The organism is Streptomyces sp. JNUCC 63 (genome assembly GCF_054366325.1).
Genome location: NZ_CM135963.1, coordinates 6,382,716 through 6,613,401 on the forward strand (window position 1 = coordinate 6,382,716; position 230,686 = coordinate 6,613,401).

The following is a 230,686-nucleotide window of genomic DNA, read 5'->3' on the forward strand; positions in this document are numbered from 1 at the left end:
CCGACACCGCCTCCCGCGCCGCCGCCTCGACCAGGGCGATGCCCCGCTCCTTCGTCGCGTTGCCGCTCGACAGCGCGGCCACCAGGTAGTCGTGGCCGCCGGCCGTCACACGGCCGATGCTGTTGACCACCCACAGCCCGGTCGTGCCGCGCGGCAGCCAGCCGTTCTTCAGGGCCCACGCGGAGCCGTCGGCCGCGGCCGACACCCCCCAGTCCTGACCCTCGGCGATCCGGCCCATCAGCCCCTGGAGATACGTCCGCGAAGCCTCGCTCAGCTGCGAGTCGTCGCCGAACACCTGCCGCAGCAAGGTGAGCTGGTCGGCGGCCGTGGTCCGGGTCAGACCCCACAGGGTGCCGTCGCCACCGCTGGTGTCCCTGAGCCCGAACCGCTCGTTCGCCGCGTCCAGCCCCTCCGCCCCGCCGATGCTCCGCCACAGCGCCGACGCCGAGTCGTTGTCGCTGTGCTCGATCATGGCGGTGGCGTGCGTCCGCTCCCGCGCCGTCAGCCGCCGCCCCGCGTCCTCGGCCTGGAGCAGCAGCGCCGCCAGGATGTCGACCTTGACGATGCTCGCCGTCTCGTACGCTCCGTCGCCGTACCCGGCGCTCTCCCCGGAACCGACGCGGCACACCGCCACCGACACCGCCTCCACCGCCGCCTCCCTGAGAACACCGCGCACCCTGCCGATAGGGTCGGGGACCGTGGCCAAGAAGAACATCCCCACCTCCCTCTTCTCCGACGACGACGGCTCCGCCGACCCCCGGCTGAGCGCGGCCCTCGCCGCCTGGGCCGAGGACCGCACCGCCGTGGAACCCGTCCTGCAGGCGCTCAAGGGCGCCCGGCTGCTCGTCCCCGTCGTGGCCGTCCTCGGCGAGGTGGAGGAGGACGAGAACGGACTGCGCCGCGAGAAGAGCAGCGACATGGCCGTACCCACCCTGAAGGCCGGCCACCGCACCGCCCTGCCCGCCTTCACCTCCACCGATTCCCTGGCCCGCTGGGACCCGGACGCCCGCCCCGTCGCCGTACCCCTGCACCAGGCCCTGGAGGCCGCCGCGCACGAGAAGGCGGACACCGTGGTGCTGGACCTGGCCGGACCGGTGCCGTTCGAGCTGACCGGGCCCGCGCTGCTCGCCCTCGCCGAGGGCCGTACGACGGCGGACCCCCTGGCCGACCCGGCCGTCGTCACCGCCGTACGGGAGGCCGTCGCCGCGGAGCCCGCCGTGCTGCGCGCCCACCTCGGACCGGGCCGGGCCGACGGCACCCTCGCCCTCGTCCTCGACCCGTCCGCCGCCCCCGCCGAGGCCGTCCGCGCGGTCGCCGAGCGGCTCGCCGCCAGCGACACACTGAGGGCCCGCCTGGTGCGCGGCCTCGACCTGGCACTGCTGCCGGCCGGGGCCACGCCGCCGGGCGAGCCCTTCTACGTGAAGGAGTAGGGACGGGGGAGCGGGTCAGCCGTAGACCGGCCCGGTGTACTTCTCGCCCGGGCCCCGGCCCGGCTCGTCCGGGACGGCCGACGCCTCGCGGAACGCCAGCTGCAGCGACTTCAGACCGTCCCGCAGCGGCGCCGCGTGGAAGGAGCTGATCTCGGTCGCGCTCGCGTCCAGCAGCCCGGCGAGCGCGGTCACCAGCTTGCGCGCCTCGTCCAGGTCCTTGTACTTGTCGCCCTCCTCGGTCAGACCGAGCTTCACGGCGGCGGCGCTCATCAGGTTGACGGCGACCGTCACGATCACCTCGACCGCCGGAACCTCGGCGATGTCGCGGGTCATGGCGTCGAAGTCGGGGGTCTCGGGGCTCTCGGAGGGGGTTTCACTCATGCCCCACACGATAGGGGCAGGGCGGATGTCCGCCTCACCGAGCCCCGTCCGGTGCCGATTAGCCGTTCCCACCCGTTGCTGCTAACCTTGTGTGACGACCGGTCGGACCCGCATGTCGTACGACACACGAGTCCGGCCCACAAGTGGAGGTTTCGAACTCCCACCTGACCGCCCTCCGGGGCGGCGGGTCACCGGTCAGGCGGTCCCGCCCCCAGCGGTGGCGAGCCGCCCGAAAGTGCGCCCCGCGGCCCTCGCGACGGTTGCTCCGGTAGTTCGAGGAGCTCCGCCTGTGATCGTCCGGGGCATTTTTACTGCTTCGGCGCGGTTAGGTCTAAGAATCACAGACGTACGCGGCTGTCCGCCAGACCGTCGCGTGGTGCTACCGAGGAGGATCCATCAGCGCCGAGCCCCGCATCAACGACCGGATTCGCGTTCCCGAGGTGCGACTTGTCGGTCCCAGTGGCGAGCAGGTCGGCATCGTGCCGCTCGCGAAGGCACTGGAGCTTGCGCAGGAGTACGACCTGGACCTGGTCGAGGTCGCGGCGAACGCCCGTCCGCCCGTGTGCAAGCTCATGGACTACGGGAAGTTCAAGTACGAGTCGGCCATGAAGGCCCGTGAGGCGCGCAAGAACCAGGCGCACACGGTCATCAAGGAGATGAAGCTCCGGCCGAAGATCGACCCGCACGACTACGACACCAAGAAGGGTCACGTCGTCCGGTTCCTCAAGCAGGGCGACAAGGTCAAGATCACGATCATGTTCCGTGGTCGCGAGCAGTCCCGGCCCGAGCTGGGCTACCGGCTGCTGCAGCGGCTCGCGGAGGACGTCCAGGACCTCGGCTTCGTGGAGTCGAACCCGAAGCAGGACGGCCGCAACATGATCATGGTTCTCGGTCCGCACAAGAAGAAGACCGAGGCGATGGCCGAGGCCCGCCAGGCGCAGGAGGCCCGCAAGGCCGAGCGCCAGGGTCGTGGCGCGGCGGCCTCCCAGGAGGAGTCGCCGTCCGAGGAGCCTGCCGAGGCGTGATCCCGGGACGCGCGTCCCAGGATGTAACCGATACAAGAGCGACGCTCCACCGTGCCCGGTTTTCGGACCGGGCATCGGAGCGCCACCCACGAGGAGAGAACGGCGCTATGCCGAAGAACAAGACGCACAGCGGTGCCAGGAAGCGCTTCAAGGTCACCGGCTCCGGCAAGGTGCTCCGTGAGCGCGCCGGCAAGCGCCACCTGCTCGAGCACAAGTCGTCCCGTGTGACGCGTCGCCTCACCGGCAACGCCGAGATGGCCCCGGGCGACGCCGCGAAGATCAAGAAGCTTCTCGGCAAGTGACGCGGCGGCGCGTGATCCTCTGATCCAGCGCCGTACGTCAGGACCGGGACCCATTCGTTTCCGGGCCGTGCGCGCACCACCACGGCCCCGCTACAAGGAGTTAATCAAGTGGCACGCGTCAAGCGGGCAGTCAACGCCCACAAGAAGCGCCGGGCGATCCTCGAGCAGGCCTCCGGCTACCGCGGTCAGCGCTCGCGTCTGTACCGCAAGGCCAAGGAGCAGGTCACCCACTCGCTGGTCTACAACTACAACGACCGCAAGAAGCGCAAGGGTGACTTCCGTCAGCTGTGGATCCAGCGCATCAACGCCGCTGCCCGCGCCAACGGTATGACGTACAACCGCTTCATCCAGGGTCTGAAGGCCGCGAACGTCGAGGTCGACCGCAAGATCCTGGCCGAGCTGGCCGTCAACGACGCGAACGCGTTCGCCGCGCTCGTCGAGGTCGCGCAGAAGGCTCTGCCGAGCGACGTCAACGCGCCCAAGGCCGCGTGATCGCTGCGCTGGCTTAGAGTCGACGACTTTACGGACCCGTAGGCTGTCCTGGCCTGCGGGTCCGTGGTGTCTCACGGTGCGGTCGGTTCGGCACCGCCGAATTCCGCCGTCGTGGTTGATCGCCGTCGCGGCGGACATCAGTTGCTGTGGCTGATGCGGCTGCTGCCGCGGCGGAAAGTTTCTAGCGAAGGTGAAGCACCCCATGCCCCCCGCCACCCCCGACCTCATCTCCCCCCGTTCGGCCCGGGTCTCCGCCGCGCGGCGGCTGGCCAAGCGGAACTTCCGGGGGAAGGAGCGGCTGTTCCTCGCCGAGGGGCCGCAGGCCGTGCGGGAGGCGGCGGCGCACCGGGCGACGGACGGCGGCGCCACCCTCGTCGAGCTGTTCGCCACGGTCGAGGCGGCCGAGCGGTACGCCGACATCGTGGGCGAGGCCCGCGGCGCCGGCGCCCGGATCCACCTCGCCGCCGACGATGTCATCGCCGACATCGCCACCACCGTCACCCCGCAGGGGCTCGTCGGCATCTGCCGGTTCCTCGACACGTCGTTCGAGGAGATCCTCGCAGCCCGGCCCCGTCTGGTCGCCGTCCTCGCCCACGTGCGCGACCCCGGCAACGCCGGCACCGTCCTGCGCTGCGCGGATGCCGCCGGAGCGGACGCGGTCGTCCTCACGGACGCCTCCGTCGACCTCTACAACCCCAAGGCCGTGCGGGCCTCCGTCGGCTCGCTGTTCCACCTGCCCGTCGCCGTCGGCGTGCCCGTCGAGCAGGCCGTGGGCGGCCTCAAGGACGCGGGCGTACGCATCCTCGCCGCGGACGGCGCGGGCGAGCAGGACCTCGACGACGAGCTCGACAAGGGCACCATGGGCGGCCCCACCGCCTGGGTGTTCGGCAACGAGGCCTGGGGCCTGCCCGAACACACCCGCGCCCTCGCCGACGCCGTCGTACGCGTCCCCATCCACGGAAAGGCCGAGAGCCTGAACCTCGCGACCGCCGCCGCCGTATGTCTCTACGCGTCGGCCCGCGCGCAGCGCGCCCGCGGAGGATCCTGCTCCGTCACGGAGAGCGAGGAGAGCTAGTAGTGTGACCCGCTCGGGGGCCCTCTGCACCGGCTGAGAGGTGGAGTACGGGGATGAGTGTCGGCACGAGCAGCACACCGGGCACGCGCGACGCGCGGCGCCCTCCCGCGCCCCGGCACGGCGAGCCGACCGCACTCGGCATCGACCCCGACGACCTCCCCGACGGCCTGGTCGTCGCCGACGAGCACGGACGTGTCGTCTGCTTCAACGCCGCCGCCGCCCGGATCACCGCCGTCCCCGCCGAGGACGCCCTCGGACAGCCCCTGGAGAAGGCGCTGCCGTTGGAGGACCTGGAGGGACGGCGCTGGTGGCAGCTGACCGACCCCTACGGCGGCCTGGCCATCCGCGTCGGCCAGCCCGAGCGCAACCTCCTGCTGCACGGCGGCCGGGAGGTCCTCGTCTCGGCGAAATACGTCCGCACCCGCCCCACCGGGCCGGTCCACCGCGTCGTCGTCACCCTCCGCGACACCGAGGCCCGCCGCCGCACCGAACGCAGCCACGCCGAGCTGATCGCCACCGTGGCGCACGAGCTGCGCTCGCCGCTGACCTCCGTCAAGGGCTTCACCGCCACCCTGCTCGCCAAGTGGGAGAGGTTCACCGACGACCAGAAACGGCTGATGCTGGAGACCGTCGACGCCGACGCCGACCGCGTCACCCGGCTCATCGCCGAGCTGCTCGACATATCCCGCATCGACTCCGGCCGGCTCGAGGTGCGCCGCCAGCTCATCGACATCGGCGCCGCGGTCGGCCGGCACGTCCAGGCGTACGTCTCCGCCGGCCGGCCCGCCGACCGGTTCCTGGTCCGCGTCGAGCAGCCGCTGCCCGAACTGTGGGCCGACCCGGACAAGATCGACCAGGTGCTGAGCAACCTCATCGAAAATGCGGTGCGGCACGGCGAGGGAACCGTCACCATTGACGTCATGCCCGCGGCGTCCCCCCGGGAAGGGGAGGACGCCGGGAACACCGCCACGTCGGTCACGGTGCGCGACGAGGGGCCCGGCATCCCGGAGGAGTCCATGAACCGCGTCTTCACCCGCTTCTGGCGGGGCAGCAAGCGCGGCGGTACCGGCCTCGGGCTCTACATCGTCAAGGGCATCGTCGAGGCCCACGGCGGCGCCATCACGGTCGGCCGCGCCCCCGGCGGCGGCGCGGAATTTCGATTTACCCTGCCCGTGGGCACCCCGGCACACCTGCTCTGAGCGACCTGCCGGGGCCCCACGGGCGCATTCGCTTTCCCCAGCCCCCGTTAGACTCGGCCAATGGCACCTTTGCGTCCCAAGGACGGAGACGATTCGTCCACGAGTCGGTGACGGGGACCCTCAGCCAGCCAATCGGAAGCACGGGAAGATATGTCGGCACCCAATAAGTCGTACGACCCTGTCGAGGTCGAGGCGTTGAAATCGGAAGAGATCGAGCGCATGCGGGACGAGGCGCTCGCCGCCTTCGCCGCCGCGGACTCCCTCGACGCGCTCCACGAGGCCAAGGTCGCCCACACCGGCCCCGCCTCCCCGCTGGCCCTCGCCAACCGCGAGATCGGCGCCCTGCCTCCGCACGCCAAGGCCGAGGCCGGCAAGCGCGTCGGCATGGCCCGCGGCGCGGTCAGCAAGGCGCTCGCCGCCCGCCAGGCCGAACTGGAGGCCGAGCGGGACACCCGCGTGCTGGTCGAGGAGGACGTCGACGTCACGCTGCCGTACGACCGCGTCCCGGCCGGCGCCCGCCACCCGCTGACCACGCTCTCGGAGCGCATCGAGGACATCTTCGTGGCCATGGGCTACGAGGTCGCCGAGGGCCCCGAGGTCGAGGCCGAGTGGTTCAACTTCGACGCCCTCAACATCGGCCCGGACCACCCGGCCCGCGGCGAGGCCGACACGTTCTTCGTGCAGGGCCCCGGCGACGGCAGCGAGTCCGGCGTCGTACTGCGCACCCACACCTCGCCCGTGCAGATCCGCTCCCTGCTCGGCCGTGAGCTGCCGGTCTACGTGATCTGCCCCGGCCGCGTGTACCGCACCGACGAGCTGGACGCCACCCACACACCCGTCTTCCACCAGGTCGAGCTGCTCGCCGTGGACGAGGGCCTGACCATGGCCGACCTCAAGGGCACCCTGGACCACATGGTCCAGTCCCTGTTCGGCGAGGGCATGAAGACCCGGCTGCGGCCGAACTTCTTCCCCTTCACCGAGCCGTCCGCCGAGATGGACATGGTGTGCTACGTCTGCCGCGGCGAGTCCGTCGGCAACCCCGACCGGCCCTGCCGCACCTGCTCCTCCGAGGGCTGGATCGAGCTCGGCGGCTGCGGCATGGTCAACCCGCGGGTGCTCACCGCCTGCGGCGTCGACCCGGAGAAGTACAGCGGCTTCGCCTTCGGGTTCGGCATCGAGCGGATGCTGATGTTCCGCCACAACGTCGAAGACATGCGAGACATGGTCGAGGGTGACGTCCGGTTCACCCGGCCGTTCGGGATGGAGATCTGATGCGGGTCCCGCTTTCTTGGCTGCGGGAGTACGTCGACCTGCCGGCGACTGAGACCGGGCGCGACGTCCAGGCCAAGCTCATTTCGGCCGGTCTGGAGGTCGAGACCGTCGACCAGCTCGGCGCCGACCTCAAGGGGCCGCTCGTCGTCGGCCAGGTGCTGACCATCGAGGAGCTGGAGGGCTTCAGGAAGCCGATCCGCTTCTGCACCGTCGACGTCGGTCGGGCCAACGGCACCGGTGAGCCGCAGGAGATCGTCTGCGGCGCCCGCAACTTCGCGGTCGGCGACAAGGTCGTCGTGGTCCTCCCGGGCGCCGTGCTGCCCGGCGGCTTCGCGATCAGCGCCCGCAAGACCTACGGCAAGACCTCGCACGGCATGATCTGCTCCAGCGACGAGCTGGGCATGGGCGACGACGGCAGCCAGGGCATCATCGTGCTGCCGCCGGAGACCGAGGTCGGCAAGGACGCGATCGAGCTCCTGGAGCTGGTCGACGAGGTCCTCGACATCGCCGTCACCGCCAACCGCGGCGACTGCCTGTCCATCCGCGGCGTCGCCCGCGAGACCGCGATCGCCTACGGCCTGCCGCTGCGCGACCCGGCCCTGCTCGACGTCCCCGCCGCGAACGCCTTCGGCTACCCGGTGCGGATCGACGAGCCACTCGGCTGCGACCGCTTCACCGCCCGCACGGTCTCCGGCCTCGACCCCGAGGCGCGCTCCCCGATCTGGCTGCAGCGCCGCCTGCAGAAGGCCGGCATGCGCCCGATCTCGCTCGCCGTCGACATCACCAACTACGTGATGCTGGAGCTGGGCCAACCCCTGCACGCCTACGACCGCGCCCGCGTCCAGGGCACGATCGGCGTGCGCCGGGCCGAGGAGGGCGAGAAGTTCACCACCCTCGACGGCGTCAAGCGCACCCTGCACGCCGAGGACCTGGTCATCATCGACGAGCGCGGGCCGATCGGCCTCGCGGGCGTCATGGGCGGCGCCAACACCGAGATCGACGACACCGAGGGCACCACCACCGAGGTCGTCATCGAGGCCGCCCACTTCGACCAGGTCTCCATCGCGCGCACCGCCCGCCGCCACAAGCTGTCCTCCGAGGCCTCCCGCCGCTTCGAGCGGGGCGTCGACCCGCAGGCCGCCGCAGCCGCGGCCCAGCGCACGGTGGACCTGCTGGTCCTCCTCGCGGGCGGTACGGCCGACGCCGGTGTCACCGAGGTGGCCACACCCTCCGCGCCGCGCACCATCACCGTCCCGGCCGACCACCCGGACAAGGTCGCGGGCGTCGCCTACGGCCGCGAGACCGTGGTCCGCCGGCTGCAGGAGATCGGCTGCGCCGTCGTGGGAAACACTGCCGCGTGGAACGCGTCGTTGAGGGGCGGTGGTCGGGAGACGGGCGGGCAGGACGAGCTGACCGTCACCGTCCCGTCCTGGCGGCCCGACCTGGCCGAACCCAACGACCTGGCCGAAGAGGTCATCCGCCTGGAGGGCTACGAGAACCTGCCCTCCACGCTGCCCAAGCCCCCCTCCGGCCGCGGGCTGACCCACCGGCAGCGGCTGCACCGCCGGGTCGGCCGTGCGCTGGCCGGCGCGGGCTACGTCGAGACGCCGACGTACCCCTTCGTCGCCGAGCAGATCTTCGACCAGCTCGGCCTGGACGCCGATGATCCCGCCCGCCGCGTGGTCAAGCTGGTCAACCCGCTCAGCGACGAGGAACCCGCGCTGCGTACGACGCTGCTGCCGGGTCTGCTCGGCGCGCTGCGCCGCAACGACGGCCGCGGCAGCCACGACCTCGCGCTGTTCGAGACCGGCCTGGTCTTCCACCCGCGCGAGGAGCAGCGGGTCGCGGTGGGCCTGCCCGTCGACCGGCGTCCCACCGACGAGGAGATCGCCGATCTGACCGCCGTGCTGCCCGAGCAGCCACGCCATGTCGCCGCCGTCCTCACCGGCGCCCGCGAGCAGACCGGCTGGTGGGGCAAGGGCCGCCCGGCCGACTGGGCCGACGCGGTCGAGGCCGCCCGGACCGTCGCCCGCGAGGCCGGGGCCGAACCGACCGTCCGCAAGGGCCAGTACGGTCCCTGGCACCCGGGCCGCTGCGCCGACCTCACAGTCACCGTGGACGGCACCGAGCGGGTCGTGGGCCACGCGGGCGAGCTGCACCCGCGCGTGCTCAAGGCGCTCGGGCTGCCCGAGCGCACCTGCGCGATGGAGCTGAACCTCGACCTGCTGGAGCAGGTCGGCGACGGCACCCCGCAGGCGCCGGGCATCTCCACCTTCCCGGTCGCCACGCAGGACGTCGCCCTCGTCGTCGACAAGCCGGTCCCGGCCGCCGACGTCGAGGCCGCGCTGCGCGAGGGTGCCGGTGAACTCCTGGAGTCCATCCGGCTGTTCGACCTCTACGAGAACACCGAGCAGCTCGGCGAGGGCCGTAAGTCCCTGGCCTACGCGCTGCGCTTCCGCGCGCCCGACCGGACGCTGACGGTCGACGAGGCGTCGGCGGCCCGCGACGCGGCGGTGGCGCTGGCCGCTGAGCGCACGGGGGCGGTCCTGCGGAGCTAGCCGGTTGAAGCGCGGGGGACTGCGAGTCCGTTGTCGACCGCGGGCCGGTGGGGGCCGGTCGCGCAGTTCCCCGCGCCCCTGCAAAGTCGGCCTGCGTTGAAAGGTTCCGTCGCTGAGCGGGCCAGGTCAACGCGTCCCAAAGGGGCGCGGGGCTCTGCCGATACGCGGCTCCGCCGCGTGGGCGCGATCAGCCCGGACCGGCCCGCGGCCGACAAACCACTTGCAGTCCCGAGCCATTGGTCGCCCCGCGCCCGGCGGAGCGCAGCGGCCGGGCCGCCGCACTTTTCGAGGGGGAGCCGGCGGCCCGGCCGGCCTCTTGGAGGAGGCGTTTCAGTCAAGCGGCCGGAAACTCTCCGCGACAGCGCGCGCACGGTGCGGGTTCGCGCACTCCGTTCACACCCCGTGTGAAGGCGGACGCACTACAGTGTCGCCACTGAGCCACCGGGGGGCACCCATGCAGCCCAACACCTTGCTCGACGCGATCCTGGACGAGGCCGGGATCTCGCACGCGGGCCTGGCAGCGCACGTCAACCAGGCGGGGCGGGGCCGCGGACTCGCCCTCCGGTACGAACACACCGCGGTGGCCCGGTGGTTGAAGGGCCAGCGGCCACGCGGCCAGGTGCCCGACCTGATCTGCGAGGTGCTGGCCGCCCGTCTGCACCGGCCGCTCACGCTCGACGACATCGGCCTGGGCGTGCCGGGCGAGCCGTCCGCTCCGCACGGCACCTCGCTGTCCGGCTTCGTCGAACGCGCCACCGCCCTGTGGCGCTCCGACGAGCAGCAGCGACCGCACATACTCGGCGCCCCCGCCGTGACCGGCACGCCCGCCGTCATGCCGGTGTGGGAGTGGGAGAACCCGCCCGAGGACGTGGACGTCTCGCGCGGCGGCCCGCACCGGGTCACCCCGGGCGACATCGAGATGCTGCGCGCCGCCCGCACGCATTACGAGCAGATGTACCGCAAGGCCGGCGGCGTCGCGACCCGCAGCCGCGTCGTGGGCTTCCTCAACGCCGAGGCGGCCCCGCTGCTGCGCGGCGGTTACACCGACGCCACCGGCCGTCAACTACACCGCGCCACCGGTGCCTTGGTGGCGATCGCGGGCATCTGCGCCTACGACTCCGACGCGCACGGCCTCGCCCAGCGCTACTTCCATCAGGCGCTCAGGCTCGCGAAAGCCAGCGGGGACCGGGGACTTGGGGCGTATGTGATAGCGCTGCTGGTCAACCAGTCGCTGTTCATGAGGGAGTACCGCCAGGCCGTCGCCTTCGCCGAGGCCGCGCTGCGCGCCGCCGACCAGCACATCACGCCCGCGCTCGCCTCCGACCTGTACGCGATGCAGGCCAAGGCGTACGCCCACCTCGGCGACGGCACGAACGCGCTGTCCCGCATCCGGCGGGCCGAGGCCGCCGCCGAACGCATCCAGCGCGGACACGAGCCCGACGAGACCGGCTATGTCCAACCGGGCCTGGTCAACGTGCAGGTGGCGGAGGCGCTGCTCAGCCTCGGCGAACTGGCGGCGGCGCAGGAGCACGCGACGGCCGCCGTGGACACCCCCGCGCATGACCGCGGCCGGGTGCACCGCCTCGCCATGCTCAGCACGATCGAGCTGCTCCAGGGCGACGCCGACAAGGCGGTGGCCACCGCGGTGCGGATGGCCGAACAGGCCCGTGGCATGGAGTCCCAGCGGCTGCGGGACAGACTGCGCGCGGTGCGCGAGCACCTGGTGCGCAGCGGCTGCGCCGGTACCGCGGAGGCGGCCGAACTGATCGACGGGGCGCTGCGCGTGCCGCTGTGACGATCCCGCCGTGCCCCGAGCGGCTCCCTGTGCGCCTGCTGCGGGACCGCTCCGGCTGCGATATTGCCACTGACCCGACGGAAGGTGGCACAGCCGTGCAGTGGACGAAACAAAGCGAACAAACTGTGTACGCGAACCGCTGGTTCACCGTCAACCTCGCGGACGTCGAGCTGCCGGACGGCCGACACCTCGACCACTTCCTCATCCGGCTGCGGCCGGTCGCCGTGGCCACGGTGGTGAACGAGGCCAACGAAGTCCTCCTGCTGTGGCGCCACCGCTTCATCACCGACAGCTGGGGCTGGGAACTCGCGGCGGGCGTCGTCGAGGACGGCGAGGACATCGCGGCCGCCGCCGCCCGGGAGCTGGAGGAGGAGACCGGATGGCGGCCCGGTCCCCTGCACCGTCTGATGAGCGTGGAGCCGTCCAACGGCCTCACCGACGCCCGCCACCACATCTACTGGTCGGACCGGGGCGAGTACGTCGGACACCCCGTGGACGACTTCGAGTCCGAACGCCGCGAATGGGTGCCCCTCAAGCTGGTCCCCGACATGGTCGCCCGCGGCGAGGTCCCGGCCGCCAACATGGCGGCGGCGTTACTGCTCCTGCACCACCTCAGGCTGGGATGACGGTCGGACGTGGACGCGATCAGGCGTAGGTGTAGAAGCCCGAGCCGCTCTTCCGGCCCAGCCGGCCGGCGTCCACCATGCGCTGGAGCAGCGGGGGAGCGGCGTACAGCGGCTCCTTGTACTCCTCGTACATGCTCTGCGCCACCGAGGCCACCGTGTCCAGGCCGATCAGGTCCGACAGCTTCAGCGGGCCCATCGGGTGAGCGCAGCCCAGCTCCATGCCGTTGTCGATGTCCTCGCGGCTGGCGATGCCCGACTCGAACATCCGGATCGCGGAGAGCAGGTAGGGGATCAGCAGCGCGTTGACGACGAAGCCGGAGCGGTCCTGGGCGCGGATCGCGTGCTTGCCGAGCACCTTCTCGGTGAACAACTGTGCCCGGCCCAGCGTGCCTTCGGAGGTGGTCAGCGCCGGGATCAGCTCGACCAGCTTCTGCACCGGGGCCGGGTTGAAGAAGTGGATGCCGATCACCTGGTCGGGCCGCGCGGTGGCGACCGCCAGCTTCACCAGCGGGATCGAGGAGGTGTTGGAGGCGAGGATCGCGTCCGGCCGGGTCACCACCTGGTCGAGGACCTGGAAGATCTCGGTCTTGACCTGCTCGTTCTCCACGACGGCCTCGATCACCAGGTCGCGGTCGGAGAATTCGCCGAGGTCGGTGGTGAAGCTCAGCCGCGCCTGCGTCGCCTCCTGCTCCTCCTCCGTGATCTTGCCGCGCTCGGCCGCCTTGGCCAGGGAGTTGAACAGCCGGGTACGGCCGATCTCCAGGGCCTCGCCGGTGGTCTCGGCGACCTTCACGTCCAGGCCGGCCCGGGCGCACACCTCGGCGATACCCGCACCCATCTGGCCACAGCCCACCACTCCGACGCGCTCGATGTCTGTCACATCGTCCCTTTCGCTGATCTACGGCGTGTGGCAGGCGGCCCCTGGTTCTGGTGCCTGCTCCGATCGTGCACGTTACCCCCGCGGCACCGATGATCGACCGCCCGGGTCGGGCATGCTGGCCCGGTACACGATCCGTGACGGCGCGGATCCACGGCGTACTGGGATGTCCGGATGGGCCGAGTGACACGACGGGCGTTCACCGTCACCGCGCTGTCGGCCCTGGCGGTCACCGGGGACGCGGCCACCGCGACGGGACGCCCGCGTACGACCACGGACGCCCGCGGCCGGAGCACCGCCACCGAGATGCGCGGCATGTGGCTGGCCACCGTGGACAACCGAGACTGGCCCTCGCGCACCGGACTGAGCGCGGCCCGGCAGCACGGCGAGCTGACCGCCCTGCTCGATGTGGCGGTGCGCCGCCGGCTCAACACGGTGATGTTCCAGGTGCGCCCGACCGCCGACGCGCTGTGGCCCTCGCCGTACGAGCCGTGGTCGCAGTACCTGACCGGCACCCAGGGCAGGGACCCCGGCTGGGACCCGCTCGGCACGGCCGTACGGGAGGCGCACGCCCGGGGCCTGGAGCTGCACGCCTGGTTCAACCCGTACCGGATCGCCCTGCACGCCGACCCGTCCCGGCTGGCCGCCTCCCACCCGGCCCGCAAGCACCCCGACTGGGTGGTCCCGTACGGCGGAAAGCTCTACTACAACCCGGGTCTGCCCGCCGTACGGGCCTTCGTGCGGGAGGCGATGCTCGACGCGGTGCGCGGATACCCCGTGGACGGCGTCCACTTCGACGACTACTTCTACCCGTACCCGGTGGCGGGCCGGTCCTTCGACGACGCCGCCGCCTACGCCCGCCACGGCGGCGGCTTCGCGAGCCGGGCCGCCTGGCGGCGGGACAACATCGACCGGCTGGTCCGCGAGACGGCCGAGGCCGTCCGGAGGATCCGGCCCGGCGCGCAGTTCGGGATCAGCCCCTTCGGGGTGTGGCGCAACGCCTCGACCGACCCACGCGGCTCGGACACCCGGGCGGGCGCCCAGACGTACGACGACCTGTACGCGGACACGCGCACGTGGGTCGAGGAGGGCTGGATCGACTACGTCGTCCCGCAGCTGTACTGGAACATCGGCCTCGCCGCCGCCGACTACGCCACCCTGGTGCCCTGGTGGGCCGAGGTGGCCCGGGGCAGCCGTACGGAGCTGTACGTGGGAGAGGCGCTGTACAAGGCGGGCGACCCGGCGCAGGGCGCGGCCTGGCAGGACCCGGACGAACTGTCCCGCCACCTCACCCTCGCGGCCAGGTACCCCGAGGTGCGCGGGCATGTGTTCTTCGGCGGGAGGGAGGTCGCGGCCGACCCGGCGGGCGCGATGGCGCGGGTGGTCGCCGGCCACTACCGGCAGCCGGCGAAACCTCCGCGCTGATCTACCGCTGTCGGGTCGTCCTGTGCCGGATCTCGGTGTCGGGGCCGGGCGAGCATACGCCCTCGTGTCCGTCCTCGAAGCGGACGCGGTAGGGCGGGTTCCCCTCCTGGCCCATCACTTCGACGATCTCGCCGACCTTGTCGTGCTGGCCGACCACCCTGCCGTGCTGGACAAGCTGGTCACCCTTGGTTGCGCGCATCGGGGCCTCCTCACCGAATGCGGGAGCAGCGGTCCGTGTTCTTGAGTCTACGGCGGAGCACGCCGCCTGGCAGCGGGTCGTACGGCTCCTCAGCCACGCACCCGCTGGGTGACGGCGATGCAGACGAGCACGGCGACGGCCGTCAGCGGGGCGGCCGGCGTCAGGTGCTCGCCGAGCAGCAGCACCGACCACACCAGTGTGAGCAGCGGCTGGGCCAGCTGCAACTGGCTCGCCTTCGGGATGCCGACGGCCGCCATGCCCCGGTACCAGACGACCAGGCCGAGGAACTGCGAGCCCGCCGCGACCCACAGCAGCCCGGTCACGCTGTGCACACCCAGGTGCACGGGCTCGTACGCCAGCGCGAGCGCCGCGCCGGGCACGGTGAGCGGCAGGCACAGCACCAGCGCCCAGCCGATGACCTGCCAGCCGGGCATGACGCGGGCCAGCCGGCCGCCCTCGGTGTAGCCGGCGGCGCAGATCAGCAGGGCGCCGAAGAGGTAGCCGTCGGCGGCGGTCAGGGCGCCGCCGCTCTGCCGCACGGTGAAGCCGGCCACGGCCGCCGCGCCCGCCAGCGCCGCCACCCAGAACGTGCGTGAGGGACGGGTGCCGACGCGCAGCGCGGAGAACAGCGCCGTGGTCAGCGGCAGCAGGCCCACGACGACGGCGGCGTGCGCGGTGGTGGAGGTCCGAAGGGCGAGCGTGGTGAGCAGCGGAAAGCCCAGGACCACTCCGGCGCCCACGACCGCGAGCCCGGGCCAGTGGCGGCGCACGGGCGGGGAGACGCGCAGCGCCAGCAGACAGCCGCCCGCGATGACGGCGGCGAGCACGCTGCGCACGGCCACCAGCGACCAGGGCCCGAAGCCTTCCAGGCCCCAGGCGGTGGCCGGGAAGGTCAGGGAGAAGGCGACGACGCCGAGGGCGGCCTGGAGGGTGCCGGCGCGGGTCCGCGCCGGGGCGTCCACTGCTATCGGTGTCGTCGCGATAGCGCTACTCTGTGCTCTCATGCAACAGCGTAGCAGCGTTGATGAACTCGCCCGACAGCTGCGACAGGAGCTGAACCGCTACTCGCCGGGTGGAAAGCTCCCGTCGAGCCGGGCCCTCGTCGAGCGCTACCGGGTGAGTCCCGTGACCGTCTCGCGGGCCCTGGCGCAGCTGGCCGCCGAGGGCCTGGTGGTCACCCGGCCCGGCGCCGGCGCGTTCCGCGCGGCGCAGCGCGCGAAGGCCGCTGTCGCCAACGACACCTCCTGGCAGGAGGTCGCGCTCAGCGCGGACGGCGCCGCCGACCTCGTACCGCGCACGGTGGACGCCTCCGGCGTCACGGTCTCGCTCGCCGCGCCCCCGCCGGGTGTGATCGAGTTCAACGGCGGTTATCTGCACCCCTCGCTCCAGCCCGAGCGGGCCATGGCCGCGGCCCTCTCCCGCGCGGGCCGCCGCCCCGGAGCCTGGGGACGGCCGCCGCTGGAGGGGCTGCCGGAACTGCGGGAGTGGTTCGCACGGAGCATCGGCGGACCGGACGGCACCGTCACCGCCGCCGAAGTCCTGATCACCGCCGGCGGCCAGTCCGCGCTCACCACCGCCCTGCGCGCGCTCGCCCCGCCCGGCGCCCCGGTCCTGGTCGAGTCGCCCACCTACCCGGGCATGCTGGCCATCGCCCGCTCCTCCGGGCTGCGGCCCGTGCCCGTGCCCGTCGACGCCGACGGGGTGAGACCGGAGCTGCTCGCCGACGCGTTCCGGGCGACCGGCGCCCGCGTGTTCGTCTGCCAGCCCCTGTTCCAGAACCCCACCGGGGCCGTCCTCGCTCCCGAACGGCGCACGCAGGTACTGCGGACCGCCCGCGAGGCCGGTGCGTTCGTCGTCGAGGACGACTTCGTACGACGGCTCGTGCACGAGGACTCCGGCCCCCTGCCGCCCCCGCTCGTCGCCGACGACCCGGACGGAGTCGTCGTTCACGTCGGCTCGCTGACCAAGGCCACCTCGCCCAGTTTCCGGGTGAGCGCGCTGGTCGCCCGCGGCCCGGTCCTGGAGCGGTTGCGCGCCATCCAGGTCGTCGACACCTTCTTCGTACCGCGGCCCCTGCAGGAGGCGGCCCTGGAACTGGTCGGCTCACCCGCCTGGCCACGCCATCTGCGCACCCTCGCCGCCGAGTTGAAGAGCCGCCGCGACGCGATGACCACCGCGCTGCGGCTGCACCTGCCCGAACTCGCCCTCCCCCACGTCCCGTCCGGCGGCTACCACCTCTGGCTGCGCCTGCCCGACGGCGCTGGGGGCACCTCCCAGGCGTTCGGCTCCGGGGGAGAGTTCGCCCTGACCGCCGCCGCCCTGCGCGCCGGCGTCGCCATCACCCCCGGCCGCCCCTACTTCAGCGCCGAACCTCCCGCCGCCCACCTGAGGTTGAGCTTCGCCGCGGTCGCCGGCGCGGTAGAGATCACCGAGGGCGTACGCCGCCTGCGCACGGCCTGCGCGGAGACACTCGCCTGACGGCCGCCCAGGGAAAACGGCTCGGCACCGCCACCCTGACCTGCGAGTACTATCGCGCCATGCATGACACCCCACACCTCGCCGACGGCTACGAGATCTCCACCGACCCGGACCGCCTCGACGTCGAACGCGTCCACCGCTGGCTGTCCACGGACGCCTACTGGGCGCTGGGCCGGACGCGGGAGAAGCAGGACCGGGCGATCGAGGGGTCGCTCAACTTCGGAGTGTTCGAGGTGCTTTCAGGGGAACAGGTGGCGTATGCCCGGGTCGTGACCGACCGGGCCACCTTCGCCTGGCTGTGCGACGTGTACGTCGACCCGGCCGTGCGCGGCAAGGGCATCGGCACGGCGCTCGCCGGCGCCGTACGCGAGCACCTGCGGCCCTACGGGCTGCGGCGCGTCATGCTGGCCACCCACGACGCGCACGGCGTGTACGAGAAGCTCGGCTTCCGGCCGCTGGAGCGGCCCGGGCAGTGGATGGCGCTCGCTTTCGAATAACCTCGCGGTAACACCCCTTGACCTGCTCACTCTCCCGGCCCACGATCGCGGCATGGCAGTTCGGGTCACGTTCGTCGCCGCGGCGCGCAGCTCCCCGTTGCTCGCCGAGCGGTTCGAGGACGACCGGCAGCTCGACCAGGCAGGCTGGGACGAGGTGTGGCGGGTCGCCCAGGAACTGCTGCCGCTCGCCGCCGCCGACCTGCGCTATTGCTCGCCCACTCCGCGCAGTCGCGCCACCGGGGACGCCCTCGGCTACGCCCCGCTCGTCCAGCTCGCCCTGCGGGACTGCGACATGGGCCGCTGGCGCGGGCTCACACTGGGCGAGGCGATGGCCCGCGAGCCGCAGGCCGTGGACGCCTGGCTCGCCGACCCGCGCGGCACCCCGCACGGCGGCGAGTCGCTGCTGTCCTTCATCACCCGCGTCGGCGGCTGGCTCGACACCCGGCCCGTCGAGGACGGCTGCCGCGTCGTCGCCGTGGCCGAGCCCTCCGTGATCCGCGCCGCCCTGGTCTACGCCCTGAAGGCGCCCCCGTCCATCTACTGGAACATCGACGTCCGCCCCCTGTCGACCACCACCGTCACCGGCCACGCCGGCCGCTGGTACCTCCGCCTCGACGGCGTACCGGCTCCGCTCCCGCGCGCGTAGTCCCGCGTCCCGGACGGCGAACCCACCAGCCGTCCGGCGGCCTGGCCTGGCGCTGCCGCCGTTGCATAAACGTGCAGCGATACGTATAGTCATGCCATCAAGGAGGAGGGTTCATGGCTGTACGTGTGGCGGTCGCCGGAGCGAGTGGATACGCGGGCGGAGAGGCGCTGCGGCTGCTGCTGGCGCACCCCGAGGCCGAGATCGGCGCCCTGACCGGGAACTCCAACGCCGGACAGCGCCTCGGCGCGCTGCAGCCGCACCTGCTGCCGCTGGCCGACCGCGTCCTTGCGGAGACCACCCCCGAAGTCCTCGCCGGGCACGACGTCGTCTTCCTCGCCCTGCCGCACGGCCAGTCCGCCGCCGTCGCCGAGCGACTCGGCCCCGACGTCCTCGTCATCGACCTGGGCGCCGACTTCCGGCTGAAGAACCCGGCCGACTGGGAGAAGTTCTACGGCTCCCCGCACGCCGGCACCTGGCCCTACGGCCTTCCCGAACTTCCGGGTGCCCGCGCCGCGCTGGAGGGGTCCAAGCGCATCGCGGTACCCGGTTGCTACCCCACCGCCGCCTCCCTCGCCCTCTTCCCGGCGTACGAGGCCGGCCTCGCCGAGAACGAGGCCGTGATCGTCGCCGCCTCCGGCACCTCCGGCGCCGGCAAGGCACCCAAGCCGCACCTGCTCGGCTCCGAGGTCATGGGCTCCATGTCCCCCTACGGCGTCGGCGGCGTCCACCGGCACACCCCCGAGATGATCCAGAACCTCAGCGCGGCGGCGGGGGAGCCGGTCACCGTGTCCTTCACGCCCACCCTCGCGCCGATGCCCCGCGGCATCCTCGCCACGTGCAGCGCGAAGGCCAAGCCCGGCGTGACCGCCGAGTCCGTGCGCGCCGCCTACGAGAAGGCCTACGCCGACGAACCCTTCGTCCACCTCCTCCCCGAGGGACAGTGGCCCGCCACCGCGGCCGTGTACGGCTCCAACGCCGTACAGATCCAGGTCGCCCACGACCCCGCCGCGCACCGCGTCGTCGCGATCAGCGCCATCGACAACCTGACCAAGGGCACCGCGGGCGGTGCCGTGCAGAGCATGAACATCGCCCTCGGGCTCGACGAGACCACCGGACTTTCCACGATCGGAGTCGCACCGTGAGCGACGCACGTGCAGCCACCGGGCCGCAGACGACTGGGGGTACCTCCCAGGCCGTCCAGGCACTGGGGGAGACGGCCGCACCGCTGCGCTGCACGGGCGGCAGTGACATCAGCCGCTACCGCGGCGGGGCGAACAAGGAGATGCAGTGAGCGTCACGGCAGCCAAGGGATTCCAGGCGGCGGGCATCGCCGCCGGGATCAAGGAGAACGGCAACCCGGACCTGGCCCTCGTGGTCAACACCGGGCCCCGCCGCGCCGCCGCCGGCGTCTTCACCTCCAACCGCGTCAAGGCCGCCCCGGTGCAGTGGTCCGAGCAGGTCCTCAAGACCGGCCGGCTCTCCGCGGTCGTCCTCAACTCCGGCGGCGCCAACGCCTGTACGGGGCCCAAGGGCTTCCAGGACACCCACGCCACCGCCGAGAAGGCGGCCGACGTGCTCGGCGTCGGCGCCATCGAGGTCGCCGTCTGCTCCACCGGCCTGATCGGTGTCCTGCTCCCCATGGACAAGCTGCTGCCGGGCGTCGGGGCGGCCGCCGCCCAGCTCTCCGAACACGGCGGCGAGAAGGCCGCCATCGCCATCAAGACCACCGACACCGTCCACAAGACCTCCGTCGTCACCAAGGACGGCTGGACCGTCGGCGGCATGGCCAAGGGCGCCGGCATGCTCGCCCCCGGCCTCGCCACCATGCTCGTCGTCCTCACCACCGACGCCGACCTCGAGGCCGGCGCACTCGACAAGGCCCTGCGCGCCGCCACCAGGGTCACCTTCGACCGGGTCGACTCCGACGGCTGCATGTCCACCAACGACACCGTGCTGCTGCTCGCCTCCGGCGCCTCCGAAGTCACCCCGGAGCACGAGGAGTTCGCCGAAGCCGTACGGGCGGTGTGCGACGACCTCGGGCAGCAGCTCATCCGGGACGCCGAGGGCGCCAGCAAGGACATCAAGGTCGAGGTGGTCAACGCCGCGACGGAGGCCGACGCCGTGGAGGTGGGCCGCTCCATCGCCCGCAACAACCTCCTCAAGTGCGCCATCCACGGCGAGGACCCCAACTGGGGCCGCGTCCTGTCCGCCATCGGCACCACCGGGGCCGCCTTCGAGCCCGACCGGCTCAACGTCGCCATCAACGGCGTCTGGGTGTGCAAGAACGGCGGCGTCGGCGAGGACCGCGAGAAGGTCGACATGCGCTACCGCGAGGTCCACATCGTGGCGGACCTCGCCGCCGGTTCCGAGACCGCCACCATCTGGACCAACGACCTGACCGCCGACTACGTCCACGAGAACAGCGCATATTCATCATGAGCACGGGAACGACTCGTAAGCACACGGCCCTGCCGAAAGCCCAGATCCTCATCGAGGCGCTGCCCTGGCTGACCCGGCACCACGGTAAGACCGTCGTCATCAAGTTCGGCGGCAACGCCATGGTGAACGAGGAGCTGAAGTCGGCCTTCGCCCAGGACGTCGTCTTCCTGCGGCACGCCGGTCTGAAGCCGGTCGTCGTGCACGGCGGCGGCCCGCAGATCAGCGCGGCCCTGGACAAGCACGGCATCGTCAGCGAGTTCAAGGCGGGCCTCAGAGTCACCACCGAGGACGCCATGGACGTCGTACGCATGGTGCTGGCCGGGCAGGTGCAGCGGGAGCTGGTCGGGCTGCTCAACCAGCACGGGCCGTTCGCCGTCGGCCTCACCGGCGAGGACGCGCACACCATCACCGCCACCAAGCACACCCCCGAGATCGACGGCGAGCTGGTCGACATCGGACGGGTGGGCGAGATCACCGAGATCGACACGGGCGCGATCGAGGCACTGCTCGCCGACGGCCGCATCCCGGTCGTCTCCTCGATCGCCCGCTCCCAGGACGACAGCGACAATGGACATGTCTACAACGTCAATGCTGATACGGCGGCTGCGGCACTCGCTGCGGCGCTGGGCGCCGAAACCCTCATGGTCCTCACCGACGTCGAGGGTCTTTACGAGGACTGGCCGAACTCCGACGAGGTGATCAGCCGCCTGACCGCGAGCGAGCTGGAGAAGCTGCTGCCGGAGCTGTCCTCCGGCATGGTCCCGAAGATGGAGGGCTGCCTGCACGCCGTCCGCAACGGGGTGCGCACCGCCCGCGTCATCGACGGCCGGGTCCAGCACTCGATCCTGCTGGAGATCTTCACCGACGAAGGCATCGGCACGATGGTCGTGCCGGACGAACAGGGGGAGTCATGAGCAACCAGGGCGTGAACCAGGGCGTGAGCAACGAGCAACTGACCGCGCGCTGGCAGGGCGCGCTCATGAACAACTACGGCACGCCGCGCCTGCCCCTCGTCCGCGGCGAGGGCGCGAGGCTGTGGGACGCCGACGGCAACGAGTACCTGGACTTCGTCGGCGGCATCGCGGTCAACGCGCTCGGCCACGCCCACCCCGCCGTCGTCGAGGCCGTCAGCCGGCAGATCGCCTCCCTCGGGCACGTCTCCAACCTGTTCATCGCCGAACCGCCCGTCGCCCTCGCCGAGCGCCTGCTGCAGCTCTTCGGCCGGGACGGCAAGGTGTTCTTCTGCAACTCCGGAGCCGAGGCCAACGAGGGCGCCTTCAAGATCGGCCGGCTGACCGGCCGTCGGCACATGGTCGCCACTGAAGGAGGCTTCCACGGCCGTACGATGGGCGCGCTCGCGCTCACCGGCCAGCCCGGCAAGCAGGAGCCGTTCCTGCCGCTGCCCGGCGAGGTCACGCACGTGCCGTACGGGGACGCGCAGGCGCTGGCCGCCGCCGTCACCGAGGACACCGCCCTCGTCGTCATCGAGCCCATCCAGGGAGAGAACGGCGTCGTCGTACCCCCGCCCGGCTATCTGAAGGCGGCCCGCGCGATCACGGCGGCCACCGGCGCGCTGCTGGTCCTCGACGAGGTGCAGACCGGCATCGGCCGTACCGGGCACTGGTTCGAGTACCAGGCCCACGACGGCGTCCTGCCGGACGTCGTCACCCTCGCCAAGGGCCTCGGCGGCGGGCTCCCGCTCGGCGCCACCGTCGCCTTCGGGCGCGCCGCCGAACTGCTCCAGCCCGGCCAGCACGGTACGACCTTCGGCGGCAACCCGGTCGCCTGCGCCGCCGGACTCGCGGTGCTGGACACCATCGGGGGCGAGGGGCTGCTGGAGAACGTCAAGCGGCAGAGCGAGAAGCTGCGCGAGGGAATCGAGTCCCTGGGCCACCCGTTGACCGGCCATGTCCGGGGCGCCGGCCTGCTCCTGGGTATCGTGCTCACCGAGCCGCTCGCGCCGCAGGTGCAGCAGGCGGCTCAGGAGGCCGGTTTCCTGGTGAACGCGCCCGCTCCCGACGTCGTACGGCTGATGCCGCCGCTGAACCTCGGCGACGACGCGGTGGACGCCTTCCTCGGAGCGCTGCCCGGCATCCTGGACGTGGCAGGCGGGGACGGATGATCCGGAGAATGGGACGACGATGAGTCAGGCGCAGGACTACGGGCAGACCGGGCAGACCGAAGCCGCGAACTCCGGGCCCGGCGTGCCGCAGACGCGAACCGCGCGCCACCGCCGGATCGTGGACATCCTCAACCGGCAACCGGTGCGGTCGCAGAGCCAGTTGGCGAAGCTGCTGGCCGACGACGGGCTGAGCGTCACCCAGGCGACGCTGTCGCGGGACCTGGACGAGCTGAACGCGGTGAAGATCCGCAACACCGACGGCGACCTGATCTACGCGGTGCCGAGCGAGGGGGGTTTCCGCACGCCGCGTGCGCCGCTGGGGGAGTCGGCCAAGGAGGAGCGGATGCGGCGGCTCTCGCAGGAGCTGCTGATCTCCGCGGAGGCCTCCGCGAATCTCGTGGTGCTGCGGACCCCTCCGGGGGCGGCGCAGTTCCTCGCCTCGGCGATCGACCAGGCCGAGCTGCACGACATCCTCGGGACGATCGCCGGCGACGACACGCTGCTGTTGATCAGCCGGGATCCCAGTGGGGGGCAGGCGCTGGCGGACCACCTGCTGCGACTGGCCCAGAACGGACACTGACCCAGCTGCGGGCAGTCGTGCCTCCCTCAGTGCTGAACGCCTGGGGGACCCCAGGGCGGTGGGGGTCCCCTGCTCGAGCGAAGCCGAGAGCTCGGGGGGAGGGTGGGTGCTGGGGGCACCCCCTGTTCGAAGAGCTCGGGGGCGGCACCCCGCGAGCGCGGGCGAGCCGACCCACCCCTCGGCAGCAACGCCGCTGAACCCTCACCCCAGCCAGGCGGCAAGCCCTGCCGTACACCTGACCTCGTCGCCCGCCGTGATCAGCAGCGCTTCCACGTCCGGCAGTGACTCCAGCCAGGCCAGCCCCTCCCGCGAGCCCATCGCGAACGCGGCCGTGGCCCAGCAGTCCGCCCAGGTCAGCCGGGGGGCGACCACCGTGACCGCCACCAGGTCGGTGACCGCGGAGCGGCCGGTGCGGGGGTCCACGATGTGGGCCCCGCGCTCCGCCGTACCCGACGTGGCCACCGCCAGCTCCTCCGCCCCCGCCGCGGAGACCACCGCGGCCAGGGCACCGGGGCGCAGAGGGTCCGACACGCCGACCCGCCAGGGCCGCTGCGGGCCGGGGGAGCCCAGTAGCTGCACATCCCCGCCGCCGTTCACGCTGACCCCGTTCACGCCCGCCGCCGCGATCCGCCGGGCGGCCCGTTCGGTGGCCCAGCCCTTGACGATCCCGGTCGGGTCCAGGTCCCCCTGGTGGCGCAGGCTGAACCAGCCCTCGCCGACCCGCTCGGCCTCGGCGCCCAGGGCGAGGACCCCGGCGACCTCGGGATCGCACTCCTCCACGGTGAGCTCCCCGCGCGCGAGGCGGGAGATCTGGCTGTCGTCGCGGTAGGTGCTGAACACCTCGTCGACCCGGTGCAGCCCTGCTACCGCCTCGCGCAGTGCCGTCCGAACCGCGTCGGGTTCCCCGCCGCGGACGTCGAAGGAGAAGACCGTCCCCATGACCTCCTCCGCGTGACGTACCGCGGCGGGAGCCTTCGCCGACTCGGCCACGGCCTCAGCCACCGGCCTGGTCCAGTGCCGACTGCAGCGACTGCTTGTAGCCGCTGCTGGTGTAGGTGGCCCCGGACACCGTGTCGATGTCCGCGCTGCCGGCCGCGACGGCCGCCTGGTTGAGCCTGGGCACGGCCAGGTCGGTCTTCTGGCCGCTGACCCCGCCCTGGGGCGCCTGCACCGCCTCGGCCTCGGTGATCTTCCCGCCGCTGACCGTGATGCGGACCTGCACCGGCCCGTACTGGGTCTGGGCGACCTTGCCGGTGACGGTACGGGCCTGGGCGGCACCGGAGCCCGAAGAACCCGAGGAGCCCGAAGAACCCGAGGAGCCGCCGCTCGCCTTCACCTTGTCCAGTGCCGACTGCAGCGACTGCTTGTAGCCGCTGCTGGTGTAGGTGGCCCCGGACACCGTGTCGATGTCCGCGCTGCCGGCCGCGACGGCCGCCTGGTTGAGCCTGGGCACGGCCAGGTCGGTCTTCTGGCCGCTGACCCCGCCCTGGGGCGCCTGCACCGCCTCGGCCCCGACGATCCTCCCGTCGCTGACGGTCAGCCTGACCTGCACGTTGCCGTACTGGGTCCGGGCCACGTCGCCGGTGACGTTCCGCGTGCCCGTCCGCTGCGCGCCGCTACCGCCCTGCGGCGACTCCTGCGCCGCCGCGGGCGGCAGCGGGGCCGCGCCGGCCGCCGAGGCGGAGGCCGGGTCGGACGCCGGCTTCAGCGACAGCAGCAGCACGATGCCGGACACGGTCGCGGCGCCGGCGAGCACGGCACGTCGGACGGGGTGGCTCTTCCTCATCTTCTCCCAAGCTCCTGAAGTCCCGTCGCTCACATCTCGAACGACTCGTGATGGATGCGGCGGGCGGGGACTCCCGCGCCGCGCAGTGCCTCGTACACCGACTGCGCGAAACCGGGCGGGCCGCACATGAAGACGTCGTGGCGGTCGATGTCGGCGATCTTCCGCTTCAGGGACTCCGCGGAGATGTCGGGGCGTTCGCCGTCGGGGCTGTTCACCGCGTACATCAGCCGGGCGCCGCGCTCGTCGGCGATCTTCGCCAGCTCGTCCCACAGGGCCAGGTCCTCGGTGCTGTTGGCCCGGTAGAGCAGCGTGATGTCACCGGCCGCGCCCGGCAGCGTCTCGAACAGTGCCCGCATCGGGGTGATGCCGACACCGCCCGCGACCAGCAGCACCTTGCCCTGGCTGCGCCGGGACGCGGTCAGCGCGCCGTACGGGCCCTCCGCCCACACCCGGGTGCCGGGCTCCAGCTCGCGCAGCCGGGCGCTGTGGTCGCCGATCGCCTTGACGGTGATGCGCAGCAGGTCCGGGCGGGGCGCCGCCGACAGCGAGTACGGGTGCGAGGAGAACCGCATGCCGGGCGCCAGGAACCGCCAGCGGAAGAACTGCCCGGCCTCGGCGCCCATCCGGTGCAGTTTCCTGCCGCCGATCAGCACCGACACGATGCCCGGCGACTCCTCGATCACCGCCTCCACCCGCATCTTGTGACGCAGGTTCAGCCGGATCGGGGTGAGGATCCGGTACCAGACCACCAGCGCGGTCACCGCGCCGTACAGGGCGTACCAGAAGGTCTTGGCGGCCGGCTCGACGGCGAAGTCGTTGCCGGTGGTGATCTGGTGCCAGAACGTCAGGAACACCGCCGCGTACGTGAACAGGTGCACGTGGTACCAGGTGTCGTACGGCATCAGGCGACGCACCGGGCCGATCGAGACCAGCCCGATGACGACCAGCAGTCCGGTGCCGATGGCGGCCTTGCCCATGTCGGGCAGCTCGTTGACGGAGCTGATCGTCTGCTGCACGATGTCGCCGAGCGACTTGCCGGCCTGCAGCGCGTAGCCCCACATGGTGAGGAAGACGTGCGCGATCACCAGGCAGAGCGTGTAACGGCCGCTCATGGCGTGCCAGCGGGCGACCCGGTCGGATCCGACCCGGCGTTCCAGGGCGGGCACGCGCGCCATCTGCAGGACGACCAGCGCCATGAGGTAGCCGGCGAGCAGGCCGGTGATCCGGCCCGCGTTGAGGATCTTTCCGCCTGTGTCGGCGATGGACGGGGTGTTCATCCACCACAGCCAGACGACGCCCGCGGCGCCCGCCGCGACGGCGAGCAGCAGCGGGACGGCGGGAGAGCGACGCGGCCGGATGCGGCGCATCGTCTGGCGCCGGGCGGCGCGGCCTCCTGCGAGCGTGGTGGTCACGGTTCCTCCGTGGCGATTCGACCCTTGGTCGCCCACAGATACGTGGCGCGTCCGCCGAGCGTTCAGTGGCTCGCCGAGTCCAACGCGGACTGAAGTGATCGGCGGTAACCGTCGCTTGTGTAGGTGGCTCCCGAGACCGTGTCGATGTCCGCGCTCTGCGCGGCCAGCGCCTCCCTTCGCAGCTGGGGGACGGCGTAGCCGCTGATCTCCCGGTCCCGTGGGTTCTCCGTGGGGTAGGAGAGCGCGGTCACCTCCGTGATCCGGTTGTTCTTGAGCGTGACCCGCACCTGGACGGGGCCCCAGCGGGTCCGCACCGTCTCGCCGGTGACGGTCCTGGCGCCGGTGGACCCACTGGACGCGCTCGCGCCGCCGGAGTGAGCGGGCGCGGGTGCCGCGGCGATCTGCGGCGGTGTGTGCGGCTTCAGCGACAGCAGCATCACCAGCCCGGAGACGGTGGCGGCACTCGCCAGCACGACGCGGCGCAGCGGACGGTTCTTCTTCAACGCGTGCAACTCGGCCTCACAGCTCGAACGACTCGTGGTGGATACGGCGGTCCGGCACCCCGGCGGCGCGCAGCACCTCGTACAGGTCCCGGGCGAAGGCGTGCGGACCGCAGATGTACACGTCGTGCCCGGCCAGGTCGGAGACGGCCGCGCGCAGCGACTCGACGGTGATGCGGGGGCGCTCGCCGCGCGGTCCGTTCAGCGCGTACAGCACCCGTGCTCCGCGCCGGCGCGCTATGGCCTCCAACTCGCCGCCCAGGGCGAGGTCTTCAGCCGTGCGTGCCCGGTACAGCAGGGCGACGTCACCGGGCAGGGTCTCGAACAGTGCCCGCATCGGGGTGATGCCGACCCCGGCGGCGATCAGCAGTGACTTGTGCGAGGTGCGCCGGTCGGCGGTCAGCGCGCCGTACGGGCCCTCCGCCCACACCCGGGTGCCCGGCCGCAGCAGCGGCACGGCCGCGCTGTGGTCGCCGAGCGCCTTCACCGTGATGCGCAGCAGGTCCGGGCGGGGCGGCGCCGACAGGGAGTACGGCGTCGACGTCCGGCTCATGCCCTCGGCGAGGAACCGCCAGCGGAAGAACTGCCCGGGCCGCGCACCCAGTTCGTCCAGCCGGTGGCCGCGTACGACGACGGAGTACACCCCCGGCGCTTCCTGGTGCACCGCCTCGACCCGCATCCGGTGCCGCCGGTTGAGCCGCACCGGGACCAGGATCCGGAACCACAGCACCAGGGCGGCGACGCCCAGATACAGGACGTACCAGGCGGCGGTGGCCGCGGTGTGGCCGTTGAACTCGTTGCCGAGGGCGAGTTGGTGCCCGAAGGCGAGGAAGACGGCGGCGTAGGTGAGCAGGTGCACGTAGTACCAGAACTCGTGACTGGTACGGCGGCGCACCGCGCGGGCCGAGGTGATGCCGACCGCGAACAGGATCACCGTGCCGGCGGTGGCCTTGAGCATCTCCGGGTAGTCGAGCACCACGGTGACCGCCTCGCGCACGAGGGAGGAGCCGTCCTGGGCGGCGTACCCGGCCAGGACCAGCACCACGTGCGCGACCAGCAGGCACACCGTGTAGCGGCCGGCCATCGCATGCCAGCGGGCCACCCGGTCCGAGCCGATCCGCCGCTCCAGCAGCGGCACCCGCGCCATCAGCCCCACGAGCACCGCGCAGGCGTACCCGCACAGCAGGCCCGTGATCCGCCCGGCGCCGGTCAGCCGGCCCGCCGCACCCACGACGGAGGCGGTGTCGTACCACCACAGACCGACCACCGCGGCGGCCCCCGCCCACAGCAGCGCGAGCACGGCGCCCGCCGGGGAGCGCCGTGTCGCCAGTGGCACGGGCGGTGCCGCCCGCCGCTCGTACGCCGTGGTCATCTCGTTCCCCGTCCTTTCTCCGGTACGGGACGCAACTGTGCGCGGCGAACCTCTGAGGACGCTCTGAGCGGCGGACCCCGACGGGGCACTCTCAGGAAATTCTTAAAGATCCTCCGGCGCCGCACCGGCCGGCGACCGGCGATGCTGGAGGGGCCATGAACACCTCCCGCCCGAACCCACCCGCCCTGCCCGCCCTCACCCGCCTCGACGGCACCCCCGTGCGCGTCCTCGTCGTCGACGACGACCCGGACCTCGCCGAGGTGCTCTCGGGCGCCCTGCGCTACCAGGGCTGGCAGGTCCGCACCGCCGGCGACGGGGCCTCGGCCGCCGCCGCGGCCCGCGAGCTGCGGCCCGACGCCGTCGTCCTCGACGTGATGCTTCCGGACACCGACGGCTTCGCCGTGCTGCGCGAGCTGCACGCCGTGCAGCCGGACGTCTGTGTGCTCTTCCTCACCGCGCGGGACGCGGTGGAGGACCGCATCGCGGGGATCACCGCGGGCGGCGACGACTACGTGACCAAGCCGTTCAGCCTGGAGGAGGTGGTCGCCCGGCTGCGCGGACTGCTGCGCCGTGCCGGCATGGCCCGGCAGTCGGAGGAGGGCCCGCGGTTGACCGTGGGCGACCTGGTCATGGACGAGGACGCCCGTGAGGTCACCCGGGCGGGAGAGCTGATCGAGCTGTCCCCGACCGAGTTCGAACTGCTGCGCTTCCTGATGCACAACCCGCGCCGGGTGCTGAGCAAGGCGCAGATCCTGGACCGCGTGTGGTCGTACGACTTCGGCGGCCAGGCGCATGTGGTGGAGCTGTACATCTCCTATCTGCGCAAGAAGGTGGACGCCGGCCGGGAGCCCATGATCCACACCGTGCGCGGGGCCGGGTACGTACTGAAGCCGGCACTGCGGTGAGGGCGTCGCCGCGGGCTTCGGCCCGGTGGACACGGCGGCTGCCCCGGCTGCGCACGCTGCGCGCCCGGCTCACCTTCGGCCTGGTGGTGCTGCTCGCCGTGAGCTGTGCCGCCGTCGGGGTGGCCGCGGTCTGGGAGCTGGACGGCTTCCTCACCGGCCGGCTGGACCAGCAGCTGCGGCAGACCGGGTCGAGCTTTCCGCAGAGCCTGGAGCACGGCACGGTCACGGCCACCAAGCCTTCGGACCACGACGGCGACGAGCACGGCGACACCCGCCGCCAGGCCGCCGGGACCTTCGGCGCCCGGCTGCTCACCGGCACGGTGACGCATGCGGCGGTGGTCCCGTCCCGGTCCCGTCCGGACTTCGGCGTCACCCTCACCGCCGCCGACCGCAGGGCCCTGGCCACGCTTCCGGTGGACCGTGGCGGCCATACGGTGTACCTGTCCGCGTTGGGCGACTACCGGCTGGCTGCCTGGCCGGGGCGGGACGGCGACGTGCTGATCACCGGGCTGCCGATGGAGCCGGTGCGGGCCACGGTCCACCGGCTCGAACTGGTCGCCGGGGCCGTCTTCGGGCTGGCGCTGGCCGTCGCCGGGGTCACCGGGGCCCTGTGGGTGCGCTGGTCGCTCCGGCCGCTGAGCCGGGTCGCGGAAACCGCCACCCGGGTCAGCGAGCTGCCGCTGGCCAGCGGCGAGGTGGCGCTGCCGCCACGGGCGCCGCGGGCCGACCCGCGCAGCGAGGTGGGCCGGGTCGCCGCCGCCTTCAACCGCATGCTCCACCACGTCGAGGACGCGTTGACCAAACGGCACGCCAGTGAGGAGCGGCTGCGCAGCTTCGCCGCCGACGCCAGCCACGAGCTGCGCACCCCGGTCGCCTCGGTGCGCGGACACGCCGAGCTCGCCCTGCTGCACCCGGGGCCGGTGCCGCCCGAGATCACCCGAGCCCTGGAGCGCATCGCCGCCGAATCCGCACGGATGGGCGAGATGGTCGACGAGATGCTGTTGCTGGCCCGTCTGGACGCCGGCCGCCCCCTGGAGCGCCGCCCGGTCGACCTCACCCGCCTGGTCCTGGACGCGGTGACGGACGCCCGGGCCGCGGGACCCGAGCACCGCTGGACCATGGAGCTGCCGGAGGACCCGGTGACGGTGACCGGTGACGCCCACCGGCTCCAACAGGTGCTGGCCAACCTGTTGGCCAACGCGCGTCTGCACACACCCGTGGGCACCAAGGCGACGGTGTCCCTGGACCTCGAGACGCCTTCCGGCGCGGCTGTCCTGCGGGTCCACGACGACGGCCCCGGCGTCCCCGAGGACGTCCAGCCGGGCGTCTTCGAACGCTTCACCCGCGCCGACCGCCGCCGCACGGACCCGTCCGGCGGCGCCGGAGCGGGACTCGGCCTGTCGATCGTGGCGGCCGTGGCTCAGGCCCACGGGGGGAGCGTGAGTCTGGACAGCCGCCCCGGTTCCACGACGTTCACGGTGCGGCTGCCGACGGGCGACGGAGGGCTCAGACCGTGGACGGCGGCAGGGGCAGCGGCAGTCCGGGCAGGCCGTCCAGACTCGTGACCACGTGCTCCTTCCTGGTGAAGTACTCGTTCAGCGAGGCGTCGTCCTCGCGCGCGAAGCGCTTGCCGTGCAGGTCGCGGTCCGCCTCGTACGCCATGAAGGGCACCGCGTATCCGCAGGTGTCCCGGATCAGTTCGGCGCGTACGACGATGATCGCGCGCAGCCCGTGCGAGGCGGGGTCGATGTCGGGGAAACGGGCGAGGAGTTCCTCGAAGCGCGGGTCGTCGCGGAAGACCGGCTCGCCCCTGCCGTGGAGGCGCACGATGGTGGGCGGGCCCTGGAAGGCGCACCACATGAGGGTGATCCGGCCGTTCTCGCGCAGATGCGCGATCGTCTCCGCGTTGGACCCGGCGAAGTCCAGGTAGGCCACGGTGCGTTCGTCGAGCACCGCGAAGGAGCCCTTCAGGCCCTTGGGGGAGAGGTTGACCGTGCCGTCGCCGGACAGCGGAGCGGTCGCGGTGAAGAAGAGGGGCTGCTCCTCGATGAAGGTGCGCAGCCTGCCGTCTATGCGCTCGTAGGTCTTTCCCATGCCCAACGATTATCCGGGCGGTTCTTTTGACTGTCCGAGGAATTGCGGGATCGATCCGGCTCGCCCACCGTGGCCGCCCCGGCCGGCGCTTCCTCGGGGCGGCCACGGCTGCCTGTCACCTCACTTGGTGAGGGCGCAGGCGGCCAGGGAGTCCAGACCCTGCGGCTTGGTCGACGTACGGCCGATGGCGATGGCGATGCGGTCGATGGTGGACTTCCGCTTGTCCTTGAGCGGGCCGAGGATCGCGTTCTGCACGAAGTTGGGGCCGCCCTGTCCGACGGTGTTCCGCAGGCGGGTGTTGGCCTCCTGGACCTGGGTGTCGAGCAGGGCGAGGTTGCGGTCGGTCTCGGCCTGGGCGGAGGCGGGGACCGCCGGGAGCTGGGACTTCACGTCGGGGCAGGTGATGGTGCCGGCGGCGGCGTTGCCGGCGTTGTTGTCGGCCGCGTTGCCGTTGTTGCCGGTGTTCGCGCCCGCCCCGTTGCCGTTGCCGCCCGCGTTGCCCGCCGCTCCTCCGGTCGAGCCCGTGCTGCCGCCCTGGTCCAGGGTGCACGGCGCGAGCGCGTCCAGGCCCTGCGGCTTGGCGGCCGTACGGCCGATCGCCGTCGCCATCCGGTTGATCGTGGCCACGCGCTTGTCCTTGAGCGGGCCGAGGATCGCGTTCTGCACGAAGTTGGGGCCGCCCTGTCCGACGGTGTTCCGCAGGCGGGTGTTGGCCTCCTGGATCTGGGTGTCGAGCAGGGCGAGGTTGCGGTCGGTCTCGGCCTGGGCGGAGGCGGGGACCGCCGGGAGCTGGGACCTGACGTCCGGGCACGTGATCGTGCCGGGGCTCGCCAGGGTCCGGGCGTTCTGGGCGCCGCCCTGCCGGGGCGTCTCCCCGGCCAGCGCGGAACCGGCGACGACCGCGCCGGACAGCACCACCGCGGCCGCGCCGCCGATGAACGCGACGCGGCGCTTGTCGTACTTCGGAAGAGCCCTGGACATACGGATGCCTCACTCGGATCGGGGGTGTCTGTCTGGCAAACGCGGCGCCTGCGTTCTGCGAGAGATACGGGAAAGCGGTTGTCCTCGTTCAAGGAGTGGCGGAGGAGTTTCGCAAGCACCTTTCGAAACCCGCGGCGCCACGCCGCGCCCCGCCGAGATTGACGAATCATGCGGAGTTCTGCATACTCATGCATGTCAGCGAATGCAGTGTGAGGAGAAACCCGTGACCGAGCGCGTCGTACTCGCCTACTCGGGCGGTCTGGACACCTCCGTCGCCATCGGCTGGATCGCCGAGGAGACGGGCGCCGAGGTCATCGCCGTTGCGGTCGACGTCGGCCAGGGCGGCGAGGACCTGGACGTCATCCGCAAGCGCGCGCTCGCCTGCGGTGCCGTCGAGGCCGAGGTCGCCGACGCCAAGGACGAGTTCGCCGACGAGTACTGCCTCCCGGCGATCAAGGCCAACGCCCTCTACATGGACCGCTACCCGCTGGTCTCCGCCCTGTCCCGGCCGACCATCGTCAAGCACCTGGTCGCCGCCGCCAAGAAGCACGGCGCCACCACCGTCGCCCACGGCTGCACCGGCAAGGGCAACGACCAGGTCCGCTTCGAGGCCGGCATCGTCGCCCTCGCCCCCGACCTGAAGTGCATCGCCCCGGTCCGCGACTACGCGATGACCCGGGACAAGGCCATCGCGTTCTGCGAGGAGAAGAACCTCCCGATCGCGACCACCAAGAAGTCCCCGTACTCCATCGACCAGAACGTCTTCGGCCGCGCCGTGGAGACCGGCTTCCTCGAGGACATCTGGAACGCGCCGATCGAGGACATCTACGAGTACACCCAGAACCCGGCCGTCTCCCGCGAGCCCGACGAGGTGGTCATCACCTTCAAGGAGGGCGTCCCGGTCGCCATCGACGGCAAGCCCGTCACCGTCCTGCAGGCCATCCAGCAGCTCAACGAGCGTGCCGGCGCCCAGGGCATCGGCCGGATCGACATGGTCGAGGACCGCCTGGTCGGCATCAAGTCCCGCGAGGTGTACGAGGCTCCGGGCGCGATCGCCCTGATCACCGCCCACCAGGAGCTGGAGAGCGTCACCGTCGAGCGCGAACTCGCCCGCTACAAGCGGCAGGTCGAGCAGCGCTGGGGCGAACTCGTCTACGACGGCCAGTGGTTCTCCCCGCTCAAGCGGGCTCTGGACGGCTTCATCAACGAAGCCAACCAGCACGTCTCCGGCGACATCCGCATGACCCTGCACGGCGGTCGCGCGGTCGTCACCGGCCGGCGCTCCGAGGAGTCGCTGTACGACTTCAACCTCGCCACCTACGACACCGGCGACACGTTCGACCAGTCCGCGGCCAAGGGCTTCATCGACATCTACAGCCTGTCGTCGAAGATCGCCGCGCGGCGTGATCTGGCAGGCGGAGCCTGACGTAGACCTGGCGTAACCCCCGCGGGTCACCTCGCACGCATCAACCTGACAACCGCCTCCTCACCTGCAAGGGTGGGGAGGCGGTCGCACAGAGACATCTCCCGAGGAGCAACGCAGTGAGCAGCAACAGCGGTGACGTACGGCTCTGGGGCGGCCGTTTCGCCGACGGTCCCGCCGAGGCCCTGGCGAAGCTGTCCGCGTCCGTCCACTTCGACTGGCGGCTCGCGCCCTACGACATCGCCGGCTCCCGCGCCCACGCGCGCGTGCTCCACCAGGCGGGTCTGCTCACGGAGGACGAGCTCCAGCGCATGCTGGCCGGGCTCGACCGGCTCGAGGCGGACGTGGCCTCGGGCGACTTCACCGGCACCATCGCCGACGAGGACGTCCACACCGCCCTCGAGCGCGGCCTGCTCGAGCGTCTCGGCCCCGACCTCGGCGGCAAGCTGCGCGCCGGCCGGTCCCGCAACGACCAGGTCGCCACCCTCTTCCGCATGTACCTGCGCGACCACGCCCGGATCATCGGCGGCCTGATCGCCGACCTCCAGGACGCGCTGATCGGCCTCGCGGAGGCCCACCCGGACGTGGCCATGCCCGGCCGCACCCACCTCCAGCACGCCCAGCCCGTCCTCTTCGCCCATCACGTCCTCGCGCACGTCCAGTCCCTGGCGCGGGACGCCGAGCGGCTGCGCCAGTGGGACGAGCGGACGGCGGTGTCGCCGTACGGATCCGGAGCGCTCGCGGGCAGCAGCCTCGGCCTGGACCCCGAGGCGGTGGCACGGGACCTCGGCTTCGAGCACGGCAGCGCCGGCAACTCCATCGACGGCACGGCCTCCCGGGACTTCGTCGCCGAGTTCGCCTTCATCACCGCGATGATCGGCGTGAACCTCTCCCGGATCGCCGAGGAGATCATCATCTGGAACACGAAGGAGTTCTCCTTCGTGACCCTGCACGACGCCTTCTCCACCGGCTCCTCGATCATGCCCCAGAAGAAGAACCCGGACATCGCGGAGCTGGCCCGCGGCAAGTCCGGCCGGCTGATCGGCAACCTGACGGGTCTCATGGCGACGCTGAAGGCCCTGCCCCTCGCCTACAACCGCGACCTGCAGGAGGACAAGGAGCCCGTCTTCGACTCCTGCGACCAGCTGGAGGTCCTGCTCCCTGCGTTCACCGGCATGATCGCCACCCTCACCGTCCACCGCGAGCGCATGGAGGAGCTGGCCCCGGCTGGCTTCTCGCTGGCCACGGACATCGCGGAGTGGCTGGTCAGGCAGGGCGTGCCGTTCCGGGTGGCGCACGAGGTCGCCGGAGAGTGCGTGAAGGTCGCCGAGGCCGAGGGCAAGGAGCTGGACGAGCTGACCGACGAGCAGTTCGCGAAGATCTCCGCCCACCTGACCCCCGAGGTGCGCACCGTCCTCGACGTCCCCGGCGCCCTCGCCTCCCGCAGCGGACGCGGCGGCACCGCCCCGAGCGCCGTCGCCGTCCAACTCGCCGAGGTCAAGGCGGACGTGGCGGCCCAGCACCAGTGGGCGAACGCCAAGAAGTAGCGGTACACACGTCCCGGGGCGTCGCGGGTTAAGTTGGTCCGCAGCCGTAAGGAACCGACCGAACGGAGCCCGCGATGCCCTTCGCCCGACTGGCCTCGGCCACGACTCCCACCTGCCACGTCGGCCTGGGGCTCGCCGCGGTCGGGCGGCCCGGTTACATCAACCTCGGCCGGGACCGGGACCTCCCGGCCGACCGCACCGTCGACGCCCTGCGCGAGCGCACCCACGAACTCCTGGACGCCGCCTACGCCCAGGGCGTGCGCTACTTCGACGCCGCCCGCTCCTACGGCCGCTCCGAGGAGTTCCTCGCCGACTGGCTGAGGGCCCGCCCCGACGCCGACGACGTGGTGATCGGCAGCAAGTGGGGCTACACCTACACCGCGAACTGGACCACCGACGCCGAGCGGCACGAGGTCAAGGACCACAGCCTCGCCACCTACGAGCGGCAGCGCGCCGAGACCGCCGAACTGCTCGGCGACCGCCTCGACCTCTACCAGATCCACTCGGTGACCCCGGACAGCCCCGTCCTCACCGACAAGGAACTGCACGCACGCCTCGCCGAGGCCGCCGCGCAGGGCCTCACCATCGGCTTCTCCACCAGCGGGCCCGCCCAGGCCGACGCCATCAGGGCCGCGCTCGCCGTGACCGTCGACGGCGAACGCCTCTTCCGTACCGTCCAGTCGACGTACAACGCCCTGGAGACCTCCGCGGGACCCGCCCTCGCCGAGGCGCACGACGCCGGCCTCACGGTGATCGTCAAGGAGGGCATGGCCAACGGGCGCCTCGCCGAGCCCTACGCCCCCGAGCCCCTCAAGGCCGTGGCCCAGGAGACGGGCCTCGGCTGCGACGCGGTCGCCCTCGCCCTGATCCTGCGCCGCCCGTGGGCCGGGGTCGTCCTCTCCGGCGCCGCCACCCTCGGCCAGCTCGCCTCCAACCTGCACGCCCCGGCCGTGGACCTCGACGAGGGACAGCTCACCCGCCTCGACGCGCTGGCCGAGGACCCGCAGGCGTACTGGCAGCGACGCGGACAGCTGCCCTGGCACTGAGCCTCACCGCACTTCTCCGAGTACGAGACAGTGAGACACGCACGCCTATTGTGAGACATCAATGTCTCACATGGGCTATTGTTGTCTCATGGCCGTCGATCGTGACCACGTGCTGCGCAGCGCAGCCGCCCTGCTCACCCACAAAGCCACCGCCACCATGGACGAGGTCGCCAGAGCGGCCGGGATCAGCCGGGCCACGCTGCACCGCCACTTCGCCGGGCGGGAAGCACTGGTCAGGGCGCTGGAAGCGCTCGGCATCGAGGAGTGCGAGGCCGCCCTCGACGCGGCCCGCCTGGAGGACGGGCCGGCCGCCGACGCCGTACGGCGACTGGTCCGCGAGTTCGAGCCGGTCGCCGGGCTGCTCTCCTTCCTCTACACCGAGAACCAGCTGTTCGAGGGCGAGGAGCAGAACGAGGGCTGGGCCCGGCTCGACGAGCGCATCTCCGAACTGTTCCGGCGCGGCCAGCTCAGCGGCGAGTTCCGTATCGACCTCACCCCGGCCTGGCTCACCGAGGCGCTGTTCGGACTGCTCGCCTCCGGCGCCTACGTCGTCCTGAGCGGCAAGGTCGCCCCCAAGGACTTCCACCACATGATCGTCGAGCTGATGCTCGGCGGCGCACTGCGCACAGAAGAACCACGGAACGAGGAATCATGACCAGCACCCTGCGGCCGGCCGACGTGGAGGAGGTGGAGAAGCGTCCGGGCCGCTGGCTCGCGCTCTCCGTCCTCGTCCTGGCCGTGCTGCTGGTGGCCGTCGACGCGACCGTCCTCGGTCTCGCCACCCCTTACATCAGCGAGGACCTCAGGCCCTCCGGCACCCAGCTGCTGTGGATAGGGGACATCTACTCGTTCGTCATCGCCGGCCTGCTGGTCTCCATGGGCAGCCTCGGCGACCGCGTCGGCCGCAAGCGCATCCTGCTCGGCGGCGCCACGGCGTTCGGCGCGATATCCGTCCTCAACGCCTACGCCACCACACCCGAGCTGATGATCCTGGCCCGGGCACTGCTCGGCGTCGCCGGCGCCACCCTGATGCCCGCCACGCTCGCCCTGATCCGCAACCTCTTCCACGACCCGCGCGAGCGCAGCCTCGCCGTCGGCATCTGGGGCGCGACCGCATCGGCCGGCACGGCGGTCGGCCCGATCGTCGGCGGAGTCCTGCTGGAGCACTTCTGGTGGGGCTCGGTCTTTCTCATCAACCTGCCCGTGATGGCGGTGCTCGTCCTGGTCGGCATCCGGCTGCTGCCCGAGTCCCGCAACCCCAGCCCGGGCCCCTGGGACCTGGCCGGCGTCGTACTGTCGCTGGTCGGCATGGTCGGTGTCGTCTACGCCGTCAAGGAGGCCGCCGCGCACGGATTCACCTGGACGGTCCTCGCCACGGGCCTGCTGGGCGCGGTCGCGCTGTACGGCTTCGTCCGCCGCCAGCTCACCCTGCCGGCCCCGCTGCTGGACATACGGCTCTTCCGCAGCCGGGGCTTCTCCGGCGCCGTCCTGGCCGACCTGCTGACCGTGCTCGGCATGTCCGGTCTGGTGTTCTTCCTGTCCCAGTATCTGCAACTGGTGCAGGGCAGGCGGCCGTTCGAGGCGGGCCTAGCCGAAGTACCCGCCGCCGTGGGCGCGGTGGCGGCCGGTCTGGTCGCCGGCCGGGCGGCCCGGCGCTTCTCCGTGCGGGTCGTGGTCTCCGGCGGACTGGCCGCCGTGGGCCTGGCGCTGGCCGTCCTGACCACCCTCACCCGGTCCACCGGCTACCCGCTGCTGGGCACCGCCCTGCTGGTGGTCGGCGTCGGCGCCGGCTTCTCCTTCACGGTGACCGCGGACGTGATCCTGTCCGGCGTACCCAAGGACCAGGCGGGCGCGGCCTCGGCGGTCTCCGAGACGGCGTACGAACTCGGCGCGGCCCTCGGCATCGCCCTGCTCGGCTCCATCGTGACGGCCACCTACCGGGACTTCACCGGCCCGGCGGGCACACCGCCCGCGGCCCGTGAATCCCTGGGCGGTGCGGTGGAGGCGGCGACGACCCTGCCGCCCCACACCTCCGAGGCCATGCTCCACGCGGCCCGGGACGCCTTCCTCCACGGCCTCCACCTGGCCTCGGGAGCGGGAGCGGCGGTCCTGCTGGCAACGGCACTGGCCGCATGGTTCCTGCTGAAGGGCCAGAGGCTGTAAGGGGCGTGGTTACGCAGCCTTCGCCTTCGTGGCGTACATGTCGACGTATTCCTGGCCGGACAGCCGCATGACCTCGGCCATCACGGAATCCGTCACCGCCCGCAGCACATACCGGTCCCGGTCCATCCCCTCGTACCGGGAGAACTCCATCGGCTCACCGAAGCGGACCGTGACCCGGCACGGCCGCGGCATCCCCGCCCCACCCGGCTGGATCTTGTCCGTGCCGATCATCGCGAACGGCACCACCGGCGCCCCGGTCATCAGCGTCAGGCGCGCGATACCGGTGCGCCCCCGGTACAGGCGGCCGTCGGGGGAGCGCGTGCCCTCGGGGTAGATGCCGAAGATATTGCCCTCCTCCAGGATCCGGCGGCCCGTCATCAGGGCCGCGACCCCGCCCTTGCCGCCGTCGCGGTCGACCGGGATCATGCCGACCCCGGTGAAGAACCAGGCCATCAGCCGGCCCTTGAGGCCCTTGCCCGTGACGTACTCGTCCTTGCCGATGAAGAAGACCTGCCGGTCGCAGACGAGGGGCAGGATCATCGAGTCGATGAAGGTCAGATGGTTGCCGGCCAGGATGACGGGGCCGTCGCCCGGGATGCGCTCCGCGCCCTCCACCCGTGGGCGGAACATCAGGCGCATGATCGGGCCGAGCACTGCCTTGATGAACACGAAGCGGGACAACGGGCCCTCCGGTGTCAGAGATGTCGAGGGATTGTGCGGGGGTCTGTGCAGGTGAGGACGATACTCGCGCCCCGGGCCCGATTGCACATCGGGCTCACCGCGTCCAGCGCACTGTTGACATACGTTTACCTGCGCGGGAGGCCCGTAGCACCTCGGTAACCCGTACGGAGCGGTGTGACGGAGGTCGCTCACCGTTCTGGAGGAACGGACCGCGACGCCGGCCACTGAATCCGTCTTCCCGAGCGGGTCCGGGGCATGCCGACGGGGCGTCACCCGTCCTGCCTCTTACGTCCGCTGTGTCCCGTACGGCTCCCGACGACATCCGGAGTCACTCCCGCGTTCGTCACGCGCTCTCCCGGCCGTCACCGTCGCGCACCTACGATCGGCGCGCGCACGACGACACGAGAGCAGGAGGTGCTCATGGGGACGCAGGAGTCGGACGAGCAGGCACGCGGGACCGGACGCCGGGCCGTGCTCGGCGCAGCCGTGCTCGGCGCGGGCGGAGCGGTGCTCGGACTGCCCGGCGCGGCCAGGGCGGCGGGGAACGGCGGGGCCGCCGGAGGGCGGGGCGGCGGGCTGAAGAGCCTGCCCGTGCCGACGATCGTCGGCCACCGGGGAGCCAGCGGCTATCGCCCCGAGCACACGTTCGGCTCCTACGACCTGGCCCTCGACCTCGGCGCCCACGTCGTCGAGGCCGGCGACCTGGTGTCCACCAAGGACGGTCACCTCGTGTGCCGGCACGAACCGGAGATCGGCGGCACCACGGACGTGGCCGACCACCCGGAGTTCGCCGACCGGAAGACCACCAAGGCCCTCGACGGCGTCCCGACCACCGGCTGGTTCACCGAGGACTTCACCCTCGCCGAGCTGAAGAGGCTCCGCGCGATCGAGCGCATCCCGGCCAACCGCCCGCACAGCACCCTCTACAACGGCCGCTGGGAGATCCCCACCTTCGAAGAGGTCCTGACGTGGCAGGACGAGCAGACCCGCAAGCGCGGCCGGCAGGTGTGGATCTACCCCGAGCTCAAGCATCCGACATACTTCCGCAAGCTGGGCCTGGGCCTGGAGGAGCGGGTCGCCAAGCTGCTGCGCAAGTACGGCAAGGACAAGAAGAACTCGCCGGTCATCGTGCAGTCCTTCGAGCCGACCAGCGTCCAGCGGCTGAACAAGCTCGTCGACAACCCGCTCGTCGTGCTGCTGTCGGGCGCGGGCACCCGCCCCTGGGACTTCGTCGAGGCGGGCGACCCGCGCACGGTCGCCGACCTCGTCACCAAGAAGGGCCTGCGGGAGATCGCCTCCTACGCACAGGGCATCGGCCCGACCGCCGACCTGGTCATCCCCAGGGACGCGAACGGCGACCTCACCACGCCGAGCACCCTCGTCCGCGACGCGCACGCCGTGGGCCTGATCCTGCACCCCTACACCGTCCGCAACGAAAACCCCTTCCTGCCGACCAGGTTCCGCAAGGGGACCGCCGTCGACGCCTACGGTGACGTCTTCGGTGTGTTCCAGGCGTACTTCGCCACCGGCATCGACGGGATCTTCACCGACAACCCGGACACCGGACTGCTCGCCCGCGAGGACTTCCTGAGCGGCCGGCACGTCAACCGCTGAACCGCCCCACCCGCCTGGGGTGAACCCCGGCCGTCCCGGCAACCCGCTGCCGGGACGGCCGCGTCGTGCCGCATATGACACACGACATGGTCATCGCCCTGCGCCCGCTGCTCGCCGCCGAGGCCTCGGCGGAGGCACATGCCTCCGGAACGGAGCCCGGCGACCTCGAACAGGCGGTCTGGCTAAGGCTGCTGGAGCTTCTGGAGGCGGACGGCCCGCCGCGTGACCCGCAGGGCTGGCTGCGCGGGGCCGTACGCAGCGAGGCGAGCCACATCCACCGTACGAACAGCATCGAGCAGCCGTACGGCCCGGAACCCGCCGACGACAGCGAGCGCGGTCCCGAACACCTCGCCCTGGCCTCCGCCCACCGCCGCGCCCTGCGCGCGGCGGTGGGCCGACTGCCCGGCCGCTGTTCCCGGCTGCTGGAGGCGTTGTTGTCGCCGCGGGATCTCACCTACCGGGAGATCGCGGGGGAGTTGGGTATCTCACAGGGCAGCCTCGGCCCGGAACGTTCCAGATGTCTGGGATGTCTGCGACGTTTGCTCGCCCCGGAGGTTGCGGCCCGCGAAGCGCGGGGATAGGAGTGAGGGACGGCAGGCGATCAGGTGAGCGGGAGGCGTGCGCACATGGGCATGAGCGTGACCATCTCTGCGGCGACCGAACAGGACGCGGAGCAGATTTTCAGGCTGCAGTACCTGTGCTTCCAGAGCGAGGCGGCCCTCTACGGCAACTACCGCATCGACCCGCTCGTCGAGAGCCTCGACTCGGTCCGTCAGGAGGTGGCCCGGAACTGCGTCTTCGTGGCGCGGCTCGGCGAGGAGGTGGTCGGCTCGGTACGCGGCCGGACCACCGAGGACGGCGCGGCCTCCATCGGCATGCTCTGCGTCCACCCGCGCCTGCAGGGGCACGGCATCGGCGCCCGGCTGCTGCGCGCGGCCGAGTCCGCGCTGGCCGAGGAGCGCGGTGCCACCAGGTTCCGCCTGCACACCGGCCACCGCAGCGAGGGCAGCCTGCGCCTGTACCGGCGCGTCGGCTACCAGCCGGTGGGCACCTCCCAGGGCGCCGACGGCGTCCCGATGATCGTCCTGGAGAAACCGGCCGGCACCTACGCGGCGACCGCGTAGGGCCTGTCCGGCGGATCGGGTCGGCTCCAAGCGGCGGCGCCTCTCGGCCCGGGTGCGCGGGGGCGATGGGGGCCCTTGCCCATCAAGAGCTTGGGGAGAGCGTGCCGGGCCCCGCGGTTCCGGCGTGATCCGCCGGACAGGCCTCGGCCGAGTCGTGGACTCAGGCGGCTTCCGGCTGCTGCTTCCGGGCCTTGCGCAGCCAGTACATGGCCGAGAGCGGAAGCAGCACCGGGATGAAGATGTAGCCCATGCCGTACTTCGACCACACGGTCGCGTCAGGGAAGGCGGACGGGTCGACGAGCGTCCACGTCCCGACCGCCAGTACACCCGCGAGTTCCGCCGCGCAGCACACCAGGGCCAGCCTGCGAGCCGTCTCCCCGCCGCGCACCAGCGAGTACGTGATGAACCCGTACACCACGCCGGCGACGGCCGACAGCGAGTAGGCGAGCGGCGCCCGGTCGAACTCGGTCGCGATCTGGTAGACCGAGCGCGACACCGCGCCGACGACCATCACGCCGTACAGCCAGACCAGCAGCATGCCCGGACCGCTGATGAGCCGAGCCCTGGCCGGCTTCTCCTCCACGGCGGTCATCTCAGCCTCCCCAGATGTCGTAGAGCCGCACCTGCAGCACGGCGAGAACGACACCGCCCGCCGCGACCGTCACCGAACCCCAGCGCGTGCGCTCGGCCAGCGACATGAACCCGGCCGCCGGAACGCACGCGAAGGCGCCCAGCAGATACGCCACGAAGATCGCCGTCCCCTGGTCCGGCTTCTCGCCCCGCGCCAGCGCCACGATCCCGACCACCAGCTGGACCAGGGCCAGCACCGAGACCACGGCCATCCCGATGAAGTGCCAGTCCTTCGTCGGCTGGTCACGGTAGGCCGCCCAGCCGCACCAGGCGGCGAGCAGCAGCGCGGCGACGCCGGTCACCAGCGTCAGGGCATCAAGCATGCTGCGACCTTATTACGGGGCGGACACGCCGCCGCGCCCGGCCCGGCCATGCGGTTCCGGCCGGCCGTCCACGAGCCCGCCGCCGTGGCATTGGCCACAGCCCGGCGCGCCGTGTGCCTCGGCCCCGGTCTCCCAACGGCCGCGGCGGGCCTTGTCGGTACTGGTCATCGGCGTGAACGCCGAGGTCCGTGCCGTGCGGGCAGGGTGTCCACGCGTGTCCAGCATGTGGACAAAGGTGGTCTGTCAGCACCGTAGGTCTGGTTTACTGATCGCATGACCACGACGAGCGACCGCATTCCGGCGACCGAGGCGACCGTGCCGCCCGGTGCTCGTTGTATGCGTGCTGTACGTCGAATGTGTGCCTGCTAGAGGGCCCCTGCACCAGCTGAGCCTCGCGCCCCGAAGCGAGAGCCCGCTCATGACCGCGTCGACGTCCGGTCCGCCGGGCGTTCGCGGCTGAGCCACGCCCCCGCGCACACGTTTCTCCCGGTTTGAGCGCCTCTCGGGAACCGTGCTGCGTTCTGGCTGTACCCGACGATGAATGCCGTGCCCGGCACCCAGGACGTGCCGCGCACTCGACAGTGACGGAAACCCCACGTGATCACCACATCGGGCCTCACCAAGGTCTACAGTTCGCGCGGCCGCGAGATCACCGCGCTCGACGGCGTCGACCTGCACGTCCGCGAGGGTAAGGTGTACGGCGTCATCGGCCAGTCCGGCGCCGGCAAGTCCTCGCTGATCCGCTGCGTCAACCTGCTGGAACGCCCCACCTCCGGCACGGTCACTGTCGCCGGACAGGACCTCACCGCCCTCGCCGGGCGCGGTCCCCGGGCGGGCAAGGAGCTGCGTCGGGCGCGCAGCCGGATCGGCATGGTCTTCCAGCACTTCAACCTGCTGTCCTCGCGCACCGTTCAGGACAACGTCGAGCTGCCGCTGGAGATCCTCGGCAAGTCCGGGAAGGAACGTTCCCGCAAGGCGCTCGAACTGCTCGACCTCGTCGGTCTCGCCGACAAGGCCAGGGCCTACCCCGCCCAGCTCTCCGGCGGCCAGAAGCAGCGCGTCGGCATCGCCCGCGCCCTGGCCGGCGACCCCAAGGTCCTGCTGTCCGACGAGGCCACCAGCGCCCTCGACCCGGAGACCACCCGCTCCATCCTCCAGCTGCTGCGCGACCTGAACCGGCAGCTCGGCCTGACCGTCCTGCTCATCACGCACGAGATGGACGTCGTGAAGTCCATCTGCGACTCCGCCGCGCTCATGGAGAGGGGCCGCATCGTCGAGTCCGGCACGGTGAGCGAACTGCTCGCCACCCCGGGCTCGGAGCTGGCCGCCGCGCTCTTCCCGGTCGGCGGGGACGCCTCCGGCGAGGACCGGACCGTCATCGACGTCACCTTCCACGGCGAGAGCGCCACCCAGCCCGTCATCTCCCAGCTGGCCCGCACCTACAACATCGACATATCGATCCTCGGCGCCGCCATCGACACCGTCGGCGGCCTCCAGGTCGGCCGGATGCGCATCGAACTGCCCGGCCGCTACGAGGACAACGTGGTGCCCATCGGCTTCCTGCGCGAACAGGGCCTGCAGATCGACGTCGTCGACCACACCACGGACCAGCGGCCCACGCTGGTGAAGGAAGGTGCCGAGTGAACTGGACTGAGTTCTCAGCGATGCAGCCGCTGCTGTCCCAGGCCTGTTGGGACACCCTCTACATGGTCGGCTGGTCCACGCTCATCGCCGTCGTCGTCGGCCTTCCCCTCGGCATCCTGCTGGTCCTCACCGACCGGGGCGGGCTGCTGCAGAACGTGGTCGCCAACAAGGTGATCGGGCAGGTCGTGAACATCACCCGCTCGATGCCGTTCATCATCCTGATGGTCGCCCTGATGGGCTTCACCCGCTGGGTCACCGGCACCACGATCGGCCGTGAGGCCGCCATCGTGCCGCTGGCCATCGGCGCCATCCCCTTCTTCGCCCGGCTCGTCGAGACGGCCGTCCGCGAAGTGGACGGCGGCCTGGTCGAGGCCGTCCAGGCCATGGGCGGCAACACCTGGACCGTCGTACGCAAGGTCCTCGTACCCGAGTCCCTGCCCTCGCTGATCTCCTCGACCACCACCACGGTCGTCGCCCTCATCGGCTACACCGCGATGGCGGGCACCGTCGGCGCCGGCGGACTCGGCGACATCGCCATCCGCTACGGCTACCAGCGCTTCGACACCCAGCTGATGTGGATCACTGTGGGGATCCTCGCCGTGGTCATCTCGGCCATCCAGTTCGCCGGCGACTTCGCCGCCCGCGCCCTGCACCGCCGAGCCGGCCGCTCCGGACCCGGGCCGAGGCTGCGGCTGCCGAAGACGAAGGAGCCGGCGGCCTCCGACGTGAGCAAGGTCGCCTGAGCCCACCCACAGACCCTCCCCTCCCTCCCCGTCCGCCCACCCGTCGCCCGACCACCACCCCTCAACGACGGCGCTTCGCGCCGACGCCCCTGAATCCAGGGACCGCACCACCAAGGAAAGGCACTTTTCGTGCGTAACACCGCCAAGATCACCGCTGCTGTCCTGGCCACCGGAGCCCTCACCCTCGGGCTCACCGCCTGCGGCTCCGGCTCGGACTCCGACTCCTCCTCCAAGGCCGACGCGAACGCCACGCTGACGGTCGCCGCCACCCCCACCCCGCAGGGCGAGATCCTCAACTACGTCAAGGACAACCTGGCGGAGAAGGCCGGCCTGAAGCTGGAGGTCAAGGAGTTCACCGACTACGTGACCCCGAACACGGCCGTCCAGCAGGGCCAGGTCGACGCCAACTACTTCCAGCACAAGCCGTACCTCGACGACTTCAACAAGAAGAACGGCACCGACATCGTCCCGGTCCCGGGCGGCGCCGTGCACCTGGAGCCGCTCGGCGTGTACTCCAAGAGCGTCAAGCAGCTGGCCGACCTGAAGAAGGGCGCCACCGTCGCGCTGCCCAACGACACCACCAACGAGGCCCGCGCCCTGAAACTGCTCGAGGCCAACGGCGTCATCAAGCTCAAGGCGGGCGCCGGATACGACGCGACCCCCAAGGACGTCGCCTCCAACCCGAAGAACATCAAGTTCAAGGAGCTGGAGGCGGCCCAGCTGCCGCGCTCCCTCGGTGACGTCGACGCCGCGGTGATCAACGGCAACTACGCGCTGGAGGCCAAGCTCAGCCCGGCCAAGGACGCGCTCGCCGCCGAGTCCGCCGAGGGCAACCCGTACGCCAACCTCCTCACCGTGAAGAAGGGCAACGAGAACGACCCGCGCGTGGAGAAGCTGGTCAAGCTGCTCACCTCGCCCGAGGTGAAGAAGTTCATCGACGACAAGTACGACGGCGCGGTCGTCCCGGCGTTCTGATCCGCACGCCTGTCCGCACAGCGCCCGCCACGTACGGCCACGCACGGGGTCCGCTCCCTCACCGGGGGTGGACCCCGTGGTGCGGTTCAGTGCTTTCATGCTGCATGCTGGGCAGTTCAGCAGGCCCTGACGGTTTTTCCGAAGGTTACGGAGCGGCGCATGACTAGCACCTTCCCCAGCATCTCCATCAGCACGGAGCGGTTGGTGCTGCGTCCCCTGGAGGAGGACGACGTGCCCGCCTTGGCCGAGATGATGAACGACGAACAGGTCGCGGCCTGGACCGACGTCCCCCAGCCGTTCACCGAGGACAGCGCCCGCGCCTGGATCACCGAGCACGCCCCCGCCGAGCGCACCGCCGGCCACGGCTTGGACCTCGCGGTCGCCGAGTTCATCACCCAGCGACTGGTCGGCATCATCCAGCTGACCAGGACCGACTGGCACGTACGGTCCACCGAACTGTCGTACGTCGTCGCCCCCTGGGCCCGCGGCGAGGGCTATGCCTCCGAGGCCGCGCTGGCCACCGCCCAGTGGCTCTTCCGCGACCAGAAGTTCGAACGCATCGAGCTGCGCACGGCCGCCGACAACACCGCCTCCCAGCAGGTGGCCCAGAAGATCGGCTGCATCAGCGAGGGTGTGCTGCGCAACGCCTGCATAGCGCACGTCCGCACCGAGGACGGCACCTGGACCGACATGCGGACCGACTACATCGTGTGGAGCCTGCTGCCGGAGGACCTGGAGGGCGCGGGCGAACAACTCGCCGACACCGGCGGTTTCACGTCGTTCCCGGACTGGAACTGACACGCCGGAACGGCGGGCTCCCACGCCCTGCCGCGCACCGTACAACTCCACCGGGTACTCTCACGGGGCCCGCCCGCGGGCACCCGTACCCTGATGACCTGCGCAATCCTGGAGACTGACGACGATGGCCGACCGGGTCACGGTGATCGGCTGGGACGGTTCGCCGTTGACCGACGCGGCGCGCGGCGCGCTGGGCGCCGCCACCCTCGTGGCGGGAGCCGCCCACCACCTGGCGCTGCCCGAGGTGCCGCCCACCGCCGAGCGCGTCCGCCTCGGCAGCGTCGCCCTCGCCGCCCGCCGTATCGCCGCCCACCGCGGCACCGCCGTGGTGCTCGCCGACGGCGACCCGGGCTTCTTCGGGGTCGTACGGACCCTGCGCGCACCCGAGTTCGGCCTGGAGGTCGAGGTCGTACCCGCTGTGTCGTCCGTGGCCGCCGCCTTCGCCCGCGCCGGGATGCCCTGGGACGACGCCCAGGTGGTCGTCGCACACAAGCGCACGCTGCGACGCGCGGTGAACGTATGCCGCGCCCACACCAAGGTCGCCGTGCTCACCGCCCCCGGCGCCGGACCCGCCGAGCTGGGCCTGCTCCTGGAGGGCGTCCACCGCACCTTCGTCATCTGCGAGGAACTCGGCACCGAGCGCGAACAGGTCAGCGTCGTCACCTCCGACAAGGCCGCCGACCACACCTGGCGCGACCCCAACGTGGTCATCGTCATCGGCGGCCGGGGCGGCGCCGGGGGCGGCGGCTGGATCGCCGGACGCGATCCGGGCACCGGACCGCGCGGCTGGACCCAGCCGGCCGAGGCCTACGGCGGTGGACTCGGCGAAGGAGAAACGGATCTGCTCCGGGCCGCCCAACTGGCCCGCCTCGGGCCGCGCGTCGGCGACCTGGTGTGGGACATCGGCTGCGGCAGCGGCGCCTTCGCCACCGAGGCCGCGCGCGCCGGCGCCGCCGTCATCGCCGTCGACCGCGACCCGGAGGCCTGCGCCCGCACCGAGTCGGCCGCCCTCCGGTTCGGCGTCCGGCCGCAGGTGGTGCACGGCAGCGCCCCGCACATCCTGGAGAACCTGCCCGAACCGGACGTCGTCCGTATCGGCGGCGGGGGAGCGGCCGTGGTCTCCGCGGTCGCCGACCGGCGCCCGCAGCGGATCGTCGCCCACGCCGCGACCCGGGACGCGGCCGAACTCGTCGGCCGCGACCTCACCGAGCACGGCTACCGGGTCGAGTGCGCCCTGCTGCAGTCCGTCGCACTCGACACGCGCGCGTGGACGGAGAAGGAGCGGAGCGTGGTGTTCCTGCTCAGCGGGGTGCTGCCCGAACGTGCCCCGTGATCGGGTTGTCGTACCGCGCGCTGTAGGCTGGCCGATCGTTGTACCGCACCGGGTGGTCCGGAAGTTCGTTCGTCAATGTCCGGAAAGCCCACCCGTTTTGGGGCGTGTGTGGTACGGCAGGACGGGAGGGCGCGCAACGTGGCGCAGTCCACAGCGGACTGTAGCGGATCACGCTGTCGCGGCGGCCGGACGACCGCGAGAATGCCACTCAATGGCTTTGTCGCCTTTTCCGGACGGGTTGTTCGTGCCGCGGGGCGCGGACGCTCGTTCTTCACTACGGGGCGGTCGGTGCGCCGTTCCGGGTGAGCTGGTCGTAGGAGCACGAAACCGATGGGCGAGGGGTACGCATGACCGACACCGGCCAGGTCCCGGGCGAGGGGCTGCCGGAGAGCGCAGGCATGGTGGATCAGCCGGGCGTCGCCGCGCACGGTGCGTACACCTATCTCTCCGAGTCTCCCGCCGAGGACGAAGACCTGCTGCTGCCCGGCGCCCAGGGCGCGTGGGGCAACGAGGTGCCCCCGCCCGCCCCGGAGCCGGTCGTCGAGGCCGTCCACGAGCCGGGGCCGCACGAGACCTCCGGCCGTGACAGCGGCTCGGTCGACCTCACGGGCGTACGGCACCCCGACCCCGCGGGGCCCGCCGTGCCGATGCCTCCGCGCCGGCCGCTGCACCTCGGGCCGCCGATCCCGGACGTCTCCGCGAGCCCGGTCCGCTCCCTGGCCGACCGCGGCCCCGCGGGCGCGCCGGTCCGGCACCCCGGACCGTCCACGGCCGGTCCCGAGTACCTCGACGTCCCCCAACTGCGCGAGATGGCCCCGCAGGGCGCCGCCCCCTGGGGCGCCCAGGCCACCGCGGCGACCCCGGCGACTCCGCCGGTCGGCGCGGGGGCGACGGCTGCGGAAACGGTTGCCCCGGACCCGGACCCGACCAACGCGGCCCAGGCCGCGGTGGCCCGCCTCACGGCCGAGGCGGGCGGGCAGGGGCCGGTGGGCGGTCAGGTGCCCGTCGGCGCTGCCCTTGGCCCGGTGGACGGTCAGGTGCCGGATGCCGGGATTGTGCCCGGTGGTGCGGTCGAGGGGGTGTATGCCCCGGAGGGTGAGCAGGTGCCGGCCGGCGCTTCCGTTGGTCCGGTGGACGGTCAGGTGCCGGATGCCGGGATTGTGCCCGGTGGTGCGGTCGAGGGGGTGTATGCCCCGGAGGGTGAGCAGGTGCCGGCCGGCGCTTCCGTTGGTCCGGTGGGCGGTCAGGTGCCGGATGCCGGGATTGTGCCCGGTGGTGCGGTCGAGGGGGTGTATGCCCCGGAGGGTGAGCAGGTGCCGGCCGGCGCTTCCTTTGGTCCGGCGGGCGGTCAGGTGCCGACGGCCGAGGTTGTGCCTGACGGTGCGGCGGAGGGCGCGGCTGCCGCCGAAGCCGGGCAGATGCCCGGGGCGGGCGAGACCGCTCCGAGCGGGCAGGTGCCGGAGGCCGGGACTGTGCCCGGCGGTGCGGTCGAGGCGACGTATGCCCCAGAGGGCGTCCAGGGCCCGGCGGACGGCCAGGTGGCCGAGGCCGGCCAGGAGCCCGTGGGTGCCCGGACCGCTCCCGGCGAGCAGGTGCCCGAGGCCGGGCACGCGCCCGGCGGTGCGGCCGTGGCCGTCCATGCCGAGGAGACCGTCGAGGTCGTGGACGCGGGAGACGCGGGAGAGCCCGCCCACGCCGTGCCTGTCGCCGAGGCGGAGCCGCAGCCCGGGACCGGCCACGAAGGCGTGCCCGCGGATCAGGGCCCGGGCGGGACCGCTCCGGGGGCCGTTCAGGTCCCGGCAGCCGTTCCGGCCTCCGAGGCGGGCCACGAGGACGCCACCGAGGCGCCCGCCGCTGCCCAGGATCCGGCCGGGACCGGGACCGCGGCCGTGCCGGAGACCGCGTCCGCAGCCGACGCCGCGCAGCCGTCGGCTCAGAACGCCGTGCCTCCCGCCGACGCCCGGGCGGCGGAGCAGCCGCACCCCGAGGCCCCGGAGACCGGCCCCCAGGACGCAGTCCCCGCCGCTCACATCGCGGACCCCACCGTCCACGATCCGAACACACCCGAGTCCGCCGACGCCGCGGCCCCCGAACCGTCCGATCCCCAGCCCCAGCCCCAGCCGGCCGAACCCGAAGCGGTCACCCCCGGCATCCCGCTGCAGCTCCAACCCGGCCAGCCTCTCGGAGAGTTCGTGCCGGTCGAGGGCTCGGTGCCCACCACCCCGCACCTGGCCCCCACCCCGCAGGAGTCCGCCGCCACGGTCCCCGCACCCCGCGACGGCGCCGCCGCCGTACCCGGTGAGGAGCCCGGCCCCGAGGCACAGGACACCGGCCAGGAACGGAAGCCCGCCGGCCCGCACGCGCCCGCCTACGACGACGCCGAGCGCGAGGCCGTGCTCAAGGTGATCCGCGAACGCCGAGACATCCGCAACGGCTTCCGCAGCGACCCCATCCCGCACGAGGTGCTGCTCCGCGTCCTGGAGGCGGCCCACACGGCACCCTCCGTGGGCCACTCGCAGCCCTGGGACTTCGTGGTCATCCGCTCCGCCGAAACCCGGCGCGCGATGCACGAGCTGGCCATGCGTCAGCGCGAGGCGTACGCCAAGTCGCTGCCCAAGGGCCGGGCGAAGCAGTTCAAGGAACTCAAGATCGAGGCCATCCTCGACACCCCGGTGAACATCGTCGTCACCGCCGACCCCACCCGCGGCGGACGGCACACCCTGGGCCGCCACACCCAGCCGCAGATGGCGCCGTACTCCTCCGCGCTCGCGGTCGAGAACCTCTGGCTCGCCGCCCGCGCCGAGGGCCTGGGCGTCGGCTGGGTGAGCTTCTTCGACGAGCGTGAGATGGTCCGCGCCCTGGGCCTGCCCGAGCACCTGGAGGCCGTCGCCTACCTGTGCGTGGGGTACGTCGACGAATTCCCGGAGGAACCCGAGCTGATGCAGGCCGGCTGGTCCAAGCGCCGCCCGCTGTCGTGGGTCGTGCACGAGGAGACGTACGGCCGCCGCGCGCTGCCCGGCGAGGACCCGCACGACCTGCTCGCCGAGACCGTCGCCCAGATCCGCCCGCTGGACGCCAAGGCGCTCGGCGAGGCCTGGGAGCGGCAGAAGCGCATGATCAAGCCGGCCGGCGCACTCGGCATGCTGGAGATCATCTCCGCTCAGCTGTGCGGGCTGTCCCGCCAGTGCCCGCCGCCGATCCCGGAGCCCGCGGCCGTCGCGGTCTTCGCCGGCGACCACGGCGTGCACGCCCAGGGCGTCACCCCCTGGCCGCAGGAGGTCACCGCCCAGATGGTGGCCAACTTCCTCGGCGGGGGAGCGGTCTGCAACGCCTTCGCGAACCAGGTGGGTGCCGAGGTCTGCGTGGTCGACGTGGGCGTCGTCGCCGACCTCCCGGCCACCACCGGCCTGCTGCCCCGCAAGGTCCGCGCGGGCACGTCCGACATGACCGCCGGCCCCGCGATGACCCGCGAGGAGGCCAAGAAGGCCATCGAGGTCGGCATCGAGACCGCCCGCGACCTGGTCGCGGCCGGCAACAAGGCCCTGCTCACCGGTGAGATGGGCATCGCCAACACCACGGCGTCCGCCGCGCTCATCTCGGTGTTCACCGGCGCCGACCCGGCCGAGGTGACCGGCCGGGGCACGGGCATCAACGACGAGACGCTGGTCCGCAAGACCGACGTGGTCCGCCGCGCCCTGGAACTGCACCGGCCGGACCCGGCCGACCCCATCGGTGTCCTGGCCGCGGTCGGCGGTTTCGAGCACGCGGCCATGGTCGGCCTGCTCCTGGGCGGCGCCTCCCTGCGTACGCCGGTGATCCTGGACGGCGTCAGCGCGGGTGCCGCCGCACTGGTCGCCCGTGCGATCGCGCCCGAGGTCCTGGCGGCGTGCATCGCGGGTCACCGCAGCGCCGAGCCCGGGCACGTCGCCGCGCTCAACAAGCTCGGCCTGCGCCCCCTGGTCGACCTCGACCTGCGCCTCGGTGAAGGAACGGGCGCGCTGCTCGCCCTGCCGCTGGTGCAGAGCACGGCCAGAGCGATGCACGAGGTGGCGACGTTCGACTCGGCGGGCGTCACCGAGAAGTAGTGCCGCGGGGCCGGCGGGTTCGCGCTCCTGCGCGCCACCCCCGGCTCCGCCGTACGCTGAACCCACGTCTAAAATCCGCACGTCAGGGCCGCTCCAGAGCCGTAGCGCCCGTTCGTACCGCCTGGACCACCCGGACGAGGAGCCGTACCTCACATGGCCGAACACCCCGCCTACCCCGTAGGCCTCCGCCTGACCGGCCGCCGCGTGGTCGTCCTCGGCGGTGGCCAGGTCGCCCAGCGCCGCCTCCCGGCGCTCATCGCGGCCGGCGCGGACATCGTCCTCGTCTCGCCCGAGGCGACCGCCTCCGTCGAGGCCATGGCGGACGCGGGCGAGATCGCCTGGCGGCGGCGCCGGTACGAGGACGGCGACCTCGCGGACGCCTGGTACGCGCTGATCGCCACCAGCGACCACGACGCCAACACCCGCGCCTCCGCGGAGGCGGAGCGCCACCGCGTGTGGTGCGTACGCTCCGACGACGCCGACGCGGCGACCGCCTGGACCCCGGCCACCGGCCACAGCGAGGGCGTCACGGTCGCCGTGCTCACCACCAGCGTGCGCGGGCGCGACCCCCGGCACACCGCCGCCATCCGCGACGCGGTGGTCGAGGGACTGCGCGACGGCACCCTTGTCGCCCCGCACCACCGCACCCGCACCCCGGGCGTGGCCCTCGTCGGCGGCGGCCCCGGCGACCCGGACCTGATCACGGTCCGCGGCCGCCGGCTGCTCGCCGAGGCCGACGTCGTCATCGCCGACCGCCTCGGCCCGCGCGACCTGCTCGCCGAACTCCCGCCGCACGTCGAGGTGATCGACGCGGCGAAGATCCCCTACGGCCGCTTCATGGCCCAGGAGGCCATCAACAACGCCCTCATCGAGCACGCCAAGCAGGGCAAGTCGGTGGTCCGGCTCAAGGGCGGCGACCCGTATGTCTTCGGCCGGGGCATGGAGGAGGTCCAGGCGCTCGCCGAGGCCGGCGTACCGTGCACGGTCGTCCCCGGCATCTCCAGCTCCATCTCCGTCCCGGGCGCGGCCGGAATCCCGGTCACCCACCGCGGGGTCGCCCACGAGTTCACCGTGGTCAGCGGGCACGTGGCCCCCGACGACGAGCGCTCCCTGGTCGACTGGCCCAGCCTGGCCGGGCTCACCGGCACCCTCGTGGTCCTCATGGGCGTCGACAAGATCGGGAAGATCGCCGAGACGCTCGTCGCCCACGGCAAGTCCCCCGACACCCCGGTCGCCCTGGTCCAGGAGGGCACGACCGCCGCCCAGCGCCGCGTCGACGCCACCCTCGCGACCGTCGCGGAGACCGTCCGCGCCGAGGACGTGAAGCCGCCGGCCGTCATCGTCATCGGCGAGGTCGTCACGGTCGGCCCAGAAACCTGAGGAGCAACCACCCCGTGGCCGATCTCATCACCGTCGAGGACCCCGACGACCCGCGCCTGGCCGACTACACGGGCCTGACCGACGTGGAGCTGCGCCGCAGGCGCGAACCCGCCGAGGGCCTGTTCATCGCCGAGGGCGAGAAGGTCATCCGCCGGGCCAAGGACGCCGGGTACGAGATGCGCTCGATGCTGCTGTCCGCGAAGTGGGTCGACGTCATGCGGGACGTCATCGACGAACTCCCCGCACCCGTCTACGCCGTCAGCCCCGAACTCGCCGAGCAGGTCACCGGCTACCACGTGCACCGCGGCGCGCTCGCCTCCATGCGGCGCAAGCCGCTGCCCACGGCGGCCGGACTGCTGCGGACGGCCCGCCGGGTCGCGGTCATGGAGTCCGTCAACGACCACACCAACATCGGCGCCATCTTCCGCTCCGCCGCCGCCCTCGGCATGGACGCGGTCCTGCTCTCCCCGGACTGCGCCGACCCGCTCTACCGCCGCAGCGTCAAGGTCTCCATGGGCGCGGTCTTCTCCGTACCGTACGCCCGTCTCGACACCTGGCCCAGGGACCTGGAGTCGGTCCGCGAGGCCGGCTTCACCCTGCTCGCCCTCACCCCGGACGAGAAGGCCAAGTCCCTGGACGAGGCCGCCCCGCACCGCATGGACCGGGTCGCCCTGATGCTCGGCGCGGAGGGCGACGGCCTGTCCACCCGGGCCCTGGCGGCCGCCGACGAGTGGGTCCGCATCCCCATGTCCCACGACGTCGACTCCCTCAACGTGGGCGCGGCAGCCGCGGTCGCCTTCTACGCGGTGGCGACGGGCCGCCCTCAGCTGTAGGACGGCTCGGACGCGTGCACGCGCGCGTGGCTCTGCTGTGTCCGTATAGCGTGGCCGCCGCCGAGCCGCGGCCCCGTCCGCCTGGCGCCACCCCGAGGAAGGGACGGTCGCCGCTCGAGTGTGAACCGACCCGCGAGGTCGGCATGGGGCGCGAGACCCTCGTACGGGAGGGGTCCCCGCCGTGCCCGCCCCAGGGGCGGGCCGTCCTCAGCCGTAGAACTGCGCGGGTACCGCCGCCACGTGCACGCGCGCGTGCTCCTGCTGCGTCCGTACCCCGTGGCCGTCGCCGTCCGGTCCGCGGGCCGGGCCCTGGCAGCCCTGGGCCACTGCGATGCCGAGGGCGACCAGCAGCGTCACCACCACGAACACGAAGAGACGCTGCCGCAGCAGGCGCGGGTTGGCGGGGCGTCGGCCGGTCGCCGTGGGACGCGGACCCGTCCGCCCGGTGCCGCCCCGGGGAGCGGGACGGCCGCCCCTCGAGGTCGGTGTGGGGCGCGAGGCACCCGTACGGGAGGGGGCCCCGCCCCGCCCGCCCCGGGGCGGGCCGCCCCGCGACGGAGGAACGGTGCCCCGGGGCACCGGGGTGCCGGGCGAGGAGTCCGCCGGGCGCCTCCGGCCCCGCGGGCGCTCGGCGTGGTCGGCGCGCTGCCGGCCCGGGTAGGTGTCGACCAGGGGGCCGGTCGGCCGGTCCGGTTCGGCGGCGCGCGGCGCGGGCGGCCGTACGTCACCCAGGTCCTGCGCCTCACGCACCGCGATCTCCTTCAGCCGCAGCGACAACTGCAGTGTGCTCGGCCGCTCCTCGGGGTCCTTCGACAGACACGCCCGCACCAGTGGAGCCAAAGCGTCCGGTACACCGTGCAGCTGGGGTTCCTCGTGCACCACGCGGTACAGCATCACCTCCGAACTGCCCTGCCCGAACGGCGAGTCGCCCGTCGACGCGTACGCCAGCGTCGCCCCCAGCGAGAACACGTCGGTCGCCGGGGTGACGGCCGCGCCGCGCACCTGCTCCGGGGCGAGGAACCCGGGCGAGCCGACCGCCGTGCCGACGTGCGTGAGCGTCGAGGAACCGGTCGCCCAGGCGATGCCGAAGTCGATGATCCGCGGGCCTTTCGGGGACAGCAGGATGTTGGACGGCTTGAGGTCCCGGTGCACCACCCCGGCCTCGTGCACGGCGACCAGCCCCTCGGACAGCGCGGCCCCGATCGCCGCCACCTCCGCGGTGCGGAGCGCACCCTCCTCGGCCACCTTGTCGTGCAGGGAGGGCCCGGGCACGTACTGCGTCGCGAACCACGGCCGGTCCGCCTCCAGGTCTGCCGCCACCAGCCGCGCCGTGCAGCCGCCCCGGATCCGCCGCGCCGCCGAGACCTCGCGCGCGAACCGCGAGCGGAACTCCTGGTCCTCCGCAAGATCCGGCCGGATGACCTTCAGCGCGACCCGCTGGCCCTTCCGGTCGGAGCCCAGGTAGACCACGCCCATCCCGCCCGCGCCGAGCCGTCGGTGAAGCCTGAACGAGCCGACGGCGCGCGGGTCCTCGCGCCTCAGGCGCATCATCGCCATGTTCATCCCCGCTGCCCGGTCCCTGTGACGAGCCACAGCTTACGTACCCGGGGCGGTTCGCGCGCAGAGGCCGCGCCCTCTCGACCGATCGATTGTCGGCGCCGGGCCGGAGACGTGAGGGGCGGTCAAGGTGCTTGGGAGAAGGCTGCATTGAGGTCGGTGACCACCCCAACCGCCGTTTCCTGAAAGGAGGTTGGCCACCGGGGCGGTCGCTGTACGGACCGGTGGCGAGCGGGGCGCACCGAAGGGGTGAGCCCGAGTTGCGCCGGGTTGCCGTGGAAGTGAGGGAAGTCACGAACAGCGGTTGCGGCGGGTGACCCCTCCGGGAAGACCCCGAGAGCCGGACCCGCGTCTCCACCCAGGGGAGTAGTCCCCAGGCCAGGGCTCATCCTCCGGGAGGCCCCCCAATCGGTACGAGGGCATGACGACCCGGGCCCGCCACGCGCCTAGATTTGAGGTCAAGCGGCGGGTGCAGCACTCGTCCCCCGAGGTCGGACGCCCGCCGCTGCCAACGACAACCGAGACGGTCAGGAGAGGGACCATGGCCCTGACGGCAGCGCGGACACTGCTCCGCACGCAGGGACGCGCCACGCGCCCCCGCCGTACTGGCCGTCGCCACCCCCTGGTGGCGACGCTGATGGCCCTTCCCCTGGCGGCCCTGCTCCTGCTCGTCTTCGACGGCTGGAACACAGTGGCCACACAGGCGTCGTCCGTGGGCGTGATGCTGGGCCGCTGAGCGGCGACCCAGGCCCGGAAGAGCGGTCCGGGCAGGGACATCCACCCATGAAACCCCGTGGGGACGGGGGTGCGGCGGACGGCAGAATGCCGGCGCAGCTGGGGAGCTGCGCCGGCATTGTCCTCAGCTGACGCAGCTGCGGGCAATCGTGCACATGGCTGCGGGCAGTCGTGCCTCCCCCAAGCTCTTCGAGCAGGGGACCCCCAGGGCGATGGGGGTCCCCCCTGCTCGAGCGGAGTCGAGAGCTTGGGGGAGGGTGGGCGCAGCGGCACCCTTCGAGCGGGGCAAGCGCACCCACCCCCAGCACCAGCACCGGGCACCGTTCAGCCCACGGCCCGTTCACCCACGTACCCTCACGGTCAGCGCCGCACCCCAGGGAGCCCCGTGACCGCCGACCCACTGCTGCCCACGCTGATCACCCGAGCCGGAGTCGCGGCGCACGCCTACACAAACCCCTGCCCCTGCGGAGCACCCGTCACCCTCGCCCACCGCCCCGACGCCACCGTGGTCCGCCACGCGAACACCGTCGCGAAGGCCCACGCCCCCCACACCGACGCCACCGACCTCGCCCTCCGCCTCACCACGGCCGCGCACCTCCCCGGCATCCTGCTGCCCCCGCTCACCAGAGCCCCGGCCGCCCTCCACGACCGCCTCGTGACCTTCTGGCCGTACGGCACCCCGGTGGACCCGGACACCCCCGACGCCGCTCCCTGGGAGGCCGCCGCCACCCTGCTGGCCCGCCTCCACCGCAGCCCCGCCCCACCGGCCCTGCCCCCCATGCGAGGCCCCGCCAAAGCCGCCCGGGCCGTCGTCCGCCTGCGCGACACGGCGCCCGACCACCTCGCCGCGCACGCCGTCCTGCGCGCCTGGGCGGGCCTTCCGGCCTGGGCCCGCGCCGAGGCCCCCATGCCGGACGGCCGGACTCTCTGCCACGGCGACCTCCACCTCGGCCAGCTCGTCCGCCACCCTGCCCCGGACGGCCCCTGGCTGCTCATCGACGTCGACGACCTCGGCACCGGCGCTCCCGCCTGGGACCTGGGCCGCCCCGCGGCCTGGTACGCCTGCGGACTGCTCCCGCCCGACGAGTGGACCCGCTTCCTGACCGCGTACCGCACGGCCGGCGGCCCGGCCGTCCCCACGGACGGCGACCCCTGGCCCGCCCTGGACGTCCCGGCCCGCGCCCTCACCGTGCAGACCGCCGCGCTGGCCGTCGCCAAGGCGACCGCCGCGGGCCGTCCGCTCGACGAGGTCGAACAGGCCGTGGTCGACGCCTGCGACCGAATGAGCGGGCTCCCGCCGGAGTTGACCGGCGGTGTGCCGAAGGGACTGACGACATAGGGTGCAACCGACCGTGAAGGGACGGAGTCTGTCCCTGCGACACTCGAAGCAGTACCGACCGGCGAGGAGTTGAGCCGACGATGCAGTGTCCGAAGTGCCATGCGCCGATGCACACCTACAACCGCAACGGCGTTCAGATCGAGCAGTGCAGCGGCTGCCGCGGGATCTTCCTCGACTACGGCGAGCTGGAGGCGCTGACCCGCCTGGAGGCCCAGTGGACCCAGCCCGCGCCCCCGCCCGCTCCGCAGGCCTACCCGGCCCCGCCGGCCCCCGCCTGGGGCGCCCCTCACGGTGGCCACGGGCACTACGGCCATCACCGGCACAGGAGCTTCGGCCGCATGCTGTTCTCCAGCTGAGCCCACGAAGAAGCCCCCGGCCGCACGAGACGGCCGGGGGCTTCCTGGTGTGTGGACGATACTGGGATTGAACCAGTGACCTCTTCCGTGTCAGGGAAGCGCTCTCCCGCTGAGCTAATCGTCCTCGGGACCACGACCACGCTCTGAAGCGGATCGTGGGCACTGCGTGCGCGATACTGGGATTGAACCAGTGACCTCTTCCGTGTCAGGGAAGCGCTCTCCCGCTGAGCTAATCGCGCGAGTGGATCTTCGGTTGGATCCAGTGGACGATACTGGGATTGAACCAGTGACCTCTTCCGTGTCAGGGAAGCGCTCTCCCGCTGAGCTAATCGTCCTTGGAGGTGGAGACGGGATTTGAACCCGTGTAGACGGCTTTGCAGGCCGTTGCCTCGCCTCTCGGCCACTCCACCAGGAGTGGAGGGGACCGGGAGATCCCCTCTTCCCTCGAGCGGACGACGAGGCTCGAACTCGCGACCTCAACCTTGGCAAGGTTGCGCTCTACCAACTGAGCTACGTCCGCCTGTCGTTTCGGTCCGCTCACGCGGCCCGGCGACGTGTTGAACTCTAGCGGATTCCGGGGCCAGTACAAAAACGCGTTTGCGCAGCGTGCTGCGCCGCGTCCACTCCGCGACCTGGCCGGGCGCCCGAAACGACACGCCCGGGCCTGGCGAGTCGGGCCCGCCCTACACTTCTCGACGTGCTCGACCTCGCTCCTCTCGCCCGGTTCGGCGACCGTGTCGCCACCGGCCTGGCCGATGTCACCGGCGACCCCGCGGCCCTGGACTCCACCGGTTTCTGGGCCGTCGCCGCCGACTACGAGGGCCGTCTGACCTGCGCCCGCTTCCGTGACGTACGGCAGGAGCCCGTGCCGGCCCCCGCGCCCGGCGCCTGGCGTGGCCCGGCCGCCGGCGACTGGACGTCCTCCCTCGACCGCGCCGCGTACACGGAGGGCGTGCGCCGCGTCCGCGGGCACATCGCGGCCGGCGAGGTCTACCAGGTGAACCTCTGCCGCGTGCTCTCCGCGCCCGTACCGCCCGACGCCGACGTGGACGCCCTGACCGCCGTACTGGCCCGCGGCAACCCGGCGCCGTACGCCGGAACGATTCGCCTGCCCGGGCACGGAGTGGAGATCGCCACCGCGTCCCCCGAGCTCTTCCTGCGCCGCGACGGCCGGACCGTCGAGTCCGGCCCGATCAAGGGCACCGCCCGCACCGAGGCGGAGCTGCTGGACAAGGACTACGCCGAGAACGTGATGATCGTGGATCTGGTCCGCAACGACATCGGACGCGTCTGCGCCACCGGCAGCGTCACCGTGCCCGACCTGTGCGCCGTCGAGAAGCACCCCGGCCTGGTCCACCTCGTCTCCACGGTCCGCGGCGAGCTGCGCGACGGCGCCGGCTGGCCGGAGCTGCTCGACGCCGCCTTCCCGGCCGGCTCGATCACCGGTGCCCCCAAGTCCAGCGCCCTGCGGATCATCGACGCCCTGGAGACCGCGCCCCGCGGCCCCTACTGCGGCGGCATCGGCTGGGTCGACGCCGACCGCGGGGTGGGCGAGCTGGCCGTCGGCATCCGCACCTTCTGGATCGACCGCGCCGCCCGGGGGTCCCCCCTGCGCGAAGAACCCGGGGGAGGCACGGCCGTCCTGCGCTTCGGCGCCGGCGCCGGCATCACCTGGGGTTCCGACCCCGAGGGGGAGTGGCGGGAGACCGAACTGAAGGCGGCCCGGCTGCTCGCGGTAGCGTCGGGCACGTACGAGAACAGCGGAGAGGGACTGCGACAGTGCTGTGCCGGCCCGGAGGGCACCCCCCGGACCCCCGGCCGACGTGACGCACCCGGTACGGACTTGCGAGGTAAGGATCAGTGAAGATCTGGCTCGACGGCGGGCTGCGGGACATCGAGTCCGCACGCGTCTCCGTTCTCGACCACGGGCTGACCGTGGGCGACGGCATCTTCGAGACGGTGAAAGCGACCGGCGGAAAGCCGTTCGCGCTCACCCGCCACCTGGACCGTCTCACCCGGTCCGCCCGCGGCCTCGGCCTGCCCGACCCCGACCACGACGAGATCCGCCGCGCCTGTGCCGCCGTCCTCGAAGCCAACCCGATGCCGCTGGGCCGGCTGCGCATCACCTACACCGGCGGACACGGCCCCCTCGGCTCCGACCGCGGCGACCAGGGCCCGACCCTGGTGGTCGCCCTCGGCGAGACCACCCGCCGCCCCGACTCCACCGCCGTCATCACGGTCCCCTGGACCCGCAACGAGCGCGGCGCGCTCACCGGCCTGAAGACCACCTCGTACGCCGAGAACGTCGTCGCCCTCGCCCGCGCACACCGGCACGGCGCCACCGAGGCCCTGTTCGGCAACACCGTCGGCCGGCTCTGCGAGGGCACCGGCTCCAACGTCTTCGTCGTCCTCGACGGCGAGATCCACACCCCGCCGCTCGCCTCCGGCTGCCTCGCCGGCATCACGCGCGCGCTCACGATCGAGTGGACGGGAGCGAAGGAGACCGACCTGCCGCTGGACGTCCTGCGGCGGGCCGACGAAATCCTCCTCACCTCCACCCTGCGCGACATCCAGGCCGTCCACCGCGTCGACGACCGCGAACTGCCGGGCACACCGGGCCCGGTGACGGCCAAGGCGATGCGCGTCTTCGAGGAACGGTCCGGGGACGACCTGGACCCGTGACAGCAGCACACCCGTAACAGCGGCACGGAGGAGGAGCAGCACATATTCGGCTGCTCCACGGCCCCGCAGCGGGTAGAACACCCCTGATGACCACGACTCTGCGGCCGACCGAGCCGCTTCAGCAGCACGCCGACGGGACCCGCTCACGCCGCTACCAGGTGTGCGTGAACAGCCGGCCCGTCGGCGGGATCCACCTGTCCACGCACCCCGTCTTCGGGCCGGCCGTCGCCCGCATCCTCGACCTGCGCATCGACGAGCCGGACCGCCGACGGGGCCGCGGCACGGTGGCCGCGCTCGCCGCCGAGGAGGTGGTGCGCGGCTGGGGCTGCGAGCGGATCGAGGCCGCCGTACCCGCCGACGCCGGGGCCGCGGTCCGGCTCGTCACGGCACTCGGCTACGTCGAGCGCAACCGCGGCATGGAGAAACAGCTCGGCACCACCGCACCCGAACTGCCCGCCGGCAGCCGGGGCAGACCCATGACCGAGGCCGAGTACGGGCCGTGGCTCGAACACGGCAAGGCCGCCTACGCCCGGAGCTGGATCGACCGTGGCGTACCCGCCGACCAGGCGCGGGCCAAGTCGGAGGACGACCACGCCCGGCTGCTGCCCCAGGGGCTCGCGACCCCGGGCATGCTGCTCAGCGTCCTGGAGCACGAGGGCACCCCGGTCGGCACACTGTGGGTGGCGATCACCGAGGACCGGGCCTACGTCTACGACGTCGAGGCCGACGAGCGCCACCGCGGCCGGGGCCACGGCCGCTCCCTGATGCTGCTGGCCGAGGCCCAGGCGGTGGCCGAGGGCAGGCGCGTCCTGGGCCTGAACGTCTTCGCGGGCAACACCCCGGCCGAGCGGCTGTACGAGTCGCTGGGCTACCGGCCGGTGCTCCACTCCCTCTACAAGGGGTTGCTCTGACCCAGCAGCCGGTCCACGATCTCCTCGATGCGCTCGCGCAGCCCCTCCTGGCTCCTGCCGCCGTCCAGGCGCTCGCCGCCGATGACGTACGTCGGTGTGCCGGTGACGCCGATCGCCTTGCCCTCGGCCTGGTCGGCGTCGACGATCAGGATGTGCCGGCCGTCGACCAGCGCGGTGTCGAACTCCTCGGCGTCCAGGCCCAGTTCACGGGCCACCTCGACCAGGACGGGCTCGCCCCCGCGGTCCAGCTCCTCGACCCGGGCGAGCACCGCCTCCACGTACGGCCACAGCCGGCCCTGCTCGGCGGCCTCCTCGGCGGCCTGCGCGGCGGCGAAGGCGTGCCTGTGCTTCTCCAGCGGGAAGTGCCGCAGCCGCAGCTCCAGCCGGTCGCCGTACCGGGCGCGCAGGGCCCGCAGGTCCTCCAGCGCGGTACGGCAGTCGGGGCACTGCAGCTCGCACCAGACGTCGAGGACGGGGGCGGCGGTGGATACGGGGGAGGAGTCGCTCATGCGTCCAGTCTCCCAGGCCCTGGCACCTGCGGAGGAGGCTACCCGGAGATCTCCCTGATCTCCGTCCCGAGCGTGGCTTCCCGGGGGCCGGACGGTGCAGGATGGAAGGGACGAACCGCCCCGACCCGGTGAGCCCCGACTGGAGGACCGGATGATTGCCGAGACCGTCTGTTCCGCCGTTTCCGCGGCAGGCCTGGGCATCGCCGTGGTCACGGCCTACCGCAAACGCTTCCTCACCGCGGCCCGTGTCGCCGCCTACTCCCTCATCCCCGTCGGCCTGGTGATGACGGGAATCGTCGGCTGGCTGGCCGACACGGCCTTCAGCCCGACCGCCTGGGCGGGCTTCGGCCTGCTCGGCGGCGCCTGGCTGCTCTTCATGACGACCCGGGCGGTCGAGCGCCGCCGCGGCGGTACGCGGCGGGAGCGCAAGGAGGCGGCCCGCGCGGCGGGCCAGGGCGCGGTGGTTCCGGTGGCGTCGGCGCCGTCCCTGGGCCCGGCCACCGGCCGGACCGGCCGTCCCGCCTCCCGTCCGGCCTCCCGTCCGGCGGCAGGGTCCGGGGGCGAGGACGACTTCAGCGACATCGAGGCCATCCTCAAGAAGCACGGCATATGACGCTCGTTCTCCGACCGTAAGTGATCAAGGTCCGCGCCGAAGCGAAACGAAGATCACGGAATCCGGGAACTCCCGCACATTACGTGCGTGTTGATCGCATCACGGGTGCCGGCTGCGTCATCATCGCCCCCGAGATGGTGGACACGACACAGAGCGAGTCCGCGCCGCCGCAGGGCGAGCGGCGCGGCTGCCTCTTCGCCCTATCCCAGCCGCCGCTGATGATCTTCCTTGCGGTGATCGGGTGTCTGCTGCTCATGGCTTCGTTGCACGACCTGCTGTTGCTGTGAGCCGTACCCGTGCGTCCTCGGCGCCACCCGCCGGGGACCACGACCACACCATCGACGCGCCCCTGTCCTGCCCGCGACCGGCCCGCCGCCCGGCCGCGGCGCTCAGCCCGTCGTCGCCTCCTTGCGGCGCGCCCGGTAGGCGGCCACATGCAGACGGTTGCCGCACGTACGGCTGTCGCAGTACCGCCGCGAGCGGTTGCGGGAGAGGTCGACGAAGGCGCGCCGGCAGTCGGGAGCCTCGCAGCGCCGTAGCCGCTCACGCTCCCCGGCCACCACGAAGAACGCGAGCGCCATGCCACCGTCGGCGGCCAGATGGTCGGCCACGGAGGCGCCGGGCGCGAAGTAGTGGATGTGCCAGTCGTACCCGTCGTGGTCCGTCAGCCGGGGCGTGGTGCCGGCGGCGGCGACCAATTCGTTGATCATGCCCGCAGCGGTCCGGCAGTCCGGGGCCGCGAAGATCCCGGCGAACCGGCCGCGGATCCCGCGCACCGCCGAGAGGTCGAACTCCGACAGCGCCCCGACATCGCTCATTTTGTGGTTTTGTACGAAATCCTCGAGTGTCGCGACGTCCGCCAGCCCGTCCGGAGCCGCATCGTCCTCCGGCGCGGTGTTCACCAGATCCACCACGGTGTCCAGTGCGCACCGGGTGTCGTGGGTGATCAGCACGTTTCGCTCCCTGGCCTGGGGATCGGGCACACGCCCGCCGATGCAGGCCGATAGTAGTGGCTCCGCGCGCATCCGAGCAGCCGATGGCGCCGCCGCGCCACGCGGGCACACCGGCATCAGCCCCCGCCGGGGGACCGGTGCCGGTGTGTCCTGTATGCGGTTGTCCTGGCCCGAGCCGTCTCCCCGAGTGGACGGCAACGGGCAGTCTGCAGGGCCTTGAGAGGCCTGTCGCTAACTTTCCGCGAGGATGTGCGAGAGCTCCTGATCCAGATCGAAGTGCCGGTGTTCCGTACCGGGAGGCACGGCCGCGTCCGTCCGCTTCAGGAAGGACTCCAGGGCCCGCGCCGGGGCCTCCAGCAGGGCCTCGCCCTCCGGGGAGCTCAGGGCGATGCACACGACGCCCTGACCATGGCTGCGCGACGGCCAGACACGGACGTCGCCGGTGCCGGTGGGACGGTGAAGCCCCTCGGCGAGGAGGTCGCGGGCGAACACCCACTCGACGGTCTCCTCGGCTCCGGTGTGGAAGGTGGCGTGCACGGCGTAGGGGTCGGCCGTGTCGTACCGCAGGCCTGCGGGGACAGGCAGGGAGGACTCGCTCGACACAACGAGGCGCAGGTGCAGCTCGCAGCTGACCGTGGTGTTCATAAGCGCCAGGGCCTTTCGCTCAGTGTGCGCTCGGGGATTCGCACGTCGGCGAAATCGACATGCCACCTACGGTGCCGTTGTAAACCCCTCTGAGGGTTTTGCCTGGCTTTACGTAACTCTTCCGGCCGAGAACCTGTTCGCGCGGTACGTCCATTCCGGTGACTGGTTTCTCTCCGGTAGTGTTCAACCATATGAATACGGGCAGTGACGAGCCGGGTGAGGCGGTCGGGGCATCGGATCCGGCGAAGACCGAGGCCGAGACCGACCGGACGCGGGACCGGCGGGGACTCGGGTCACGGGCCCCCGCATTCGTCCGGTCACGGCGTGTGCTGCACCTGAGCTGGCAGGTCGGGATCTTCGTCGTCGGTCTCGCGGTCGTGATCGCCGGGGCCGTCATGCTCGCGTTCCCCGGACCGGGCTGGGCTGTGATCTTCGGCGGCATGGCGATCTGGGCGACCGAGTTCGTGTGGGCCCAGCTCGCGCTGCGCTGGACCAAGCGCAAGGTCACCGAGCTGGCCCAGCGGGCCCTCGACCCCAGGGTGCGCCGACGCAACATCGCCCTGACCGTGATCGGCCTGGTGATCACCACGGTGCTGGTCGGGGTGTACCTCTGGAAGTTCGGCCTTGTGGCGCCCTGGAGCATCGAACGGTGATCGGGGCCGGTTCCGGGCGGCTGACCGCCGTCCTGGCCTCGGGCACCCCCTGACATGCGGTAATGTTCTCCCCGTGCCCGGGCGATTAGCTCAGTGGGAGAGCGCTTCGTTCACACCGAAGAGGTCACTGGTTCGAACCCAGTATCGCCCACCCGGAACCGGCGGCCCGTCTGCGATCACGCAGGCGGGCCGCCGTCGTCTGCCGTCGGTGAGAAGTTCCTGCCCGCGTCATTGACGCGCCTGCGAGCCCTCCGCGCCTTGTGCCGGCAAGCGCTTACTCGAAACGATTCGCGATGGCGGGCGACGTTGCCGGGAGGGCCCGACTGCGGGAATCGGCAGGAGCATGGAGAGGCGAACCATTCTGAAGGCGGCCGGGGCTTCGGCGGCGGTGCTCGGCCTCGGCGCGACGACCGGGTGTGGTGGCGAAAGCGGTTCCGGGGACGGGACGGTGACGATCCGTTACTTGTAGTGGGGCGCGGGAGAACGCGCCGGGAGGATCAACCAGGCCATCGCGCTCTTCGAGAAGAAGTACCCGAAGGTCAAGGTGAAGACGGACTTTCGGACCCGTCGGTCTTTCTGGGAGAAGTGCCGGACGCAGGCCTCCGGCGGAAATCCCCGGATGTTTTCCAAAACGCCGTCACATTCCTTCGGAAATACGACAAGAGGGGAGTCCTGCTCGATCTGGGGTCACAGATCGACGCGGGCAATCCGAGGCTGGACAACTTCCGCGCTGGTGTCACCTACTGCAAGGGCCAGGTGGAGACGCGGCGCTGGTACGGCTTCTGGGGCTACGGCGACATCATGCGCACCTACGACGCGGCCCTGCACGTGTGGCGGTACGACGTCGGCGGCTACGCCTGGGACAACCCCGAACCCTCGCCCGACCTCTGGCTCTGGTACGCCTACCTGCGCAGCGACCGCGCCGGCATCCTCCGCTTCGCCGAGGCGGTGACCCGGCACACCGGCGAGGCCGGCGTCCACCACCTCGGCACATGGGCCGGCCTCGGCACGGCGTGCAGTACTTCGCCGGCAGCGCCAAGCAGCAGCGCATCGCCAACACCACCTGCCGGCGCTTCTCCTGCTTCCTCACCGCCGACGAACGTGTGGGCGACCTGATGCACGCCAGCGTCGACTCCGACGAGACCTTCCTCGCCTCGGCCCGCTCCGCAAGGTCCGCACCGAGCCGTACATGCCCGACCGGCACGCCCTGTCGATCGGCTTCGGCACCGACTGGAGCGGTCTGGCCTCCGCCTGGCTCACCGAGTGGGGGCGCAAGGGCCCCGAGTGATCGAGAACCTGGCGCTGCTCGGCGCGACAGGATGCCCTCGTAACGAGCGAGTGGTGAGGGAGCGCCGTCGCACGGGCGGGCGCTCACGCCGAGTGTGGCCCACGTCACGCCACACGGCACGGGTGCGCGTACACGGCGCCGGAGCGGATCGGGGACTGGCCGCCCATCTCGAAGCGGTTTGAAGGAAGCCCACCGGGACCTGTATTGTTCAGTGCGTTCCCGGGCGATTAGCTCAGTGGGAGAGCGCTTCGTTCACACCGAAGAGGTCACTGGTTCGAACCCAGTATCGCCCACCCGAGGAAAAGGCCGGTCCGCCGCAGCGGACCGGCCTTTCGCATGTACGCCTACGCGGCCGCCGCCGGAAGCTCCGGCCGCAGCGGCCACGACGGATCCACCGTCTCCTCCACGCCGCTGCGCGCGAACCACGCCTGCAGGCCCCGGGCCTGCGCCGCGTGCCACCCCGTCTGCAAGGTGTGCAGCTCGGAAGGGGTCAGGCGCTCCAGGCGGGCCGCGAAGCAGCGGCCCAGCGCCCGTACGACCTCCAGCGCGGCCAGCGCGTCCGCCGCCGCGTCGTGCGCGTCGGCCAGCTCGACCTCGTAGTGCGCGCACAGGTCGGCAAGGGTGCGCCGCCCCTTGCGATAGCGGTCCAGGTGCTTGTCCAGGACCCGCGGATCGAGCACGCACAGCGGCGAGGACTCGAACCAGCGCTGCAGCGACGAGGCCCGGTGACGGCGCAACTCCCGGTCGAACAGCGTCAGATCGAACGGAGCGTTCATCACCACCAGCGGACGGCCCCGCGCGGCCTGCTCCGCCAACTCCTCGGCCATCTCGTACATCACCGGCGCCGGCCAGCGCCCATTGCGCTGCAGATGCTCCTCCGTCAGCCCGTGCACCGCCGTCGCCGCCTCGGGCACCGGCACGCCCGGGTTCACCAGCCAGCGGGTCACCCGCGGCCGGAGGCCCGGGGCGTCCTGGACGACGACGGCGGCCGACACGATGCGGTCGGTCTCGACGTCGACACCCGTGGTCTCCGTGTCGAACGCGGCCAGAGGCCCCTCGTACCAGCACGCCATACGCCCACAACTCCTCGCTCACCCAGGGCAGCTGACGCACCGCCTTCTGCCCGTTCGGTGATACCCGGGCTGTTTGCGCCGTACGCCGGAAGGACACAACAGAAGTACGGGTCTTTGCAGTTCACAGGCCCGCAGCGGGGATTCTTCACCACAAGCGTGGAAGGCTGTCGGTCATGGTGATGGCGCAGCCCGAGCGGGGCGGGCTGCTGCCCGAGCACGCGGACGCCCCACGGGGCACACTCGCCACCACCGCCTGCATGGAGACACTGCAGGTGGGCTATCTGCACGCGGTCGCCGCCGCGGCCGGCTGCTCGCTGTCCCAGCCCTTTCCCGACAACGGCATCGACTGGCACGTCAGCCACAGCGCCCCCGGGCACACCGTCGACGACGAGGTGACCATCAAGGTGCAGCTGAAGTGCACCTACCAGATACCGCCCAACCCCCCGGGCCGGTACTTCTCCTTCACGCTCGACAACGCCCACCTGGCCAAGCTCGCCCGCACCCCGGTCTCGGTGCACAAGATCCTCGTCGTCATGATCGTGCCCCGGTCGCAGGACCAGTGGCTGCGCGCCGGCCACGACCGGCTCGACCTCAGGCACTGCTGCTACTGGGTCAACCTCGCCGGCCACCCCATCACCGGCCGGCACCGCACCACCGTGCGGATCCCGACCTCGCGCATCTTCGACGACCGGGCCCTGTGCGAGATCATGACGCGGGTCGGGACGGGAGGCAGACCATGAATCACCGCCCCCTCGACGAGCCCCCGCGGCCCGCGCGCCCGCACCCCGTCGACGCCCCCTGGAACCGTCCCCCCGAGCCCGCCGACATCGACCCGGCCGTGCTCGGCGCCCTGCTGCACCGGCACGGCTGGCAACGGCGCGGCGGCGCCCCCGGACGCTACGGCCGCTGGACCCCGCCCGACCCGGCCGGCGCCGGTACGAGCCTGCTGGTGCCGGAGAGCCGCGCCTTCCCCGACAGCGACGACCTGCTCGGCGAGGCACTGGACGCGCTCGCCCGCAGCGGCACACCCTCCGCGCGCGAGGTACTGGTCGCACTCACCCTGCCCAGCGACGAGATCCGCTGGTGGCGGGATGTGCCGAGCGGACCGGCCGACGCCGCCCCCTGGGCCGTCGACGAGCGGCTGCGCGGCACCGCACAGCAGATGCTGCTCGCCGCCGCGCTCGCCACACGCGCGCGTGCCGGCTACCACGGCGCCCGCCACCGGCGCTCGGCCGCCGCGTGCCTCGAACACGTCCTCGTCGGCTCCGCGACCGACGGCCGCCGGCTGACCGCCTTCGTCCCCGTCGACCCCGGACGGCCCCTCGCCGTACGCCTCCACCAGGCCCTGTACGCCGTCCGCGAGGCCGTCGACTACCGGCGGGCCACCGGCAGCATGGACGCCTTCGACGGCGCCGTCCGCGCGGGCGCCAGCCGCGAACTCACCGAGGCCGTCGCCGCCCTCGTGCGCGGGACCGAGGGCGCCCGCGTCGCCGTCGAGTGGGCGCCCGCCGCCGGCGTCCCCGAGGACTGCGCGGCCGCCGCCGAGGCCGTCGAGTTCTCCCCGGGCGACCTGCCCGTGCTGCGCGAGGCCGGAGCCCGCTATCTGCGCGCCGAACCGTCGGTGCCCGTGCGGATCACCGGCACCGTGGTGCGGATGCGCAGGTCCCAGCCGCGCGGCGAGGGCACGGTACGGCTGCGGGTGCTCGCGGGCACCGAGGTGCCGTACGTCCGCGTGGCTCTGGACGAGGAGGACTACCGCATCGCCGGCCACGCCCACCTGGTCGGACTGCCCGTGCGGGTGCTCGGACGGCTGGAGAGCCGGGGAGGTTTCCGCCGGCTCACGGGCGCCTGCGGGGTCGTACCCGTACAGGTCGACGACGAGGAGCGGGACCGGCTGATGAAGTCGCTGCAGGAGGACCTGGACTTCTTCGAGGAGGCGTGCACCGGCGAGGACTGCGACTGAGCGGGGACCGAGAGTGACCGTTTCGCGGTCGGCGGCCCCGGGTCGGTACGATCCTCTATTGCGCCTCTATTGCGCGCGCAATAGGTGATGGGTGCGCTTCCACCTTCAGGCAGGAGAGACCGGTGTCAGACGTCCGTGTGATCATCCAACGCGATTCCGAGCGGGAAGAGCGCACGGTGACGACGGGCACCACGGCCGCCGACCTCTTCGCCGGCGAGCGCTCGGTCATCGCCGCGCGCGTGGGCGGCGAGCTGAAGGACCTCGCCTACGAGATCAAGGACGGCGAAACCGTCGAGGGCGTCGAGATCTCCTCCGAGGACGGCCTGAACATCCTGCGCCACTCCACCGCGCACGTCATGGCGCAGGCCGTGCAGGAGATCTTCCCCGAGGCCAAGCTGGGCATCGGTCCGCCCGTCAAGGACGGCTTCTACTACGACTTCGACGTCGACAAGCCGTTCACGCCCGAGGATCTCAAGGCCATCGAGAAGAAGATGCAGGAGATCCAGAAGCGGGGGCAGAAGTTCTCCCGCCGTGTGGTCACCGACGAGGCGGCCCGTGAGGAGCTGGCGAACGAGCCGTACAAGCTGGAGCTGATCGGCCTCAAGGGCTCCGCGTCGCACGACGACGGCGCGGACGTCGAGGTCGGCGCCGGCGAGCTGACGATCTACGACAACCTGGACGCCAAGACCGGCGAGCTGTGCTGGAAGGACCTCTGCCGCGGTCCCCACCTGCCCTCGACCCGGCTGATCCCGGCGTTCAAGCTGATGCGCAACGCGGCCGCCTACTGGCGTGGCAGCGAGAAGAACCCCATGCTCCAGCGCATCTACGGCACCGCCTGGCCGTCCAAGGACGAGCTCAAGGCGTACCTGGACTTCCTCGCCGAGGCCGAGAAGCGCGACCACCGCAAGCTGGGCAACGAGCTCGACCTGTTCTCCATCCCCGAGCAGATCGGCTCCGGCCTCGCCGTGTTCCACCCCAAGGGCGGCATCGTCCGCCGCGTGATGGAGGACTACTCGCGCCGCCGCCACGAGGAGGAGGGCTACGAGTTCGTCTACACCCCGCACGCGACCAAGGGGAAGCTCTTCGAGACCTCGGGCCACCTGGACTGGTACGCCGAGGGCATGTACCCGCCCATGCAGCTCGACGAGGGCGTGGACTACTACCTCAAGCCCATGAACTGCCCGATGCACAACCTGATCTTCGACGCGCGCGGGCGGTCGTACCGCGAACTGCCGCTGCGCCTGTTCGAGTTCGGGACCGTGTACCGGTACGAGAAGTCGGGCGTCGTGCACGGCCTGACCCGCGCCCGTGGCTTCACCCAGGACGACGCCCACATCTACTGCACGCGCGAGCAGATGGCCGACGAGCTCGACAAGACGCTCACCTTCGTGCTGAACCTGCTGCGCGACTACGGACTGACCGACTTCTACCTGGAGCTGTCCACCAAGGATCCGGAGAAGTTCGTCGGCTCGGACGAGGTCTGGGAGGAGGCCACCGAGACCCTGCGTCAGGTCGCCGAGAAGCAGGGCCTGCCGCTGGTTCCCGACCCGGGCGGCGCGGCCTTCTACGGCCCGAAGATCTCCGTCCAGGCCCGCGACGCCATCGGCCGCACCTGGCAGATGTCGACGGTCCAGCTCGACTTCAACCTGCCGGAGCGCTTCGACCTGGAGTACACGGCCGCGGACGGCTCCAAGCAGCGCCCGGTCATGATCCACCGCGCGCTGTTCGGCTCGATCGAGCGGTTCTTCGCCGTGCTGCTGGAGCACTACGCGGGCGCGTTCCCGGCGTGGCTGGCCCCGGTGCAGGCCATCGGCATCCCGATCGGCGACGCGCACGTGGAGTACCTGCAGAAGTTCGCCGCGGCCGCCAAGAAGAAGGGCCTGCGGGTGGAGGTCGACTCCTCCTCGGACCGGATGCAGAAGAAGATCCGCAACGCGCAGAAGCAGAAGGTGCCGTTCATGGTGATCGCGGGCGACGAGGACATGGCGAACGACGCCGTCTCCTTCCGCTACCGCGACGGCTCCCAGGAGAACGGCATCCCGTTCGACGAGGCCATCGCGAAGATCATGAAGGTCGTCGAGGAGCGGGCGCAGGTCTGATCAGCGGCTGTGGGCGGCCCCCGGTGATCTCCTCTCACCGGGGGCCTTTCCCTGCGCCTCGGCGCGAAGCCATATGCTGCACGCATGACGCGTGAGCCGGAGCAGCAGATCGGAGTGGGGACGCAGGACGCGTTCCAGCGCCTGTGGACGCCCCACCGGATGGCCTACATCCAGGGCGAGAACAAGCCCAGCGGCCCGGGGGCCGAGGACGGCTGCCCCTTCTGCTCCATCCCGGCCAAGTCCGACGAGGACGGCCTGATCGTGCGGCGCGGCGAGCGGGTGTACGCGGTGCTCAACCTGTACCCGTACAACGGCGGCCACCTGATGACCGTGCCCCATCGGCACGTCGCCGACTACACCGACCTGACCGAGGCGGAGACCGCTGAGCTCGCGGAGCTGACCAAACAGGCGATGCGGGCCCTGCGCACCGCCTCCGGCGCCCACGGCTTCAACATCGGCATGAACCAGGGCACGGTCGCCGGCGCGGGCATCGCCGCCCACCTGCACCAGCACATCGTGCCCCGCTGGGGCGGCGACACCAACTTCATGCCGGTGGTCGGCCACACGAAGGTCCTGCCGCAGCTCCTCGCCGACACCCGCAAGATGCTCGCGGAGGCCTGGCCCGCGTAGTAACGCGGGCGGCCCGCTCCTCACGCCTCGTAGACGTCGGCTTTCCTCGGGGAGACGTCCTGGACGGCCGTGCTCAGGAACGCCGAGCGGGTGCCGAACTTCTCCGTGTCCACGCCGTGGGTCCGGAGCGTCTTGATCGCCGCCGCGTGCACCACCCGCAGCACCGGGGTGGCGGCGCGCAGCGCGTCGTCGGCCATGAAGCGGTGCCGCCAGGGCTGGTCGGCCCAGGCGTGGCGCAGACCGAACGGCTCGGGGAGCGTCAGCGTACCGCCGAGCCAGTTCAGCAGCGGCGGGTACCAGGTCAGAGGGGCGCGCGCGGCGAGCCGCACCACCTCGTCGGCGTCGACCAGCGGCAGCCTCACCTTGCGGGTCTCCCAGAACCGGACCGCCTTCTGCACCTCCTTCTCCTTGGCCGCCGGCTTGGTGGTGAACAGGGGGTTGACCGGGCCCAGGGCGTGGCCGGTGACCTCGATGCGCAGGGTGTCGTGCAGGACCGTCACCGTGATCAGCATGGTGATGACCAGCTGGCCGTCCCACAGTGTCCACTGCACACCCAGGTAGTGCCGGTCGCCGCCGCCGAACTGCTGCTTGTCGCAAATATCCTTTATGGCGTGGGTCTTGATGGTGTACGCGTCCACGTCGGTGCCGCTCGGGCGGGAGACCTCCTTGGCGTTCTCCCCGATGGGCGTGACGATCCAGTGCGTCACCGAGGGCTTGGGGAAACCGCCCGCGTTGATCGGGGTGCGCTCCAGCATCGTGAGCTCGCCCTGGATGGCGACGATGACGTCCCAGCTGCGGAACGGGTGGAAGTCCTTGCCGGGTACGGCCGACACCAGGTCCTCGGCGAGCTGCCAGCTGCCCCAGCGGGTGCCCATGCCGAGTATGCCCTTGGGGCCGGCGTAGAAGACGGAGTTGGAGCGCTGCTCCGCGCTGAGCCGGGCGAGTTCCTTGCGCAGCTGCTCGGCGGCGTCGCCGGGGCTGCCCGGCACCGCCTCCGGGATCTTCGCGCCCAGGCCGCCGCCGGAGAGCAGGCTGTCCCAGCGGTCCCGCAGGTCCTGCGCGGTGCGTTCGCAGATCCGCTTGGCCCAGAACCAGCCGACGACCGGCATGACGACGGCCGCGCGCGCGTACCACGCCCAGAAACCGGTGAAGGGCATCTTGATCAGGAAGAGCACGGCGAGCGCACCCACCCCGACCAGCAGCGTCGTACCGAGCGCGCCGGCCCGCCGGTCGGTGCTCCGGCCGACCGCGGAGCGGATGGAGAACACCATCAGCCACACCAGGAAGCCCGGCAGGAAGAGCACTCCGCACAGCACCGTCACCGCCGTGAGCCAGTTGTCGCGCTCCCGGCGAATGCGGTGGGCGGCCAGGCAGTGCTCGACCACGACCTGGGGTTCGGTGCCGAAGGACTGGATGAGCGGTGCGCGTCCGGCGCCCAGCATGCGGTCGATCACCGCGCGGGAGAAGGCCTCGCCGAGCCGGGGCCGGAAGATCTTCGCCCAGGGACGGGGCGGCTTGACCGTCGACTTGTGCCACTCGTTGTCGGCTTCGAGGATCTTGGTGACCTCGTCGTCCTCCCGGTAGGCCGCCGAGGCCAGGGCATAGGTCGCCGCCGTCTGCCCCGCCGTCCCGGACAGGGGCACCTGTGCCCCGGGGCTGAAATCGAATTCGTCCGCCACTGCCGCCCCCTTGCCGCCGCACCTGCCCTGCGGCATTCCCGACTTCCCTGCCCCGCACACCTGTTGATCAGGTCATCAGGGTATCGGCAGCCGCCGACATGGGGAGGCGGACGGCCGGAGCCGTCCGCCTGTTCGGAACGAAGCGTTCCGGCGCCCGGGTTGTGCGCCCGGCGCGACGGCTGCGCGTCGACTACGAGGCTTCGCGCTCCTGTTGCCGGACCCGGTCGGCCACCTGGGGCGGCATCGGCTCGTGCCGTACGTACCGGCGGTCGAAGCGGGCCGTGCCGTGCGACAGGGAGCGCAGGTCGACCGCGTACCGGCCGATCTCGATCTCGGGCACCTCGGCCCGGATGAGGGTTCGCCCGTTGCCCACCTGCTCGGTGCCCAGCAGCCGGCCGCGCCGGCCGGACAGGTCGCTCATGACGGCGCCCACGTAGTCGTCGCCGACCAGTACGGTCACCTCGGCGACCGGTTCCAGCAGGTGGATCCTGACATCGGCCGCGGCCTCCCGCAGTGCCAGCGCGCCGGCCGTCTGGAACGCGGCGTCGGAGGAGTCCACCGAGTGGGCCTTGCCGTCGAGGAGCGTGACCCGGACGTCGATCAGCGGGTAGCCGGTGGCGACTCCCTTGGCGGCCTGGGCTTTTACGCCCTTCTCCACCGACGGGATGAACTGCCGTGGCACGGCCCCGCCGACCACCTTGTCGACGAACTCGATGCCGGAGCCGCCCGGCAGCGGTTCCACCTCGATCTCGCAGATGGCGTACTGCCCGTGCCCGCCGGACTGTTTGACGTGCCGGCCGCGCCCGGCGGACCGGTCGGCGAACGTCTCCCGCAGGGCGACCCGGTGCGGTACGACGTCGACCTGGACGCCGTACCGGCTGCGCAGCCGCTCCAGGGCGACGTCGGCGTGCGCCTCGCCCAGGCACCACAGCACGACCTGGTGGGTGTCCTGGTTCTGCTCCAGGCGCATCGTCGGGTCCTCCGCGACCAGCCGGGCCAGGCCCTGGGAGAGCTTGTCCTCGTCCGGTTTGCTGTGTGCCTGGATGGCCAGCGGCAGCAGCGGATCGGGCATCTGCCAGGGTTCCATCAGCAGCGGGTCGTCCTTGGCGGAGAGCGTGTCGCCGGTCTCCGCGCGGCCCAGCTTCGCCACGCACGCGAGATCGCCCGCGACGGCGTGCGTCACCGGGCGCTGCTGTTTGCCGAACGGCGTGGTCAGGGCGCCGACGCGCTCGTCGACGTCGTGGTCCTCGTGCCCGCGGTCGGCCAGCCCGTGCCCGGAGACGTGCACCGTCTCGTCGGGGCGCAGGGTGCCGGAGAAGACGCGGACCAGGGAGACCCGGCCGACGTACGGGTCGGAGGAGGTCTTGACGACCTCGGCGACCAGCGGCCCGTCGGGGTCGCACGGCCTCAGCTCGCGCGGCCTGCCGTCGACCGTGGTGACAGCGGGTGCCTCGCGCTCCAGCGGGGTCGGGAAGCCGCGGACGATCAGATCCAGGAGCTCCACCGTGCCGATGCCCTGCTTGGCGCCGTCGGCCGCGGGGGCGGCGGCCAGGACGGGGAAGAAGACCCCGCGCGCGATGGCCCGTTCCAGATCCTCGATGAGTGTCTTGACGTCGACCTGCTCACCGCCGAGGTAGCGGTCCATGAGGGTCTCGTCCTCGCTCTCGGAGATGATCCCCTCGATGAGCCGGTTGCGGGCCTCCTCCAGCGGAGGCAGCTGGTCCTCGCCCGGCTCGGACTCCTTGCGCTCCCCGGTGGAGTAGTCGAACAGCTTCTGTGTCAGCAGCCCGACCAGTCCGGTCACGGGCGCGTGCCCGTCGGGGCCCTGCGGGCCGTGCAGCGGCAGGTACAGCGGCAGTACGGCGTCGGGGTCGTCCGCGCCGAACGCCTCCGCGCACACCCGCGTCATCTCCTCGAAGTCGGCGCGGGCGGCCTCCAGGCGCGTGACCACGATGGCGCGCGGCATGCCGACGGCCGCGCACTCCTCCCACACCATGCGGGTCGAGCCGTTCACGCCGTCGGAGGCGGAGACGACGAACAGGGCTGCGTCCGCGGCGCGCAGACCGGCCCTGAGCTCCCCGACGAAGTCGGCGTAGCCGGGGGTGTCCAGAAGGTTGATCTTGATGCCGTCCCATTCGACGGGTACCAGGGAGAGTTGCACCGAGCGCTGCTGCCGGTGCTCGATCTCGTCGTAGTCCGAGAGGCTGCCGCCGTCCTCCACGCGGCCCGCCCGGTTCACCGCTCCCGCCGTCAGCGCGAGAGCCTCCACCAGAGTCGTCTTGCCCGATCCGGAGTGGCCGACCAGCACCACATTCCGTACGGACGCGGGATGGTCGGCCGCCACTGCCCTGCCGGCGGCTCCGGGGTGTGTTTGCGTCTTGTCGCCCATGATCCTGCCTCCCGTGCACGGTGAGGTCGTTGTGGGCGCGGACACGCGGCACCGCGTCACTGGCGGCTCCTGCGATCGCCCGCGGTTCTTCGAGCTTTCCACTCCCGTCACGCTGCGTCCATACGAAGGACCCGATCCCGCCGCCCACCGGCTCTCGCGCGCCGCGGCCGCCGCTGCGCGCGAGCGGGTGCCCGGCCTTCGCGCACGCGCATGCGTGACTACGATGGGCCAGCCGGTGGCCAGCAGGGGCCGCCCGGCGAACACCGACCCTCGGGAAGGCCATGCTGAACAAGTACGCGCGTGCATTCTTCACGCGTGTCCTCACCCCGTTCGCCGCGTTTCTCATCCGCCGGGGCGTGAACCCGGACACGGTCACGTTGATCGGGACGGCCGGAGTGGTCGCGGGCGCGCTGGTCTTCTACCCCCGGGGCGAGTTCTTCTGGGGTACGGTCGTGATCACGCTGTTCGTGTTCTCCGACCTCGTCGACGGCAACATGGCCCGCCAGCTGGGCCGCTCCAGCCGCTGGGGGGCCTTCCTGGACTCCACGCTCGACCGGGTCGCCGACGGCGCGATCTTCGGCGGGTTCGCCCTGTGGTACGCGGGCCACGGCGACAACAACGTGCTGTGCGCGGTGTCGATCTTCTGCCTGGCCAGTGGCCAGGTCGTGTCGTACACCAAGGCCCGGGGCGAGTCGATCGGCCTGCCCGTCGCCGTCAACGGGCTGGTCGAGCGGGCCGAACGGCTGGTGATCTCGCTGGTCGCGGCCGGGTTCGCGGGCCTGCACAAGTTCGGTGTGCCGGGCATCCAGTACCTGCTGCCGATCGCCCTGTGGATCGTCGCCGTCGGCAGCCTGGTCACGCTGATCCAGCGGGTCGTCACCGTCCGTCGCGAGTCGGCCGAGGCGGAGGCCGCCGAGGCTCGGCCGGAGCAGGGGAGCGAGGCGGCGAAATGAGCGCCCAGGAGCGGCTCACCGACGCGCTGTACGGCCTCGGCTGGGGCACGGTCAAGAAGCTGCCCGAACCGGTCGCCGTACGGCTGGGCCGTGCCATCGCCGACCTCGCCTTCAGGCAGGGCGGCAAGGGCGTGAAGCGGCTGGAGAGCAACTACGCGCGTGTGGTGCCCGACGCGACCCCCGAGCGCCTGGCCGAGCTCACGCGCGCGGGCATGCGCTCGTACCTGCGGTACTGGATGGAGTCCTTCCGGCTGCCGGCCTGGAGCGCCGAGCGGATCAGGACCGGCTTCGACCCCAAGGGCCTGCACCACCTGACCGACGGCCTCGCGGCCGGCAAGGGCGTCGTCCTCGCCCTGCCCCACCTGGCCAACTGGGATCTGGCCGGAGCCTGGGTCACCACCGAGCTGAAGACGCCGTTCACGACCGTCGCCGAGCGCCTGAAGCCCGAGACGCTCTACGACCGGTTCGTCGCCTACCGCGAGGGCCTGGGCATGGAGGTCCTGCCGCACAGCGGCGGCTCCGCGTTCGGCACACTGGCCCGGCGGCTGCGCGACGGCGGCCTGGTCTGCCTGGTCGCCGACCGCGACCTGTCCGCCTCCGGCGTGGAGGTGAAGTTCTTCGGCGGGACGGCCCGGATGCCCGCCGGCCCCGCCCTGCTCGCCCAGCAGACGGGCGCCCTGCTGCTGCCCGTCACGCTGTGGTACGACGACTCGCCCGTGATGCGGGGCCGGGTGCATCCCCCGATCGAGGTCCCCGAGACAGGTACGCGGGCCGAGAAGACGTCTGTCATGACACAGGCGCTGGCCGACGCCTTCGCCACGGGGATCGCCGACCATCCGGAGGACTGGCACATGCTGCAGCGCTTGTGGCTCGCGGACCTGGAACCCCGCCCGGCGGACGGGGAGCGCGCGTGAGGATCGGCATCGTCTGCCCGTACTCCTGGGACGTGCCGGGCGGCGTCCAGTTCCACATCCGCGACCTGGCCGTATACTTCATCGGTCTCGGCCACGAGGTGTCCGTGCTCGCCCCCGCCGACGACGACACCCCGCTGCCGCCCTACGTCGTCTCGGCCGGCCGCGCGGTCCCGGTGCCGTACAACGGCTCGGTGGCCCGGCTCAACTTCGGGTTCCTGTCGGCGGCCCGGGTACGGCGCTGGCTCCACGAGGGCCGTTTCGACGTGATCCACATCCACGAGCCGACCTCGCCGTCGCTGGGGCTGCTGACCTGCTGGGCGGCGCAGGGCCCGATCGTCGCCACCTTCCACACCTCGAACCCCAGGTCGAGGGCGATGATCGCCGCGTACTCGATCCTCCAGGCCGCCCTGGAGAAGATCAGCGCCCGGATCGCGGTCAGCGAGTACGCCCGGCGCACCCTCGTCGAGCATCTCGGTGGGGACGCGGTGGTCATCCCCAACGGCGTCGACGTCGACTTCTTCGCCCGGGCCGAGCCCAGACCCGAGTGGCAGGGTGACACGATCGGCTTCATCGGCCGCATCGACGAACCCCGCAAGGGCCTGCCCGTACTGATGCGGGCCCTGCCGGCGATCCTCGCCGCCCGCCCGCACACCCGCCTGCTGGTCGCGGGCCGCGGCGACGAGAAGGAGGCGGTGGAGGGCCTGCCGGAGGAACTGCGCTCGCGCGTCGAGTTCCTGGGCATGATCAGCGACGAGGACAAGGCCTGTTTCCTGCGCAGCATCGACCTCTACGTCGCCCCCAACACCGGCGGTGAGTCCTTCGGCATCATCCTCGTCGAGGCCATGTCCGCCGGCGCCCCGGTCCTCGCCTCCGACCTCGACGCCTTCGCCCAGGTCCTCGACCAGGGAAAGGCCGGCGAACTCTTCACCAACGAGGACGCCGACGCCCTGGCCGAAGCGGCCGTACGCCTCCTGGCCGACCCCGACCGCCGCGCCGAACTCCGCGAACGCGGCAGCACCCACGTCCGCCGCTTCGACTGGTCGACGGTCGGCGCGGACATCCTGTCCGTCTACGAGACGGTGACGGCGGGCGCGGCGGCGGTGGCGGCGGACGAGCGGGCGACGGGGCTGCGGGCGCGGCTGGGGCTGGCACGGGACTGATGCCCGGGGGAGTGGGAGGGCGAGACCACTCGGGCCGATAGCCTTGCCGCCCGTGACCGCAACCCTCATCTGGATCCTCGTCGCGCTCGTCGCCGTCGGCCTGTACCTGAGCTGGACGGCGGGGCGGCTGGACCGGCTGCACGCCCGTATCGACGCCGCCCGTGCCGCACTGGACGCCCAGTTGCTGCGCCGCGCCTCCGTGACCCAGGAGCTGGCCACCTCCGGAGTGCTCGACCCGGCCGCCTCGATCGTGCTCTACGAGGCCGCGCACGCCGCCCGGCAGGCCGAGGAGGACCAGCGGGAGGTCGCCGAGAGCGAGCTGAGCCAGGCCCTGCGGGCCGTGTTCGCCGAGGCGCAGCAGATGGAGGCGGTCCGTGAGGCGCCCGGGGGAGAGGAGACGGCCCGCGAGCTGACCGAGGCCGTGCGCAGGGTGCCGATGGCCCGCCGCTTCCACAACGACGCCGTCGGCGCGGCCCGCAGACTCCGCGAGCACCGCAAGGTCCGCTGGTTCCGCCTGGCCGGCCACGCCCCCTTCCCCCTGTCCTTCGAGATGGACGACGAACCACCGGCGGCGCTGGCCGACCGGGCGGCCTAGGCACCCGTAGGAGATCCGGAACCGAACGGTTCCGGACAGCGAACGCCCGGCGCCCTCCTGTCCGGCTGCCCGCTGCAAGGGAGACGACATGACGACCGCGGCGGCGGCGACGGGAGCGCGGGAACGGCCCTCTTCCTCCCACCGAGACGAGCGGGCGGGACAGGGCGCGGCCCCGAACGGGGTCTGGAGCGGAGGGAGCCCTGGGGGTGGGCGCGGCGTCCGGCCCGTGGCTCCCGGAGAGAAAAGGATCCACCGGGTTTCCATTGGCCCTTGCCGTGGACTGGTCCACTCGCGTTTCCTCGGCGGTGCACCAAACCCTCTTTTCCCCCGAGTGAGGTCACCCGTGTCCACCACGATTTCCGACTCCGCCCAGACCCCCGAGACGGGCACCGCGCGCGTGAAGCGCGGCATGGCCGAGCAGCTCAAGGGCGGCGTGATCATGGACGTCGTCACGCCGGAGCAGGCGAAGATCGCCGAGGACGCGGGCGCCGTCGCCGTCATGGCCCTGGAGCGGGTCCCGGCCGACATCCGCAAGGACGGCGGAGTGGCCCGCATGTCCGACCCGGACATGATCGAGGGCATCATCGACGCCGTCTCCATCCCGGTCATGGCCAAGTCCCGCATCGGCCACTTCGTCGAGGCCCAGGTCCTGCAGTCCCTCGGCGTCGACTACATCGACGAGTCCGAGGTCCTCACCCCGGCCGACGAGGTCAACCACTCCGACAAGTGGGCCTTCACCACCCCCTTCGTCTGCGGTGCCACCAACCTGGGCGAGGCCCTGCGCCGCATCGCCGAGGGCGCCGCGATGATCCGCTCCAAGGGCGAGGCCGGCACCGGCAACGTCGTCGAGGCCGTCCGCCACCTGCGTCAGATCAAGAACGAGATCGCCAGGCTGCGCGGCTACGACAACCACGAGCTGTACGCCGCCGCCAAGGGGCTGCGCGCCCCGTACGAGCTGGTCAAGGAGGTCGCCGAGCTCGGCAAGCTCCCGGTCGTGCTGTTCTCCGCCGGCGGCGTGGCCACCCCCGCCGACGCCGCTCTGATGCGCCAGCTCGGCGCCGAGGGCGTCTTCGTCGGCTCCGGCATCTTCAAGTCCGGCGACCCGGCCAAGCGCGCCGCCGCCATCGTGAAGGCCACCACCTTCTACGACGACCCGAAGATCATCGCGGACGCGTCCCGCAACCTGGGCGAGGCCATGGTCGGCATCAACTGCGACACCCTCCCCGAGTCCGAGCGCTACGCCAACCGCGGCTGGTAACCGCCCCATGACCGACGAAGCCCCCGTCATCGGCGTCCTGGCCCTCCAGGGCGACGTACGGGAGCACCTCATCGCCCTGGCCGCGGCCGACGCCGTGGCCAGGCCGGTGCGGCGCCCCGAAGAGCTCGCCGAGGTCGACGGCCTGGTCCTCCCCGGCGGTGAGTCCACCACCATCTCCAAGCTGGCCGTCCTCTTCGGAGTGATGGACCCGCTCCGCGCGCGCGTGCGCGACGGCATGCCCGTCTACGGCACCTGCGCCGGCATGATCATGCTCGCCGACAAGATCCTCGACCCGCGCGCGGGCCAGGAGACCATCGGCGGAATCGACATGATCGTGCGCCGCAACGCCTTCGGACGGCAGAACGAGTCCTTCGAGGCGGCCGTCGACGTCAAGGGCGTCGCGGGCGATCCTGTGGAGGGCGTCTTCATCCGCGCCCCCTGGGTCGAGTCCGTCGGCGCCGGGGCCGAGGTGCTCGCCGAGCACGACGGTCACATCGTCGCGGTCCGCCAGGACAACGCGCTGGCCACCTCGTTCCACCCGGAACTGACCGGCGACCACCGCGTGCACGCACTGTTCGCCGACATGGTACGCGCGAGTCGGACACAGGAGTCCTTGTAGGATTCCAGCGTTCGTACGCAGACGGGTTACGCGAAGGAGACAGGCAGATGTCCGGCCACTCTAAATGGGCCACGACGAAGCACAAGAAGGCCGTCATCGACGCCAAGCGCGGCAAGCTCTTCGCGAAGCTCATCAAGAACATCGAGGTCGCGGCTCGCATGGGCGGCGTCGACCTGGACGGCAACCCGACGCTCTACGACGCCGTACAGAAGGCCAAGAAGCAGTCGGTGCCCAACAAGAACATCGACTCGGCCATCAAGCGCGGCGGCGGTCTCGAGGCCGGCGGCGCCGACTACGAGACGATCATGTACGAGGGCTACGGGCCGAACGGCGTCGCCGTGCTCATCGAGTGCCTCACCGACAACCGCAACCGCGCCGCCTCCGACGTCCGTGTCGCCATGACCCGCAACGGCGGCTCCATGGCCGACCCCGGCTCGGTGTCGTACCTCTTCAACCGCAAGGGCGTCGTGATCGTCCCCAAGGGCGAGCTGACCGAGGACGACGTCCTGGCCGCCGTCCTGGACGCCGGCGCCGAGGAGGTCAACGACCTCGGCGAGTCCTTCGAGGTCCTCAGCGAGGCCACCGACCTGGTCGCGGTCCGCACCGCCCTCCAGGACGCGGGCATCGACTACGACTCCGCCGAGGCCAACTTCGTCCCGACCATGCAGATCGAGCTGGACGAGGAGGGCGCCAAGAAGATCTTCAAGCTGATCGACGCGCTCGAGGACAGCGACGACGTGCAGAACGTCTTCGCCAACTTCGACGTCAGCGACGAGATCATGGAGAAGGTCGGCGCGTAACGCCACCACGAGTTTCGCAGGGTTCCGACGGGCCGGTGGGACGCTCCCGCCGGCCCGTCCCTTCGCGGGCGTTGTCAGTGGTACCCGATAGCCTGCACAGACTGGGGGCACCTCCCAGCGGTAGCTGGGGGAGATCGACGGGAGGGCACGCGTGCGCGTACTGGGGGTGGACCCGGGGCTGACCCGCTGCGGTGTCGGCGTGGTCGAGGGTGTCGCGGGCCGGCCGCTGACCATGCTCGGCGTCGGCGTCGTCCGCACCCCCGTGGACGCCGACCTGAGCCACCGCCTCCTCGCCGTCGAGCAGGGCATGGAGCGGTGGCTGGACGAGTACCAGCCCGAATACGTCGCCGTGGAGCGCGTCTTCAGCCAGCACAACGTGCGCACCGTCATGGGCACCGCCCAGGCCAGTGCCGTGGCCATGCTCTGCGCGGCCCGTCGCGGCATCCCCGTCGCCCTGCACACCCCCAGCGAGGTCAAGGCCGCCGTCACCGGCAGCGGCCGCGCCGACAAGGCACAGGTCGGCGCCATGGTCACCCGGCTGCTGCGGCTCGACGCACCCCCGAAGCCGGCCGACGCCGCCGACGCCCTCGCCCTCGCCATCTGCCACATCTGGCGCGCCCCCGCGCAGAGCCGGCTCCAGCGGGCCGTCGCCCTGCACGCGGCCAAGGCACCGACGACAACGAAAGGCCGTACGTCATGATCGCCTTCGTCAGCGGCACCGTCGCCGCACTCGCCCCCGATGCCGCGGTGGTCGAGGTCGGCGGTGTCGGCATGGCCGTGCAGTGCACCCCGAACACGCTGTCCACGCTCCGCCTCGGCCAGCCGGCCAAGCTCGCCACCTCCCTCGTCGTACGGGAGGACTCGCTGACTCTGTACGGCTTCGCGGACGACGACGAGCGCCAGGTCTTCGAACTGCTGCAGACCGCCAGCGGGGTCGGACCGCGGCTCGCCCAGGCGATGCTGGCCGTGCACACCCCCGACGCCCTGCGCCGGGCCGTCGCCACCGGCGACGAGAAGGCCCTCACCGCCGTCCCCGGCATCGGCAAGAAGGGCGCCCAGAAACTCCTGCTGGAGCTCAAGGACCGGCTCGGCGAGCCGGTCGGCGCCCCCGCGGTGGGCACGCCGGTCACCCAGGGCTGGCGCGACCAGCTGCACGCCGCCCTGATCGGTCTCGGGTACGCCACCCGGGAGGCCGACGAGGCGGTGGCCGCCGTGGCACCGCGGGCCGAGGCCGCCGGCGGCACACCCCAGGTGGGCCAGTTGCTGAAGGCGGCCCTGCAGACCCTGAACCGAGCCCGCTGACCCCGCTGACCCCCACTTTCCGAGGCACATCACATGAACTGGGACGACACGACCGACACCCCCGCCGCCGAGCGGCTCGTCGGCGCGTCCGCCGACCGTGAGGACCAGGCCGTCGAGGCCGCCCTGCGCCCCAAGGACCTGGGCGAGTTCATCGGCCAGGAGAGGGTCCGCGAGCAGCTCGACCTCGTACTGCGCGCCGCACGCGCGCGCGGGGCCACCGCCGACCACGTACTGCTCTCCGGAGCCCCCGGCCTCGGCAAGACCACCCTGTCCATGATCATCGCGGCCGAGATGGGCGCCCCCATCCGCATCACCTCCGGCCCCGCCATCCAGCACGCCGGCGACCTCGCGGCCATCCTCTCCTCCCTCCAGGAGGGAGAGGTCCTCTTCCTCGACGAGATCCACCGCATGTCGCGGCCCGCCGAGGAGATGCTCTACATGGCCATGGAGGACTTCCGCGTCGACGTCATCGTCGGCAAGGGCCCCGGCGCCACCGCCATCCCGCTCGAACTGCCCCCGTTCACCCTGGTCGGCGCCACCACGCGCGCGGGCCTGCTGCCGCCCCCGCTGCGCGACCGCTTCGGCTTCACCGCGCACATGGAGTTCTACGAGCCCGCCGAACTGGAGCGCGTCGTGCACCGCTCGGCGCACCTGCTGGACGTCGAGATCGAGTCCGACGGCGCCGCCGAGATCGCCGGCCGCTCCCGGGGCACCCCGCGCATCGCCAACCGCCTGCTGCGCCGCGTCCGCGACTACGCGCAGGTCAAGGCAGACGGGATCGTCACGCGCGAGATCGCCGCGGCGGCCCTCGCCGTCTACGAGGTCGACGCCCGCGGCCTGGACCGGCTCGACCGGGCCGTCCTCAAGGCCCTGCTGAAGCTGTTCGGCGGCGGACCCGTGGGCCTGTCGACGCTCGCGGTCGCCGTGGGGGAGGAGCGCGAGACCGTCGAGGAGGTCGCCGAGCCCTTCCTCGTCCGCGAGGGCCTGCTCGCCCGCACCCCGCGCGGCCGCGTCGCCACCCCCGCCGCCTGGGCACACCTCGGCCTGACCCCGCCCCGCTCGTCAACTGCGGGAACCGGACAACGGGACCTGTTCGGGGCGTGACGGCGACGGCATTGGCCCGGGGAGGAACCCAGGTGACATGCTGGGCGTTGTTCCTTGCGCGCGGACTCGCCTAGACTCCGCCGATGCCGCCTTGTCGGCAGTCCACATACCCCCATCCATCAGGCCGCTCTCCATCGCGGTCGTGTGAAGGAAGTTCCGACCCGTGAGTCTCGTGACCCTCCTCCCGTTCATCGTGCTCATCGGGGCCATGTTCCTGATGACCCGGTCGGCCAAGAAGAAGCAGCAGCAGGCCGTGGAAATGCGGAACCAGATGCAGCCCGGCAGCGGTGTCCGCACCATCGGGGGCATGTACGCGACGGTCAAGGAGGTCAACGACGACACGGTCCTCCTCGACGCCGGCCCCGGTGTCGACCTGCTGTTCGCCAAGAACGCGATCGGTGCCGTCCTCTCCGACGACGAGTACAACCGCATCGTCCACGGCATCGAGCACGACCTGAAGTCCGACGTCCACATCGTCCCCGACGACGCCTCCTCCCTCACCGAGACCGACGAGCCCGCCGCCGACGCTTCCGGCGCCTCCGACGACAAGCCCATCGACCTCGGCAAGAAGGACGCGGCCGACGAACCGGCCGACGGTGCCGCCGAGACGAAGGCGGAGGAAGAGCCGAAGAAGACCGACGGCGACTCCGACGCGAAGTAGTCACCACCCAGGGCGCGCGGCACCACCCGCGCGCCCTGGGACGTGTTCACTTCGCGAGAGGTCCTGACACCATGCATGGCCGCCGCCGCGCCCACCGGTGCGGGGCGGCCCGAGAGGGAGTAACGAAAAGGTGGCAGCAGTCAAAAATGGACGTTCAGCGAGCGCCCAGGGCAGGCCAGGGCGCTCGCTAGCCCTCATTCTGATCGCCATCGTGGCGCTCACCGGAGGCATGTTCGTCTCCGGGAACACATCTCCGCGTCTCGGCATCGACCTGGCCGGCGGAACGAGCATCACACTCCGGGCGGTCCCTGAGCGCGGTCAGGAGGCCGCGATCAACAAGGCCAACATGGACACGGCCGTCAGCATCATGGAACGCCGTGTCAACGGTCTCGGTGTCTCGGAGGCCGAGGTCCAGACCCAGGGCAACGACAACATCATCGTCAACATCCCCAACGGCACCAACTCCCAGCAGGCCCGCGAGCAGGTCGGCACCACCGCCAAGCTGTACTTCCGTCCCGTCCTCGCCACCGACGTCACCGGCGCCGCCCCGGCCAACCCGTCGCCGAGCGCCTCCCACGAGGCGACCGACAAGTCCACCGGCACCGCCACCCCCTCCGGCTCCCCGACTCCCTCGGCCACCGAGACCCAGCAGGGCCGCGCGGTCACCGACGCCCTGAAGGCGGACGCCACCCCGTCCCCGTCCCCGAGCGGCGGCTCCGGTGACGCCAACGGCAAGCTCCAGGCGCAGTACGCCAAGCTGGACTGCAGCAAGCAGTCCGTCCGAGCCACCACCGGCAAGGGCGTGCTGCCCGCCGAGGAGACCGTCGCCTGCGGCCAGAACGCGCAGGGCCAGTGGCAGAAGTACCTGCTCGGACCCGCTGTGGTGGACGGCACCGACGTCGACAAGGCACAGGCGGTCTTCGACACGCAGGGCGCCTCCGGCTGGATCGTCCAGCTCGGCTTCACGAGCAAGGGCGGCAAGAAGTTCGCGGACATCACCGGCGAACTGGCCCAGAAGCAGGCGCCGCAGAACCAGTTCGCCATCGTCCTGGACGGCGACGTGGTCTCGGACCCCTACGTCCGCAGCGCCATCACCGGCGGCAATGCCGAGATCTCCGGCAGCTTCGACCAGCAGTCCGCCCAGAGCCTCGCCAACATGCTGTCCTACGGCGCCCTGCCGCTGACCTTCAAGGAGGACAGCGTCACCACCGTGACCGCCGCGCTCGGCGGCGAGCAGCTGCAGGCCGGTCTGATCGCGGGCGCCATCGGACTCGCCCTCGTCGTGATCTACCTGGTGGTGTACTACCGCGGCCTGGCGATGATCGCCGTCGCCTCGCTGATGGTCTCCGCGATGCTGACGTACGTGCTCATGTCGCTGCTCGGCCCGGCCATCGGCTTCGCGCTGAACCTGCCGGCCGTGTGCGGTGCGATCGTCGCGATCGGCATCACCGCGGACTCGTTCATCGTGTTCTTCGAACGCATAAGGGACGAGATCCGCGAGGGCCGCTCGCTGCGCCCCGCCGTGGAGCGCGGCTGGCCGCGGGCCCGGCGCACCGTCCTCGTCTCCGACTTCGTGTCCTTCCTGGCCGCCGCGGTGCTGTTCATCGTGACCGTCGGCAAGGTGCAGGGCTTCGCGTTCACGCTCGGCCTGACCACGCTGCTCGACGTGGTCGTCATCTTCCTGTTCACCAAGCCGCTGATGACGATCCTCGCCCGCCGGAAGTTCTTCGCCAGCGGCCACACCTGGTCGGGACTCGACCCCAAGCGCCTGGGCGCCAAACCGCCGCTGCGGCGCACCCGCCGCCCCTCCGCTCCCATCGAGACGAAGGAGGCGTGAGATGTCAAAGCTCGGCAACCTCGGCGCCCGACTGCACCACGGCGAAATCGGCTACGACTTCATCAAGAACCGCAAGATCTGGTACGGCATCTCGATCCTGATCACCATCATGGCCGTCCTGGGCCTGGCGGTGCGCGGCCTGAACATGGGCATCGAGTTCCAGGGCGGAGCGGTCTTCACCACGCCGAAGCACATGAGCACCTCGGTGGCCCAGGCGGAGACCTACGCCCACGACGCCTCCGGCAACGAGGTGATCGTGCAGAAGCTCGGTGACGGCAGCCTGCGCATCCAGATCGCCGGCATCGAGACCGGCAAGTCCGACCAGATCAAGGAAACGCTGGCCAAGGACCTGAAGGTCGACCCGGAGCACATCAACGCCGACCTGGTCGGTCCCAGCTGGGGCGAGCAGATCGCCAACAAGGCCTGGCAGGGCCTGGCGATCTTCATGGTCCTGGTCGTGATCTACCTGGCGATCGCGTTCGAGTGGCGCATGGCGCTGGCCGCGCTGGTCGCCCTGATCCACGACCTGACGATCACCACCGGGGTCTACGCCCTCGTCGGCTTCGAGGTCACGCCGGGCACGGTGATCGGTCTGCTGACGATCCTCGGTTACTCGCTCTACGACACGGTCGTCGTCTTCGACAGCCTCAAGGAGCAGACGAAGGACATCACCCGGCAGACCCGCTGGACGTACAGCGAGGTGGCGAACCGCTCGATCAACGGCACGCTGATCCGTTCGATCAACACCACCGTGGTGGCGCTGCTGCCGGTGGCGGGCCTGCTGTTCATCGGTGGCGGGGTGCTCGGCGCGGGCATGCTGAACGACATCTCGCTGTCGCTGTTCGTCGGCCTCGCGGCCGGTGCGTACTCCTCGATCTTCATCGCCACGCCGCTCGTCGCCGACCTCAAGGAGCGCGAGCCGCAGATGAAGGCCCTCAAGAAGCGGGTCCTCGCCAAGCGGGCGCAGGGCGAGTCCCTGGAGGCGGAGCCCGTCGGCGTCACGGCCGGTGACGAGCCCGAGGACGCCGCACCCGCCGGGGTGGGTCCGCGCAACCAGACCGCCTCCCGCGGCCGGGGCCGCGGCCGACCCTCGGGGAAGCGCCGATGACCGACATCCAGGAACTGCTGCTCAGCCGCATCCGTGACGTGGCCGACTACCCGGAGCCGGGGGTGATGTTCAAGGACATCACCCCGCTCCTGGCGGACCCGGCGGCGTTCGCCGCGCTCACCGACGCGCTGGCGGAGGTGGGCACGCGCGAGGGGGCGACGAAGGTCGTCGGCCTGGAGGCCCGCGGCTTCATCCTCGGTGCCCCGGTCGCCCTCCGGGCGGGCCTCGGCTTCATCCCCGTGCGCAAGGCGGGCAAGCTTCCCGGAGCGACGCTCAGTCAGACGTACGACCTGGAGTACGGGTCCGCGGAGATCGAGGTGCACGCGGAGGATCTGAGCGCCGGTGACCGTGTCCTGGTCGTCGACGACGTCCTCGCCACGGGGGGCACCGCCGAGGCCTCCATCCAGCTCATCCGCCGGGCCGGCGCGGAGGTCGCCGGGGTGGCGGTCCTGATGGAGCTGGGCTTCCTCGGCGGCCGCGGGCGGCTGGAACCGGCCTTGGCGGGCGCCCCCCTGGAAGCGCTCCTTCGCCTCTGACCCCGGGGCACGGGGCTCTCCCCGGGTCCCCGGGGCTCCGCCCCGGACCCCGTTCGGGGCTGCGCCCCGGCTCTGCCCACCCGGCCCGCCCGTCTCGGCGGGTGGGGAGGTCCCGTCCCCGGGGCTCCGCCCCGGGCCCCGGCGGGGGCTTCGCCCCTTGCGCCCTCGGTTTCTCATCCTCCCGCCCGTCTCGGTGGGGGGAAGGGTTCCGGCCTCGGGGCCCTGCCCCGGGCCCTGGCGGGGGGCTTTGCCCCTTGCGCCCTCGGTTTCTCATCCTCCCGCCCGTCTCGGTGGGGGGAAGGGTTCCGGCCTCGGGGCCCTGCCCCGGGGCCCGGGGCAGAGGTGCGCCCTCACCCCCCGCGCTCCCGGTGCGAGCGCGAAAGCGAGCCAGGTCGCAGGGGCGTCCAGACGCCCGGCCGCCTGCGCCGCGAGCCGCGAGGCCGCGGGCCGTCGGCCGCTCGGTCCGTCCACGCGGTGGGGCGTAAGCCGGGCGTGGGTGGGTTCGGACCGCGTGCCGGGTACCCGTAGGGCACCGCAAAAGCGGGCACGGAGGAATCTCCGGCCCGTCTCGTGTGTTTCCCGGGTGTACGGCCCTCACTTCGGGCTGGAGGCGATCCTGAAGGCCAGGATCGCTACCATGGGGTCTCCGGGAGCCTGACCGGGGACCCGGATCGCGTACGAGGAGCCCTCTTGCCAGACGAGGCCCAGCCACTGACCGCCGCCAAGCCCGAGTCCGCCTCGGCGCCCGCGGCGAAGCCCGCGCCGCACGCGAAGAACGACACCCGCGGGACGGCCGAGCACGCCCAGTCCGCGCCCGTCGGCAAGTCGACCCAGCCCGCGCGTCCCAAGCCGGCACCGCCCGAGCGTTCCGCCCAGCCCCCGACCGTACGTCCCTCCACCGGCCAGGCAGGCCGCTCCGGCTCCTCCAACCGCGTCCGCGCCCGCCTCGCCCGCCTCGGTGTGCAGCGGGCCAACCCGTACAACCCGGTGCTGGAGCCGCTGCTGCGGATAGTGCGCAGCAACGATCCGAAGATCGAGAACTCGACGCTGCGTCAGATCGAGCGTGCCTACCAAGTAGCCGAGCGCTGGCACCGCGGGCAGAAGCGCAAGAGCGGCGACCCGTACATCACGCACCCGCTCGCCGTCACCACCATCCTGGCCGAGCTGGGCATGGACCCGGCCACCCTCATGGCCGGCCTGCTGCACGACACCGTCGAGGACACCGAGTACGGCCTGGACCAGCTGCGCCGCGACTTCGGTGACACCGTCGCCCTGCTCGTCGACGGCGTCACCAAGCTGGACAAGGTCAAGTTCGGCGAGGCCGCGCAGGCCGAGACCGTGCGAAAGATGGTCGTCGCCATGGCCAAGGACCCCCGCGTCCTGGTCATCAAGCTCGCCGACCGTCTGCACAACATGCGCACCATGCGCTACCTCAAACGCGAGAAGCAGGAGAGGAAGGCGCGGGAGACGCTCGAGATCTACGCGCCGCTCGCCCACCGGCTGGGCATGAACACCATCAAGTGGGAGCTGGAGGACCTCGCCTTCGCGATCCTCTACCCCAAGATGTACGACGAGATCGTCCGCCTGGTCGCCGAGCGCGCCCCCAAGCGCGACGAGTACCTCGCGATCGTCACCGACGAGGTCCAGTCCGACCTGCGCGCCGCCCGCATCAAGGCGACCGTCACCGGCCGCCCGAAGCACTACTACAGCGTCTACCAGAAGATGATCGTCCGCGGCCGTGACTTCGCGGAGATCTACGACCTCGTGGGCATTCGTGTCCTGGTCGACACGGTCCGTGACTGCTACGCCGCCCTCGGCACGGTGCACGCGCGATGGAACCCGGTCCCGGGCCGGTTCAAGGACTACATCGCGATGCCCAAGTTCAACATGTACCAGTCGCTGCACACGACGGTCATCGGCCCCAACGGCAAGCCGGTCGAACTGCAGATCCGCACGTTCGACATGCACCGCCGCGCCGAGTACGGCATCGCCGCGCACTGGAAGTACAAGCAGGAGGCCGTCGCCGGCGCCTCCAAGGTCCGTACCGACGCGCCGAAGCCCGCCGGCAAGGCCGGCAAGGACTCGGCCGCCATCAACGACATGGCGTGGCTGCGGCAGCTGCTGGACTGGCAGAAGGAGACGGAGGACCCCGGCGAGTTCCTGGAGTCGCTGCGCTTCGACCTCTCCCGCAACGAGGTCTTCGTCTTCACCCCCAAGGGCGATGTCATAGCGCTCCCGGCCGGTGCCACCCCGGTGGACTTCGCGTACGCCGTCCACACCGAGGTCGGCCACCGCACCATAGGAGCGCGGGTCAACGGCCGTCTCGTACCGCTGGAGTCGACCCTGGACAACGGCGACCTGGTGGAGGTCTTCACCTCCAAGGCGGCCGGCGCGGGACCCTCCCGCGACTGGCTCGGGTTCGTCAAGTCGCCGCGCGCCCGCAACAAGATCCGCGCCTGGTTCTCCAAGGAGCGCCGTGACGAGGCGATCGAGCAGGGCAAGGACGCCATCGTCCGCGCGATGCGCAAGCAGAACCTGCCGATCCAGCGCATCCTGACCGGAGACTCGCTGGTCACTCTGGCGCACGAGATGCGCTACTCGGACATCTCCGCGCTGTACGCGGCGATCGGCGAGGGCCATGTCTCCGCGCAGAACATCGTGCAGAAACTCGTCCAGGCGCTCGGCGGCGAGGAGGCGGCCACCGAGGAGATCGACGAGAGCGTGCCGCCCTCGCGCGGACGCGGCCGCAAGCGCCGCTCCAGCGCCGACCCGGGCGTCGTCGTCAAGGGCGTCGAGGACGTGTGGGTCAAGCTGGCCCGCTGCTGTACGCCCGTCCCCGGCGACCCGATCATCGGCTTCGTCACCCGCGGTAGCGGCGTATCGGTTCACCGCAGCGACTGCGTCAACGTCGAGTCGCTGTCCCGCGAGCCGGAGCGCATCCTCGAGGTCGAGTGGGCACCCACCCAGTCCTCCGTCTTCCTGGTCGCCATCCAGGTCGAGGCCCTGGACCGCTCCCGGCTGCTCTCGGACGTCACCCGCGTGCTGTCCGACCAGCACGTCAACATCCTCTCCGCAGCCGTCCAGACCTCCCGCGACCGCGTCGCCACCTCCCGCTTCACCTTCGAGATGGGCGACCCCAAGCACCTGGGCCATGTCCTGAAGGCCGTACGGAGCGTGGAGGGCGTCTACGACGTCTACCGGGTCACCTCGGCACGCAGCCGGGCGTAGAGCGCCCGCCGCGCCCGCTCCACGGGAACGGCCGAGGGCTCCCGTACGCGCCGTACGGGAGCCCTCGACTCGTGGCGGGTGCGGGGTGTCAGCCGCCGAACTCCTGCAGGCCCTTCAGGGCCTGGTCCAGGAGCGCCTGGCGGCCCTCCAGCTCCTTCTCGAGCTTGTCGGCCCTGGCCGTGTTGCCCTGGACGCGCGCCTGCTCGATCTGGCCCTTCAGCTTGTCCACGGCGGCCTGCAGCTGACCGGTCAGACCCTCGGCACGCGCGCGTGCCTCCGGGTTCGTCCGGCGCCACTCGGCCTCCTCGGCCTCCTGGATGGCCCGGTCCACGGTGTGCATCCGGCCCTCGACCCGCGGACGCGCGTCCCGAGGCACATGGCCGATGGCCTCCCAGCGCTCGTTGATCGAGCGGAAGGCGGCCCGGGCGGCCTTCAGGTCCGTGATCGGCAGCAGCTTCTCGGCCTCCTCGGCCAGCTCCTCCTTCAGCTTCAGGTTCTCCGCCTGCTCGGCGTCCCGCTCGGCGAACACCGAGCCGCGGGCGGCGAAGAAGACGTCCTGGGCGCCGCGGAAACGGTTCCACAGGTCGTCCTCGTGCTCGCGCTGGGCGCGGCCCGCGGCCTTCCACTCCGCCATCAGCTCGCGGTAGCGGGCCGCTGTCGGACCCCAGTCGGTCGAGTCCGACAGCGCCTCGGCCTCGGCGACCAGCTGCTCCTTGACCTTGCGCGCCTCCTCGCGCTGTGCGTCCAGCTGCGCGAAGTGCGCCTTGCGCCGCTTGGAGAACGCCGATCGCGCGTGCGAGAAGCGGTGCCACAGCTCGTCGTCGGACTTGCGGTCCAGGCGCGGCAGCCCCTTCCAGGTGTCCACCAGCGCGCGCAGCCGCTCGCCGGCCGCCCGCCACTGGTCGGACCGGGCCAGTTCCTCGGCCTCCGTGACCAGCGCCTCCTTGGCCTGCCGGGCCTCGTCCGCCTGCCGGGCGCGCTGGGCCCTGCGCTCCTCACGGCGCGCATCGACCGTCCCGACCAGCTTGTCCAGGCGGGCGCGCAGCGCGTCCAGGTCGCCGACCGCGTGGTGCGCGTCGATCTGCTCCCGCAGATGGTCGATGGCGGCCTGGGCGTCCTTCGCCGACAGGTCGGTGGTCTGCACACGCTTCTCGAGGAGGCCGATCTCGACAACCAGGCCCTCGTACTTGCGCTCGAAGTAGGCCAGCGCCTCCTCGGGGGAGCCGGCCTGCCAGGAACCGACGACCTTCTCGCCGTCGGCCGTACGCACGTACACGGTCCCCGTCTCGTCGACGCGGCCCCACGGGTCGCTGCTCACAGCGCCTCCTCCACATGATGCCTGCGGAGGGCCTCGAAGCTCCCCCGGGCATCGTCCACAGTTTCGTCACCGCCAACATAGGCGACCGGTGGGCGGCCTGTCCGCATCCAGCGCGACCGAAATTTCCAGCCGGCCGTCGTCGTCAGGACTTCGTCACCGTCGCCTTGTTGATCATCACGGTCGCGTTCGGGGCGGTGTTGCCCGTCTCCGGATCGGTGGGCTCGGCGCCGGCGTCCGCGATCTTCTTCAGCACCTTCATACCCGATGCGGAGACGGTGCCGAACGGGGTGTAGCTGGGCGGAAGAGGACTGTCCTGGTACACCAGGAAGAACTGGCTTCCACCGGTGTGCGGTTGCGACCTGTTCGCCATCGCCACCGTGCCCGCCGGGTAGACGTTGCCCTTCAGGCTTTCGTCCTTGAGGTTCTCGTCGGGAATCGTGTACCCGGGACCGCCCCGGCCCGTACCCTCCGGGTCGCCGCACTGCAGGACGTAGATGCCCTCCTCGGTGAGCCGGTGGCACTTGGTGTGGTCGAAGAAGCCCTTTCCGGCCAAAAAGTCGAAGGAGTTCACGGTGTGCGGCGCCGCGGAGGCCTTCAGCGCCAGGTCTATCTCGCCGCACGTGGTGTCGAGCTTCATCGTGTACTTCGCCGACTTGTCGATCGCCATCGCCGGTTCCTTGTCCCAGCTCAGCTTCTTCACCGAGCCCGCGGCCGGCTTCGCGCACGGATCCGGGGCCTTGCTGGTGGCCGAGGCGCTGGGGGTGACCTCGGCGCTCGCGTTGGCCTTGTCGTCCTTGCCGTTCTTCAGGACCCCGGTCGTGTACAGGGCGACACTGCCGATCAGGACCACGCCGAGCACCGACGCGATCACGGAGGTGCGCACACGCGCCTTGCGCCGCGCGGCGGAACGCCGCTGCTGCTGCCGCAAGAACTTCTCCCGGGCGAGTTGACGTCGCCGCTGCTCCTGGCTGACCACCGGGTTCTCTCCTCAAGCGTCTCGTGTGTCGACCGGTACGCGTGCGTCCGCCGAACCGGCCGTCCGCGTGTGACCCGTACCGTATATGGGTTCGCTGAGGATCCGGCAGCGCCGGTAGGCTCTGACAACAGCTGTAGCCACCCGTATCGACACAACGAAGGACGATCGTGCTCATTGCCGGGTTCCCCGCCGGGGCCTGGGGGACGAACTGCTACCTCGTCGCCCCCGCCGCCGGTGAGGAGTGCGTGATCATCGACCCCGGCCACCAGGCCGCCCAAGGCGTCGAGGAAGCGGTCAGGAAGCATCGGCTCAAGCCCGTCGCCGTCGTCCTCACCCACGGCCACATCGACCACGTGGCCTCGGTCGTCCCGGTCTGCGGCGCGCACGACGTACCGGCGTGGATCCACCCGGCCGACCGGTACATGATGAGCGACCCCGGGAAGGCGCTCGGCCGTTCCATCGGGATGCCGCTGATGGGCGAACTGACCGTGGGGGAGCCGGACGACGTCAAGGAGCTGGCCGACGGCTCCGAGCTGACCCTGGCCGGCCTGGAGTTCTCCGTCGCGCACGCGCCCGGCCATACCAAGGGGTCGGTGACGTTCCGGATGCCCGGGACCGCGGACGTTCCGCAGGTGTTCTTCTCCGGGGATCTGCTCTTCGCCGGCTCCATCGGACGCACCGACCTGCCCGGCGGTGACATGGCCGAGATGCTCGACTCGCTGGCCCGCGTGTGCCTGCCGCTCGACGACTCGACCGTGGTGCTGTCCGGCCACGGCCCCCAGACGACCATCGGCCGGGAGCGCGCCACCAACCCCTATCTGCGGCAGGTGGCGGCCGGCCCGGGAGCGGACGCGGACACCGCTCCCCGACGAGGAATGTGACGAGAGGCTTCGTGAGCACCTTCAAGGCCCCCAAGGGCACGTACGACCTGATCCCGCCGGATTCCGCCAAGTACCTGGCGGTCCGCGAGGCGATCGCCGCCCCGCTGCGCAACTCCGGCTACGGCTACATCGAGACGCCCGGCTTCGAGAACGTGGAGCTCTTCGCGCGCGGGGTCGGCGAGTCCACCGACATCGTGACCAAGGAGATGTACGCCTTCGAGACCAAGGGCGGAGACAAGCTGGCCCTCCGCCCCGAGGGCACCGCCTCCGTGCTGCGCGCCGCCCTGGAGGCCAACCTCCACAAGGCGGGCAACCTGCCGGTCAAGCTCTGGTACTCCGGCTCCTACTACCGCTACGAGCGCCCCCAGAAGGGCCGCTACCGCCACTTCTCCCAGGTCGGCGCGGAGGCCATCGGCGCCGAGGACCCGGCGCTGGACGCCGAGCTGATCATCCTCGCCGACCAGGCGTACCGCTCGCTGGGCCTGAGCGACTTCCGCATCCTGCTCAACAGCCTCGGCGACAAGGAGTGCCGCCCGGTCTACCGCGCCGCCCTGCAGGACTTCCTGCGCGGCCTGGACCTGGACGACGACACCCGCCGCCGCGTCGACATCAACCCCCTGCGCGTCCTCGACGACAAGCGGGAGACGGTCCAGAAGCAGCTGACGGGCGCCCCGCTGCTGCGCGACTACCTGTGCGACGCCTGCAAGGCGTACCACGAGGAGGTACGGACCCTGCTGACGGCCCAGGGCGTCTCCTTCGAGGACGACCCCAAGCTGGTCCGCGGCCTGGACTACTACACGCGCACGACGTTCGAGTTCGTGCACGACGGCCTGGGCTCCCAGTCCGCGGTGGGCGGCGGCGGCCGCTACGACGGCCTCTCCGAGATGATCGGCGGCCCCGCCCTGCCCTCGGTCGGCTGGGCCCTGGGTGTGGACCGCACCGTCCTGGCCCTGGAGGCGGAGGGCATCGAACTCCAACTCCCCTCCACGACCAGCGTCTTCGCGGTCCCCCTCGGCGAGGAGGCCCGCCGCATCCTCTTCGCGAAGGTCACCGAGCTGCGCAAGGTGGGCATCGCGGCCGACTTCTCGTACGGCGGCAAGGGCCTGAAGGCGGCGATGAAGGCGGCCAACCGCTCGGGCGCACGCTACGCCCTCGTGCTGGGCGAACGGGACCTCGCCGAGGGCGTCGTCCAGCTCAAGGACATGGAGTCCGGCGAGCAGACGGCGATCGGCGTCAACGAGATCGTGGCGGAGCTGGAGTCACGGCTCGGCTGAGAGACGGTGAGCACGGTGAGCCGGGCGGTCCATGCCGCCCGGCTCGCCCGTTGTCCGGAACCGAACGTCCGGGAACGACCCCGCGTACCTTCTTGCGTCCACCTCACGGTGGGCACACGTGTGTGTGCGGCACAATGGCCGTGCCCGAAGAAGATCCGACTCACAAGTGACGGAATCGGCGTGATGAGCAAGACGACAGTCAAAGACGTGTCCGCGGAATCCGAGCCGGAACGCGCGGTGCCCACGCCGCGCACGGTGGGCGGCAGCCGCGCCTTCGCCCTGCTGCTGGTGATCACGGGCGCGGCCGGTCTGCTCGCCGCGTGGATCATCACGATCGACAAGCAGAAGATCCTCGAAGGCAAGCTCAGCGGCAAGACCTTCACCCCCAGCTGCAGCCTCAACCCGATCGTGTCGTGCGGCAGCGTCATGGAGAGCAAGCAGGCCGCCGTCTTCGGATTCCCGAACCCGCTGCTCGGCCTGGTCTGCTACGGCATCGTCATCTGCGTCGGCATGAGCCTGCTGGCCCGCGCCACCTTCCCGCGCTGGTACTGGCTGACCTTCAACTTCGGCACGCTCTTCGGCGTCTGCTTCGTCACCTGGCTGATGTTCCAGTCGCTGTACCGGATCAACGCGCTGTGCCTGTGGTGCTCGCTGGCCTGGGCCGCCACGATCGTCATGTTCTGGTACGTGACCTCCTTCAACGTCCGCAACGACTTCCTGCCCGCGCCGCGCCCGGTCAAGAACTTCCTCGCCGAGTTCACGTGGGTGCTGCCGGTCACGCACTGCGGTGTGATCGTCATGCTGATCCTGACCCGCTGGGGCGGCAACCTCTGGGCCTGATCTCCTCGGGCGCACGGCCCTGACAGGGTTGTCAGTGGCGTGCCATAGGGTTTCAGCGTGGAGCCCGACCTGTTCACCGCCGCAGCAGAAGAACGCCAGGAGAAGGACCCGGCCGCGAGTCCCCTGGCGGTCCGGATGCGCCCGCGCACCCTCGACGAGGTGGTGGGCCAGCAGCACCTGCTCAAGCCGGGCTCGCCGCTGCGCCGGCTGGTCGGCGAGGGCTCGGGCGGCCCGGCGGGACCCTCGTCGGTGATCCTGTGGGGCCCGCCCGGCACCGGCAAGACCACCCTGGCGTACGTCGTCTCCAAGGCCACCAACAAGCGCTTCGTGGAGCTGTCGGCGATCACCGCGGGCGTCAAGGAGGTCCGCGCGGTCATCGACGGCGCCCGCCGGGCCTCCGGCGGCTACGGTCAGGAGACCGTGCTCTTCCTCGACGAGATCCACCGCTTCAGCAAGGCCCAGCAGGACTCCCTGCTCCCGGCGGTGGAGAACCGCTGGGTGACGCTGATCGCGGCCACCACGGAGAACCCGTACTTCTCCGTGATCTCCCCGCTGCTGTCCCGCTCGCTGCTGCTCACCCTCGAACCCCTCACCGACGACGACGTCCGCGGCCTGCTCCGCCGTGCCCTCACCGACGAGCGCGGCCTGAGGGGCACCGTCGCCCTCCCCGAGGACACCGAGAACCACCTGCTGCGCATCGCCGGCGGCGACGCCCGCCGCGCCCTGACCGCCCTGGAGGCCGCCGCCGGGGCCGCCCTCGACAAGGGCGAGAGCGAGATCGGCCTGACGACGCTGGAGGAGACCGTCGACCGGGCCGCGGTGAAGTACGACCGCGACGGCGACCAGCACTACGACGTCGCCAGCGCCCTGATCAAGTCCATCCGAGGCTCCGACGTCGACGCCGCCCTGCACTACCTGGCCCGGATGATCGAGGCCGGCGAGGACCCCCGGTTCATCGCCCGCCGCCTGATGATCTCCGCCAGCGAGGACATCGGCCTCGCCGACCCGAACGCGCTGCCCACAGCCGTCGCCGCCGCCCAGGCCGTCGCCATGATCGGCTTCCCCGAGGCGGCCCTCACCCTCAGCCACGCCACCATCGCCCTGGCCCTCGCCCCCAAGTCCAACTCGGCGACCACGGCGATCGGCGCCGCGTTGGACGACGTACGCAAGGGACTGGCCGGACCCGTCCCGCTCCACCTGCGGGACGGGCACTACAAGGGCGCGGCCGAGCTCGGCCACGCGCAGGGGTACGTCTACCCGCACGACCTGCCCGAGGGCATCGCCGCCCAGCAGTACGCGCCGGACGCCCTGAAGAACCGCGAGTACTACACCCCGGGCCGGCACGGCGCCGAGGCGCGGTACGCGGACGCGGTGGAGTGGACCCGCAAGCACCTCGGTCGAAAGCGGTCGTAGGGCCCGACGCGAGGTGTCGGACGGGCCCCGGCAGCCTGTAGACTCTCCCGAAGCGCTGAGTCCCGTGTCCGGCACCTCGCAAGAGGGAACGGCACCACCAGAGCGGGACATCCAGCCGGAACCCCACCGCCCCAGGGCAGCGGGGATCCAGGAGCGTCGCGCACCGGCGAACGGTGTCGCGGGCAGCCCACCACCACCCGCACATCCCGGGACCGGTCGGTGGGCCACTCGCGTGCTGCACGTATGTGCCCAGACCAGGGGAACGGCTGCCCACCAGGTCCGACAGGACCCGGCGGGATTCCCCGGCTGCGGATGCGACCTCCCCTAACCCTGGTGAAGCCGTATTCACACAGAAACACGAGGTGTTCGGTTCCATGGCGAACCAGTCCCGCCCCAAGGTCAAGAAGTCGCGTGCCCTCGGTATCGCGCTGACCCCGAAGGCCGTCAAGTACTTCGAGGCCCGCCCCTACCCGCCGGGTGAGCACGGCCGCGGCCGCAAGCAGAACTCGGACTACAAGGTCCGTCTGCTGGAGAAGCAGCGCCTGCGCGCTCAGTACGACATCTCCGAGCGCCAGCTGGTGCGCGCCTACGAGCGTGCCGCCAAGACCACGATGAAGACCGGTGACGCGCTCCTCATCGAGCTCGAGCGCCGCCTCGACGCGCTGGTCCTGCGTTCGGGCATCGCCCGCACGATCTACCAGGCCCGCCAGATGGTCGTCCACGGCCACATCCAGGTCAACGGCCAGAAGGTCGACAAGCCGTCCTTCCGCGTGCGTCCGGACGACGTCATCCAGGTCCGCGACCGCAGCAAGGACAAGACGCTCTTCCAGATCGCCCGCGAGGGTGGCTTCGCCGCCGACGGCGAGACCCCGCGCTACCTGCAGGTGAACCTCAAGGCCCTGGCGTTCCGCCTGGACCGCGAGCCGAACCGCAAGGAGATCCCGGTGATCTGCGACGAGCAGCTCGTCGTCGAGTACTACGCCCGCTGACGCAGGTCGGCCGCAGTACTTCAGCCCGCCGTCTCCCCACTCCTTCCGGGTGGGCGAGGCGGCGGGCTCGCTTATGCCCCCCGCGGCACCCGCGCCCCAGCGCCCCCACCGGACACGGAGCCCGATTTCGCAGCGCGCGGGCGGGAATCCGGTACGGAGCGCCACCCTTGGCGCGATAGGCTCGGTGCACGACTTTTTCGATGTTCTCGACGTTCAGGCACGTATCAGGGAGCGGGTGCGCACAGTGTCCGGTGGTGAGGTGGCCGGGATCCTGGTGGCCGTCTTCTGGGCGATCCTGGTCTCCTTCCTCGCCGTCGCACTGGTGAGACTGGCCCAGACGCTCAAGGCGACCACCAAGCTCGTGGCGGACGTGACCGACCAGGCCGTTCCGCTGCTGGCCGACGCCTCCCAGGCGGTACGCTCCGCGCAGACCCAGATCGACCGTGTCGACGCGATCGCCTCCGACGTCCAGGAGGTCACCTCGAACGCCTCCGCTCTGTCCACCACCGTCGCCTCCACCTTCGGCGGCCCGCTGGTCAAGGTCGCCGCCTTCGGTTACGGCGTGCGCCGGGCCCTGGGGGGCCGCAAGGAGGACGTGCCCGTCAAGACGTCGAGGCGTACCGTGATCGTGGGCCGCACCGTCCCGGCCGCGCGGCGGGGGAAGCGGAACAACCGGGAGAAGTAAGGACTAGCGATGTTCCGCCGTACGTTCTGGTTCACCACAGGTGTCGCCGCCGGCGTGTGGGCCACCACCAAGGTCAACCGCAAGCTGAGGCAGCTGACCCCCGAGAGCCTCGCCGCGACCGCGGCGAACAAGGCGCTCGAGGCCGGTCATCGGCTCAAGGACCGTGCGGTCGGCTTCGCGCTCGACGTCCGCGACAACATGGCCCAGCGGGAGACCGAACTCGGCGAGGCGCTCGGCATCAACGCCCCCGTCGACCCCGAACTCCCCACCCCTCGGCGGTACGCCGCCATCGAGAACCACAACAGCCCGAAGTACGCCGGGAACCCCACGGACCCGACGTACTCGTACAACCGGAATGAGGACCACTGATGGAGTCGGCTGAGATCCGCCGCCGCTGGCTGAGCTTCTTCGAGGAGCGCGGGCACACCGTCGTCCCTTCGGCGTCGCTCATCGCGGACGACCCGACTCTGCTCCTCGTCCCGGCCGGCATGGTGCCCTTCAAGCCCTACTTCCTGGGCGAGGTCAAGCCGCCCTATCCGCGCGCCACCAGCGTGCAGAAGTGCGTGCGCACGCCCGACATCGAAGAGGTCGGCAAGACCACCCGGCACGGCACGTTCTTCCAGATGTGCGGCAACTTCTCCTTCGGCGACTACTTCAAGGAAGGCGCCATCAAGCTCGCCTGGGAGCTGCTCACCATCCCCCAGGACAAAGGCGGTTACGGCCTGGAGCCGGAGAAGCTCTGGATCACCGTCTACCGGGACGACGACGAGGCCGAGCGGATCTGGCACGAGGTCGTCGGCGTGCCCAAGGAGCGCATCCAGCGCCTGGGCATGAAGGACAACTTCTGGTCCATGGGCGTACCCGGCCCGTGCGGCCCCTGCTCCGAGATCAACTACGACCGCGGCCCCGAGTTCGGCGCCGAGGGCGGCCCCGCCGTCAACGACGAGCGGTACGTGGAGATCTGGAACCTCGTCTTCATGCAGTACGAGCGCGGCGAGGGCACCGGCAAGGACAACTTCGAGATCCGCGGCGACCTGCCGAGCAAGAACATCGACACCGGTCTCGGCCTGGAGCGGCTCGCCATGATTCTGCAGGGCGTGCAGAACATGTACGAGATCGACACCTCCATGGCCGTCATCAACAAGGCCACCGAACTCACCGGTGTCGCCTACGGCGACGCCCACGACTCGGACGTGTCCCTGCGCGTGGTCACCGACCACATGCGCACCGCCACCATGCTCATCGGCGACGGCGTCACCCCCGGCAACGAGGGCCGCGGCTACGTGCTGCGCCGCATCATGCGCCGCGCCATCCGCAACATGCGTCTGCTGGGCGCCACCGGCCCGGTCGCCGAGGACCTGATCGACGTCGTCATCGGCATGATGGGGCAGCAGTACCCGGAGCTGGTCACCGACCGCGAGCGCATCGAGAAGGTCGCCCTCGCCGAGGAGGCCCGCTTCCTCAAGACCCTCAACGCCGGTACGAACGTGCTGGACAGCGCCGTCGCCGAGACCAAGGCCGCCGGCTCCGGCGTGCTGCCCGGCGACAAGGCCTTCCTGCTCCACGACACCTGGGGCTTCCCCATCGACCTCACCCTGGAGATGGCCGCCGAGCAGGGCCTCACCGTGGACGAGGAGGGCTTCCGCCGCCTGATGAGGGAGCAGCGGGAGCGCGCCAAGGCCGACGCCCAGGCCAAGAAGACCGGCCACGCCGACCTCGGCGCCTACCGTGAGATCGCCGACACCGCCGGCGAGACCGACTTCGTCGGCTACACCGACACCGAGGGCGAGTCCACGATCGTCGGCATCCTCGTCGACGGTGTCTCCTCCCCGGCCGCCACCGAGGGCGACGAGGTCGAGGTCGTCCTGGACCGCACCCCGTTCTACGCCGAGGGCGGCGGCCAGATCGGCGACACCGGCCGGATCAGGGTCGACTCCGGTGCCGTCATCGAGGTCCGCGACTGCCAGAAGCCGGTCCCGGGCGTCTACGTCCACAAGGGCGTCGTCCAGGTCGGTGAGGTCACCGTGGGCGCCAAGGCCCACGCCTCCATCGACGCCCACCGCCGCAAGGCCATCGCCCGTGCCCACTCCGCCACGCACCTGACCCACCAGGCGCTGCGCGACGCCCTCGGCCCGACGGCCGCCCAGGCCGGCTCCGAGAACCAGCCCGGCCGCTTCCGTTTCGACTTCGGCTCGCCGTCCGCCGTACCGACGGCCGTGATGACCGACGTCGAGCAGAAGATCAACGAGGTGCTCGCCCGCGATCTCGACGTGCGCGCCGACGTCATGGGCATCGACGAGGCCAAGAAGCAGGGCGCCATCGCCGAGTTCGGCGAGAAGTACGGCGAGCGCGTGCGCGTGGTGACCATCGGCGACTTCTCCAAGGAGCTGTGCGGCGGCACGCACGTGCACAACACCGCCCAGCTGGGCCTGGTGAAGCTGCTCGGCGAGTCGTCGATCGGCTCGGGCGTGCGCCGTATCGAGGCCCTGGTCGGCGTGGACGCCTACAGCTTCCTCGCCCGCGAGCACACGGTCGTCGCCCAGCTCCAGGAGCTGATCAAGGGCCGCCCGGAGGAGCTGCCGGAGAAGGTCTCCGCGATGCTCGGCAAGCTGAAGGACGCCGAGAAGGAGATCGAGAAGTTCCGCGCCGAGAAGGTGCTGCAGGCCGCCGCCGGTCTCGCCGAGTCCGCCAAGGACGTGCGCGGCGTCGCCCTTGTCACCGGCCGGGTCCCGGACGGCACCACGCCGGACGACCTGCGCAAGCTGGTCCTCGACGTGCGCGGCCGCATCCAGGGCGGCCGGGCCGCCGTGGTCGCCCTGTTCACGGTGAACAGCGGCAAGCCGCTGACGGTCATCGCCACCAACGAGGCCGCCCGTGAGCGGGGCCTCAAGGCCGGTGACCTCGTCCGCGCCGCCGCCAAGACCCTCGGCGGCGGCGGTGGAGGCAAGCCGGACGTCGCCCAGGGCGGCGGCCAGAACCCGGCCGCCGTCGGCGAGGCCGTGGACGCCGTGGAACGCCTCGTGGCGGAAACGGCGAAGTGATGAGGAGAGGCCGCCGGCTCGCGATCGACGTCGGGGACGCCCGTATCGGGGTCGCCTCCTGCGACCCCGACGGGATCCTCGCCACCCCGGTGGAGACGGTCCCCGGCCGGGACGTCCCGGCGGCGCACCGCCGGCTCCGGCAGATCGTCGAGGAGTACGAGCCGATCGAGGTCGTCGTCGGGCTCCCTCGCTCCCTCAAGGGGGGCGAGGGCCCGGCCGCGGTCAAGGTCCGCGCCTTCGCCGGGGAGCTGGCCAAGGGCATCGCCCCGGTGCCGGTCCGGCTGGTGGACGAGCGGATGACCACGGTGACGGCCAGTCAGGGCCTGCGGGCTTCCGGGGTGAAGTCCAGGAAGGGACGCTCCGTGATCGACCAGGCCGCCGCTGTCATCATCCTGCAGCAGGCCCTGGAATCCGAACGAGTGTCAGGTAAAGCACCCGGCGAGGGCGTCGAAGTGGTCATCTGATCGCGGTACGGTAACGTTCCGCGCGATGCGCCGGTGTTCGAACAGCCGGCGCACAGCAAGAGGCGGAACGGACGCCGAGCCACCGAGCCGCGTAACCGCCGCCTCGCGGCTCTAGGGGATCGATGACTGAGTATGGCCGGGGCCAAGGCCCCGAACCGTGGCATCCGGACGACCCGTTGTACGGGGACGGCGGATGGGGAGGACAGCAGGCCCACGCGGGCCCGCAGTCCCCCTACGGCGGTCGGCCACAGCACCATCCGCAGCAGCCGCAGCAGCAGTACGGCGAGTGGGGTCACGAACAGCAGGCCGGCTACGGCGGGCAGCACCAGCAGTACGGCGAGCAGGGCCACCCGCAGTCCCCGCAGTACGGCGAGCAAGGGCACCAGCAGGGGCACCACCAGCACGACCAGCAGTACACGGGCCACTTCCAGGACCAGCAGCAGTACCACCAGGGCGGCTGGGACGGCACCGGCGGTCAGCAGCCGCCGGCGTACCCCGCCGACCCGACCGACCCGTACGGCCAGCAGGCCGCGGCCTACGGCGCCGAGCAGCCCGACTTCTACGGCACCCCCGACGCCTACCCGCCGCCCCAGCCGCCGAGCCGCCGGCGCGCCGAACCGGAGCCGCGGCCCGACTGGGACCCGGAGCCCGAACCCGGCCAGGACCAGCACCCCTTCTTCGCGGGCGGCGACGGGGACGAAGACGCCGATGCCGACGACCCGAAGAACGAGGGCCGGGGGCGCGGCGACCGCAAGGGACGTGGCGGCAAGGGCAAGGACAAGGGCAAGAAGCGCCGCAGCGGCTGCGCCTGCCTGGTCGTGGTCATGGTGTTCGGCGGCGGTGCGGTCGGTGTCACGTACTACGGCTATCAGTTCTACCAAAATCGTTTCGGCGCGGCGCCGGATTACGCGGGCGACGGGAACGGCGAGCAGGTCACGGTCGTCATCCCCAAGGGGGCCGGTGGCTATGCGATCGGGCAGGAGCTGAAGAAGGCGGGCGTCGTCGCGAGCGTGGGCGCGTTCGTCTCCGCGCAGGACGCGAACCCCAACGGCAAGCAGATCCAAGACGGCGTCTACACGCTGAAGAAGCACATGTCGGCCGCGAGCGCGGTCCGGTTGATGCTCAGCCCCGAGAGCCGCAGCAATCTGATCATCGCCGAGGGCAAGCGCAACGCCGATATCTACAAGCTCATCGACATGCGCCTGGACGTGGACGAGGGCACCACTGCCAAGGTCGCCAAGAGCGAGTGGAAGAGCCTCGGTCTGCCCGCGTGGGCGATGAACCACAAGAACGTCAAGGACCCCCTGGAGGGCTTCCTCTATCCGTCCAGCTATTCGGTCGCCAAGGGGCAGGAGCCCAAGGACGTTCTGAAACAGATGGTGGCGCGAGCCGGCGCGCAGTACGCGGGCATGGGCCTCGAGAAGGAGGCCAAGCGCCTCGGGCTCGACGGCCCGTGGGAACTCCTCACCGTGGCGAGCGTCGTTCAGGTCGAAGGCAAGTACCAGCACGACTTCACGAAGATCGCCCGTGTCGTCTACAACCGCCTCAAGCCGGACAACGTCGAGACGGTCGGCCGACTGGAGATGGACTCCACCGTCAACTACCTCAAGGGCCAGAGCACCTTGGACATAGGCCAGGTGAAGAACCTGCGGGGGATCGACGATCCGTACAATACGTACAACGTAAAGGGACTTCCGCCGGGGCCCATCAGCAACCCCGGCAAGGAGGCCATCGAGGCCGCGATGAAACCGACCCCGGGCCCCTGGTACTACTTCGTGTCCATCAACGAGGACAAGACGGTGTTCTCGGTGACCAACGAAGAGCACAACAAGAACGTGGAAAAGTACATGAGGGAACGGGAAAACTCGGGGCAATGAGCACAGCCAAACGCGCCGCGGTCCTCGGTTCGCCCATCGCCCACTCGCTCTCCCCGGTGCTGCACCGGGCGGCGTACGAGGAACTGGGGCTCACGCACTGGTCGTACGACCGGTTCGAGGTCGACGAGGCGGGCCTGCCCGGGTTCTTCGAGGACCTGGGACGGGAGTGGGCGGGGCTGTCCCTGACCATGCCGCTGAAGCGGGCGGTCATCCCGCTGCTCGACGCGATCAGCGACACGGCCGCCTCCATCGAGGCGGTGAACACGGTGGTGTTCACCGAGGACGGCCGCCGGCTGGGGGACAACACCGACGTGCCCGGCATGGTCGCCGCGCTGCGCGAGCACGGTATCGAGCAGGTCGGCTCGGCGGCCATCCTCGGGGCCGGCGCCACCGCCTCCTCCGCGCTGGCCGCGCTCGCCCGCGTCTGCACCGGCGAGGTCGTCGCCTACGTCCGCAGCGAGGCCCGCGCCGCCGAGATGCGGCAGTGGGGCGAGCGGCTGGACGTCGAGATCCGTACGGCCGACTGGGCCGATGCGGCCGAGGCCCTGAGGGCCCCGCTGGTGATCGCCACCACCCCGGCCGGCACCACGGACGCGCTGGCCGGCGCCGTACCCGAGCGGCCCGCCACCCTCTTCGACGTGCTCTACGAGCCCTGGCCCACCGCCCTCGCGGCCCGCTGGTCCATGGCCGGCGGCGCCGTCGTCAGCGGCCTCGACCTGCTGGTGCACCAGGCGGTCCTGCAGGTGGAACAGATGACGGGCTGCTCACCGGCCCCGCTCGACACCATGCGCAAGGCGGGGGAGCGCGCCCTCGCGGCCCGTTAGCGGCGCAAGCGCCGCTCCGCTTCCGGTGGGCGGAAGTCCGGGCTTGCCGGGGGTGCCGGGCGGCCGTTCGAATGTGACGCGTGCTGCCCAAACTCACGCCCCAGGCGAACCAGTTCGGCCGTGACGTATCCGGCTTCCTGCCCGGCACCGACGAGGTGATCGGCGCAGACCAGCTGCCCGCGGGGCACGACGCGATCTGGCGCCGTGCCGAGCCGTACCTCAAGATCCGGGACAACGACGCGCACACGATCTACGCCTACGGCATCGCGCGGGCACTGGTGGACCTGCACCCCGAGGCCGACCCCGAGATCGTCCTCCCGGCGATCCTGCTGCACGACACCGGCTGGTCCACGGTCCCGGAGGCCGAGATCCTCGACGCGATCGGACCCGGCAGCCACCGTCCCGATCTCGTGCTCCGGCACGAGAAGGAGGGCGCCCGGATCGCCTGCGAGGTGCTCGGTGCCCTCGGTCACGATCCGGCCCGTACGGAGCGGATCGTGCGGATCATCGACGGCCACGACTCACGGCGGGTCTCGCTCGGTCTCGACGACTCCCTGGTGAAGGACGCCGACAAGCTGTGGCGGCTCACCCCGCACGGGCTCGACACCGTCATGGACTGGTTCGGGCTGACCCGCGAGCAGGCACACCGCCTGGTCGCGAGCCGGGTGCATGATCAGCTCTTCACCGACGCCGCGCGTACCATGGCCCGCATCCTGGCGGCGATCGCCTGGGTGGACGCGAGTCCCCAGCGGGTGGCGCTGGGCTGAAAGTACGAGGTGGCCACGTGACCCGACGCAGCCCCGGCCGCACGGTCACCTCCAAGATCATGGCGCTGCTGGCCGCCTTCGAGCGCGGGCCGGCGGCCCAGTCGCTGAGCCAGCTCGCCGACCACGCCGACCTGCCGCTGCCCACCGCGCACCGGCTGGTCGGCGAACTCGTCGAATGGGGAGCCCTGGACCGCGACGAACTCGGCCGGTACGTGGTCGGGCTGCGGCTGTGGGAAGTGGCCCAGAACGCCGGGCGGCAGCTGCGCGACGCGGCCCGCCCCTACCTGCAGGACCTCTTCTCGCTCACCCAGGAGACCGCCCACCTGGCGATCCGGGACGGCCACGAGGCGCTCTACATCGACCGGATCTACAGCTCCAAGCGGGTGCCGCGGGCCTCGCGGGTGGGCGGCCGGCTGCCGCTGCACGCCACCGCCGTGGGCAAGGTGCTGCTCGCGTTCGAGGAACCCTGGGTGCGCGAGACCTACCTCTCGCGGGACCTGGAGGCGCCCACGCCGCACACCCACGTTCACAAGACCCGCCTGGTCGGGGAGCTGACCACGATCCGGCAGCAGGGGTACGCCACCACCGCCGAGGAGGTCCGGCCCGGCTCCTGTTCGATCGCGGTGCCGGTGATGCTGAACGGGGAGCGCGCCGGTGCCGCCGTCGGACTCGTGCTGCTTTCCAGCCAGGCCGGGCAGATGACCCGATACCTTCCGGCACTGCGCGGAATCGCCCGGCAGATCGAGCCTGCGCTGCGCAGATGGCCCCCGGCCCAGACGCGCGCTTCCGTCTGACGGAAGCATTCGATTGTGACCGGCTGTCCGAGAGCACACACTCATGGCGTGGTCCAGGTCACGAACGACGAGAGGAAGCGGTGATGACGACGACGTCCAACCCGGCCGGCTCCGCCCAGGGCACCTGCCCGGTGCACCACGGTTTCGAGCCGTTCGCCCAGGACGACCCGTTCCCCGTCTACGCCGCACTGCGGGCCGAGGAGCCCGTGATGTTCGACGAGCGGATCGGCTACTGGGTGGTGACGCGGTACGACGACATCAAGGCGGTCTTCTCCGACTGGGAGACGTTCAGCAGCGAGAACGCCCAGGCACCGGTCCGCGAGCGAGGGCCCGAGGCCCGGCGGATCATGGAGGAGGGCGGGTTCACCGCGTACAGCGGCCTGTCCGCCCGGGTGCCGCCGGAGCACACCCGGATCCGCAAGGTGGTGGCGAAGGCGTTCACCCCGCGCCGCTACAAGGCCCTGGAGCCCGACATCCGCCGGAACGTGGCCGACCAGCTCGAGCGGATGCTGGCGAACCCGGACCGCCGCGGAGACATCCTCCGCGACCTGGCCTACGACGTCCCCACCATCACCATCCTGACGCTGATCGGCGCCGACGTGACCAAGGTCGACCTGTTCAAGAAGTGGTCGGACTCCCGGGCCGCCATGACCTGGGGCGACCTGAGCGACGAGGAGCAGGTGCCGCACGCGCACAACCTCGTCGACTACTGGCAGGAGTGCCTGCGGCTGGTCGCCGACGCCCACGAGCGCGAGGTCGACAGCCTGGTCGGCGACCTCGTCCGGGCCCAGCGCGACGGAGACCCGATCAGCGACCACGAGATCGCCTCGGTCTGCTACTCACTGCTCTTCGCCGGCCACGAGACCACCACCACACTGATCTCGAACACCGTCCGGGTCCTGCTGGAACACCCCGAGCAGTGGCGGCAGGTCGTCGCCGACCCCAAGCTCGCCGCGGGCGCCGTCGACGAGGTGCTGCGCTACAGCCCCTCCATCGTCGCCTGGCGGCGCCGGGCCCTGAAGGACGCCGAGATCGGCGGGGTCGAGGTGCCGGCCGACGCTGACATCCTGCTGGTCATGGGCTCCGCCAACCGCGACGAGGCCCACTTCACCGACCCGGACCGGTTCGACATCCACCGGGAGAACGCCCGCGAGCACCTCGCCTTCGGCTTCGGCATCCACTACTGCCTGGGCAACATGCTCGCCAAGCTGCAGACGCGGATCGCCGTCGAGGAGATCGCCCGGCGGGCCCCCGGCCTCACCCTGGTCGACCCCGCCGCCGTGCGGTTCCGCGACAACCTCTCCTTCCGTGCCCCGCTGTCCGTCCCCGTCACCTGGGAGGGCTGAGCCGTGCCCCGCTCGCCGTACATCACCTTCTTCGACGACCGAGAGATCGAGCCCGCCCTGGACGACCTCGGCGGCAAGTGCGCCTCGCTGTGCACCATGACGGCCGCCGGCATGCCGGTTCCACCCGGGTTCGCGGTGACCACCGCGGCCTACCGCCGCTTCGTCGAGCACACCGGCACAGCCGACGAGACCGCCCGGCTGCTGGCCACCCTCGACCCGGACGACGTGACCGGCGTCGAGGAGGTCTCCGCCCGCATCCGTGAGCTGGTCTGCTCCGTGGAGGCGCCCGCCGAGCTGGGCGTCGCCGTCGGCGAGGCGTACGACCGGCTGCAGTCCGCGTTCAGCGAGGAGGTCCCCGTCGCGGTCCGCTCCTCGGCCACCGCCGAGGACCTGCCCGGGGCGAGTTTCGCCGGACAGCAGGACACCTACCTGTGGCTGACCGGGGCCGATGCGGTCCGTGACCACATACGCCGCTGCTGGGCCTCCCTCTACACCAGCCGCGCCATCCTCTACCGGCTCCGCAACGGCATCCCCGAGGAGGGGCTGGCCATGGCGGTGGCGGTGCAGAAGATGGTGAACTCCCGGGTGGCCGGGGTGGCGCTCACCCTGAACCCGACCAACGGCGACCGGTCCAAGATCGCCATCGACGCCTCCTGGGGCGTCGGCGAGATGGTGGTCTCCGGCCAGGTGACGCCCGACAACATCCTCCTCGACAAGGTGGTGCTCAGCGTCGTCACCCAGACGGTCGGCGACAAGCACGCCGAACTGGTCCCGGACCCCGCCCGCGGCAGCCTGGTCGAGCGCGAGGTCGAATCGGACCGCCGTACGCGGCTGTGCCTGACCCCCGAGGAGGTCGGCGCGGTGGCCGCGATGGCCAAGCGCGCGGAGAAGCACTACCGGTGCCCGCAGGACATCGAGTGGGCCTTCGACGCCGACCTTCCGCCCGGTGAGGACCTGCTGCTGCTCCAGGCACGGCCCGAGACGGTCCACTCCACGGGCGCCGCGGCCACCGCCCGGCCCGCCGCCACCGCCCCGGCGGCCGTGTCCGGGGGCTTCTCCTTCTCCACGTCGTCCCTGATGTCGTCGATGTCCTCGATGACCTCCACCCTCACCCGCGGCCTGGGCTGAACCGCGGCCCGCCGGTTTCCCACCCCCCTTCCGGCTCCGGCGGCATCCGCAACCCCGGCCGCCGGATCAGCCCCGCCTGTCCTGCGGCGCCGTATCCCCGGTCGCCGGGGGAGTTCGTACAACTTTTCGCCTCGCACCGAGCATGTCTGGCAAGGAGCCGCCATGACCGCCACCCAGCACGAGCCGAGCATGAAGTCGTTCCCGAAGCCGTCCGAGCTGCCCGTGCCCGAGGGCGCCGAGGGCTGGGAGCAGCTCTACCCGTACAACCTGGTCTTCCAGAACCTCAGCGGCGCCGAGGACGAGAAGTTCTGGTTCTGCGACAGCCAGCACTGGCCGACCGTCTTCAAGCCCTTCGAGACGATCGGCGGCGAGTTCGCGGTCAAGTGCCTGGGCCAGTACAACACCCGCCACCTGCTCATCCCGCCGGCCAACGGCATCGAGTTCAAGATCCACCTCGGGTACCTCTACATGAGCCCGGTCCCCGTGCCCGAGGCGGAGATCCCGGCCCGCGTCCCCGAGTTCGAGCGCCGCGCCGGCCACTACTTCCAGAACTGGGACTCGCTGCTGGAGAACTGGCGGCGCAAGGTGCGCTCCACCATCGACGAGATGGAGTCGCTGGAGTTCACCGCGCTGCCCGCCGCCGTGCCCTTCGACGACATCGTGGGCGGTGTCGCCAAGGACGGCACCGAGAAGCTGATGGAGAACTACGACCGGCTCATCCAGCTGCTCTACCAGAACTGGCAGTACCACTTCGAGTTCCTGAACCTCGGCTACATCGCCTACCTGGACTTCTTCGGCTTCTGCAAGGAGGTCTTCCCCGGCATCCCCGACCAGGCCATCGCCAAGATGGTCCAGGGCGTGGACATGGAGCTGTTCCGGCCCGACGACGAGCTCAAGAAGCTCGCCGCCCTCGCCGTGGAGCGCGGCCTGCAGGCCGGCTTCGAGGACACCGACGACGTGGCCGGCACGCTCGCCCGCATCGGTGATCTGGACGGCGGCCAGGAGTGGCTGGAGGCCTACCGCGCGGCCCAGGACCCGTGGTTCAACTTCACCGTCGGCAACGGTTTCTACGGCCACGACAAGTACTGGATCGAGCACCAGGAGATCCCGCTCGGCTACATCAAGGACTACATCCGCCGCCTCGAGGAGGGGCAGCGGATCACGCGGCCCGTCGAGGAGCTGATCGCCGAGCGCGACCGCGTCATCGAGGAGTACCGCGACCTGCTCGACGCCGAGCGCCTGGCGGACTTCGACGCCAAGCGGGGCCTGGCCGCGACCGCCTACCCCTACGTGGAGAACCACAACTTCTACATCGAGCACTGGACCATGGGCGTCTTCTGGCGCAAGGTCCGTGAGCTCGGCCAGGTCTTCGCGGACGCCGGCTTCTGGGCCGACAAGCACGACATGCTCTACCTGACCCGTGGCGAGGTCCGCGACGCCCTGTTCGACCTCTCCACCGGCTGGGCCGTCGGCGCCGAGCCCACCGGCCCGCACTACTGGCCCGCCGAGATCGAGCGCCGCCGCAGGATCATCGACGCGCTGAGCAGCAGGCGCCCGCAGCCCGCCCTGAACACGCCCCCGGCCCGGATCACCGAGCCGTTCACGATGATGCTCTACGGCATCACCACCGAGCAGGTCCAGCAGTGGCTGGCGGGCGACGAGGAGGGCGCGGACGGCGCCATCACCGGCATGGCCGCCTCGCCCGGCGTGGTCGAGGGCGTGGCCCGGGTGGTGCACAGCGCCGACCAGCTCGGCGAGGTACAGGAGGGCGACATCCTCGTCGCCACCATCACGGCACCCTCCTGGGGGCCGATCTTCGGCAGGATCAAGGCCACCGTCACCGACATCGGCGGCATGATGAGCCACGCCGCCATCGTCTGCCGCGAGTACGGGCTGCCCGCCGTCACCGGCACCGGCAACGGGTCCACCACGATCCGCACCGGACAGCGTCTGCGGGTCGACGGCAACACCGGCCGCGTCGAGGTGCTGGACTGACCATGACCGCCCACACGCAGCAGCCCGAGGGCACCGGCCGTACCGTCCTGGTGACGGGCGCGGCCGGCGGCCTCGGCCGGAGCTTCGCCCTCGGCTTCGCCGCCCGCGGCTACCGGGTGGCGGTCGCCGACCTCGACACCGCCGGCGCCGAGGAGACCGCCCGCCTGGTCACCGGGGCCGGCGCCGAGGCCTGGCACGGCCGGATCGACGTGACCGACCCGGAGTCGGTGGCCGCCGCCACCGCGCGGGTGGCCGAGTTCGGCGAGGGACGCATCGACGTACTCGTCAACAACGCGGCCGTCTACGCGACCGTCACCCGCAGTCCCCTGGAGGAGATCAGCCCCGCCGAGTGGGACCTGGTGATGGGCGTGAACCTCAAGGGCCCCTGGCTGATGGTCCGCGCCTGCAGCCCGTACCTGCCCGAGGGCGGCCGGGTGGTGAACCTGTCCTCCGCCACCGTCTACAGCGGCTCGGAGAACTGGCTGCACTACGTGGCCTCCAAGGGCGGCGTGATCGCCCTGACCAGGGTCATGGCCAAGGAACTCGGCCGCAGGGGCATCACGGTCAACGCGATCGCCCCGGGCTTCACCCTCACCGAGGCCAGCTACGGCCTGATCGAGAACGCCGAACAGTACGGCGTCGACCGCGGCGCGCTGCGCCGGGCCGGTCATCCCGAGGACGTCGTCGGTGCCGCGCTGTTCCTGGCCGGACCGGACTCCGGATACGTCACCGGACAGACCCTCGTGGTCGACGGTGGCCGCCAGTTCGTCTGACCCCGTACGACCCGTCCCTGCCCACCGCGGGTACGCCTCCCCGACCCGCCCGCACCACACCGAGCACGACCCAGCGAAGGACTCGAGATGCCCACGATCACCTACACCGACGCCACCGGCGCCAGCCGCACGGTGGAGGCCAACCCCGGGGACACCGTCATGGAGACCGCCGTCCGCAACGGCGTACCCGGCATCGTGGGGGAGTGCGGTGGCTCGCTCTCCTGCGCCACCTGCCACGTCTTCGTCGACGAGGCCGAGCTGCCCGGCCTGCCCGCCATGGAGGACATGGAGGACGAGATGCTCTGGGGCGCCGCCGTCGACCGCGCCGACAACTCCCGCCTGTGCTGCCAGATCAGGGTCACCCCCGGCATGGACCTGCACGTCACCACGCCCGAGACGCAGGTCTGAACGATGACCGACCAGTCGACCGACCCGGGACTGCTCATCGTCGGCTCCTCCCAGGCGGGCGTCGCCCTGGCCGGCACGCTGCGCGCGCTGGGCGACACCCGGCCGATCACCCTGCTCGGCGAGGAGAACCACCGCCCCTACCAGCGGCCCGCCCTGTCCAAGGAGTTCCTCCAGGACAAGGTCACCAAGGAGTCGCTGATCTTCCGGACCCAGGAGTACTGGGACCAGCACGCCATCGACGTCGTCAAGAACGAGCGCATCGTCCGCGTCGAGAAGAACGCCGACGGATCGGGCGTGGCGCACGCCAGGTCCGGGGCCGTCTTCCCGTTCGGCCGGCTCGCCCTCGCCGTCGGCGCGCGCGCCCGCCGGCTCCCGGTGCCCGGCGCCGACCTGCCCGGCGTGCTCCACCTGCGCAACGCCGACGACGCGCTCGAACTCAAGGCCCGGGTGCCCATGGTGCGGGACGTCGTCGTCATCGGCGGCGGCTTCATCGGCCTGGAGGCGGCGGCCAGCCTGCACACCCTCGGCAAGCGGGTCACCGTCGTGGAGGCCGGGCCGCGGTTGGTCGGCCGGGCCGTCGGCCCCGAGACCTCCACGTACCTGCTCGCCCACCACCGCGACCGGGGCATCGAGGTGCTGCTGGACAGCCAGGTCGCCGCGGTCAAGGGCGACGGCGACCGGGTCGTCGGTGTCGTCGTCGGCGACCGCACCCTGCCCGCCGACCTGGTGCTGGTCGGCGTGGGCGTCGTCCCCAACACCGAACTCGCCGAGAGCATGGGGCTCGCCGTCGACAACGGAATCGTCGTGGACCGCCGCGCGGTCGCCTCCGACGGGGTGACCCTCGCCCTCGGTGACGTCGCCAACCAGCCCAATCCGGTGCCGGGCGCGCCCGAGGGCGACCGGGTCCGGTTCGAGAGCGTCAACAACGCCGTCGAGCAGGCCAAGGTCGCCGCCCACGCCCTGACGGGACACGAGGGCGAGTACCCGGGCATCCCCTGGTTCTGGTCCAACCAGGGCGAACTGAAGCTGCAGATCGCCGGGTTGTCCACCGGCTACGACCGGACCGTCCTGCGGGTCGAACCGGACAAGGGCCGGCACAGCGTCCTGTACTACCGGCAGGACCGGATCATCGCCGCCGACTGCGTCAACCACCCCCTGGACTTCATGGCCGTGAAGGCGGCGCTCGCCAAGGGGGCCACGATCCCCGCCGACTCCGCGGCCGACGTGTCGGTCCCGCTGAAGACGATCACCACGGCACCCCGTGAGGAGTCACTCCGATGAGTCTCGTCCACCCCCTGCCCCCCACCCCGGTGCCGGCCACGGCACCGGTCGACACCGGCCCGGTGGCGCTCACCCCGTCGGCCACCACCGACCTGGACCCGATCTGGGCGGCGGTGGTCCCCGAGACCCGGGCCCGCAGCAACGACATCCACCTGCCGATATCGCTCGCCTACGCCGAACGGCTGTGCCGCGCCCACCCCGAGGCCAACGCGCTGCTGGTCCGGGTGGCGATCCTGCTGCACGACACCGGCTGGGGCCGGGTCGACGAGAGCCGCATCCTCTCCGAGGGCTTCAGCGGCGACTGGCGCAAGGCCGAGATCCGCTACGAGCACGAACGCCAGGGCTGCCTGATCGCCCGCGAGGTGCTGCCGCCGCTCGGCTACGACGAGGAGTTCGTCGAGGCCGTGTGCGCGATCGTCGACGGCCACGACACCCGCAAGGAGGCGTACTCCCTGGAGGACGCCCTGGTCCGCGACGCCGACCGGCTGTGGCGCTTCGACCACGCCGGAATCGCGCTCGCCTCCGGCTGGTTCGGGATGGACCCGGCCACCTACTGCGACCGGCTCGCCACCGAGATCGTGCCCGAGCTGCTGACCGAGGCGGCCATCGAGATGGCCGGCGCCGACCTGGCCCGGTCGAACGCCCTGCTGAAGACCGGGGTGCTGCGGTGACCGGGAAGGCCGCCGGCCCGGCGCCGAGCGTGGCGCCCGCCGCCGCGCACACCGCCGGGCTGCCCTGGACCCACGTGGACGACCTGTACGTGGACGGCGCCTGGACACGCGCGCGCGGCACCGGACGGCTGCCGGTGGTCTACCCGGCCACCGGGGAGGAGTGGGGGAGTGCCCCCGCCGCCGGCCCGGAGGACGTCGACGCGGCCGTCTCGGCGGCGGTACGCGCCTTCCGCGAGGGCCCCTGGCCCCGCAAGAGCCCCGCCGAGCGGGCCGAGGTACTGCTCCGGATCGCCGACGAGATCGAGAAGCGCGCCGAGCCCCTGTCCCGCACCAACACCCTGGAGAACGGCTCGCCGGTCGCCGAGACCGCCGGCGCCGCCGCCAACGCGGCAGGCATCTTCCGGTACTTCGCCTCGCTGGCCGGCCGGCTGGAGCGGGACGACATCCGTCCCTTCCCGGCGGGCGGCGCCGAGTCGCTGGTCCGCTGGGACCCGGTGGGCCCCTGCGCGCTGATCGCCCCGTGGAACTTCCCCATCAACCTGGTGGCCATCAAGCTCGCCCCGGCGCTGCTGGCCGGCTGCACCGCCGTGATCAAGCCCGCCGAGACCACCCCGCTGTCCATCCGCTTCGTCGTGGAGGCCGCGGCGGCGGCCGGGGTCCCCGACGGCGTGGTCAACCTGGTCACCGGCGACGGCGGCGCGGGAGACGCCCTGGTCCGGCACCCCGGCATCGCCAAGGTCGCCTTCACCGGGTCCACTCCGGTGGGCCGGCGCATCGCCGCGGCCTGCGGGGAACTGCTGCGCCCGGTCACCCTGGAACTCGGCGGCAAGTCCTCCGCGATCGTGCTGCCGGACGCCGACCTGGCCGGGATGTCCGCGGCGCTGATCCGCTCCTCGATGCGCAACACCGGCCAGACCTGCTACATCTCCACCCGGATCCTGGCCCCCGCCGAGCGCTGTGAGGAGGTGCTGGCGGCCGTCACCGGCACCGTCGCCGCCGCGGCCCAGGGCGACCCCTTCGACCCGGACACGGTGTTCGGCCCGATGGCCAACCGCGCACAGTACGAGGTGGTGCTCGGCTTCCTCGCCGACGCCGAACGCGAGGGCGCCCGCGTCACCACCGGCGGCCGCGCCCTGCCGGGCCCCGGCTGGTTCGTGCAGCCGACCGTGCTCGCCGACGTCACCCCCGGGATGCGGGTGGCCCGCGAGGAGATCTTCGGCCCCGTCGTGACCGTCCTGCCGTACGACGACGTGGACGAGGCGATCGCCCTCGCCAACGACACCCCCTTCGGCCTCGGCGGCCTGGTCTTCTCCGCCGACCCGGAGGCCGCCCTGGCGGTCGCCCACCGCATGGACACCGGATCGGTGGGCATCAACTTCTTCGCCTCCAACCACTCCGCCCCCTTCGGCGGCCGCCACGACTCCGGCCTCGGCGTCGAGTACGGCATGGAGGGCCTGACGGCGTATCTGACCCCGAAGTCGATCCACCGCCGCGCCTGACGGGGACGCGGCCCCGGCAGGGGACCCCCTCCGCCGCGTCCCCGCGGCTTTGCCGCGGCGGGCGGCGGACACGGTGGAGGGGGCGAAGGAGGCCCGGCAGTTCCACGCGGCAGCCCACGACCGGCGGGGCACCGGCTTTGGTCACCCGGCACGCACGTGTCGCAGGCACCGAGGGCGCCCGGCCCTGGCCCCGCGCGCGGCACCCGAGCGGTGCCGGCGTCCCCCGGGGCCCACTCCCGGCAGCCATCGTGCGGGCGCCCCGTCCCTGGTCCGCCGTCACCCGGCCCGGGGCGTGCCCGTTTTCCGCCCCGGCCCGGCCCGGCCCGGCCCGGCCCGGCCCGGCCCGGCCCGGCCCGGCCCGGCCCGGCCCGGCCCGGGCTTGTCCGGCTGGTGGGTCGGCGGCGGGGTCGGGTCGCGCCCGTCTCCCGGTCCTGCTCGCGCCGCCCGTTCCCGTTCTCGCGCACCGCCTCTGCCGGGCCGCGCAGTCCCGGCCGGGCCCGTCTGCCCGGTGGACCGGCGACCGACCCGAGGCGCGCGGTCGTGTCCCACGACGTGGTGCAGGGGATCAAGCGCTTCGTGTTCCGGTATGAGTCCCACGGCGGTCGCCGTGGAGGCGGCAGCCCGCGAAGCGTCCCGTTGAGGCGGGTTGAACACCCGATCCGGCGGGGCCGTCGTCCCCGACCTGCGGATTCCGGCGCCTCGATCCCCTGCACGACCTGGCGGGACGCCATCAGGCGCGCTTGTCCTCGGTGCCGCCCGAGCCGAGCTCGGGCCGCGCCTGTCCGCATGGTGGACCGGCGGCCCGCCTGAAACGTGTCCGCCCCGGGACCCGACCGGGCCGGCCCGTCCGCCTGATGGACCGGCGGCCGGGTTCCGGGGCCGGACGTGGGAGGATCGGAGACGGCGGGCCGGGGTCGCGCACCCGGTCGGGCCGTCACCACGCGCGAGGGCGCGCGTACGCAGGGCAGTACACAGGGCGCGCGAGCACTGAGGAGCACCGTTGAGCAGGTTGCGTTGGCTGACCGCGGGGGAGTCCCACGGGCCCGCACTCGTCGCCACGCTGGAGGGCCTTCCCGCCGGCGTGCCCATCACCACGGAGACGGTGGCGGACCACCTCGCGCGGCGGCGCCTCGGCTATGGGCGCGGCGCCCGGATGAAGTTCGAGCGTGACGAGGTCACCTTCCTCGGCGGTGTCCGGCACGGACTGACCCTGGGCTCCCCGGTGGCGGTCATGGTGGGGAACACCGAGTGGCCCAAGTGGGAGAAGGTCATGGCCGCCGACCCGGTGGACCCGGCGGAGCTGGCCGAGCTCGCGCGCAACGCGCCGCTGACCCGCCCCCGGCCCGGCCACGCCGACCTGGCCGGCATGCAGAAGTACGGCTTCGACGAGGCCCGGCCGGTGCTGGAGCGGGCCTCCGCCCGCGAGACCGCGGCCCGCGTCGCGCTGGGCGCCGTCGCCCGGTCGTACCTGAAGGAGACGGCCGGCATCGAGATCGTCTCCCACGTCGTGGAGCTGGCCGCGGCCAAGGCGCCGTACGGCGTGTACCCGACCCCGGCGGACGTCGAGAAGCTGGACGCGGACCCGGTGCGCTGCCTGGACGCGGACGCCTCCAAGGCGATGGTCGCGGAGATCGACCAGGCCCACAAGGACGGCGACACGCTCGGGGGCGTGGTGGAGGTGCTGGCGTACGGCGTGCCCGTGGGCCTCGGCTCCCACGTGCACTGGGACCGCCGGCTGGACGCCCGGCTCGCCGCCGCGCTCATGGGCATCCAGGCGATCAAGGGCGTCGAGGTCGGCGACGGCTTCGACCTGGCGCGGGTGCCCGGCTCCAAGGCCCACGACGAGATCGTCACCACGGACGAGGGCATCAAGCGCGCCACCGGCCGCTCCGGCGGCACCGAGGGCGGGCTGAGCACGGGCGAGCTGCTGCGCGTGCGCGCCGCGATGAAGCCGATCGCGACCGTGCCCCGGGCCCTGAGGACCGTGGACGTCTCCACCGGCGAGCCCACGCAGGCCCACCACCAGCGCTCCGACGTGTGCGCGGTGCCGGCCGCCGGCATCGTCGCCGAGGCCATGGTCGCCCTCGTCCTCGCCGACGCCGTCGCGGAGAAGTTCGGCGGCGACAGCGTGACCGAGACCCGTCGCAACGTGCGGTCGTACCTCGACAACCTGGCGATCCGGTGAGCGCCGTACCGGTCGTCGTCCTGATCGGGCCGATGGGCGTGGGCAAGTCCACCGTCGGACGGATGCTGGCCGACCGTCTCGGGCTCGCCTACCGGGACACCGACGACGACATCGTGGCCGAGCAGGGCCGTACCATCGCCGAGATCTTCGTCGACGAGGGAGAGCCCGTCTTCCGCGCGATCGAGAAGGACGCGGTGCGCCGGGCACTCGCCGAGCACGACGGCGTGCTGGCCCTCGGCGGAGGCTCGATCCTCGACGAGGACACCCGCGCCCTGCTCGCCGGACTGCGGGTCGTCTACCTGTCGATGGACGTCGAGGAGGCCGTCAGACGCACCGGCCTCAACGCCGCCCGGCCGCTCCTCGCCGTCAACCCGCGCAAGCAGTGGCGCGAGTTGATGGAGGCCCGCCGGCACCTCTACGAGGAGGTCGCCACGGCCGTGGTCGCCACCGACGGCCGTACGCCCGAAGACGTCACCCAAGCCGCCCTGGACGCACTGGAGTTGAAGGAAGCATGAGCGAGGCAGTGACGCGGATCCACGTCGGCGGCACCGCGGGCAGCGACCCCTACGACGTGCTGGTGGGCCGCCAACTCCTCGGCGAACTCACCGGCTTGGTCGGCGACAAAGCCAAGCGAGTCGCCGTCGTCCACCCCGAGGCACTCGCCGAGACCGGGGACGCGCTCCGCACCGACCTGGCCGAGCAGGGCTACGAGGCGATCGCCATCCAGGTGCCCAACGCGGAGGAGGCCAAGACCGCCGAGGTCGCCGCCTACTGCTGGAAGGCGCTTGGCCAGTCCGGCTTCACCCGCACCGACGTCATCGTGGGCGTGGGCGGCGGCGCCACCACCGACCTGGCCGGTTTCGTGGCGGCCACCTGGCTGCGCGGGGTGCGCTGGATCGCCGTCCCGACCACCGTGCTGGCCATGGTCGACGCGGCCGTCGGCGGCAAGACCGGCATCAACACCGCCGAGGGCAAGAACCTCGTCGGCGCCTTCCACCCGCCCGCGGGCGTACTGTGCGACCTGGCCGCCCTGGACTCCCTCCCGGTCAACGACTACGTCTCCGGACTCGCCGAGGTCATCAAGGCCGGCTTCATCGCCGACCCGGCGATCCTGGACCTCATCGAGTCCGACCCCGAGGCCGCCCGCACCCCGGCCGGCCCGCACACCGCCGAACTCATCGAGCGCTCCATCCGGGTCAAGGCGGACGTCGTCTCCGCCGACCTCAGGGAGTCGGGCCTCAGGGAGATCCTCAACTACGGGCACACGCTCGGCCACGCCATCGAGAAGAACGAGCGGTACAAGTGGCGGCACGGCGCGGCAGTCGCCGTCGGCATGCACTTCGCCGCCGAACTCGGCCGTCTCGCGGGCCGGTTGGACGACGCCACGGCCGACCGGCACCGCACGATCCTCGAGTCGGTGGGCCTGCCGCTGCACTACCGCTACGACCAGTGGCCCAAGCTGCTGGAGACGATGAAGGTCGACAAGAAGTCCCGCGGCGACCTGCTGCGCTTCATCGTCCTGGACGGCCTCGCCAAGCCCACCGTCCTGGAGGGCCCGGACCCGGCCGTGCTGCTCGCCGCCTACGGCGAGGTGGGGCAGTAGGTCCCGCCGAGCCCCCTTCGTCCGATCCGCCGTACGGCGACGGGCACTTCGGGCCGCGCCCGGCCGTTCACCATACGGCGGCCGGGGACGGTACCGTTCGGTAGGCGGCGGGGTCGGGCCCGCCGCCGGCGCCAATTGCCTCGTACGAGACGGAGTCGCACCGGATGCAGCACGCAGTGGGTTCACCGCTGCCGCCGCCCCACCAGCCGGGGCACGGACCGGCCCTCGGCCGGCCACCGGCCGCACACCACCCGGGGCCACAGCACCTGGGGCCACACCACCCGGGTGCGCCCCAGGGCTCCGCGCCCGTGCCCCCGCCACCGCCCCCCGGCCACCCGTCGGCTCCACCCCCGCAGGGCCCGCAGCCACAGGGTCCGCACCCGTCGGCGCCTCCGGTTCCGCCGGACGCCACGGGCCACGTCCGGCTGCCGCCGGGCGCCCCGGTCGGCATGCCCAGCGTGCCGCCCGCCCAGACCGTGCCCGACCCGACGACCACCACGCTGGCGGTGCTGCTGATCGGACCGGCGGGCGCGGGCAAGACGAGCGTCGCCAAGTACTGGGCCGACCACCGCCGTGTGCCCACCGCCCACATCAGCCTCGACGACGTGCGCGAATGGGTCCGCTCCGGCTTCGCCGACCCGCAGTCGGGATGGAACGACAACTCCGAGGCGCAGTATCGTCTCGCCCGCCGCACCTGCGGCTTCGCCGCGCGCAACTTCCTCGCCAACGGCATCTCGTGCATCCTCGACGACGCCGTCTTCCCCGACCGCCCGGTGGTCGGCCTCGGCGGCTGGAAACGTCACGTCGGCCCCGGCCTGCTCCCGATCGTCCTCCTGCCCGGCCTGGACGTCGTCCTGGAGCGCAACGCCGAGCGCACCGGCAACCGCCGCCTCACCGACGAGGAGGTCGCCCGCATCCACGGCCGCATGGCCGGCTGGTACGGCTCGGGCCTCCCCATCATCGACAACTCCACGATGGACATCCCCTCCACGGCCCACCTCCTGGACGAGATCCTGACCAGATCACTGGCCAGCCCACCGACCTGGTGACTCACACTGCGGGCAGCCGTGCCTCCCCCAGTGCTGAACGCCTGGGGGTACCCCCAGGGCGCTGGGGGTACCCCTGCTCGAAGAGCTTGGGGGAGGCACCCTGTCAGCGCCGGTAAGCGCCCCCGCCCTCCGCAGCAACACCGGGCACCGCGAAAGCGAGGCCGGCGGAAACCACGCCCTGCGGCAGGAGACCCCACTCGGCCCTCCCGAACGGCGATATTGAGCCACGACTCTTACGCTCGGTTCATGCCAGAGGTGTACGCGGCCCGCCGAACCCGGCTGAGGGAACGCTGCCACGCGGGCGGCAGCGCGGCGGCGCTGGTGACTCGTCCCGCCAACGTCCGGTACCTCGCGGGAGCGTTCCCGCACGGTGCCGTCCTGCTCCTCGCCAAGCACGAGGACCTCCTGCTGTGCCAGAGCCCCCCGGACGACCGGCCCTACGAGGGCCGCCCCGACGAGGCCCTGCACGTGCAGGTCCTGCCCCAACCCCCCGGCGGCGACCCGGCCGTCGCCGCCGCCGACCTCGCCCAGTCCCAGGGCGCCGACTCGCTCGCCGTCGAGGAACACCACCTCACCGTGGCCCGCCACCGCGCCCTCGCCTCGGTGGCGCCCCGGCTCCGGCTGGCGGACCTCGACAGCGCGGTCGAGCAGCTCAGAGTCGTCAAGGACGAGGAGGAGATCTCCAATCTGAGGATCGGCGCCGAGATCGCCGACCAGGCCCTCGGCGAGCTGCTGGAGTCCATCCTCGTCGGCCGCACCGAGCGCCATCTCGCCCTGGAGCTGGAGCGGAGGCTCGTCGACCACGGCGCCGACGGTCCCGCCTTCCCGACCTCCGTGGCCACCGGCCCGAACGCCGGCCGCCGCGGCCACCGGCCCACCGACCGGCGGGTGGAGGAGGGCGACTTCCTCTCGGTGTGCCTGGGCGCCGCCTACCGCGGCTACCGCTGCGAGATCGGCCGTACCTTCGTGATCGGCACGTCCCCGGCGGACTGGCAGATCCAGCTGTACGACCTGGTCTTCGCCGCCCAGCGCGCCGGACGGGAGGCCCTGACCCCCGGCGTCGCCTACCGCGACGTGGACCGCGCCGCGCGTCAGGTCCTGGATTCCGCCGGGTTCGCCGAGCGCCTGCAGCCCCTCACCGGGCACGGGGTCGGACTCGAAATCGACGAGGACCCGCAGTTGGCCCCCTCGGCCATGGGTAAACTGGACGCTTGCGTGCCGGTCACCGTCGAACCGGGGGTCCACCTCCCGGGACGGGGCGGCGTCCGGATCGATGACACGCTCGTCGTACGCCCCGAGGCGGACGGCGGACCCGAGCTACTCACCATCACGACCAAGGAGCTCCTCGCGCTCTAGCCTCGCGCTGGGCGCCCGCCCCAGGGTCGTACGTCAGTCCAGGAGATTCCGCAACCGTGGCTTCCACGAACGACCTCAAGAACGGCATGGTGCTCAAGCTCGAAGGCGGCCAGCTGTGGTCCGTCGTCGAGTTCCAGCACGTCAAGCCCGGCAAGGGCCCGGCCTTCGTGCGCACCAAGCTCAAGAACGTGCTCTCCGGGAAGACCGTCGACAAGACGTTCAACGCCGGCGTCAAGGTCGAAACGGCCACCGTCGACAAGCGCGACATGCAGTTCTCCTACATGGACGGCGACTACTTCGTCTTCATGGACATGGAGACCTACGACCAGCTGCACATCGACCGCAAGGTCGTCGGTGACGCCGCCAACTTCCTGATCGAGGGCTTCGAGGCCACCGTCGCCCAGCACGAGGGCGAGGTGCTCTACGTCGAGCTCCCCGCCGCCGTCGAGCTGACCATCGCCGAGACCGAGCCGGGCGTCCAGGGCGACCGCTCCACCGGTGGCACCAAGCCCGCCACCCTGGAGACCGGCCACCAGATCCAGGTGCCGCTCTTCGTCACCACCGGTGAGAAGATCAAGGTCGACACCCGCACCAGCGACTACCTCGGCCGGGTGAGCAGCTAACCGTGGCTGCCCGCAACACGGCCCGCAAGCGTGCCTTCCAGATCCTCTTCGAGGCCGACCAGCGCGGAGCCGAGGTCCTGACTGTCCTCGCGGACTGGATCCGGCTCTCCCGGACCGACACCCGACAACCGCCGGTCAGCGAGTACACGATGCAGCTGGTCGAGGGCTACGCCGAGCACGCCACCCGCATCGACGAGCTGATCGGCCAGTACGCGGTCGGCTGGACGCTCGACCGCATGCCGGTCGTCGACCGCAGCATCCTGCGGCTCGGCGCGTACGAGCTGATCTGGGTCGACGAGACCCCGGACGCCGTCGTTCTGGACGAGATGGTGCAGCTGGCGAAGGAGTTCTCCACGGACGAGTCGCCCTCGTTCGTCAACGGCCTGCTCGGCCGGCTGAAGGACCTCAAGCCCTCGCTGCGCCGGAACGAGTCCTGAGAACAGCGAACATGCCGGAGGGCCCGCAGCGCGCCCGCTGCGGGCCCTCCGGCTGTTCCGCGTGTTCCTGATACGCCTGGGCTTTCCAGGCCCGCAGAACGCCGTCGGGGGGCCGGAACAGCATGGTTCCGGCCCCCCGACGGTACGTTTCTGCGCAAGCCGCTCAGGCGGTCAGCTCTCTTCGTGGGACGCCACGGCGCGGCGCGCGTCCGCGTCCAGCACGCCCCAGCTGATCAGCTGCTCGGTGAGGACCGAGGGCGACTGGTCGTAGATGACGGCGAGGGTGCGCAGGTCGTCCTGGCGGATCGAGAGCACCTTGCCGTTGTAGTCACCGCGCTGCGACTGGATCGTCGCCGCGTACCGCTGCAGCGGGCCCGCCTTCTCGGCCGGCACCGTGGCCAGCCGCTCCAGGTCCAGGACCAGCTTCGGCGGGGGCTCGGCGGCGCCGCCCGGAGTGGTGCCCGGCAGCAGCTCCTGCACGGGGACTCCGTAGAAATCCGCCAGTTCGGCGAGGCGCTGCACGGTCACGGCACGGTCGCCGCGCTCGTACGAACCGACCACGACCGCCTTCCAGCGTCCCTGGCTCTTCTCCTCGACACCGTGGAGGGAAAGGCCCTGCTGGGTGCGGATCGCCCGGAGCTTGGCCCCGAGCTGTTTGGCGTATTCGCTGGACATATGGCTCCCCGGACACTGTGTCGACGCGGCCGGCTTGGTTTCCCGCCGCGCGGCTGGTAACTCACTGTGAGGTTACGCAGCGTTACTCTTGCGCGTCAAGCCGAATGGTCCACACCGCCGCTTCCGTGGTAACGGCAGCGGGTTGCGCCAAGGGGGTGATCAGGGAGGTCTCCGGCACCTGCTAACGTGGATGGCGCAATTCCGACGTCCTTTAAGGTCCGTCCCGTGAGGCGGAGAAGGAGGTCCGTTTCGTATGGACACGCACGCGAACGCACATACGTCCGATGCACGGCCCGTTCTCGAGGGCCCCGACATCGCACGGGTGCTGACCCGCATCGCCCACGAGATCGTCGAGCGCGCCAAGGGCGCCGACGACGTGGTACTCCTCGGCATTCCGACCCGGGGTGTCTTCCTCGCCCAGCGGCTCGCCGCCAAGCTCGAGCAGATCACCGAGCGCAAGGTCCCCCGCGGCTCGCTCGACATCACCATGTACCGCGACGACCTGCGCCTGCAGCCCCCGCGCGCGCTGGCCCGCACCGAGATCCCCGGGGACGGCATCGACGGCCGTCTGGTCGTCCTCGTCGACGACGTGCTCTTCTCCGGCCGCACCATCCGCGCCGCCCTCGACGCCCTGAACGACATCGGCCGCCCGCGCGCGGTGCAGCTCGCCGTCCTGGTCGACCGCGGCCACCGCGAACTGCCCATCCGCGCCGACTACGTCGGCAAGAACCTCCCCACGTCGCTGCGGGAGACGGTCAAGGTCCTGCTCGCCGAGGAGGACGGTCGCGACACCGTGCTGCTCGGCGCCAAGCCGGCCGCCCCGGGCGAGCGGCAGCCGTAGCCACGCGCGCGTACGCGACGCCGTACGCGCCGCGCGTGTGCCTTCCGCGCGCCCGCCTGCCCGGCTGTGCCTTCCGGGGCTGTGACACAAGCGGCCGCCGCGGGCCCCAACCCCCGCTTCCTGAATGAACTTCCTTACGGAGCCTGACAGATGCAGCGTCATCTCATCTCGGCCGCCGACCTCTCCCGTGACGACGCCGTCCTGATCCTCGACACCGCCGAGGAGATGGCCCGGGTCGCCGACCGGCCGATCAAGAAGCTGCCGACCCTGCGCGGCCGCACCGTCGTCAACCTCTTCTTCGAGGACTCCACCCGCACCCGGATCTCCTTCGAGGCCGCCGAGAAGCGGCTGTCCGCGGACGTCATCAACTTCACCGCCAAGGGTTCCTCGGTCTCCAAGGGCGAGTCCCTGAAGGACACCGCCCAGACCCTGGAAGCGATGGGCGTCGACGCCGTCGTCATCCGGCACGGCGCCTCCGGAGCCCCGTACCGGCTGGCCAACTCCGGCTGGATCGACGCCGCCGTCATCAACGCCGGCGACGGAACCCACCAGCACCCCACCCAGGCCCTGCTCGACGCCTTCACCATGCGCCGCCGGCTGGTCGGCCGGGACGCGGGCCTCGGCCAGGACCTGTCCGGCAGGCGCATCACCATCGTCGGCGACGTGCTGCACAGCCGGGTCGCCCGCTCCAACGTCGACCTGCTGCACACCCTCGGCGCCGAGGTCACCCTGGTCGCCCCGCCGACCCTGCTGCCCGTCGGCGTCGAGTCCTGGCCCTGCGAGGTGTCCTACGACCTCGACGCCACGCTGTCCAAGTCCGACGCGGTGATGATGCTGCGCGTCCAGCGCGAGCGCATGAACGCCGCCTTCTTCCCCACCGAGCGCGAGTACTCCCGGCGCTACGGCCTCGACGGCGACCGCATGGCCAGGATGCCCGAGCACGCCATCGTGATGCACCCCGGCCCGATGGTCCGCGGCATGGAGATCACCGCCGAGGTCGCCGACTCCGAGCGCTGCACGGCCGTCGAGCAGGTCGCCAACGGCGTCTCCATCCGCATGGCCGTGCTGTACCTGCTGCTCGGCGGCAACGAGACCGCCCTCACCCAAGTCCGCCCGCCCGTCTCCCACCACCACCCTTCTGACGAGCGCTCCGCGCACACCTCTTTCGCCGAGGAGAAGTAACCGACATGAGCAAGATCCTGATCCGTGGTGCGAAGGTGCTCGGCGGTGAGCCCCAGGACGTGCTCATCGACGGCGAGACCATCGCCGAGGTGGGCACGGGCCTGGACGCGGAAGGCGCCGGTCGTGCCGGAGGCGCGCAGGACGTGACCGTGGTCGAGGCCGAGGGCAAGGTCCTGCTGCCGGGCCTGGTCGACCTGCACACCCACCTGCGCGAGCCGGGCCGCGAGGACTCCGAGACCGTGCTCACCGGCACCCGCGCCGCCGCCTCCGGTGGTTACACCGCCGTGTTCGCCATGGCCAACACCTTCCCCGTCGCCGACACCGCCGGCGTCGTCGAGCAGGTCTGGCGGCTCGGCCGGGAGCACGGCTACTGCGATGTCCAGCCCATCGGCGCCGTCACCGTCGGCCTGGAGGGCAGGAAGCTCGCCGAGCTCGGCGCCATGCACGAGTCGGCCGCCGGGGTGACCGTCTTCTCCGACGACGGCAAGTGCGTCGACGACGCGGTGATCATGCGCCGGGCGCTGGAGTACGTGAAGGCATTCGGCGGCGTCGTCGCCCAGCACGCCCAGGAGCCGCGCCTGACCGAGGGCGCCCAGATGAACGAGGGCGTCGTCTCCGCCGAGCTGGGACTCGGCGGCTGGCCGGCCGTCGCCGAGGAGTCGATCATCGCCCGCGACGTGCTGCTCGCCGACCACGTCGGCTCCCGCGTGCACATCTGCCACCTGTCGACCGCCGGAAGCGTCGAGATCGTCCGCTGGGCCAAGTCCCGCGGCATCCGGGTCACCGCCGAGGTCACCCCGCACCACCTGCTGCTGACCGACGAGCTGGTGCGCACCTACAACCCGGTCTACAAGGTGAACCCGCCGCTGCGCACCGAGCGGGACGTGCACGCCCTGCGCGAGGCGCTGGCCGACGGCACCATCGACATCGTCGCCACCGACCACGCCCCCCACCCGCACGAGGACAAGGACTGCGAGTGGGCCGCCGCCGCCATGGGCATGGTCGGCCTGGAGACCGCGTTGTCAGTGGTCCAGGAGACCATGGTCGACACGGGCCTGCTGGACTGGGCCGGCGTCGCCGACCGCATGTCCTTCAAGCCCGCTCGGATCGGACAGGCCACCGGCCATGGCCGTCCCGTCTCGGCAGGTGAGCCCGCGAACCTCATCCTGGTCGACACGGCATACCGTGGGCAGGTGGACCCCGCGGGCTTCGCCTCGCGCAGCCGCAACACCCCGTACGAGGGACGTGAGCTGCCGGGCCGTGTCACCCACACGTGGCTCCGGGGCAAGGCCACGCTCGTCGACGGGAAGCTCACGTGACACCTGCAACACTGCTCGCAGCCGGGCTCGCCACCGGGCTCGCCGCCGAAGAGAAGTCGGCCGAGGTCACCGACTGGGCCGCCCGCATCGGCTGGCTGGTCGGCCTCGCCCTGTTCGTCGCCCTCGTCTACTGGCTGATGCGCGAGGGCTGGAAGTGGCGCGGCACCCTCCAGGGCGACCTGCCCGAGCTGCCCTCCGCACCGCAGGACCCCGGTGAGCCGAAACGGACGATGACCGGCCGCTACCACGGTTCCACCACCGCCGGTCAGTGGCTGGACCGCATCGTGGCCCGGGGCCTGGGCACCCGCAGCCGGGCCGAGCTGACCCTGACGGACGCCGGCCTGGACGTCGTACGCCCCGGAGCCACCGACTTCTTCGTGCCGGCCGCACAGCTGCGCGGGGCCCGGCTCGACAAGGGCATCGCCGGCAAGGTCCTCACCGAGGGCGGCCTGCTGATCGTGACCTGGGCGCACGGCGAACGGCTGATCGACTCCGGGTTCCGCTCCGACCGGGCGGCCGAGCACCCCGCGTGGGTCGAAGCCCTCAACTCCCTGACCGAAAAGCACAGCACGGAAGGCGCCGAACGATGACCACCTCCAGCCAGGAGACCGCTTCGCAGAGGCACAAGGGGGCTCCAGCCGTACTCGTCCTGGAGGACGGCCGGATCTTCCGCGGCCGTGCCTACGGAGCCGTGGGGGAGACGTTCGGCGAGGCCGTGTTCTCCACCGGCATGACCGGCTACCAGGAGACCCTCACCGACCCGTCGTACCACCGCCAGGTCGTCGTCATGACCGCCCCGCACGTCGGCAACACCGGCGTCAACGACGAGGACCCCGAGTCCCAGCGGATCTGGGTCTCCGGCTACGTGGTGCGCGACCCCGCGCGCCGGCCGTCCAACTGGCGCGCCAAGCGCAGCCTGGACGAGGAGCTGGCCGCCCAGGGCGTCGTCGGCATCAGCGGCATCGACACCCGCGCCCTCACCCGCCACCTGCGCGAGCAGGGGGCCATGCGCGTCGGCATCTTCAGCGGCGAGGCCGTTCAGGACGACGCCACGCTGCTGGACCGGGTCCTTCAGGCGCCCCGGATGGAGGGCGCCGACCTGTCCGCGGAGGTCGCCACCCAGGAGGCGTACGTCGTCCCGGCGATCGGCGAGAAGAGGTTCACCGTCGCCGCGGTCGACCTCGGCATCAAGGGCATGACCCCGCACCGTATGGCCGAGCGCGGCATCGAGGTGCACGTGCTGCCGGCCACGGCCACGCTGGAGGAGGTGTACGCGGTCGAGCCCGACGGGGTGTTCTTCTCCAACGGGCCGGGCGACCCGGCCACCGCCGACCACCCCGTCTCCGTGATGCGGGGCGTCCTGGAGCGCGGCACACCGCTGTTCGGCATCTGCTTCGGCAACCAGATCCTCGGCCGCGCGCTCGGCTTCGGCACCTACAAGCTGAAGTACGGCCACCGCGGCATCAACCAGCCGGTGCAGGACCGTACGACCGGCAAGGTCGAGGTCACCGCGCACAACCACGGCTTCGCCGTGGACGCCCCCACCGACCGGGTCTCCGACACGCCCTTCGGCCGTGTCGAGGTCTCCCACGTCTGCCTCAATGACAACGTGGTGGAGGGCCTGAGGCTGCTCGACAAGCCGGCCTTCAGCGTCCAGTACCACCCCGAAGCGGCCGCGGGACCCCACGACGCCGCCTACCTGTTCGACCGCTTCGTCTCCCTGATGGAGGGCCAGCGTGCCTAAGCGCACCGATATCCAGTCCGTCCTGGTCATCGGCTCCGGCCCGATCGTCATCGGCCAGGCCGCCGAGTTCGACTACTCCGGCACCCAGGCGTGCCGCGTCCTGAAGGCCGAGGGCCTGAGGGTCGTCCTCGTCAACTCCAACCCGGCGACGATCATGACCGACCCGGAGATCGCCGACGCCACCTACGTCGAGCCGATCACCCCGGACTTCGTCGAGAAGATCATCGCCAAGGAGCGCCCCGACGCGCTGCTGCCCACCCTGGGCGGCCAGACGGCCCTGAACACGGCCATCAGGCTGCACGAGAACGGCGTCCTGGAGAAGTACGGCGTCGAACTGATCGGCGCCAAGGTCGAGGCCATCCACAAGGGCGAGGACCGCGACCAGTTCAAGGAGGTCGTGGAGGCCGTCCGGCAGAAGATCGGGCACGGCGAGTCCGCCCGCTCGGTGATCTGCCACACCATGGACGAGGTCCTGGCCGGCGTAGACGAGCTCGGCGGTTACCCGGTCGTCGTCCGCCCCTCCTTCACCATGGGCGGCGCCGGCTCCGGCTTCGCCCACGACGAGGACGAGCTGCGCCGCATCGCCGGCACCGGCCTCGCGCTCTCCCCGACCACCGAGGTGCTCCTGGAGGAGTCCATCCTCGGCTGGAAGGAGTACGAGCTGGAGCTGATGCGCGACAAGAACGACAACGTCGTGGTCGTCTGCTCCATCGAGAACTTCGACCCGATGGGCGTGCACACCGGCGACTCCATCACCGTCGCCCCGGCGATGACGCTCACCGACCGCGAGTACCAGATCCTGCGCGACATGGGCATCGCCATCATCCGCGAGGTCGGCGTCGACACCGGCGGCTGCAACATCCAGTTCGCGGTCAATCCCGAGGACGGCCGGGTCATCGTCATCGAGATGAACCCGCGCGTGTCGCGTTCGTCGGCCCTGGCGTCCAAGGCGACCGGCTTCCCCATCGCCAAGATCGCCGCCAAGCTCGCCGTCGGCTACACCCTCGACGAGATCCCGAACGACATCACGCAGGAGACCCCGGCCTCCTTCGAGCCGACCCTGGACTACGTGGTCGTCAAGGCGCCCCGGTTCGCCTTCGAGAAGTTCCCGAGCGCCGACTCCACGCTGACCACCACCATGAAGTCGGTCGGCGAGGCCATGGCCATCGGCCGCAACTTCACCGAGGCCTTCCAGAAGGCCCTGCGCTCGCTGGAGAAGAAGGGCAGCCAGTTCACGTTCGTCGGCGAGCCCGGCGACAAGCACGAGCTGCTGCAGGCGGCCGTCCGCCCGACCGACGGCCGGATCAACGCGGTCATGCAGGCCATCCGCGCGGGCGCCACGCCGCAGGAGGTCTTCGACGTCACCAGGATCGACCCCTGGTTCGTCGACCAGCTGTTCCTGATCAAGGAGGTCGCCGACGAGCTCGCCGAGGCGCCCGAACTCACCGCCGAAGTGCTCGCCGACGCCAAGCGGCACGGCTTCTCCGACCAGCAGATCGGCGAGATCCGCGGCCTGCGCGAGGACGTGGTCCGCGAGGTGCGGCACGCGCTCGGCATCCGCCCGGTCTACAAGACGGTCGACACCTGCGCCGCCGAGTTCGCCGCGAGGACGCCGTACTTCTACTCCTCCTACGACGAGGAGACCGAGGTCGCCCCGCGCGAGAAGCCCGCGGTGATCATCCTGGGCTCCGGCCCCAACCGCATCGGCCAGGGCATCGAGTTCGACTACTCCTGCGTGCACGCCTCCTTCGCGCTGTCCGACGCCGGGTACGAGACCGTGATGGTCAACTGCAACCCGGAGACCGTCTCCACCGACTACGACACCTCCGACCGGCTGTACTTCGAGCCGCTCACCCTGGAGGACGTGCTGGAGATCGTCCACGCGGAGCGGCAGGCCGGCCCGATCGCCGGCGTCGTCGTCCAGCTGGGCGGACAGACCCCGCTGGGCCTGGCACAGGCCCTGAAGGACAACGGCGTGCCGATCGTCGGCACCCCCCCGGAGGCGATCCACGCCGCCGAGGACCGGGGCGCCTTCGGCCAGGTGCTGGCCGAGGCGGGCCTGCCCGCCCCCAAGCACGGCACCGCCACCACCTTCGCCCAGGCCAAGACCATCGCCGACGAGATCGGCTACCCGGTCCTCGTCCGCCCGTCGTACGTCCTCGGCGGACGCGGCATGGAGATCGTGTACGACGAGGCGCGGCTGGAGGCGTACATCGCCGAGTCGACCGAGATCAGCCCCTCCCGGCCGGTGCTCGTCGACCGGTTCCTGGACGACGCCATAGAGATCGACGTCGACGCCCTCTACGACGGCGAGGAGCTGTACCTCGGCGGCGTCATGGAGCACATCGAGGAGGCCGGCATCCACTCCGGCGACTCGGCGTGCGCGCTGCCCCCGATCACGCTCGGCGGGTACGACATCAAGCGGCTGCGGGCCTCCACCGAGGCCATCGCGCGCGGCGTCGGGGTGCGCGGCCTGATCAACATCCAGTTCGCGCTGTCCGGCGACATCCTCTACGTCCTGGAGGCCAACCCGCGCGCCTCCCGTACGGTGCCCTTCACCTCCAAGGCGACCGCCGTGCCGCTGGCCAAGGCCGCCGCCCGGATCTCGCTGGGCGCGACCGTCGCCGAGCTGCGCGAGGAGGGCCTGCTGCCGAAGAACGGCGACGGCGGCACGCTGCCGCTGGACGCGCCGATCTCCGTCAAGGAGGCCGTGCTGCCCTGGAGCCGCTTCCGGGACACCTCCGGGCGCGGCGTCGACACCGTGCTCGGCCCGGAGATGCGCTCCACCGGCGAGGTCATGGGCATCGACTCCGTCTTCGGCACGGCGTACGCCAAGTCGCAGGCGGGGGCGTACGGTCCGCTGCCGACCAAGGGCCGCGCCTTCATCTCGGTCGCCAACCGGGACAAGCGGTCGATGATCTTCCCGGCCCGTGAGCTGGTCGCCCACGGCTTCGAACTGCTCGCCACCTCCGGCACCGCCGAGGTGCTCAAGCGCAACGGCATCCACGCCACCGTGGTGCGCAAGCAGTCCGACGGCCCCGGCCCGAACGGCGAGAAGACCATCGTCCAGCTCATCCACGACGGCGAGGTCGACCTCATCGTCAACACCCCGTACGGCACCGGCGGCCGCCTCGACGGCTACGAGATCCGTACGGCGGCCGTGGCCCGCTCCGTGCCCTGCCTGACCACGGTCCAGGCCCTGGCCGCGGCGGTCCAGGGGATCGACGCCCTCCACCACGGCGACGTGGGCGTCCGCTCCCTGCAGGAGCACGCCGGCTTCTTGACCGCGACACGCGACTAGCAGCCCCGAGGGGGACACCGGAAACGGTGTCCCCCTCTTCACGAGGACCACGTCTTCACGAGGACCGAGAGAACTCAGTCATGTACAAGCTTTTCTTCCGGCTGGTCTTCCAGCGGATGGATCCCGAGCAGGCGCACCACCTGGCCTTCCGCTGGATCCGGCTCGCCGTCCGCGTCCCGGTGCTGCGCACCTTCGTCGCGGCCGCGCTCGCTCCCCGCCACGAGGAGCTGCGCACCGAGGCCCTCGGGCTGCGGATGCACGGCCCGTTCGGGCTCGCCGCCGGCTTCGACAAGAACGCCGTCGCGATCGACGGGATGTCGATGCTGGGCTTCGACCACGTGGAGATCGGCACGGTGACGGGGGAGCCGCAGCCCGGCAATCCGAAGAAGCGGCTGTTCCGGCTGGTCGCCGACCGTGCGCTCATCAACCGCATGGGCTTCAACAACGAGGGCTCGCTCGCCGTCGCGGCGCGCCTGGCCTCCCGTACGCCCGTGTTCAGGACCGTGGTGGGCGTCAACATCGGCAAGACCAAGGTCGTCCCGGAGGAGGAGGCCGTCGGCGACTACGTCAAGTCCACCGAGCGGCTGGCCCCGTACGCCGACTACCTGGTCGTCAACGTCTCCTCGCCGAACACCCCCGGTCTGCGCGACCTGCAGGCCACCGAGGCGCTGCGCCCGCTGCTGAGCGCCGTGCGCGAGGCCGCCGACCGGGCCGTGCCGGGACGCCGGGTGCCGCTGCTGGTGAAGATCGCGCCGGACCTCGCCGACGAGGACGTCGACGCCGTCGCCGACCTGGCCGTGGAGCTCGGCCTGGACGGGATCATCGCCACCAACACCACCATCGCGCGCGAGGGCCTCGGTCTGACTTCCGCGCCCTCGCTGGTGAAGGAGACCGGAGGGCTCTCGGGTGCGCCCCTGAAGGCCCGCTCCCTCGAGGTGCTGCGCCGCCTCTACGCGCGTGTGGGCGACCGCGTCACGCTGGTCGGCGTGGGCGGCATCGAGAGCGCCGAGGACGCCTGGCAGCGCATCCTGGCCGGCGCCACGCTGGTCCAGGGCTACAGCGCCTTCGTCTACCAGGGGCCCTTCTGGGGCCGCGCCGTCCACAAGGGGCTCGCCGCGCGCCTGCGCAACAGCCCGTACGCCACCCTCGCCGACGCGGTCGGCGCCGATGTGAAGAAGGCGGGGACGACGGCATGAGCCCGATCGAACCCTTCGGCGCGCGTCTGCGCCGTGCGATGGACGAGCGCGGCCCGCTGTGCGTGGGCATCGACCCGCACGCGTCCCTGCTCGCCGAGTGGGGCCTGAGCGACGACGTGGCCTCTCTGGAGCGGTTCAGCCGCACGGTGGTGGAGGCGGTCGCCGACCGGGTCGCCGCCCTGAAGCCGCAGAGCGCCTTCTTCGAGCGCTTCGGCTCGCGCGGCGTCGCCGTCCTGGAGAGGACGGTCGAGGAGGCGCGGGCGGCCGGCGCACTGGTGATCATGGACGCCAAGCGCGGCGACATCGGCTCGACCATGGCCGCCTACGCCGAGTCGTTCCTGCGCAAGGGCGCGCCGCTGTTCTCGGACGCGCTGACCGTCTCGCCCTACCTCGGCTACGGCTCGCTGAAGCCCGCGGTCGACCTGGCGCGGGAGAGCGGCGCGGGCCTGTTCGTGCTGGCGCTGACCTCCAACCCGGAGGGCGCGGAGGTCCAGCACGCCGTACGGCCCGACGGCCGCACCGTGGGCGCGACCGTGCTCGCGCACCTCGCCGAGGAGAACGCCGGGCAGACCCCGCTGGGCTCCTTCGGCGCGGTGGTGGGCGCCACGCTCGGTGATCTGTCGTCGTACGACCTTCAGATGGGCGGTCCGCTCCTCGCCCCCGGCATCGGCGCCCAGGGAGCGACGCCGGCCGACCTTCCCCGGGCCTTCGGGACCGCGGTGCGCAATGTGGTCCCGAACGTCAGCCGGGGTGTTCTGCGTCACGGTCCCGACGTGGTGGCGCTGCGTGACGCCACGGAACGTTTCGTGGAGGAGATCCAGGCCGCGATGGCCGCGGGCTGAGGACCGGACGGGCGGTCGGGGGCGTGCTCAAGTCTGGATGCGTTCTCGAATCCAGGGCAGTATGTTCTAAATGTCCGGACTGACGGAGGCTGACCAGGACTTTTCCGCTGTTCTCGCTGACTCAGGCGCCCTCGACCGCTAGTCTCCGTCGAGTGAGGGCACCTCCCACGCCCTCAAGGCAGTGGGGGAGAACGGGCAAGCGTGTTGCTCGTGGCTCCCCAGGTGTGGGGCGACTAGGTTCCTCACCGGTCCGTATCCGACAGTTCGACATCCGAGGTGACGTAGGCGTGGCTCTTCCGCCCCTTACCCCTGAACAGCGCGCAGCCGCGCTCGAAAAGGCCGCCGCGGCTCGCCGGGAGCGGGCCGAGGTCAAGAATCGACTCAAGCACTCCGGCGCCTCCCTGCACGAGGTCATCAAGCAGGGCCAGGAAAACGACGTCATCGGCAAGATGAAGGTGTCCGCCCTGCTCGAGTCGCTGCCGGGCGTGGGCAAGGTCCGCGCCAAGCAGATCATGGAACGACTCGGCATCTCCGAGAGTCGCCGGGTGCGCGGTCTCGGCTCCAACCAGATCGCCTCTCTGGAGCGTGAGTTCGGCAGCACCGGCTCCTGACCCGGGCCCTGCGGGAGGGAGTCCCGGGAACTCCGGGATTGCTGGAATAATCGCCGCATGGCTGTAACACCCCGGGGGACACCCCCCGTACCCCCGGACGCACGTCCGCGGCTGACCGTGCTCTCCGGCCCCTCGGGGGTCGGCAAGAGCACGGTCGTCGCTCATATGCGCAAGGAACACCCCGAGGTCTGGCTGTCGGTGTCCGCGACGACCCGCAGGCCCCGCCCCGGTGAACAGCACGGCGTCCACTACTTCTTCGTCACCGACGACGAGATGGACAAGCTGATCGCCAACGGCGAGCTGCTGGAGTGGGCCGAGTTCGCGGGCAACCGCTACGGCACGCCGCGCGCCCCCGTGCTGGAACACCTGGAGGCCGGTGTGCCGGTCCTGCTGGAGATCGACCTCCAGGGGGCCCGGCAGGTCCGCGAGTCCATGCCCGAGGGCCGGCTGGTGTTCCTGGCGCCTCCCTCCTGGGAGGAGCTCGTACGCCGGCTCACCGGGCGGGGGACCGAGCCGCCCGAGGTGATCGAGCGCCGGCTGCGGGCGGCGAAGACCGAGCTCGCGGCCGAGCCGGAGTTCGACGAGACCCTGGTCAACACCTCCGTCGAGGACGTGGCGCGCGAGCTGCTAGCCTTGATGGACGTTGTGTGATCGTGACAGGGACTGTGATCGTGACAGTGACAGTCGCCGTGACGGTCGCACCGACTGATTCTTTCCCATCCATCGGAAGGTAGAGCGTGTCCTCTTCCATCTCCGCGCCCGAGGGCATCATCAACCCGCCGATCGACGAGCTCCTCGAGGCCACCGACTCGAAGTACAGCCTCGTGATCTACGCGGCCAAGCGGGCCCGCCAGATCAACGCGTACTACTCGCAGCTCGGTGAGGGCCTCCTCGAGTACGTCGGTCCGCTCGTCGACACCCACGTCCACGAGAAGCCGCTCTCCATCGCCCTGCGGGAGATCAACGCGGGTCTGCTGACGTCCGAGGCCGTCGAGGGCCCCGGTCAGTAAGTCGTATCTGCGGATCGCAGTAGGTTTTTCCACAGGCCCGGCAGCGCGACTGTCGGGCCTGTGGTCTGCTCGGGGGTGCGGGGGTCGTCCCCCGCGTTGATGCAGCATGGGGTCATACGTTTCCGAGCCGGGGAGAGACGGTGGACAAGCCGAAGGTCGTTCTGGGGGTCAGTGGCGGCATCGCCGCGTACAAGGCGTGCGAGCTGCTGCGCAGGCTGACCGAGTCGGGGCACGACGTGCGTGTCGTCCCCACGGCCTCCGCACTGCACTTCGTCGGCGCGGCGACCTGGTCCGCCCTGTCCGGCAACCCCGTCTCCACCGAGGTCTGGGACGACGTGCACGAGGTCCCGCACGTGCGCATCGGCCAGCACGCCGACCTGGTCGTCGTGGCCCCGGCCACGGCGGACGTGCTGGCCAAGGCCGCCCACGGCCTCGCCGACGACCTCCTGACCAACACCCTGCTCACCGCCCGCTGCCCGGTGGTCTTCGCCCCCGCCATGCACACGGAGATGTGGGAGCACCCGGCCACCCAGGAGAACGTGGCCACGCTGCGCCGCCGCGGCGCGGTCGTCGTCGAACCGGCGGTCGGCCGGCTGACCGGCGTCGACAGCGGCAAGGGCCGGCTGCCCGACCCGGCGGAGATCTTCGAGGTCTGCCGCCGCGTCCTCGCCCGGGGCGCGGGCGAGCCCGACCTCGCCGGCCGGCACGTCGTCGTCAGCGCCGGCGGCACCCGCGAGCCCCTCGACCCCGTCCGCTTCCTCGGCAACCGCTCCTCCGGCAAGCAGGGCTACGCCCTCGCGCGCACCGCGGCGGCCCGGGGCGCCCGGGTCACGCTGGTCGCCGCGAACACCGGCCTGCCGGACCCGGCGGGCGTGGACGTCGTCCGGGTCGGTACGGCCGTGCAGCTGCGGGAGGCCGTGCTGAAGGCGGCCGCGGACGCCGACGCGGTGGTCATGGCCGCCGCCGTCGCCGACTTCCGCCCCGCGAGCTACGCGGCCGGCAAGATCAAGAAGAAGGACGACCAGGAGCCCGAGCCCATCGCCCTGGTGCGCAATCCGGACGTCCTCGCGGAGATATCGGCCGACCGGGCGCGGCCCGAACAGGTGATCGTGGGCTTCGCCGCCGAGACCGACGACGTCCTCGCCAACGGCCGCAGGAAGCTCGCGCGCAAGGGCTGCGACCTGCTCGTGGTCAACGAGGTGGGGGAGCGCAAGACCTTCGGCGCGGAGGAGAACGAGGCCGTGGTGCTGGCCGCCGACGGCGGCGAAACCCCTGTGCCGCACGGCCCGAAGGAGGCCCTGGCCGAGACCGTGTGGGACCTGGTGGCCGCCCGGCTGGGCTGAGCGTCGCCTTGTTCCCCGTCTCTCTCTCGCGTCGCCCTTCGCCGCGTGGCAGCTCTGGTCAAGTCCGCCGGACATTGGGCAGAATGCCCGTGCCGCAGGTCACAGCGCTCCCGAGAGGCGAGACGGGTGGGGCGGTGGCCGAGCGCGACCGATAAACTGTTCGCGGACGACGCCGGGCGCAGCCCCCGTGTCGTCCACCAATGATCAGCCAGCAGCCGCTGCAACCCCAGGGAGCGTTGTGTCCCGTCGCCTGTTCACCTCGGAGTCCGTGACCGAGGGCCACCCCGACAAGATCGCTGACCAGATCAGCGACTCCATCCTTGACGCGATGCTGCGCGAGGACCCGACCTCCCGGGTCGCCGTGGAGACACTGATCACCACCGGCCTGGTGCACGTGGCCGGCGAGGTCACGACCAAGACCTACGCGGACATCGCGACCCTGGTCCGCAACAAGATCCTCGAGATCGGCTACGACTCCTCCAAGAAGGGCTTCGACGGCGCCTCCTGCGGTGTGTCCGTGTCGATCGGCGCGCAGTCCCCGGACATCGCGCAGGGCGTCGACACGGCGTACGAGTCCCGGGTCGAGGGCGACGAGGACGAGCTGGACCGGCAAGGCGCGGGCGACCAGGGCCTGATGTTCGGCTACGCCTCCGACGAGACGCCGACGCTGATGCCGCTGCCGATCTTCCTGGCGCACCGGCTGTCCAAGCGGCTGTCGGACGTGCGCAAGAACGGCACGATCCCCTACCTGCGCCCCGACGGCAAGACGCAGGTCACCATCGAGTACGACGGCGACAAGGCGGTCCGCCTCGACACCGTCGTGGTCTCCTCGCAGCACGCGAGCGACATCGACCTGGACTCGCTGCTGGCGCCCGACATCCGCGAGTTCGTCGTGGAGCCGGAGCTGAAGGCGCTGCTGGACGACGGCATCAAGCTGGAGACCGAGGGCTACCGCCTGCTGGTCAACCCCACCGGCCGGTTCGAGATCGGCGGGCCGATGGGTGACGCCGGTCTGACCGGCCGCAAGATCATCATCGACACCTACGGCGGCATGGCCCGCCACGGCGGCGGCGCGTTCTCCGGCAAGGACCCGTCCAAGGTGGACCGCTCCGCGGCGTACGCGATGCGCTGGGTCGCCAAGAACGTGGTGGCGGCGGGTCTGGCCTCCCGCTGCGAGGTGCAGGTGGCGTACGCGATCGGCAAGGCCGAGCCGGTGGGCCTGTTCGTGGAGACCTTCGGCACGCACAAGGTGGAGCCGGAGAAGATCGAGAAGGCGATCGACGAGGTCTTCGACCTGCGTCCGGCCGCCATCATCCGCGACCTCGACCTGCTCCGCCCGATCTACGCCCAGACCGCCGCGTACGGCCACTTCGGCCGCGAGCTGCCCGACTTCACCTGGGAGCGCACGGACCGCGTGGACGCGCTGCGCGAGGCGACGGGGCTGTAGGGCCCGGCCCGATTCGAGGACCGAGCGAGGCCCGGACCCCCGTAGGGGTCCGGGCCTCGGCGCATGCCGGGGCCGCGGGGGCGGCGGAGGTCCGGGCGCCGTCGGTTGTCAGTCCCGTTTGGTAAGAATGCAAGCGTGAGCAGCGAGAACGGTACGGAGCACGGCGGCGCCGCGGGGGCGCCGCCGGAGCAGCTCGCGCTCATCCGGGAGAGCGTGCGCAGGGCCAAGGAGCCCCGGGCCAAGCCGCGGACCTGGCGAGGGGCCGCGCTCGCCGGGGAGCTGCCCGTGGCGCGGGTGCTGGTCGACAAGGGCGTGCTGCACCTCGACCGGTACTTCGACTATGCCGTGCCGGCCGAGCTGGACGCCGACGCGCAGCCCGGAGTGCGGGTGCGGGTGCGTTTCGGGGCCGGACGGCACCGGGTGCGGGAGGGGCGGCGCGAGGGCGGCGGGCTCGTCGACGGGTATCTGATCGAGCGCCGGGCCGAGTCGGACTACTCCGGGCCGCTGGCCGCGCTCGCCCAGGTCGTGTCGCCCGAGCCCGTGCTCAGCGAGGAGCTGCTGGGCCTCGCGCGGGCCGTCGCCGACCGGTACGCGGGCAGTGTCGCCGATGTACTGCAGCTCGCCGTGCCGCCGCGCAGCGCGCGGGCCGAGCAGCGGCCCTCGCCCGCACCGCTGCCGCCTCCGTCCGCGCCCGAGGCGGGCTCCTGGACCCGGTACGAGCGGGGGCCGGCATTCCTGGAGGCGCTGGCCAGGGGCGGCTCGCCGCGTGCCGTGTGGAACGCGCTCCCGGGGCCCGGGTGGAGCGAGGAACTGGCCCGCGCGGTCGCCGCCGCGCTGGCCTCGGGACGGGGTGCGCTTGTCGTCGTACCGGACGGGAGGACCGCCGCCCGGGTGGACGCCGCGCTGACCGCCCTCCTGGGCGAGGGACGGCATGCTCTGCTCACCGCCGACGCGGGGCCCGAGAAGCGGTACCGGCAGTGGCTCGCGGTGCGCAGGGGCTCGGTGCGGGCCGTGGTGGGGACGCGGGCGGCCATGTTCGCGCCGGTGCGGGACCTCGGACTGGTGGCGCTCTGGGACGACGGGGACGACAGCCACAGCGAGCAGCACGCGCCGCAGCCGCATGCCCGCGAGGTGCTGCTGTTGCGCGCCGCGCAGGGCAAGTGCGGTTTTCTGCTGGGCAGTTGGAGCTGCACGGTGGAGGCGGCACAGCTCGTCGAGAGCGGCTGGGCCGGGCCGCTGGTCGCGGCGCGGCAGCAGGTGCGGAAGGCGGCTCCGCTCGTGCGCACCGTGAACGACGGCGATCTCGCGCGCGACGAGGCCGCCAGGGCCGCGCGGCTGCCGTCGCTCGCCTGGCAGGCGGCCAGGGAGGGGCTGCGGCACGGGCCCGTACTGGTGCAGGTGCCCCGTCGGGGCTATGTGCCGTGGATGGCCTGCGCGCGGTGCCGGGCGCCCGCGCGCTGCCGGCACTGCGCAGGGCCCCTGCAGGCGCAGGACACCGGGGCGCTGCGGTGCGGGTGGTGCGGGCGCGAGGAAGCCGCCTGGCACTGCCCGGAGTGCGGCGCGTCCCGGCTGCGCGCCCAGGTCGTCGGGGCCCGGCGGACCGCCGAGGAGCTGGGGCGGGCCTTCCCCGCCGTGCCGGTGCGGACCTCGGGGCGCGAGCACGTGCTGGACACGGTGCCGGACACGCCCGCGCTCGTGGTGAGCACACCGGGCGCCGAGCCGGTCGCCGAGGGCGGGTACGCGGCCGCGCTCTTGCTGGACGGCTGGGCCATGCTCGGACGGCCCGACCTGCGGGCGGGCGAGGACGCGCTACGGCGCTGGATCGCGGCCGCCGCGCTGGTACGGCCGCAGGAGGCGGGCGGCACCGTGGTCGTCGTCGCCGAGCCGACACTGCGGCCTGTGCAGGCCCTGGTGCGGTGGGACCCCGTCGGCCATGCGGTACGGGAGCTGGCCGAACGCGCGGAGCTGGGTTTCCCGCCGGTGTCCCGCATGGCGGCCGTGTCCGGTCCGGAGGAGAGGGTGACCGACTTCCTCCCGACCATCGAACTACCGCGCGAAGCCGAGGTGTTGGGGCCCGTCCCGCTCCCGGTCACGCCTCCTGGCCGTCCCCGCCGCTCGGGCACGCCCCCGCCCGGCGAACACTGGGCCCGCGCCCTGATCCGCGTCCCGCCCGGCAGCGGAGCCGCCCTCGCCACCGCCCTGAAGTCCGCCCGGGCGGCCCGAATGGCCAGGGGAGGCGGCGAGACGGTCTGGGTACGCATCGACCCACCGGACATCGGCTGACGGACGCCCACCGAGCTCCGGACGGGCGGGCTTCGGGGGAAGCCTGCCGCCGTCCGGCACGGGCGGGATCGCACGCTTGGGGAGACCGGTCACCGGCTCGCGGCCGGGCCGCGCCGTGGCGAGCCGCCCCGCGGAGGCCTCCGCGGGGCGAGTGCCGCCGTCGGCAACCGCGAGTCGGTCCCCGCCCGTGGACGTCGGGGCCGCGCTCTCCGGCCCGGTCAGGGGGACGCGGTGGTGGTCAGCCGTTGCGAGGACCCGGGAAGGCCGTGGGGCGGACCTCGTCACGAAGGGTGGGGCCGCCGGCGGTGGGCTGGGTCGGCATGGAGCGAGCCGCGGGGACCGTGGGGATGCCGGCGCCGACGTTGACCGTGCGGGTGCCCGAGGGTTCCGGGGCCCGCTCGGCCTCGGCGGCTGCCTGCGCGGCGGCGCGGCGGGCGCCGTAACGGCGGTGGACGGCCTGCTTGGTGACGCCCAGGGCGGAGCCCACGGCGTCCCACGAGAAGCCCAGCGAGCGGTCGAAGTCCACGGCGGCCGTGACCAGCGTCTCGACACTGTCCCGCAGCTCCTGCGCGAGACGGACCGTCGGGGCGGGGGCACGTCCGTAGACGACGAAGCCCGTGGAGGGGCCGGAGCGGCGCGGGCGGTAGACGTTGCCCAACTGGGCGGTGAGCGTGCGCAGCGCGTCCACCTGCCGGCGGACCCGCTCGATGTCCCGCACCAGCAGGTGCAGGCTGGCCCGGGCCTGGGCGTCGTGGGTTGCGTGGTCGGCCATGAACAAGCCTCTCGAACCGGCGTTGAAAGGAACCGGGCCGCGCGGACGGCCCGCTGTGGTCAACTCTCTCTTGACCAACGCGCCTTCGCTCCGCTGGTCACGCTGCGGGGGGCGTGGCGACATATACGCACGCCCCCGCGAATACACACGCGCTGCGCCCCACCCCCCGGGCCTTGCCCGGCGGCGGCCCCGTGACGGTGGTCATAGACTGGTGCGCTGGTCGCCGTTCATTCCGCCTGAGAGGGCCAAGCCGTCCCATGAAGCTCGTCTTCGCCGGTACCCCAGAGGTCGCCGTTCCCGCCCTGGATGCCCTGCTCGCCTCCGGGCGGCACGAGGTGGCCGCCGTGGTCACCCGGCCCGACGCGCCGGCCGGGCGTGGGCGCCGGATGGTCGCCAGTCCGGTCGCCGAGCGGGCGGAGGAGGCCGGGATCGAGGTGCTCAAGCCGCTCAAGCCGCGGGAGCCGGAGTTCCTGGAGCGGCTGAAGGAGATCGGCCCGGACTGCTGTCCCGTCGTCGCCTACGGGGCCCTGCTGCCCAGGGCCGCCCTGGACATCCCCGCCCACGGCTGGGTCAACCTGCACTTCTCCCTGCTGCCCGCCTGGCGCGGCGCCGCCCCCGTGCAGCACGCCCTCATGGCGGGGGACGAGATCACCGGCGCGTCCACCTTCCTCATCGAGGAGGGTCTGGACTCCGGTCCCGTCTACGGCACCGTCACGGAGGAGATCCGGCCCACCGACACCAGCGGCGACCTGCTCACCCGGCTCGCCTTCGCCGGCGCCGGGCTGCTCGCCGCCACCATGGACGGCATCGAGGACGGCACCCTGAAGGCCGTACCGCAGCCGTCCGAGGGCGTCACCCTCGCCCCCAAGATCACCGTCGAGGACGCCAGGGTCGACTGGACGGCCCCCGCCCTGCGCGTGGACCGCGTGGTGCGCGCCTGCACCCCGGCCCCCGGAGCCTGGACCACGTTCCGCGGCGAGCGGCTCAAGCTGATCCAGGTCGCGCCCGTGCCCGACCGCACCGACCTGGCCCCGGGCACCATCGCCGCCGGCAAGAAGAGCGTCCACGTCGGCACCGGCTCGTACGCCGTGGAGCTGCTGTGGGTGCAGGCCCAGGGCAAGAAGCCGATGACGGCCGCGGACTGGGCGCGCGGGGCGCGCATCTCCGGGAACGAGAACCTCGGGGGCTGACCGGCCGGTCCGGCCCGGGACGTAGGCTGGGTGCACAGCGCATCCAGACATCCGGAGCACCTTTTTCGTGAGCGACACCTCCCGTCGGCCCCGCAAGCCCGCCAAGCCCTACCGCCGGCCCCAGAAGGACCCCGTCCGCGTCCTCGCCTTCGAGGCGCTGCGCGCCGTGGACGAGCGGGACGCCTACGCCAACCTCGTCCTGCCGCCCCTGCTGCGCAAGGCGCGCGAGAAGGAGGGACCCGAGAAGTTCGACGGGCGGGACGCCGCGCTGGCCACCGAGCTGGTGTACGGCACGCTGCGCCACCAGGGGACCTACGACGCGATCCTCGCCGCCTGCGTCGACCGGCCGCTGAGGGACGTCGACCCGCCGGTCCTGGACGTGCTGAGCCTCGGCGTCCACCAGTTGCTCGGCACCCGCATCCCGAGCCACGCCGCGGTGTCCGCGACCGTCGAGCTCGCACGGGTCGTGCTCGGCGACGGCCGGGCCAAGTTCGTCAACGCCGTGCTGCGCAAGGTCGCGCGCGACGACCTCGACGGCTGGCTGGAGAAGGTCGCCCCGCCCTACGACGAGGACCCCGAGGGCCACCTCGCCGTCGTCCACTCCCACCCCCGCTGGGTCGTCTCCGCCCTGTGGGACTCCCTCGGCGGCGGACGCGCCGGCATCGAGGACCTGCTGCGGGCCGACAACGAGCGGCCCGAGGTGACCCTCGTCGCCCGGCCGGGCCGCGCCACCACCGAGGAGCTGCTGCGCGAGGAGGCCGCCGCTCCGGGCCGCTGGTCGCCGTACGCCGTACGGCTCACCGAGGGCGGCGAGCCGGGCGCCGTGGACGCCGTACGGGAGGGCCGGGCCGGCGTCCAGGACGAGGGCAGCCAGCTCGTCGCCCTCGCCCTCGCCGGCGCGCCCCTGGAAGGCCCCGACGAGAAGTGGCTCGACGGCTGCGCCGGCCCCGGCGGCAAGGCGGCCCTGCTCGCCGCGCTCGCCGCCGGACGCGGAGCCGTCCTGCTCGCCTCCGAGAAGCAGCCCCACCGGGCCGGCCTGGTGGCCAGGGCGCTCGCCGGCAATCCCGGCCCGTACCAGGTGATCGCCGCCGACGGCACCCGCCCGCCGTGGCACCCCGGCAGCTTCGACCGCGTCCTCGTCGACGTCCCCTGCACCGGCCTCGGCGCACTGCGCCGCCGTCCCGAGGCACGCTGGAGGCGCCGCCCGGAGGACCTGGACGGCTTCGCCCCGCTCCAGCGCGGCCTGCTGCGCACGGCCCTTCGGTCCGTCCGCGTCGGCGGTGTCGTCGGCTACGCCACCTGCTCGCCCCACCTCGCCGAGACCCGCGCGGTCGTCGCCGACGCGCTCAAGCAGTTCCCCGAGGCCGAGCTGATCGACGCCCGCCCCCTCCTCCCGGGCGTCCCGGCCCTCGGCGGCGGCCCCGACGTACAGCTGTGGCCGCACCTGCACGGGACCGACGCGATGTACCTGGCCCTCATCCGCCGCACCGGCTGAGCCGCGCGCCCTTGGCGACCGGAGCGGATACCGCCGCTATACCGCCGCTCTCCCTACGTCGCCCAGGGTGAGGCACGGACGCCCGCGGCGGAGCCGCCGCCCCGGGTGCAGGGCCATCGGGAGGGCATCGATGTCTGGAGCCGTACGCAGCCGAACGTCGCTTGCCGGAGACGTCGGGTGCCCACGACGACGGGCCTCCGGGCCGTGCGCGCCCCCCTCACCGCCGCGCGTCGGCCGCGCCCGCGCACTGCGCAGAGGGGCCTGAGACGACCTACCTTCACGACCCGCGCCGCCGCGCGGCACGCCATTGCACGGAACCGCAGGGCCGGGAGTCGCCCCGGCAGTACGAGGCCATGCCGTACGCCCGCGACGGCCGCGACGGTTCCGCCTGTTCCGACTGCGACCTGGGCTTCGGCCGGCATGTGCACCTCCATCTCCGGCCGACGGCGGCCGAGGCGGGCAGGGCGCGCGCGGCGGTGGGCGCGGTCCTGGCCTCGTGGGGCTGCCCGCCCGAAGCCGTCGACGACAGCCGGCTGCTCGTCAGCGAGCTGATCGGGAACGCGCTCAAGCACGCGCCCGGCACGTGGATCACGCTGGACCTGATGCAGATCGGTGACCGTCTGCTCGTGGAGGCCACGGACGGCTCCGCGGCGCAGCCCGTCGTCCACCGGGCGGATCCAGAGGAGGAGCAGGGCCGTGGGATGTTCCTCCGCACGCGCGGCGCTGGGGCCGGACGGGACGGTGGCCTGGCAACCGCCGGGCGGCCGGGGGCTCGTGGTGGCGGAGGCGCGGGAGGCCGCGCCCACGGAGCCCCGCGGTGACAGCCTGTCGTCCGCCTTGGCTCGTTTCGAAGACACAGTGCGGCGGTACTGGGGGTTCATGCGCAGTGCGCCGCGTTCACGCCGGTGGTGGAGGCGAATCCGGCGGTTGCGACGTGGAGAGCTGTCGGATCGTTCCGGCGGAGCAGGATTAGGCTGATCCGCCCCGGACTGTCGGTGACCGGTGCTAGCGTCCGGATCATGCAGCTTCGGTACGCCTTCCGTCTCGACCCGACGCCGGGTCAGCGCAGCGCGCCGGCCCGGGCGTTCGGGTGCGCGCGGGTGGTGTACAACGACGCGGTCGCCGCACGGGAGCGGGCCCGGGCGGCGGGCGAGGCGTTCCCGACCGCGGCGGTCTTGTCGAAGACGCTGCTCACCGAGGCGGAGAAGAGCCGTGAGCGGCACTGGCTGGGCGAGGTCTCCGCGGTGGTGCTGCAGCAGGCGCTGCGGGACGCCGAGGCCGCCTACCGCAACTTCTTCGCCTTCCTCAAGGGGAAGCGCAAGGGGCCGAAGGTGGGCGCGCCGCGGTTCAGGTCGCGCAAGGACGCGAGGCAGGCGATCCGGTTCACCGCCAACGCCCGTTGGTCGATCACCCCCACCGGCCGGTTGTGCCTGCCGAAGATCGGCGAGCTGCGGGTGCGCTGGTCGCGGCCCCTGCCCGCCGTCCCGTCCTCGGTGACCGTGATCAAGGACGCTGTCGGGCGGTACTTCGCCTCCTTCGTCGTCGACACCGATCCGGCCGCCGACGCAGCCCGCATGCCCGACACCGGCCAGAGCGTCGGCATCGACCTCGGACTCACGCACTTCGCGGTCCTGTCCGGCGGCACGAAGATCGACTCCCCGCGGTTCCTGCGCCGCGCGGAGAAGAAACTCAAAAAGGCCCAGCGGGAGCTGTCCCGCAAGCAGAAGGGCTCGAAGAACCGGGAGAAGGCCCGCCGGAAGGTCGCCCGTGCACACGCGCAGGTGGCCGACGCCCGCCGCGAGTTCCTCCCCCAAGCTCTCGGCTTCGCTCGAGCAGGGGGTACCCCCATCCAGCTCTCCACCCAGCTGATCCGCGAGAATCAAGCGGTCGCGGTGGAGGACCTGGCGGTCAAGGCACTGGCGCGCACCCGGCTGGCCAAGAGCATCCACGACGCGGGCTGGTCGCAGTTCGTGACCATGCTCGCCTACAAGGCTCAGAGATACGGGCGCACCTTCGTGCAGGTCGGCCGGTTCGAGCCCACCAGCCAGGTGTGCTCCACCTGCGGCCACCGCGGCGGGCCCAAGCCCCTGCACGTGCGGGAATGGACGTGCACCGCGTGCGGCGCGGTCCACGACCGGGACCACAACGCCGCCATCAACATCAAGGCCGCCGGACTGGCGGTGACAGCCTGTGGAGCGCAGGTAAGACCGGAACCCGTTCCGGCACAGCGCGGTGAAGCAGGAAGCCACGGAATCCGCACCGGAACCCGCGCCGCGTAGCGGCACAGCACCCGGCCGGAAGGCCAGAATCCCCGGGCTCCGACCCGAGGAGCAAGTCAAAACACCGCGGTCCTGCCGCCCGAGGTCATCTCGCTGGTGCGCCAGACCCATCCCAACATCCACGAGGGCGCCCGGCTGCGGCAGAACCCGGACTACCGGGACCCCCGGGACTTCGTCGCCGATGTCGACAGCCGGCCGCTGCCGCCCTCCCCGAGCTCCGCCGCCCCGATGGAGATCCGGCCCGCCGACCTGCACGCGGTGCGGGCCTTCTTCGCCGGGCAGGCGAAGCACTGCGGGGTGGCGGGGGACGCGCTGTACAACCTCCTCGTCGCCGTGACCGAGGCGGCCACCAACGCCATCCGCCACGGACAGGCACCGGTGACCCTGCGTGTCTGGCCCGACAACGGCCTCGTCTGCGAGATCACCGACTCCGGCCACTGGCAGCCCGAGGAGTTCCTCAGCTGGGTGCCGCCGGAGTCCGCCCTGAAGTCGGGGTTCGGGATCTGGGGGGTCGGCATGCTCTGCGACACCGTGCAGGTGCGGACCGGGCCCAAGGGCACCGCCGTACGCCTGCGGACCTGCAGGAAGTGATACGGCACGCCACCAGGGGCGACCGCGCCCCTGGTGCGCGGCCGCACATGACCCCCTGAGGAAGCACGACGCCTCCGGGGGCCCCGGCGCCGGCGGGGCCCGGGCGGGCCGGCGCCGGTGGCCCGGTTCGGCCGGGGACCGGCGCGAACAACCGGGTCCGGGCATGGCACGCTTGGGTCATGGCCGTGCAGATCAACCCCAGCATCCTGTCCGCCGACTTCGCACGTCTCGCCGAGGAGGCGCAGGCGGTCGAAGGGGCCGACTGGCTCCACGTCGACGTGATGGACAACCACTTCGTTCCGAACCTGACGCTCGGCGTTCCGGTCGTGGAGTCGCTGGCCCGGGCGACGGACACCCCGCTGGACTGCCATCTGATGATCGAGCAGGCCGATCGGTGGGCGCCGCAGTACGTCGAAGCGGGCGCTTCCTCCGTGACCTTCCACGTGGAGGCGGCCGCCGCCCCCGTCCGGCTGGCCCGCGAGATCCGCGCCAAGGGCGCCCGGGCCTCGATGGCCCTCAAGCCCGCCACCCCCATCGAGCCGTACGAGGACCTGCTCCCCGAGCTCGACATGATCCTGATCATGACGGTGGAGCCGGGGTTCGGCGGGCAGGCGTTCCTCGACATCATGCTGTCCAAGATCCGCCGCACCCGGGAGCTGATCGGCAAGCACGGCCTGGAGCTGTGGCTCCAGGTCGACGGCGGGGTGTCGGCCTCCACGATCGAGCGGTGCGCGGACGCCGGCGCCGACGTCTTCGTGGCCGGCTCGGCGGTCTACGGGGCGGGGGACCCGGCCGAGGCGGTACGTGCACTGCGCACCCAGGCGGAGGCGGCCACCGCGAAGGCGTCCTGGGCGTGCGGCCACTGAACAACGGGTACGTGAACGGCTCCCATCAGGGCTGATCAAGCGCGCCGGATCTGCAAGGATGAACGGCGAGTCCAGAGTGTGAACAGCAGTGAGGAGAGCACCGTGTCGGGTATGTCAGCGGGCCGGTCGGCAGTGCGGATGGGACCCGCTGAGCTGGTGCAGGCGGCGGCCATGGCCCGCCGTTTCTACCTCGAGGGCAAGTCCAAGATCCAGATCGCCGAGGAGTTCGGCGTCAGCCGCTTCAAGGTGGCCCGGGTCCTGGAGACCGCTCTCGAACGGGATCTCGTACGCATCGAGATCCGGGTGCCGGCCGAGCTGGACGCCGAGCGCTCCGACGCGCTCCGCGCCCGCTACGGCCTCAGGCACGCCGTCGTCGTCGAGTCCCCGGCCGACGCGGAGGAGACGCCCGACCCGGAGAACCTCGGAGAGGTGGCTGCCGACCTGCTCGGCGAACTCGTCAACGAGGGGGACGTCCTCGGCCTGGCCTGGGGCCGGTCCACCATCCACATGGCGGTGGCCCTGAACCGGCTGCCGCCGTGCACGGTGGTGCAGCTGACGGGCGTGTACGACGCCGGGACCTCCGAGCGCGGCTCGGTGGAGGCCGTGCGCCGCGCCGCCCAGGTCTCGGGCGGCGACGCCCACCCCATCTACGCGCCGATGCTCCTGCCGGACGCGGCCACCGCGGCCGCGCTGCGCAACCAGACCGGGATCGCCCGCGCGTTCGAGTACTTCGACAAGGTCACCGTCGCCTGCGTGTCCATCGGCTCCTGGGAGCCGGGCATCTCCACGGTGCACGACATGCTCAGCGACGAGGAGCGCGCCCACTACGCCTCGCTCGGCGTCGCCGCCGAGATGGCCGCGCACCTCTTCGACGCCGAGGGCCGCCGGGTCGGACGGGACCTGGGGGAGCGGTGCATCACGGTCAAGGCAGACCAGCTGCGCCGTATCCCCGAGGTCGTCGCGATCGCGGGCGGGCAGCGCAAGGCGGCGGCGATCGACGCGGTGCTGCGCTCGGGCCTGGTCACCAGCCTGGTGACGGACACCTCGGCCGCGGACTACCTGATGACGGCGGGGCCCACCCCGAGGCCCGCGCTCAACCGGGCGGACCCGGACGGGGCCTGACGAGTGCGCGCGGGACGGCCGTGGGAGCATCGGCGGCATGCTTCTGCGGTTCGTCCCCCGTGTGCTCGCGGGGCTCCTCGTCGCCCTCGCCGTCCTCCTGACCGGCTGCTCGCCCTCCGGGACGACGGCCTCCGGTCCCTCCGGCCCGTCGTGGGCCCACGGCATGGCCGCCGTCAGCGCGTCCCGGCTGCCGGCCGAGGCCCGGCACACCCTGGACCTCATCGACCGGGGCGGCCCGTTCCCGTACCGGCAGGACGGCACCGTCTTCGGGAACTTCGAGAAACGGCTGCCCGAGGAGTCACGCGGCTACTACCACGAGTACACGGTGAAGACACCGGGTGCGCGCGACCGCGGGGCCCGGCGCATCGTCACCGGGCAGGACGGCGAGACGTACTACACCGACGACCACTACAACTCGTTCAGGGCGGTGCTGAGATGACCGACGGCCACGCGGACCGGCACACGGTCACGCTGGACCTCGACGGTGTGACCGACAAGGCGGGCCTGATGGACCGGAGCGCGGTCGCGCTGGGCCTGCCCGACTGGTTCGGCCGCAACTGGGACGCGCTCGCCGACAGCCTCGCCGACCCCGCGGTGTGGCCCCGGGACGCCGCGGGCACGGGACTGCTGCTCGTCGTACGGGGCTGGCAGGCCTACGCGCTCGCACGGCCCGAGGAGTGGCGGACCGCCCGTGAGGTGTTCGCCGAGGCCGAGGAGCGCACGCCGGAGCTCTCCGTGCTGATCGAACCCGTGGCGCCCTGACCCCGTCCTGTGGCTTCCTCCGAAACCGGCGCCGGCCGACCTGGAGGATTCGACCGGGGAATCCCTTTCGGGCGTCATGGGACAATGAAGTACGTGCTCTTCCCCCGGCTGACCTGTCCGGGGGCCGCCTTTGAGATCGACTGGGATGTGCAGCACGTGCGTTTCCTCAACGACATCCAGCCCGCCTACGACCTGACGTACGACGACGTCTTCATGGTGCCGAGCCGCAGCGCGGTCGGCTCCCGTCAGGGCGTGGACCTCAGCTCCCCGGACGGCACGGGCACCACCATCCCGCTCGTCGTCGCCAACATGACCGCGATCGCCGGCCGCCGCATGGCCGAGACCGTGGCCCGCCGCGGCGGACTGGTGGTCATCCCGCAGGACATCCCGATCGACGTCGTCACCGACGTGATCTCCTGGGTCAAGAGCCGCCACCTGGTCCTGGACACCCCGATCGTGCTGGCCCCGCACCAGACGGTCGCCGACGCCCTCGCCCTGCTGCCCAAGCGCGCGCACAACGCCGGTGTGGTCGTCGACGAGCAGCACCGGCCCGTCGGCGTGGTCACCGACCGGGACCTGACCGGCGTCGACCGCTTCACCCAGCTCGAAGTGGTGATGAGCAAGGACCTGCTGCTGCTCGACGCGGACATCGACCCGCGCGAGGCCTTCAACACCCTGGACGCGGCCAACCGGCGCTACGCCCCGGCCGTCGACAAGGACGGCAGGCTGGCGGGCATCCTCACCCGCAAGGGGGCCCTGCGCGCCACCCTCTACACCCCGGCCACCGACGCGAACGGCAAGCTGCGCATCGCCGCCGCCGTGGGCATCAACGGCGACGTGGCCGGCAAGGCCGGGCAGCTGCTCGACGCGGGCGTCGACACCCTCGTCATCGACACCGCGCACGGCCACCAGGAGTCGATGATCAGCGCCGTCAAGCTGGTCCGCGACCTCGACCCGCGGGTGCCGGTCGTGGCCGGCAACGTCGTCTCCGCCGAGGGCGTCAGGGACCTCATCGACGCGGGCGCGGACATCGTCAAGGTCGGTGTGGGACCGGGCGCCATGTGCACCACCCGCATGGCGACCGGCGTCGGCCGCCCGCAGTTCTCCGCCGTCCTGGAATGCGCGGCCGAGGCGAGGAAGTACGGCAAGCACGTGTGGGCCGACGGCGGTGTCCGCCACCCGCGCGACGTGGCGATGGCGCTCGCGGCCGGCGCGTCCAACGTGATGGTCGGCTCCTGGTTCGCCGGCACCTACGAGTCGCCCGGCGACCTCCAGCACGACGCGAACGGCCGCCCCTACAAGGAGTCGTTCGGCATGGCCTCCGCGCGCGCGGTGCGCAACCGCACCTCGGAGGAGTCGGCGTACGACCGGGCCCGCAAGGCGCTGTTCGAGGAGGGCATCTCCACCTCCCGCATGTTCCTCGACCCGGCCCGCCCGGGCGTCGAGGACCTGATCGACTCGATCATCGCGGGCGTCCGCTCCTCGTGCACCTACGCCGGCGCCGGCACCCTGGAGGAGTTCGCCGACAAGGCCATCGTCGGCGTCCAGAGCGCGGCCGGCTACGCCGAGGGCAAGCCGCTGCACGCCAGCTGGAACTGAGCCGCCGCAGGTCCCCGCGTACGGCCCCGCTCTCCCGATGACGGGAGAGCGGGGCCGTACGCGTCCGGGCGGCTCCGTGGCGCATCCCACGGCTGTCTCACTCAACGGTCACACCGTCCACGCAACGAACACCCGGCCCGGCCGCGAGGAACGCAAGGATCTTGCCCGGATGCGCAAGGTCGCTGCATTACGTCCGCGAACCACGCCTCATAGGGTTCTGCGCAGTGAACGGCGTGGTGAGGACCCCGCTCGGTGGGTCACCACGGGACGGGACACCACCGGTCCCGCCACCTGTGACCCGCAGCGACAAGGAGCCGCGCGTGCTCGACCAAGGCACACCCCCGCAGAACAGCAGAACCGCCGTCCCTCTGTCCGCGAGCGCCCGCCTGATGCGTCGCAAGCCCGTGGAACGCCTGGTCGCGGAGGGCGGCCAGGGCGAGGGCGGGGAACTGCGGCGGTCCCTGGGGCTGTGGCAGCTCACCATGATCAGCATCGGTGCCACCCTGGGCACCGGCATCTTCGTGGTCCTCGGCGAGGCCGTGCCCAAGGCCGGTCCGGCCGTCACCCTCTCCTTCGTGATCGCCGGCCTGACGGCGCTCTTCTCGGCCCTGTCGTACGCCGAGCTGGCCGGCACCATCCCGGTCTCCGGGTCCTCCTACTCGTACGCATACGCAACGATGGGTGAGCTGATCGCCTGGGTGTGCGGCTGGTGCCTCGTCCTGGAGTACGGCGTGTCGGTGGCCGCCGTCGCCGTCGGCTGGGGCGAGTACCTCAACGAGCTGCTCCGGGGGACCATCGGCGTCACCATCCCGGCCGTGCTGTCGGCGCCGCCCGGCGACGGAGGCGTCTTCAACCTGCCGGCGCTCGTCGTCGTCCTGCTCGCGATGGCGTTCCTGCTGGGCGGCGCCAGGGAGTCCGCGCGCGCCAACACCGTCATGGTCGTCGTGAAGATCGCCGCGCTGGTGCTGTTCTGCGTCATCGGCGTCCAGGGCTTCCGCTCCGGCAACTACGAGAACTTCATGCCGCTCGGCATGGCCGGGGTCAGCGCGGCCGGCGCGACGCTGTTCTTCTCGTACATCGGCTTCGACGCCGCCTCCACGGCCGGCGAGGAGGCCAGGAACGCCCAGCGCGACCTGCCCCGCGCGATCATGCTGTCGCTGGTCGTCGTCACCGTGCTGTACGTCCTGGTCGCGGCCGTCGCCGTGGGCGCCAGGCCCTGGCAGCGGTTCACCGACTCCGAGGCGGCGCTCGCCCAGATCATGCGCGAGGTCACCGGGCAGACCTTCTGGGGCACCCTGCTCGCGTTCTGCGCGGTCGTCGCCATCGCCGGCGTGGTCCTGACCGTGCTGTACGGCCAGACCCGCATCCTGTTCGCGATGTCCCGCGACGGCCTGGTGCCGAGGACGTTCTCCCGGATCCACCCGAGGACCGGCACACCCCGCAACAACACGGTGATCGTCGCCCTGTTCTGCGGCATCCTGGCCGCCGCCGTCCCGCTGGGCCGGCTCGCCGACGCCACCAGCATCGGCACCCTGTTCGCCTTCGCGCTGGTCAACGTGGCCGTCGTGGTGCTGCGCCGGACCCGCCCGACCATGCACCGCGCCTTCCGGGTGCCGCTGGCGCCGGTACTGCCCGCGCTGGGCTTCGGCTTCTGCGTGTGGATGATGGGCAGCCTGTCCGCCGCCACCTGGGTGGTCTTCGGGATCTGGATGGCCTTCGGGCTCGTGTTCTACTTCCTGTACGGCTTTCGCCGTTCCCGTCTCGCGGCTCCACAGAGCCTCGCGACGGCAGAGAACCGACCCGGCCCGAAGAAGTGACCGACATCCCGTGCTGAACGATCTCGACGAACGCATCGTGCACGCCCTCGCCGAGGACGCCCGCCGCTCCTACGCGGACATCGGGCAGCTGGTCGGCCTGTCCGCGCCCGCCGTCAAGCGGCGCGTGGACCGGCTGAGGGCGACCGGGGCCATCACCGGTTTCACCGTCCGGGTCGACCCGGCGGCGCTCGGCTGGGAGACGGAGGGGTTCGTGGAGATCTACTGCCGCGGCAACACCTCCCCGGAGACCATCCAGCGCGGCCTGGAGCGCTACCAGGAGGTCGTGTCCGCCTCCACCGTCACCGGGGAGGCGGACGCGATCGCCCAGGTCTTCGCCGCCGACATGCGGCACTTCGAGCGGGTCCTGGAGCGGATCGCCGGCGAACCGTTCGTCGAACGGACCAAGTCCGTCCTGGTCCTCTCCCCGCTGCTGCGCCGCTTCTCCTCGGGCGCGCCCAGCTGATCCGTCTCACACCTGACCGGCCTCACCCCGCCGTCGAGCGGCGGGCGATCGCCGACAGCAGCCGCCGCATTCCGATCGCGTGCCCGCCCGTGCCGATCACCAGCCGCCGGTAGAGACCGCCGGCCCGGCCGGCTCCAGACGGAAGATCAGGGCGTACGACGAGAAGCGGTGCCGTCCGGTGAGCACCAGCTCCCGCCCCGGAACCGCCGCGACCACCCGGAAGCCGGGCACCGTCGAGCCCTCGGCCGGCGGTCGCGACCCCGACACCGTGACATCGGCGCAGCCCACCAGGCGGGCGTAACCGGCCGCGCCGGCGCCCGCGAAGGTGTGGTCCAGAACCTCCCCGATCCCGCGCCAGACGGCGTCGGCGCCCGCCGCGACGACGGTCGTGTGCTCGTCCACGTGAGGCAGCGCGGCGGCTGCGGCGAACTCCATGGCGACCTCCCGACGGCCGTCCGGCGCATGGCCATCGTCTCGCGGACGGACACGCTCCGTACAGGAGTTACTCAGGGTAATGATTGCGGCCCCGACGCGTGATCGCGTAGGGTCGCCGACACTCGACTACCTGGCGGTACCACCTGGTGGCGGCGCCGCTCGCGGACACCGCCTGCCGTGCGACCGTCCCGTCGCCCTGGGGAGACCATGCGCTGGCCCATCGGCCGTCCCACCACGGTCCGCGCCCGGATCGTGGCGCTCGCGCTCGCTCCGGTGGTCGCGCTGATGACGCTGTGGAGCTTCGCCATGGTGTCGGTCACCGGCGACCTGCGCGCGCTGATCCGGCTCCAAGGCGTGTACGTGGACTTCGCCACCCCCGTGGACACGGCGATCGGGCAGATTCAGATCGAACGACGGCTCGCCGCCTCCTACTTGGGCGGCAGCCCGCGCACGGGGGCCGCCGTCGACCTGCTCCGGCAGCAGCGGCGCACCGACCGGGCCGTGACGGCGATGCGCGACACGATCCGCGACGGCGACCGCGGCAGGCTCACCGCCCGGCAGCAGCAGGTCCTCGACAGCGTGCTGACCGCCACCGACAGGCTGGAGGGCCTGCGCGAACGCGTACTGGCCCGGCGCCTGACCTGGGACCGGGCGGTGACCGAGTACGGCACCCTGGTCGAGCCCGGCTTCTCGGTCCAGTCCTCGCTCACCGCCCTGCAGGCCGGACAGCTCGCGCGGGAGGCCCAGGTCGTCGTCGAACTGGTGCGGGTCAGGGAGTTCGTCTCCCGCGAGGACGCGCTCGTCGCCGGGGCGCGGGCCGCCGGCACCCTGACCGACGCGCAGTACGGCATGCTCACCGCCACCATCGAGGACCGCCGGGTCTTCGAGCGGACGTATGTGCCCGCGCTGCCCGGCGACTCACGGACCCTGTTCGAGAAATTCCAGCGCGGGGAGGTGCACCAGGCACTCACCCGGGGCGAGGACGCCCTGCTGCGGGCCGGAGCGTCGGGCGCGGGCCGGGCCGTCGCGGCCGACTCCTGGCGCACCACCACCGACCGGGCCGTCAAGCGCTACATGGAGCTGTGCACCAAGTCGGCCGAGAACGCCGCCGCGCGCGGGCGCGCGTTCGCCTACCAGGAGTTGACCAGAGCCACCGTGGTCGGCGTGCTCGGACTCGCCGCCGTAGGACTGTCGCTGTGGTTCGCGGTGCGGGGCGCCCGGCGGATCTCGCGCCGCCTGGAGACGCTGCGGGACGCCGCCGACCTGCTGACCACCAGCCAACTGCCCGACGTGATGGCCCGGCTGAGCGCGGGCGAGGAGGTGGACGCGGCCGCCGAGGCACCGCCGCTCGCCGCCGTCGAATCACGGCCCGACGAGATCGGCCAGGTCGCCCGCTCCTTCAACGCCGCCCGGCTCGCCGCCGTCGAGGCCGCCGTCAAACAGGCCGGCCTGCGCCGCGGCCTGTTCGCCGTGTTGCTCAACATCGCGCGCCGCAACCAGGCGCTGGTGCACCGCCAGCTCAAACTCGTCGACACCCTGGAGCGGCGCACCGACGACCCGGACGTCCTCGAGGAGCTGTTCCGGATCGACCACCTGACCACCCGTATGCGGCGCCACGCGGAGAGCCTGATCATCCTCTCCGGTGCCGTCCCCGGCCGCAGATGGCGCCGGCCCGTGCCGGTCGCCGACGTGGTGTCCTCCGCGGTGAGCGAGATCGAGGACTACGCGCGCGTGGAGGTCCCGCCGATGCCCCGGGTGGGCGTCACCGCGGACGCCGTCGCCGACGTCGTGCACCTGATCGCCGAACTCCTGGAGAACGCCACGGTGTTCTCGCCGCCGCACACCCGGGTCACCCTGCGCACCGGCCAGGCACCCGGCGGATTCGTGCTGGAGATCGACGACCGGGGCCTCGGCCTGGACGCCGACCAGCTTCAGGACGCCCACCTCACCCTCACCCGCCCCGACGACTTCGACCCCACCCGGCACGAACGGCTCGGCCTGTACGTCGTGGGCCGGCTCGCGGCCCGGCACGGCATCCAGGTCACCCTCACCCGGTCCCCGTACGGCGGTACGACGGCCGTGGTGCTCCTGCCGCAGACGGTGCTGGCGGACGTGGAGCCGGAGCCCGAACCGCCCGCGCGGGCGCAGCCCGTCGAGCACGCCCGTACGGCCCCGGTGCGGCCCCTGCCCTCCCGGAAGGCGGCGGCCGTGGCCGTGATCGAGGGGGGCGCACCCCGGCCGGACGGCCCCGCCGCCCCGGCCGCCCTGCCCACCCGCGTCCGCCAGAAGTCCCTCGCGCCCGAGCTGCGCACCGAGGCCCCCGCCGCGGACGAGCCCGCAGGCCGCGAGATCAGCGCCGAGGAGATGCGGGCCGTCTTCGGCGCCTTCCAGCGCGGGCTCGACCGCGGCCGCAGGGGCCTCCCCCGGGACACCGCCCCCAGACAGCACACCGAGGAAGGGACGGAAACCGACCATGCACCGTGACGAGAACCCGCAGGCCCCCGCCGAGGCTCCCCAGCAGCCCGGCACCGACCTCGGCTGGCTCCTCGACGACCTGGTGGCCAGGACCGACCACGTACGCCAGGCCGTCCTGCTGACCGCGGACGGCCTCCCGCTGAGCTGCTCGGAGGGCATGCGCCGGCGGGACATCGAACACCTCGCCGCGGTCTGCTCCGGCTTCCACGGCCTGGCCCGCTCGGCCGGGGAGCGGTTCGCGGCCGGCGAGGTGCGGCAGACCATGGTGATGCTCGACGACGCCTATCTCTTCGTCACCCCGGCCGGCAACGGCAGCCGCCTGGCCGTGCTCAGCGACGCGCAGACCGACGTCGGACAGCTGGCCCACGAGACGGCCCTGCTGGTACGTCGCGTCGGCCGCCACATGGACGCCGCCGCACGCCCGGCCGCGGACTCCGGCGAACCCTGATACGGCCGTGAGCGACGACCACTGGTACGAGGACGAGACCGGGGCCATGGTGCGCCCCTACACCGTCACGCGGGGCCGTACCCGCCCCTCGGACCGGCACGCCATCGACCTGATGTCCCAGGTCACCGCCGTGCACCCGGACGGAGGCGGGCCGGGTGTCGACCACGCGCGCGCGTGCCTGCTCGACCTCCTGCGTCACGGCCCCCGGCCCGTCGCGGAACTGGCCGCCGACGCCGACCTGCCGCTGACGGTGGTCCGTGTGCTGCTCGGCGACCTCGCCGAGGCCGGCCTCGTCCGCATCGACGCGCCCCGGCGAATCCTGCCGCACGACCCGTCGACCGACCCCGAGCTGCTCCGGGAGATCGTGGAACGCCTGCGGGAACTGTGACGTCGAAGGCACCGCGCAGGTCGCGCAACGAATCACCGCACATCCCCGATCGCACGCAATGATCCGCTCACCGGCGCGCAACGGCTCCGGCTTGTCCGCCCGAGCCCGCCGACCGTACGGTCTAGTCAACCCCCGAACCCCCCCCGTACCGGTGAGGATCGTCCATGCGTACCGCCCTGTTCCAGAGCTCCGGCCGGCCCGGCTCCGTCGCCGAGAACCTCAAGGTCCTCGACGCCGCCGCCGGCCGCGCCGCCGCCGCGGGCGCCGGGCTGCTGGCGACCCCGGAGATGTTCGTGACCGGGTACGCGATCGGCGACGACGTCGGCCGCCTGGCCGAACCCGCCGACGGCGACTGGGCGGACACCGTCGCGGAGACGGCCTCCCGGCACGGCCTGGCCATCGCCTACGGCTACCCCGAGCGGGACGGCGAGGCCGTCCACAACTCCGTCCAGCTGATCTCCGCCGACGGCACCCGCCTCGCCAACTACCGCAAGACCCATCTGTTCGGCGGCTTCGAGCGCGAGCAGTTCACCCCGGGCGAGCAGCCGGTCGTCCAGGCGGAGCTGGGCGGCCTGACCGTCGGTCTGATCATCTGCTACGACGTGGAGTTCCCGGAGAACGTGCGCGCCCACGCGCTGGCCGGCACCGACCTCCTTGTCGTCCCGACGGCGCTGATGCACCCGTTCCGGTTCGTCGCCGAGGCCCTCGTACCGGTGCGCGCCTTCGAGAGCCAGATGTACATCGCCTACGTCAACCGGGTCGGTCCCGAGGCCGAGTTCGAGTTCGCCGGACTCTCCACGCTCGCCGGTCCCGACGGGGTCGCCCGCGCCCGCGCCGGCCGGTCCGAGGAACTGGTCGTCGCCGACGCCGACCCCGCCCTCCTCGCCGCCTCCCGCGAGACCAACCCGTATCTGCAGAGCCGCCGCCCCGGCCTGTACGGGTCCCTCGTCTGACACCTCAGACCTCCCCTCCCCTCCCCTCACGTTCCACGTTCCGCGCAAGGAGTCCGTACCCCATGACGTCCACGGTGCCCAACGCCGTCGAGCACGCAGACGAGCAGCAGCCGCCGATCACCATGTTCGGCCCGGACTTCCCGTACGCGTACGACGACTTCCTCGCCCACCCGGCGGGCCTCGGCCAGATCCCCGCCACCGAGCACGGCACCGAGGTCGCGATCATCGGCGGCGGTCTGTCCGGCATCGTCGCCGCCTACGAGCTGATGAAGATGGGCCTCAGGCCCGTCGTCTACGAGGCCGACCGGATCGGCGGCCGGCTGCGCACCGTCGGCTTCGAGGGCTGCGACGAGTCGCTGACCGCCGAGATGGGCGCCATGCGCTTCCCGCCGTCCTCCACCGCCCTGCAGCACTACATCGACCTGGTGGGCCTCGAGACCCGGCCCTTCCCCAACCCACTGGCCGAGGCGACCCCGTCGACCGTCGTCGACCTCAAGGGCGAGACGCACTACGCCGAGACCATCGACGACCTGCCACAGGTCTACCGGGACGTGGCCGACGCCTGGAACACGTGCCTGGAGGAGGGCGCCGACTTCTCCGACATGAACCGCGCCATGCGCGAGCGGGACGTGCCGCGCATCCGTGAGATCTGGTCCCGGCTCGTCGAGAAGCTCGACGACCAGACCTTCTACGGGTTCCTGTGCGACTCCGAGGCCTTCAGGTCCTTCCGGCACCGGGAGATCTTCGGCCAGGTCGGCTTCGGCACCGGCGGCTGGGACACCGACTTCCCCAACTCCATCCTGGAGATCCTGCGCGTGGTCTACACCGAGGCCGACGACCACCACCGCGGCATCGTCGGCGGCACCCAGCAGCTGCCGCTCAGGCTCTGGGAGCGCGAGCCGGAGAAGATCGTGCACTGGCCGTACGGCACCTCGCTGAGGTCCCTGCACGTCGACGGCGAACCGCGCCCGGCCGTCACCCGGCTGCACCGCACCGCGGGCAACCGGATCACCGTGACGGACGCCGGCGGCGACATCCGCACCTACCGGGCGGCGATCTTCACCGCCCAGTCCTGGCTGCTGCTGTCCAAGGTCCAGTGCGACGACGAGCTCTTCCCGATCGACCACTGGACCGCGATCGAGCGCACCCACTACATGGAGTCCAGCAAGCTCTTCGTCCCCGTCGACCGGCCGTTCTGGCTGGACAAGGCCGTCGACGACAGGGGAAATCCGACCGGGCGGGACGTGATGTCGATGACGCTCACCGACCGCATGACCCGCGGCACCTACCTCCTCGACGACGGCCCGGACCGGCCCGCCGTGATCTGCCTGTCGTACACCTGGTGCGACGACAGCCTCAAGTGGCTGCCGCTGTCCGCCGACGAGCGGATGGAGGTGATGCTGAAGTCGCTGTCGGAGATCTATCCGAAGGTCGACATCAGGAAGCACATCATCGGCAACCCGGTGACCGTCTCCTGGGAGAACGAGCCCTGGTTCATGGGCGCGTTCAAGGCCAACCTGCCCGGCCACTACCGCTACCAGCGGCGCCTGTTCACCCACTTCATGCAGGACCGGCTGCCCGAGGACAAGCGGGGCGTCTTCCTGGCCGGCGACGACATCTCCTGGACGGCCGGCTGGGCCGAGGGCGCCGTCCATACCGCGCTGAACGCGGTCTGGGGCGTCATGCACCACCTCGGCGGCAGCACCGACCCGGCCAACCCCGGCCCGGGCGACGTCTACGACGAGATCGCGCCCGTCGAACTCCCGGAGGACTGACGGCTTTTCGGGCGGTCAGACCCCGGCCGCCCGTGCCTTCTCGTACACCTCCGCGGCGACGTCCTTGAGTTCCTCGGCGTCCCGCGCGGTGCCCTGCAGGTCGACCAGGATCTCCTCCAGGCCGATCGCCGCGTGCGCGACCAGGTCCTCGACGATCTGGTCGGCGTTGCCCTGGAAGGGACGGCGGCCGGCGCCGTCGTAGGCCTTGGCCGAGTACGCCGGGTTCACGCGCAGCACGGTCTGGATCGGCTGCTGCCGGCCCCGCTCGGCGGCCAGGTCCTGCAACGCGTGCCACTGGCTCGCGATCCGCTCCACGCCCATGCCCACCGGCAGCCAGCCGTCGGCGTGCTCCACGAGCCGCTCCCGCGCCCTGCGGGTGCTCGCGGCCAGCAGGATCGGGATCGGCTGTGCGGGCTTGGGACCGACCACGGCCGACCCGATCTTCGTGATCCGGCCGTCGTAGCGCACCGGGTCCGGGCCCCACACGGCCCGGCAGACGTCGATGATCTCGTCCAGCACCTGGCCGCGCTCCTTGATCGGCCGGAACCCCGAGGCCGCGTACTCGTCCAGGGACCAGCCCGTGCCGAAGCCGGCGACCACCCGGCCGCCGCTGGCCGCGTCCAGCGAGGCGAGGGCCTTGGCGAGCTGGAACGGCACGTGCAGCGGCGCGACCAGCACGCTGCTGCCCAGCCGGACCCGCTCGGTGGCCGCCGCGGCCAGGGTGAGCGTGACCAGCGGATCGGCCACGTGCCGGTAGGAGTCGGGCCAGGGCAGACCCTCCACGCCGTACAGCCCCTGGGTGGCGGGCTCCGGGAACAGGGCCCGCTCGTACACCCATGCGCTGTCGTAGCCGATGCGCTCCGCGGCGCGTGCCACGTCGGGCACGTCCCTGCCGAGGTGGTACTGCCGATTCTGCGGAAGGCCGAGTCCCAGACGGGTCGCCATGTCGGTGTGCTCCTTCGTGATCGTCAGTGCCCCCCGGGGCAACGTACAGTGATCACAAGGGAGTTCCGGGGAGGTCCCGCGGAGGATGTCCGGATCGGTCCGGCAGCGGGGTGAGCATCATCCGGCCGGCGAAGCCGACCACCGCGTCCAGCCGCTGGGCGAACTCCTCGGCCACATCGGGCAGTCGGCGCAGCGCCCACAGCGCCCGCGCCGCCGACCAGGCGGCCTCCCGCGCCCGCTCCAGGCTCCACGCGCCGAGCAGATGGGTGAGCGGGTCGGCGATCCGCAGCAGATCGGGCCCCGGCGTCAACTCCTCGCGGACCCGTTCCTCCAGCGTCAGGAGGAGGTCGCCCACGCGGTCGAACTCGCCCTCCACGTCGGCCGGTTCGCACCGCAGCGTACGGCAGGTGTCCACCACGGCGAGCGCCAGGTCGTGCCCGATGTGCGCGTTGATGCACGCCAGCGCGAACTGCGCGGGCCGTACGCCGGGATGGCGGCGCGACTCCAGCAGCGGCCGCCAGCAGGCCGGCGCCCGCCGCCCCTCGGCCGCCGCGTCCACGGCGGAGAGGTACCGTTCGGCGAAGCGTACGTCCAGCGTGGCGGTGGTGCCGCCGAACCGTCCGGCCGCCGGCCGCCGGCCGGCCGTCTCGGTGACGCCGAGGTAGACACGGTTGAAGACCGCGATCCCGTCGCGTTCGGGCAGCGCGGCGGCCAGGTCGCGCATCCGGGCGACGACCGCGTCCATGGTGACCGGACCACGGGTGAGTTGTGCCGATTGCCCCATGGGGGCAGCGTCCCAGGATTAGGCTGACCCGGGTGCCGACGGGCCCGACGCTTCCCCGGAACGGGGGAACGCGCCCGTCGCACGGAACGAGCAGAGGGGGGAGCGGTACCGTGTCAGGCTCGCGTGCCCGGCGCCTGGCCGCCCGCAGGGCCGAGCGCAGGCGCTCCGCCCTGGTCGCGGTCGCGGCCGTGGTGGTGGCGGCCGGGACGGCCACCGGGATGATGTCGGCGCTCGGCGGCGGGACCGAGGCGGACGCGGCCGGGTCCCGGCCGGCCGCCACGCCGAGCCTGGTGCCGCTGCCGGCCCCGTCCCCGTCCGCCACGGTGTCCGCCACCGCTTCGCCGTCTCCGTCCGCCTCGCCGAGTACGAGCGCGCGTCCGAGGCCGTCCCGCACCGGGACGGTCGCGAAGCGGCAGGCCCCCGCGGTCTCCTCCCGGCTCTACCGCCACCACGACTCCCAGGTGCTCGACTGGGTCCGCGCCCACCCCGGCGACCCGCGCACCCCGGCCATCGCCTCCCGCATCGCCGGCCACCCGGCCGCGGTGTGGTTCGCCGACCACTCGCCGTCGACGATCACCGCGCGGGTCCGCGCGGTCACCTCCGCCGCGGGCAGCAGGGTGCCGGTCCTCGTGCCGTACGCGATCCCGGACCGCGACTGCGGCGGCGCGTCCGAGGGCGGCGCGCCCGACCTGAAGGCCTACGACACCTGGATCGACGCCTTCGCGGCCGGGCTCGGCTCGGGCGAGGTCGTCGTCGTGCTGGAGCCGGACTCCGTCGCCCAGGCCGACTGCCTCTCCGAGGCCGGGCGGGCCGGCCGCTTCGCGTCGCTGGCCCGCGCGGGACGCGTCCTGAAGGCCGCGAACCCGCACGCGCGCGTGTACTACGACGCCGGGCACTCCCACTGGAACTCCGCCCAGCGGCAGGCGGCCCTGCTGAAACAGGCGGGCGCGGCCTTGCCCGCCTCCTCCGACGGCGTCTTCAGCAACGTGTCCAACTTCCACACCACCGCGGACGAGATCGCCTACGACCGTCGGGTCCTCGACGCCCTCGGCGGCCCCGCGAGCCTCGGCGCCGTGATCGACACCAGCCGCAACGGCAACGGCGCCCCGACCGACGGCGAGTGGTGCGACCCGCCCGGCCGCAGGATCGGCCGGGCGCCGACCCTGGCCACGGGCGAGGCGCGGATCGACGCCTATCTGTGGGTGAAGCTGCCGGGGGAGTCGGACGGCTGCAGGGGCGAGCCGGGGACGTTCACCCCTTCGTACGCCTACGACTTGGCGCGCTGAGTGTCATCGGTCTCCTCGCCGTACGACGACGTGCCCTCGTCCAGCAGCGGCTCCTGCTTCTTGAGATGGGCGGGCGCGAACGCGCGCAGCGTGTGGTAGCCGGTGATGACCACCAGGGTGCCGAGCGCGATGCCGCTGAGGGAGAAGGTGTCGGTGAACTTCATGGTGACGTTGCCGACGCCGATGATGATGCCCGCCGCGGCCGGCACCAGGTTCAGCGGGTTGCGCAGATCGACCTTGGCGTTGATCCAGATCTGTGCGCCGAGCAGCCCGATCATGCCGTACAGGATGACGGTGATGCCGCCGAGGACACCGCCCGGGATCGCGGCCACGATCGCGCCGAACTTGGGGCAGATGCCGAACAGCAGCGCGAAGCCGGCGGCGGCCCAGTACGCGGCGGTGGAGTAGACGCGGGTCGCGGCCATGACGCCGATGTTCTCGGAGTACGTGGTGTTGGGCGGGCCGCCCACGGCCGTCGACAGCATGGAGGCGGCGCCGTCCGCCGAGATCGCGGTGCCGAGCTTGTCGTCCAGCGGGTCGCCGGTCATCTCGCCGACCGCCTTCACGTGCCCGGCGTTCTCCGCGACCAGCGCGATGACGACCGGCAGCGCGACCAGGATCGCCGACCACTCGAACGACGGGCCGTGGAAGGACGGCAGCCCGATCCAGTCGGCCTTGCCGACGCCGGAGAGGTCCAGGCGCCAGTGGTCGGTGAGCCTGCCGCTCGCGTCCACCGAGTGGATCTTTCCGAGGACCCGGTCGAAGACCCAGGAGACGCCGTAGCCGAAGACCAGCCCGAGGAAGATCGCGATGCGGGACCAGAAACCGCGCAGGCAGACGACGGCCAGCCCCGTGAACAGCATCACCAGCAGGGCCGTCCACTGGTCCTGCGGCCAGTAGGTGGAGGCGGTCACCGGGGCCAGGTTGAAGCCGATCAGCATGACGACCGCGCCGGTGACGATCGGCGGCATCGCGGCGTGGATGATCCGTGCCCCGAAGCGCTGCACGGCGAGGCCCACCAGGAACAGCGCGACGCCGACGACGAAGACCGCGCCGGTCACGGTCGCGCTCGTGCCGCCCTGCGCCCGGATCACCGCGGCGACGCCCACGAACGACAGCGAGCAGCCCAGATAGCTGGGCACCCGGCCGCGGGTGGCCAGCAGGAAGATCACGGTCGCGACGCCCGACATCATGATCGCGAGGTTGGGGTCGAGGCCCATCAGCACGGGGGCGACGAAGGACGCGCCGAACATGGCCACGACGTGCTGGGCGCCGAGTCCTGCCGTGCGGGGCCAGGAGAGCCGTTCGTCGGGCCGGACCACCGCACCGGGGGCGGGTGTCCGGCCGTCACCGTGCAGCTTCCAGCGCACGCCGAGGTCCATGGTGGGTTTCGCTTTCTTGCTGTATGAAGACTGTCCGAACCATTGTCGGGGGTACCGGGGGGTCCTTCGTCCACACGTTCCCGGTCGTGATCGCGCGGACCCGGAGCCGGAAAGCCTCCGGAGCCGGAAGGTCAGGGCCGCGGATCGGAAACCGCCGCGCTCGCGGGGCTGACCTTCGGCCGGTTGCGGTCGCCCGCCCTGAGCACCCCGGCGAAGCCGGCGAGGCCGCAGGCCAGCAATGTGACCAGGGCGAAGGAGACCACGAGGCTGGTCGCCTGGGCCAGTCCGCCGATCGCGCTCGGCGCGATCAGCCCCGAGGTGTAGGTGATGGTCGCGACGCCGGCGATGGCCTGGCTGGGGTTCGGCCCGCTGCGGCCGGCCGCGGCGAAGCACAGAGGCACGACGACCGCGATGCCGAGGCCCATCAGCGCGAATCCGGTCATCGCCACCGCCGGATGGCTCCCCAGGACGATGAACAGGCCGCCGAGGACTGCCAGGACGCCGCTCGTCCGCACCGTGCGCACCGCGCCGAAGCGGTCCACCAGCCGGTCGCCCGCGATCCGGGCGACGGCCATGGTGAGCGTGAAGCCCGTGGTGCAGGCCGCCGCGAGACCGGCCGAGGTCTCCAGCCGGTCCCGCAGGTACACCGCCGACCAGTCCAGGCTCGCGCCCTCCGCGAACACCGCGCAGAACCCGACCGCGCCGATCAGGAGCGCCGACTTCGGCGGCAGCGCGAACCGCGGCGGCGGCTCCTCGTCCTCGGCGGGCTGCAGATCGAGGACCCAGGTGCAGGCGGCCACGCCCAGCACGGTCAGCACGGCGGCGGCCAGGGCGTGGTGCAGCCGGGCGTCCGAGCCGAGGTGCGCGGCGACCGTGCCGGCCGCCGAGCCGACCAGGGCGCCCGCGCTCCACATGCCGTGCAGGCCGGACATGATCGAGCGGTCGAGCCGGTTCTCGACCTCCACGCCGAGGGCGTTCATGGCGACGTCCGCCATGCCCGCCGTGGCGCCGTAGACGAACAGGCCGAGGCACAGGGTGAGGAGGTTCGGAGCCAGGGAGGGCAGGATCAGGGAGAGCGTCCACAGGGCGATCAGTCCGCGCAGCGCGTTGCGGGCGCCGAAACGGTGGCTGATGCCGCCCGCGAGCGGCATCGCGAGGGACGCGCCGAGCGCGGGGAACGCCAGCGCGAGCCCGAGCTGCCCGGGACTGACCGAGGCGTGGTCCTGGATCCACGGCACGCGGGTCGCGAACGAGCCGGTGACGGCGCCGTGCACGGCGAAGACGGCCGCGACGGCGTACCGGGCGCGCCGGACCTCGCGCCGCTGGTGGACCACTTCGCTCATCGTCCGGCCCCTCCCGGGCTGTGTGTCACCGCTCCCCTGGCGTGAAACACGCCGACGAAAACTATCAGGGAGCCTGCCTGATAGAAAGCGGAAATACGGCCGCCCGGCGGGCCCCGTCGATCTGGGAGGATTCCCGGCATGCCCGCATCCCCGAGCACCGCCCGGGCCATCAACGACCGGCTCGCCCTGCGGCTGCTGCAGCAGGAAGGACCGCTGACGGCAGGGCAGTTGAAGCAGCTCACCGGCCTGTCCCGACCGACGGTCGCCGATCTGGTCGAACGCCTGACGGCGTCCGGCCTGATCACCGTGGTGGGGGAGTCCGGGGAGCAGCGGCGCGGCCCGAACGCACGGCTGTACGGCATCGTCGCCGACCGTGCCCACCTCGCCGCCCTCGACGTGCGCACCGAGAGCGTCGCCGTGACCGTGTCCGACCTGTTGGGCCGGGAGCTGGCCGAGGCGTGCGCGCCGATCGGCGGGGACACCGGCACCGGGCCCGCGGTGGAGCAGGCGGTCACGCTGGTGGAGCGGGTGGCCAAGGAGGCGGGGGCGCAGCGGCTGCACACGGTCGGCATAGGCGCCCCGGGCCTGATCGATCCGGTCACGGGCGAGTTGCGGAACTCCACGGGCCTGCCCGAGTGGCACCGCCGACTGGTGGCCGCACTGCAGGAGCGGCTGCCGCACGCCCGCGTCATCGTCGAGAACGAGACCAACCTCGCCGCGCTGGCCGAGCAACGGAACGGAGCCGCCCTGGGCCGGGACACCTTCGTCCTCCTGTGGCTCGGCCACGGCACGGGCGCGGCCGTGGTCCTGGACGGCACCTTGCGCCGTGGCGCCTCCGGCGGTACGGGCGAGATCGGCTTCCTCCCCGTCCCGGGCACCGGCGCCCTCCCCGCCGCGACGGACTGCACCGGCGGCTTCCACTCCCTGGCCGGAGCGGCGGCGGTGGTGGAACTGGCGTGCGAGCACGGGCTGCCGTGCCCGGAGACGGGACGGGAGCCGGCCGCCGCGGAGCTGGTACGGCACGCAGTGGCGGCGTGCGCCTCTCCGGCGGATGCCTCTCCGGCGGACGTCTCCCTCGCGGACGCGGCGCGGGCCGCACGCTTCCTGGACGCCCTCGCCGACCGCGTCGCCCTCGGCGCCGCCTCCGTCGTGGCCCTCCTGGATCCCGGGTGCGTGGTCCTGGGCGGTGAGGTCGGGCAGGCAGGCGGCGACGTGCTCGCCGCGCGCGTGGCGGAGCGTGTCTCCCGGATGGCACCGCTCCCCACCGAGGTACGGTCGAGCACTCTCGGCGGCGGCGCCGTCCTGCGCGGAGCGCTCCTCACGGCCCGCGACCGAGCCCAGGACGAACTGTTCGCCCCTCCCGGTGCGCCCGCCCACCCGGCTCCGTCCGCCGGCGGATGACCGCCGTTCGCCACCGGACGGCGACACGGCGTACGGCGGTCCGCGCCGGCCGAGCACCCGCATCCGCGCCGCAACTCCCCGGCGGCTGCGACGCGTTCCGACCGCCGCAGCGCAACGCGCGTGTGTCACGGACCGGTTGACCTGTCTGGTCTAGTCCACTTAGTGTCTGACGTCCGTGCAGACCGGTCCGGCGGCGGTGACGACGGCCCTTGCCCGTCGCCGGACCTCCACACCCGCACGGCGGCCGGCCGTACGCTCTGTGAGCCACCCCACACTGTCCGCCCGCATGGACGCCGACCAGGCATGGCACACTGGGCCTGTACCAGTAGCAGCGCACTCCGGGGTCGGTGAAACTCCGAACCGGCGGTTAAAGTCCGCGACCCGGTCGCTTCCAGCGGCCGGTTGACCAGGTGAAATTCCTGGACCGACGGTTAAAGTCCGGATGGGAGGCAGTGCGCGGCGAGCGAGCACACGCGTGTGCGCGTCGCCGTATCTGGGCTCGCCCTCCCGGGCGGCCCCGTCCGGCGTCGCCCCGAGTGTCCTCGTTCGTGCAGTCTGTCGTCATCGACAGCCCCCGGAGTCCGTGCCCGAAGAGGCAGGAGGACCCGGGAAGTGTTCACCGGAATCGTCGAAGAGCTGGGCGAGGTCACCGCCGTCGAAAACCTCGGCGACGCCGCCCGCTTCCGGCTCCGCGGCCCCGTCGTGACCCAGGGCGCACGGCACGGCGACTCCATCGCCGTGAACGGGGTCTGTCTCACCGTCGTCGAGCACGAGGGCGACGAGTTCACCGCCGACGTCATGGCGGAGACCCTCAAGCGCTCCAGCCTCGGTGTCCTCACCGCCGGCTCCCGCGTCAACCTCGAACGCCCCACCGCGGTGGGCGCCCGCCTGGGCGGCCACATCGTGCAGGGACACGTCGACGGCACCGGCACGGTCCTTCAGCGCACGCCCTCCGAGCACTGGGAGATCGTGAAGATCTCGCTCCCGGCGGACCTGGCGCGCTATGTCGTCGAGAAGGGCTCCATCACCGTCGACGGCATCAGCCTCACCGTCGTCGAGGCCGGCGACGAGCACTTCACCGTCAGCCTCATCCCCACCACCCTCGCCCTGACCACCCTGGGCCTGAAGCAGCCCGGCGACCCGGTCAACCTCGAGGTGGACGTCGTCGCCAAGTACGTCGAGCGGCTGCTCGGCGACCGTGCCCGGGGAGCCGCCCGGTGAACTGGCTCAACTCCGAGGCCTTCACCGTCCTCGGCCAGCACATCAAGTGGTCGGACATGATCGGCAACGCCATCGGCCTGATCGCCCTGGCGTTCGGCTGGCGGCGCTCCATCTGGAGCTGGCCCACCCAGTTCCTCTCCGGCCTGATCCTCCTCGCCGCGTTCGCCACCGCCCACCTGTCCGGCAGCGCCGGCAAGCAGATGGTCGTCATGGTCGTCGCCGTCTACGGCTGGTGGCAGTGGAACCGCGGCAGGAGCCAGGCGGAGGACGGCCACATCGCCGTACGGTTCGCCACCTGGCGCGAGCGCGCCGTCCTGCTCGGCGCCGCCGCGATCGGCACCGTCGCCGTCTCCGGCCTGTTCCACGCCTACCCGTCGCTGTCCTGGGACCCCTGGCCCGACGCCTACATCTTCGTCGGCACGATCATCGCCATGTACGCGCAGGCGCGCGGCATGGTCGAGTTCTGGTTCGCCTGGCTCCTCGTCGACGCCGTCGGCGTCCCGCTCAACTTCGCCAACGGCTTCGCCTTCTCGGGCTTCGTCTACGTCATCTACGGCGCACTCGTCCTGTGGGGCATGCGCGACTGGTGGCTGCGCACCCGCAAGGACGCGCGGCCGGTCCTGGAAGGAGCCCCCGCATGACCGCCCGCCCGTCTCCCACCACCACCCCAACCGAGGCGCTTCGCGCCGCCCCTTCGATCCCACCCATCCTCTACAGCACCGACGACACCGAGGACTTCTCCCTCGACCCGGTCGAGCAGGCGATCGCCGACATAGCGGCCGGCCGGCCGGTCGTGGTCGTCGACGACGAGAACCGCGAGAACGAGGGCGACCTCGTCGTCGCCGCCGAGAAGGCGACCCCCGAGATCGTCGCCTTCATGATGAGCGAGTGCCGCGGCCTGATCTGCGCCCCCATGGAGGGCGAGGAGCTGGACCGGCTCGAGCTGCCGCAGATGGTGGAGGAGAACACCGAGTCGATGAAGACCGCGTTCACGGTCTCCGTCGACGCCTCCGCCGCCCACGGCGTGACCACCGGCATCTCCGCCTCCGACCGCGCCACCACCCTCCAGCTGCTGGCGAGCGGCACCGCCGAGCCCACCGACCTCGTCCGCCCCGGCCACGTCTTCCCGCTGCGCGCCCGCCCCGGCGGTGTGCTCGTCCGCGACGGCCACACCGAGGCCGCCGTCGACCTCGCCCGGCTCGCGGGGCTGCGCCCGGCCGGCGCGATCGTGGAGATCGCCGGCGAGGACGGCCGGATGCTCCGCCTGCCCGAGCTGATCGTCTTCGCCCGCAAGCACGGCCTGACGATCATCTCCATCGAGGACCTGATCGCCTACCGCCGCGGCAACGAGCCCACCGTCCGCCGCGAGGCCGAGGTCCGTCTGCCGACCGCGCACGGCGTCTTCACGGCGTACGGCTACCGCTCCACCGTCGACGGCGTCGAGCACGTCGCCCTCGTCCACGGCGAGATCGGCGACGGCGAGGACGTCCTGGTCCGCGTCCACTCCGAGTGCCTGACCGGTGACGTCTTCGGCTCCCAGCGCTGCGACTGCGGCCCCCAGCTGGACACCTCCCTGGAGCGCATCCAGGCCGAGAACAGGGGAGTGGTGGTCTACCTGCGCGGCCACGAGGGACGCGGCATCGGCCTGATGTCCAAGCTCCGCGCCTACGAGCTCCAGGAGCGCGGCCGGGACACCCTCGACGCCAACCTCGAACTCGGCCTGCCCGCCGACGCCCGCGACTACGGCGCCGGCGCGCAGATCCTGAAGGACCTCGGCGTCAGGAGCGTCCGCCTGATGACCAACAACCCCGACAAGACCGAGGCCCTGCTCCGCCACGGCCTGAAGGTCACCGGGCGGGAGCCGATGCCGGTCCAGGCCGGTGAGCACAACCTCCGCTACCTGCGCACCAAGCGGGACCGGATGGGCCACGACCTGCCCTGGCTGGACACCACCACCGTGTCCACCTGCGGCAATCAGTAAGCACGAAGAACGCGAGGAGACACGTGAGCGGCAAGGGTGCACCGGAACTGTCCGTCCGCAACGTCGGAGACCTCAGGGTCGCCGTCGTCGCGGCGCAGTGGCACGAGAAGGTGATGGACGGACTGGTGGACGGCGCCCTGCGCGCCCTGCACGAACTGGGGATCGACGAGCCGACCCTGCTCCGCGTCCCCGGCAGCTTCGAGCTCCCGGTGGTGGCCAAGGTACTGGCCGGCCGCGGCTACGACGCGATCGTCGCCCTCGGCGTCGTCATCCGCGGCGGCACCCCCCACTTCGACTATGTGTGCCAGGGCGTCGCCCAGGGGCTGACCCAGGTGTCGGTCGAGACCGGAGTGCCCGTCGGCTTCGGCGTGCTCACCTGTGACACCGAGGAGCAGGCCCTGGACCGGGCCGGGCTCGCGGGCTCCAACGAGGACAAGGGACATGAGGCGGTCACCGCGGCGGTGGCGACCGCGGCGACGCTCCGTTCAGTATCCGAACCTTGGCGGTGAGCAGCCGCCCGGAGCGCGTAGGGTTGGCACCACCATGTCCAAGAAGACGTTCGAGGAGCTCTTCACCGAGCTCCAGCACAAGGCCGCCCACGGCGACCCCGCCACCTCCCGCACCGCCGAACTCGTCGGCAAGGGGGTCCATGCCATCGGCAAGAAGGTCGTCGAAGAGGCCGCCGAGGTCTGGATGGCCGCCGAGTACGAGGGCAAGGAGGCGGCCGCCGAGGAGATCTCGCAGCTGCTGTACCACGTCCAGGTGATGATGGTCGCCCGCGGCATCTCCCTGGACGACGTCTACGCCCACCTCTGAGCACCATCCGCACGCAGTCCTGTACGCACCGCAACGAACGAAGGAAGCCGACCTCATGCTGCGCATCGCCGTCCCCAACAAGGGTTCACTCTCCGGCCCTGCGGCGGAGATGCTGCATGAGGCCGGCTACCGGCAGCGACGCGAGTCCAAGGAGCTGCGGATCGTCGACCCGACCAACGAGGTCGAGTTCTTCTACCTCCGCCCCCGCGACATCGCGATCTACGTCTCCACCGGCCGCCTCGACATCGGCATCACCGGTCGTGACCTGCTCGTCGACTCCGGAGCGGGCGCCGAGGAGATCCTGCCGCTCGGCTTCGCCCGCTCCACCTTCCACTACGCGGCCAAGCCCGGCACCGTCGGTGACATCGCCGACCTGAACGGCAAGACGGTCGCCACCTCCTACGAGGGCATCGTCGCCAAGCACCTCGCCGACGGCGGCATCGACGCCTCCGTCGTCCACCTGGACGGCGCCGTCGAGACCGCCGTCGAACTCGGCGTCGCCGAGGTCATCGCGGACGTCGTCGAGACCGGCACCTCGCTGCGCAACGCCGGTCTGGAGGTCGTCGGCGAGCCGATCATGAAGTCGGAGGCGATCGTCGTCCGCCGCACCGGCGCGGACACCGAGGAGCCCAAGGTGCAGCAGTTCCTGCGCCGCCTCCAGGGCGTCCTGGTGGCCCGGACGTACGTGATGATGGACTACGACTGCCGGGTCGAGCAGCTGGAGAAGGCCGTCGCGCTCACCCCGGGCCTGGAGTCCCCGACCGTCTCCCCGCTGCACAACGAGGGCTGGGTCGCCGTACGCGCCATGGTCCCGGCCAACGAGGCCCAGCGGATCATGGACGACCTGTACGCGATCGGCGCTCGCGCCATCCTGACCACGGCCATCCACGCCTGCCGCCTCTGAAGGACGAAAGAGGCACACGACGATGTCCGACCTGCCCGCACTTCCCGTCACCTTCCGGCCGGGCCGCACCCGGGCCGTCCTGCTCACCGCCGGTGTCGTCCTGTTCATGGCGATGACCGTCCTCGCGCTGCTGCTGGAAAAGCTCGGTCCCGGCGAGCGCGTCAGCTTCGTCTTCACCGGAGTCCTGCTGGCCGGGGTCCCGGTCCTGCTCGCCCGGCCGAAGGTGGTCGCCGACGACTCCGGTGTCACCGTCGTCAACATCGTCGGGCGGCGCCATCTGGCCTGGGCGGAGATCCTGCAGGTGAACCTGCGCCCCGGCGACCCGTGGGTGTTCCTGGACCTCAGCGACGGCACCAGCCTGCCCGCGCTCGGCATCCAGCCGGGTATCGCCAAGCAGCGTGCCATCGCCGACGCGCGCACCCTGCGCGCGCTCGTCGAGGCCCGGTCCGTCCAGGACCCCGAGCGGTCAGAGGGTGAACCTCAGGACTGAGTCGGGGGCGTCCACCCTGACGCATGGGGCCCCGTCTTGAATATTCTGTAGGGCGGAGGTGTTTTTCGTTGCGCCTCCGCCCCTGAGCTCCGCCCGGTGCCAGGGGCTCCTACTACCCGAGGAGTGACTCCCTCCGGCGATGGACGGATCGTCCTGCAGTACCTGCGCCGCCCCCTGCCGACATAGCGCCAACCGCCCGACCGCGGTTCGCGCGCACGCGGAGGCGGCGGCATCATGACCATCCCCCTGCTGCTCCTGGCAGCGGCATTCCTGCTGATCCTGGCCAACGGCTTCTTCGTCGCGGCCGAGTTCGGCCTGGTCACCGTCGAGCGCCCGGACGCCGAGAAGGCCGCCGCCGAAGGCGACCCACGGGCCCGTACGGTCGTCGAATCCCTCAAGGAGCTGTCCTTCCAGCTCTCCGGCACCCAGCTCGGCATCACGATCACCTCCCTGGTGGTCGGCATGTTCGCCGAACCGGCGCTGGCCCGGCTGCTGCGCGGCCCGTTCACGGCGGTCGGTATACCCGACGGGGCCGTCTCCGGGGTCGCCGTGGTCGTCGGCATGCTGCTGGCCTCGGCGGTCCAGATGGTGATCGGCGAGCTCGTGCCCAAGAACTGGGCGGTGTCCCGGCCCCTGCAGGTCGCGCGCTTCGTGGCCGGCCCGCAGCACGTCTTCTCGCGCCTGTTCCACCCGGTGATCGCCACGCTGAACGCGGTCGCCAACCGGCTGGTGCGCGCCCTGGGCGTCGAGCCCACCGAGGAACTGGCCTCCGCCCGCACCCCCGGCGAGCTGGTCTCGCTGGCCCGCCACTCGGCCCGGGCCGGTGCCCTCGAACCGGACACCGCGGACCTCTTCGTGCGCACCCTGTCCCTGGGTGACCTGACCGCACAGCACGTCATGACCCCGCGCGTGAAGGTCAGCGCCCTGCAGTCCTCGGCGACCGCCGAGGACGTGGTCAACCTGACCCGCGCCACCGGCCTGTCCCGCTTCCCCGTCTACCACGAGAAGATCGACGAAGTCGTCGGCATGGTCCACCTCAAGGACGCCCTCGCGGTGCCGGCGCACGAGCGGCTGCGCACCCCCGTGGGCCGTATCGCCCGCCCGGCGCTGCTGGTCCCCGAGACGCTGCCGGTGCGGCCCCTGCTCGCCCGGCTGCGCAGCGAGCAGCCCATCGCCGTCGTGGTCGACGAGTACGGCGGCACTGCGGGCGTCGTCACCCTGGAGGACATCGTCGAGGAACTCGTCGGCGAGGTCCGCGACGAGCACGACGCCACGGACGCGCCCGAGCTCGCCCCCGCCCCGCCGGAGGACGGCCGGCCCGCCTGGGACGTCGACGGCGGCTGCCGTGTCGACCTGCTGAAGCGCATCGGCCTGGACGTCCCCGAGGGCCCGTACGAGACCGTCGCGGGCCTGGTCGCCGACCTGCTCGGCCGTATTCCGGCCCCCGGAGACCGGGCGGAGCTGCCCGGCTGGCGGCTGGCCGTGCGCCAGGTCGGGCACTATCGCGCGGAGCGGGTACGGCTGGTCCGTACCGCCCCCGCGGCGGACGCGGTCGCGGCCGTGGTGGAGGCCGCCCGATGAGCGTGCTCCAACTGGTCTTCGCCGCGCTGCTGGTGCTCGCCAACGGCTTCTTCGTCGGTGCCGAGTTCGCCCTCGTCTCCGTCCGCCGCAGCCAGATCGAACCGCTCGGCACCGCGCGGGCCCGCCAGGTGCTGCACGGTCTGGAGCGGCTGCCGCAGATGATGGCCGCCGCCCAGTTCGGCATCACCGTCTGCTCGCTGACCCTGGGCGCCGTCGCCGAACCGACGGTGGCCCGTCTGCTGGAGCCGGTGTTCACCTGGCTGCGTCTGCCCGACGGCGTGGTCCACCCGCTCGGCTACGTCATCGCGCTCGCGGGCGTGGTCTTCTTCCACCTCGTCATCGGCGAGATGGTGCCGAAGAACCTCGCCATGGCCGCACCGGAGAAGGCCGCGCTGTGGCTCGGCCCCGGCCTGGTCGCCTTCGCCCGTCTGTGCAGGCCGGTCACGGTTGCGCTCGGCGCATGCGCCAAGGGCGTCCTGCGGCTGTTCCGCGTCGAGCCCAAGGACGAGGTCGAGGCCGCCTTCACAAGGGCGCAGCTCAACCGGCTGGTGGAGGACTCCCGCCAGGCAGGACTGCTGGACCCCGAGGAGCAGGAGCGCCTGGAGGACGCGCTGGAGCTGGGCTCCCGCCCGGTCACCGACGTCCTGCTGGGGCGCGAGGCACTGGTGACGGTCGGCCCGTCGGTCACCCCCGGCGAGATCGTCGCGCTCACCGCCCGCACCGGCTACTCCCGCTTCCCGGTCGCCGCCGACAGCGGCGCCTTCCTGGGCTACCTCCACGTCAAGGACGTCCTGGACCTGGAGGACTCCGACCGGGCCGTACCGCAGCGGATATGGCGCCCGATGACCACCCTGCGCGCCGAGCTGCCGCTCGACGACGCTCTGACGGTCATGCGCCGGGCGGCCACCCACCTGGCCCAGGTGGCGGACGCCTCCGGCAAGGTGCTGGGCCTGGTCGCCCTGGAGGACGTACTGGAACTCCTGGTGGGCGAGGTGCGGGACCCGGCCCACCGGGTGGCGACGGAGATACGGCTCACGGAGCCGCGGGGGAGTGGCGAGCCGGAGGAGGTACTGGCCACCTGAGCGGCGCCCGGTGTTGCTGTGGGCGGGTGGATCCGCTCGCCCGCGCTCGCCGGGTGCCTCCCCCAAGCTCTTCGAGCAGGGGGACCCCGGCGCCCTGGGGGTCCCCCAGGCGTTCAGCACCGGGGGAGGCACGACTGTCCGCGGCTACGTGGTCACAAGGCCGACGGATCCTGGGGTCCCCGCCCCGACAAGACCTCGCCGTACGCCTGCATGAGATCCGGCAGCCGCAGCGTCGCCAGGTCGTCCCGGGACAGCGTCCCCGGATACGTGGACAGCCGCAGATCCCGGTACGCACAGCTCTTCTCGTACAGCGTCCGCAGGAACCGCCCGTTCCCGAGTTCGTCGATCCACCCCTGGTCGACCACATGCCCGGCGATCGAGCGCAGCTCGTCCAGGGCCTCGTCGTCCCACAGGTCCCCGTTCTCCGCGGCGAGCACCCTGCCGATCTCGGTGAGTTCCGGGGGCCGGTACGACGGAAAGTCCACCCGGGTCGTGAAGCGGGACGACAGCCCGGGGTTGGCGGCCAGCAGCCGGTCCATGCCCTCGGGATAGCCGGCGAGGATCACCACCAGGTGATCGCGGTTGTCCTCGGCCCGCTTGAGCAGCACCTGCAGCGCCTCGTCGCCGTACGCGTCACCCTTCCCGTAACCGGAGTTGGACAGCGAGTACGCCTCGTCGACGAAGAGGACACCACCGATCGCGGAGTCGATGAGTTCGTTGGCCTTGACGGCGGTCTGTCCCAGGTACTCGCCGACCAGATCGGCCCGCTGGGCCTCCACCAGATGGTCGCCGCCGAGCAGACCGAGGGCGTAGAAGACGCGACCGAGGATGCGGGCGACCGTGGTCTTGCCGGTGCCCGAGGGGCCGGAGAAGACGAAGTGCCGCTTGGGCGGCTGCACGGGCAACCCCTGCCCGGCCCGCAGCCGCGCCATGTTCAACTGCGCGGACAGGGCCTTGACCTGGCGTTTCACCGGCTCCAGCCCCACCATGCGCTCGAGCTCGGCGAGCGCTTCCTCGAGTAACGCGGGATCGGTCGGCCCCGTGGGCGGCGTCCCCCCGCCCGCCGTGGTCCGCCGGCGCACCGCCGGATCGGGCACCGACGGCAGCGGACCGGTCACCGGCAGATCGGAACCGGACAGCCTCAGGTCCCGTCCCTCCGTACCGAAGAGCGGGTCCAGCACGTCCGGGCCGTCCACCGTGTCCTGCCCGACACCGGTCAGCGTGATCGCGGCGAGCCCGGCCACGTCGTCGTAGCCGTCGCTCTCGGCGATCGCCGCCAGCCGCGCCGAGGTGTCCATGAAGGCCGGATCGACCCGGTGCACCGCCCGGTACAGCGGGAGCGCGGCGGCGCTGCGCCCGGTGCCCTCGTGCGCCCGCGCCAGCCAGTACCGCAGCTCCTTGCGTTGCGGCTGCTCGCTGCGGCAACGCATCAGCGCGGCCGCGAGCAGCGGCTCGGCCTGCCCGTACATCTCCATCCGGACCCGGGCCATGCCGCCGAACAGCCCGGCCTCGATGCCGAGCAGGGGATCGTCGAGCAGCGGGTCGGTGTGCCGGACCAGCTGCTCCCAGTCCTTGACGAGATAGGCGCGGCAGGCGTGCAGAAAGCGGACCTGGGCGTCGGTGTCCACCGGCGGCAGTCCGGCCAGCGCCCGGTCCAGCTCGGGGACATGGCGGCCGTCCAGCCAGTGCGAGGCGTGCGCGAGCAGCAGATCGCGGGGCCTCTCCAGGACGGGCTGCACCCACCAGCCCAGCCAGTACCAGGAGTTGAGCGTGCGGCGGTGCCGGGCGCGCTGCTCGCCGAAACGGTCCCGGTGCCGGAACATCCGCAGCAGCGCGGTCGTCGTGTCCACCCGTAGCGCGTGCAGGCCGAGCCAGCCGTCGGCCATCCCGGGGTCCAACCGCACCGCGGTACGGAACTCCTCCTCCGCCTGCGGATAGGCGCCCATGGTGTAGGCGTCCACGCCTCGCAGCCACGCGAGGTCGGCCGGGGCGTCGGGGCCCTGCGTGCCGAAGTCCATCACGTCCCCCAAAAACCGTGCCCCCCAAGGTTCGCCGCCCGGCATCCACCAGGCAGCCTCCTGTGGTCGAACCGCTGTACCGCGGACCGGAGTTGCAGTGCGCTGAGCAGCCGTCCGAAGGTCGCACCGAGGGCATCGTACCTGCGGGGCCGCCGCACGCCGAAGGGTGCCGCACGGGCCGTTCGGCGAGGTGGGAGCGGACGGGGCGCGCCGTACATGGTGACCGAGGGTCACCGGACGGTGCCGGACGGCGTCCGGAAAACGGCAGGAGGGCAGAACGAAGCCCCCGATCACGGGGGAACAACCGGGGGCTTCGCGTCTGTCGGCGGTCTTCGATGACCGCATATTGAGAACGTAAGTCCTGTACGGCCCCCGGGTCAAGCGGAGTTGGAGCGGCCGGAGAAGTTCGCCCACGGCGGTCTTCACAAGTTCAGCACATTGCCGACGGCCCGTCACGGTGGGTGACGAAGTGGTCCGGTCCAACGGTCCCGGCAGGTCCCGGAAGCACCTCGTATCCCTGGGACAACTGCCGTACCAGAAGATCGGCGAAGGGCCGCGAGGGGTCCTCTGCGAAGTGCCGGCGCTCGGCCTCGACCCATCCGGACCAGAACTCCCGCTGCTCCTCGCCGTCCCGCGACCGCCCCCGCGCCCAGGCCTCCTCACGCGGCAGGTCCATCCACAGCAGCCGCGCCAGATGCGGGCGCAGCGTCCGCCGCCCCGCCCCCACGCCTTCGACGAGGATCACCGGCGCCGGCGGCAGCGCGCGCGCCGGCCCGAACCGCCGCGCCCGCCAGTCGTACGGGAAGTACCGCGCCGTCACCCCGCGCTCGAGCGGCTCGACGACCTCGCTCAGCAGCCGCCCGTCCCACGAGAACAACTCCTCGTGACTGGCGACATCGTCCAGGTGCAGCACGGGCGCACCCCCGAGTGCCATCGCCAACTCCCCGGCGAACGTGGATTTCCCGGACCCGGCATGCCCGTCGACGCCGATGAGCCGCACGGTCCCGCAGGACGGCGGCGAACAGCGAAGACGATCAGCGAGAGCGCGAATGACCATTCCCGGAACAGACGGAGGCGTGCATTCCCAAGGCATTCTAGTGACGGCCCCCACGAGCCGCGGCGGAGTGGCTCCTCGCAGGTCACGCCAGTGGTAGAGACCAATATTGGTGGGTGTGGCGCGTGTCGAAGTGCTGGCAGGAGGCGGGCGCCGCGGTCATAGTGGGCGCACAGCCGTGCACGGACCCGCCCCGACTTCGGACACCTGGGGGTCATCCACCCATGAGCAGAGCCGGACAGCCGTCCCGCAGATCCGTCCTGGCCATCGCGGTCGCCGCGGCGATGGCGGGTGGCGCCGCACCGGCGGTCGCCGCCACCGTAACCGCGCCGGCCGCCAAAACCCCGAACGCCGGCGGCCGCCCCCGCACCACCCCGGCCCGCCCGGTCGACTACCGCGCCTGGACGACGTACCCCGACTGGCGCAGCGGTACGGCCCACGGCGCCCGTGCCGTCGCGGGTGTCCGTCCCGGCCTCCGGATGGAGCGGCCGGCGGGCACCACCGACTACACCGACCCGCACACCGGCACCACCGCCACCTGGGAGTACGCCGCCTGGACAGGACCGGTCCACCGGCTCGCCGTGCCGGCCACCGAGGCGGTCGCCTCCTGGAACGCGCACACCCCGGCCGGGACCTGGCTCCAGGTCGAGCTGCGGGGCACGTACTCCGACGGCACGGACACCCCCTGGTACGTGATGGGCCGCTGGGCGGCCGGTGACCAGGACATCAGGCGGACCTCCGTCGACGGCCAGAGCGACGGCCGCAGCACCGTCTGGACGGACACCTTCTCCGTCGACGATCCGGCCTCCGGGCTGCGCCTCGCCTCGTACCGGCTGCGCCTCACCCTCTACCGCAAGCCCGGCACCACCCTCACCCCCACCGTGTGGCGGATCGGCGCCATGGGCTCCGACATCCCGGACCGCTTCACCGTCCCCGCCTCCACACCCGGCCTGGCCGGGGAACTGATCGTCCCGCGCTACTCGCAGGAGATCCACGCCGGCCAGTACCCCGAGTACGACAACGGCGGCGAGGCCTGGTGCAGCCCCACCTCCTCCCAGATGATCATCGAGTACTGGGGCGGCCGGCTCACCCCCGAGCAACTGTCCTGGGTCGATCCCTCCTACACCGACCCGCAGGTCTGCCACGCCGCCCGGCACACGTACGACCACCAGTACGCCGGCTGCGGCAACTGGCCGTTCAACGCCGCCTACGCGGCCACGTTCAAGGACCTGCAGGGCGTCGTCACCCGGCTCGGCTCGCTCACCGACCTCGAGACGCTGATCGCGGCCGGCATCCCGGCCATAACGTCCCAGTCCTTCCTCAAGACCGAGCTGACCGGCGCCGGTTACGGCACCAACGGCCACTTGATGACCGTCATCGGCTTCACCGCCGACGGCGATGTGATCGCCAATGACCCAGCCTCGCCGAGCGACGAGGCGGTGCGGCACGTGTACCGGCGCCGGGAGTTCGAGAACATCTGGCTCAGGACCAAGCGGTACAACGCCTCCGGCAAGGTCGCCTCCGGCAGCGGCGGCATCTGCTACCTGTATTTCCCGGCCCACCCAACGGCCCAGCAGCGCAAGGCCCTCGCCGCGGTGGGCGTCCGCTGACAGGAGCGCCGCAGGTGTACGAGGCCACGAAGGCCCCGGGCGACCGGGGCCTTCCCCCGTGCCCGGCCCGATCACCGACCGACCTGCCATACTGCGGAGTCCGACCGTCAGTTGGAGACCAGGGCCGAAATTGCATATCAGTCGACAGCGTGAGGCCGCCCTCCCCCGAGCTCTCGACTCCGTTCGAGCAGGGGGGACCCCCAGCCGTGCGCGCGGCACCGAGCGCTCCGTGGCACGTCGCGCCGAACTCATCGCCATCGGGCGGAGGTTGTTCGCCGACACCTCCTACGACGCCCTCTCGGTGGACGACATCGCCCGGCAGGCCCATGTGGCCAAGGGACTGATCTACTACTACTTCCGGTCCAAGCGCGGCTACTACCTGGCGATCATCGAGGACTCCGTCGCCGACCTGGTCACCTTCGCGGCGGGCGGCCTGGAACTCCCGGCCGTGGACCGGGTGCACCGCACCATCGACGGCTACCTCCGCTACGCGGAGCACAACCAGGCCGCCTACCGCACCATCGTCAGCGGCGGCGTCGGCTTCGACACCGAGGTCCACGCCATCCGGGACGGCGTGCGCGAGGCCATCGTCGCGACCATCGCGCAGGGCGCCTACGGCCGTACCGCGATCGCCCCACTGGCCCGCACGGGCCTGCTCGCCTGGGTGTGCAGCGTCGAGGGCGCCACCCTGGACTGGATCGACCGGCCCGAGCTGTCCCGCGACACCATGCGCGAACTGCTGGTGAAGACCCTCGGCGGTACCCTGCGCGCCATCGAGGAACTGGACCCGGCCCACCCGGCCCCCGCACCCGCCCGGCGCGACGACTGAGCAGGCACGTGTACCCGCTCGGCTCCCAGACGGACGTGCCGCTCGGTTCGCCGGTGGTTTGGACCAATTCCGGCCTCTTGAAATTTCTTGGAGTAAGCGACCGTTAACCGGTGACGGGATCTCTCCGATCGGGCATACTCACAGCGCACAGCCGCTGGTCAGCAGCTTCCGTGACCCGGGATCGCCGGCCCGGCTGGGCCCGAGAAAGACCCCGGCGGAGCCGCCCCACCCAAGGCGCACATCCGCCGATGTGCCCGACAGGGAGGAGAGCGTCGCCATGCCCGACCGCGCCCCGCAGCCGGTGGACCGGCAACTGCCCACGGACGAGGCCCGGGACCTGATCTCGCTCGTCCGCGACATCGCGCAGCACGAGATCGCCCCCAAGGCGGCCGAGGAGGAGGACGCGGGACGCTTCCCGCGCGAGACCTTCACCCTGCTGTCCCGTTCGGGACTGCTCGGCCTGCCCTACGACTCCGAGTACGGCGGCGGCGACCAGCCCTACGAGGTGTACCTCCAGGTCCTCGAGGAGTTGGCCGCGGCCCGCCTCACCGTCGGCCTGGGCCTGAGCGTGCACACGCTCGCCTCGTACGGGCTCGCCGCCTACGGCACCAAGGAACAGCAGGTCGAGCACCTGCCCGCCATGCTCGGCGGCGGCCTGCTCGGCGCGTACGCCCTCTCCGAGCCCGCCTCCGGCTCCGACGCGGCCTCGCTGCGCACCAAGGCGGTCCGGGACGGCGACGACTGGGTGATCACCGGGACCAAGTCGTGGATCACCCACGGCGGGATCGCCGACTTCTACACGGTCATGGCCCGCACCGGCGAGGAGGGCCCGCGCGGTATCACGGCCTTCCTGGTGCCCGGCGACGCCGAGGGCCTGAGCGCCGCGGCCCCGGAGAAGAAGATGGGTCTGAAGGGCTCACCCACCGCGCAGATCCACCTGGACGGAGTACGAGTCTCCGACGACCGGCGTCTGGGGGAGGAGGGGCAGGGCTTCGCCATCGCGCTGTCCGCGCTCGACTCCGGCCGGCTCGGCATCGCGGCCTGCGCCATCGGTCTCGCCCAGGCCGCCCTGGACGAGGCGGTCGGTTACGCCGCCGGGCGGCAGCAGTTCGGGCGGCCGATATCGGACTTCCAGGGACTGCGCTTCATGATCGCCGACATGGCGACGCAGATCGAGGCGGGCCGCGCGCTGTACCTGGCGGCGGCGCGGCTGCGGGACGCCGGCCGGCCGTTCGCGCGGCAGGCGGCCATGGCCAAGCTGTTCTGCACGGACACGGCGATGAAGGTGACCACCGACGCCGTCCAGGTGCTCGGCGGGTACGGCTACACCGCGGACTTCCCGGTCGAGCGCTACATGCGCGAGGCCAAGGTCCTGCAGATCGTCGAGGGCACCAACCAGATCCAGCGGATGGTCATCGCCCGTCACGTCGCGGGTCCCGAGACCCGCTGAACAGCCCGAGGCCGGCCGGGGGCGCCACCAGCCGCACCCACTCCGGGTCGTGACGCCCCGGCAGGGTACGGCCCCGGTCGGCCCAGATGCGCACCAAGTCGCGGTAGATCGGCGGGTCCTGGGCCTGCGGAGGCGCAGGCGGGACCGATTCCGCGGGTGGCGGCGGCACGAACACGCGACGCCGACGCGCGACTGCCGTCTCGGTGGTGGTCATACCTGGCCAACGCGACGCCCGGCGGCCAGGTCACCACTGCGTGGAATCGAGCGTGAGTTCACGGGCGTCCGGGGTCGACAGCGGCCTGGGCCGGCGGTGGCCTGGGTCGGTACGGGACACGACGCACTGAACCCGCGCGCGGATCCGGCCCCATGGCGGCCTGGGCCGGTTGGCGCCTTGCGGCGGGGCGGTCGGTTGCCGTGGTGCGGGCGGGGCTGCGGCGCAGGACGCGGTTTCCGCGCTCCTGGGCGGAGCCCAGGTACCGAGCGGGGCCGTGGTGTCGACCGTGCCGTGGTCCCGGGCTGGGCCGTGGTGCGGGCGGTGCCGTCATTCCGGACGGTGCCCTGGCAAGTGGCGGGGCCGTGGTGCCGACCGTGCCGTGGTCCCGGGCTGGGCCGTGGTGCGAGGCGGCGCCGTGATTGGAGGGTCGTGACCCGGCAGTGCCATGGTGCCGCCAGGGCCTTGGTGCCCACCGAGGCCAGGCTGTCGACCGGGGCCGCGGCCCCGGTCCGGGCCGTTGTGCGGGCGGCGTCGTGAGCCCCGGCGGTGCCGTCATCCCCGGCGGTGCCGTCATCCCCGGCCGGGCCACGGTGCCGGCCGGTGCCCGTCGTGCGGGCCCGCGCCGCGACGCAGGCCGGGGCGGGGCGCGGGAGCGAGCCCCACGGGGATCGGGCAGCGTCGCTCAGGCGGCATGACGGCGCATCGCCGGCACGCGCATCGGGCGCGAGCCCGGGCCGCCGACGTGCGAGAAAGGCTGCATGCGCCAGTCAAGTCCCTGAGGGAGCGTCAACAGCAGGGCGGTGTCCTGCTCCTGGGGTGCGAAGGACTCGTCGGCGGGGCGGGCGTCGGACGCCCGGCGGCCCGTACCGGCGCAGACCGTGAGCCCGAACGGGTTCCACGGCGAGGAGCACAGGGCGTGCTCCGGCAGGACCTCCTCGTCCGCGAGCAGGGCGATGGGCTGCGCGCACTCCGGGCAGATCACCCGGTACATCTCGAAGGTGTCGTAGGCGTCGGGTTCCTCGCCGTCCAGGGCGTCGTCGGCGTCGGACTCCATCCACTCCGGCTGGAGTTCGACGACCGCCTGCCGCCGCTCGGGCACAGAACGACCAGGGCGCTTGAGACTCTGCATGGGATTCTCCCCCTAAGGCTGGGCCGTGAAGGCGCTGCGGCCTCGACCACAGCAAGCACTTCCCGTCCGGTCTCGGTGGTAATCACGAGAACATCACGGAGAGCTTCCAAGAGGTGTGGCGTTCGTCACACGCCGCCCGCAGGTGCCCGCCGTGACGGCTTGTGCGACATCACGAACGGCGCACGACCCGGTCCGCTGAGCTGTCCGGGGAGATCAGGAGCCCTGTAGGTTCTTGCGCCATGGAGGAGCTGGACCGACAGATCGTGCAGCTGCTCGTCAAGGACGGGCGGATGAGCTACACCGACCTGGGCAAGGCCACGGGCCTGTCCACGTCGGCCGTGCACCAGCGGGTGCGGCGGCTGGAGCAGCGCGGCGTCATCCGCGGATACGCCGCGGTCGTCGACGCCGAGGCCGTGGGCCTGCCCATGACCGCCTTCATCTCGGTCAAACCCTTCGACCCCAGCGCCCCCGACGACATCGCCGACCGCCTGGCCGGCGTCCCGGAGATCGAGGCCTGCCACAGCGTCGCCGGCGACGAGAACTACATCCTCAAGGTCCGCGTGGCCACCCCCCACGAACTGGAGGAACTCCTGGCACGCGTACGCACTCTGGCAGGCGTCTCCACCCGCACAACGGTGGTCCTGTCCACCCCGTACGAGTCCCGGCCTCCCCGCATCTGATCACGAACCGTCACCTGACGGCCACGTTCGACGGGGCGCCTGCGGCAGCCTGCCGGTCAGGCCCCGGTCGGCAGGCTGGACCGGCCGGCGGCTGACGACGCCCTGCGTGCGGCGGCGCCCCGGGGGGGCGGGAGACTGGTGTTCATGAGTGAGCGCAGTGTTGACGTCCAGACCGTTCTTCTTCGCCGGGGCGAGGTACACAGCCCCGCCGACCCGTTCGCGACCGCGATGGTCGTCGAGGCGGGGCAGGTGGCGTGGGTCGGTTCGGAGGGCGCGGCGGACGCGTTCGCGGACGGCGTCGACGAGGTGGTCGACCTGGACGGCGCACTCGTCACCCCGGCGTTCACCGATGCCCATGTGCACACCACCGCGACCGGCCTCGCGCTCACCGGCCTGGACCTGTCCGACGCCCCCTCCCTGGAGGCGGCACTCGCCCGGGTACGGGACTTCGCCGCCGCCCGCCCCGACGACCGCGTGCTGCTCGGCCACGGCTGGGACGCGGCCCGCTGGCCCGGCGGCCGTCCCCCCACGCGCGCGGAACTCGACGAGGCCACCGGCGGCCGGCCCCTCTACCTCAGCCGGATCGACGTCCACTCAGCCGTCGTCACCACGGCTCTGCTCGACCTGGTGCCCGGAGACCCGGGCCCCGTGGACGGCCCGCTGACCGCCGACGCCCACCACGCCGTACGCGCCGCCGCGTTCGGCGCGATCACCCCCGCCCAGCGCACCGAGGCACAGCGGGCCGCGCTCGCCCACGCCGCCTCCCTGGGCATCGGGTCCGTGCACGAGTGCGGCGGCCCGCGCATCTCCTCCGAGGACGACTTCACGGGTCTGCTGGCGCTCGCCGCCGAGGAACCGGGCCCCCGGGTCGTCGGCTACTGGGCGGAGGAGAACGTCGGCAAGGCGCGGGAACTCGGAGCGCTCGGCGCCGCCGGCGACCTCTTCGTCGACGGCTCCATCGGCTCGCACACCGCCTGCCTGCACGCGCCGTACGCCGACGCGCACCACACCGGAACCGCCTACCTCGACGCGGCCGCCGTCGCCGCCCATGTCATCGCCAGCACCGAGGCGGGCCTCCAGGCGGGCTTCCACGCCATCGGCGACGCCGCCGTCACCGCCGTCGTCGACGGCATGCGCGCCGCCGCCGAGAAGGTCGGTCTCGCCCGGGTCCGCGCCGCCCGGCACCGCGTCGAGCACGCCGAGATGCTCACGCCCGAGACCATCGCCGCCTTCGCCGAACTCGGCCTGACCGCGTCCGTGCAGCCCGCCTTCGACGCCCTGTGGGGCGGCGAGGACGGCATGTACGCCCAGCGCCTGGGCGCCGAGCGGGCCCGGGCGCTGAACCCCTTCGCGGCCCTGCTCCGCACCGGCGTCCCGCTCGCCTTCGGCTCCGACAGCCCCGTCACACCGCTGGACCCGTGGGGTACGGTCCGCGCGGCGGCCTTCCACCGCACCCCCGAGCACCGTGTCTCGGTACGCGCCGCGTTCATCGCGCACACGCGGGGCGGCTGGCGGGCGGTCGGACGGGACGACGCCGGAGTCCTGGTGCCGGGCGCCCCCGCGGACTACGCGGTGTGGCGCACCGACGAACTCGTCGTCCAGGCCCCCGACGACCGGGTCGCGCGCTGGTCGACCGACCCGCGCTCCGGCACCCCCGGGCTGCCCGACCTCACCCCTGGCCGTGACCTGCCCGTCTGCCTGCGGACCGTGGTGGGCGGGCGGACCGTGTTCGTACGGCCGGGCGAGTGATCTCCCGGGGCGGCGCGGCGGCGGTCACCGGCCGCCGTTCCGTCGCGCGACCTGAGCATCCTGCGCGCCGACCGGGCGAGGAAGCACGCTCGTCCAGGGCAATCGGCTGGTTGACAGGCGACGGCAGGAGGCCGGTAGGTTCTGCCGGGTCCATCACCGGACGCCCGGCCGGGGAACCTCCATACCCGTGTCGCGGCGCCGCTGGGTCAGGGACGGTGTGCCGCACCGGGTCACCGTCACCGGGAGCCAGGCTCAGCGCCCGCGGCGACGGCGGAGCGTTCCGGACGGTCGGCGAGGTGTGACCCGGGTGGGGCCCGGGCGCTCAGTAGACAACGGCTTTCGGTCGATCCGCAGCCAGCGGGTCCCAGGCCGGCCCGAAGGGCACCGGGCCCCCATCCGCCGAACGGGGATCCGCCGCGCGTTCAAAACGGTCATCCTTACCCCGCTCCTGCCCGATCGACACCCCCGTACGAACGTCGTTGTCACGCCCTCGCAGGCCGGGGCCACTAAGGTGGTCCCCTGCGTACGGACATGAAGGGGCAGCAGTGAACCACGGCGACGGCACCCTCGCGGCTGGGGCCCAGAACAGGCGGCTCGGCCCGCTCGGCACGGCCTTGGTGATCATCCCGACCTACAACGAGGCGGAGAACATCAAGACGATCGTGGGCCGGGTACGCAAGACCGTCCCCGAGGCACACGTCCTCGTGGCCGACGACAACAGCCCCGACGGCACCGGCAAGCTCGCCGACGAACTGGCGGCCGAGGACGGGCACGTCCACGTGCTGCACCGCAAGGGCAAGGAGGGCCTCGGCGCCGCCTACCTCGCGGGCTTCCGCTGGGGACTGGAGCACGACTACGGCGTCCTGGTCGAGATGGACGCCGACGGCTCCCACCAGCCCGAGGAACTGCCCCGGCTGCTGACCGCGCTCAAGGGCGCCGACCTGGTGCTGGGCTCCCGCTGGGTGCCGGGCGGGCGCGTGGTGAACTGGCCCAGGAGCCGCGAGTTCATCTCCCGCGGCGGCAGCATGTACTCCCGCCTCGCCCTCGACCTGCCCCTGCGGGACATCACCGGCGGTTACCGCGCCTTCCGGCGGGAGACGCTCGAGGGCCTGGGTCTGGACGAGGTCGCCTCGCAGGGCTACTGCTTCCAGGTCGACCTGGCCCGCCGCGCCGTCAAGGCCGGCTACCACGTCGTCGAGGTCCCCATCACCTTCGTCGAGCGGGAATTCGGCGACTCCAAGATGAGCCGTGACATCCTCGTGGAGGCGCTGTGGAGGGTCACCGCGTGGGGCGTGGGAGAGCGGGTGACCAAGATCACTGGCCGGGGTGACAAGGGCCGGTGACAGTACTTATCCGGCACTGAGCAGGCGCCAGGCACACTGGGAGTATGACGACAGGCGCTCCGACCTCTCCGCACTCCACCCGGCCCCGGCGCTCCCGGCTGCGCAGGTACCTGCCGCTGGGTATCGCGGCGTGGCTGGTGCTGGAGATCTGGCTGCTGACCCTGGTCGCGGGCGCGGCGGGCGGCTTCGCGGTCTTCCTGCTGCTGGTGGCCGGCCTCGTCCTCGGCGCGGCGGTGATCAAGCGGGCCGGCCGCCGTGCCTTCCAGAACCTCAACGAGGCACTGCAGCAGGGCGGCGCCCCCTCCACGCGCCGCGGCGGCAACGGCCTGATGATGCTGGGCGGCCTGCTGCTGATGATTCCCGGCATGATCTCGGACGCGATGGGCCTGCTCCTGCTCCTCCCACCGGTCCAGCGGGCCGTGAGCCGCTACGCCGAGCGCACGGTCGACCGCAAACTCCGCGCCTCTACCCCCGGCACCCTGGGCGACGCCTTCCAACAGGCCCGCATGCACCGCCCCGACGGCAAGGTGGTCCAAGGCGAGGTCATCAAGGAGGAACCGGCAGACGCACCACGGGAGCAGCGCCCACCTCTGACCCGGTGAGACCGACCAGCCCGTCCGGCGATCGAGGACAAGGCCGTCAAGGCCGACAGGGGGTCCGGGGGCGCAGCCCCCAGGAACAGCGATCCACCACGCACCGCACCAGAAAACGAAACCGCAGGCACACGAAATCGCGGGCACCGTACGTCGACGTACGGTGCCCGCGACAACTCACGTGCGCTGTAACGCGGCCCAGGCTCCGCGGGGACTACGCGCTCTTGCGGCTGTCCCGAGGATGAACGGCGATATTCATCGCACCGCTGCGCAGAACGGCCAGACGCTCCTCGAGGACCTCCTCGAGTTCCTCACGGGTGCGCCGCTCCATCAGCATGTCCCAGTGCGTACGTGCCGGCTTGGCCTTCTTCTCCTCCGGACCGTCGCCATCCACCAGGAGTGCCTGGGCTCCACAGACCTTGCACTCCCACTCCGGCGGGATCTCCGCCTCGACCGAGAAGGGCATCTCGAAACGGTGCCCCTTCTCGCATGCGTACTCCACGGCCTGGCGTGGAGCCAGGTCGATACCGCGGTCCGTCTCGTAGCTGGTCACCACGAGGCGCGTGCCGCGAAGAGCTCGCTCACTCATGAATCGTGCCTCCCGGGCTTGTCGCCCACAGGACAGGTGTCGCTGTCGTCGTCATCCGGTCAACGTCCGGTCGGCGGTAAAGATTCCCGTTCCGAGGTCCCGTTCCGGGTCATGCGTCGCCGTCGTAGCCGCAGCCTTGTCAACCAGTGCAGTACCCACCGGCGCCCTGTTTGTCACATCTGCTAGGAGATGTCACCCAGCGTTTCGGCTTCTTTGACGCGCAGTAACGGTACACCTGGCAGGCCAAACGCGTACACTACCGCCCTTTCACCTCGAGTGCTAAATCCGGTCAGGGACCGGATTGCCCGCGTCAGCGATCGCGCGCCGCACCGGAACCCGGGCCAGCAGCACGAACCCGATCACGAAGAACGCCACCAGCGAGATGATCGCGTCCCGGTAGCTGCCGGTCAGCTGGTAGGTGATCCCGAACAGCAACGGCCCCAGCCAGCTCATGCCGCGGTCGCTCATCTCGTACGCCGAGAAGTACTCGGCCTCCTTGCCGGGCGGGACCAGGTGCGAGAACAGCGACCGGGACAGCGCCTGACTGCCCCCGAGGACCAGCCCGATCCCGGCGGCCAGCACGAAGAACCACATCGGAGCCCCGGCCGGCAGGAAGTACCCGGCCGCCAAGGTCGCCGCCCACGCGACGAGCGACCCGAGGATCGTGCGCTTCGCCCCGTAGATCCGGGCCAGCCGTCCCATGCCGAGCGCCCCCGCGACCGCCAGTACCTGCACCATCAGCACCGCCGTGATGAGCGTCGACTGACTCAGGCCGAGCTCCCGGGAGCCGTACACCGAGGCTTGCGAGATCACCGTCTGGATGCCGTCGTTGTAGACGAGGTAGGCGAGCAGGAAGGCCAGGGTGAGCGGTTTGCCCCGCATGTCCCGTACGGTGGACGCCAGTTGACGCCAGCCGTGCACGGGCGGCGCCGTGGAGGCACCCGCCGTACGGCGGTCGCGCAGCCGCTTCAGCGGTACGAGCGTGAACAGGCCCCACCACAGACCGGCCGAGGCCAGACAGATGCGGACGGCCATCGCCTCCGAAACCCCGAAGGAGTCGTGGGCGGTGAACAGCGCCAGGTTCGCCAGCAGTACCAGGGAGCCGGCCGCGTAGCCGAAGGCCCAGCCGCGCGAGGACACCGCGTCGCGCTCCTCGGGCGGGGCGATCTGCGGAAGGTAGGAGTTGTAGAGGACCATCGAGACGGCCACCGACGCGTTGGCGACGACCAGCAGGAAACCGCCCAGCAGATAGCGGTGACCGTCCAGGAAGAACAGGCCCGTGGTGGCACCGGCGCCCACATAGGCGGCGGTCGCCAGCAGCGGTTTCTTGCGGCCGGTGCGGTCGGCCGCCGCGCCCGCGACCGGCATCAGCACGATCGCCACGATGACGGACGCCGAGACGCAGTACGCGAAGAACGACCCGGCCCGCACCGGGATCCCCAGCGGGTGCACGAACCCGCCCGCGTCCGCCGCCGACTCGGCGACCGCGGTGAGATAGGGGCCGAGGAACACGGTGAGCACGCTGGTCGAGTAGACGGAGCACGCCCAGTCGTAGAAGTACCAGCCGCGCTGTTCGCGCCGCCGCTCGGCCGTCTCGTCGGCCGCCTGCTGCGCCCGCACGGTGTCGCCGCCCACCCGTGCCCTCGCTTCCCCGTGGTGCCGCTGTTGCCGGTCCGCGAAGACGATCGGGGACGGCCGGGGCCTCACGCCCAGACGCCCCGGTCCTCCATGACCTTGCGCAACGTGTCGATGTGATCGGTCATGATGCCATCGACACCCAGGTCCAGGAGCCGGTGCATCCGATCGGGCTCGTTGACGGTCCACACGTGCACGTGCAGCCCGCGCGCGTGTGCGGCGCGGACGAACAGCGGGTCGACCACCGGGACGCCCCAGTGGGATACCGGCACCTGCGCGGCCACCGCGGACCGGCGCAGCGCGGCCGGCAGACCCCAGGACCGCAGCCGCAGCCCCAGCACCCCGCGCGTGCCGTACGACGTGGCGAGGCGCGGCCCGGCCAGCCGCTGGGCCCTGACCACACGCGCCTCGGAGAACGAGCCGACACAGACACGCTCCCACGCGTTCGCCCGCTCGATCAGGTCCAGCAGGGGGCGCAGGGCGGGTTCCGCCTTGATGTCGACGTTCCAGCGGACCTCGGGGAAGGTCTCCAGCAGTTCCTCGAAGAGCGGCACCGGCTCCAGGCCCGCCACGCGCGCGTGCCGCACGTCCTGCCACGGCAGGTCCGCGATCCGGCCCGCGCCGTCGGTCGCCCGGTCCAGGGTCGCGTCGTGGAAGGCGACGAGCCGGCCGTCCGCCGTGGCGTGGACGTCGGTCTCGATGTAGCGGTAACCGAGGTCGACCGCGCGCCGGAACTGCGCCACGGTGTTCTCCAGCCCGTCGGCCGCTCCGCCGCGGTGCGCGAAGGGGATGGGCCCCGGGTGGTCGAGATACGGGTGGCGTACGAGCGTGCTCACGGACGCAGTATCGCTCGTTCGGGTGTCGCCGCGGCAACGACCGTACTGCCGCCGGATGCCGTCGGGACGGCGAACACGCGCAGGAACAGCTGGGCCAGCGGGCCGATGGTCAGCGCGTACAGGACCGTGCCGACGCCGATCGTCCCGCCGAGGGCGAAGCCGGTGGCGACGACCGCCACCTCCACGGCGGTGCGCATCAGTCGGATCGAGCGGCCGGTGCGCTGGTGCAGCCCGGTCATCAGCCCGTCACGGGGACCGGGCCCGAAGCGGGCGGCGATGTAGAGGCCGGTGGCCACTCCGTTGAGCACGATGCCCGCCACGAGCAGGGGGACTCGTACGGTCAGAGAGTGGGCGTCGGGCAGCAGGGCGAGGGTGCCGTCCATGGCGAGGCCGACCACGAAGACGTTGGAGACCGTGCCCAGTCCGGGGCGCTGGCGCAGCGGGACCCACAGCAGCAGCACCACCGCGCCGACGATGATCGACACCACGCCGATCGTCAGGCCCGTGAGCTCGGCCAGGCCCTGGTGCAGCACGTTCCAGGGCTCCAGACCCAGGCCCGCCCGGACGAGGAGTGCGGAGCTCGCGCCGTACAGCGCGAGTCCCGCGTAGAGCTGGATCAGTCGTCGCCCGAGACGGGTCCGTGTCGACAAAGCATCCCCCTGGTGGTGGAAGTGGCCTGGTGCATGACACTCTGTGGCTCGGGGAGAAAACCCATCCATGGCCAATTCGTGAAAGGTGGACTGGTCGTCATGGCACAGTGGACCTCGGCGGTGGGGGCCGCGCAGCTCGCCCGACTCCTCAAGTCCCAGCAGCATCGCCCGGCGGGCCCCGGCACCCGCCGCCCGCCCGCCTATCGGGCGCTCGCCGACGGCGTCCGGCTGCTGGTGCTCGAAGGCCGCGTCCCGGTGGCCGCCCGGCTGCCCGCCGAGCGCGAACTGGCCGCGGCCCTCACGGTCAGCCGCACCACGGTCGCCGCCGCCTACGAGACCTTGCGCACGGAGGGGTTCCTGGAGTCCCGGCGCGGCGCCGGCAGCTGGACCGCGGTACCGGCCGGCAACCCGCTGCCCGCGCGCGGGCTCGAACCGCTGCCGCCGGAGGCACTGGGCTCGGTGATCGACCTGGGCACCGCGGCCCTGCCGGCCCCGGAGCCGTGGCTCACCCGCGCTGTACGGGGCGCGCTGGAGGAACTGCCGCCCTACGCCCACACCCACGGCGACTACCCGGCCGGGCTGCCCGCGCTGCGGTCGATGATCGCCGAGCGGTACACCGCGCGCGGGATCCCCACCATGCCGGAGCAGATCATGGTGACGACGGGCGCCATGGGCGCCATCGACGCCATCTGCCACCTCTTCGGGGGCCGCGGCGAGCGCATCGCCGTCGAGTCGCCCTCCTACGCCAACATCCTGCAGCTGATGCGGGAGGCGGGCGCCCGGCTGGTGCCCGTGGCCATGGCCGAGGGGCTGACCGGGTGGGACCTGGACCGCTGGCGCCAGGTGCTGCGCGAGGCCGCGCCCCGGATCGCCTACGTCGTCGCCGACTTCCACAACCCGACCGGCGCGCTCGCCGACGAGGACCAGCGGCGCCGGCTGGTGGAGGCGGCACGCTCGGCGGGGACGGTGCTCGTCGTCGACGAGACGATGAGCGAGCTGCACCTGGAGCCGGGCCTGGAGATGCCGCGGCGGGTGTGCGGTTTCGATCCCGCCGGATCCACGGTGATCACTGTCGGTTCGGCCAGCAAGGCCTTCTGGGCCGGGATGCGCATCGGCTGGGTGCGGGCCGCCCCCGACGTGATCCGCAGCCTGGTCGCCGCGCGAGCGTACGCCGACCTGGGCACACCCGTACTGGAACAGCTCGCCGTGAACTGGCTGTTCAGCACCGGAGGCTGGGAGGAGGCCGTGGAGCTCCGCCGCGGCCAGGCCCGCGACAACCGGGACGCCCTGGTCGCGGCGGTCCGGCGGGAGCTGCCCACTTGGGAGTTCGAGGTCCCCGGCGGCGGCCTCACCCTGTGGGTGCGCACCGGCGGCCTCTCCGGATCCCGCCTTGCCGAGGTCGGCGAACGGGTCGGCGTCCGCGTCCCCTCCGGCCCCCGCTTCGGCGTCGACGGCGCCTTCGAGGGCTACGTCCGACTCCCGTTCACAGTCACCGGAGCGGTGGCGGAAGAGGCAGCAACACGCCTGGCAGCAGCCGCCCACCTGGTGGAAACAGGATCCCCGGCAGGCAACGAAACTCCAAGAACATTCGTGGCATAGCTGTCCGCACCGCCCCGGCTGCGGGCGGCCGTACCGCCCCAGCTGCGGGCAGTCGTGCCGCCCCAGCTGCGGGCAGTCGTGCCGCTCAGCCTGCGGGCAGTCGTGCCTCCCCCAGTGCTGAACGCCTGGGGGGACCCCCAGAGTGATGGGGGGGCACCCCCTGCTCGAAGAGCTCGGGGGAGGCACCCCGCGAGCGCTGGCGAGCCGACCCACCCGCAGCAACTCACCCGCACATTCAAGAAGGTTCGACCACGGCAGCCTCGGTAGCCACGGGAGCATCCTCCGGCACGGTCTCCCCGTCCGCCGGCATCGTCTTCGGCGGCAACAGATCAAGCACGGCCTGCCGCCACGCATCACTCACCGTATCGTCATAAGGATCCGGCGTCGCAGGCACCTGCAACCGATGCACCGCCTTCGTCCCCAACCGCGCGTACCCCCGCCCGGCCGGCACGACCGCCGGCGGCGTCGTATGCGGCGGCGCCCCCAGCACCGCCTTGGCCTGCTCCACCGTCGTCGCCCCGAGCACCACACGCGCGCGCGTGTGCTGCCGTACCGCGTCGCTCAGCGCCTCCGCGCTGTCGAACTGCTCCGCCACGACGACCGTCACACCCACCGCACGCCCGTGCCGCAGCGGCACCTGCAGCAGCGCCTGCGGGTCCTTGCGCCCGTCCGCGGCGGCCAGATGAGTGAACGCGGTCGGCCGGTCGAGCAACAGCCACAGTGGCCGCTTGGTGTCCTCCGGCGGCGGGTGCCCCGCCTGCCGCGCGCGGCCCACGGCGATCAGCCGGCGCTCGGTCTCGGTGGCCGCCCACTCCAGGCTCGCCAGCACCCCGGTCAGCCCGCACTCGACCGCGAGCACCCCGTCCCGGCCGGTCAGACAGGCGTACTCGCCGGTGCCGCCGCCGTCGACGATCACGACGTCGCCGTACTGGAGGGCCTGAAGCGCGATGGACCGCAGCAGGGTCGACGTGCCGCTGCCGGGCTGTCCCAGGGCCAGCAGGTGCGGCTCGGTGGAGCGCAGGCCCGTGCGCCAGACGACCGGTGGCACGTCGTGCTTCTCCTCCCCGTAGGTGAGAGGGAGGGTGCGCTGTACCTCGCCGGGGTCGGTGAAGCCGAGCACGGTCTCGCCCGGGGCGGTGACGAAGCGCTGGGCGGCGATGTCGGTGGGCAGCGGAGCGAGCGCGGTGACAGCCAGCTGGTTGCTCTCCTCGTCCCAGGCGAAGAGGTACTCACGTCCGCGGCCGGCCTTGGCGGTCAGCAGGTGCTCGATCCGCGCGCGGGACTCGGGCTCGCCGTCGGTGAAGTACGCGGGGTAGCGGACCACCAGGTGGTGGATGCGGCCGGAGTCGTCGAACTCGTAGGCGGGGAAGGCCTTCTCCCACGCGCCGCTGTGAGAGTAGAGCGGCGCCGGGTCCTCGGCTGCCGAGAAGTACGGGACCAGGGCCTCGTACAGCGATGCCAGGCGCTGGACGCGGGACGCGTCGGAGCCCTCGGACTGCCGCGGGGTGCGGTCGCGGCCCTGCCAGGCCGCCGCCGCCATCAGCACAATGGCGGCGAGCAGCGGGCCGTACGGCACCATCGCCACCACCAGGATCACGGAGGCCACCAGGAACAGCAGCGGCCCGCGCCGGTCCTTCGGGGTCTCCGACCACTTGCGCCGTCCGGCCCCGGCCAGCCGGCGCAGACCACGGGTGATGGTGATCAGCGGGTGGAGGACGTCGGTGGCGCTGTCCGCCGCCGTCCGGGCCAGCTCCCGGCTCCGGGCGAGCTGCGCGCTGCCTGTGCTCAGAATGCGGGGGAGAGGACGCCGGGCCACTGCTGCCTCCTGGAAGTGCGAACGGGCGGGGGCGGCGTCAGAACCTCATACCGCCGAGCAGGCTCGCCAGGCTCTCGCCGCCGGCTTTGATGCTCGGGGCGATGGCCGTGCTCGACAGGTAGAAGCCGAACAGGACCGACACGCACGCGTGGGAGGGCTTCAGTCCGTCCTTGCGGAAGAACACGAAGACGATGACGCCGAACAGGACGACGCCTGAGATGGAGAGGATCATGTGAGGTCACTCCTGGTGTCGGGGGGACAGTCACCCTGAGTTCTTCCAGCATCACAGCATGTATCCATATGATAAAAGGTGCAACTGGGTGAATTTCGCTCGATTTCGCCCAGCTGATGGAAGCGGATGATTCGGTCGGGCAGAACCGTTGCGCTCGATGACCTCTGTGGTGATCTTTGCCTCAGGCGCATCCGGTCATGTGCCGCACGAGCCAGTACGCTGGGCGATTCACCCGTACGGCCCGGCCGGTGCGCGCCGCCGTACGCTTGCCCCCCGCAGTAACCGACGTTCGCAGTGAGAGGCGGTCCGGCCGATGAGTGAAGCCCCCGACCCCGAGGTCGTGGAGCTGGCGACCAAGATCTTCGATCTGGCCCGGCAGGGGCGGACCGAGGCACTCGCGGCGTATGTCGACGCCGGCGTCCCGGCCAACCTCACCAACGACCGCGGCGACTCCCTGCTGATGCTCGCCGCCTACCACGGCCATGCCGACGCGGTCCGCGCGCTGCTGGCCCGCGGTGCCGACGCCGACCGCGCCAACGACCGGGGCCAGACCCCCCTCGCCGGAGCGGTCTTCAAGGGCGAGCAGGAAGTGATCAGGGCTCTCCTGGAGGGCGGCGCGGACCCGTCCGCCGGTACGCCGTCGGCCGTCGACACGGCCCGGATGTTCGGCAAGGCCGAGCTGCTGGAGCTGTTCGGCGAGCAGTGACCTCCCGGGCGGAAAGCAGCCGCTTCGGCTCTTCTGACCAGGTATGACACAAAAAACGGGGGAGGCGGTACGGGGCCGCCGGAAATTTCGGTCGCGGCGGCGCGGACGCCGGGTCATCATGACGTCGTGATTCACGGACGCGATGGCTGGGCAGGTTTTGCCGCACCATGCGGGCCGTGATACGGCCCGCATGGGCCACCGACGAGAGGCAGAGGAAGATGGTCTACAGCAAGCAGCGGACGGCGGGCGCCCCGACGTGTTGTCGCGCGGCCAGGTAGTGAGTGGTCCCCGGTTGCGTCGACGCTTGATGTGAGGCTGTTTCCCATGTTCGATCCGGTCATAGCGCCCAGCGGTACGCTGCTCGGCCTGCTGCAGCGGGGCCGCGGCGACGGCACGCTGCACGCGCTCACCGCCCCGCGCGCCGAAGCGCTCGCGGCACTGAACCACTGTGTGCTGCACGACCCCCGCCACGACTGGCAGGTGGAGAACCGCTCCCTGTACTACGCCCGGCTCTTCCTCGACCTGAACGGCGAACTGGACGAGATCGAGGTCCACCTCTTCCACCCAGAGGACGCCCTCGACACCGACGAGTCACGCACCGGACTCGCCCTCGCCGTCCTCGGGCACCTCGCCTCCTACGGCAGGCAGGACGCCCTCGCCCTGCTGCGCAGGTACGCGGCCACGGGCGCCAACTGGGCCTGGGCCCTGGACGAACTGGCGCTCAGGGACGACGACGCCGGGCTGCGCGCCCTCGCCGTACCCGTCCTCGCCCGTTTCGCCACCGACGCCGAGGGCGAGGCCGAGCTGGCCGCGGCCGTACGCGACGCCTTCGAGCCCCGGCCATGGCGACTCTGGGCCGACGACCCGCGCGCGTCGATCGCCACGCGCGTGCGTGCCGCCCACGAGGCCGGCTGCTTCGACCGCTGGCAGCGGCAGCTGCGCCCCACCGGGCCACGCCCCGGGTGGAGCGTGCAGGCGGTGTTCGAGTGGGCCCAGCAGGGCGCCGAACGCGGCGCGGCCCTCCATGTCCCGGCCGCCCGATGTCTCGTCGCCGTCGCCGGCCCCGGGGACCGGCCCCAGATCCTCCGCGCCGCCCGGGAGGGCACCGACGCGGCCCGCTGCACGGCCCTGCGCTACCTCGCCGACGGCGACGACCCCGCTGCCCTCGACCTGATCGAGTCGGCCGTGTCCGACGGCTCGGCCACCGTGCTGGAGGCCGCCGTCGACGCCTTCGAACGCATGTGCAGCGTCGCCGCCGTCGACCGCGCGCGCGGTTGGGCCCGCCGCCCCGACGCGCTGGGCGCCGCCGCCGGACGCGTGCTCGCCTGCCGCGGCGCGGCCCGGGACCGCGACCTCGTCCTCGCCGCCCTCCGGGAGGCCGTCCGCGGCGAAGGCCCCGACGCACCCACCCTGTGGACCCTCGTCGACGGCGCCGGACGGCTCGGCATCGTCTGCGCCGCCCCCGTCCTGCGCCACATCTACCGCGAGACCGCCTCCTCCCATCTGCGTGGCCGCACCGCCCGCGCGCTGGCCGCCACCGACCCCTCCTTCGCCGCGGGATTCGCCGTCGAATGCCTGTGGGACTGCGAGGAGACCACCCGCGAACTGGCCGCCCGGCACGCCGAGACCGGCGACGCCCGCGTCGTCGAGCGATTGCGCAGGCTCGCCGCCGACCCGGCCGAGGAGGCCGAGGTCCAGACCGCCGTACGCAGCAGGATCGGGCCGGACTCACCCACCGCGTGAACGCCCCGTGACCTGGGAGACAGGAGCGTGTGGACAGGGGCTGACCTGCTCTGCCGTGCGGCCCAACGCTCATGGGACGTTCCCCGTCCGGAAAGATCCACGTTGACGCGGCCACGTCCGGTCCGGCGACAACACCGGTATGCGTGTCGTCATCGTGACCGAATCCTTTCCTCCCGACGTGAACGGCGTGGCCCACTGCGCGCTCCAGACCGCCCGGCACCTCGTCGATCGCGGTCACGCCCCTCTCGTCGTCGCTCCCGCCACCGCTGCATCGAGCGGGCCCGACGCACTGGCGCCGTGCCCGGTCGTCCGTGTCCCCTCCCTCCCGCTCCCGGGCTACCCCCAGGTCCGCGTCGCGCTCCCCAGCCGGCGCGTCGCCACGGCGCTCACCGAGCACCATGCCGACCTCGTCCACCTGGCCAGTCCCTTCGTCCTCGGCGTCCGCGGCATGGCGGCCGCCACCAGGCTCGGCATCCCCGCCGTCGCCGTCTACCAGACCGACCTCGCCGGCTACGCCCGCACCTACATGGGCGCCGGCGAGGCCGCCGCCTGGCGGCGCATCCGTTCCGTCCACGCCGCCGCCGACCGTACGCTGGCCCCCTCCAGCGCGGCCCTGCGTGACCTCGAGGCACACGGTGTGCCCCACATCAGACTCTGGCCCCGTGGAGTGGACACCGTCCGCTTCCACCCCGGCCACCGCGACGAGGCACTGCGCCGCGAGCTCGCCCCGAACGGGGAACTGATCGTCGGCTACGTCGGCCGGCTCGCCCCCGAGAAGCAGGTCGAACTCCTCGCCGGGGTCTGCGGGACGGCGGGCGTGCGGGTCGTGGTCGTCGGCGACGGACCCAGCCGGGCGCATCTGGCCCAGGCCCTGCCGGGCGCGGTCTTCGCGGGCCGCCGCACCGGTGACGAACTCGCCCGGCTCTTCGCCTCGCTGGACGTCTTCGTGCACACCGGTCCCTTCGAGACCTTCTGCCAGACCGTCCAGGAGGCCATGGCCAGCGGTGTGCCCGTCGTCGCACCCGCCGCCGGCGGCCCACTCGACCTGGTCGCCCACGGCCGCACCGGGTTGCTCGTCCCGCCGCGCGACGCGGCCGCAGTGCGCGACGCCGTGTGGGCGCTGGCCGCCGACCCCTCGCTGCGGGCCGCGTTCGGCGCGGCCGGCCGCGCGGCCGTCGAGGGGCGCACCTGGGCGGCGGTCGGCGACCAGCTCATCGCGCACTACGAGGACGTGCTCGCCGCGCGGCGGACGGCGGTGGCGGCATGACCGGAGCGACGACCACCCAAGCGCTCACCATCGTGCGGCTCGCCAACTTCGTCGCCCCCGCCTCCGGCGGACTGCGCACCGCCCTGCACGAACTCGGCAAGGGCTACAAGGCCGCCGGCCATGCACCGGTGCTGATCATCCCGGCCGACCGCCACACCGACCGTGAGACCGAGCAGGGCCGCGTCATCACCCTGCCCGGGCCGCCGCTGCCCGGCACCGGCGGATACCGCGTCCTCACCGACAAGCGACGTGTGGCCGCCCTCCTGGAAGAACTCGCCCCGGACCGCCTGGAGGTCTCCGACCGTACGACGCTGCGGTGGACCGGCAAGTGGGCCCGGCGTGCCCGGGTCCCCGCGGTGATGGTGTCCCACGAGACCGCCGACGGCGTGCTGCGCACCTGGGGGCTGCCTCAGAACCCCTCCCGGCGTGCCGCCGACGCCCTCAACGTGCGTACGGCGCACACCTACGCGCGCGTGGTGTGCACCACCGAGTTCGCGGAGCGTGAGTTCGTGCGCATCGGCGCGCGCAACGTCGTACGCGCGCCCCTGGGCGTCGATCTGGTGGAACGGCACCCCGCGCTGCGACATGCGGGACTGCGCGCCTGGCACGCGCGCGTGGACGAGACGCTGCTGGTGATGTGCTCACGGCTGTCCGTGGAGAAGCGGCCCGGCACCGCGCTGGACGCGGTGGAGGCGCTGCGGCGGCGCGGGAGGCGGACGGTGCTGGTGGTGGCCGGGGACGGTCCGCTGCGGGCGCGCCTGGAACAGCGGGCCCGTGAGCGCGCGCTGCCGGTCACCTTCCTGGGACACGTCCGCGACCGTGGCCTGCTCGCCGCGCTCCAGGCCTCCGCCGACGTGTGCCTGGCACCCGGACCGGCCGAGACCTTCGGGCTCGCCGCGCTGGAGGCAATGGCCTGCGGCACACCCGTGGTGGCGAGCTCCTCCTCCGCGCTGCCGGAGGTCATCGGCTCCGCCGGCGCCACCGCGGCGGACCACGGTGCGGCCTTCGCGGACGCCGTGGAGACCCTGCTGGCACGCCCGGAGCGGCAGCGGCGCGAGGCCGCACGCGCGCGTGCGGAGCGCTTCGGATGGAACACCTCCGTCGAGGCGTTCCTCGCCGCCCACGACGCCCCGGCCGCCGCGCGTCGCCCACTGCCGGAGGGAGTGGCATGAGACCCCTGCGTTTCGTCGCCCTCGGTGACTCGCTGACCGAGGGCGTGGGTGACCCCGCGGGCGACGGGTGGCGCGGCTGGGCCGCACTGCTGGCCGACGGGCTCGCCGAGGAGCCCGCGAGCGTGGAGTTCACCAACCTCGCGGTCAGCGGGGCGCAGACCCGTGACGTGCTGGAACGGCAGACGCCGGCCGGCCTGGAACCGTGCCCGGACCTCGTGTCCGTCGTCGTCGGCGTCAACGACACCCTGCGCCGCACCTTCGACATCCACGCCGTGGCCACCCGGCTCGACCGGGTGTACGCGGCCTTCACCGGCCGGGGCGCGGTCCTGCTGACAGCCTGCCTGCCCGACCCCGGCGCGATGCTCGGCCTGCCGGGGGCGCTGGCCCGCCCGCTGGCCCGGCGGCAGCGGGCGGTCAACGCGGTGGTGCACGCGCTGTCCGAACGGTACGGCGCCGTGCACCTGCACGCCGACGCCGGCGAGTGGCTGACCGACCGCGCGATGTGGAGCGCGGACCGGCTGCACCCGGGGGAGCGCGGGCACCGCCAACTCGCCGTCCGCTTCCACGTGCTGCTCGCCGAGATGGGCCTGGCGACGGGAGCCGCGCCCTCGCCGGAGCCCGAGTTCCCCGCGCCCACCAGGTCGGCGAGCCTGTGGTGGCTGGCCACGGCGGGCACCGGCTGGGTGGTCCGCCGCTGCACCGACCTGCTGCCGCACCTGCTCACCCTCGCCGCCGACGACCTGCGCCACCACGCCCGGGGCGCCGGCTCCCGCCTCGACCTGCGGGCGTCGGCGTCGGTGTCGGCGGCACTGGCCGCGCTGTCGGTGCCGGAGCGGCCGGAGCCGGAAGCGGCGTGAGGGGCGCCCCCAGCGGCGGCGTACCGCCACGAAGCGGACCGGGGTGCCCGCAACCGCCTGTGCGGCGGCCGGGAGGCCGGCGAGGAGGGCCGCCGGCCTCCCGGCCGCCGGGCGGTACCTGGACCGGCGCTTGTCGCGGGCGTCGGTCACAGGCGTCACGGCGACCAGCAAGGCGGAGGATCGTTGAACGATCCTCCAATACCCCTGTTGTTTCGTCCCCGTCCGTGCGGTTGAATCCCGGGCATGGCAGAGCTGACGCCACTGGCCGGCGACCGCGCCCTGCTGGGTCGCACCAGCACCGCCGAACGGGTCTCGGACATTCTCAGAAGCCGTATCGCCGAGGGCTGCTTCCCGCCCGGCACACGACTGTCGGAGGACGGCATCGGCGGAGCGCTCGGCGTCTCCCGCAACACGCTGCGCGAGGCGTTCCGGCTGCTCACCCACGAGAGGCTGCTCGTCCACGAGTTGAACCGGGGCGTCTTCGTACGGGTCCTGGCCGTCGAGGACGTCGAGGACATCTACCGCACCCGCCGCCTGGTGGAGTGCGCCGTCGTACGGGACCTGGGCGAGCCGCCGTATGTCCTCGACGGCCTCGCCGGAGCCGTCGCGGAAGGCCGGCGGGCCGCGCAAGAAGGCGACTGGAACGGGTTGGGCACGGCCAACATCCACTTCCACCGGGAACTGGTGGCGCTCGCCGGCAGCGACCGCACCGACGAGCTCATGCGCGGTGTCTTCGCCGAACTGCGTCTCGCCTTCCACGTCGTGGACGATCCGCGGCGGCTGCACGAGCCGCACCTCACCCGCAACCAGCAGATCCTCCAGGCCCTGCAGGGGGGCGAGCGGGAGGAGGCGGAGAGGCTGCTCGCCGTCTACCTCGACGACTCGCTGGAGGGGGTCGTGGAGGTCTACCGGCGGCGGGTCGGCCAGGACGGGGAGCGGTGACGGGTCCACCGCACCGGGTGTGACGACGTACGCACCGGGGGGCGTCTGCGCCGTTTGGGTCGTTGTCAGACCGAGGACCTAGTCTGTGCACCGTGACTTCGCCTGCATCGACGGACAGCGTTCCGCCCCAGCTCAGCGCGGGGCCGCGCCCTGCCCGGGGCCCGGCCGCCGACGAGGGGCTGGCGCGGCGGCTGCGCGCGCTCGCCTGCACCGCGCCGCTGCACGACCTCGACGCGCGCAAGGCCAATCTCGCCGGCGAGTACTCGGTGTACGGCATGGCGGAGGTCGCGCTCGCCGCCATCGACCTGGTCACTCTCAACATGGACTTCGACACCGGCGCCGACCACGACCAGATCGTGGCCCGGCTCGTCCCGCGCGTCGCCGCCCAGGCCCCGCGGCGGCCGGTCGCCGAACACGAACGCGTGGCCCGCTGGGTCCTGGAGAACCTGATCAACGTCGGCAGCGTCGACCGCGGCTTCCGCACGGTGTACGGCACGTTCGCGCCGGACGGTACGTACGTCCGCCGGGACTACGACTTCAAGCTGATCGAGGAGGTGCCGGGCCCCGGCGGCAGCGTCTACCTGCGCACCACGGACGAGGCGGTCAACGTCCTCGTGGGAGCCCTCGACACCGACGTGACCAGCGCGCAGATCGCCGCCGAGGTCAAGCTGGAGGTGCTCATCAGCCGGGGCCGCCTCGCCGACGCCCAGCTCGCCGCCGAACAGGCCCGCTACCGGACCGTGCAGTACTCGGAGACCCTGCGCCGGGCCCTGGAGGCCACCCGGCGCAACGTCCGCGCGGTGGACTGGCTCAGCGCCGTACCCGACATGATCGCCGAGGCCCTGGACCACGTCGCCGACCGCTACCGGCACGAGAACGCGATCCTGACCAACATCCGCAAAGCACGCGACGAGTCGGAGGACCCCGAGCACAAGCGGCGCGCCGCCGAGCTGGTCGACATCGTCAAGGACTGCATCCGCCGGCACACACAACTGCAGTCCCGGCTCCTGGAGGCCGGCCCGCTGTTCCGCGCCGAGCAGGACCGGCAGGCTTTCGCCACCCCCCTGGCCACGTCCGGGACCGACCTCTACGGCCACCTGCTCGCACCGACCCTTCCCCTGTCCCTGGAGCAGGCGATCCGTGTCACGGACGCCTTCTTCGCGCACGGTACGGGGCTGCGCACACCCGTGTCCGTCCGGGTGGGCGACCTCGTCGACATCCTGCTGACGCCCCCTGCCGAGCGGGAGCACCTGGGCGCCGAGATGCCCGAACCCGACCTGATCGCCACTCCGGACGACAGCCGGTTCAGCGAGGAGCAGCTCGCGGCCGCCATGGGGCTGCTGGACCTGCCGGCCGACGCGCCACGGCGGCTGTCGGGCCTGCTCGCCGAGGCCCGCCGCAAGGACGCCGATCTGCCCTATCTGGTCGCCCTGCTGGCCGTGCACGCGGCCAGCCCGCCGGTCGGCACCGCCTACCGGCAGGGCGAGGAGAAGCTGCTGTTCGCCGTGGACGACGGGACCGAGCTGGACGACCCCGAGTTCGGCGGCGCCGACCTCATCGTCGGTACGGCGCTGCTGGATGCGGCGGGCATGGCGGCCGACCGGACGGAGGCGGCGTGAGCCCCGCCGGCACCCGTACGCACGAGCCAGACCGCGACAAGGAGCCCCAACCGTGACCGAGCACGTCGACCGGAGTGAGCCGGAAGCCGCAGGTATGCCCACGGCGGCCGCCGTCACGCCCGCCGACGCCGCCGACGCGGCCCGGCTCGTCGCCTTCGGGCTGCAGCCCAAGCTGCAGCCCGCGCGCGACCAGGAGTACGCCGACCTGCTGCGCCGCCACCGCGAGGACCCGGCGTTCGCACGGCTCGCCGACGCCGTGGCCGCCGGGCTGGGGCTGGTCGTCCTGGAGGTGTCCCCGCGCGCGGGCATGGCGGTCACCGCAGCCGAGGACTCGGTGTTCGCCGTCCGCATGGGCGACTACGCGCGCCGCACCACCGCCGACTCGAGCGACCGCTTCCTGCACGGGCTCGCCCACCTCGCCGTGGCCGCCCTCGCCTTCCCCCGGCCCGAGGACCTCGCCGACGACGGCTACATCGGCCGCGTCACGGTCAACGGCGTCGACACCTTCGTCCGCCAGGCCTGCCGCCGCCTGGAGGAGCGTGCCGAGGAGCAGGGCGAGAACACCGACCCGGCCACCGGCGCGCCCGGCCTCGAGGCCGCCTGGCGGATCTGGGCCAGACGCAGCGCGACCGGGGCCACCAAGGACGCACGCCGGCCGGCCGCCTCGACCACCGGCATCGTGGCCAAGGCCCTGGCGTTCCTCACCGACTCCGGGTTCCTGCAGCGCACCGGCGACGAGAACGGCGGCACCTACCGCACGACGGCCCGCTACCAACTCCAGGTGCGCGACATGGCGGGCAGCGCCGCCCTGGCCGAACTCCTGGAACTGGGCATCGTCCCGGTGACCGACGGCACGCCGAGCCTGCTGCCCGCCGAGGACACCGACGACCTGGAGCTGGTGGCCGACGCCGGGCTGCCGTTCCACTCCTAGGCCGCCTGCCGCCTCCCAACCCTCTGATCTGCAAGAAGACTGACGAGAGTCCGCCATGTACGAGCTGTCCCGGGTCCGCCTCTACTCCATCGGGCCCGCCGGTGCGCGCTACGCCGACACCGTGCTTGACCTGCGGGGCGTGGGCGAGCCGGTGCCCGACCCCGCGCCCACCCAGGCGGAGTTCTTCGAGGAGGAGCCGGTCGGCCCGCCGCGCCGGCCCGCCCCCGCCGGCGTGCTCTTCCTGGAGAACGGCGGCGGCAAGTCCGTCCTGCTCAAGCTGATCTTCTCGGTGATGCTGCCCGGTCACCGCAACACCCTCGGCGGCGCCAGCTCCGGTGTGCTGCGCAAGTTCCTGCTCGCCGACGACTGCGGACACGTGGCACTGGAGTGGCAGCACGTGCAGACCGGCGAGTGCGTGGTCGTCGGCAAGGTCAGCGAGTGGCGCGGGCGCCAAGTGTCCAACGACCCGCGGAAGTTCGCCGAAGCCTGGTACTCCTTCCGGCCCGGCCCGGGGCTCGCCCTGGACAACCTCCCCGTCGCCGAGGCGACCGCCGTACGGCCGCCCGCCGAGGGCCAGTCGGGCGCGCAGGGGCGGCGCCGCACCATGAAGGGCTTCCGCGACGCGCTCACCGAGGCGGGCAAGGCCTACCCGCACCTGGAGGTGCACTGGGAGGAGATCCACGAGCGCTGGACCGAGCACCTGGGCGAGCTCGGCCTGGACCCCGAACTCTTCCGCTACCAGCGGGAGATGAACGCCGACGAGGGCGAGGCGGCCGGCCTGTTCGCGGTCAAGAAGGACTCCGACTTCACCGATCTGCTGCTACGCGCCGTCACCGACACCCGCGACACCGATGGGCTCGCCGACCTGGTCGGTGGCTTCGGCAACAAACTCGGCCGGCGCGCCGAACTGATCGCCGAACGGGACTTCACCGCCGGCTCGGCCGACCTGCTCGGCCGGATCGTCGAGGCCGCCGAGGCCCGCACACGCGCGCGTGACATCCACGCGGCAGCCGAGCGGCGCACGCGCACGCTGGTACGGCGACTGTCCGCGCGGGCCGTGCGGGAGCGGGCACGGGTCGGCGACCTCGCCCAGCGGGTCACCGCCGCGGCCCACGCCGTCACGCACTCCGAGGCCGCACGGGAGCGCAGCGCGCTGATCTCCGCCGAACTCGCCTACCGGCACGCCTCGCTGGCCCTCACCGCCGCCGAGAAGTCCGCCGCGGCGCAGAAACGGGAACTCGCCGACGCGCGCACCCTGCACTCCGCCTGGCAGGCCGCCGAGGCAGTGCTGCGCCACCGCGCCGCCGCCGACCGCGCGGCCCGTGTCTCCGCCGCGATCCAGGAGGCCGAGCGGGACGCGGCCCCGGCGCTCGCCGCGCGCGCCAGGGCCGCCGTGGATCTCGTACGAGCCCTGCACGCCGCCGCGGAGAGCGCCGAGGCTCTGGCCAACGAGGAGGAGGAGCGGTCCGCACGGCTCCAGGAGGGCGGCGAGTCGGCCTACCGGGACCAGACGGCCGCCGCCACCGAGGCGCAGCGAGCCCGCAGCGAGGCCGGCCATCTGCGCGAGCGCCTGGCCGAGGTCGAGCAGGAGACCGCCGAGGCGGTCCGTGCGGGCTGGCTGGACGACAGCGCCCCCGACGCCGACCCGGCGCGCGCCGCGCTGGCCGCCAGCGACGCCGAGAAGACGGCGGTCGCCGCCTGGGACCAGGCCCGCGAGGCATCCCGGAAGGCCACCGAACACGCACGCGAGGCCGCCTCGGCCGAGTCCCGCGCGGAACTCACGGCGGCCCGCGCGGCCGACGCGGCGGCGGCGGCGCAGCGCGCGTACGAGACCGAACGCCGCACCGCCGGGGCCCTGGCGGCGGAGGAACGGCTCGCGGAACTGCTGAGCCTGCCGGGCACGACCGGGGCCGGACGGGCCGGAGTCCCGGCGTCCCGCACGGGACCGGACGACGCGGACGACTCGGGCGGCACGAACGGCACGGGCTGCGCCCAAGGCACCGAGGGCGATCTCACCCCCGAGGACCTGGACCGCTTCGCCGACGAACTGCGCGCACTGCTCGACGACGCCGTCTCCTCCGCCGAACGGCACCTGTTCGAGCTGCGCACCGCCGCCGCCGACGACGCGCGGATCCTCGGCGCGCTCGGCGACGGCGGACTGCTGCCGCCCGGCCCCGACGTGCTGGCCACCGTCGAGTTCCTCGGCGAGCACGGCATCCCCGCTCTGCCCGGCTGGCGCTACCTCGCCCAGGCCGTCGACCCCGCCGATCACGCGCGCGTACTGGCCGCCCGGCCCGAACTGGTCGACGGCGTGATCATCACCGACCCCGACACGCACGCGCGTGCCCGCGACGCCCTCGCGGACGCGGCCCTGCTGCCCCGGTCCGCCGTGGCCGTCGGTACCGCGGCCGCCCTGCTCGCCCCCACCCCGGCCGTCGACGCCACCCCGGGTGACGTCTTTCTCGTACCGCCGAACCCGGCCATGCACGACGAACACGCCGCCGACGAGGAACGACAGGCGCTGCGCACGCGGGCGACCGAGCGGGACGAGGAGATCCGCCGGCTCGCCGCCCGGCTCGGCAAGGACCGGGAGCTGACGGCGCGGCTCGCCTCCTGGCGCACCGGCTGCCCCGCCGGACGGCTCCTGGAACTGGCCCGGGCCGCTCGGGGCACACGCGTCTTCGCCGAGGAGGCCGAGGCCGAACTGGCCGAGGCGCGCAGCCTGCGGGCGGAGGCCGACGAGGCCGCCGCCGAGGCCGCCCAGGCGCGCGACGAACGCCAGGAGGCCGCCCAGAGGGCACGGCGCGCCGCCGACGCCCTCGCCGGGCTCGCGTTCCGGCTGCGCGAGCGCGCCGGCTGGCAGGCCAAGCTGCGCGAACTCGCCGACGAGGCCGCCGAGTCGGAGGCCCGCGCCCAGGCCTGCCTGGAACGTGCCCGCGCCGCCGACGAGGACCGGCGCGCCGCCCAGCGCGCCGCCGACGACGCCCGCCGCACCGCCCGCGCGTTGCGCGCCGAGCGCTCGGAGATCGCCGGCGCCCCCGACGACGTACCCGAGGCGGGCGGGGACACGCCGAAGGCGTCCCTGCCCGCCCTCCGCGAGGCCTACCGGGCCGCCTCACAGGTGTACGAGAAGGTCGGCGTCGGCGCCGACCTGCGCGCCGAACAGGCCCGCGCGGAGAGCGACGAGAGCGCGGCCCGCGCCGAACTCGACCGCCTCAGCAACAAGGTCCGCACGCGCGCGGAGCAACTCCTGCAGTCCCCCGACGGCTCCGACGGGCCGTCCCGGCAGGCCGCCGCCGCCCGTGCGGAGGAGCTGGTGCAGCTCCTGGAGACCCGCATGTCGTCCGCGAGCGAGCAGCTCGGCCGCCTGCGCGGCGAAGCCGAGCGGCACGCCCCCGAGGACGGTGAGGCGCACACCGAGCTGCCCGAGGAACTGCTCCCGCGCGACGCCGAGCACGCCCAGGCCCTGCTGCGCACGACCACCGCCGAACTCGCCTCCCGCACCGAGGCGTTGACCCAGGCCCGTGAGGCGCACACCGAGCTGCTCCAGGCCCACCGCGCCGCCGAGGAGGCGGCGAGCGGCTTCGACGAGATCGCCGCCATGCTCCGCGACCTGCTGCGCGAACACAGCGGTGACGAGGGGCAGGAGGAGCCGGAACCGTACCCGGGCAGCCCGGAGGCGGCCCGTCAGGCGGCCGCCGAGGCCCGCCGGTCGCTGCGCGGCTGCGCCGCAGACCTGTCCGCAGCCGAGGCCGCCGTGCGCGAGGCGAGCGACGTCCTCGTCCGACACGCCAACTCCACCCGCTACGAGCAGGTGCGCACCCCCGCCCGGCAGCAGATCCGCGAACTGCCCGCCTCCGCCCTGCCCGAGCACGCCCAGCGGTGGGCCGAGGCTTTCGCGCCCCGACTCCGGGTGCTCACCGACGAGTTGGAGCAACTGGAACGCAACCGGGACTCGATCGTGGACCGGCTGCGCGGGCTCGTCGAATCGGCGCTCGCCACGCTCAGGTCCGCCCAGCGCCTCTCCCGCCTGCCCGAGGGCCTCGGCGAGTGGTCCGGGCAGGAGTTCCTGCGCATCCGCTTCGACGAGCCCGACCAGGCCACGCTGACCGAGCGCCTGGGCGAGGTCATCGACGAGGCGACCCGGGCCGCCGTGAAGAAGAACTCCGACCTGCGGCGCGACGGCATGTCCCTGCTGCTGCGCGGAGTCGCCGCGGCGCTGCAGCCCAAGGGCGTCGCCGTGGAGATCCTCAAGCCGGATGCCGTGCTGCGCGCGGAGCGTGTCCCCGTCGGGCAGATGGGTGACGTGTTCTCCGGCGGTCAGCTGCTCACCGCGGCCATCGCGCTGTACTGCACCATGGCCGCCCTGAGGTCGAACGACCGCGGCCGCGACAAGCACCGCCACGCCGGCACACTGTTCCTGGACAACCCCATCGGACGCGCCAACGCCACCTATCTGCTGGAACTCCAGCGGGCCGTGTCCGACGCCCTCGGCGTCCAGCTCCTTTACACCACCGGCCTGTTCGACACGACGGCCCTGGCGGAGTTCCCACTGGTCATCCGGCTGCGCAACGACGCCGATCTGAGGGCCGGGCTGAAGTACATCAGCGTGGAGGAGCACCTGCGCCCCGGCCTGCCGCAACAGACTCCTGAGGGGGAGGCCGTGCACAGTGAGATCACGGCGACCCGGATGTTCAAACGCCCGGCATGACCGTCACGGGCCGCCCTTGACCCGGCCGGCGTCCTCGGGTGGCCACAGCTCGCCTGTGGCCACCCGCCCCTAGGGGTGCGACAGCTGTCCTGCGCCGCCCCGTCGGCGTATTCGCTCCCGCGTCCGCTCGGCAGCCCGCTCCTGACGCCGCGCCCGGCGCCGCTCGCGCCGCAGGGCCCGCGCGGTGCTGCTCGGCACCGAGACCACGCCGTTGCGCTGGTTCCACACCTGGCGGGTCACCCATACGTCGAGCGCCGCCCAGGTGGCCACCACGGTGCTGGCCACACTGCTCAGGACCATCGGGAACGCCAGCCAGGACTCGGCCATGGTGCACAGGAACGCCACCACGGCCTGCATCAGCGTCACGGCGATGATGAGCACGGCCCGCACGGCCGCCTCCCGCACCGGGTCGGGCATCCTGCGCCGCCGTGCGGGCTCCTCGACCCACAACGGCTTGTAGGCGGGCTGCTCGGCCGGTCCGTCCGCGACCACCGAAGGCCCGTGGACCTCTCGCCGGCCGCCGCCGTCCGCCGGAATGTCGCGATCCGGCGCCTGTGGCGCCCGTCGTGCCGGCGCCGTACCGCCGTCGGCGGCTGTTTCGTGCCGCTCCGCCGTGCCCATCAACGTGTCACTCCCCACCGCCGGCAGACCGCGCGCTTCCGGTGCCCGAAGAACCGGCTTCCCAGCGACTGCCCGGCTTGCGCTGCTTTACGCCGCCCAGGTGCGGGGGGCGGCTCCTGTGGCCGATTCCGCCCCCAATTCCCATCGAGTAGGACGAACGAGACGCCACGAAGATTCCCGGCCGGAGGAAAAAATTGGTCAACCGTCGAGGACGGCCGCCCCGTTGCGGCACGCCCACCACCACCGCGTTCCGAGCCGTCATCACCCGAAATGCCCGACAATTCGGCATCCTTCGCCGCCGGTACGGAAGTTCAGCCTCCGGACGGCTCTTCGAGTTGACTGTGTGTCGGTAGTAGGCTCGCGCCGTTTGTTGACGCACATGTGTACCCCCGGTCGGTGGGGGTCGAGCTGGGGGAGGCCATGCGCTTTCGCGGGAAGTCCATCCGCCGGAAGATCGTGGCGCTGCTTCTCGTGCCGCTGCTGTCCCTGACCGCGATCTGGGCGTTCGCCACAGTGATCACCGGACGCCAGGCGACCCAGCTGTTCAACGCCTCGTCCGTGGTGGAGAAGGTCGCCTACCCCGCCGAGGACACCGTCCGAGCCCTGCAGCAGGAGCGCCGCCAAACCCTCGTCCACCTCGCCGACCCCCGCGCCTCCGACGGCCTCGCCGCGCTGCGGCGCAGTCGGGCCACCACCGACGACACCATCGCCAAGATTCGCGCGAACGTGAAAAACCCCGACGTCCAGGACGCGTTGGACGCGGGCAGCGACGGACGCCTGACCGCCGCGCTGGACGCCTTCAACGGCATCGACTCCCTGCGCCGCAGCGTCGAGGACGGCACCGTCGGCCGCGCCCAGGCACTCGACCTCTACAACCGTCTGATCGACCCCTGCTACGTGCTGCTCGCCAACCTCCACGTCGTCGACGACGTGAACCTGGACAAGCAGTACCGCGCCCTGGTCAACCTCGCCCGGGCCCGCGAACTCCTCTCCCGCGAGGACGCGTTGCTCGGCTCCTCCCTGGTCGTCGGCACCCTCACCAGCGACGAGAGCCGTCACATCTCCGACCTCGTCGCCCAGCGCTCCATGCTGTACGACGCCAACCTCCCGCTGCTGCCAGCCTCCGAACGCGGCCACTACGACCGCTTCTGGCAGAACGCCTCCTCCGCCCCGCTGCGCACGGCCGAACAGGCCGCCGTCTCCACCCTCTCCGGCAAACCCCGGGGCGTCAGCGCGCAGAGCTGGGACATCGCCGCCGGAGACGTCCTCGACGAACTCGGCACCCTCGACGACGAGGCGAACGACCGTTTCCAGGACCGCGTCCGTCCGGTCGCGGTGGACGTCGTCCTGCGGGCCGCCGTCGCGGGCGTCCTCGGTCTGATCGCCGTGCTGGTCTCGCTCGTGCTGTCGGTGCGCATCGGCCGTGGCCTCATCCGCGACCTCGGGCAACTCCGCCTGGAGGCCCACGAGGCGTCCGGCGTCCGGCTGCCCAGCGTGATGCGCCGACTGTCGGCCGGCGAACAGGTGGACGTGGAGACCGAGGTCCCTCGTCTGGAATACGACAAGAACGAGATCGGCGAGGTCGGCCAGGCACTCAACACCCTGCAGCGGGCCGCCGTCGAAGCCGCCGTCAAGCAGGCGGAACTGCGCGCCGGAGTCTCCGAGGTCTTCGTCAACCTCGCCCGCCGCAGCCAGGTCCTGCTGCACAAACAGCTCACCCTCCTCGACGTCATGGAGCGCCGGGCCGAGGACACCGAGGAACTCGCCGACCTGTTCCGTCTCGACCACCTGACCACCCGGATGCGACGGCACGCCGAGGGCCTGGTGATCCTCTCCGGGGCCGCCCCGTCCCGGCAGTGGCGCAAACCCGTGCAACTGATGGACGTCGTACGCGCCGCCGTCGCCGAGGTCGAGGACTACGAACGCATCGAGGTCCGCCGGCTGCCGCGGGTCGCCGTCACCGGCCCCGCCGTCGCCGACCTCACCCATCTCGTGGCCGAACTCCTTGAGAACGCCACGGTGTTCTCGCCGCCGCACACCGCGGTCCAGGTCGTCGGCGAACGGGTCGCCAACGGCTTCACCCTGGAGATCCACGACCGGGGCCTGGGCATGACCGCCGAGGCCCTGCTGGACGCCAACCTGCGGCTCGCCGAGACACCGGAGTTCGAACTCTCCGACACCGACCGGCTCGGACTGTTCGTGGTCAGTCGGCTCGCCCAGCGGCAGAAGGTCCGGGTCTCGCTCCAGCCTTCCCCGTACGGCGGCACCACCGCGGTCGTGTTCATCCCCGACGCCCTGCTGACCGACGACGTTCCGGACACCAACGGTGTCGGTTTCCGCCTCGACCGGGAGCGGCCCGTACGGAAGGCCGACCGGGAGGACGGCCGCAGGGCAGCCCTTTCCCAGGCACCCGTGCGGCTTCCGGGACTGCCCGCCTCGGTCCTGGACGGACCGGTGGAGCTGGAGGCCCCCGTCGATCTGGACGCCATCGAGGACTTCCCGGGCGTGCTCGACGAGGAGGGCGGCGAGCGCGGCGGGCTGTTCCGCCCGCGCCGCGTGCCGGCCCGGCAGAAGACCGAAGACGGCGCGCCCCGCCCTCTGGCCGAGCACCGGCCGAGCACCGGCCTGCACGGCGCCCCGGAGGGCAAGCGCATGGGCGACGCCGACGAGGACGGGGGCCTGGATCCGGTCCCGCAGCCGGGGCGCCGGACACCCAAGCTGGTCAGCTCCCACGGACGCCCGGTCACCGAGCACCGCTCCCGGCGCGAGGCGGCCGACGACAGGGACCCGGCGAGCCGCGGCCGGCCCGCGCGCGAGCCGGTGGCCCCGCTGCCGGTCCGCCGCCGTGGCGAGCCCTCGCTCGGACCGGTCACCGCCGCGGCCGACCGCCCGGGTGGACGCGGCACCACACCGGCGTCCCCGGCCGCGGACGAGGGGCCCCAGCGGGCTCCAGCCCTTCCGCAGCGCACCCGCCGCGCCGCACTCGCCACCGGCGGCCCGGAGGACACCGGGCACGGCCCCGCCGACGCGCCCGGCGAGCCCGCACCCGACCCGGGTGCGCTGCCCCGGCGGGTGCGGCAGGCCAGCCTCGCCCCGCAACTGAAGCAGAGCCCGAAGGGGCGCACCGAGGACGGCCCCGAACCCGTCGAACGCGACGCCGACGAGGTACGCAGCCGTATGGCCTCGCTCCAGCGCGGCTGGCAGCGCGGCCGTGAGGAGAACGCTGCGGGCGACAAGGCCCCGGGCGGCAGCACAGCACAAGGAACGACCGCACAAGGAACGACTAAGGGGGACGGTCGATGACCGCACCGAAGACGACCGGCCACACCGCGACCGACAAGGCGGAGCTGAACTGGCTCCTCGACGACCTCGTGGACCGGGTCGCCGGCATCCGCAAGGCCATCGTCCTGTCCGGGGACGGTCTGCCCACCGGCGCGTCCAAGGACCTGACCCGGGAGGACAGCGAGCATCTGGCCGCCGTGGCCTCGGGCTTCCACAGCCTCGCCAAGGGCGTGGGCCGGCACTTCGAGGCGGGCGGCGTCCGGCAGACCGTCGTCGAACTGGACGAGGCCTTCCTGTTCGTCACCGCCGCCGGCGACGGCAGCTGCCTGGCCGTCCTGTCCGACGCCGACTCCGACGTCGGACAGGTGGCGTACGAGATGACCCTCCTCGTCAAGAGGGTCGGCGCGCATCTGGGCGCCGACCCGCGCACCGATGTGCCCTCCGGCGGGTAGTGGGATGACATGAGCGCAGACGGTCAGGCAGGAAGCCACTGGTTCGACGACGAGGCCGGGCCGGTGGTCCGCCCCTACGCCATGACGCGCGGCCGCACCAGCCATGCGGCCCAGCACCGCCTGGACCTGATCGCGGTGGTCGTCACGGAACCCGGTGTGGACGACCCGGAGGCGGACCACGCGCTGTCGCCGGAGCACGTGGCCATCGTCGGGCTGTGCCGCGACATCCCGCAGTCGGTCGCCGAACTGGCCGCGGAACTCGACCTGCCCATCGGCGTGGTGCGCGTCCTGATCGGTGACCTCGTGGACGAGGAGTACATCCACGTGACGCGCCCGGTGCCCCCGGCTCAGCTGCCGGACGAGAGTATCCTGCGCGACGTGATCAACGGCCTGCGGGCGCTGTGAGCGGTGCGGAAGCGGGGTGATGAGATGACGGGCTGGCAGTTCTGGGTCGACCGGGGAGGCACGTTCACCGACATCGTCGCGCGCCGCCCGGACGGCCGCCTGGTCACGCACAAACTGTTGTCCGACAACCCCGCGCGGTACGCCGACGCGGCCGTCGCGGGCGTCCGCGCACTCCTGGACGGCTCCGGCGATCCCGTGGAGTCGGTCCGCATGGGCACCACCGTGGCCACCAACGCCCTGCTGGAGCGGACCGGCGAGCGGACCGTCCTCGTCGCCACCCGCGGCTTCGGCGACGCCCTGCGCATCGCCTACCAGAACCGCCCGCACATCTTCGCCCGCCGCATCGAACTGCCCGAGCTGCTGTACGAACGGGTGCTCGAGGTCGACGAGCGCATCGCCGCCGACGGCACCGTCCTGCGCGCCCCCGACCTCGACGCCCTCGCCGGTCCCCTCCGGCAGGCGTACGACGACGGAATCCGCGCCGTCGCCGTGGTCTGTCTGCACAGCCATCTGCACCCCGCGCACGAACGGGCCGTCGGCGAGCTGGCCGCCCGCGTCGGCTTCCCGCAGATCTCGCTGTCCAGCGAGGTCAGCCCGTTGATGAAGCTCGTCCCGCGCGGGGACACCGCGGTCGTCGACGCCTACCTGTCGCCCGTGCTGCGCCGCTACGTCCAGCATGTCGGCGACGAACTCGACGGCGTACGGCTGATGTTCATGCAGTCCAACGGCGGGCTCGCCGAGGCCGGGCAGTTCCGCGGCAAGGACGCCGTCCTGTCCGGGCCCGCGGGCGGCATCGTCGGCATGGCGCGCATGTCCCGGCTCGCCGGCTTCGACCGGGTCATCGGCTTCGACATGGGCGGCACCTCCACTGACGTCTCCCACTACGCGGGCGCGTACGAACGCGTCTTCACCACGCAGATCACGGGCGTGCGGCTGCGCGCCCCCATGCTGGACATCCACACCGTGGCCGCCGGCGGCGGCTCGGTCCTGCACTTCGACGGCTCCCGCTACCGCGTCGGCCCGGACTCGGCGGGTGCCGACCCGGGTCCCGCCTGCTACCGCGGCGGCGGTCCGCTCGCCGTCACCGACGCCAACGTGGTGCTCGGCCGCATCCAGCCCGCCCACTTCCCCAACGTGTTCGGCCCCGGCGGCGACCAGCCCCTCGACGACGTGATCGTCCGCGAGCGCTTCACCGCCCTCGCCCGCGAGATCCGCGAGCAGACGGGCGACGACCGCACCCCCGAGCAGGTCGCCGAGGGCTACCTGCAGATCGCCGTCGCCAACATCGCCAACGCCGTCAAGCGGATCTCCGTGCAGAAGGGCCACGACATCACCCGCTACGCCCTGGCCACCTTCGGCGGCGCAGGCGGGCAGCACGCCTGCATGGTCGCCGACTCGCTCGGCATCCGCACCGTCCTCGTGCCGCCCATGGCGGGCGTCCTTTCCGCGCTCGGCATCGGCCTCGCCGACACCACGGCCATGCGAGAACAGTCCGTCGAGGCACCCCTGGAGTCCGCCGCCATGCCGGGCGTGCTGAAGACCGCCGACGACCTGGAGGCCGCCGCCCGCGCGGAACTCCGCGCCGAGGACGTCCCCGAGGAGCACATCCGCGTCACCCGCCGCGCCCAGCTCCGCTACGACGGCACGGACACCACCCTCACCGTCGAGCTGGCCGAGCCCGCCACCATGCGGCACGCCTTCGAAGGACGTCATCGCGCCACGTACTCCTTCATCCTCGACCGCCCGATCGTCGTCGAAGCCCTCTCGGTGGAAGCCACCGGCATCACCGAACCCCCCGATCTGTCCGCCCTCGCCCCGTACCAGGCCGCCCGCGCGGGCCGCTCCACCGCCCCGGAGACCGTCCGTCTCCACACCGGCGGCGCCTGGCGCGACGTACCCCTGTACCGCCGCGAGGATCTGCCCCCCGGCGACACCGTCACCGGCCCCGCGATCATCACAGAGGCCAGTGCGACGACCGTCGTCGACGACGGCTGGCGGGCCGCGGCGACCGACGACGGGCATCTGCTCCTGGAACGCGTGGCGGTTACGCAGAGTTCCGATCTCGGCACGGAAGCCGATCCGGTTCTGCTGGAGGTGTTCAACAACCTCTTCATGTCCATCGCCGAACAGATGGGCGCCCGGCTGGAATCCACGGCCCAGTCGGTCAACATCAAGGAGCGCCTCGACTTCTCCTGCGCCCTGTTCGACCCGGACGGAAACCTGGTGGCCAACGCCCCGCACATCCCCGTGCACCTGGGTTCGATGGGCACCAGCGTCAAGGAGGTCGTCCGGCGCCGCGGCCCCCGGATGCGGCCGGGGGACACCTACGCGGTCAACGACCCGTACCACGGCGGCACGCACCTGCCGGACGTCACCGTCATCACCCCGGTCTTCGGCACGGACGACACACAGGGTGACCGCGTCCTGTTCCACGTCGCCTCCCGCGGCCACCACGCCGAGATCGGCGGGATCGCGCCGGGCTCCATGCCGGCGAACAGCCGCACCATCGACGAGGAGGGCGTTCTCTTCGACAACTGGTTGCTCGCCGAGAACGGCCGACTGCGCGAGGAGGAGACCCTCCGCCTCCTGACCGGCGCGAGGTATCCCTCCCGCAACCCCGAGACCAACCTCGCCGACCTGCGCGCCCAGATCGCCGCCAATCAGAAGGGCGTGGACGAGATCGCACGCATGATCGACGACTTCGGCCTCGATGTCGTCCAGGCCTACATGCGGCACGTCCAGGACAACGCCGAGGAGGCCGTCCGCCGGGTCGTCGACGCGCTGGACGACGGGGAGTACGCCTACGAGACCGACTCGGGAGCCGTCATCCGGGTCCGCGTCCGGGTGGATCGCGAGCAGCGGTCGGCGACGATCGACTTCACCGGCACCTCCTCGCAGCTCGCGACCAACTTCAACGCCCCGTTCTCCGTGGTCAACGCGGCCGTGCTGTATGTCTTCCGCACCCTGGTCGCCGACGACATCCCGCTCAACGACGGCTGTCTGCGCCCGCTGAGGATCGTCGTACCGTCCGGCTCCATGCTCTCTCCCGAGCCGCCGGCCGCGGTCGTCGCGGGCAACGTCGAGACCTCCCAGGCGATCACCGGAGCGCTGTACGCGGCGCTCGGCGTCCAGGCGGAGGGCTCGGGGACGATGAACAACGTCACCTTCGGCAACGAGCGCCACCAGTACTACGAGACCGTCGCCTCCGGCTCCGGCGCGGGCGACGGCTTCCCCGGCGCGAGTGTCGTCCAGACGCACATGACCAACTCCCGGCTCACCGACCCCGAGGTCCTCGAATGGCGGCTGCCCGTGCGGCTGGAGGAGTTCGCGGTCCGCCACGGCAGCGGCGGTGCCGGCCGGTGGCGCGGCGGAGACGGCGCGGTACGCCGGATCCGCTTCCTCCAGGCCATGACCGTCTCCACGCTCTCCCAGCACCGCAGGGTCCCGCCCTACGGCATGGCAGGCGGCGAGCCCGGCGCGCTGGGCGCGGGCCGGGTGGAGCGCGCGGACGGCACGGTCGTCGAACTCGGCGGAAGTGACTCGGCGGACGTCGCCCCCGGCGACGTACTCGTCGTCGAAACCCCGGGCGGCGGAGGGTACGGCCCACCACCGACCGAACCCCATCGAGCAGGAGAAGAGATCGATGATCTTCGGCCGTTCTGAGCGCGGCAAGCCCCCGGTCGAGCCCGTCACGCTCAAGATCCTGGTGGCCGGCGGCTTCGGCGTGGGCAAGACGACCCTCGTCGGCGCGGTCAGCGAGATCAGGCCGCTGCGCACCGAGGAACTGCTCACCGAGGCCGGGCGGCCGGTCGACGATCTCAGCGGCGTGGAGGGCAAGCACACCACCACCGTGGCCATGGACTTCGGCCGCATCACGCTGCGCGAGGACCTGGTGCTGTACCTCTTCGGGACGCCCGGGCAGGAACGGTTCTGGTTCATGTGGGACGAGCTGGCCGAGGGAGCGCTCGGCGCGGTCGTGCTGGCCGACACCCGGCGCCTGGAGGACTGCTTCGCCGCCGTCGACTACTTCGAGCGGCGCTCCATCCCCTTCCTCGTCGGCGTCAACTGCTTCGAGGGAGCCGCCCGCTATCCCGAGGAGGTCGTCCGCCAGGCCCTCGACCTCGACGACGACATCCCGCTGCTGCTGTGCGACGCCCGCGACCGCGAGTCGGTCAAGGAGGTCCTCATCGGGGTCGTCCAGCACGCGATGGCCTACGCCGCGGATCGTCGGCAGGCCGTCACCACGTGACCTCGCACGCACGGTCCGTACTCCCACCGGCCGGGGTACGGGCCGCGTGCCCCGGCACGCGCGTGTGGCTAGTCCTCGCCGTCCTCCAGCCAGCCGAAGCTCTTCTCCACGGCCTTGCGCCAGTTGCGGTACTCGCGGTCACGGACCGATGCCTCCATGGAAGGAGTCCACTCGGCGTCCTTCTGCCAGTGTGACTTCAGCTCGTCGAGGCCGTTCCACACTCCGGTGGCGAGCCCGGCCGCGTAGGCGGCGCCCAGACAGGTGGTCTCGGAGATCTTGGGTCGGATCACCGGTACGTCGAGGACGTCCGCCTGGTGCTGCATGAGCAGGTTGTTCTTCGTCATGCCGCCGTCGACCTTCAGGGTCGTCAGTTGCACTCCGGAGTCCTGGTACATCGCGTCCACGACCTCGCGCGTCTGCCAGCTGGTCGCCTCCAGCACCGCCCGCGCGAGATGCGCCTTGGTGACGTACCGGGTCAGTCCGGTGACCACTCCGCGCGCGTCCGAACGCCAGTACGGCGCGAACAGGCCGGAGAACGCGGGCACGATGTACGCGCCGCCGTTGTCCTCGACGCTCGCCGCCAGCGGCTCGATCTCGTCCGCCGTTCGGATGATGCCGAGCTGGTCGCGGAACCACTGCACCAGCGCGCCCGTGATGGCGATGGCGCCTTCCAGGCAGTAGACCGGCGCCTCGTCACCGATCTTGTACCCCATGGTCGTGAGCAGGCCGCTCTTCGACGGCACGGGCCGGTCGCCCGTGTTGAGCAGCAGAAAGCTGCCGGTGCCGTACGTGTTCTTCGCGTCGCCCACGTCGTAGCAGGCCTGCCCGAACACGGCCGCCTGCTGGTCGCCCAGGGCGGACGCCACCGGCACGCCGGCGGGCGGGCCGACGGCGGTCCCGTACACCTCGGAGGAGGACTTGATCTCGGGCAGCATCGCCTCGGGGATGTTCATGGCGGACAGGATGGACTGGTCCCACTGGAGGGTCTGCAGGTTCATCAGCATGGTGCGGCCGGCGTTGGTGACGTCGGTGACGTGCCGGCCGCCGTCGGTGCCGCCGGTGAGGTTCCAGATGAGCCAGGAGTCGATCGTGCCGAAGGCGATCTCGCCGCGCTCGGCGCGGTCGCGCAGGCCGGGCACGTTGTCCAGCAGCCAGGCCGCCTTGGGGCCGGAGAAGTAGCTGGCGAGCGGCAGTCCTGTCTGCTCGCGGAAACGGTCCTGCCCGTCGGAGCCGCCGAGCTCGTTGCACAGTGCTGCGGTGCGGGTGTCCTGCCAGACGATCGCGTTGTGCACCGGCTTGCCCGTGGCGCGGTCCCACAGGACCGTCGTCTCACGCTGATTGGTGATGCCGAGCGCGCTGAGCTGGTTGGCGCGCAGTCCCGCCTTGGCGATCGCGCCCGAGATCACAGCCAGCACCTTCGACCAGATCTCGGTGGCGTCGTGCTCCACCCAGCCCGGCTTGGGGAAGATCTGGCGGTGCTCACGCTGGTCGACGGCGACGATGGAGCCGCTGTGGTCGAAGATGATGCAGCGGCTGGAGGTGGTGCCCTGGTCGATTGCGGCCACGTACTTCCCGGCGTTGTCCGTCATGGCTACCCCTTGGGGAGTGGAGAAGCGGCCGAGGGTCGGGACATGCCATCCCCTTTGCCCTCACTGGTATCAGTTTGTCCCACATTGGCATGAAGCAGCGCGAGATGGGTGACAGGTGGCCCCACGCAGGAGCAGGCCGCGGCGGCACAGCCGGCGCGCCCGCCGGACGACCACGCCTGCGCTGCTCGGTGCGGCTTCCGGGCCCCGGCGTCCCCGGCAGACGGAAAGGCGTTGCCGGCTGACGCGGAAAGTGTTCACCCGCACACAGAGAGCGTCAAGGTGCCCGCCGGGCGTCCGGGCGGGCTGGCGCCTCCCGTGCCATGGCTCCGCCCAGCTCTCCCCGTCACCGCACCGCGACCCCCTCGAGACCTCCACCGGGGCACCGCGGACTCCGGCAGTCCCGTCCCGTCGGGCAGGCGTCGGGCAGGCGTCGGGCGGAACATCACGCGCACCGCTTCCCCGACGGCCCTCGCTCCTGATAAATGCAGGGGACATGACATCTCTGTCCCGTGCCGTACGCGGCGTGATCGCCGCCGTCGCCGCCCTGCTCACCGTGACCGCCGCCTCTGCCACCGCCCGGGCGACGCCCGAGCCCAGGGCGCCCCAGGACTTCGTGGCCCTGAATGCCGTTGATCCGACGATCATCCAGGAGGTCCGCTACTTCACCCCGCACAACTTCGTCGGTGAGCGCATCGACGGCTACCGGCAGCCCCTCTGCATCCTCACCCGCCCCGCCGCCCAGGCCCTGCACAAGGCGCAGCAGCAACTCCTGCGCAAGGGCTACACCCTCAAGGTGTACGACTGCTACAGGCCCCAGCGCGCCGTCGACCACTTCGTCCGCTGGGCCGAGGACCTCGACGACCAGGCCATGAAGGGCGAGTTCTACCCACACGTCGACAAGACCCGGCTGTTCGAGGACGGCTACATCGCGGCGAAATCCGGCCACAGCCGTGGATCGACCATGGACCTCACCATCGTCAGGCTCCCGGCCCTGCCGACGCGCCCCTACGTCCCCGGCCGGCCTCTGGTGCCCTGCTATGCGCCCAAGGGCGAACGCTTTCCGGACAACTCCGTCGACATGGGCACCGGCTTCGACTGCTTCGACACCCTGGCCCACACGCTGGACCCCCGGATCCAGGGGCAGCAGCAGGCCAACCGACTGCTTCTGAAGTCCACCTTGGAAAACCTCGGATTCGTGAACCTCGCCGAGGAGTGGTGGCACTACACCTACAAGCCCGAGCCCTACCCGGACACCTACTTCGACTTCCCCGTCTCCTGGAAGTCCCTGACGGGTAGGCGTTGAGCCGAACCACGGAGCGACTGACAGAAGACGCCCTTCTTCCGATCGGATACAGTCCGCGCGTGTCCGAAAATCAACACTCGACCGCCAACTCCATACCGCACTCTCACTGTTCGAGCTGCGGAGCGGCCTACGGAGAGGGCATCTCCGGCTGGCCACGCACCTGTCCGGTCTGCGGCACCGTGGCCTACCGCAACCCGCTGCCGGTCGCGGTCGCCCTCCAGCCCGTGTACGACACCAAGGGCACCGCCCTGGTCGTCATCACGCGCACCATCGTTCCCGCGCGCGGAGGCACGGCCCTGCCTGGCGGCTACATCGACGACCGTGAGGACTGGCGGCAGGCCGTCGTCCGCGAGCTCAGGGAGGAGACCGGCATCGACGCGGCCGCCCGCGACGTGCGGCTCGCCGACGCGATGAGCTCGCCCGACGGCCATCTGCTGCTCTTCGGGCGGCTGCCGGAACGCCCCGTCGAGAGCCTGCCGCCATCCGGTGCCACCGACGAGACGGAGGGCCGGCACCTGCTGCGCAGGCCCACCGAGCTCGCCTTCCCGCTGCACACGCTGGCCGTCCGCGCCTGGTTCGAGGGCCGGTACCTCTGACCTCAGCCCTCGGCCGGCCCCCGTACGCGCAGCGGGTGGGGCGGCTCGTCCACGCCGTCCTCCCGCTCGAGCTCGACGACCACCCGCCCGCCCCGCAGGCGGGTGGTGTAGCGCTCGATCTCCGCCTCCTCCCAGCCGTCGCCCGCGTCCGGCACCACCAGCCCGCCCCCGGTACGCCCCCGCGCGGGCGCCCACACCTCCAGCTCAAGACCGCCGCCCTCGCCCCGCACGGGGATCACCGCACCCGCGCGCGCGAACACCGGAATCCGCGCAAGGGGGGCGTCGACCAGTACCTGCCCCGGCCCCTCGTACGCCTGTCCCGTCGCCGTGTCGTACCAGCGTCCCCGCGGCAGCCGCACCGCCCGCCGGCCCGCGCCGGGCTCGAGCACGGGCGCCACCAGCAGACTGTCGCCGAGCAGGAAGGCGTCCTCGCAGTCCCGCAGGGCGCGATCCTCCGGCGCGCCCCACCACAGCGGCCGCACATACGGCGCCCCCGTACGCTGCGCCAGATGCGCCAGCGTCACGAAGTACGGCAGCAGACGACGGCGCTCGACGAGCGCCGCACGCGCGTGCCGAAGGACCTCCGGACCGAACTCCCACGGCTCCCGGCGCCCCGCCCACAGGCTCGCGTGCGTCCGGAACAGCGGCAGGTACGACCCCAGCTGGAACCAGCGCACATACAACTCCGGTGAGGGACTGCCGTCGAACCCGCCCACGTCCGGGCCGGAGTACGGCACCCCGCACAGGCCCAGCCCCAGGACCAGCGACAGCGACGCCCGCAGCCCCGGCCAGCCGGTCGCCACATCCCCCGACCAGGTGCCGCCGTAGCGCTGCAGCCCGGCCCACCCCGAGCGCGAGAAGACGAACGGCCGCTCCTCGGGCACCAGGTCGCGCAGCCCCCCGTAGCCGGCCCTGGCCATGCACAGCGCGTACACGTTGTGCGCCTCACGATGGTCGCCGCCCCGGCCCTCCAGGGCGTGCCGGGCCGACCGGGGCAGGGTCGTCTCACCGAAGGCGGCGAACGACGTCGGCTCGTTCACGTCGTGCCAGAAACCGGCGAACCCCTGAGCCAGCCGCTCCCGGTACAGCCCGCCCCACCACTGCCGCACACGCGCGTGCGTGAAGTCCGGGAAGACCGCCTCCCCGGGCCACACGAGGCCCCGTACGACGTTGCCCGAAGCGTCCCGCACGAAGGCGTCCCCGGCCGTTCCCTCGTCGTACACGGCGTTGCCCGGTGCCGCTTTCACAGCGGGGTCGACGATGGACACCAGCCGGATCCCGTCCCGCCGCAACTCCTCGGCGAGCACCGGCAGCTTCGGGAAACGGTCCTGGTCCACGGTGAACACCTGGTGCGCGTCGTAGTGGTCGATGTCCAGGTGCACCGCATCCAGCGGCAGACCGTGCTCGTGGTAGCCCGCGACGATCCGTCGCACCTCCTGCTCACTGCCGAAGCCCCACCGCGCGTGGTGGTGACCGAGAGCCCACGCGGGCGGCAGCGCGGCCGCCCCGGTGAGCGAGGCCCAGGTCTGCGCCACGCGCGCGGGGGTACCGACGATCACCCAGCAGCGCAGCGGACCGCCGGCCATCCTCAGCTCGCTCGTCCCGGCCCGGTCGTGGCCCGAGCCGGCGCCCTCCTCGCCCTCCCGCAGCGTGACCGTGCCGTCCCAGGAGTTGTCGTGGAACACCAGATGCGTCCCCGCGTCGGCCACGACCAGCTGGACCGGCATGGTGACGTACAACGGGTCGTCACCGGGCCCGAAGGCCTGGCCGGGATCGGTGTTCCACAGGCGGTAGGCGCCGTCACGCAGCCGCGGCCCCGAAGCCCGGCCGCCCAGACCGAAGAACCGTGCGTCGGCCGCCACCTCCGACCGCTGAGACCAGCGCGCGGGGCCCTCGCCCACCGGCTCCCACCATCGGGGCGGCAGATCGCGGCGCAGCGGCACACCCCCCGGCGTGCGTACCTCGACCGCGCCGTGCCGCGACACGGCGACGGTGACCCGCTCGGCCACGACCCGCCAGCCGCCGTCCTTGTCCGGTTCCAGCCCCGCGCGCGGGTCCGGATCCGGACAGCGGCCGGCGAGCGCGTACGACGGCTCGGGCCCGGCCCCGTCCCAGCCCCAGAAGACGGCACCGTTCACGGCGACGACGATGCGCAGCTCCGAGCGGCCGAAGCGCACGACGCCACCCCCGGGCCCGGGCTCCGCGTCCCGCACCGCACCGGGCACCCGCGCGCGTTCGGGCCCCCGCGGCGGCAGCCCCCTGGCGTCGGCGCGCCGCCTGCGCCAGGCGGCCCGTACGGTGCGCAGCCCCTGAGCCGTCCTCGCCGAACCGACCGCCCTCACCAAACGCACCAGGTCACGACCGTCCATGCTGCTCACCCTGCCATTGACAGCCGCTCGCGGGCGCCTCGTTCAACTGCCGTTCACCCGTGCCACGACCACATCTTCACGACGCGGACTATGTGCGGTACACCCTGGTGTAGAAGTCGATCACATGGCATCGTCCGTGTCAGCCGTGTCACGCGCACACCCCAGCACGTGCGCGGACCGACGCACACGACGCGCACAGTCCGGGAGCCGCCCATGCCGACCGTGAACCCCCTGCCGCTCTGGCAACCCGATCCGCAGCGGATCGCCCAGGCACAGATCACGAAGTTCCAGGCCTGGGCGGCCGAGCACCACGGAGCCCCGGCCGAGGGCGGCTACGCGGTACTGCACCGCTGGTCCGTCGACGAGCTGGACACCTTCTGGAAAGCCGTGACGGAGTGGTTCGACGTACGGTTCGCCACGCCCTACGCGCGCGTGCTGGGCGACCGCTCGATGCCCGGCGCCCAGTGGTTCCCGGGTGCCACCCTGAACTACGCCGAGCACGCCCTGCGCGCGGCCGCCACCCGCGCCGACGAACCCGCTCTCCTCTACGTCGACGAGACCCACGAACCGCGCCCGGTGACCTGGTCCGAACTGCGCCGCCAGGTGGGCTCCCTGGCCGCCGAACTGCGCGCCCTGGGCGTACGCCCGGGAGACCGGGTCAGCGGCTATCTGCCGAACATTCCCCAGGCCGTCGTCGCTCTCCTGGCCACGGCCGCCGTGGGCGCCGTCTGGACGTCCTGCGCCCCCGACTTCGGTGCCCGCAGCGTCCTCGACCGCTTCCAGCAGGTGGAACCGGTCGTCCTGTTCGCCGTCGACGGCTACCGCTACGGCGGCAAGGAGCACGACCGCCGCGACACCGTCGCCGAACTGCGCCGCGAACTGCCCACCCTGCGCGCGGTCGTCCACATCCCGCTGCTGGGTACCGATGCCCCCGAAGGCGCCCTGGACTGGGCCGACCTGACCTCCGCCGACGCGGACCCCGTCTTCGAGCAGGTGCCTTTCGGCCATCCCCTGTGGGTGCTGTACTCCTCCGGCACCACCGGCCTGCCCAAGGCCATCGTGCAGTCCCAGGGCGGCATTCTGATCGAGCACCTCAAACAGCTCGGTCTGCACTGCGACCTCGGCCCCCGGGACCGTTTCTTCTGGTACACGTCGACCGGCTGGATGATGTGGAACTTCCTCGTCTCCGGTCTGCTGACCGGCACGACGATCATCCTGTACGACGGCAGCCCCGGATACCCCGACACGGGCGCCCAGTGGCGGGTCGCCGAACGCACCGGAGCCACCCTGTTCGGCACCTCCGCCGCGTACGTGATGGCCTGCCGCAAGGCGGGAGTGCACCCCTCCCGCGACTTCGACCTGTCCCAGGTGCAGTGCGTCGCGACGACCGGATCGCCGCTGCCGCCGGACGGATTCCGCTGGCTGCACGACGAGGTCCGCGACGACCTGTGGATCGCCTCCGTCAGCGGCGGCACGGACGTATGCTCCTGCTTCGCGGGAGCCGTACCGACCCTCCCGGTCCACATCGGCGAGCTCCAGGCCCCCTGCCTCGGCACCGACCTGCAGTCGTGGGATCCCAGCGGCACACCGCTGGTCGACGAGGTCGGCGAGCTCGTGGTCACCAAACCCATGCCGTCGATGCCGATCCACTTCTGGAACGACCCCGACGGCAGCCGCTACCACGACAGCTACTTCGCCATGTACCCCGGAATGTGGCGCCACGGCGACTGGATCACGCTGACCTCCCGCGGCTCGGTGATCATCCACGGCCGCTCCGACTCCACGCTCAACCGCCAGGGCGTGCGGATGGGCTCCGCCGACATCTACGAAGCCGTCGAACGCCTCCCCGAGATCAAGGAGTCCCTGGTCATCGGCATCGAACAGCCCGACGGCGGCTACTGGATGCCCCTCTTCGTGCACCTGGTCCCCGGAGCCGTCCTCGACGACGCGCTGCTGGACCGCGTCAAGCAGACCATCCGCGAACAGCTCTCCCCGCGGCACATCCCCGACGAGATCATCGAGGTACCCGGCATCCCGCACACCCTCACCGGCAAGCGCATCGAGGTCCCGGTCAAGCGCCTCCTGCAGGGCACACCGCTGGAAAAAGCGGTCAACCCCGGCTCGGTCGACGACCTCGACCTGCTGCGCTTCTACGAGGACCTGGCCCGCAAGCGCGCCTGAGCGTCCCCGGTCACCCGGCGCAGGCGGCCTCGGACTCCACCGAGCACGGCGGTGAAGCCCGAGGCCACCCTCGTTGTCAGTGCCCCCGGTTACTGTGAGTGAGCATTGATCGACTGCGCACACAGGGGGAAACATGGCGCACACCGACCACCGAACCATGCGACGCGTCCTGCGCCGGGAAATCGCCGGCACCATCGGCCTGCTCACCGACGAACAGGACTTCCGCGCCATGCGGCGCTACCGCAGCTTCACCTTCGACGACCACACCACCTACCTGCGGCAGGTCGAGGCGCTCCTCAAAACCGTCGCCGAGCAGGGCGGCCACACCACGGTGGCCCTCTTCGACCCCGGGGAATACGCCGAATACTGCGCGAAAACCGGCCTCGACCCCGACATCCCGTCCAGCCGCGCCCGCTACACCGCCGAACTCGCCACCACAGGCCCCACGCTTCCCTACGACGGACGGCCTCTCGCGGAACTCGTCCCCGACCTCGTCGACGAGGCCGTCCGCCAGGCCACCTGGGAGTACGCCTCCACCCTCCTCGCCCGGCTCGGTCCCTGCGCCGGCTGCGGCGAGAACATCGGCCGCGCCGCCTTCGCCCGCGCCGCGGACCTCCTCGTCCGCATCCTCGACACGGCCCCACCGGGCAACCGGCACCTGGTGTGCAGCGTCACCGGCACGCCCGAAGCCCTGATCGCCGTCCTCCACGCCGACGACGAGGACACCGACGCCACACACCTCGACGAGGCCGAAGCCCTCGAATTCACCACGGTCCTCGCTCTCGGCATCGCCACCGGCAGCCCCGGCGGACTCGTCATGCGCACCACCGCCCCCGGCACAGCCGACCGCGTCTACGGCTGGCGCCTGCGCGCCGACGGCCTCGAACCCCTCACCGCGGGCGAGGTCTTCGACGCCTACTGCACCGACATCGAATCCGGCGACCTGATCTCCCCGGAGTCCGGCGTCGACTACAGCGAACCACCCGACCTCGGAGAGGAAGGACCGACCTCGCGGCACCGCCACTGAACGCCCGAGGGGCGCCCCACCCGTAAGTGGAGCGCCCCTCGGCAAGCCACCGGCGAACAGCGCGGCCGCGTCACTCGCCGGAAAGCACCGCCCGAGCCGCGTTGCGCGCCTCCTCGGCGGTGTCCGCGGCCCGTGCCGCAGCCGCCGCACGCTCGCACTGCGCCAACGTGTACTTCGCCAGCGTCGCCCGTACATAAGGAAGCGACGCCGCACCCATGGACAGGGAGGTGACACCCAGGCCCGTCAGCACACAGGCCAGCAGCGGATCGGAAGCGGCCTCACCGCAGACGCCGCAGCTCTTGCCCTCGGCCTTCGCCGCCTCGGCGGCCATCGCGACCAGGTCCAGCAGCGCGGGCTGCCACGGGTCCTGCAGCCGGGACACCGCACCCACCTGCCGGTCGGCCGCGAAGGTGTACTGCGCGAGGTCATTGGTCCCCAGCGACAGGAACTCGACCTCCTGCAGCACCGAACGGGCCCGCAGCGCGGCGGACGGGATCTCCACCATCGCACCGAACTTCGCCCGCAACCCCGCCGCACGGCACGCTTCCGCGAACGCCTTGGCATCCGTCCGGTCCGCCACCATCGGGGCCATCACCTCGAGGTAGACCGGCAGCCCCTCGGCCGCCTTGGCGAGCGCGGACAACTGGGTGCGCAGTACCTCCGGGTGGTCGAGCAGTGTCCGCAGGCCCCGCACACCGAGAGCGGGGTTCGGCTCGTCGGCCGGCGTCAGGAAGTCCAGCGG

At 72.1% G+C, this 230,686-nt stretch carries 206 protein-coding genes, 7 tRNA genes, 3 pseudogenes and 1 riboswitch (2 of these 217 only partly in view); of the genes and pseudogenes, 166 read left to right on the top strand and 50 right to left on the bottom strand.

Annotated elements, in window-relative coordinates; all coding sequences use genetic code 11:
- Nucleotides 1-715, bottom strand: the 5' portion of a protein-coding gene (locus tag ACX25U_RS29380) for a serine hydrolase (protein WP_454384421.1). 47 nt of this gene lie to the left of the window's left edge; 715 of the gene's 762 nt are visible here — the first part of the coding sequence; its start codon is at nt 713-715; its stop codon lies beyond the left edge, outside the window.
- On the opposite strand from ACX25U_RS29380, the gene ACX25U_RS29385 reads away from it, so the two are divergent.
- Nucleotides 699-1,430: an SseB family protein gene (locus ACX25U_RS29385; protein ID WP_454384423.1), complete on the top strand. Its 732-nt coding sequence runs from the start codon at nt 699-701 to the stop codon at nt 1,428-1,430. The two genes, ACX25U_RS29380 and ACX25U_RS29385, sit on opposite strands and share 17 nt — an antisense overlap.
- Nucleotides 1,431-1,445: 15 nt before the next feature.
- Here the strand turns inward: ACX25U_RS29385 and ACX25U_RS29390 are convergent, their stop codons facing one another.
- The gene (locus tag ACX25U_RS29390; RefSeq protein ID WP_454384425.1) at nt 1,446-1,811 is read right to left on the bottom strand and encodes a DUF1844 domain-containing protein; all 366 of its coding nucleotides are present in this window, start codon (nt 1,809-1,811) and stop codon (nt 1,446-1,448) included.
- Between the two features lie 395 nt (nt 1,812-2,206).
- On the opposite strand from ACX25U_RS29390, the gene infC reads away from it, so the two are divergent.
- From infC to ACX25U_RS29435, 9 genes are all read left to right on the top strand, one after another.
- Nucleotides 2,207-2,836, top strand: a complete 630-nt coding sequence (infC, locus tag ACX25U_RS29395; protein ID WP_454394565.1) for a translation initiation factor IF-3 — start codon at nt 2,207-2,209, stop codon at nt 2,834-2,836.
- Between the two features lie 107 nt (nt 2,837-2,943).
- Entirely contained in the window at nt 2,944-3,138 is a 195-nt protein-coding gene (gene rpmI, locus ACX25U_RS29400; RefSeq protein ID WP_073947460.1) for a 50S ribosomal protein L35, read from the top strand.
- A 108-nt stretch (nt 3,139-3,246) separates the two neighbouring features.
- A complete protein-coding gene (gene rplT, locus ACX25U_RS29405; RefSeq protein ID WP_030381833.1) occupies nt 3,247-3,630 on the top strand; it encodes a 50S ribosomal protein L20 in 384 nt (127 codons plus the stop codon).
- 202 nt (nt 3,631-3,832) lie between these two features.
- Nucleotides 3,833-4,705, top strand: coding sequence for a TrmH family RNA methyltransferase (locus tag ACX25U_RS29410; protein WP_454384427.1), 873 nt, complete (start codon nt 3,833-3,835; stop codon nt 4,703-4,705).
- A gap of 53 nt (nt 4,706-4,758) precedes the next feature.
- Nucleotides 4,759-5,904 (top strand): ATP-binding protein, encoded by a 1,146-nt coding sequence (locus tag ACX25U_RS29415; RefSeq protein WP_454384429.1) that lies wholly within the window; start codon nt 4,759-4,761, stop codon nt 5,902-5,904.
- A gap of 150 nt (nt 5,905-6,054) precedes the next feature.
- Entirely contained in the window at nt 6,055-7,176 is a 1,122-nt protein-coding gene (pheS, locus tag ACX25U_RS29420) for a phenylalanine--tRNA ligase subunit alpha (RefSeq protein ID WP_454384431.1), read from the top strand.
- Nucleotides 7,176-9,734 carry a phenylalanine--tRNA ligase subunit beta gene (gene pheT, locus ACX25U_RS29425; RefSeq protein ID WP_454384433.1) on the top strand — a complete coding sequence of 853 codons (2,559 nt, stop codon included), beginning with the start codon at nt 7,176-7,178 and terminating at the stop codon, nt 9,732-9,734. Before pheS ends, pheT begins: the two co-directional genes overlap by 1 nt.
- A 454-nt stretch (nt 9,735-10,188) precedes the next feature.
- The gene (locus ACX25U_RS29430; RefSeq protein ID WP_454384435.1) at nt 10,189-11,529 is read left to right on the top strand and encodes a transcriptional regulator; all 1,341 of its coding nucleotides are present in this window, start codon (nt 10,189-10,191) and stop codon (nt 11,527-11,529) included.
- 95 nt (nt 11,530-11,624) lie between these two features.
- Nucleotides 11,625-12,155 carry an NUDIX domain-containing protein gene (locus ACX25U_RS29435; protein ID WP_454384437.1) on the top strand — a complete coding sequence of 177 codons (531 nt, stop codon included), beginning with the start codon at nt 11,625-11,627 and terminating at the stop codon, nt 12,153-12,155.
- A gap of 19 nt (nt 12,156-12,174) precedes the next feature.
- On the opposite strand, the gene ACX25U_RS29440 is transcribed toward ACX25U_RS29435, so the two are convergent.
- Nucleotides 12,175-13,035, bottom strand: a complete 861-nt coding sequence (locus ACX25U_RS29440) for a 3-hydroxybutyryl-CoA dehydrogenase (RefSeq protein WP_454384439.1) — start codon at nt 13,033-13,035, stop codon at nt 12,175-12,177.
- A 171-nt stretch (nt 13,036-13,206) separates the two neighbouring features.
- Between ACX25U_RS29440 and ACX25U_RS29445 the strand changes: the two genes are divergently transcribed.
- Nucleotides 13,207-14,457, top strand: coding sequence for a glycoside hydrolase family 10 protein (locus ACX25U_RS29445; RefSeq protein ID WP_454384441.1), 1,251 nt, complete (start codon nt 13,207-13,209; stop codon nt 14,455-14,457).
- A gap of 1 nt (nt 14,458) precedes the next feature.
- On the opposite strand, the gene ACX25U_RS29450 is transcribed toward ACX25U_RS29445, so the two are convergent.
- Both ACX25U_RS29450 and ACX25U_RS29455 read right to left on the bottom strand, forming a co-directional pair.
- Nucleotides 14,459-14,656: a DUF1918 domain-containing protein gene (locus ACX25U_RS29450; protein ID WP_454384443.1), complete on the bottom strand. Its 198-nt coding sequence runs from the start codon at nt 14,654-14,656 to the stop codon at nt 14,459-14,461.
- An 89-nt stretch (nt 14,657-14,745) separates the two neighbouring features.
- Nucleotides 14,746-15,660 (bottom strand): DMT family transporter, encoded by a 915-nt coding sequence (locus ACX25U_RS29455; protein WP_454384445.1) that lies wholly within the window; start codon nt 15,658-15,660, stop codon nt 14,746-14,748.
- Here ACX25U_RS29455 and ACX25U_RS29460 point away from each other — a divergent pair.
- The 9 genes from ACX25U_RS29460 to ACX25U_RS29500 all read left to right on the top strand — a co-directional run bounded on the left by ACX25U_RS29460 (nt 15,659) and on the right by ACX25U_RS29500 (nt 23,418).
- Nucleotides 15,659-17,134, top strand: coding sequence for an aminotransferase-like domain-containing protein (locus ACX25U_RS29460; protein WP_454384447.1), 1,476 nt, complete (start codon nt 15,659-15,661; stop codon nt 17,132-17,134). The genes ACX25U_RS29455 and ACX25U_RS29460 overlap by 2 nt on opposite strands.
- Before the next feature lie 59 nt (nt 17,135-17,193).
- Entirely contained in the window at nt 17,194-17,631 is a 438-nt protein-coding gene (locus ACX25U_RS29465) for a GNAT family N-acetyltransferase (RefSeq protein WP_454384449.1), read from the top strand.
- Nucleotides 17,632-17,683: 52 nt separating this feature from the next.
- Nucleotides 17,684-18,277: a histidine phosphatase family protein gene (locus ACX25U_RS29470; protein WP_454384451.1), complete on the top strand. Its 594-nt coding sequence runs from the start codon at nt 17,684-17,686 to the stop codon at nt 18,275-18,277.
- Between the two features lie 113 nt (nt 18,278-18,390).
- Nucleotides 18,391-19,419, top strand: a complete 1,029-nt coding sequence (gene argC, locus ACX25U_RS29475) for an N-acetyl-gamma-glutamyl-phosphate reductase (protein ID WP_454384453.1) — start codon at nt 18,391-18,393, stop codon at nt 19,417-19,419.
- On the top strand, nt 19,416-19,568 hold the full coding sequence (locus ACX25U_RS29480; protein ID WP_454384455.1) for a hypothetical protein: 153 nt from the start codon (nt 19,416-19,418) through the stop codon (nt 19,566-19,568). The genes argC and ACX25U_RS29480 overlap by 4 nt, the downstream gene beginning before the upstream one ends.
- A complete protein-coding gene (argJ, locus tag ACX25U_RS29485) occupies nt 19,565-20,716 on the top strand; it encodes a bifunctional glutamate N-acetyltransferase/amino-acid acetyltransferase ArgJ (protein ID WP_454384457.1) in 1,152 nt (383 codons plus the stop codon). The genes ACX25U_RS29480 and argJ overlap by 4 nt, the downstream gene beginning before the upstream one ends.
- Complete coding sequence (argB, locus tag ACX25U_RS29490; protein ID WP_454384459.1) at nt 20,713-21,630, top strand: acetylglutamate kinase; 918 nt, start codon at nt 20,713-20,715, stop codon at nt 21,628-21,630. Before argJ ends, argB begins: the two co-directional genes overlap by 4 nt.
- 23 nt (nt 21,631-21,653) lie before the next feature.
- Complete coding sequence (locus ACX25U_RS29495) at nt 21,654-22,838, top strand: acetylornithine transaminase (RefSeq protein WP_454394567.1); 1,185 nt, start codon at nt 21,654-21,656, stop codon at nt 22,836-22,838.
- A gap of 19 nt (nt 22,839-22,857) precedes the next feature.
- Nucleotides 22,858-23,418, top strand: a complete 561-nt coding sequence (locus tag ACX25U_RS29500; protein ID WP_454384461.1) for an arginine repressor — start codon at nt 22,858-22,860, stop codon at nt 23,416-23,418.
- A 201-nt stretch (nt 23,419-23,619) separates the two neighbouring features.
- On the opposite strand, the gene ACX25U_RS29505 is transcribed toward ACX25U_RS29500, so the two are convergent.
- From ACX25U_RS29505 to ACX25U_RS29525, 5 genes are all read right to left on the bottom strand, one after another.
- On the bottom strand, nt 23,620-24,357 hold the full coding sequence (locus ACX25U_RS29505) for an FAD:protein FMN transferase (protein WP_454394569.1): 738 nt from the start codon (nt 24,355-24,357) through the stop codon (nt 23,620-23,622).
- A 55-nt stretch (nt 24,358-24,412) separates the two neighbouring features.
- On the bottom strand, nt 24,413-25,204 hold the full coding sequence (locus ACX25U_RS29510; protein ID WP_454384463.1) for an FMN-binding protein: 792 nt from the start codon (nt 25,202-25,204) through the stop codon (nt 24,413-24,415).
- Between the two features lie 29 nt (nt 25,205-25,233).
- The gene (locus ACX25U_RS29515; RefSeq protein ID WP_454384464.1) at nt 25,234-26,616 is read right to left on the bottom strand and encodes a ferredoxin reductase family protein; all 1,383 of its coding nucleotides are present in this window, start codon (nt 26,614-26,616) and stop codon (nt 25,234-25,236) included.
- A gap of 62 nt (nt 26,617-26,678) precedes the next feature.
- Nucleotides 26,679-27,128: an FMN-binding protein gene (locus ACX25U_RS29520; protein ID WP_454384466.1), complete on the bottom strand. Its 450-nt coding sequence runs from the start codon at nt 27,126-27,128 to the stop codon at nt 26,679-26,681.
- A 7-nt stretch (nt 27,129-27,135) separates the two neighbouring features.
- On the bottom strand, nt 27,136-28,488 hold the full coding sequence (locus ACX25U_RS29525; protein WP_454384467.1) for a ferredoxin reductase family protein: 1,353 nt from the start codon (nt 28,486-28,488) through the stop codon (nt 27,136-27,138).
- A gap of 155 nt (nt 28,489-28,643) precedes the next feature.
- On the opposite strand from ACX25U_RS29525, the gene ACX25U_RS29530 reads away from it, so the two are divergent.
- Together ACX25U_RS29530 and ACX25U_RS29535 are read left to right on the top strand one after the other, a co-directional pair.
- Nucleotides 28,644-29,393, top strand: a complete 750-nt coding sequence (locus ACX25U_RS29530) for a response regulator transcription factor (RefSeq protein ID WP_454384469.1) — start codon at nt 28,644-28,646, stop codon at nt 29,391-29,393.
- On the top strand, nt 29,390-30,958 hold the full coding sequence (locus ACX25U_RS29535) for a sensor histidine kinase (RefSeq protein ID WP_454384471.1): 1,569 nt from the start codon (nt 29,390-29,392) through the stop codon (nt 30,956-30,958). Before ACX25U_RS29530 ends, ACX25U_RS29535 begins: the two co-directional genes overlap by 4 nt.
- Here ACX25U_RS29535 and ACX25U_RS29540 read toward each other — a convergent pair.
- Together ACX25U_RS29540 and ACX25U_RS29545 are read right to left on the bottom strand one after the other, a co-directional pair.
- Complete coding sequence (locus tag ACX25U_RS29540; RefSeq protein WP_454384473.1) at nt 30,900-31,487, bottom strand: pyridoxamine 5'-phosphate oxidase family protein; 588 nt, start codon at nt 31,485-31,487, stop codon at nt 30,900-30,902. The genes ACX25U_RS29535 and ACX25U_RS29540 overlap by 59 nt on opposite strands.
- Nucleotides 31,488-31,607: 120 nt before the next feature.
- A complete protein-coding gene (locus ACX25U_RS29545) occupies nt 31,608-32,468 on the bottom strand; it encodes a hypothetical protein (RefSeq protein ID WP_454384475.1) in 861 nt (286 codons plus the stop codon).
- A 223-nt stretch (nt 32,469-32,691) separates the two neighbouring features.
- Between ACX25U_RS29545 and ACX25U_RS29550 the strand changes: the two genes are divergently transcribed.
- From ACX25U_RS29550 to ACX25U_RS29570, 5 genes are all read left to right on the top strand, one after another.
- Nucleotides 32,692-33,894, top strand: a complete 1,203-nt coding sequence (locus ACX25U_RS29550) for an argininosuccinate synthase (protein WP_454384477.1) — start codon at nt 32,692-32,694, stop codon at nt 33,892-33,894.
- 116 nt (nt 33,895-34,010) lie between these two features.
- Nucleotides 34,011-35,438: an argininosuccinate lyase gene (argH, locus tag ACX25U_RS29555; protein ID WP_454384479.1), complete on the top strand. Its 1,428-nt coding sequence runs from the start codon at nt 34,011-34,013 to the stop codon at nt 35,436-35,438.
- Nucleotides 35,439-35,512: 74 nt separating this feature from the next.
- The gene (locus ACX25U_RS29560) at nt 35,513-36,484 is read left to right on the top strand and encodes an aldo/keto reductase (protein ID WP_454384481.1); all 972 of its coding nucleotides are present in this window, start codon (nt 35,513-35,515) and stop codon (nt 36,482-36,484) included.
- Between the two features lie 88 nt (nt 36,485-36,572).
- Complete coding sequence (locus ACX25U_RS29565) at nt 36,573-37,139, top strand: TetR/AcrR family transcriptional regulator (protein WP_454384483.1); 567 nt, start codon at nt 36,573-36,575, stop codon at nt 37,137-37,139.
- On the top strand, nt 37,136-38,647 hold the full coding sequence (locus ACX25U_RS29570; protein WP_454384485.1) for an MFS transporter: 1,512 nt from the start codon (nt 37,136-37,138) through the stop codon (nt 38,645-38,647). Before ACX25U_RS29565 ends, ACX25U_RS29570 begins: the two co-directional genes overlap by 4 nt.
- A gap of 9 nt (nt 38,648-38,656) precedes the next feature.
- On the opposite strand, the gene ACX25U_RS29575 is transcribed toward ACX25U_RS29570, so the two are convergent.
- Nucleotides 38,657-39,328, bottom strand: a complete 672-nt coding sequence (locus tag ACX25U_RS29575; RefSeq protein WP_454384487.1) for a lysophospholipid acyltransferase family protein — start codon at nt 39,326-39,328, stop codon at nt 38,657-38,659.
- Nucleotides 39,329-39,748: 420 nt separating this feature from the next.
- On the opposite strand from ACX25U_RS29575, the gene ACX25U_RS29580 reads away from it, so the two are divergent.
- From ACX25U_RS29580 to ACX25U_RS29590, 3 genes are all read left to right on the top strand, one after another.
- Nucleotides 39,749-40,942, top strand: a complete 1,194-nt coding sequence (locus ACX25U_RS29580) for a glycerophosphodiester phosphodiesterase (protein WP_454384489.1) — start codon at nt 39,749-39,751, stop codon at nt 40,940-40,942.
- Between the two features lie 74 nt (nt 40,943-41,016).
- Nucleotides 41,017-41,523 carry an RNA polymerase sigma factor gene (locus tag ACX25U_RS29585; RefSeq protein ID WP_454384490.1) on the top strand — a complete coding sequence of 169 codons (507 nt, stop codon included), beginning with the start codon at nt 41,017-41,019 and terminating at the stop codon, nt 41,521-41,523.
- A 45-nt stretch (nt 41,524-41,568) separates the two neighbouring features.
- The gene (locus tag ACX25U_RS29590; RefSeq protein ID WP_454394571.1) at nt 41,569-42,066 is read left to right on the top strand and encodes a GNAT family N-acetyltransferase; all 498 of its coding nucleotides are present in this window, start codon (nt 41,569-41,571) and stop codon (nt 42,064-42,066) included.
- Between the two features lie 160 nt (nt 42,067-42,226).
- On the opposite strand, the gene ACX25U_RS29595 is transcribed toward ACX25U_RS29590, so the two are convergent.
- Nucleotides 42,227-42,658, bottom strand: coding sequence for a hypothetical protein (locus ACX25U_RS29595; protein ID WP_454384492.1), 432 nt, complete (start codon nt 42,656-42,658; stop codon nt 42,227-42,229).
- A gap of 1 nt (nt 42,659) precedes the next feature.
- Nucleotides 42,660-43,019, bottom strand: coding sequence for a hypothetical protein (locus ACX25U_RS29600; protein WP_454384494.1), 360 nt, complete (start codon nt 43,017-43,019; stop codon nt 42,660-42,662).
- A 597-nt stretch (nt 43,020-43,616) separates the two neighbouring features.
- Between ACX25U_RS29600 and ACX25U_RS29605 the strand changes: the two genes are divergently transcribed.
- The 8 genes from ACX25U_RS29605 (at nt 43,617) to ACX25U_RS29640 (ending at nt 54,810) form a co-directional block, all read left to right on the top strand.
- Nucleotides 43,617-44,663, top strand: a complete 1,047-nt coding sequence (locus ACX25U_RS29605; protein WP_454384496.1) for a methionine ABC transporter ATP-binding protein — start codon at nt 43,617-43,619, stop codon at nt 44,661-44,663.
- Nucleotides 44,664-44,683: 20 nt separating this feature from the next.
- On the top strand, nt 44,684-45,406 hold the full coding sequence (locus tag ACX25U_RS29610) for a methionine ABC transporter permease (protein WP_454394573.1): 723 nt from the start codon (nt 44,684-44,686) through the stop codon (nt 45,404-45,406).
- Nucleotides 45,407-45,535: 129 nt separating this feature from the next.
- Nucleotides 45,536-46,381 (top strand): MetQ/NlpA family ABC transporter substrate-binding protein, encoded by an 846-nt coding sequence (locus ACX25U_RS29615; protein WP_454384498.1) that lies wholly within the window; start codon nt 45,536-45,538, stop codon nt 46,379-46,381.
- Nucleotides 46,382-46,540: 159 nt separating this feature from the next.
- Entirely contained in the window at nt 46,541-47,179 is a 639-nt protein-coding gene (locus ACX25U_RS29620; protein WP_454384500.1) for a GNAT family N-acetyltransferase, read from the top strand.
- Nucleotides 47,180-47,303: 124 nt separating this feature from the next.
- Entirely contained in the window at nt 47,304-48,512 is a 1,209-nt protein-coding gene (gene cbiE / locus ACX25U_RS29625) for a precorrin-6y C5,15-methyltransferase (decarboxylating) subunit CbiE (RefSeq protein ID WP_454384502.1), read from the top strand.
- 347 nt (nt 48,513-48,859) lie between these two features.
- Complete coding sequence (cobT, locus tag ACX25U_RS29630; RefSeq protein ID WP_454384504.1) at nt 48,860-52,597, top strand: nicotinate-nucleotide--dimethylbenzimidazole phosphoribosyltransferase; 3,738 nt, start codon at nt 48,860-48,862, stop codon at nt 52,595-52,597.
- A gap of 153 nt (nt 52,598-52,750) precedes the next feature.
- Entirely contained in the window at nt 52,751-53,977 is a 1,227-nt protein-coding gene (gene cobA / locus ACX25U_RS29635; RefSeq protein ID WP_454384506.1) for a uroporphyrinogen-III C-methyltransferase, read from the top strand.
- A 14-nt stretch (nt 53,978-53,991) separates the two neighbouring features.
- Nucleotides 53,992-54,810: a TrmH family RNA methyltransferase gene (locus ACX25U_RS29640; protein WP_454384508.1), complete on the top strand. Its 819-nt coding sequence runs from the start codon at nt 53,992-53,994 to the stop codon at nt 54,808-54,810.
- A gap of 207 nt (nt 54,811-55,017) precedes the next feature.
- Here the strand turns inward: ACX25U_RS29640 and ACX25U_RS29645 are convergent, their stop codons facing one another.
- Nucleotides 55,018-56,373, bottom strand: coding sequence for a serine/threonine-protein kinase (locus ACX25U_RS29645; RefSeq protein ID WP_454384510.1), 1,356 nt, complete (start codon nt 56,371-56,373; stop codon nt 55,018-55,020).
- A gap of 535 nt (nt 56,374-56,908) precedes the next feature.
- Between ACX25U_RS29645 and ACX25U_RS29650 the strand changes: the two genes are divergently transcribed.
- The 3 genes from ACX25U_RS29650 to ACX25U_RS29660 all read left to right on the top strand — a co-directional run bounded on the left by ACX25U_RS29650 (nt 56,909) and on the right by ACX25U_RS29660 (nt 58,797).
- Complete coding sequence (locus ACX25U_RS29650) at nt 56,909-57,103, top strand: hypothetical protein (RefSeq protein ID WP_454384512.1); 195 nt, start codon at nt 56,909-56,911, stop codon at nt 57,101-57,103.
- Between the two features lie 384 nt (nt 57,104-57,487).
- Entirely contained in the window at nt 57,488-58,441 is a 954-nt protein-coding gene (locus ACX25U_RS29655; protein ID WP_454384514.1) for a phosphotransferase family protein, read from the top strand.
- An 80-nt stretch (nt 58,442-58,521) separates the two neighbouring features.
- Nucleotides 58,522-58,797, top strand: a complete 276-nt coding sequence (locus tag ACX25U_RS29660; protein WP_454384516.1) for a TFIIB-type zinc ribbon-containing protein — start codon at nt 58,522-58,524, stop codon at nt 58,795-58,797.
- A 52-nt stretch (nt 58,798-58,849) separates the two neighbouring features.
- Here ACX25U_RS29660 and ACX25U_RS29665 read toward each other — a convergent pair.
- The 5 genes from ACX25U_RS29665 to ACX25U_RS29685 form a co-directional block, all read right to left on the bottom strand.
- A tRNA-Val gene (locus ACX25U_RS29665) sits at nt 58,850-58,921 on the bottom strand.
- Between the two features lie 43 nt (nt 58,922-58,964).
- A tRNA-Val gene (locus ACX25U_RS29670) sits at nt 58,965-59,036 on the bottom strand.
- Nucleotides 59,037-59,060: 24 nt separating this feature from the next.
- Nucleotides 59,061-59,132 (bottom strand) — tRNA-Val (locus ACX25U_RS29675).
- A 1-nt stretch (nt 59,133) separates the two neighbouring features.
- Nucleotides 59,134-59,207 (bottom strand) — tRNA-Cys (locus ACX25U_RS29680).
- Between the two features lie 37 nt (nt 59,208-59,244).
- Nucleotides 59,245-59,317 (bottom strand) — tRNA-Gly (locus ACX25U_RS29685).
- Between the two features lie 177 nt (nt 59,318-59,494).
- Between ACX25U_RS29685 and ACX25U_RS29690 the strand changes: the two genes are divergently transcribed.
- From ACX25U_RS29690 to ACX25U_RS29700, 3 genes are all read left to right on the top strand, one after another.
- The gene (locus tag ACX25U_RS29690) at nt 59,495-60,661 is read left to right on the top strand and encodes a chorismate-binding protein (RefSeq protein ID WP_454384518.1); all 1,167 of its coding nucleotides are present in this window, start codon (nt 59,495-59,497) and stop codon (nt 60,659-60,661) included.
- Nucleotides 60,658-61,479 (top strand): aminotransferase class IV, encoded by an 822-nt coding sequence (locus ACX25U_RS29695; protein ID WP_454384520.1) that lies wholly within the window; start codon nt 60,658-60,660, stop codon nt 61,477-61,479. The genes ACX25U_RS29690 and ACX25U_RS29695 overlap by 4 nt, the downstream gene beginning before the upstream one ends.
- An 86-nt stretch (nt 61,480-61,565) precedes the next feature.
- Nucleotides 61,566-62,390 carry a GNAT family N-acetyltransferase gene (locus tag ACX25U_RS29700; protein ID WP_454384521.1) on the top strand — a complete coding sequence of 275 codons (825 nt, stop codon included), beginning with the start codon at nt 61,566-61,568 and terminating at the stop codon, nt 62,388-62,390.
- Here the strand turns inward: ACX25U_RS29700 and ACX25U_RS29705 are convergent.
- Nucleotides 62,372-62,899 (bottom strand): DsbA family protein, encoded by a 528-nt coding sequence (locus tag ACX25U_RS29705; RefSeq protein ID WP_454384523.1) that lies wholly within the window; start codon nt 62,897-62,899, stop codon nt 62,372-62,374. The two genes, ACX25U_RS29700 and ACX25U_RS29705, sit on opposite strands and share 19 nt — an antisense overlap.
- Nucleotides 62,900-63,050: 151 nt before the next feature.
- On the opposite strand from ACX25U_RS29705, the gene ACX25U_RS29710 reads away from it, so the two are divergent.
- Both ACX25U_RS29710 and ACX25U_RS29715 read left to right on the top strand, forming a co-directional pair.
- Nucleotides 63,051-63,512 (top strand): hypothetical protein, encoded by a 462-nt coding sequence (locus ACX25U_RS29710; protein ID WP_454384525.1) that lies wholly within the window; start codon nt 63,051-63,053, stop codon nt 63,510-63,512.
- Nucleotides 63,513-63,532: 20 nt separating this feature from the next.
- Entirely contained in the window at nt 63,533-63,799 is a 267-nt protein-coding gene (locus ACX25U_RS29715) for a hypothetical protein (RefSeq protein WP_454394837.1), read from the top strand.
- Between the two features lie 102 nt (nt 63,800-63,901).
- Here ACX25U_RS29715 and ACX25U_RS29720 read toward each other — a convergent pair whose 3' ends face one another.
- Both ACX25U_RS29720 and ACX25U_RS29725 read right to left on the bottom strand, forming a co-directional pair.
- Nucleotides 63,902-64,465 carry a CGNR zinc finger domain-containing protein gene (locus ACX25U_RS29720; protein WP_454384527.1) on the bottom strand — a complete coding sequence of 188 codons (564 nt, stop codon included), beginning with the start codon at nt 64,463-64,465 and terminating at the stop codon, nt 63,902-63,904.
- 231 nt (nt 64,466-64,696) lie between these two features.
- Entirely contained in the window at nt 64,697-65,110 is a 414-nt protein-coding gene (locus ACX25U_RS29725) for an SsgA family sporulation/cell division regulator (RefSeq protein ID WP_004002642.1), read from the bottom strand.
- Nucleotides 65,111-65,301: 191 nt separating this feature from the next.
- Between ACX25U_RS29725 and ACX25U_RS29730 the strand changes: the two genes are divergently transcribed.
- The 5 genes and pseudogenes from ACX25U_RS29730 to ACX25U_RS29750 all read left to right on the top strand — a co-directional run bounded on the left by ACX25U_RS29730 (nt 65,302) and on the right by ACX25U_RS29750 (nt 67,344).
- Entirely contained in the window at nt 65,302-65,763 is a 462-nt protein-coding gene (locus ACX25U_RS29730) for a TIGR02611 family protein (RefSeq protein WP_454384529.1), read from the top strand.
- A gap of 79 nt (nt 65,764-65,842) precedes the next feature.
- Nucleotides 65,843-65,914, top strand: a tRNA-Val gene (locus ACX25U_RS29735).
- A gap of 192 nt (nt 65,915-66,106) precedes the next feature.
- Nucleotides 66,107-66,501: pseudogene (locus ACX25U_RS29740) on the top strand (ABC transporter substrate-binding protein); the annotation flags it as partial.
- Nucleotides 66,502-67,048 (top strand): annotated as a pseudogene (locus ACX25U_RS29745) (exo-rhamnogalacturonan lyase family protein); the annotation flags it as partial.
- Nucleotides 67,049-67,272: 224 nt separating this feature from the next.
- Nucleotides 67,273-67,344, top strand: a tRNA-Val gene (locus ACX25U_RS29750).
- Nucleotides 67,345-67,395: 51 nt separating this feature from the next.
- Here ACX25U_RS29750 and ACX25U_RS29755 read toward each other — a convergent pair.
- A complete protein-coding gene (locus tag ACX25U_RS29755) occupies nt 67,396-68,124 on the bottom strand; it encodes an exonuclease domain-containing protein (RefSeq protein ID WP_454384530.1) in 729 nt (242 codons plus the stop codon).
- Nucleotides 68,125-68,297: 173 nt separating this feature from the next.
- Here ACX25U_RS29755 and ACX25U_RS29760 point away from each other — a divergent pair, with 173 nt between their 5' ends.
- From ACX25U_RS29760 to ACX25U_RS29775, 4 genes are all read left to right on the top strand, one after another.
- Nucleotides 68,298-68,864: a DUF4365 domain-containing protein gene (locus ACX25U_RS29760; protein ID WP_454384532.1), complete on the top strand. Its 567-nt coding sequence runs from the start codon at nt 68,298-68,300 to the stop codon at nt 68,862-68,864.
- On the top strand, nt 68,861-70,087 hold the full coding sequence (locus ACX25U_RS29765) for a hypothetical protein (protein WP_454384534.1): 1,227 nt from the start codon (nt 68,861-68,863) through the stop codon (nt 70,085-70,087). The genes ACX25U_RS29760 and ACX25U_RS29765 overlap by 4 nt, the downstream gene beginning before the upstream one ends.
- 122 nt (nt 70,088-70,209) lie before the next feature.
- The gene (gene thrS / locus ACX25U_RS29770) at nt 70,210-72,186 is read left to right on the top strand and encodes a threonine--tRNA ligase (RefSeq protein WP_454384536.1); all 1,977 of its coding nucleotides are present in this window, start codon (nt 70,210-70,212) and stop codon (nt 72,184-72,186) included.
- Nucleotides 72,187-72,270: 84 nt separating this feature from the next.
- On the top strand, nt 72,271-72,816 hold the full coding sequence (locus ACX25U_RS29775) for an HIT family protein (protein ID WP_454384538.1): 546 nt from the start codon (nt 72,271-72,273) through the stop codon (nt 72,814-72,816).
- Nucleotides 72,817-72,836: 20 nt separating this feature from the next.
- Here the strand turns inward: ACX25U_RS29775 and ACX25U_RS29780 are convergent, their stop codons facing one another.
- Together ACX25U_RS29780 and ACX25U_RS29785 are read right to left on the bottom strand one after the other, a co-directional pair.
- Entirely contained in the window at nt 72,837-74,495 is a 1,659-nt protein-coding gene (locus ACX25U_RS29780) for a hypothetical protein (protein ID WP_454384540.1), read from the bottom strand.
- Nucleotides 74,496-74,685: 190 nt separating this feature from the next.
- Nucleotides 74,686-76,884: an elongation factor G-like protein EF-G2 gene (locus ACX25U_RS29785; RefSeq protein ID WP_454384542.1), complete on the bottom strand. Its 2,199-nt coding sequence runs from the start codon at nt 76,882-76,884 to the stop codon at nt 74,686-74,688.
- A gap of 223 nt (nt 76,885-77,107) precedes the next feature.
- Here ACX25U_RS29785 and pgsA point away from each other — a divergent pair.
- The 15 genes and pseudogenes from pgsA to ACX25U_RS29860 all read left to right on the top strand — a co-directional run bounded on the left by pgsA (nt 77,108) and on the right by ACX25U_RS29860 (nt 92,959).
- Nucleotides 77,108-77,837 (top strand): annotated as a pseudogene (pgsA, locus tag ACX25U_RS29790) (phosphatidylinositol phosphate synthase).
- Nucleotides 77,834-78,751 (top strand): phosphatidylinositol mannoside acyltransferase, encoded by a 918-nt coding sequence (locus tag ACX25U_RS29795; RefSeq protein WP_454384544.1) that lies wholly within the window; start codon nt 77,834-77,836, stop codon nt 78,749-78,751. The pseudogene pgsA and the gene ACX25U_RS29795 overlap by 4 nt, the downstream one beginning before the upstream one ends.
- Nucleotides 78,748-79,911, top strand: coding sequence for a glycosyltransferase family 4 protein (locus ACX25U_RS29800; protein ID WP_454384546.1), 1,164 nt, complete (start codon nt 78,748-78,750; stop codon nt 79,909-79,911). The genes ACX25U_RS29795 and ACX25U_RS29800 overlap by 4 nt, the downstream gene beginning before the upstream one ends.
- Before the next feature lie 52 nt (nt 79,912-79,963).
- Complete coding sequence (locus ACX25U_RS29805; protein WP_454384548.1) at nt 79,964-80,506, top strand: hypothetical protein; 543 nt, start codon at nt 79,964-79,966, stop codon at nt 80,504-80,506.
- A gap of 409 nt (nt 80,507-80,915) precedes the next feature.
- The gene (pdxS, locus tag ACX25U_RS29810) at nt 80,916-81,764 is read left to right on the top strand and encodes a pyridoxal 5'-phosphate synthase lyase subunit PdxS (RefSeq protein ID WP_454394575.1); all 849 of its coding nucleotides are present in this window, start codon (nt 80,916-80,918) and stop codon (nt 81,762-81,764) included.
- Between the two features lie 7 nt (nt 81,765-81,771).
- The gene (gene pdxT, locus ACX25U_RS29815) at nt 81,772-82,383 is read left to right on the top strand and encodes a pyridoxal 5'-phosphate synthase glutaminase subunit PdxT (protein ID WP_454384550.1); all 612 of its coding nucleotides are present in this window, start codon (nt 81,772-81,774) and stop codon (nt 82,381-82,383) included.
- Nucleotides 82,384-82,430: 47 nt separating this feature from the next.
- Nucleotides 82,431-83,183: a YebC/PmpR family DNA-binding transcriptional regulator gene (locus ACX25U_RS29820; protein ID WP_454384552.1), complete on the top strand. Its 753-nt coding sequence runs from the start codon at nt 82,431-82,433 to the stop codon at nt 83,181-83,183.
- Between the two features lie 151 nt (nt 83,184-83,334).
- Complete coding sequence (gene ruvC, locus ACX25U_RS29825; RefSeq protein WP_454384554.1) at nt 83,335-83,883, top strand: crossover junction endodeoxyribonuclease RuvC; 549 nt, start codon at nt 83,335-83,337, stop codon at nt 83,881-83,883.
- Nucleotides 83,880-84,485 (top strand): Holliday junction branch migration protein RuvA, encoded by a 606-nt coding sequence (ruvA, locus tag ACX25U_RS29830; protein ID WP_454384556.1) that lies wholly within the window; start codon nt 83,880-83,882, stop codon nt 84,483-84,485. Before ruvC ends, ruvA begins: the two co-directional genes overlap by 4 nt.
- Before the next feature lie 33 nt (nt 84,486-84,518).
- Entirely contained in the window at nt 84,519-85,589 is a 1,071-nt protein-coding gene (gene ruvB, locus ACX25U_RS29835; RefSeq protein ID WP_454384558.1) for a Holliday junction branch migration DNA helicase RuvB, read from the top strand.
- A gap of 163 nt (nt 85,590-85,752) precedes the next feature.
- Entirely contained in the window at nt 85,753-86,250 is a 498-nt protein-coding gene (gene yajC, locus ACX25U_RS29840) for a preprotein translocase subunit YajC (protein ID WP_454384560.1), read from the top strand.
- Nucleotides 86,251-86,380: 130 nt separating this feature from the next.
- A complete protein-coding gene (gene secD / locus ACX25U_RS29845) occupies nt 86,381-88,087 on the top strand; it encodes a protein translocase subunit SecD (protein ID WP_454384561.1) in 1,707 nt (568 codons plus the stop codon).
- Nucleotide 88,088: 1 nt separating this feature from the next.
- Nucleotides 88,089-89,195 (top strand): protein translocase subunit SecF, encoded by a 1,107-nt coding sequence (secF, locus tag ACX25U_RS29850; protein ID WP_454384563.1) that lies wholly within the window; start codon nt 88,089-88,091, stop codon nt 89,193-89,195.
- Entirely contained in the window at nt 89,192-89,731 is a 540-nt protein-coding gene (locus ACX25U_RS29855) for an adenine phosphoribosyltransferase (protein WP_454384565.1), read from the top strand. Before secF ends, ACX25U_RS29855 begins: the two co-directional genes overlap by 4 nt.
- A 690-nt stretch (nt 89,732-90,421) precedes the next feature.
- Nucleotides 90,422-92,959: a RelA/SpoT family protein gene (locus ACX25U_RS29860; RefSeq protein WP_454384567.1), complete on the top strand. Its 2,538-nt coding sequence runs from the start codon at nt 90,422-90,424 to the stop codon at nt 92,957-92,959.
- An 88-nt stretch (nt 92,960-93,047) separates the two neighbouring features.
- On the opposite strand, the gene ACX25U_RS29865 is transcribed toward ACX25U_RS29860, so the two are convergent.
- Nucleotides 93,048-94,277 carry a DUF349 domain-containing protein gene (locus ACX25U_RS29865; RefSeq protein WP_454384569.1) on the bottom strand — a complete coding sequence of 410 codons (1,230 nt, stop codon included), beginning with the start codon at nt 94,275-94,277 and terminating at the stop codon, nt 93,048-93,050.
- A gap of 142 nt (nt 94,278-94,419) precedes the next feature.
- The gene (locus ACX25U_RS29870; RefSeq protein WP_454384571.1) at nt 94,420-95,253 is read right to left on the bottom strand and encodes a peptidylprolyl isomerase; all 834 of its coding nucleotides are present in this window, start codon (nt 95,251-95,253) and stop codon (nt 94,420-94,422) included.
- Nucleotides 95,254-95,420: 167 nt separating this feature from the next.
- Here ACX25U_RS29870 and ACX25U_RS29875 point away from each other — a divergent pair, with 167 nt between their 5' ends.
- The 28 genes from ACX25U_RS29875 to nusB all read left to right on the top strand — a co-directional run bounded on the left by ACX25U_RS29875 (nt 95,421) and on the right by nusB (nt 125,456).
- Complete coding sequence (locus ACX25U_RS29875; protein ID WP_454384572.1) at nt 95,421-96,134, top strand: MBL fold metallo-hydrolase; 714 nt, start codon at nt 95,421-95,423, stop codon at nt 96,132-96,134.
- 11 nt (nt 96,135-96,145) lie between these two features.
- The gene (gene hisS / locus ACX25U_RS29880) at nt 96,146-97,408 is read left to right on the top strand and encodes a histidine--tRNA ligase (protein WP_454384574.1); all 1,263 of its coding nucleotides are present in this window, start codon (nt 96,146-96,148) and stop codon (nt 97,406-97,408) included.
- A 183-nt stretch (nt 97,409-97,591) separates the two neighbouring features.
- Nucleotides 97,592-98,248, top strand: a complete 657-nt coding sequence (locus ACX25U_RS29885; RefSeq protein WP_454384575.1) for a vitamin K epoxide reductase family protein — start codon at nt 97,592-97,594, stop codon at nt 98,246-98,248.
- A 57-nt stretch (nt 98,249-98,305) separates the two neighbouring features.
- Nucleotides 98,306-99,661, top strand: coding sequence for a replication-associated recombination protein A (locus ACX25U_RS29890; RefSeq protein ID WP_454384577.1), 1,356 nt, complete (start codon nt 98,306-98,308; stop codon nt 99,659-99,661).
- 374 nt (nt 99,662-100,035) lie between these two features.
- Nucleotides 100,036-100,650, top strand: coding sequence for a 30S ribosomal protein S4 (gene rpsD, locus ACX25U_RS29895; RefSeq protein WP_454384579.1), 615 nt, complete (start codon nt 100,036-100,038; stop codon nt 100,648-100,650).
- Between the two features lie 235 nt (nt 100,651-100,885).
- Nucleotides 100,886-101,335 carry a DUF948 domain-containing protein gene (locus ACX25U_RS29900; protein WP_198668261.1) on the top strand — a complete coding sequence of 150 codons (450 nt, stop codon included), beginning with the start codon at nt 100,886-100,888 and terminating at the stop codon, nt 101,333-101,335.
- A gap of 9 nt (nt 101,336-101,344) precedes the next feature.
- Complete coding sequence (locus tag ACX25U_RS29905; protein ID WP_454384580.1) at nt 101,345-101,704, top strand: hypothetical protein; 360 nt, start codon at nt 101,345-101,347, stop codon at nt 101,702-101,704.
- A complete protein-coding gene (gene alaS, locus ACX25U_RS29910; protein WP_454384582.1) occupies nt 101,704-104,376 on the top strand; it encodes an alanine--tRNA ligase in 2,673 nt (890 codons plus the stop codon). The genes ACX25U_RS29905 and alaS overlap by 1 nt, the downstream gene beginning before the upstream one ends.
- Entirely contained in the window at nt 104,376-104,840 is a 465-nt protein-coding gene (gene ruvX / locus ACX25U_RS29915; RefSeq protein ID WP_454384583.1) for a Holliday junction resolvase RuvX, read from the top strand. The genes alaS and ruvX overlap by 1 nt, the downstream gene beginning before the upstream one ends.
- A gap of 122 nt (nt 104,841-104,962) precedes the next feature.
- Nucleotides 104,963-106,717 (top strand): endolytic transglycosylase MltG, encoded by a 1,755-nt coding sequence (gene mltG, locus ACX25U_RS29920; protein ID WP_454384585.1) that lies wholly within the window; start codon nt 104,963-104,965, stop codon nt 106,715-106,717.
- Nucleotides 106,714-107,541, top strand: coding sequence for a shikimate dehydrogenase (locus ACX25U_RS29925; protein ID WP_454384587.1), 828 nt, complete (start codon nt 106,714-106,716; stop codon nt 107,539-107,541). Before mltG ends, ACX25U_RS29925 begins: the two co-directional genes overlap by 4 nt.
- 80 nt (nt 107,542-107,621) lie before the next feature.
- Nucleotides 107,622-108,308, top strand: coding sequence for an HD domain-containing protein (locus tag ACX25U_RS29930; protein WP_454384588.1), 687 nt, complete (start codon nt 107,622-107,624; stop codon nt 108,306-108,308).
- A gap of 17 nt (nt 108,309-108,325) precedes the next feature.
- Entirely contained in the window at nt 108,326-109,102 is a 777-nt protein-coding gene (locus ACX25U_RS29935; RefSeq protein WP_454384590.1) for an IclR family transcriptional regulator, read from the top strand.
- 83 nt (nt 109,103-109,185) lie between these two features.
- Nucleotides 109,186-110,448: a cytochrome P450 gene (locus ACX25U_RS29940; RefSeq protein WP_454384592.1), complete on the top strand. Its 1,263-nt coding sequence runs from the start codon at nt 109,186-109,188 to the stop codon at nt 110,446-110,448.
- Nucleotides 110,449-110,451: 3 nt separating this feature from the next.
- Complete coding sequence (locus tag ACX25U_RS29945) at nt 110,452-111,576, top strand: PEP/pyruvate-binding domain-containing protein (protein ID WP_454384594.1); 1,125 nt, start codon at nt 110,452-110,454, stop codon at nt 111,574-111,576.
- Nucleotides 111,577-111,738: 162 nt separating this feature from the next.
- On the top strand, nt 111,739-113,571 hold the full coding sequence (locus ACX25U_RS29950; RefSeq protein ID WP_454384595.1) for a PEP-utilizing enzyme: 1,833 nt from the start codon (nt 111,739-111,741) through the stop codon (nt 113,569-113,571).
- Between the two features lie 2 nt (nt 113,572-113,573).
- Complete coding sequence (locus ACX25U_RS29955; protein WP_454384596.1) at nt 113,574-114,344, top strand: SDR family NAD(P)-dependent oxidoreductase; 771 nt, start codon at nt 113,574-113,576, stop codon at nt 114,342-114,344.
- Nucleotides 114,345-114,431: 87 nt separating this feature from the next.
- A complete protein-coding gene (locus ACX25U_RS29960; protein WP_454384598.1) occupies nt 114,432-114,752 on the top strand; it encodes a 2Fe-2S iron-sulfur cluster-binding protein in 321 nt (106 codons plus the stop codon).
- Between the two features lie 3 nt (nt 114,753-114,755).
- The gene (locus tag ACX25U_RS29965; protein WP_454384600.1) at nt 114,756-116,033 is read left to right on the top strand and encodes an NAD(P)/FAD-dependent oxidoreductase; all 1,278 of its coding nucleotides are present in this window, start codon (nt 114,756-114,758) and stop codon (nt 116,031-116,033) included.
- A complete protein-coding gene (locus ACX25U_RS29970) occupies nt 116,030-116,704 on the top strand; it encodes an HD domain-containing protein (RefSeq protein ID WP_454384602.1) in 675 nt (224 codons plus the stop codon). The genes ACX25U_RS29965 and ACX25U_RS29970 overlap by 4 nt, the downstream gene beginning before the upstream one ends.
- Entirely contained in the window at nt 116,701-118,203 is a 1,503-nt protein-coding gene (locus tag ACX25U_RS29975) for an aldehyde dehydrogenase family protein (RefSeq protein WP_454384604.1), read from the top strand. The genes ACX25U_RS29970 and ACX25U_RS29975 overlap by 4 nt, the downstream gene beginning before the upstream one ends.
- A 1,000-nt stretch (nt 118,204-119,203) precedes the next feature.
- Nucleotides 119,204-120,388, top strand: coding sequence for a chorismate synthase (gene aroC / locus ACX25U_RS29980; protein ID WP_454384605.1), 1,185 nt, complete (start codon nt 119,204-119,206; stop codon nt 120,386-120,388).
- Nucleotides 120,385-120,903 (top strand): shikimate kinase, encoded by a 519-nt coding sequence (locus ACX25U_RS29985; protein ID WP_454384606.1) that lies wholly within the window; start codon nt 120,385-120,387, stop codon nt 120,901-120,903. Before aroC ends, ACX25U_RS29985 begins: the two co-directional genes overlap by 4 nt.
- Nucleotides 120,900-121,991 (top strand): 3-dehydroquinate synthase, encoded by a 1,092-nt coding sequence (aroB, locus tag ACX25U_RS29990; protein WP_454384607.1) that lies wholly within the window; start codon nt 120,900-120,902, stop codon nt 121,989-121,991. Before ACX25U_RS29985 ends, aroB begins: the two co-directional genes overlap by 4 nt.
- 164 nt (nt 121,992-122,155) lie before the next feature.
- Nucleotides 122,156-123,040, top strand: a complete 885-nt coding sequence (locus ACX25U_RS29995) for a Pro-rich N-terminal domain-containing protein (protein ID WP_454384609.1) — start codon at nt 122,156-122,158, stop codon at nt 123,038-123,040.
- A 246-nt stretch (nt 123,041-123,286) separates the two neighbouring features.
- Nucleotides 123,287-124,396, top strand: coding sequence for an aminopeptidase P family protein (locus tag ACX25U_RS30000; RefSeq protein ID WP_454384610.1), 1,110 nt, complete (start codon nt 123,287-123,289; stop codon nt 124,394-124,396).
- Nucleotides 124,397-124,452: 56 nt separating this feature from the next.
- Entirely contained in the window at nt 124,453-125,019 is a 567-nt protein-coding gene (gene efp, locus ACX25U_RS30005) for an elongation factor P (protein WP_454384611.1), read from the top strand.
- Between the two features lie 2 nt (nt 125,020-125,021).
- A complete protein-coding gene (gene nusB / locus ACX25U_RS30010; protein WP_454384612.1) occupies nt 125,022-125,456 on the top strand; it encodes a transcription antitermination factor NusB in 435 nt (144 codons plus the stop codon).
- 171 nt (nt 125,457-125,627) lie between these two features.
- Here nusB and bldD read toward each other — a convergent pair whose 3' ends face one another.
- The gene (gene bldD / locus ACX25U_RS30015) at nt 125,628-126,131 is read right to left on the bottom strand and encodes a transcriptional regulator BldD (protein ID WP_004990661.1); all 504 of its coding nucleotides are present in this window, start codon (nt 126,129-126,131) and stop codon (nt 125,628-125,630) included.
- Nucleotides 126,132-126,384: 253 nt separating this feature from the next.
- On the opposite strand from bldD, the gene pyrR reads away from it, so the two are divergent.
- From pyrR to ACX25U_RS30085, 14 genes are all read left to right on the top strand, one after another.
- Complete coding sequence (gene pyrR, locus ACX25U_RS30020; protein WP_454384613.1) at nt 126,385-126,972, top strand: bifunctional pyr operon transcriptional regulator/uracil phosphoribosyltransferase PyrR; 588 nt, start codon at nt 126,385-126,387, stop codon at nt 126,970-126,972.
- A gap of 150 nt (nt 126,973-127,122) precedes the next feature.
- Complete coding sequence (locus tag ACX25U_RS30025; protein WP_454384615.1) at nt 127,123-128,154, top strand: aspartate carbamoyltransferase catalytic subunit; 1,032 nt, start codon at nt 127,123-127,125, stop codon at nt 128,152-128,154.
- 5 nt (nt 128,155-128,159) lie between these two features.
- Nucleotides 128,160-129,473 carry a dihydroorotase gene (locus ACX25U_RS30030; RefSeq protein WP_454384616.1) on the top strand — a complete coding sequence of 438 codons (1,314 nt, stop codon included), beginning with the start codon at nt 128,160-128,162 and terminating at the stop codon, nt 129,471-129,473.
- Nucleotides 129,470-130,063 (top strand): PH-like domain-containing protein, encoded by a 594-nt coding sequence (locus ACX25U_RS30035; protein ID WP_454384618.1) that lies wholly within the window; start codon nt 129,470-129,472, stop codon nt 130,061-130,063. Before ACX25U_RS30030 ends, ACX25U_RS30035 begins: the two co-directional genes overlap by 4 nt.
- Nucleotides 130,060-131,217, top strand: coding sequence for a glutamine-hydrolyzing carbamoyl-phosphate synthase small subunit (gene carA / locus ACX25U_RS30040; RefSeq protein ID WP_454384620.1), 1,158 nt, complete (start codon nt 130,060-130,062; stop codon nt 131,215-131,217). Before ACX25U_RS30035 ends, carA begins: the two co-directional genes overlap by 4 nt.
- Entirely contained in the window at nt 131,210-134,518 is a 3,309-nt protein-coding gene (carB, locus tag ACX25U_RS30045) for a carbamoyl-phosphate synthase large subunit (protein ID WP_454384622.1), read from the top strand. Before carA ends, carB begins: the two co-directional genes overlap by 8 nt.
- Nucleotides 134,519-134,598: 80 nt before the next feature.
- Complete coding sequence (locus ACX25U_RS30050; RefSeq protein ID WP_454384624.1) at nt 134,599-135,714, top strand: quinone-dependent dihydroorotate dehydrogenase; 1,116 nt, start codon at nt 134,599-134,601, stop codon at nt 135,712-135,714.
- Entirely contained in the window at nt 135,711-136,556 is an 846-nt protein-coding gene (pyrF, locus tag ACX25U_RS30055) for an orotidine-5'-phosphate decarboxylase (protein WP_454384626.1), read from the top strand. The genes ACX25U_RS30050 and pyrF overlap by 4 nt, the downstream gene beginning before the upstream one ends.
- 287 nt (nt 136,557-136,843) lie before the next feature.
- A complete protein-coding gene (locus ACX25U_RS30060; protein WP_003977346.1) occupies nt 136,844-137,167 on the top strand; it encodes an integration host factor in 324 nt (107 codons plus the stop codon).
- A 57-nt stretch (nt 137,168-137,224) separates the two neighbouring features.
- Nucleotides 137,225-137,818 carry a guanylate kinase gene (gene gmk / locus ACX25U_RS30065; RefSeq protein ID WP_454384628.1) on the top strand — a complete coding sequence of 198 codons (594 nt, stop codon included), beginning with the start codon at nt 137,225-137,227 and terminating at the stop codon, nt 137,816-137,818.
- Nucleotides 137,819-137,904: 86 nt separating this feature from the next.
- The gene (rpoZ, locus tag ACX25U_RS30070) at nt 137,905-138,177 is read left to right on the top strand and encodes a DNA-directed RNA polymerase subunit omega (protein ID WP_004933985.1); all 273 of its coding nucleotides are present in this window, start codon (nt 137,905-137,907) and stop codon (nt 138,175-138,177) included.
- Nucleotides 138,178-138,317: 140 nt separating this feature from the next.
- A complete protein-coding gene (coaBC, locus tag ACX25U_RS30075; RefSeq protein ID WP_454384630.1) occupies nt 138,318-139,520 on the top strand; it encodes a bifunctional phosphopantothenoylcysteine decarboxylase/phosphopantothenate--cysteine ligase CoaBC in 1,203 nt (400 codons plus the stop codon).
- 238 nt (nt 139,521-139,758) lie between these two features.
- The gene (gene metK / locus ACX25U_RS30080; RefSeq protein WP_454384632.1) at nt 139,759-140,967 is read left to right on the top strand and encodes a methionine adenosyltransferase; all 1,209 of its coding nucleotides are present in this window, start codon (nt 139,759-139,761) and stop codon (nt 140,965-140,967) included.
- A 135-nt stretch (nt 140,968-141,102) separates the two neighbouring features.
- Complete coding sequence (locus ACX25U_RS30085; protein ID WP_454384633.1) at nt 141,103-143,250, top strand: primosomal protein N'; 2,148 nt, start codon at nt 141,103-141,105, stop codon at nt 143,248-143,250.
- 238 nt (nt 143,251-143,488) lie between these two features.
- Here the strand turns inward: ACX25U_RS30085 and ACX25U_RS30090 are convergent, their stop codons facing one another.
- Entirely contained in the window at nt 143,489-144,022 is a 534-nt protein-coding gene (locus tag ACX25U_RS30090) for a hypothetical protein (RefSeq protein ID WP_454384635.1), read from the bottom strand.
- A 257-nt stretch (nt 144,023-144,279) separates the two neighbouring features.
- On the opposite strand from ACX25U_RS30090, the gene fmt reads away from it, so the two are divergent.
- From fmt to ACX25U_RS30150, 12 genes are all read left to right on the top strand, one after another.
- Nucleotides 144,280-145,212 (top strand): methionyl-tRNA formyltransferase, encoded by a 933-nt coding sequence (fmt, locus tag ACX25U_RS30095; RefSeq protein WP_454384637.1) that lies wholly within the window; start codon nt 144,280-144,282, stop codon nt 145,210-145,212.
- A 67-nt stretch (nt 145,213-145,279) separates the two neighbouring features.
- Complete coding sequence (locus ACX25U_RS30100) at nt 145,280-146,707, top strand: RsmB/NOP family class I SAM-dependent RNA methyltransferase (RefSeq protein WP_454384639.1); 1,428 nt, start codon at nt 145,280-145,282, stop codon at nt 146,705-146,707.
- Nucleotides 146,708-147,060: 353 nt separating this feature from the next.
- On the top strand, nt 147,061-147,528 hold the full coding sequence (locus tag ACX25U_RS30105; RefSeq protein WP_454384640.1) for an ATP-binding protein: 468 nt from the start codon (nt 147,061-147,063) through the stop codon (nt 147,526-147,528).
- A gap of 198 nt (nt 147,529-147,726) precedes the next feature.
- A complete protein-coding gene (locus tag ACX25U_RS30110) occupies nt 147,727-148,986 on the top strand; it encodes an RNA-guided endonuclease InsQ/TnpB family protein (protein ID WP_454384641.1) in 1,260 nt (419 codons plus the stop codon).
- 96 nt (nt 148,987-149,082) lie between these two features.
- A complete protein-coding gene (locus tag ACX25U_RS30115; protein ID WP_454384643.1) occupies nt 149,083-149,577 on the top strand; it encodes an ATP-binding protein in 495 nt (164 codons plus the stop codon).
- A gap of 179 nt (nt 149,578-149,756) precedes the next feature.
- Complete coding sequence (rpe, locus tag ACX25U_RS30120) at nt 149,757-150,443, top strand: ribulose-phosphate 3-epimerase (protein WP_454384644.1); 687 nt, start codon at nt 149,757-149,759, stop codon at nt 150,441-150,443.
- Nucleotides 150,444-150,521: 78 nt separating this feature from the next.
- The gene (locus tag ACX25U_RS30125) at nt 150,522-151,565 is read left to right on the top strand and encodes a sugar-binding transcriptional regulator (protein WP_454384645.1); all 1,044 of its coding nucleotides are present in this window, start codon (nt 150,522-150,524) and stop codon (nt 151,563-151,565) included.
- Nucleotides 151,566-151,602: 37 nt separating this feature from the next.
- Nucleotides 151,603-152,004: a ribonuclease domain-containing protein gene (locus ACX25U_RS30130; protein WP_454384647.1), complete on the top strand. Its 402-nt coding sequence runs from the start codon at nt 151,603-151,605 to the stop codon at nt 152,002-152,004.
- The gene (locus ACX25U_RS30135; protein ID WP_454384649.1) at nt 152,001-152,327 is read left to right on the top strand and encodes a barstar family protein; all 327 of its coding nucleotides are present in this window, start codon (nt 152,001-152,003) and stop codon (nt 152,325-152,327) included. Before ACX25U_RS30130 ends, ACX25U_RS30135 begins: the two co-directional genes overlap by 4 nt.
- Nucleotides 152,328-152,483: 156 nt before the next feature.
- A complete protein-coding gene (locus ACX25U_RS30140) occupies nt 152,484-153,926 on the top strand; it encodes a GuaB1 family IMP dehydrogenase-related protein (protein WP_454394577.1) in 1,443 nt (480 codons plus the stop codon).
- A gap of 320 nt (nt 153,927-154,246) precedes the next feature.
- Complete coding sequence (locus tag ACX25U_RS30145; RefSeq protein WP_454384651.1) at nt 154,247-155,743, top strand: amino acid permease; 1,497 nt, start codon at nt 154,247-154,249, stop codon at nt 155,741-155,743.
- Nucleotides 155,744-155,753: 10 nt separating this feature from the next.
- The gene (locus ACX25U_RS30150; RefSeq protein WP_388352022.1) at nt 155,754-156,206 is read left to right on the top strand and encodes an Lrp/AsnC family transcriptional regulator; all 453 of its coding nucleotides are present in this window, start codon (nt 155,754-155,756) and stop codon (nt 156,204-156,206) included.
- A 96-nt stretch (nt 156,207-156,302) separates the two neighbouring features.
- On the opposite strand, the gene ACX25U_RS30155 is transcribed toward ACX25U_RS30150, so the two are convergent.
- Nucleotides 156,303-156,641: a hypothetical protein gene (locus tag ACX25U_RS30155; RefSeq protein ID WP_454384653.1), complete on the bottom strand. Its 339-nt coding sequence runs from the start codon at nt 156,639-156,641 to the stop codon at nt 156,303-156,305.
- Between the two features lie 207 nt (nt 156,642-156,848).
- Here ACX25U_RS30155 and ACX25U_RS30160 point away from each other — a divergent pair, with 207 nt between their 5' ends.
- The 5 genes from ACX25U_RS30160 to ACX25U_RS30180 all read left to right on the top strand — a co-directional run bounded on the left by ACX25U_RS30160 (nt 156,849) and on the right by ACX25U_RS30180 (nt 162,680).
- Nucleotides 156,849-159,125 carry a nitrate- and nitrite sensing domain-containing protein gene (locus tag ACX25U_RS30160; RefSeq protein WP_454384655.1) on the top strand — a complete coding sequence of 759 codons (2,277 nt, stop codon included), beginning with the start codon at nt 156,849-156,851 and terminating at the stop codon, nt 159,123-159,125.
- Nucleotides 159,115-159,564 carry a roadblock/LC7 domain-containing protein gene (locus ACX25U_RS30165; RefSeq protein ID WP_454384657.1) on the top strand — a complete coding sequence of 150 codons (450 nt, stop codon included), beginning with the start codon at nt 159,115-159,117 and terminating at the stop codon, nt 159,562-159,564. The genes ACX25U_RS30160 and ACX25U_RS30165 overlap by 11 nt, the downstream gene beginning before the upstream one ends.
- A 7-nt stretch (nt 159,565-159,571) precedes the next feature.
- Nucleotides 159,572-159,952, top strand: a complete 381-nt coding sequence (locus ACX25U_RS30170) for a DUF742 domain-containing protein (protein ID WP_454384659.1) — start codon at nt 159,572-159,574, stop codon at nt 159,950-159,952.
- Nucleotides 159,953-160,116: 164 nt separating this feature from the next.
- Nucleotides 160,117-160,905 carry a carbon-nitrogen hydrolase family protein gene (locus tag ACX25U_RS30175; RefSeq protein ID WP_454384661.1) on the top strand — a complete coding sequence of 263 codons (789 nt, stop codon included), beginning with the start codon at nt 160,117-160,119 and terminating at the stop codon, nt 160,903-160,905.
- Nucleotides 160,906-160,967: 62 nt separating this feature from the next.
- On the top strand, nt 160,968-162,680 hold the full coding sequence (locus tag ACX25U_RS30180) for a flavin monoamine oxidase family protein (protein ID WP_454384663.1): 1,713 nt from the start codon (nt 160,968-160,970) through the stop codon (nt 162,678-162,680).
- Nucleotides 162,681-162,695: 15 nt separating this feature from the next.
- On the opposite strand, the gene ACX25U_RS30185 is transcribed toward ACX25U_RS30180, so the two are convergent.
- Both ACX25U_RS30185 and ACX25U_RS30190 read right to left on the bottom strand, forming a co-directional pair.
- Nucleotides 162,696-163,625, bottom strand: a complete 930-nt coding sequence (locus ACX25U_RS30185) for an LLM class F420-dependent oxidoreductase (protein WP_454384665.1) — start codon at nt 163,623-163,625, stop codon at nt 162,696-162,698.
- Between the two features lie 52 nt (nt 163,626-163,677).
- Nucleotides 163,678-164,370 (bottom strand): DUF5995 family protein, encoded by a 693-nt coding sequence (locus ACX25U_RS30190; RefSeq protein ID WP_454394579.1) that lies wholly within the window; start codon nt 164,368-164,370, stop codon nt 163,678-163,680.
- A 209-nt stretch (nt 164,371-164,579) separates the two neighbouring features.
- Between ACX25U_RS30190 and ACX25U_RS30195 the strand changes: the two genes are divergently transcribed.
- Nucleotides 164,580-165,695, top strand: a complete 1,116-nt coding sequence (locus ACX25U_RS30195; protein WP_454394581.1) for a glycoside hydrolase family 6 protein — start codon at nt 164,580-164,582, stop codon at nt 165,693-165,695.
- On the opposite strand, the gene ACX25U_RS30200 is transcribed toward ACX25U_RS30195, so the two are convergent.
- A complete protein-coding gene (locus tag ACX25U_RS30200) occupies nt 165,677-167,077 on the bottom strand; it encodes a uracil-xanthine permease family protein (protein WP_454384667.1) in 1,401 nt (466 codons plus the stop codon). The genes ACX25U_RS30195 and ACX25U_RS30200 overlap by 19 nt on opposite strands.
- A gap of 131 nt (nt 167,078-167,208) precedes the next feature.
- A complete protein-coding gene (locus ACX25U_RS30205; RefSeq protein ID WP_454384668.1) occupies nt 167,209-168,420 on the bottom strand; it encodes an MFS transporter in 1,212 nt (403 codons plus the stop codon).
- Nucleotides 168,421-168,558: 138 nt separating this feature from the next.
- Here ACX25U_RS30205 and ACX25U_RS30210 point away from each other — a divergent pair, with 138 nt between their 5' ends.
- The 10 genes from ACX25U_RS30210 to ACX25U_RS30255 all read left to right on the top strand — a co-directional run bounded on the left by ACX25U_RS30210 (nt 168,559) and on the right by ACX25U_RS30255 (nt 177,896).
- Nucleotides 168,559-169,821, top strand: coding sequence for an ROK family transcriptional regulator (locus ACX25U_RS30210; RefSeq protein WP_454384670.1), 1,263 nt, complete (start codon nt 168,559-168,561; stop codon nt 169,819-169,821).
- A gap of 329 nt (nt 169,822-170,150) precedes the next feature.
- Nucleotides 170,151-170,281: riboswitch (FMN riboswitch) on the top strand.
- Between the two features lie 152 nt (nt 170,282-170,433).
- Nucleotides 170,434-171,042: a riboflavin synthase gene (locus ACX25U_RS30215; protein WP_454384672.1), complete on the top strand. Its 609-nt coding sequence runs from the start codon at nt 170,434-170,436 to the stop codon at nt 171,040-171,042.
- Entirely contained in the window at nt 171,039-171,683 is a 645-nt protein-coding gene (locus ACX25U_RS30220) for a nicotinamide mononucleotide transporter family protein (protein WP_454384674.1), read from the top strand. The genes ACX25U_RS30215 and ACX25U_RS30220 overlap by 4 nt, the downstream gene beginning before the upstream one ends.
- Nucleotides 171,680-173,023 (top strand): bifunctional 3,4-dihydroxy-2-butanone-4-phosphate synthase/GTP cyclohydrolase II, encoded by a 1,344-nt coding sequence (locus ACX25U_RS30225; RefSeq protein ID WP_454384675.1) that lies wholly within the window; start codon nt 171,680-171,682, stop codon nt 173,021-173,023. Before ACX25U_RS30220 ends, ACX25U_RS30225 begins: the two co-directional genes overlap by 4 nt.
- A 23-nt stretch (nt 173,024-173,046) precedes the next feature.
- A complete protein-coding gene (ribH, locus tag ACX25U_RS30230) occupies nt 173,047-173,532 on the top strand; it encodes a 6,7-dimethyl-8-ribityllumazine synthase (RefSeq protein ID WP_454384677.1) in 486 nt (161 codons plus the stop codon).
- 34 nt (nt 173,533-173,566) lie between these two features.
- The gene (locus tag ACX25U_RS30235; RefSeq protein ID WP_007491392.1) at nt 173,567-173,839 is read left to right on the top strand and encodes a phosphoribosyl-ATP diphosphatase; all 273 of its coding nucleotides are present in this window, start codon (nt 173,567-173,569) and stop codon (nt 173,837-173,839) included.
- A 55-nt stretch (nt 173,840-173,894) separates the two neighbouring features.
- On the top strand, nt 173,895-174,743 hold the full coding sequence (gene hisG, locus ACX25U_RS30240) for an ATP phosphoribosyltransferase (protein ID WP_454384680.1): 849 nt from the start codon (nt 173,895-173,897) through the stop codon (nt 174,741-174,743).
- Nucleotides 174,744-174,765: 22 nt separating this feature from the next.
- The gene (locus tag ACX25U_RS30245; RefSeq protein WP_454384681.1) at nt 174,766-175,233 is read left to right on the top strand and encodes a PH domain-containing protein; all 468 of its coding nucleotides are present in this window, start codon (nt 174,766-174,768) and stop codon (nt 175,231-175,233) included.
- A gap of 234 nt (nt 175,234-175,467) precedes the next feature.
- Nucleotides 175,468-176,814 (top strand): hemolysin family protein, encoded by a 1,347-nt coding sequence (locus ACX25U_RS30250; protein ID WP_454384683.1) that lies wholly within the window; start codon nt 175,468-175,470, stop codon nt 176,812-176,814.
- Nucleotides 176,811-177,896: a hemolysin family protein gene (locus tag ACX25U_RS30255; RefSeq protein WP_454384685.1), complete on the top strand. Its 1,086-nt coding sequence runs from the start codon at nt 176,811-176,813 to the stop codon at nt 177,894-177,896. Before ACX25U_RS30250 ends, ACX25U_RS30255 begins: the two co-directional genes overlap by 4 nt.
- A 152-nt stretch (nt 177,897-178,048) precedes the next feature.
- Here the strand turns inward: ACX25U_RS30255 and ACX25U_RS30260 are convergent, their stop codons facing one another.
- Together ACX25U_RS30260 and ACX25U_RS30265 are read right to left on the bottom strand one after the other, a co-directional pair.
- Nucleotides 178,049-179,914, bottom strand: a complete 1,866-nt coding sequence (locus tag ACX25U_RS30260; protein WP_454384687.1) for an AAA family ATPase — start codon at nt 179,912-179,914, stop codon at nt 178,049-178,051.
- 430 nt (nt 179,915-180,344) lie between these two features.
- On the bottom strand, nt 180,345-181,007 hold the full coding sequence (locus ACX25U_RS30265) for a uridine kinase family protein (protein WP_454384689.1): 663 nt from the start codon (nt 181,005-181,007) through the stop codon (nt 180,345-180,347).
- 185 nt (nt 181,008-181,192) lie between these two features.
- Here ACX25U_RS30265 and ACX25U_RS30270 point away from each other — a divergent pair, with 185 nt between their 5' ends.
- The 3 genes from ACX25U_RS30270 to ACX25U_RS30280 all read left to right on the top strand — a co-directional run bounded on the left by ACX25U_RS30270 (nt 181,193) and on the right by ACX25U_RS30280 (nt 184,857).
- A complete protein-coding gene (locus ACX25U_RS30270) occupies nt 181,193-182,578 on the top strand; it encodes a peptidase C39 family protein (RefSeq protein ID WP_454384691.1) in 1,386 nt (461 codons plus the stop codon).
- Nucleotides 182,579-182,708: 130 nt separating this feature from the next.
- Nucleotides 182,709-183,407, top strand: coding sequence for a TetR/AcrR family transcriptional regulator (locus ACX25U_RS30275; protein WP_454384693.1), 699 nt, complete (start codon nt 182,709-182,711; stop codon nt 183,405-183,407).
- 277 nt (nt 183,408-183,684) lie between these two features.
- On the top strand, nt 183,685-184,857 hold the full coding sequence (locus tag ACX25U_RS30280; RefSeq protein ID WP_454384694.1) for an acyl-CoA dehydrogenase family protein: 1,173 nt from the start codon (nt 183,685-183,687) through the stop codon (nt 184,855-184,857).
- Here the strand turns inward: ACX25U_RS30280 and ACX25U_RS30285 are convergent.
- Both ACX25U_RS30285 and ACX25U_RS30290 read right to left on the bottom strand, forming a co-directional pair.
- Nucleotides 184,820-185,071, bottom strand: coding sequence for a hypothetical protein (locus tag ACX25U_RS30285; RefSeq protein WP_454384696.1), 252 nt, complete (start codon nt 185,069-185,071; stop codon nt 184,820-184,822). The genes ACX25U_RS30280 and ACX25U_RS30285 overlap by 38 nt on opposite strands.
- Nucleotides 185,072-185,753: 682 nt before the next feature.
- Nucleotides 185,754-186,200 carry a hypothetical protein gene (locus tag ACX25U_RS30290; RefSeq protein WP_454384697.1) on the bottom strand — a complete coding sequence of 149 codons (447 nt, stop codon included), beginning with the start codon at nt 186,198-186,200 and terminating at the stop codon, nt 185,754-185,756.
- Nucleotides 186,201-186,439: 239 nt separating this feature from the next.
- Here ACX25U_RS30290 and ACX25U_RS30295 point away from each other — a divergent pair, with 239 nt between their 5' ends.
- The 4 genes from ACX25U_RS30295 to fxsA all read left to right on the top strand — a co-directional run bounded on the left by ACX25U_RS30295 (nt 186,440) and on the right by fxsA (nt 190,574).
- Entirely contained in the window at nt 186,440-186,880 is a 441-nt protein-coding gene (locus tag ACX25U_RS30295; RefSeq protein ID WP_073945769.1) for an Lrp/AsnC family transcriptional regulator, read from the top strand.
- A 144-nt stretch (nt 186,881-187,024) separates the two neighbouring features.
- Nucleotides 187,025-188,629, top strand: coding sequence for an amidohydrolase (locus tag ACX25U_RS30300; RefSeq protein ID WP_454384699.1), 1,605 nt, complete (start codon nt 187,025-187,027; stop codon nt 188,627-188,629).
- A gap of 545 nt (nt 188,630-189,174) precedes the next feature.
- Entirely contained in the window at nt 189,175-189,972 is a 798-nt protein-coding gene (locus tag ACX25U_RS30305) for a polyprenol monophosphomannose synthase (protein WP_454384701.1), read from the top strand.
- Nucleotides 189,973-190,016: 44 nt separating this feature from the next.
- Complete coding sequence (gene fxsA / locus ACX25U_RS30310; protein ID WP_454384703.1) at nt 190,017-190,574, top strand: FxsA family membrane protein; 558 nt, start codon at nt 190,017-190,019, stop codon at nt 190,572-190,574.
- Nucleotides 190,575-190,779: 205 nt separating this feature from the next.
- On the opposite strand, the gene ACX25U_RS30315 is transcribed toward fxsA, so the two are convergent.
- The 4 genes from ACX25U_RS30315 to yczE form a co-directional block, all read right to left on the bottom strand.
- The gene (locus ACX25U_RS30315; protein WP_003977404.1) at nt 190,780-191,154 is read right to left on the bottom strand and encodes an RNA polymerase-binding protein RbpA; all 375 of its coding nucleotides are present in this window, start codon (nt 191,152-191,154) and stop codon (nt 190,780-190,782) included.
- A 279-nt stretch (nt 191,155-191,433) separates the two neighbouring features.
- Nucleotides 191,434-192,789 (bottom strand): MFS transporter, encoded by a 1,356-nt coding sequence (locus ACX25U_RS30320; RefSeq protein WP_454394583.1) that lies wholly within the window; start codon nt 192,787-192,789, stop codon nt 191,434-191,436.
- Between the two features lie 68 nt (nt 192,790-192,857).
- On the bottom strand, nt 192,858-193,625 hold the full coding sequence (locus ACX25U_RS30325) for a glycerophosphodiester phosphodiesterase (RefSeq protein ID WP_454384704.1): 768 nt from the start codon (nt 193,623-193,625) through the stop codon (nt 192,858-192,860).
- Complete coding sequence (yczE, locus tag ACX25U_RS30330) at nt 193,622-194,275, bottom strand: membrane protein YczE (protein ID WP_454384706.1); 654 nt, start codon at nt 194,273-194,275, stop codon at nt 193,622-193,624. The genes ACX25U_RS30325 and yczE overlap by 4 nt, the downstream gene beginning before the upstream one ends.
- A gap of 99 nt (nt 194,276-194,374) precedes the next feature.
- On the opposite strand from yczE, the gene ACX25U_RS30335 reads away from it, so the two are divergent.
- Nucleotides 194,375-195,874, top strand: coding sequence for an SCO1417 family PLP biosynthesis transcription factor (locus ACX25U_RS30335; protein WP_454384708.1), 1,500 nt, complete (start codon nt 194,375-194,377; stop codon nt 195,872-195,874).
- Between the two features lie 235 nt (nt 195,875-196,109).
- Here the strand turns inward: ACX25U_RS30335 and ACX25U_RS30340 are convergent, their stop codons facing one another.
- Both ACX25U_RS30340 and ACX25U_RS30345 read right to left on the bottom strand, forming a co-directional pair.
- Complete coding sequence (locus ACX25U_RS30340; protein WP_454384710.1) at nt 196,110-197,690, bottom strand: ATP-binding cassette domain-containing protein; 1,581 nt, start codon at nt 197,688-197,690, stop codon at nt 196,110-196,112.
- A gap of 37 nt (nt 197,691-197,727) precedes the next feature.
- Nucleotides 197,728-197,922, bottom strand: a complete 195-nt coding sequence (locus tag ACX25U_RS30345) for a hypothetical protein (RefSeq protein WP_454384712.1) — start codon at nt 197,920-197,922, stop codon at nt 197,728-197,730.
- A 313-nt stretch (nt 197,923-198,235) separates the two neighbouring features.
- Here ACX25U_RS30345 and ACX25U_RS30350 point away from each other — a divergent pair, with 313 nt between their 5' ends.
- From ACX25U_RS30350 to ACX25U_RS30390, 9 genes are all read left to right on the top strand, one after another.
- A complete protein-coding gene (locus ACX25U_RS30350) occupies nt 198,236-198,628 on the top strand; it encodes an ankyrin repeat domain-containing protein (protein ID WP_454384714.1) in 393 nt (130 codons plus the stop codon).
- 324 nt (nt 198,629-198,952) lie between these two features.
- Nucleotides 198,953-200,371 carry a HEAT repeat domain-containing protein gene (locus ACX25U_RS30355; protein WP_454384716.1) on the top strand — a complete coding sequence of 473 codons (1,419 nt, stop codon included), beginning with the start codon at nt 198,953-198,955 and terminating at the stop codon, nt 200,369-200,371.
- Between the two features lie 139 nt (nt 200,372-200,510).
- Complete coding sequence (locus ACX25U_RS30360) at nt 200,511-201,638, top strand: glycosyltransferase family 4 protein (protein WP_454384718.1); 1,128 nt, start codon at nt 200,511-200,513, stop codon at nt 201,636-201,638.
- Nucleotides 201,635-202,810 carry a glycosyltransferase gene (locus ACX25U_RS30365; protein ID WP_454384720.1) on the top strand — a complete coding sequence of 392 codons (1,176 nt, stop codon included), beginning with the start codon at nt 201,635-201,637 and terminating at the stop codon, nt 202,808-202,810. The genes ACX25U_RS30360 and ACX25U_RS30365 overlap by 4 nt, the downstream gene beginning before the upstream one ends.
- Nucleotides 202,807-203,667 (top strand): SGNH/GDSL hydrolase family protein, encoded by an 861-nt coding sequence (locus tag ACX25U_RS30370; protein ID WP_454384722.1) that lies wholly within the window; start codon nt 202,807-202,809, stop codon nt 203,665-203,667. The genes ACX25U_RS30365 and ACX25U_RS30370 overlap by 4 nt, the downstream gene beginning before the upstream one ends.
- 243 nt (nt 203,668-203,910) lie before the next feature.
- Nucleotides 203,911-204,609, top strand: coding sequence for a GntR family transcriptional regulator (locus tag ACX25U_RS30375; protein ID WP_454384724.1), 699 nt, complete (start codon nt 203,911-203,913; stop codon nt 204,607-204,609).
- Nucleotides 204,610-204,701: 92 nt separating this feature from the next.
- Nucleotides 204,702-206,228 carry a hypothetical protein gene (locus ACX25U_RS30380; RefSeq protein WP_454384726.1) on the top strand — a complete coding sequence of 509 codons (1,527 nt, stop codon included), beginning with the start codon at nt 204,702-204,704 and terminating at the stop codon, nt 206,226-206,228.
- Nucleotides 206,229-206,280: 52 nt separating this feature from the next.
- Nucleotides 206,281-207,159 (top strand): hypothetical protein, encoded by an 879-nt coding sequence (locus tag ACX25U_RS30385; protein WP_454384728.1) that lies wholly within the window; start codon nt 206,281-206,283, stop codon nt 207,157-207,159.
- A 55-nt stretch (nt 207,160-207,214) separates the two neighbouring features.
- Nucleotides 207,215-211,870, top strand: a complete 4,656-nt coding sequence (locus ACX25U_RS30390) for a hypothetical protein (protein ID WP_454384730.1) — start codon at nt 207,215-207,217, stop codon at nt 211,868-211,870.
- Between the two features lie 69 nt (nt 211,871-211,939).
- Here ACX25U_RS30390 and ACX25U_RS30395 read toward each other — a convergent pair whose 3' ends face one another.
- A complete protein-coding gene (locus ACX25U_RS30395; protein WP_454384732.1) occupies nt 211,940-212,491 on the bottom strand; it encodes a hypothetical protein in 552 nt (183 codons plus the stop codon).
- 420 nt (nt 212,492-212,911) lie between these two features.
- Between ACX25U_RS30395 and ACX25U_RS30400 the strand changes: the two genes are divergently transcribed.
- From ACX25U_RS30400 to ACX25U_RS30420, 5 genes are read left to right on the top strand one after another with little or no spacing between them, the layout of a single operon-like run.
- Complete coding sequence (locus ACX25U_RS30400) at nt 212,912-215,794, top strand: nitrate- and nitrite sensing domain-containing protein (protein ID WP_454394584.1); 2,883 nt, start codon at nt 212,912-212,914, stop codon at nt 215,792-215,794.
- A complete protein-coding gene (locus tag ACX25U_RS30405; RefSeq protein ID WP_454384734.1) occupies nt 215,791-216,225 on the top strand; it encodes a roadblock/LC7 domain-containing protein in 435 nt (144 codons plus the stop codon). The genes ACX25U_RS30400 and ACX25U_RS30405 overlap by 4 nt, the downstream gene beginning before the upstream one ends.
- 9 nt (nt 216,226-216,234) lie before the next feature.
- Nucleotides 216,235-216,630 (top strand): DUF742 domain-containing protein, encoded by a 396-nt coding sequence (locus tag ACX25U_RS30410; protein ID WP_454384736.1) that lies wholly within the window; start codon nt 216,235-216,237, stop codon nt 216,628-216,630.
- 24 nt (nt 216,631-216,654) lie between these two features.
- On the top strand, nt 216,655-220,293 hold the full coding sequence (locus ACX25U_RS30415; protein ID WP_454384738.1) for a hydantoinase B/oxoprolinase family protein: 3,639 nt from the start codon (nt 216,655-216,657) through the stop codon (nt 220,291-220,293).
- A complete protein-coding gene (locus ACX25U_RS30420) occupies nt 220,274-220,879 on the top strand; it encodes a GTP-binding protein (protein ID WP_454384740.1) in 606 nt (201 codons plus the stop codon). Before ACX25U_RS30415 ends, ACX25U_RS30420 begins: the two co-directional genes overlap by 20 nt.
- A 68-nt stretch (nt 220,880-220,947) precedes the next feature.
- Here the strand turns inward: ACX25U_RS30420 and glpK are convergent, their stop codons facing one another.
- Nucleotides 220,948-222,468, bottom strand: coding sequence for a glycerol kinase GlpK (gene glpK / locus ACX25U_RS30425; RefSeq protein WP_454384742.1), 1,521 nt, complete (start codon nt 222,466-222,468; stop codon nt 220,948-220,950).
- Nucleotides 222,469-222,961: 493 nt separating this feature from the next.
- Between glpK and ACX25U_RS30430 the strand changes: the two genes are divergently transcribed.
- Both ACX25U_RS30430 and ACX25U_RS30435 read left to right on the top strand, forming a co-directional pair.
- On the top strand, nt 222,962-223,771 hold the full coding sequence (locus tag ACX25U_RS30430) for a M15 family metallopeptidase (protein ID WP_454384744.1): 810 nt from the start codon (nt 222,962-222,964) through the stop codon (nt 223,769-223,771).
- Between the two features lie 59 nt (nt 223,772-223,830).
- A complete protein-coding gene (locus ACX25U_RS30435) occupies nt 223,831-224,367 on the top strand; it encodes an NUDIX domain-containing protein (protein ID WP_454384746.1) in 537 nt (178 codons plus the stop codon).
- Between the two features lie 2 nt (nt 224,368-224,369).
- Here ACX25U_RS30435 and ACX25U_RS30440 read toward each other — a convergent pair whose 3' ends face one another.
- Nucleotides 224,370-226,736 carry a glycoside hydrolase family 31 protein gene (locus tag ACX25U_RS30440; protein WP_454384748.1) on the bottom strand — a complete coding sequence of 789 codons (2,367 nt, stop codon included), beginning with the start codon at nt 226,734-226,736 and terminating at the stop codon, nt 224,370-224,372.
- A gap of 213 nt (nt 226,737-226,949) precedes the next feature.
- On the opposite strand from ACX25U_RS30440, the gene ACX25U_RS30445 reads away from it, so the two are divergent.
- Nucleotides 226,950-228,917: an acetoacetate--CoA ligase gene (locus tag ACX25U_RS30445; protein WP_454384750.1), complete on the top strand. Its 1,968-nt coding sequence runs from the start codon at nt 226,950-226,952 to the stop codon at nt 228,915-228,917.
- Between the two features lie 133 nt (nt 228,918-229,050).
- Complete coding sequence (locus tag ACX25U_RS30450) at nt 229,051-229,944, top strand: hypothetical protein (RefSeq protein WP_454384752.1); 894 nt, start codon at nt 229,051-229,053, stop codon at nt 229,942-229,944.
- Nucleotides 229,945-230,014: 70 nt separating this feature from the next.
- On the opposite strand, the gene ptsP is transcribed toward ACX25U_RS30450, so the two are convergent.
- Nucleotides 230,015-230,686, bottom strand: partial view of a phosphoenolpyruvate--protein phosphotransferase gene (ptsP, locus tag ACX25U_RS30455; RefSeq protein WP_454384754.1) — the end only. The gene runs 999 nt beyond the window's last position; the window shows 672 of its 1,671 coding nt (coding positions 1,000-1,671); its start codon lies off the right edge, out of view; the stop codon is at nt 230,015-230,017.

Bases quoted from the DNA above. Each gene is read 5' to 3' on its own strand.
- ACX25U_RS29390 (WP_454384425.1), bottom strand. From the start codon at position 1,811: ATGAGTGAAACCCCCTCCGAGAGCCCCGAGACCCCCGACTTCGACGCC.
- rpmI (WP_073947460.1), top strand. From the start codon at position 2,944: ATGCCGAAGAACAAGACGCACAGCGGTGCCAGGAAGCGCTTCAAGGTC.
- ACX25U_RS29410 (WP_454384427.1), top strand. From the start codon at position 3,833: ATGCCCCCCGCCACCCCCGACCTCATCTCCCCCCGTTCGGCCCGGGTC.
- ACX25U_RS29415 (WP_454384429.1), top strand. From the start codon at position 4,759: ATGAGTGTCGGCACGAGCAGCACACCGGGCACGCGCGACGCGCGGCGC.
- pheS (WP_454384431.1), top strand. From the start codon at position 6,055: ATGTCGGCACCCAATAAGTCGTACGACCCTGTCGAGGTCGAGGCGTTG.
- pheT (WP_454384433.1), top strand. From the start codon at position 7,176: ATGCGGGTCCCGCTTTCTTGGCTGCGGGAGTACGTCGACCTGCCGGCG.
- ACX25U_RS29430 (WP_454384435.1), top strand. From the start codon at position 10,189: ATGCAGCCCAACACCTTGCTCGACGCGATCCTGGACGAGGCCGGGATC.
- ACX25U_RS29445 (WP_454384441.1), top strand. From the start codon at position 13,207: ATGGGCCGAGTGACACGACGGGCGTTCACCGTCACCGCGCTGTCGGCC.
- ACX25U_RS29450 (WP_454384443.1), bottom strand. From the start codon at position 14,656: ATGCGCGCAACCAAGGGTGACCAGCTTGTCCAGCACGGCAGGGTGGTC.
- ACX25U_RS29460 (WP_454384447.1), top strand. From the start codon at position 15,659: ATGCAACAGCGTAGCAGCGTTGATGAACTCGCCCGACAGCTGCGACAG.
- ACX25U_RS29455 (WP_454384445.1), bottom strand. From the start codon at position 15,660: ATGAGAGCACAGAGTAGCGCTATCGCGACGACACCGATAGCAGTGGAC.
- ACX25U_RS29465 (WP_454384449.1), top strand. From the start codon at position 17,194: ATGCATGACACCCCACACCTCGCCGACGGCTACGAGATCTCCACCGAC.
- ACX25U_RS29470 (WP_454384451.1), top strand. From the start codon at position 17,684: ATGGCAGTTCGGGTCACGTTCGTCGCCGCGGCGCGCAGCTCCCCGTTG.
- argC (WP_454384453.1), top strand. From the start codon at position 18,391: ATGGCTGTACGTGTGGCGGTCGCCGGAGCGAGTGGATACGCGGGCGGA.
- argB (WP_454384459.1), top strand. From the start codon at position 20,713: ATGAGCACGGGAACGACTCGTAAGCACACGGCCCTGCCGAAAGCCCAG.
- ACX25U_RS29500 (WP_454384461.1), top strand. From the start codon at position 22,858: ATGAGTCAGGCGCAGGACTACGGGCAGACCGGGCAGACCGAAGCCGCG.
- ACX25U_RS29505 (WP_454394569.1), bottom strand. From the start codon at position 24,357: ATGGGGACGGTCTTCTCCTTCGACGTCCGCGGCGGGGAACCCGACGCG.
- ACX25U_RS29510 (WP_454384463.1), bottom strand. From the start codon at position 25,204: ATGAGGAAGAGCCACCCCGTCCGACGTGCCGTGCTCGCCGGCGCCGCG.
- ACX25U_RS29525 (WP_454384467.1), bottom strand. From the start codon at position 28,488: ATGACCACGGCGTACGAGCGGCGGGCGGCACCGCCCGTGCCACTGGCG.
- ACX25U_RS29530 (WP_454384469.1), top strand. From the start codon at position 28,644: ATGAACACCTCCCGCCCGAACCCACCCGCCCTGCCCGCCCTCACCCGC.
- ACX25U_RS29540 (WP_454384473.1), bottom strand. From the start codon at position 31,487: ATGGGAAAGACCTACGAGCGCATAGACGGCAGGCTGCGCACCTTCATC.
- ACX25U_RS29545 (WP_454384475.1), bottom strand. From the start codon at position 32,468: ATGTCCAGGGCTCTTCCGAAGTACGACAAGCGCCGCGTCGCGTTCATC.
- ACX25U_RS29560 (WP_454384481.1), top strand. From the start codon at position 35,513: ATGCCCTTCGCCCGACTGGCCTCGGCCACGACTCCCACCTGCCACGTC.
- ACX25U_RS29565 (WP_454384483.1), top strand. From the start codon at position 36,573: ATGGCCGTCGATCGTGACCACGTGCTGCGCAGCGCAGCCGCCCTGCTC.
- ACX25U_RS29570 (WP_454384485.1), top strand. From the start codon at position 37,136: ATGACCAGCACCCTGCGGCCGGCCGACGTGGAGGAGGTGGAGAAGCGT.
- ACX25U_RS29580 (WP_454384489.1), top strand. From the start codon at position 39,749: ATGGGGACGCAGGAGTCGGACGAGCAGGCACGCGGGACCGGACGCCGG.
- ACX25U_RS29585 (WP_454384490.1), top strand. From the start codon at position 41,017: ATGACACACGACATGGTCATCGCCCTGCGCCCGCTGCTCGCCGCCGAG.
- ACX25U_RS29590 (WP_454394571.1), top strand. From the start codon at position 41,569: ATGGGCATGAGCGTGACCATCTCTGCGGCGACCGAACAGGACGCGGAG.
- ACX25U_RS29595 (WP_454384492.1), bottom strand. From the start codon at position 42,658: ATGACCGCCGTGGAGGAGAAGCCGGCCAGGGCTCGGCTCATCAGCGGT.
- ACX25U_RS29600 (WP_454384494.1), bottom strand. From the start codon at position 43,019: ATGCTTGATGCCCTGACGCTGGTGACCGGCGTCGCCGCGCTGCTGCTC.
- ACX25U_RS29610 (WP_454394573.1), top strand. From the start codon at position 44,684: ATGCAGCCGCTGCTGTCCCAGGCCTGTTGGGACACCCTCTACATGGTC.
- ACX25U_RS29620 (WP_454384500.1), top strand. From the start codon at position 46,541: ATGACTAGCACCTTCCCCAGCATCTCCATCAGCACGGAGCGGTTGGTG.
- cbiE (WP_454384502.1), top strand. From the start codon at position 47,304: ATGGCCGACCGGGTCACGGTGATCGGCTGGGACGGTTCGCCGTTGACC.
- cobT (WP_454384504.1), top strand. From the start codon at position 48,860: ATGACCGACACCGGCCAGGTCCCGGGCGAGGGGCTGCCGGAGAGCGCA.
- cobA (WP_454384506.1), top strand. From the start codon at position 52,751: ATGGCCGAACACCCCGCCTACCCCGTAGGCCTCCGCCTGACCGGCCGC.
- ACX25U_RS29645 (WP_454384510.1), bottom strand. From the start codon at position 56,373: ATGAACATGGCGATGATGCGCCTGAGGCGCGAGGACCCGCGCGCCGTC.
- ACX25U_RS29650 (WP_454384512.1), top strand. From the start codon at position 56,909: ATGGCCCTGACGGCAGCGCGGACACTGCTCCGCACGCAGGGACGCGCC.
- ACX25U_RS29660 (WP_454384516.1), top strand. From the start codon at position 58,522: ATGCAGTGTCCGAAGTGCCATGCGCCGATGCACACCTACAACCGCAAC.
- ACX25U_RS29700 (WP_454384521.1), top strand. From the start codon at position 61,566: ATGACCACGACTCTGCGGCCGACCGAGCCGCTTCAGCAGCACGCCGAC.
- ACX25U_RS29705 (WP_454384523.1), bottom strand. From the start codon at position 62,899: ATGAGCGACTCCTCCCCCGTATCCACCGCCGCCCCCGTCCTCGACGTC.
- ACX25U_RS29710 (WP_454384525.1), top strand. From the start codon at position 63,051: ATGATTGCCGAGACCGTCTGTTCCGCCGTTTCCGCGGCAGGCCTGGGC.
- ACX25U_RS29725 (WP_004002642.1), bottom strand. From the start codon at position 65,110: ATGAACACCACGGTCAGCTGCGAGCTGCACCTGCGCCTCGTTGTGTCG.
- ACX25U_RS29730 (WP_454384529.1), top strand. From the start codon at position 65,302: ATGAATACGGGCAGTGACGAGCCGGGTGAGGCGGTCGGGGCATCGGAT.
- ACX25U_RS29755 (WP_454384530.1), bottom strand. From the start codon at position 68,124: ATGGCGTGCTGGTACGAGGGGCCTCTGGCCGCGTTCGACACGGAGACC.
- ACX25U_RS29760 (WP_454384532.1), top strand. From the start codon at position 68,298: ATGGTGATGGCGCAGCCCGAGCGGGGCGGGCTGCTGCCCGAGCACGCG.
- ACX25U_RS29765 (WP_454384534.1), top strand. From the start codon at position 68,861: ATGAATCACCGCCCCCTCGACGAGCCCCCGCGGCCCGCGCGCCCGCAC.
- ACX25U_RS29775 (WP_454384538.1), top strand. From the start codon at position 72,271: ATGACGCGTGAGCCGGAGCAGCAGATCGGAGTGGGGACGCAGGACGCG.
- ACX25U_RS29785 (WP_454384542.1), bottom strand. From the start codon at position 76,884: ATGGGCGACAAGACGCAAACACACCCCGGAGCCGCCGGCAGGGCAGTG.
- ACX25U_RS29795 (WP_454384544.1), top strand. From the start codon at position 77,834: ATGAGCGCCCAGGAGCGGCTCACCGACGCGCTGTACGGCCTCGGCTGG.
- pdxS (WP_454394575.1), top strand. From the start codon at position 80,916: ATGGCCGAGCAGCTCAAGGGCGGCGTGATCATGGACGTCGTCACGCCG.
- pdxT (WP_454384550.1), top strand. From the start codon at position 81,772: ATGACCGACGAAGCCCCCGTCATCGGCGTCCTGGCCCTCCAGGGCGAC.
- ACX25U_RS29820 (WP_454384552.1), top strand. From the start codon at position 82,431: ATGTCCGGCCACTCTAAATGGGCCACGACGAAGCACAAGAAGGCCGTC.
- ruvA (WP_454384556.1), top strand. From the start codon at position 83,880: ATGATCGCCTTCGTCAGCGGCACCGTCGCCGCACTCGCCCCCGATGCC.
- ruvB (WP_454384558.1), top strand. From the start codon at position 84,519: ATGAACTGGGACGACACGACCGACACCCCCGCCGCCGAGCGGCTCGTC.
- secF (WP_454384563.1), top strand. From the start codon at position 88,089: ATGTCAAAGCTCGGCAACCTCGGCGCCCGACTGCACCACGGCGAAATC.
- ACX25U_RS29855 (WP_454384565.1), top strand. From the start codon at position 89,192: ATGACCGACATCCAGGAACTGCTGCTCAGCCGCATCCGTGACGTGGCC.
- ACX25U_RS29885 (WP_454384575.1), top strand. From the start codon at position 97,592: ATGAGCAAGACGACAGTCAAAGACGTGTCCGCGGAATCCGAGCCGGAA.
- rpsD (WP_454384579.1), top strand. From the start codon at position 100,036: ATGGCGAACCAGTCCCGCCCCAAGGTCAAGAAGTCGCGTGCCCTCGGT.
- ACX25U_RS29905 (WP_454384580.1), top strand. From the start codon at position 101,345: ATGTTCCGCCGTACGTTCTGGTTCACCACAGGTGTCGCCGCCGGCGTG.
- alaS (WP_454384582.1), top strand. From the start codon at position 101,704: ATGGAGTCGGCTGAGATCCGCCGCCGCTGGCTGAGCTTCTTCGAGGAG.
- ruvX (WP_454384583.1), top strand. From the start codon at position 104,376: ATGAGGAGAGGCCGCCGGCTCGCGATCGACGTCGGGGACGCCCGTATC.
- mltG (WP_454384585.1), top strand. From the start codon at position 104,963: ATGACTGAGTATGGCCGGGGCCAAGGCCCCGAACCGTGGCATCCGGAC.
- ACX25U_RS29925 (WP_454384587.1), top strand. From the start codon at position 106,714: ATGAGCACAGCCAAACGCGCCGCGGTCCTCGGTTCGCCCATCGCCCAC.
- ACX25U_RS29940 (WP_454384592.1), top strand. From the start codon at position 109,186: ATGACGACGACGTCCAACCCGGCCGGCTCCGCCCAGGGCACCTGCCCG.
- ACX25U_RS29950 (WP_454384595.1), top strand. From the start codon at position 111,739: ATGACCGCCACCCAGCACGAGCCGAGCATGAAGTCGTTCCCGAAGCCG.
- ACX25U_RS29955 (WP_454384596.1), top strand. From the start codon at position 113,574: ATGACCGCCCACACGCAGCAGCCCGAGGGCACCGGCCGTACCGTCCTG.
- ACX25U_RS29960 (WP_454384598.1), top strand. From the start codon at position 114,432: ATGCCCACGATCACCTACACCGACGCCACCGGCGCCAGCCGCACGGTG.
- ACX25U_RS29965 (WP_454384600.1), top strand. From the start codon at position 114,756: ATGACCGACCAGTCGACCGACCCGGGACTGCTCATCGTCGGCTCCTCC.
- ACX25U_RS29970 (WP_454384602.1), top strand. From the start codon at position 116,030: ATGAGTCTCGTCCACCCCCTGCCCCCCACCCCGGTGCCGGCCACGGCA.
- aroB (WP_454384607.1), top strand. From the start codon at position 120,900: ATGAGCGAGGCAGTGACGCGGATCCACGTCGGCGGCACCGCGGGCAGC.
- ACX25U_RS29995 (WP_454384609.1), top strand. From the start codon at position 122,156: ATGCAGCACGCAGTGGGTTCACCGCTGCCGCCGCCCCACCAGCCGGGG.
- ACX25U_RS30000 (WP_454384610.1), top strand. From the start codon at position 123,287: ATGCCAGAGGTGTACGCGGCCCGCCGAACCCGGCTGAGGGAACGCTGC.
- bldD (WP_004990661.1), bottom strand. From the start codon at position 126,131: ATGTCCAGCGAATACGCCAAACAGCTCGGGGCCAAGCTCCGGGCGATC.
- pyrR (WP_454384613.1), top strand. From the start codon at position 126,385: ATGGACACGCACGCGAACGCACATACGTCCGATGCACGGCCCGTTCTC.
- ACX25U_RS30025 (WP_454384615.1), top strand. From the start codon at position 127,123: ATGCAGCGTCATCTCATCTCGGCCGCCGACCTCTCCCGTGACGACGCC.
- ACX25U_RS30030 (WP_454384616.1), top strand. From the start codon at position 128,160: ATGAGCAAGATCCTGATCCGTGGTGCGAAGGTGCTCGGCGGTGAGCCC.
- carA (WP_454384620.1), top strand. From the start codon at position 130,060: ATGACCACCTCCAGCCAGGAGACCGCTTCGCAGAGGCACAAGGGGGCT.
- ACX25U_RS30050 (WP_454384624.1), top strand. From the start codon at position 134,599: ATGTACAAGCTTTTCTTCCGGCTGGTCTTCCAGCGGATGGATCCCGAG.
- pyrF (WP_454384626.1), top strand. From the start codon at position 135,711: ATGAGCCCGATCGAACCCTTCGGCGCGCGTCTGCGCCGTGCGATGGAC.
- gmk (WP_454384628.1), top strand. From the start codon at position 137,225: ATGGCTGTAACACCCCGGGGGACACCCCCCGTACCCCCGGACGCACGT.
- ACX25U_RS30090 (WP_454384635.1), bottom strand. From the start codon at position 144,022: ATGGCCGACCACGCAACCCACGACGCCCAGGCCCGGGCCAGCCTGCAC.
- fmt (WP_454384637.1), top strand. From the start codon at position 144,280: ATGAAGCTCGTCTTCGCCGGTACCCCAGAGGTCGCCGTTCCCGCCCTG.
- ACX25U_RS30105 (WP_454384640.1), top strand. From the start codon at position 147,061: ATGCCGTACGCCCGCGACGGCCGCGACGGTTCCGCCTGTTCCGACTGC.
- ACX25U_RS30110 (WP_454384641.1), top strand. From the start codon at position 147,727: ATGCAGCTTCGGTACGCCTTCCGTCTCGACCCGACGCCGGGTCAGCGC.
- rpe (WP_454384644.1), top strand. From the start codon at position 149,757: ATGGCCGTGCAGATCAACCCCAGCATCCTGTCCGCCGACTTCGCACGT.
- ACX25U_RS30130 (WP_454384647.1), top strand. From the start codon at position 151,603: ATGCTTCTGCGGTTCGTCCCCCGTGTGCTCGCGGGGCTCCTCGTCGCC.
- ACX25U_RS30135 (WP_454384649.1), top strand. From the start codon at position 152,001: ATGACCGACGGCCACGCGGACCGGCACACGGTCACGCTGGACCTCGAC.
- ACX25U_RS30155 (WP_454384653.1), bottom strand. From the start codon at position 156,641: ATGGAGTTCGCCGCAGCCGCCGCGCTGCCTCACGTGGACGAGCACACG.
- ACX25U_RS30160 (WP_454384655.1), top strand. From the start codon at position 156,849: ATGCGCTGGCCCATCGGCCGTCCCACCACGGTCCGCGCCCGGATCGTG.
- ACX25U_RS30165 (WP_454384657.1), top strand. From the start codon at position 159,115: ATGCACCGTGACGAGAACCCGCAGGCCCCCGCCGAGGCTCCCCAGCAG.
- ACX25U_RS30175 (WP_454384661.1), top strand. From the start codon at position 160,117: ATGCGTACCGCCCTGTTCCAGAGCTCCGGCCGGCCCGGCTCCGTCGCC.
- ACX25U_RS30180 (WP_454384663.1), top strand. From the start codon at position 160,968: ATGACGTCCACGGTGCCCAACGCCGTCGAGCACGCAGACGAGCAGCAG.
- ACX25U_RS30185 (WP_454384665.1), bottom strand. From the start codon at position 163,625: ATGGCGACCCGTCTGGGACTCGGCCTTCCGCAGAATCGGCAGTACCAC.
- ACX25U_RS30190 (WP_454394579.1), bottom strand. From the start codon at position 164,370: ATGGACGCGGTCGTCGCCCGGATGCGCGACCTGGCCGCCGCGCTGCCC.
- ACX25U_RS30200 (WP_454384667.1), bottom strand. From the start codon at position 167,077: ATGGACCTCGGCGTGCGCTGGAAGCTGCACGGTGACGGCCGGACACCC.
- ACX25U_RS30205 (WP_454384668.1), bottom strand. From the start codon at position 168,420: ATGAGCGAAGTGGTCCACCAGCGGCGCGAGGTCCGGCGCGCCCGGTAC.
- ACX25U_RS30210 (WP_454384670.1), top strand. From the start codon at position 168,559: ATGCCCGCATCCCCGAGCACCGCCCGGGCCATCAACGACCGGCTCGCC.
- ACX25U_RS30225 (WP_454384675.1), top strand. From the start codon at position 171,680: ATGACCGCCCGCCCGTCTCCCACCACCACCCCAACCGAGGCGCTTCGC.
- ACX25U_RS30235 (WP_007491392.1), top strand. From the start codon at position 173,567: ATGTCCAAGAAGACGTTCGAGGAGCTCTTCACCGAGCTCCAGCACAAG.
- hisG (WP_454384680.1), top strand. From the start codon at position 173,895: ATGCTGCGCATCGCCGTCCCCAACAAGGGTTCACTCTCCGGCCCTGCG.
- ACX25U_RS30245 (WP_454384681.1), top strand. From the start codon at position 174,766: ATGTCCGACCTGCCCGCACTTCCCGTCACCTTCCGGCCGGGCCGCACC.
- ACX25U_RS30250 (WP_454384683.1), top strand. From the start codon at position 175,468: ATGACCATCCCCCTGCTGCTCCTGGCAGCGGCATTCCTGCTGATCCTG.
- ACX25U_RS30255 (WP_454384685.1), top strand. From the start codon at position 176,811: ATGAGCGTGCTCCAACTGGTCTTCGCCGCGCTGCTGGTGCTCGCCAAC.
- ACX25U_RS30260 (WP_454384687.1), bottom strand. From the start codon at position 179,914: ATGGACTTCGGCACGCAGGGCCCCGACGCCCCGGCCGACCTCGCGTGG.
- ACX25U_RS30265 (WP_454384689.1), bottom strand. From the start codon at position 181,007: ATGCCTTGGGAATGCACGCCTCCGTCTGTTCCGGGAATGGTCATTCGC.
- ACX25U_RS30270 (WP_454384691.1), top strand. From the start codon at position 181,193: ATGAGCAGAGCCGGACAGCCGTCCCGCAGATCCGTCCTGGCCATCGCG.
- ACX25U_RS30280 (WP_454384694.1), top strand. From the start codon at position 183,685: ATGCCCGACCGCGCCCCGCAGCCGGTGGACCGGCAACTGCCCACGGAC.
- ACX25U_RS30285 (WP_454384696.1), bottom strand. From the start codon at position 185,071: ATGACCACCACCGAGACGGCAGTCGCGCGTCGGCGTCGCGTGTTCGTG.
- ACX25U_RS30290 (WP_454384697.1), bottom strand. From the start codon at position 186,200: ATGCAGAGTCTCAAGCGCCCTGGTCGTTCTGTGCCCGAGCGGCGGCAG.
- ACX25U_RS30295 (WP_073945769.1), top strand. From the start codon at position 186,440: ATGGAGGAGCTGGACCGACAGATCGTGCAGCTGCTCGTCAAGGACGGG.
- ACX25U_RS30300 (WP_454384699.1), top strand. From the start codon at position 187,025: ATGAGTGAGCGCAGTGTTGACGTCCAGACCGTTCTTCTTCGCCGGGGC.
- fxsA (WP_454384703.1), top strand. From the start codon at position 190,017: ATGACGACAGGCGCTCCGACCTCTCCGCACTCCACCCGGCCCCGGCGC.
- ACX25U_RS30315 (WP_003977404.1), bottom strand. From the start codon at position 191,154: ATGAGTGAGCGAGCTCTTCGCGGCACGCGCCTCGTGGTGACCAGCTAC.
- ACX25U_RS30335 (WP_454384708.1), top strand. From the start codon at position 194,375: ATGGCACAGTGGACCTCGGCGGTGGGGGCCGCGCAGCTCGCCCGACTC.
- ACX25U_RS30345 (WP_454384712.1), bottom strand. From the start codon at position 197,922: ATGATCCTCTCCATCTCAGGCGTCGTCCTGTTCGGCGTCATCGTCTTC.
- ACX25U_RS30350 (WP_454384714.1), top strand. From the start codon at position 198,236: ATGAGTGAAGCCCCCGACCCCGAGGTCGTGGAGCTGGCGACCAAGATC.
- ACX25U_RS30355 (WP_454384716.1), top strand. From the start codon at position 198,953: ATGTTCGATCCGGTCATAGCGCCCAGCGGTACGCTGCTCGGCCTGCTG.
- ACX25U_RS30360 (WP_454384718.1), top strand. From the start codon at position 200,511: ATGCGTGTCGTCATCGTGACCGAATCCTTTCCTCCCGACGTGAACGGC.
- ACX25U_RS30365 (WP_454384720.1), top strand. From the start codon at position 201,635: ATGACCGGAGCGACGACCACCCAAGCGCTCACCATCGTGCGGCTCGCC.
- ACX25U_RS30370 (WP_454384722.1), top strand. From the start codon at position 202,807: ATGAGACCCCTGCGTTTCGTCGCCCTCGGTGACTCGCTGACCGAGGGC.
- ACX25U_RS30375 (WP_454384724.1), top strand. From the start codon at position 203,911: ATGGCAGAGCTGACGCCACTGGCCGGCGACCGCGCCCTGCTGGGTCGC.
- ACX25U_RS30390 (WP_454384730.1), top strand. From the start codon at position 207,215: ATGTACGAGCTGTCCCGGGTCCGCCTCTACTCCATCGGGCCCGCCGGT.
- ACX25U_RS30395 (WP_454384732.1), bottom strand. From the start codon at position 212,491: ATGGGCACGGCGGAGCGGCACGAAACAGCCGCCGACGGCGGTACGGCG.
- ACX25U_RS30400 (WP_454394584.1), top strand. From the start codon at position 212,912: ATGCGCTTTCGCGGGAAGTCCATCCGCCGGAAGATCGTGGCGCTGCTT.
- ACX25U_RS30405 (WP_454384734.1), top strand. From the start codon at position 215,791: ATGACCGCACCGAAGACGACCGGCCACACCGCGACCGACAAGGCGGAG.
- ACX25U_RS30410 (WP_454384736.1), top strand. From the start codon at position 216,235: ATGAGCGCAGACGGTCAGGCAGGAAGCCACTGGTTCGACGACGAGGCC.
- ACX25U_RS30415 (WP_454384738.1), top strand. From the start codon at position 216,655: ATGACGGGCTGGCAGTTCTGGGTCGACCGGGGAGGCACGTTCACCGAC.
- ACX25U_RS30420 (WP_454384740.1), top strand. From the start codon at position 220,274: ATGATCTTCGGCCGTTCTGAGCGCGGCAAGCCCCCGGTCGAGCCCGTC.
- glpK (WP_454384742.1), bottom strand. From the start codon at position 222,468: ATGACGGACAACGCCGGGAAGTACGTGGCCGCAATCGACCAGGGCACC.
- ACX25U_RS30430 (WP_454384744.1), top strand. From the start codon at position 222,962: ATGACATCTCTGTCCCGTGCCGTACGCGGCGTGATCGCCGCCGTCGCC.
- ACX25U_RS30440 (WP_454384748.1), bottom strand. From the start codon at position 226,736: ATGGACGGTCGTGACCTGGTGCGTTTGGTGAGGGCGGTCGGTTCGGCG.
- ACX25U_RS30445 (WP_454384750.1), top strand. From the start codon at position 226,950: ATGCCGACCGTGAACCCCCTGCCGCTCTGGCAACCCGATCCGCAGCGG.
- ACX25U_RS30450 (WP_454384752.1), top strand. From the start codon at position 229,051: ATGGCGCACACCGACCACCGAACCATGCGACGCGTCCTGCGCCGGGAA.